General features: G+C 41.3%; 195 protein-coding genes, 8 tRNA genes, 4 pseudogenes and 1 riboswitch (2 of these 208 only partly in view). Of the genes and pseudogenes, 93 read left to right on the forward strand and 114 right to left on the reverse strand.

Annotation, left to right across the window (positions count from 1 at the left end):
• The 3 genes in view from asnC to recG are tightly spaced (at most 57 nt apart) and all read left to right on the forward strand, a layout consistent with a single transcriptional unit that may run on beyond the window.
• Window positions 1–340 carry the 3' portion of a transcriptional regulator AsnC gene (gene asnC, locus KG708_RS15345; RefSeq protein WP_213611226.1) on the forward strand. It extends 119 nt beyond the left edge of the window, so only the last 340 of its 459 coding nucleotides appear in the window; its start codon lies beyond the left edge, outside the window; it ends in the stop codon at window positions 338–340.
• Window positions 341–381: 41 nt separating this feature from the next.
• Window positions 382–1,068, forward strand: coding sequence for a tRNA (guanosine(18)-2'-O)-methyltransferase TrmH (gene trmH, locus KG708_RS15350; RefSeq protein WP_213611228.1), 687 nt, complete (start codon window positions 382–384; stop codon window positions 1,066–1,068).
• 57 nt (window positions 1,069–1,125) lie between these two features.
• Window positions 1,126–3,207, forward strand: a complete 2,082-nt coding sequence (recG, locus tag KG708_RS15355; protein ID WP_213611229.1) for an ATP-dependent DNA helicase RecG — start codon at window positions 1,126–1,128, stop codon at window positions 3,205–3,207.
• Window positions 3,208–3,326: 119 nt separating this feature from the next.
• Here recG and KG708_RS17725 read toward each other — a convergent pair whose 3' ends face one another.
• The 17 genes from KG708_RS17725 to deoC all read right to left on the reverse strand — a co-directional run bounded on the left by KG708_RS17725 (window position 3,327) and on the right by deoC (window position 22,878).
• Entirely contained in the window at window positions 3,327–3,419 is a 93-nt protein-coding gene (locus tag KG708_RS17725; protein ID WP_366513625.1) for a hypothetical protein, read from the reverse strand.
• Window positions 3,419–4,228, reverse strand: coding sequence for an IS66 family transposase (locus KG708_RS15360; protein WP_301003463.1), 810 nt, complete (start codon window positions 4,226–4,228; stop codon window positions 3,419–3,421). Before KG708_RS15360 ends, KG708_RS17725 begins: the two co-directional genes overlap by 1 nt.
• Before the next feature lie 394 nt (window positions 4,229–4,622).
• Entirely contained in the window at window positions 4,623–5,807 is a 1,185-nt protein-coding gene (tuf, locus tag KG708_RS15365; protein WP_013463851.1) for an elongation factor Tu, read from the reverse strand.
• A gap of 62 nt (window positions 5,808–5,869) precedes the next feature.
• A complete protein-coding gene (gene fusA, locus KG708_RS15370) occupies window positions 5,870–7,984 on the reverse strand; it encodes an elongation factor G (protein WP_213611230.1) in 2,115 nt (704 codons plus the stop codon).
• A gap of 27 nt (window positions 7,985–8,011) precedes the next feature.
• Window positions 8,012–8,482, reverse strand: a complete 471-nt coding sequence (gene rpsG / locus KG708_RS15375) for a 30S ribosomal protein S7 (protein ID WP_010392135.1) — start codon at window positions 8,480–8,482, stop codon at window positions 8,012–8,014.
• A 97-nt stretch (window positions 8,483–8,579) separates the two neighbouring features.
• Window positions 8,580–8,954 carry a 30S ribosomal protein S12 gene (gene rpsL, locus KG708_RS15380; RefSeq protein ID WP_002958885.1) on the reverse strand — a complete coding sequence of 125 codons (375 nt, stop codon included), beginning with the start codon at window positions 8,952–8,954 and terminating at the stop codon, window positions 8,580–8,582.
• Window positions 8,955–9,148: 194 nt separating this feature from the next.
• Window positions 9,149–13,321 (reverse strand): DNA-directed RNA polymerase subunit beta', encoded by a 4,173-nt coding sequence (gene rpoC / locus KG708_RS15385; protein WP_213611231.1) that lies wholly within the window; start codon window positions 13,319–13,321, stop codon window positions 9,149–9,151.
• A gap of 104 nt (window positions 13,322–13,425) precedes the next feature.
• Entirely contained in the window at window positions 13,426–17,451 is a 4,026-nt protein-coding gene (rpoB, locus tag KG708_RS15390; RefSeq protein WP_213611232.1) for a DNA-directed RNA polymerase subunit beta, read from the reverse strand.
• Between the two features lie 269 nt (window positions 17,452–17,720).
• Complete coding sequence (rplL, locus tag KG708_RS15395) at window positions 17,721–18,083, reverse strand: 50S ribosomal protein L7/L12 (protein WP_076922660.1); 363 nt, start codon at window positions 18,081–18,083, stop codon at window positions 17,721–17,723.
• A gap of 74 nt (window positions 18,084–18,157) precedes the next feature.
• Complete coding sequence (gene rplJ, locus KG708_RS15400; RefSeq protein ID WP_213611233.1) at window positions 18,158–18,652, reverse strand: 50S ribosomal protein L10; 495 nt, start codon at window positions 18,650–18,652, stop codon at window positions 18,158–18,160.
• 321 nt (window positions 18,653–18,973) lie between these two features.
• Window positions 18,974–19,678, reverse strand: a complete 705-nt coding sequence (gene rplA, locus KG708_RS15405; protein ID WP_213611234.1) for a 50S ribosomal protein L1 — start codon at window positions 19,676–19,678, stop codon at window positions 18,974–18,976.
• 4 nt (window positions 19,679–19,682) lie between these two features.
• Complete coding sequence (gene rplK, locus KG708_RS15410) at window positions 19,683–20,111, reverse strand: 50S ribosomal protein L11 (protein WP_008108462.1); 429 nt, start codon at window positions 20,109–20,111, stop codon at window positions 19,683–19,685.
• Between the two features lie 217 nt (window positions 20,112–20,328).
• Window positions 20,329–20,886 carry a transcription termination/antitermination protein NusG gene (gene nusG / locus KG708_RS15415; RefSeq protein ID WP_213611236.1) on the reverse strand — a complete coding sequence of 186 codons (558 nt, stop codon included), beginning with the start codon at window positions 20,884–20,886 and terminating at the stop codon, window positions 20,329–20,331.
• A 4-nt stretch (window positions 20,887–20,890) separates the two neighbouring features.
• A complete protein-coding gene (gene secE, locus KG708_RS15420) occupies window positions 20,891–21,268 on the reverse strand; it encodes a preprotein translocase subunit SecE (protein WP_213611238.1) in 378 nt (125 codons plus the stop codon).
• Window positions 21,269–21,399: 131 nt separating this feature from the next.
• Window positions 21,400–21,476: transfer RNA gene (locus KG708_RS15425), tRNA-Trp, on the reverse strand.
• A 165-nt stretch (window positions 21,477–21,641) separates the two neighbouring features.
• Window positions 21,642–22,142: a hypothetical protein gene (locus KG708_RS15430; RefSeq protein WP_213611239.1), complete on the reverse strand. Its 501-nt coding sequence runs from the start codon at window positions 22,140–22,142 to the stop codon at window positions 21,642–21,644.
• Entirely contained in the window at window positions 22,126–22,878 is a 753-nt protein-coding gene (deoC, locus tag KG708_RS15435; protein ID WP_213611242.1) for a deoxyribose-phosphate aldolase, read from the reverse strand. The genes KG708_RS15430 and deoC overlap by 17 nt, the downstream gene beginning before the upstream one ends.
• A 265-nt stretch (window positions 22,879–23,143) precedes the next feature.
• On the opposite strand from deoC, the gene cysG reads away from it, so the two are divergent.
• The 6 genes from cysG to cysQ (KG708_RS15465) are packed head-to-tail and all read left to right on the forward strand — an operon-like array spanning window position 23,144 to window position 30,098.
• Window positions 23,144–24,565, forward strand: coding sequence for a siroheme synthase CysG (gene cysG, locus KG708_RS15440; RefSeq protein ID WP_213611244.1), 1,422 nt, complete (start codon window positions 23,144–23,146; stop codon window positions 24,563–24,565).
• Window positions 24,566–24,608: 43 nt separating this feature from the next.
• A complete protein-coding gene (cysD, locus tag KG708_RS15445) occupies window positions 24,609–25,508 on the forward strand; it encodes a sulfate adenylyltransferase subunit CysD (protein WP_213611246.1) in 900 nt (299 codons plus the stop codon).
• Window positions 25,508–26,932 carry a sulfate adenylyltransferase subunit CysN gene (cysN, locus tag KG708_RS15450; protein ID WP_213611248.1) on the forward strand — a complete coding sequence of 475 codons (1,425 nt, stop codon included), beginning with the start codon at window positions 25,508–25,510 and terminating at the stop codon, window positions 26,930–26,932. Before cysD ends, cysN begins: the two co-directional genes overlap by 1 nt.
• Window positions 26,933–26,966: 34 nt before the next feature.
• Window positions 26,967–28,691, forward strand: a complete 1,725-nt coding sequence (locus KG708_RS15455; protein WP_213611250.1) for an SLC13 family permease — start codon at window positions 26,967–26,969, stop codon at window positions 28,689–28,691.
• Between the two features lie 33 nt (window positions 28,692–28,724).
• The gene (gene cysC, locus KG708_RS15460; protein ID WP_013463834.1) at window positions 28,725–29,318 is read left to right on the forward strand and encodes an adenylyl-sulfate kinase; all 594 of its coding nucleotides are present in this window, start codon (window positions 28,725–28,727) and stop codon (window positions 29,316–29,318) included.
• A 9-nt stretch (window positions 29,319–29,327) separates the two neighbouring features.
• A complete protein-coding gene (gene cysQ, locus KG708_RS15465) occupies window positions 29,328–30,098 on the forward strand; it encodes a 3'(2'),5'-bisphosphate nucleotidase CysQ (RefSeq protein WP_213611252.1) in 771 nt (256 codons plus the stop codon).
• Window positions 30,099–30,701: 603 nt separating this feature from the next.
• Here cysQ (KG708_RS15465) and KG708_RS15470 read toward each other — a convergent pair.
• Window positions 30,702–31,499, reverse strand: a complete 798-nt coding sequence (locus KG708_RS15470; RefSeq protein ID WP_213611254.1) for an alpha/beta hydrolase — start codon at window positions 31,497–31,499, stop codon at window positions 30,702–30,704.
• Window positions 31,500–31,975: 476 nt separating this feature from the next.
• Here KG708_RS15470 and KG708_RS15475 point away from each other — a divergent pair, with 476 nt between their 5' ends.
• Entirely contained in the window at window positions 31,976–33,247 is a 1,272-nt protein-coding gene (locus tag KG708_RS15475) for an aromatic amino acid transport family protein (protein WP_213611255.1), read from the forward strand.
• Window positions 33,248–33,378: 131 nt separating this feature from the next.
• A complete protein-coding gene (locus KG708_RS15480; protein WP_213611258.1) occupies window positions 33,379–34,716 on the forward strand; it encodes a M24 family metallopeptidase in 1,338 nt (445 codons plus the stop codon).
• A gap of 61 nt (window positions 34,717–34,777) precedes the next feature.
• Here the strand turns inward: KG708_RS15480 and speD are convergent, their stop codons facing one another.
• From speD to KG708_RS15520, 8 genes are all read right to left on the reverse strand, one after another.
• Window positions 34,778–35,590 (reverse strand): adenosylmethionine decarboxylase, encoded by an 813-nt coding sequence (gene speD, locus KG708_RS15485; protein WP_213611260.1) that lies wholly within the window; start codon window positions 35,588–35,590, stop codon window positions 34,778–34,780.
• Window positions 35,591–35,677: 87 nt separating this feature from the next.
• Complete coding sequence (locus tag KG708_RS15490) at window positions 35,678–36,091, reverse strand: OsmC family protein (RefSeq protein ID WP_213611262.1); 414 nt, start codon at window positions 36,089–36,091, stop codon at window positions 35,678–35,680.
• Between the two features lie 95 nt (window positions 36,092–36,186).
• Window positions 36,187–36,525, reverse strand: a complete 339-nt coding sequence (locus KG708_RS15495; protein ID WP_013463829.1) for a DUF3802 family protein — start codon at window positions 36,523–36,525, stop codon at window positions 36,187–36,189.
• A 136-nt stretch (window positions 36,526–36,661) separates the two neighbouring features.
• Complete coding sequence (gene astD / locus KG708_RS15500) at window positions 36,662–38,131, reverse strand: succinylglutamate-semialdehyde dehydrogenase (RefSeq protein WP_213611264.1); 1,470 nt, start codon at window positions 38,129–38,131, stop codon at window positions 36,662–36,664.
• A gap of 15 nt (window positions 38,132–38,146) precedes the next feature.
• Window positions 38,147–39,163, reverse strand: coding sequence for an arginine N-succinyltransferase (astA, locus tag KG708_RS15505; protein ID WP_213611266.1), 1,017 nt, complete (start codon window positions 39,161–39,163; stop codon window positions 38,147–38,149).
• An 84-nt stretch (window positions 39,164–39,247) separates the two neighbouring features.
• Entirely contained in the window at window positions 39,248–40,453 is a 1,206-nt protein-coding gene (locus KG708_RS15510; RefSeq protein WP_213611268.1) for an aspartate aminotransferase family protein, read from the reverse strand.
• Window positions 40,454–40,823: 370 nt separating this feature from the next.
• On the reverse strand, window positions 40,824–41,984 hold the full coding sequence (locus KG708_RS15515) for an HDOD domain-containing protein (protein WP_213611269.1): 1,161 nt from the start codon (window positions 41,982–41,984) through the stop codon (window positions 40,824–40,826).
• A gap of 38 nt (window positions 41,985–42,022) precedes the next feature.
• Window positions 42,023–42,604 (reverse strand): aminodeoxychorismate/anthranilate synthase component II, encoded by a 582-nt coding sequence (locus KG708_RS15520; protein ID WP_213611270.1) that lies wholly within the window; start codon window positions 42,602–42,604, stop codon window positions 42,023–42,025.
• Window positions 42,605–42,835: 231 nt separating this feature from the next.
• Here KG708_RS15520 and KG708_RS15525 point away from each other — a divergent pair, with 231 nt between their 5' ends.
• From KG708_RS15525 to glpD, 3 genes are all read left to right on the forward strand, one after another.
• On the forward strand, window positions 42,836–43,081 hold the full coding sequence (locus tag KG708_RS15525) for a YdcH family protein (protein ID WP_213611271.1): 246 nt from the start codon (window positions 42,836–42,838) through the stop codon (window positions 43,079–43,081).
• A gap of 167 nt (window positions 43,082–43,248) precedes the next feature.
• Window positions 43,249–44,754, forward strand: a complete 1,506-nt coding sequence (gene glpK, locus KG708_RS15530) for a glycerol kinase GlpK (protein ID WP_213611272.1) — start codon at window positions 43,249–43,251, stop codon at window positions 44,752–44,754.
• A gap of 5 nt (window positions 44,755–44,759) precedes the next feature.
• Window positions 44,760–46,262 carry a glycerol-3-phosphate dehydrogenase gene (glpD, locus tag KG708_RS15535; protein WP_213611273.1) on the forward strand — a complete coding sequence of 501 codons (1,503 nt, stop codon included), beginning with the start codon at window positions 44,760–44,762 and terminating at the stop codon, window positions 46,260–46,262.
• A gap of 7 nt (window positions 46,263–46,269) precedes the next feature.
• Here glpD and KG708_RS15540 read toward each other — a convergent pair whose 3' ends face one another.
• On the reverse strand, window positions 46,270–46,668 hold the full coding sequence (locus KG708_RS15540; RefSeq protein ID WP_213611280.1) for an acyl-CoA thioesterase: 399 nt from the start codon (window positions 46,666–46,668) through the stop codon (window positions 46,270–46,272).
• A 33-nt stretch (window positions 46,669–46,701) separates the two neighbouring features.
• Between KG708_RS15540 and KG708_RS15545 the strand changes: the two genes are divergently transcribed.
• On the forward strand, window positions 46,702–47,406 hold the full coding sequence (locus KG708_RS15545; protein WP_213611288.1) for a 2OG-Fe(II) oxygenase: 705 nt from the start codon (window positions 46,702–46,704) through the stop codon (window positions 47,404–47,406).
• A 150-nt stretch (window positions 47,407–47,556) separates the two neighbouring features.
• On the opposite strand, the gene KG708_RS15550 is transcribed toward KG708_RS15545, so the two are convergent.
• The 6 genes from KG708_RS15550 to KG708_RS15575 all read right to left on the reverse strand — a co-directional run bounded on the left by KG708_RS15550 (window position 47,557) and on the right by KG708_RS15575 (window position 55,989).
• Window positions 47,557–48,789 (reverse strand): cysteine desulfurase-like protein, encoded by a 1,233-nt coding sequence (locus KG708_RS15550; protein ID WP_213611290.1) that lies wholly within the window; start codon window positions 48,787–48,789, stop codon window positions 47,557–47,559.
• 10 nt (window positions 48,790–48,799) lie between these two features.
• Window positions 48,800–49,432, reverse strand: coding sequence for a 2OG-Fe dioxygenase family protein (locus tag KG708_RS15555; RefSeq protein ID WP_013463817.1), 633 nt, complete (start codon window positions 49,430–49,432; stop codon window positions 48,800–48,802).
• Between the two features lie 201 nt (window positions 49,433–49,633).
• Window positions 49,634–52,231, reverse strand: coding sequence for a bifunctional aconitate hydratase 2/2-methylisocitrate dehydratase (gene acnB / locus KG708_RS15560; protein WP_213611292.1), 2,598 nt, complete (start codon window positions 52,229–52,231; stop codon window positions 49,634–49,636).
• A 256-nt stretch (window positions 52,232–52,487) separates the two neighbouring features.
• Window positions 52,488–53,546 carry an OmpA family protein gene (locus tag KG708_RS15565; protein WP_213611294.1) on the reverse strand — a complete coding sequence of 353 codons (1,059 nt, stop codon included), beginning with the start codon at window positions 53,544–53,546 and terminating at the stop codon, window positions 52,488–52,490.
• A gap of 326 nt (window positions 53,547–53,872) precedes the next feature.
• Window positions 53,873–55,282: a protein adenylyltransferase SelO family protein gene (locus KG708_RS15570; protein ID WP_213611296.1), complete on the reverse strand. Its 1,410-nt coding sequence runs from the start codon at window positions 55,280–55,282 to the stop codon at window positions 53,873–53,875.
• Window positions 55,283–55,290: 8 nt separating this feature from the next.
• Window positions 55,291–55,989: a DNA-3-methyladenine glycosylase I gene (locus KG708_RS15575; RefSeq protein ID WP_213611298.1), complete on the reverse strand. Its 699-nt coding sequence runs from the start codon at window positions 55,987–55,989 to the stop codon at window positions 55,291–55,293.
• A 187-nt stretch (window positions 55,990–56,176) separates the two neighbouring features.
• Window positions 56,177–56,355, forward strand: a riboswitch (Lysine riboswitch).
• Between the two features lie 129 nt (window positions 56,356–56,484).
• Here KG708_RS15575 and dapA point away from each other — a divergent pair.
• The 5 genes from dapA to KG708_RS15600 all read left to right on the forward strand — a co-directional run bounded on the left by dapA (window position 56,485) and on the right by KG708_RS15600 (window position 61,672).
• Window positions 56,485–57,369, forward strand: a complete 885-nt coding sequence (gene dapA / locus KG708_RS15580; RefSeq protein WP_213611300.1) for a 4-hydroxy-tetrahydrodipicolinate synthase — start codon at window positions 56,485–56,487, stop codon at window positions 57,367–57,369.
• Between the two features lie 15 nt (window positions 57,370–57,384).
• The gene (locus tag KG708_RS15585; RefSeq protein ID WP_213611302.1) at window positions 57,385–58,125 is read left to right on the forward strand and encodes a 2,3,4,5-tetrahydropyridine-2,6-dicarboxylate N-succinyltransferase; all 741 of its coding nucleotides are present in this window, start codon (window positions 57,385–57,387) and stop codon (window positions 58,123–58,125) included.
• Window positions 58,125–59,330 (forward strand): PLP-dependent decarboxylase, encoded by a 1,206-nt coding sequence (locus KG708_RS15590; RefSeq protein ID WP_213611304.1) that lies wholly within the window; start codon window positions 58,125–58,127, stop codon window positions 59,328–59,330. The genes KG708_RS15585 and KG708_RS15590 overlap by 1 nt, the downstream gene beginning before the upstream one ends.
• Window positions 59,331–59,335: 5 nt before the next feature.
• Window positions 59,336–60,457, forward strand: a complete 1,122-nt coding sequence (locus KG708_RS15595; RefSeq protein WP_213611306.1) for a succinylglutamate desuccinylase/aspartoacylase family protein — start codon at window positions 59,336–59,338, stop codon at window positions 60,455–60,457.
• 183 nt (window positions 60,458–60,640) lie between these two features.
• Complete coding sequence (locus tag KG708_RS15600; RefSeq protein ID WP_213611308.1) at window positions 60,641–61,672, forward strand: phospholipase A; 1,032 nt, start codon at window positions 60,641–60,643, stop codon at window positions 61,670–61,672.
• A gap of 51 nt (window positions 61,673–61,723) precedes the next feature.
• On the opposite strand, the gene KG708_RS15605 is transcribed toward KG708_RS15600, so the two are convergent.
• Window positions 61,724–62,617, reverse strand: a complete 894-nt coding sequence (locus KG708_RS15605) for a bifunctional GNAT family N-acetyltransferase/hotdog fold thioesterase (RefSeq protein ID WP_213611310.1) — start codon at window positions 62,615–62,617, stop codon at window positions 61,724–61,726.
• 122 nt (window positions 62,618–62,739) lie between these two features.
• On the opposite strand from KG708_RS15605, the gene KG708_RS15610 reads away from it, so the two are divergent.
• The gene (locus KG708_RS15610) at window positions 62,740–63,486 is read left to right on the forward strand and encodes a fused MFS/spermidine synthase (protein ID WP_213611312.1); all 747 of its coding nucleotides are present in this window, start codon (window positions 62,740–62,742) and stop codon (window positions 63,484–63,486) included.
• Here KG708_RS15610 and dtd read toward each other — a convergent pair.
• Together dtd and KG708_RS15620 are read right to left on the reverse strand one after the other, a co-directional pair.
• Window positions 63,483–63,920: a D-aminoacyl-tRNA deacylase gene (gene dtd, locus KG708_RS15615; protein ID WP_033102725.1), complete on the reverse strand. Its 438-nt coding sequence runs from the start codon at window positions 63,918–63,920 to the stop codon at window positions 63,483–63,485. The genes KG708_RS15610 and dtd overlap by 4 nt on opposite strands.
• Window positions 63,921–64,802, reverse strand: a complete 882-nt coding sequence (locus KG708_RS15620; protein WP_213611314.1) for a virulence factor BrkB family protein — start codon at window positions 64,800–64,802, stop codon at window positions 63,921–63,923.
• Window positions 64,803–64,888: 86 nt separating this feature from the next.
• Here KG708_RS15620 and KG708_RS15625 point away from each other — a divergent pair, with 86 nt between their 5' ends.
• From KG708_RS15625 to KG708_RS17730, 3 genes and pseudogenes are all read left to right on the forward strand, one after another.
• On the forward strand, window positions 64,889–65,545 hold the full coding sequence (locus KG708_RS15625; protein WP_213611315.1) for a DUF2959 domain-containing protein: 657 nt from the start codon (window positions 64,889–64,891) through the stop codon (window positions 65,543–65,545).
• A 146-nt stretch (window positions 65,546–65,691) separates the two neighbouring features.
• Window positions 65,692–66,783, forward strand: a complete 1,092-nt coding sequence (locus KG708_RS15630; RefSeq protein ID WP_213611317.1) for an MBL fold metallo-hydrolase — start codon at window positions 65,692–65,694, stop codon at window positions 66,781–66,783.
• A gap of 90 nt (window positions 66,784–66,873) precedes the next feature.
• Window positions 66,874–67,041 (forward strand): annotated as a pseudogene (locus KG708_RS17730) (sugar-binding protein); the annotation flags it as partial.
• A 374-nt stretch (window positions 67,042–67,415) separates the two neighbouring features.
• On the opposite strand, the gene typA reads toward KG708_RS17730, so the two are convergent.
• Window positions 67,416–69,236 carry a translational GTPase TypA gene (gene typA / locus KG708_RS15635; protein ID WP_213611319.1) on the reverse strand — a complete coding sequence of 607 codons (1,821 nt, stop codon included), beginning with the start codon at window positions 69,234–69,236 and terminating at the stop codon, window positions 67,416–67,418.
• 508 nt (window positions 69,237–69,744) lie between these two features.
• Between typA and glnA the strand changes: the two genes are divergently transcribed.
• The 5 genes from glnA (at window position 69,745) to KG708_RS15660 (ending at window position 74,818) form a co-directional block, all read left to right on the forward strand.
• On the forward strand, window positions 69,745–71,151 hold the full coding sequence (gene glnA / locus KG708_RS15640) for a glutamate--ammonia ligase (RefSeq protein ID WP_213611322.1): 1,407 nt from the start codon (window positions 69,745–69,747) through the stop codon (window positions 71,149–71,151).
• A gap of 114 nt (window positions 71,152–71,265) precedes the next feature.
• Window positions 71,266–71,787 (forward strand): DUF4124 domain-containing protein, encoded by a 522-nt coding sequence (locus tag KG708_RS15645; RefSeq protein WP_213611324.1) that lies wholly within the window; start codon window positions 71,266–71,268, stop codon window positions 71,785–71,787.
• A 69-nt stretch (window positions 71,788–71,856) separates the two neighbouring features.
• Window positions 71,857–72,927 carry a nitrogen regulation protein NR(II) gene (glnL, locus tag KG708_RS15650; protein ID WP_213611326.1) on the forward strand — a complete coding sequence of 357 codons (1,071 nt, stop codon included), beginning with the start codon at window positions 71,857–71,859 and terminating at the stop codon, window positions 72,925–72,927.
• Between the two features lie 15 nt (window positions 72,928–72,942).
• Window positions 72,943–74,328: a nitrogen regulation protein NR(I) gene (gene ntrC, locus KG708_RS15655; RefSeq protein WP_213611328.1), complete on the forward strand. Its 1,386-nt coding sequence runs from the start codon at window positions 72,943–72,945 to the stop codon at window positions 74,326–74,328.
• Between the two features lie 31 nt (window positions 74,329–74,359).
• A complete protein-coding gene (locus KG708_RS15660) occupies window positions 74,360–74,818 on the forward strand; it encodes a cyclic nucleotide-binding domain-containing protein (RefSeq protein ID WP_213611330.1) in 459 nt (152 codons plus the stop codon).
• A gap of 67 nt (window positions 74,819–74,885) precedes the next feature.
• On the opposite strand, the gene KG708_RS15665 is transcribed toward KG708_RS15660, so the two are convergent.
• A complete protein-coding gene (locus KG708_RS15665) occupies window positions 74,886–75,161 on the reverse strand; it encodes a hypothetical protein (protein ID WP_213611332.1) in 276 nt (91 codons plus the stop codon).
• Window positions 75,162–75,405: 244 nt separating this feature from the next.
• On the opposite strand from KG708_RS15665, the gene KG708_RS15670 reads away from it, so the two are divergent.
• The 4 genes from KG708_RS15670 to KG708_RS15685 all read left to right on the forward strand — a co-directional run bounded on the left by KG708_RS15670 (window position 75,406) and on the right by KG708_RS15685 (window position 79,653).
• Entirely contained in the window at window positions 75,406–75,789 is a 384-nt protein-coding gene (locus KG708_RS15670) for an RNA-binding S4 domain-containing protein (protein ID WP_013463789.1), read from the forward strand.
• A 96-nt stretch (window positions 75,790–75,885) separates the two neighbouring features.
• Window positions 75,886–76,314: a hypothetical protein gene (locus tag KG708_RS15675; RefSeq protein WP_213611334.1), complete on the forward strand. Its 429-nt coding sequence runs from the start codon at window positions 75,886–75,888 to the stop codon at window positions 76,312–76,314.
• Window positions 76,315–76,512: 198 nt separating this feature from the next.
• Entirely contained in the window at window positions 76,513–79,257 is a 2,745-nt protein-coding gene (gene acnA / locus KG708_RS15680; RefSeq protein ID WP_213611336.1) for an aconitate hydratase AcnA, read from the forward strand.
• A 159-nt stretch (window positions 79,258–79,416) separates the two neighbouring features.
• Window positions 79,417–79,653: a hypothetical protein gene (locus KG708_RS15685; RefSeq protein WP_213611338.1), complete on the forward strand. Its 237-nt coding sequence runs from the start codon at window positions 79,417–79,419 to the stop codon at window positions 79,651–79,653.
• Window positions 79,654–79,663: 10 nt separating this feature from the next.
• Here the strand turns inward: KG708_RS15685 and KG708_RS15690 are convergent, their stop codons facing one another.
• From KG708_RS15690 to rpsJ, 15 genes are all read right to left on the reverse strand, one after another.
• Window positions 79,664–80,194, reverse strand: a complete 531-nt coding sequence (locus KG708_RS15690; RefSeq protein WP_213611340.1) for a DUF4124 domain-containing protein — start codon at window positions 80,192–80,194, stop codon at window positions 79,664–79,666.
• Between the two features lie 136 nt (window positions 80,195–80,330).
• Window positions 80,331–81,071: a phosphoadenylyl-sulfate reductase gene (locus tag KG708_RS15695; protein ID WP_013463784.1), complete on the reverse strand. Its 741-nt coding sequence runs from the start codon at window positions 81,069–81,071 to the stop codon at window positions 80,331–80,333.
• A gap of 42 nt (window positions 81,072–81,113) precedes the next feature.
• On the reverse strand, window positions 81,114–82,811 hold the full coding sequence (gene cysI, locus KG708_RS15700; protein WP_213611342.1) for an assimilatory sulfite reductase (NADPH) hemoprotein subunit: 1,698 nt from the start codon (window positions 82,809–82,811) through the stop codon (window positions 81,114–81,116).
• A 62-nt stretch (window positions 82,812–82,873) separates the two neighbouring features.
• Complete coding sequence (locus KG708_RS15705) at window positions 82,874–84,688, reverse strand: assimilatory sulfite reductase (NADPH) flavoprotein subunit (RefSeq protein ID WP_213611344.1); 1,815 nt, start codon at window positions 84,686–84,688, stop codon at window positions 82,874–82,876.
• A 597-nt stretch (window positions 84,689–85,285) separates the two neighbouring features.
• Window positions 85,286–85,543 carry a 30S ribosomal protein S17 gene (rpsQ, locus tag KG708_RS15710; protein ID WP_013463780.1) on the reverse strand — a complete coding sequence of 86 codons (258 nt, stop codon included), beginning with the start codon at window positions 85,541–85,543 and terminating at the stop codon, window positions 85,286–85,288.
• A complete protein-coding gene (gene rpmC, locus KG708_RS15715; RefSeq protein ID WP_004588692.1) occupies window positions 85,543–85,734 on the reverse strand; it encodes a 50S ribosomal protein L29 in 192 nt (63 codons plus the stop codon). Before rpmC ends, rpsQ begins: the two co-directional genes overlap by 1 nt.
• Window positions 85,734–86,147, reverse strand: coding sequence for a 50S ribosomal protein L16 (rplP, locus tag KG708_RS15720; RefSeq protein ID WP_008108352.1), 414 nt, complete (start codon window positions 86,145–86,147; stop codon window positions 85,734–85,736). The genes rpmC and rplP overlap by 1 nt, the downstream gene beginning before the upstream one ends.
• Window positions 86,148–86,159: 12 nt before the next feature.
• Window positions 86,160–86,861, reverse strand: a complete 702-nt coding sequence (gene rpsC / locus KG708_RS15725; RefSeq protein WP_213611346.1) for a 30S ribosomal protein S3 — start codon at window positions 86,859–86,861, stop codon at window positions 86,160–86,162.
• 12 nt (window positions 86,862–86,873) lie between these two features.
• Window positions 86,874–87,206 (reverse strand): 50S ribosomal protein L22, encoded by a 333-nt coding sequence (gene rplV, locus KG708_RS15730; protein ID WP_004588690.1) that lies wholly within the window; start codon window positions 87,204–87,206, stop codon window positions 86,874–86,876.
• A 13-nt stretch (window positions 87,207–87,219) separates the two neighbouring features.
• The gene (gene rpsS, locus KG708_RS15735) at window positions 87,220–87,498 is read right to left on the reverse strand and encodes a 30S ribosomal protein S19 (protein WP_004588689.1); all 279 of its coding nucleotides are present in this window, start codon (window positions 87,496–87,498) and stop codon (window positions 87,220–87,222) included.
• A 15-nt stretch (window positions 87,499–87,513) separates the two neighbouring features.
• Window positions 87,514–88,338 carry a 50S ribosomal protein L2 gene (gene rplB, locus KG708_RS15740; RefSeq protein WP_213611348.1) on the reverse strand — a complete coding sequence of 275 codons (825 nt, stop codon included), beginning with the start codon at window positions 88,336–88,338 and terminating at the stop codon, window positions 87,514–87,516.
• 17 nt (window positions 88,339–88,355) lie between these two features.
• Complete coding sequence (gene rplW / locus KG708_RS15745) at window positions 88,356–88,658, reverse strand: 50S ribosomal protein L23 (RefSeq protein WP_006791359.1); 303 nt, start codon at window positions 88,656–88,658, stop codon at window positions 88,356–88,358.
• Complete coding sequence (gene rplD / locus KG708_RS15750) at window positions 88,655–89,260, reverse strand: 50S ribosomal protein L4 (protein ID WP_008108340.1); 606 nt, start codon at window positions 89,258–89,260, stop codon at window positions 88,655–88,657. Before rplD ends, rplW begins: the two co-directional genes overlap by 4 nt.
• A gap of 17 nt (window positions 89,261–89,277) precedes the next feature.
• Window positions 89,278–89,913 (reverse strand): 50S ribosomal protein L3, encoded by a 636-nt coding sequence (gene rplC, locus KG708_RS15755; protein ID WP_089346353.1) that lies wholly within the window; start codon window positions 89,911–89,913, stop codon window positions 89,278–89,280.
• A 27-nt stretch (window positions 89,914–89,940) separates the two neighbouring features.
• Entirely contained in the window at window positions 89,941–90,252 is a 312-nt protein-coding gene (gene rpsJ, locus KG708_RS15760) for a 30S ribosomal protein S10 (RefSeq protein WP_002957900.1), read from the reverse strand.
• Window positions 90,253–90,679: 427 nt separating this feature from the next.
• Here rpsJ and plsB point away from each other — a divergent pair, with 427 nt between their 5' ends.
• Window positions 90,680–93,118, forward strand: coding sequence for a glycerol-3-phosphate 1-O-acyltransferase PlsB (gene plsB / locus KG708_RS15765; protein WP_213611350.1), 2,439 nt, complete (start codon window positions 90,680–90,682; stop codon window positions 93,116–93,118).
• A 52-nt stretch (window positions 93,119–93,170) separates the two neighbouring features.
• Here the strand turns inward: plsB and tesB are convergent, their stop codons facing one another.
• Window positions 93,171–94,028, reverse strand: a complete 858-nt coding sequence (gene tesB / locus KG708_RS15770; protein WP_213611352.1) for an acyl-CoA thioesterase II — start codon at window positions 94,026–94,028, stop codon at window positions 93,171–93,173.
• An 83-nt stretch (window positions 94,029–94,111) separates the two neighbouring features.
• On the opposite strand from tesB, the gene KG708_RS15775 reads away from it, so the two are divergent.
• Together KG708_RS15775 and KG708_RS15780 are read left to right on the forward strand one after the other, a co-directional pair.
• Window positions 94,112–94,570, forward strand: a complete 459-nt coding sequence (locus tag KG708_RS15775; protein WP_213611354.1) for an EVE domain-containing protein — start codon at window positions 94,112–94,114, stop codon at window positions 94,568–94,570.
• Between the two features lie 123 nt (window positions 94,571–94,693).
• On the forward strand, window positions 94,694–95,725 hold the full coding sequence (locus tag KG708_RS15780; protein WP_213611356.1) for a cytosolic protein: 1,032 nt from the start codon (window positions 94,694–94,696) through the stop codon (window positions 95,723–95,725).
• A gap of 23 nt (window positions 95,726–95,748) precedes the next feature.
• On the opposite strand, the gene KG708_RS15785 is transcribed toward KG708_RS15780, so the two are convergent.
• Together KG708_RS15785 and KG708_RS15790 are read right to left on the reverse strand one after the other, a co-directional pair.
• Window positions 95,749–95,940: a hypothetical protein gene (locus KG708_RS15785; protein ID WP_213611358.1), complete on the reverse strand. Its 192-nt coding sequence runs from the start codon at window positions 95,938–95,940 to the stop codon at window positions 95,749–95,751.
• Window positions 95,940–97,007, reverse strand: coding sequence for a potassium channel family protein (locus KG708_RS15790; protein WP_213611569.1), 1,068 nt, complete (start codon window positions 97,005–97,007; stop codon window positions 95,940–95,942). Before KG708_RS15790 ends, KG708_RS15785 begins: the two co-directional genes overlap by 1 nt.
• 153 nt (window positions 97,008–97,160) lie before the next feature.
• Here KG708_RS15790 and KG708_RS15795 point away from each other — a divergent pair, with 153 nt between their 5' ends.
• Entirely contained in the window at window positions 97,161–98,108 is a 948-nt protein-coding gene (locus tag KG708_RS15795; RefSeq protein WP_213611360.1) for a chemotaxis protein CheV, read from the forward strand.
• Window positions 98,109–98,279: 171 nt separating this feature from the next.
• Window positions 98,280–99,590 (forward strand): TIGR00366 family protein, encoded by a 1,311-nt coding sequence (locus KG708_RS15800; RefSeq protein ID WP_213611362.1) that lies wholly within the window; start codon window positions 98,280–98,282, stop codon window positions 99,588–99,590.
• A 39-nt stretch (window positions 99,591–99,629) separates the two neighbouring features.
• On the opposite strand, the gene KG708_RS15805 is transcribed toward KG708_RS15800, so the two are convergent.
• Complete coding sequence (locus KG708_RS15805) at window positions 99,630–100,646, reverse strand: site-2 protease family protein (protein WP_213611364.1); 1,017 nt, start codon at window positions 100,644–100,646, stop codon at window positions 99,630–99,632.
• 260 nt (window positions 100,647–100,906) lie between these two features.
• The gene (locus KG708_RS15810; RefSeq protein WP_213611366.1) at window positions 100,907–101,977 is read right to left on the reverse strand and encodes a CNNM domain-containing protein; all 1,071 of its coding nucleotides are present in this window, start codon (window positions 101,975–101,977) and stop codon (window positions 100,907–100,909) included.
• A gap of 75 nt (window positions 101,978–102,052) precedes the next feature.
• Here KG708_RS15810 and KG708_RS15815 point away from each other — a divergent pair, with 75 nt between their 5' ends.
• Both KG708_RS15815 and KG708_RS15820 read left to right on the forward strand, forming a co-directional pair.
• On the forward strand, window positions 102,053–104,545 hold the full coding sequence (locus KG708_RS15815; RefSeq protein ID WP_213611368.1) for a prolyl oligopeptidase family serine peptidase: 2,493 nt from the start codon (window positions 102,053–102,055) through the stop codon (window positions 104,543–104,545).
• Window positions 104,546–104,710: 165 nt separating this feature from the next.
• Window positions 104,711–105,415 (forward strand): response regulator transcription factor, encoded by a 705-nt coding sequence (locus KG708_RS15820; protein ID WP_213611370.1) that lies wholly within the window; start codon window positions 104,711–104,713, stop codon window positions 105,413–105,415.
• Here KG708_RS15820 and KG708_RS15825 read toward each other — a convergent pair.
• Window positions 105,412–105,762: pseudogene (locus KG708_RS15825) on the reverse strand (competence protein ComM); the annotation flags it as partial. The gene KG708_RS15820 and the pseudogene KG708_RS15825 overlap by 4 nt on opposite strands.
• A 121-nt stretch (window positions 105,763–105,883) precedes the next feature.
• Between KG708_RS15825 and KG708_RS15830 the strand changes: the two are divergent.
• The 3 genes from KG708_RS15830 (at window position 105,884) to KG708_RS15840 (ending at window position 108,941) form a co-directional block, all read left to right on the forward strand.
• Entirely contained in the window at window positions 105,884–106,108 is a 225-nt protein-coding gene (locus tag KG708_RS15830; RefSeq protein ID WP_301003465.1) for a helix-turn-helix transcriptional regulator, read from the forward strand.
• A 76-nt stretch (window positions 106,109–106,184) separates the two neighbouring features.
• Entirely contained in the window at window positions 106,185–107,876 is a 1,692-nt protein-coding gene (locus KG708_RS15835) for an N-6 DNA methylase (RefSeq protein WP_213611375.1), read from the forward strand.
• Window positions 107,877–108,941, forward strand: coding sequence for a DNA adenine methylase (locus KG708_RS15840; protein ID WP_213611377.1), 1,065 nt, complete (start codon window positions 107,877–107,879; stop codon window positions 108,939–108,941).
• Window positions 108,942–109,002: 61 nt separating this feature from the next.
• On the opposite strand, the gene KG708_RS15845 is transcribed toward KG708_RS15840, so the two are convergent.
• Window positions 109,003–110,091: an HNH endonuclease gene (locus KG708_RS15845; RefSeq protein WP_213611379.1), complete on the reverse strand. Its 1,089-nt coding sequence runs from the start codon at window positions 110,089–110,091 to the stop codon at window positions 109,003–109,005.
• Between the two features lie 446 nt (window positions 110,092–110,537).
• Here KG708_RS15845 and KG708_RS15850 point away from each other — a divergent pair.
• A pseudogene (locus KG708_RS15850) lies at window positions 110,538–110,639 on the forward strand (helix-turn-helix domain-containing protein); the annotation flags it as partial.
• Here the strand turns inward: KG708_RS15850 and KG708_RS15855 are convergent.
• The 7 genes from KG708_RS15855 to nudE all read right to left on the reverse strand — a co-directional run bounded on the left by KG708_RS15855 (window position 110,636) and on the right by nudE (window position 115,321).
• Window positions 110,636–112,147 carry a YifB family Mg chelatase-like AAA ATPase gene (locus KG708_RS15855; RefSeq protein WP_213611381.1) on the reverse strand — a complete coding sequence of 504 codons (1,512 nt, stop codon included), beginning with the start codon at window positions 112,145–112,147 and terminating at the stop codon, window positions 110,636–110,638. The pseudogene KG708_RS15850 and the gene KG708_RS15855 sit on opposite strands and share 4 nt — an antisense overlap.
• Before the next feature lie 34 nt (window positions 112,148–112,181).
• On the reverse strand, window positions 112,182–112,796 hold the full coding sequence (locus tag KG708_RS15860) for a trimeric intracellular cation channel family protein (RefSeq protein WP_213611383.1): 615 nt from the start codon (window positions 112,794–112,796) through the stop codon (window positions 112,182–112,184).
• A 302-nt stretch (window positions 112,797–113,098) separates the two neighbouring features.
• Window positions 113,099–113,175, reverse strand: a tRNA-Met gene (locus tag KG708_RS15865).
• Between the two features lie 226 nt (window positions 113,176–113,401).
• Window positions 113,402–113,478 (reverse strand) — tRNA-Met (locus KG708_RS15870).
• A 162-nt stretch (window positions 113,479–113,640) separates the two neighbouring features.
• Window positions 113,641–113,717, reverse strand: a tRNA-Met gene (locus KG708_RS15875).
• A gap of 241 nt (window positions 113,718–113,958) precedes the next feature.
• Entirely contained in the window at window positions 113,959–114,756 is a 798-nt protein-coding gene (cysQ, locus tag KG708_RS15880; RefSeq protein ID WP_213611385.1) for a 3'(2'),5'-bisphosphate nucleotidase CysQ, read from the reverse strand.
• Window positions 114,749–115,321 carry an ADP compounds hydrolase NudE gene (nudE, locus tag KG708_RS15885; protein ID WP_213611387.1) on the reverse strand — a complete coding sequence of 191 codons (573 nt, stop codon included), beginning with the start codon at window positions 115,319–115,321 and terminating at the stop codon, window positions 114,749–114,751. Before nudE ends, cysQ (KG708_RS15880) begins: the two co-directional genes overlap by 8 nt.
• Before the next feature lie 198 nt (window positions 115,322–115,519).
• Between nudE and yrfG the strand changes: the two genes are divergently transcribed.
• Window positions 115,520–116,167, forward strand: coding sequence for a GMP/IMP nucleotidase (yrfG, locus tag KG708_RS15890; protein ID WP_213611389.1), 648 nt, complete (start codon window positions 115,520–115,522; stop codon window positions 116,165–116,167).
• Window positions 116,168–116,481: 314 nt separating this feature from the next.
• On the opposite strand, the gene KG708_RS15895 is transcribed toward yrfG, so the two are convergent.
• The 3 genes from KG708_RS15895 to KG708_RS15905 form a co-directional block, all read right to left on the reverse strand.
• Window positions 116,482–117,108, reverse strand: a complete 627-nt coding sequence (locus tag KG708_RS15895) for a dUTP diphosphatase (RefSeq protein WP_213611391.1) — start codon at window positions 117,106–117,108, stop codon at window positions 116,482–116,484.
• Between the two features lie 52 nt (window positions 117,109–117,160).
• On the reverse strand, window positions 117,161–117,529 hold the full coding sequence (locus KG708_RS15900; protein WP_213611393.1) for a YacL family protein: 369 nt from the start codon (window positions 117,527–117,529) through the stop codon (window positions 117,161–117,163).
• A 111-nt stretch (window positions 117,530–117,640) separates the two neighbouring features.
• Window positions 117,641–117,865 (reverse strand): hypothetical protein, encoded by a 225-nt coding sequence (locus KG708_RS15905; RefSeq protein WP_013463755.1) that lies wholly within the window; start codon window positions 117,863–117,865, stop codon window positions 117,641–117,643.
• 315 nt (window positions 117,866–118,180) lie between these two features.
• Here KG708_RS15905 and uvrD point away from each other — a divergent pair, with 315 nt between their 5' ends.
• From uvrD to KG708_RS15920, 3 genes are read left to right on the forward strand one after another with little or no spacing between them, the layout of a single operon-like run.
• On the forward strand, window positions 118,181–120,346 hold the full coding sequence (uvrD, locus tag KG708_RS15910) for a DNA helicase II (protein ID WP_213611395.1): 2,166 nt from the start codon (window positions 118,181–118,183) through the stop codon (window positions 120,344–120,346).
• Window positions 120,324–122,414 carry a GNAT family N-acetyltransferase gene (locus KG708_RS15915; protein WP_213611396.1) on the forward strand — a complete coding sequence of 697 codons (2,091 nt, stop codon included), beginning with the start codon at window positions 120,324–120,326 and terminating at the stop codon, window positions 122,412–122,414. The genes uvrD and KG708_RS15915 overlap by 23 nt, the downstream gene beginning before the upstream one ends.
• Window positions 122,383–123,504: an ABC transporter substrate-binding protein gene (locus KG708_RS15920; RefSeq protein WP_213611397.1), complete on the forward strand. Its 1,122-nt coding sequence runs from the start codon at window positions 122,383–122,385 to the stop codon at window positions 123,502–123,504. Before KG708_RS15915 ends, KG708_RS15920 begins: the two co-directional genes overlap by 32 nt.
• 81 nt (window positions 123,505–123,585) lie before the next feature.
• Here the strand turns inward: KG708_RS15920 and KG708_RS17735 are convergent.
• Window positions 123,586–123,731 (reverse strand): annotated as a pseudogene (locus KG708_RS17735) (IS630 family transposase); the annotation flags it as partial.
• A gap of 157 nt (window positions 123,732–123,888) precedes the next feature.
• Between KG708_RS17735 and KG708_RS15925 the strand changes: the two are divergent.
• The 4 genes from KG708_RS15925 to KG708_RS15940 all read left to right on the forward strand — a co-directional run bounded on the left by KG708_RS15925 (window position 123,889) and on the right by KG708_RS15940 (window position 126,632).
• On the forward strand, window positions 123,889–124,035 hold the full coding sequence (locus tag KG708_RS15925) for a hypothetical protein (protein WP_213611398.1): 147 nt from the start codon (window positions 123,889–123,891) through the stop codon (window positions 124,033–124,035).
• 111 nt (window positions 124,036–124,146) lie between these two features.
• A complete protein-coding gene (locus KG708_RS15930; RefSeq protein WP_213611399.1) occupies window positions 124,147–125,133 on the forward strand; it encodes a hydrolase in 987 nt (328 codons plus the stop codon).
• Window positions 125,134–125,135: 2 nt separating this feature from the next.
• Window positions 125,136–125,381 (forward strand): YheU family protein, encoded by a 246-nt coding sequence (locus KG708_RS15935; protein WP_213611400.1) that lies wholly within the window; start codon window positions 125,136–125,138, stop codon window positions 125,379–125,381.
• A 60-nt stretch (window positions 125,382–125,441) separates the two neighbouring features.
• Window positions 125,442–126,632: a dipeptidase gene (locus tag KG708_RS15940; protein WP_213611404.1), complete on the forward strand. Its 1,191-nt coding sequence runs from the start codon at window positions 125,442–125,444 to the stop codon at window positions 126,630–126,632.
• A gap of 379 nt (window positions 126,633–127,011) precedes the next feature.
• Here KG708_RS15940 and tuf (KG708_RS15945) read toward each other — a convergent pair whose 3' ends face one another.
• The 8 genes from tuf (KG708_RS15945) to murB all read right to left on the reverse strand — a co-directional run bounded on the left by tuf (KG708_RS15945) (window position 127,012) and on the right by murB (window position 131,559).
• The gene (gene tuf / locus KG708_RS15945) at window positions 127,012–128,196 is read right to left on the reverse strand and encodes an elongation factor Tu (RefSeq protein ID WP_013463851.1); all 1,185 of its coding nucleotides are present in this window, start codon (window positions 128,194–128,196) and stop codon (window positions 127,012–127,014) included.
• Window positions 128,197–128,331: 135 nt separating this feature from the next.
• A tRNA-Thr gene (locus tag KG708_RS15950) sits at window positions 128,332–128,407 on the reverse strand.
• Between the two features lie 10 nt (window positions 128,408–128,417).
• Window positions 128,418–128,492: transfer RNA gene (locus KG708_RS15955), tRNA-Gly, on the reverse strand.
• 46 nt (window positions 128,493–128,538) lie between these two features.
• Window positions 128,539–128,623: transfer RNA gene (locus KG708_RS15960), tRNA-Tyr, on the reverse strand.
• Window positions 128,624–128,662: 39 nt separating this feature from the next.
• Window positions 128,663–128,738, reverse strand: a tRNA-Thr gene (locus KG708_RS15965).
• A gap of 126 nt (window positions 128,739–128,864) precedes the next feature.
• Entirely contained in the window at window positions 128,865–129,563 is a 699-nt protein-coding gene (locus tag KG708_RS15970) for a type III pantothenate kinase (RefSeq protein ID WP_213611406.1), read from the reverse strand.
• A complete protein-coding gene (birA, locus tag KG708_RS15975) occupies window positions 129,560–130,552 on the reverse strand; it encodes a bifunctional biotin--[acetyl-CoA-carboxylase] ligase/biotin operon repressor BirA (RefSeq protein ID WP_213611408.1) in 993 nt (330 codons plus the stop codon). The genes KG708_RS15970 and birA overlap by 4 nt, the downstream gene beginning before the upstream one ends.
• Window positions 130,549–131,559: a UDP-N-acetylmuramate dehydrogenase gene (murB, locus tag KG708_RS15980; protein WP_213611410.1), complete on the reverse strand. Its 1,011-nt coding sequence runs from the start codon at window positions 131,557–131,559 to the stop codon at window positions 130,549–130,551. Before murB ends, birA begins: the two co-directional genes overlap by 4 nt.
• A 142-nt stretch (window positions 131,560–131,701) precedes the next feature.
• On the opposite strand from murB, the gene KG708_RS15985 reads away from it, so the two are divergent.
• Complete coding sequence (locus tag KG708_RS15985) at window positions 131,702–133,543, forward strand: M1 family metallopeptidase (RefSeq protein ID WP_213611412.1); 1,842 nt, start codon at window positions 131,702–131,704, stop codon at window positions 133,541–133,543.
• 58 nt (window positions 133,544–133,601) lie between these two features.
• Here the strand turns inward: KG708_RS15985 and KG708_RS15990 are convergent, their stop codons facing one another.
• Window positions 133,602–134,204 carry a DUF2057 domain-containing protein gene (locus KG708_RS15990; RefSeq protein ID WP_213611414.1) on the reverse strand — a complete coding sequence of 201 codons (603 nt, stop codon included), beginning with the start codon at window positions 134,202–134,204 and terminating at the stop codon, window positions 133,602–133,604.
• Window positions 134,205–134,296: 92 nt separating this feature from the next.
• On the opposite strand from KG708_RS15990, the gene KG708_RS15995 reads away from it, so the two are divergent.
• The 3 genes from KG708_RS15995 (at window position 134,297) to KG708_RS16005 (ending at window position 137,770) form a co-directional block, all read left to right on the forward strand.
• Window positions 134,297–134,668, forward strand: coding sequence for a histidine triad nucleotide-binding protein (locus tag KG708_RS15995; protein ID WP_213611420.1), 372 nt, complete (start codon window positions 134,297–134,299; stop codon window positions 134,666–134,668).
• Window positions 134,669–134,876: 208 nt separating this feature from the next.
• Window positions 134,877–135,533: a response regulator transcription factor gene (locus tag KG708_RS16000; protein WP_008108518.1), complete on the forward strand. Its 657-nt coding sequence runs from the start codon at window positions 134,877–134,879 to the stop codon at window positions 135,531–135,533.
• 80 nt (window positions 135,534–135,613) lie between these two features.
• Complete coding sequence (locus KG708_RS16005; protein ID WP_213611422.1) at window positions 135,614–137,770, forward strand: ATP-binding protein; 2,157 nt, start codon at window positions 135,614–135,616, stop codon at window positions 137,768–137,770.
• A gap of 74 nt (window positions 137,771–137,844) precedes the next feature.
• Here KG708_RS16005 and KG708_RS16010 read toward each other — a convergent pair whose 3' ends face one another.
• The 3 genes from KG708_RS16010 to KG708_RS16020 are packed head-to-tail and all read right to left on the reverse strand — an operon-like array spanning window position 137,845 to window position 141,231.
• Window positions 137,845–139,269, reverse strand: a complete 1,425-nt coding sequence (locus KG708_RS16010; RefSeq protein ID WP_213611424.1) for a mannose-1-phosphate guanylyltransferase/mannose-6-phosphate isomerase — start codon at window positions 139,267–139,269, stop codon at window positions 137,845–137,847.
• Between the two features lie 58 nt (window positions 139,270–139,327).
• Complete coding sequence (locus KG708_RS16015) at window positions 139,328–140,101, reverse strand: amidohydrolase (RefSeq protein WP_213611426.1); 774 nt, start codon at window positions 140,099–140,101, stop codon at window positions 139,328–139,330.
• Complete coding sequence (locus KG708_RS16020) at window positions 140,089–141,231, reverse strand: methionine aminotransferase (RefSeq protein WP_213611428.1); 1,143 nt, start codon at window positions 141,229–141,231, stop codon at window positions 140,089–140,091. The genes KG708_RS16015 and KG708_RS16020 overlap by 13 nt, the downstream gene beginning before the upstream one ends.
• A 107-nt stretch (window positions 141,232–141,338) precedes the next feature.
• Here KG708_RS16020 and KG708_RS16025 point away from each other — a divergent pair, with 107 nt between their 5' ends.
• From KG708_RS16025 to KG708_RS16035, 3 genes are read left to right on the forward strand one after another with little or no spacing between them, the layout of a single operon-like run.
• Window positions 141,339–141,956, forward strand: coding sequence for a methylthioribulose 1-phosphate dehydratase (locus KG708_RS16025; protein ID WP_213611430.1), 618 nt, complete (start codon window positions 141,339–141,341; stop codon window positions 141,954–141,956).
• Window positions 141,953–142,639, forward strand: a complete 687-nt coding sequence (mtnC, locus tag KG708_RS16030) for an acireductone synthase (RefSeq protein ID WP_213611433.1) — start codon at window positions 141,953–141,955, stop codon at window positions 142,637–142,639. The genes KG708_RS16025 and mtnC overlap by 4 nt, the downstream gene beginning before the upstream one ends.
• Complete coding sequence (locus KG708_RS16035) at window positions 142,636–143,178, forward strand: acireductone dioxygenase (protein WP_213611435.1); 543 nt, start codon at window positions 142,636–142,638, stop codon at window positions 143,176–143,178. Before mtnC ends, KG708_RS16035 begins: the two co-directional genes overlap by 4 nt.
• 63 nt (window positions 143,179–143,241) lie before the next feature.
• Here the strand turns inward: KG708_RS16035 and mtnA are convergent, their stop codons facing one another.
• Complete coding sequence (mtnA, locus tag KG708_RS16040; protein WP_213611437.1) at window positions 143,242–144,267, reverse strand: S-methyl-5-thioribose-1-phosphate isomerase; 1,026 nt, start codon at window positions 144,265–144,267, stop codon at window positions 143,242–143,244.
• Between the two features lie 130 nt (window positions 144,268–144,397).
• Here mtnA and mtnK point away from each other — a divergent pair, with 130 nt between their 5' ends.
• A complete protein-coding gene (gene mtnK, locus KG708_RS16045) occupies window positions 144,398–145,615 on the forward strand; it encodes an S-methyl-5-thioribose kinase (RefSeq protein ID WP_301003474.1) in 1,218 nt (405 codons plus the stop codon).
• Window positions 145,616–145,685: 70 nt separating this feature from the next.
• Here the strand turns inward: mtnK and KG708_RS16050 are convergent, their stop codons facing one another.
• Window positions 145,686–147,167: an FMN-binding glutamate synthase family protein gene (locus KG708_RS16050; protein WP_213611441.1), complete on the reverse strand. Its 1,482-nt coding sequence runs from the start codon at window positions 147,165–147,167 to the stop codon at window positions 145,686–145,688.
• A 77-nt stretch (window positions 147,168–147,244) separates the two neighbouring features.
• The gene (locus tag KG708_RS16055; protein ID WP_213611443.1) at window positions 147,245–149,023 is read right to left on the reverse strand and encodes a DUF885 family protein; all 1,779 of its coding nucleotides are present in this window, start codon (window positions 149,021–149,023) and stop codon (window positions 147,245–147,247) included.
• A 334-nt stretch (window positions 149,024–149,357) separates the two neighbouring features.
• Here KG708_RS16055 and KG708_RS16060 point away from each other — a divergent pair, with 334 nt between their 5' ends.
• The 12 genes from KG708_RS16060 (at window position 149,358) to KG708_RS16115 (ending at window position 162,121) form a co-directional block, all read left to right on the forward strand.
• Window positions 149,358–150,317: a diguanylate cyclase gene (locus KG708_RS16060; RefSeq protein ID WP_213611445.1), complete on the forward strand. Its 960-nt coding sequence runs from the start codon at window positions 149,358–149,360 to the stop codon at window positions 150,315–150,317.
• A gap of 108 nt (window positions 150,318–150,425) precedes the next feature.
• Window positions 150,426–151,181, forward strand: coding sequence for a bifunctional demethylmenaquinone methyltransferase/2-methoxy-6-polyprenyl-1,4-benzoquinol methylase UbiE (gene ubiE, locus KG708_RS16065; RefSeq protein WP_213611447.1), 756 nt, complete (start codon window positions 150,426–150,428; stop codon window positions 151,179–151,181).
• Window positions 151,182–151,193: 12 nt separating this feature from the next.
• Window positions 151,194–151,853: an SCP2 sterol-binding domain-containing protein gene (locus tag KG708_RS16070; RefSeq protein WP_213611449.1), complete on the forward strand. Its 660-nt coding sequence runs from the start codon at window positions 151,194–151,196 to the stop codon at window positions 151,851–151,853.
• A 17-nt stretch (window positions 151,854–151,870) separates the two neighbouring features.
• On the forward strand, window positions 151,871–153,472 hold the full coding sequence (gene ubiB, locus KG708_RS16075; RefSeq protein ID WP_213611451.1) for a ubiquinone biosynthesis regulatory protein kinase UbiB: 1,602 nt from the start codon (window positions 151,871–151,873) through the stop codon (window positions 153,470–153,472).
• Between the two features lie 79 nt (window positions 153,473–153,551).
• On the forward strand, window positions 153,552–153,812 hold the full coding sequence (gene tatA, locus KG708_RS16080; RefSeq protein WP_213611453.1) for a Sec-independent protein translocase subunit TatA: 261 nt from the start codon (window positions 153,552–153,554) through the stop codon (window positions 153,810–153,812).
• Between the two features lie 5 nt (window positions 153,813–153,817).
• A complete protein-coding gene (tatB, locus tag KG708_RS16085) occupies window positions 153,818–154,150 on the forward strand; it encodes a Sec-independent protein translocase protein TatB (RefSeq protein WP_213611455.1) in 333 nt (110 codons plus the stop codon).
• Between the two features lie 48 nt (window positions 154,151–154,198).
• Window positions 154,199–154,939, forward strand: coding sequence for a twin-arginine translocase subunit TatC (tatC, locus tag KG708_RS16090; RefSeq protein WP_213611457.1), 741 nt, complete (start codon window positions 154,199–154,201; stop codon window positions 154,937–154,939).
• A 1-nt stretch (window position 154,940) separates the two neighbouring features.
• Complete coding sequence (locus KG708_RS16095) at window positions 154,941–155,426, forward strand: hypothetical protein (RefSeq protein WP_213611459.1); 486 nt, start codon at window positions 154,941–154,943, stop codon at window positions 155,424–155,426.
• Window positions 155,426–156,211, forward strand: coding sequence for a TatD family hydrolase (locus tag KG708_RS16100; RefSeq protein ID WP_213611461.1), 786 nt, complete (start codon window positions 155,426–155,428; stop codon window positions 156,209–156,211). The genes KG708_RS16095 and KG708_RS16100 overlap by 1 nt, the downstream gene beginning before the upstream one ends.
• Window positions 156,211–158,070, forward strand: coding sequence for a diguanylate cyclase (locus KG708_RS16105; RefSeq protein WP_213611463.1), 1,860 nt, complete (start codon window positions 156,211–156,213; stop codon window positions 158,068–158,070). Before KG708_RS16100 ends, KG708_RS16105 begins: the two co-directional genes overlap by 1 nt.
• A gap of 13 nt (window positions 158,071–158,083) precedes the next feature.
• On the forward strand, window positions 158,084–159,094 hold the full coding sequence (gene hemB / locus KG708_RS16110) for a porphobilinogen synthase (protein WP_213611465.1): 1,011 nt from the start codon (window positions 158,084–158,086) through the stop codon (window positions 159,092–159,094).
• A gap of 264 nt (window positions 159,095–159,358) precedes the next feature.
• Window positions 159,359–162,121 (forward strand): ExeM/NucH family extracellular endonuclease, encoded by a 2,763-nt coding sequence (locus KG708_RS16115; protein WP_213611466.1) that lies wholly within the window; start codon window positions 159,359–159,361, stop codon window positions 162,119–162,121.
• 444 nt (window positions 162,122–162,565) lie between these two features.
• Here KG708_RS16115 and KG708_RS16120 read toward each other — a convergent pair whose 3' ends face one another.
• The 9 genes from KG708_RS16120 to KG708_RS16160 form a co-directional block, all read right to left on the reverse strand.
• Window positions 162,566–162,958, reverse strand: a complete 393-nt coding sequence (locus tag KG708_RS16120; protein ID WP_213611468.1) for a transposase — start codon at window positions 162,956–162,958, stop codon at window positions 162,566–162,568.
• The gene (locus tag KG708_RS16125; protein ID WP_213611470.1) at window positions 162,936–163,160 is read right to left on the reverse strand and encodes a hypothetical protein; all 225 of its coding nucleotides are present in this window, start codon (window positions 163,158–163,160) and stop codon (window positions 162,936–162,938) included. Before KG708_RS16125 ends, KG708_RS16120 begins: the two co-directional genes overlap by 23 nt.
• A 4-nt stretch (window positions 163,161–163,164) precedes the next feature.
• Entirely contained in the window at window positions 163,165–163,533 is a 369-nt protein-coding gene (locus tag KG708_RS16130; protein WP_213611472.1) for a transposase, read from the reverse strand.
• A 740-nt stretch (window positions 163,534–164,273) separates the two neighbouring features.
• A complete protein-coding gene (gene fusA / locus KG708_RS16135) occupies window positions 164,274–166,358 on the reverse strand; it encodes an elongation factor G (protein ID WP_213611474.1) in 2,085 nt (694 codons plus the stop codon).
• Between the two features lie 256 nt (window positions 166,359–166,614).
• The gene (locus KG708_RS16140) at window positions 166,615–167,274 is read right to left on the reverse strand and encodes a CoA transferase subunit B (RefSeq protein WP_213611476.1); all 660 of its coding nucleotides are present in this window, start codon (window positions 167,272–167,274) and stop codon (window positions 166,615–166,617) included.
• Between the two features lie 10 nt (window positions 167,275–167,284).
• On the reverse strand, window positions 167,285–167,992 hold the full coding sequence (locus tag KG708_RS16145) for a CoA transferase subunit A (RefSeq protein WP_213611477.1): 708 nt from the start codon (window positions 167,990–167,992) through the stop codon (window positions 167,285–167,287).
• A gap of 10 nt (window positions 167,993–168,002) precedes the next feature.
• Window positions 168,003–168,764 carry a 3-hydroxybutyrate dehydrogenase gene (locus tag KG708_RS16150; RefSeq protein WP_213611478.1) on the reverse strand — a complete coding sequence of 254 codons (762 nt, stop codon included), beginning with the start codon at window positions 168,762–168,764 and terminating at the stop codon, window positions 168,003–168,005.
• A 4-nt stretch (window positions 168,765–168,768) separates the two neighbouring features.
• Window positions 168,769–169,950: a homoserine O-acetyltransferase gene (locus tag KG708_RS16155; protein ID WP_213611479.1), complete on the reverse strand. Its 1,182-nt coding sequence runs from the start codon at window positions 169,948–169,950 to the stop codon at window positions 168,769–168,771.
• Window positions 169,951–169,959: 9 nt separating this feature from the next.
• Window positions 169,960–171,261 (reverse strand): SLC13 family permease, encoded by a 1,302-nt coding sequence (locus KG708_RS16160; RefSeq protein ID WP_213611482.1) that lies wholly within the window; start codon window positions 171,259–171,261, stop codon window positions 169,960–169,962.
• A 258-nt stretch (window positions 171,262–171,519) separates the two neighbouring features.
• Here KG708_RS16160 and KG708_RS16165 point away from each other — a divergent pair, with 258 nt between their 5' ends.
• Both KG708_RS16165 and KG708_RS16170 read left to right on the forward strand, forming a co-directional pair.
• On the forward strand, window positions 171,520–173,808 hold the full coding sequence (locus KG708_RS16165; RefSeq protein ID WP_213611484.1) for a TonB-dependent receptor: 2,289 nt from the start codon (window positions 171,520–171,522) through the stop codon (window positions 173,806–173,808).
• Window positions 173,809–173,905: 97 nt separating this feature from the next.
• The gene (locus tag KG708_RS16170) at window positions 173,906–174,568 is read left to right on the forward strand and encodes a response regulator transcription factor (RefSeq protein WP_213611486.1); all 663 of its coding nucleotides are present in this window, start codon (window positions 173,906–173,908) and stop codon (window positions 174,566–174,568) included.
• A 15-nt stretch (window positions 174,569–174,583) separates the two neighbouring features.
• On the opposite strand, the gene KG708_RS16175 is transcribed toward KG708_RS16170, so the two are convergent.
• Window positions 174,584–178,033, reverse strand: coding sequence for a PAS domain-containing hybrid sensor histidine kinase/response regulator (locus KG708_RS16175; protein WP_213611488.1), 3,450 nt, complete (start codon window positions 178,031–178,033; stop codon window positions 174,584–174,586).
• A 424-nt stretch (window positions 178,034–178,457) separates the two neighbouring features.
• Window positions 178,458–179,402 carry a ribosome biogenesis GTPase YlqF gene (gene ylqF, locus KG708_RS16180; RefSeq protein ID WP_213611492.1) on the reverse strand — a complete coding sequence of 315 codons (945 nt, stop codon included), beginning with the start codon at window positions 179,400–179,402 and terminating at the stop codon, window positions 178,458–178,460.
• Between the two features lie 91 nt (window positions 179,403–179,493).
• Here ylqF and KG708_RS16185 point away from each other — a divergent pair, with 91 nt between their 5' ends.
• Window positions 179,494–180,030, forward strand: a complete 537-nt coding sequence (locus KG708_RS16185; protein WP_213611493.1) for a YaeQ family protein — start codon at window positions 179,494–179,496, stop codon at window positions 180,028–180,030.
• A 29-nt stretch (window positions 180,031–180,059) separates the two neighbouring features.
• On the forward strand, window positions 180,060–180,665 hold the full coding sequence (locus KG708_RS16190) for an alpha/beta hydrolase (protein ID WP_213611494.1): 606 nt from the start codon (window positions 180,060–180,062) through the stop codon (window positions 180,663–180,665).
• On the opposite strand, the gene KG708_RS16195 is transcribed toward KG708_RS16190, so the two are convergent.
• Window positions 180,662–180,871, reverse strand: coding sequence for a hypothetical protein (locus KG708_RS16195; RefSeq protein ID WP_213611496.1), 210 nt, complete (start codon window positions 180,869–180,871; stop codon window positions 180,662–180,664). The two genes, KG708_RS16190 and KG708_RS16195, sit on opposite strands and share 4 nt — an antisense overlap.
• A 403-nt stretch (window positions 180,872–181,274) precedes the next feature.
• On the opposite strand from KG708_RS16195, the gene KG708_RS16200 reads away from it, so the two are divergent.
• Entirely contained in the window at window positions 181,275–181,748 is a 474-nt protein-coding gene (locus KG708_RS16200; RefSeq protein ID WP_008112861.1) for a Dps family protein, read from the forward strand.
• A gap of 64 nt (window positions 181,749–181,812) precedes the next feature.
• Here KG708_RS16200 and KG708_RS16205 read toward each other — a convergent pair whose 3' ends face one another.
• The 3 genes from KG708_RS16205 to KG708_RS16215 form a co-directional block, all read right to left on the reverse strand.
• Window positions 181,813–183,885: a prolyl oligopeptidase family serine peptidase gene (locus KG708_RS16205; protein WP_213611497.1), complete on the reverse strand. Its 2,073-nt coding sequence runs from the start codon at window positions 183,883–183,885 to the stop codon at window positions 181,813–181,815.
• A 99-nt stretch (window positions 183,886–183,984) separates the two neighbouring features.
• The gene (locus KG708_RS16210; protein ID WP_213611498.1) at window positions 183,985–187,116 is read right to left on the reverse strand and encodes an efflux RND transporter permease subunit; all 3,132 of its coding nucleotides are present in this window, start codon (window positions 187,114–187,116) and stop codon (window positions 183,985–183,987) included.
• 13 nt (window positions 187,117–187,129) lie between these two features.
• The gene (locus KG708_RS16215; RefSeq protein WP_213611499.1) at window positions 187,130–188,308 is read right to left on the reverse strand and encodes an efflux RND transporter periplasmic adaptor subunit; all 1,179 of its coding nucleotides are present in this window, start codon (window positions 188,306–188,308) and stop codon (window positions 187,130–187,132) included.
• 289 nt (window positions 188,309–188,597) lie between these two features.
• On the opposite strand from KG708_RS16215, the gene KG708_RS16220 reads away from it, so the two are divergent.
• On the forward strand, window positions 188,598–191,105 hold the full coding sequence (locus KG708_RS16220; RefSeq protein WP_213611500.1) for a zinc-dependent metalloprotease: 2,508 nt from the start codon (window positions 188,598–188,600) through the stop codon (window positions 191,103–191,105).
• A gap of 55 nt (window positions 191,106–191,160) precedes the next feature.
• On the opposite strand, the gene KG708_RS16225 is transcribed toward KG708_RS16220, so the two are convergent.
• Together KG708_RS16225 and KG708_RS16230 are read right to left on the reverse strand one after the other, a co-directional pair.
• The gene (locus tag KG708_RS16225) at window positions 191,161–191,949 is read right to left on the reverse strand and encodes a PhzF family phenazine biosynthesis protein (RefSeq protein ID WP_213611501.1); all 789 of its coding nucleotides are present in this window, start codon (window positions 191,947–191,949) and stop codon (window positions 191,161–191,163) included.
• A 45-nt stretch (window positions 191,950–191,994) separates the two neighbouring features.
• Window positions 191,995–192,609 (reverse strand): PQ-loop domain-containing transporter, encoded by a 615-nt coding sequence (locus KG708_RS16230; protein ID WP_213611502.1) that lies wholly within the window; start codon window positions 192,607–192,609, stop codon window positions 191,995–191,997.
• 269 nt (window positions 192,610–192,878) lie between these two features.
• Here KG708_RS16230 and KG708_RS16235 point away from each other — a divergent pair, with 269 nt between their 5' ends.
• Both KG708_RS16235 and KG708_RS16240 read left to right on the forward strand, forming a co-directional pair.
• Window positions 192,879–194,012 (forward strand): PepSY-associated TM helix domain-containing protein, encoded by a 1,134-nt coding sequence (locus KG708_RS16235; protein WP_213611504.1) that lies wholly within the window; start codon window positions 192,879–192,881, stop codon window positions 194,010–194,012.
• Window positions 194,013–194,060: 48 nt separating this feature from the next.
• Window positions 194,061–195,224 carry a hypothetical protein gene (locus tag KG708_RS16240; protein WP_213611506.1) on the forward strand — a complete coding sequence of 388 codons (1,164 nt, stop codon included), beginning with the start codon at window positions 194,061–194,063 and terminating at the stop codon, window positions 195,222–195,224.
• Between the two features lie 65 nt (window positions 195,225–195,289).
• Here the strand turns inward: KG708_RS16240 and KG708_RS16245 are convergent, their stop codons facing one another.
• From KG708_RS16245 to KG708_RS16260, 4 genes are all read right to left on the reverse strand, one after another.
• Entirely contained in the window at window positions 195,290–198,106 is a 2,817-nt protein-coding gene (locus tag KG708_RS16245) for a PD40 domain-containing protein (RefSeq protein ID WP_213611508.1), read from the reverse strand.
• Window positions 198,107–198,258: 152 nt separating this feature from the next.
• Complete coding sequence (locus KG708_RS16250; protein WP_213611510.1) at window positions 198,259–199,809, reverse strand: PH domain-containing protein; 1,551 nt, start codon at window positions 199,807–199,809, stop codon at window positions 198,259–198,261.
• Window positions 199,799–200,332: a PH domain-containing protein gene (locus tag KG708_RS16255; RefSeq protein ID WP_213611512.1), complete on the reverse strand. Its 534-nt coding sequence runs from the start codon at window positions 200,330–200,332 to the stop codon at window positions 199,799–199,801. The genes KG708_RS16250 and KG708_RS16255 overlap by 11 nt, the downstream gene beginning before the upstream one ends.
• A gap of 32 nt (window positions 200,333–200,364) precedes the next feature.
• Window positions 200,365–201,219 carry a D-hexose-6-phosphate mutarotase gene (locus KG708_RS16260; RefSeq protein WP_213611514.1) on the reverse strand — a complete coding sequence of 285 codons (855 nt, stop codon included), beginning with the start codon at window positions 201,217–201,219 and terminating at the stop codon, window positions 200,365–200,367.
• Between the two features lie 471 nt (window positions 201,220–201,690).
• On the opposite strand from KG708_RS16260, the gene KG708_RS16265 reads away from it, so the two are divergent.
• The 6 genes from KG708_RS16265 (at window position 201,691) to KG708_RS16290 (ending at window position 207,456) form a co-directional block, all read left to right on the forward strand.
• Window positions 201,691–202,173: a MarR family transcriptional regulator gene (locus tag KG708_RS16265; RefSeq protein WP_213611516.1), complete on the forward strand. Its 483-nt coding sequence runs from the start codon at window positions 201,691–201,693 to the stop codon at window positions 202,171–202,173.
• Between the two features lie 26 nt (window positions 202,174–202,199).
• Entirely contained in the window at window positions 202,200–202,595 is a 396-nt protein-coding gene (locus KG708_RS16270; protein WP_213611517.1) for a DUF454 family protein, read from the forward strand.
• Between the two features lie 104 nt (window positions 202,596–202,699).
• Window positions 202,700–203,332 (forward strand): PepSY-associated TM helix domain-containing protein, encoded by a 633-nt coding sequence (locus tag KG708_RS16275; protein WP_213611519.1) that lies wholly within the window; start codon window positions 202,700–202,702, stop codon window positions 203,330–203,332.
• Window positions 203,332–203,835, forward strand: a complete 504-nt coding sequence (locus tag KG708_RS16280; RefSeq protein WP_213611521.1) for a DUF2271 domain-containing protein — start codon at window positions 203,332–203,334, stop codon at window positions 203,833–203,835. The genes KG708_RS16275 and KG708_RS16280 overlap by 1 nt, the downstream gene beginning before the upstream one ends.
• A gap of 35 nt (window positions 203,836–203,870) precedes the next feature.
• Window positions 203,871–204,716, forward strand: a complete 846-nt coding sequence (locus KG708_RS16285; protein WP_213611523.1) for a DUF4198 domain-containing protein — start codon at window positions 203,871–203,873, stop codon at window positions 204,714–204,716.
• 208 nt (window positions 204,717–204,924) lie between these two features.
• Window positions 204,925–207,456 (forward strand): TonB-dependent receptor, encoded by a 2,532-nt coding sequence (locus KG708_RS16290; RefSeq protein ID WP_213611525.1) that lies wholly within the window; start codon window positions 204,925–204,927, stop codon window positions 207,454–207,456.
• A 187-nt stretch (window positions 207,457–207,643) separates the two neighbouring features.
• Here the strand turns inward: KG708_RS16290 and KG708_RS16295 are convergent, their stop codons facing one another.
• The 6 genes from KG708_RS16295 to KG708_RS16320 form a co-directional block, all read right to left on the reverse strand.
• A complete protein-coding gene (locus KG708_RS16295; RefSeq protein ID WP_213611527.1) occupies window positions 207,644–208,753 on the reverse strand; it encodes a lipocalin-like domain-containing protein in 1,110 nt (369 codons plus the stop codon).
• A gap of 7 nt (window positions 208,754–208,760) precedes the next feature.
• Window positions 208,761–211,187, reverse strand: coding sequence for an ABC transporter permease (locus tag KG708_RS16300; RefSeq protein ID WP_213611530.1), 2,427 nt, complete (start codon window positions 211,185–211,187; stop codon window positions 208,761–208,763).
• The gene (locus KG708_RS16305; protein ID WP_213611532.1) at window positions 211,180–211,836 is read right to left on the reverse strand and encodes an ATP-binding cassette domain-containing protein; all 657 of its coding nucleotides are present in this window, start codon (window positions 211,834–211,836) and stop codon (window positions 211,180–211,182) included. The genes KG708_RS16300 and KG708_RS16305 overlap by 8 nt, the downstream gene beginning before the upstream one ends.
• A gap of 285 nt (window positions 211,837–212,121) precedes the next feature.
• A complete protein-coding gene (locus tag KG708_RS16310) occupies window positions 212,122–212,835 on the reverse strand; it encodes a hypothetical protein (RefSeq protein WP_213611534.1) in 714 nt (237 codons plus the stop codon).
• Window positions 212,836–212,947: 112 nt separating this feature from the next.
• Window positions 212,948–214,744, reverse strand: a complete 1,797-nt coding sequence (locus KG708_RS16315) for an alkaline phosphatase (protein WP_213611535.1) — start codon at window positions 214,742–214,744, stop codon at window positions 212,948–212,950.
• 11 nt (window positions 214,745–214,755) lie between these two features.
• Complete coding sequence (locus KG708_RS16320; protein ID WP_213611537.1) at window positions 214,756–216,345, reverse strand: alkaline phosphatase; 1,590 nt, start codon at window positions 216,343–216,345, stop codon at window positions 214,756–214,758.
• A 317-nt stretch (window positions 216,346–216,662) separates the two neighbouring features.
• On the opposite strand from KG708_RS16320, the gene KG708_RS16325 reads away from it, so the two are divergent.
• On the forward strand, window positions 216,663–216,908 hold the full coding sequence (locus KG708_RS16325) for a DUF3297 family protein (RefSeq protein WP_213611538.1): 246 nt from the start codon (window positions 216,663–216,665) through the stop codon (window positions 216,906–216,908).
• A 168-nt stretch (window positions 216,909–217,076) separates the two neighbouring features.
• The gene (locus tag KG708_RS16330) at window positions 217,077–217,979 is read left to right on the forward strand and encodes a homocysteine S-methyltransferase family protein (protein ID WP_213611544.1); all 903 of its coding nucleotides are present in this window, start codon (window positions 217,077–217,079) and stop codon (window positions 217,977–217,979) included.
• 90 nt (window positions 217,980–218,069) lie between these two features.
• Here the strand turns inward: KG708_RS16330 and KG708_RS16335 are convergent, their stop codons facing one another.
• Window positions 218,070–219,629, reverse strand: coding sequence for a ParB-like protein (locus tag KG708_RS16335; RefSeq protein ID WP_213611546.1), 1,560 nt, complete (start codon window positions 219,627–219,629; stop codon window positions 218,070–218,072).
• Window positions 219,630–219,973: 344 nt separating this feature from the next.
• Between KG708_RS16335 and KG708_RS16340 the strand changes: the two genes are divergently transcribed.
• The 5 genes from KG708_RS16340 to KG708_RS16360 form a co-directional block, all read left to right on the forward strand.
• Complete coding sequence (locus tag KG708_RS16340; protein ID WP_213611554.1) at window positions 219,974–222,769, forward strand: TonB-dependent receptor; 2,796 nt, start codon at window positions 219,974–219,976, stop codon at window positions 222,767–222,769.
• Between the two features lie 294 nt (window positions 222,770–223,063).
• Window positions 223,064–223,369: a hypothetical protein gene (locus KG708_RS17740; RefSeq protein ID WP_301003469.1), complete on the forward strand. Its 306-nt coding sequence runs from the start codon at window positions 223,064–223,066 to the stop codon at window positions 223,367–223,369.
• A 406-nt stretch (window positions 223,370–223,775) separates the two neighbouring features.
• Complete coding sequence (locus KG708_RS16350; protein WP_213611555.1) at window positions 223,776–226,199, forward strand: TonB-dependent receptor; 2,424 nt, start codon at window positions 223,776–223,778, stop codon at window positions 226,197–226,199.
• 26 nt (window positions 226,200–226,225) lie between these two features.
• Window positions 226,226–227,599 (forward strand): 5-methyltetrahydrofolate--homocysteine methyltransferase, encoded by a 1,374-nt coding sequence (locus KG708_RS16355; protein WP_213611557.1) that lies wholly within the window; start codon window positions 226,226–226,228, stop codon window positions 227,597–227,599.
• A 154-nt stretch (window positions 227,600–227,753) separates the two neighbouring features.
• On the forward strand, window positions 227,754–230,686 hold the 5' portion of the coding sequence (locus KG708_RS16360) for a S41 family peptidase (protein ID WP_213611559.1). It continues 289 nt past the right edge of the window; the window shows 2,933 of its 3,222 coding nt (coding positions 1–2,933); its start codon is at window positions 227,754–227,756; its stop codon lies off the right edge, out of view.

Below are 230,686 nucleotides of genomic sequence, written 5' to 3' on the forward strand. Positions count from 1 at the left end.
TGTACGAATTGAGAAAATGAAACAAGCGGGGATCATTACAGGCACTCAATTAACCATTAACACCAAACGACTTGGCTACGATGTATGTTGTTTTATTGGCATTAATTTAAACAATGCGCGGGACTACCCACAAACCCTAATTAAGCTTGAGTCATTAGAAGAAGTTGTTGAAGCCTATTACACCACCGGTAATTACAGCATTTTTATTAAAGTAATGACTCGCTCTATCGACCACTTGCAAGATGTGTTGATCAATAAAATACAAGCAATCGAAGCGATTCAGTCAACCGAAACCCTAATCTCATTACAAAACCCGATTAGCCGAACAGTGGTGCCTTAAGGTGAAAAATCTCGTATACTTTGCCGAAAAAGAGGACTCTCATGCAGCAAACTCGTTACCAAAGAATAGAAAGTGTACTTTCACGTCGTCAAACCGATCTTACCGTGTGTTTAGAAGACGTACATAAACACCATAACTTATCTGCTATTGTCAGAACGGCTGATGCCGTTGGCTGCCATCATGTGCACGCCGTCTGGCCAGAAAAGCAAAAGTGGCTAACCAATAACACCTCAGGTGGCAGTAAAAATTGGTTAAAAACACATCTTCATAGAAATATAGATGATGCCGCTGCCAGCATCCGTGCTCATAACCCTGACGTACAAATTTTAGCAACTCATTTAAGTGAAGATGCTGTCGATTTTAGAGAAATTGATTACACCAAACCTACCGCCATTATTGTCGGACAAGAAAAAACGGGGATCTCAGAAAAAGCGCTTGAATATGCAGATCAAAATATAATTATCCCCATGCAAGGCATGGTGCAATCGTTAAATGTATCTGTTGCTGCAGCATTAATCCTATTCGAAGCGCAACGCCAACGTGAGCTTGCAGGATTATATAATAGAGATATGCTAAGTGAAAAAATAAAACACCCAATGTATTTTGAAGGCTGCCACCCAATTATTGCAAGGCAGTGTAAGCAAAAGAACTTACCTTATCCCGCACTCGATGAAAACGGCAATATTATCGCCGATGAACAATTTTGGCAGGCATTAAAACATACTTGATGCATATACAGTGTACCAGTACACTTAACCCATTAAATAACAATAATTGAGCCTATTTTGTCTAAACCTAGCTTAAGCCAATACCCAATCACAGAGCTTAAAGGCGTTGGCCCTAAAATGGCAGAGCGACTTTTCAAGCTAGGTATTACCACAGTGCAAGATATGCTTTTTCATTTACCGCTAAGGTATGAAGACAGAACGCATATTTATTCTATTAGCGAGCTTACGCCCCACAGCCATGTAACGGTTCAAGCAACTATTGAAACCAGCCAAATTACCTTTGGTAAAAGGCGCATGCTGGTTTGCCAAATAAACGACGGCACAGGCCGATTAACACTGCGATTTTTTAATTTTACCGCAGCACAAAAAAACGCATTTAGCGCGGGTAAAATAATTCGCTGTTTTGGCGAAATACGTCGCGGACGTGTTGGCTTTGAAATGAGTCACCCAGAATACAGTATTAGCGACACTTTTGAACAGCAACCTACCAAGTCAACACTCACGCCAGTCTATTCAACAACCGAGGGGTTAAAACAACTTTCCATAAGGGCGCTGAGTGAACAGGCAATAGAATTACTCAAAAAGTATTCAGTAGAAGAGTTGCTCCCTCAACAATGGCAACCATCGCAACTAGCATTAAGTGATGCACTATTACTACTGCATCGCCCCCCTAATGATGTTGATATCATTGCACTTGAACAAGGGGCTCACCCAGCCCAACAACGGCTCGTTTTTGAAGAGTTGTTGGCTCAAAATCTCAGCCTATTAAAAGTAAGAGAGCAAGGACAACAAGTTAAAGCTATTGCTCTTGAGCCCACTAATCCATTAGAAGCGCAATTTCTAGCACAATTACCCTTTGCGCCAACCAATGCACAAAGCCGTGTAGTATCAGAAATTAAAACAGACATGCAACACGCCTACCCCATGATGCGACTCGTACAAGGCGATGTTGGCTCTGGTAAAACATTAGTCGCAGCCCTGAGCGCTTTAACTGCGATAGCGCAAGGCTATCAGGTCGCATTAATGGCGCCAACAGAGATATTATCAGAGCAACACGGAATCAACTTTTCCAGCTGGTTTGAAAGCCTTGGAATAACGGTTGCTTGGCTAGGCGGTAAAACAAAAGGAAAAGAGCGCATTAATACGCTTGCAATAATCGCCTCTGGTGAAGCGCAGATGATTGTGGGTACTCATGCGTTATTTCAAGATGAAGTAAAATTTAACAACCTTGTACTTATCATCATTGATGAACAACATCGTTTTGGAGTGCATCAACGTTTATCACTGCGTGAAAAAGGGCGTTTTGGTGATTGTTACCCACATCAACTAGTAATGACAGCAACACCTATACCACGTACGCTCGCGATGACTGCTTATGCAGATTTAGAAACCTCAGTGATCGACGAATTACCTCCAGGGCGAACGCCTATAACTACCGTTGCTATTCCTGATACCCGCCGAGATGACATAATTACTCGAGTGAGACTTGCCTGTAACGAACAAGGTAGACAAGTTTACTGGGTATGTACTCTGATAGACGAGTCTGAAGTATTACAATGCCAAGCAGCGCAAGACAGTGCTTTACAATTAAAAGAAGCCTTACCTGAACTTAATATTGGTTTAGTTCATGGGCGAATGAAAGCCACTGAAAAGCAAGCCATTATGAATGAGTTTAAAGCGGGAAACATTCATGTACTTGTCGCAACAACCGTGATCGAGGTCGGTGTTGATGTCCCCAATGCGAGCCTAATTATTATTGAAAATCCAGAGCGTTTGGGGTTAGCACAACTTCACCAATTACGAGGTCGTGTAGGACGTGGAGCAACCGCATCGCATTGCGTTCTTTTATATCATGCACCACTTTCTCATACTGCACAGAAGCGATTAGGAGTACTGCGCGATAGTAACGATGGCTTTGTTATAGCAGAACGTGATTTAGAGATACGCGGCCCAGGCGAAGTTCTTGGAACTAAACAAACCGGTTTAGCCGAATTCAAAATTGCTGATTTAACCCGCGATAAACAAACACTCAATCAAGTAAGACCCATCGCACAACAAATGCTTAAGCAATATCCTCAGCATATAGACCCACTTATTCACCGTTGGTTAGGTAATAGATCAAACTACGCACAAGCATAATCAATTTTTAAACTTTTGATAGCTACCTAAAACTTGATGCGTTTTACCTCGCACCTTCATGGTAGGCGTATAGATAACGATATTTAAGCTTTGCTTTGTAAACGTCTAGCTAACGACACCTAGTTTTGTTTAATGTTCCGGGATAACAGCGGCTCAAGGTTGCTTGACTGATCTGCAATATGTTGCAAGCACTTTGAAATATAGTCATGCACTACAAGGTCATTTGCCTTTGCAGTTTCAACAAGACTATAGAGTATACGCTGGCATGTGCGCCATTACTAGTATTTGAGAACAACCAGTTTTTTCGCCCTATTACGAACGGTTTTATTGCTCGCTCTGCGCGGTTGTTATCAATGCTGAGCCTACCATCCTCTAGGTAACGCCTGAATTTCTCAAACTGATTTATCGCATAGGTAATTGCTTCACCTAACGCCATTTTTGGTGGGATTTTATCTTTATGCTTGAGTAACCATTGATACAATTCATCAACGATTGGTTTGGCTTTTCTCTGCCTAATCTTGAATTTTTCATCGGCCGCTTTTCCTTTGATGGCTTGCTCAATACCGTAGAGCTTGCGAATAAGGTTTAGTGCTACATCCGCTTTAACTGTTTTTTTATTATTGCCTTTAGCCTTGATGAATTTACGGCGTATATGCGCTAGACATGCGACGAGTGTTGCTTTCGTTTGCTCGTATGCCTTGTAGCCGTCAACGTGCATGTAGCCTTCGTAACCATCAAGGAAATCAACCGCACATTGGCCTGCGCGACTGTTATGGTAATCAAACAGGACAATATTGGTGCCTTTACCTGGTTTATCATCGCCGCAACAATACAGCCACATATAGCTGGTTGCTTTATCTGCATTAATGACGTTTAACGGGGTTTCATCGCCGTGAATAACCGGTTGAGATAGCAACACGTCTTTTAAGCGTTGATACAAAGGGAACAACAGGTCTGCGCAGCGCAACATCCAGCTCGACATGGTTTGTCTGCTCAACTCAATACCAATATCGCCTAACATGGTTTCTTGGCGATAAAGTGGTAAACCAAACTGGTATATTTATACATGATTATTTGGCTCAACAAGCTGGGCGTTGCGATGCTTTTTGGAATGGCTGTTGCGGGCAAAACTCAGTAATAGTTAAATCGCTGGCTTGTTGTTCTTCAATAATACTGCGCCACTGCTCAGGCTACGTGTTTTTTTCATGACTATCTCCTCGTTAAAATTCGGAAATAGTTTAATAATTTTAATTAGTTACTGACAGATGCACTTTACTAGATGCTTACCTACAATAGTTGCTACAAAGCACCTACCCCTAAGGTAAGAGCGCCACCTTCACATGACACAAATTATAGGCATTAAAAAACCCGAGACTAAGCTCGGGTTTTTTCGTATTAATTAGCTAGGCTAATTATTACTCTACGATAGTTGCTACAACACCAGCACCTACAGTACGGCCACCTTCACGGATAGCGAAACGAAGACCTTCGTCCATCGCGATTGGCGCGATTAGCGTTACTGTCATCTTAACGTTATCACCAGGCATTACCATTTCTACGCCTTCTGGTAACTGTACGTCACCTGTTACGTCAGTTGTACGGAAGTAGAACTGTGGACGGTAACCTTTGAAGAATGGAGTATGACGACCACCTTCATCTTTCGAAAGTACGTATACTTCTGAAGTGAATGTAGTGTGTGGCTTGATTGAACCAGGCTTAGCTAGTACTTGACCACGTTCAACGTCTTCACGCTTAGTACCACGTAAAAGTGCACCAATGTTCTCACCAGCACGACCTTCGTCAAGTAGCTTACGGAACATCTCTACACCAGTACAAGTAGACTTAGTTGTCTCTTTGATACCAACGATTTCAACTTCGTCGTTCACGTTGATGATACCAGCTTCAACACGGCCAGTTACAACAGTACCACGACCTTGGATTGAGAAAACGTCTTCGATAGGCATGATGAATGGCTTATCGATGTCACGCTCTGGCTCTGGGATGTATGTATCTAGTGCTTCTGCAAGCTCTACGATTTTAGCTTCCCATTGCTCTTCGCCTTCAAGTGCTTTAAGTGCAGAACCTTGAATTAGTGGTAAGTCATCACCTGGGAAGTCGTATTCAGAAAGAAGTTCACGAACTTCCATTTCTACTAGCTCAAGTAGCTCTTCGTCATCAACCATGTCACATTTGTTCATGAACACAACGATGTAAGGAACGCCAACTTGGCGAGAAAGTAGGATGTGCTCACGCGTTTGTGGCATAGGGCCGTCAGTCGCAGCAACTACTAAGATAGCGCCGTCCATTTGAGCAGCACCAGTGATCATGTTTTTAACATAATCGGCGTGTCCAGGACAATCTACGTGTGCGTAGTGACGAGTTGGTGTATCGTACTCAACGTGTGAAGTTGAGATTGTGATACCACGCTCGCGCTCTTCTGGAGCGTTATCGATTGATGCGAAATCTTTAGCAACACCGCCGTATACTTTTGCAAGTACGTTAGTGATTGCTGCAGTTAGTGTAGTTTTACCGTGGTCAACGTGGCCGATTGTACCTACGTTTACGTGCGGTTTTACGCGTTCAAACTTTTCTTTTGCCATCTTAAAAAATTCCTAATAAAGAAATTAAAGCCTGACTCAGTATTGAGCCAGACAAGCTAAAATCATATAACAGCGCGAGCTGAAATTATTGTATCTGCAACCTGTTTTGAGGCTTCAGCGTACTTCAAAAACTCCATAGAGTATGAGGCACGGCCTTGAGTTGCAGATCGTAAAGCAGTCGCATAACCAAACATTTCAGATAATGGAACCTGCGCATTAATTTGCTTAAGGCCACCAAGTGCATCTTCCATGCCTTCGATCATGCCGCGACGACGGTTTAGGTCGCCAACTACATCACCCATGTTTGCTTCAGGAGTGAGTACCTCAACCTTCATTACTGGCTCTAAAAGTGCAGGGTTTGCATCAAGCGCACCTTGTCTCATAGCCAGTGAACCTGCTATTTTAAATGCCATTTCATTCGAATCTACATCATGGAATGAACCATCAAATAAAGTCGCTTTAACGCCAAGTAATGGGTAGCCTGCCAGAACACCTTGAGCCATTTGCTCTTGGATACCTTTGTCTACCGCAGGGATGTATTCTTTCGGTACTGAGCCGCCTACGGTTTCGTTAACGAACTCGTAAATTGGGGCTTCATCATCCGAAATATCCATCGGTTCAAGTTTAAGCCAGACGTGACCATATTGACCACGACCACCTGATTGACGTATAAACTTCCCTTCAACTTCAACAGTTGAACGAATAGCTTCTCGGTATGCAACCTGCGGCTTACCAACGTTACATTCAACACTGAATTCACGTTTCATACGGTCGACAATGATATCAAGGTGAAGCTCACCCATGCCAGAGATAATCGTCTGGCCTGACTCTTCGTCAGTTTGTACGCGGAAAGACGGGTCCTCTGCCGCTAGTTTACCTAGCGCGATACCCATTTTATCCTGGTCAGCGATTGTGCGAGGCTCAACCGCAACAGAGATAACTGGTTCAGGGAACTCCATACGCTCAAGCGTAATAATAGAATTCGGATCACACAGTGTCTCACCTGTTGTTACGTCTTTGAGACCAATAGCCGCCGCGATGTCGCCTGCGTGGACTTCTTTGATCTCTTCACGTGAGTTTGAATGCATCTGAACGATACGACCAAGACGCTCACGCTTACTTTTTACTGGGTTATATACCGCATCACCCTGTTTAACAGTACCAGAGTAAACACGGAAAAAGGTCAAGGTGCCAACAAACGGGTCTGTTGCAATCTTAAATGCAAGTGCAGCAAACGGCGCTTTATCATCAGCAGGACGCTCTTCCTCGGTACCATCTTCGAGGATACCTTGGATTTGTTTCACTTGTGTGGGTGATGGCATATATTCAACAACGCAATCAAGCACAGCTTGAACGCCTTTGTTTTTAAATGCACTACCACAGGTCATGGGAACAATTTCGTTCGCTAATGTGCGTTGACGCAAAGCATTTTTAATTTCTGCTTCGCTTAACTCTTCACCTTCTAAGTATTTATCCATTAGTTCTTCAGAGGCTTCAGCAGCGCTTTCAACTAAATGAGAGCGCCATTCTTCAGCTAAATCCTGAAGTTCTGCCGGTATTGCCTCATAAGAGAAAGTCATACCCTGGTCTTCATCATTCCAGTTAATAGCTTTCATTTTAATAAGGTCAATAACACCTTTAAAGTCGTCTTCAGCGCCAATTGGCAGCTGGACTGGAACAGGCGTTGCTCCAAGACGAGATTTCACCTGGCTTACAACCGTTAAGAAGTCAGCGCCCGTGCGATCCATTTTATTTACGAAGATCATTCTCGGAACTTCGTATTTGTTCGCTTGACGCCAAACGGTCTCAGTTTGCGGCTGTACACCCGATGAAGCACAAAGAACAACTACCGCACCATCTAGTACACGCAAAGAACGCTCTACTTCGATAGTGAAATCTACGTGTCCTGGGGTATCAATAATATTGATGCGATGGTCGTCAAATTGCGCGTCCATCCCTTTCCAGAAACACGTTGTTGCAGCAGAAGTGATTGTGATACCACGCTCTTGTTCCTGCTCCATCCAATCCATAGTTGCGGCGCCATCATGTACTTCACCGATCTTATGAGAAAGACCTGTGTAGAACAGAACACGTTCTGTTGTGGTGGTTTTGCCTGCATCTACGTGAGCACAAATACCGATATTGCGGTAACGCTCAAGTGGAGTTGTACGTGCCATAAAATCCTCTTAAAGGTTAAGGACAGATTACCAACGGTAATGAGCGAATGCTTTATTCGCTTCAGCCATACGGTGAACGTCTTCACGTTTCTTAACCGCAGTGCCTTTGTTGTCAGCAGCGTCAACGATTTCTTGAGCTAAACGTAAGCCCATAGATTTTTCGCCACGCTTACGTGCAGCGTCTACTAACCAACGCATACCTAATGCGTTGCGACGTACTGGACGTACTTCAACTGGTACTTGATAAGTTGAACCACCAACACGGCGAGATTTAACCTCTACCTGTGGACGGATGTTATCAAGTGCAGTTTCAAAAATTTCTAGGTGCGACTTGCCTGATTTCTCAGCAGCCACGTCTAGCGCACCATAAACGATTTTTTCAGCAGTAGATTTCTTGCCGTCTAACATTACGATGTTAACGAATTTAGCAAGAAGTTCCGATCCGAACTTAGGATCTGGAAGAATTTTACGTTGACCTATTACGCGTCTTCTAGGCATTTTGTATCTCCGGTTTATTCAGGTTTGTCCTTTTGGAACAATCACCCAAAACAATAATTAATAATATTTAGTGCTTGGCCTTACTAACGGAAAACAATTAGCCTTTAGGGCGTTTTGCACCGTATTTAGAACGAGCTTGACGACGGTCGCTAACGCCTGCACAGTCAAGTGCACCACGTACAGTGTGAAAACGCACACCTGGTAAATCTTTAACACGACCACCACGGATTAGGATTACACTGTGCTCTTGAAGGTTATGACCTTCACCACCGATGTATGAAGTTACTTCGAAACCGTTAGTTAAACGTACACGAGCTACTTTACGTAACGCCGAGTTTGGTTTCTTAGGTGTAGTTGTATATACGCGAGTACATACACCACGCTTTTGCGGACACGCTTTAAGCGCAGCTGAGTTACTTTTAGTAACCTTGCTACGACGTGGCTTACGCACTAGCTGGTTAATAGTTGCCATTTAAATAGCTCCTGAAATTAAAATTACTACTGAAAAAAATAAAAAATCCGCCCTTGTTTTACCAGCATGTTTTAAACGTGCAAGTAAATGGGTGGCGGAATTTTAATGAGCAAAGATTGACCTGTCAACCTAAACCGCTCACAAGGCAGTAGATAACTGCCTTGCGAAACTCTAATCCATTGATTAGATTAGGTTTATTGATTTCCAGACAAATCCGCGTTTAAAGCATCAGTTAGTGCTTGAGTTGCCTCTTCTGCACTTACCGTTTGCTCTTCAACAACGTCTTTTTGCTTACGACGAGCCATACGCTCTTGATGATACGCAAAACCGGTACCGGCTGGGATCAATCGACCCACAATTACGTTTTCTTTCAGACCGCGTAGTTCATCGCTCTTACCATTTACAGCGGCTTCTGTTAGGACACGAGTTGTCTCCTGGAACGAGGCTGCTGAGATGAAAGATTCTGTCGCTAGTGATGCTTTTGTGATACCCATTAACTGGATTTCAAACTTAGCTGGGATCTTACCTTGAGCTTCAAGGTCGCGGTTTGCGATATTAACGCGTGCCACTTCAATTTGCTCACCGGCTAAGAACTCAGTATCACCACCGTCTAGAATGATACATTTACGTAGCATTTGACGAATAATCGTTTCAATGTGCTTATCATTGATCTTAACGCCCTGCAAACGGTAAACCTCTTGCACTTCGTTAACAATGTAATTAGCAACATGAGTCACACCACGTAGGCGTAAGATGTCGTGTGGTGATTCTGGACCATCGGCGATAACTTCACCTTTAGACACTTGTTCACCTTCAAACACGTTAAGTTGACGCCACTTAGGAATCATTTCTTCGTAATGATCGCCTTCAGCTGGTGTAATAACTAAACGTTTCTTACCTTTAGTCTCTTTACCGAAGCTAATCGTACCGGTGATTTCAGCTAAGATAGCTGGATCTTTCGGCTTACGTGCTTCAAATAAGTCGGCTACGCGTGGTAGACCACCCGTGATATCACGAGTTTTCGAACCTTCTTGCGGAATACGTGCTAGTACGTCACCTGGGTTTGCAGTCGCGCCGTCTGTTACTTCAATCGTAGTGAATGAAGGAAGACGCGTTTCTTGCAAGCCACGCTCATCACTTTCAATGATAAGCTTTGGCTCTTTGGCATTCGCTTTAGCAAGATCTTTAACAACTACACGAGTTAAACCCGTTAGTTCGTCAGTCTGTGCTTCAGTGTTTGAATCATCGATATCGCTGAACGATACTTTTGATTTATGCTCAAGAACGATTGGGTGACTATGCGGGTCCCAAGTAGCAACGATGTCGTTACCTTGAACTTCTGCATTGTCTTGCACTGTTAATACCGCACCGTAAGGTACTTTATAACGCTCTTTCTCACGACCATAGCTATCAATGATAGTGATCTCGGTAGAACGAGAGGTAATAACAATCTTACCGTCTGTATTTAATACATATTTAGCGTTGTGAAGTTTTAATGTACCGTTTGTTTTAACTTGTACATTATTTTCAGCAGACGCTCTTGATGCCGCACCACCGATGTGGAAGGTACGCATCGTAAGCTGTGTACCCGGCTCACCGATTGACTGTGCTGCAATAACACCTACTGATTCACCCGCGTTGATGATATGTCCACGTGCAAGGTCACGACCATAACACTTAGCACACACACCAAAGTCGTTATCACAGGTGATAACTGAACGTACACGCACTTCATCTACTGAGTGCTCTTCTAAAAGGTCACACAGTTTTTCATCAAGCATGATGTTACGTTCAACAAGTACGGTATTAGTACCTGGAATTACCACATCTTCAGCAACAACACGACCTAGTACACGTTCGCGAAGTGCTTCTACAACGTCACCACCTTCAATTAGTGGTTTCATTGTTAAGCCATCTTCTGTGCCACAATCGTCTTCATTGATTACCAAATCTTGTGCAACGTCTACTAGACGACGCGTTAGGTAACCTGAGTTCGCTGTTTTCAGTGCTGTATCAGCAAGACCTTTACGCGCACCGTGCGTTGAGATGAAGTACTGAAGTACGTTTAGACCTTCACGGAAGTTAGCGGTGATTGGCGTCTCGATGATTGAACCATCTGGACGTGCCATTAGACCACGCATACCGGCTAGCTGACGGATCTGAGCGGCACTACCACGAGCACCTGAGTCAGCCATCATAAACACTGAGTTAAATGACGGTTGCTCTACTTCTTCACCTTTGGCATTGATAACCGTGTCTTTTGACAAGTTGGCCATCATTTCACGTGATAAGTTTTCATTTACACGTGACCAGATATCGATAACTTTGTTGTACTTTTCACCAGCCGTTACAAGACCTGATTGGAATTGTTGGTTGATTTCAGTTACTTCAGCTTCAGCTGATTCAATGATTGATGCTTTAACTGGTGGGATAACTAAGTCATCAATACCAATTGAAACACCTGACTTCATTGCATAGTGGAAACCGGTGTACATGATTTGGTCAGCAAACATAACAGTGTCTTTTAGACCAAGACGACGGTAACACTCATTAATTAAGCCAGAAATCTGCTTTTTACCTAGGGCTTGGTTGATTGACTCATACGGCATGCCTTTTGGTAAAATTAAAGACAGAATCGCACGACCAACAGTGGTATCAATTACGGTTACAGTGTCTTCAACAACACCTTCTTCGTTTTTAACTGATTGGCTAATACGTACTTTCACGATAGCGTGAAGGTCGGCATTACCACTACGGTATGCTTTTTCTGCTTCTTTAGGATCTTTAAATACGGCGCCTTCGCCTTTGGCGTTAATACGGTCACGCGTCATGTAATAAAGACCTAATACAACGTCCTGTGAAGGAACGATGATTGGCTCACCATTAGCAGGCGATAAGATGTTGTTTGTCGACATCATTAACGCACGAGCTTCAAGCTGCGCTTCAATTGTTAACGGTACGTGTACCGCCATTTGGTCACCATCGAAGTCGGCGTTGTACGCCGCACATACTAATGGATGCAAATGAATTGCTTTACCTTCGATAAGCACAGGTTCAAACGCTTGGATACCCAAACGGTGAAGTGTTGGTGCACGGTTAAGTAATACTGGATGCTCACGAATTACTTCGTCTAGCACATCCCATACTTCCGCTACTTCACGCTCAACCATCTTTTTAGCAGCTTTGATTGTCGTAGCCATGCCGCGACGCTCTAATTTGCCATAGATGAATGGTTTGAAAAGCTCTAATGCCATCTTTTTAGGAAGACCACACTGATGAAGCTTAAGTGTAGGACCAACCGTGATTACAGAACGGCCAGAGTAATCTACACGCTTACCAAGTAAGTTCTGACGGAAACGACCTTGCTTACCTTTGATCATATCAGCAAGCGATTTAAGTGGACGTTTGTTAGAACCTGTAATTGCACGACCACGACGACCGTTATCAAGTAGCGCATCAACCGCTTCTTGTAACATACGTTTTTCGTTGCGTACGATAATATCTGGTGCAGCTAAATCTAGTAGACGCTTAAGACGGTTATTACGGTTAATAACACGACGGTAAAGGTCATTTAGATCAGATGTTGCAAAGCGACCACCGTCTAGTGGTACTAATGGACGTAAGTCAGGTGGCAATACTGGAAGTACTGTCATAATCATCCACTCAGGGTTATTTCCTGATTGGTGGAACGATTCCATTAACTTAAGACGTTTAGTGATCTTTTTACGCTTAGTTTCAGAGTTAATTGTTGGTAACTCTTCACGCATTTCTGCAATTAATTGCGCAAGATCGAGTTCACGCAGTAAGTCTAATACTGCTTCAGCACCCATCTTCGCTTCAAATTCATCACCGTGCTCTTCAAGTGCATCTAGGTATTCTTCTTCACCTAATAGCTGACCACGCTCAAGCGTTGTCATACCAGGCTCAGTTACTACGAATGATTCGAAGTAAAGAACACGTTCAATATCACGAAGTGTCATATCAAGCATTAAGCCGATACGTGATGGTAATGATTTTAAAAACCATATATGCGCAACTGGACTTGCCAGTTCTATATGACCCATACGGTCACGACGCACTTTAGTGAGTGTTACTTCAACGCCACACTTTTCGCAGATCACACCACGGTGTTTAAGGCGTTTATATTTACCACATAAACACTCATAATCTTTCACTGGGCCGAAAATACGGGCACAGAATAAGCCATCGCGCTCAGGCTTGAAAGTACGGTAGTTAATAGTCTCAGGTTTCTTTACTTCACCGTATGACCATGAACGAACCATGTCTGGTGAAGCAAGACCAATGCGAATTGCATCGAATTCTTCGGTCTTATTTTGTTGCTTCAGAAACTTAAGTAAGTCTTTCACCTTAGCTCTCCTGTCGGAGTTAATCTTGAGGACGGATGTTCTCGTCCCTACATTCTATTCAGCCATAACAGATGCTGCAGCATTAACTGCAGCATCTCATTGGCTTAATTTTCTTCCAACTCGATGTTGATACCCAGTGAGCGGATTTCTTTGAGCAATACGTTGAACGATTCTGGCATACCTGGTTCCATTTTATGGTTACCATCAACGATGTTTTTATACATCTTAGTACGACCGTTCACGTCATCCGATTTCACTGTTAGCATTTCTTGTAGCGTGTAAGCAGCACCGTAAGCTTCAAGTGCCCATACTTCCATCTCACCAAAACGCTGGCCACCGAACTGTGCTTTACCACCCAGCGGCTGCTGAGTAACAAGGCTGTAAGAACCAGTAGAACGCGCGTGCATCTTATCGTCAACCAAGTGGTTAAGTTTAAGCATGTACATGTAACCTACAGTTACTTGACGTTCAAACTGATCGCCAGTACGGCCATCATAAAGTGTAACCTGACCACTTCTAGGGTAGCCGCCTAGCTCTAGCATGTCTTTGATTTCGTCTTCTTTCGCGCCATCAAATGCAGGAGTAGCAATCGGTAAACCACCTTTCAAGTTTTCAGCTAAACGACGAATCTCGTCATCAGAGAAACTAGCAATATCCACAACCTGACGAGATTCACCGATCTCGTAAGCTTGTTTGATGAATGCACGTAGCTCATGAAGCTCACGTTGCTCTTTCATCATTTCTTCTAAGCGCTCACCAATACCACGTGCAGCTAGACCCATATGTGTTTCAAGGATCTGACCGATGTTCATTCGCGATGGTACACCTAGTGGATTTAGTACGATATCAACCGTGCGACCTTTGTCATCGTATGGCATATCTTCTACTGGTACGATAGTCGAGATAACACCTTTGTTACCGTGACGACCCGCCATTTTATCACCCGGTTGGATACGACGTTTAACAGCTAGGTATACTTTAACAATCTTAAGTACGCCTGGTGCTAAGTCATCACCTTGGGTAATTTTACGACGTTTATTTTCAAACTTCTTATCGTATTCAGCTTTCAGCTCATCGTACTGTGCAGCTAGTTGCTCAAGTTCAGCTTGCTTGTCTTCTTCAGCAAGGCTTTGAGTTAGTAACTTTTCAGCATTCAGTGACGCTAAGTTGTCTTCATCGAAGCCAGCTGCCACAAGTAACTTGCGAGCACGGTCTAAAACACCGGCTTCTAGAATACGGAACTCTTCGTTGAAGTCTTTCTTCGCTTCGCGAAGCTGCATGTCTTCAACTTCTAACGCACGTTTATCTTTCTCAACACCATCACGGGTGAAAACTTGTACGTCGATTACAGTACCTGTTACAGAGTTTGGTACACGTAAAGAGCTGTCTTTAACGTCAGACGCTTTTTCACCGAAGATAGCACGTAGTAACTTTTCTTCTGGTGTTAATTGCGTTTCGCCTTTCGGAGTCACTTTACCTACTAGGATATCGCCGCCTTTAACTTCAGCACCAATATATACAACGCCTGATTCATCAAGCTTGCCTAGTGCAGACTCACCCACGTTCGGGATATCTGCTGTGATCTCTTCTGAGCCTAATTTAGTATCACGGGCGATACACTGTAGTTCTTGAATATGGATAGTCGTTAGACGATCTTCTTCAACTACGCGCTCTGATAGTAAGATTGAATCCTCGAAGTTGTAACCGTTCCATGGCATGAATGCCACGCGAAGGTTTTGACCAAGGGCTAAGTCACCTAAGTCAGTTGAAGGACCATCTGCTAACACATCGCCACGAGTAACCGGTTCACCAACCATACAAGTCGGTTTTTGGTTAATACATGTATTTTGGTTAGAACGTGTGTACTTGGTTAAGTTGTAGATATCGATGCCCGCTTCACCAGGGATGCGTTCTTCTTCATGTACATTAACAACGATGCGACTTGCGTCGGCATACATTACTTCACCACCACGTTTAGCAACAATGGTTACACCAGAGTCTTTCGCTAGTGTTAATTCAATACCTGTCCCTACTAACGGTTTATCCGCTTTCAATGTTGGTACTGCTTGACGTTGCATGTTTGAACCCATCAATGCACGGTTAGCATCATCGTGTTCTAGGAACGGGATAAGTGCAGCCGCTACAGAGATCACCTGTTGTGGTGATACATCCATATATTGTTGGTCCATGCGACCCATAAAGGTTGACTCACCTTTGTGACGACATGGAATAAGTTCATCTACAAACTCATTGGTTTCAGTTAGGTTTGAGTTTGCCTGTGCGATAACAAACTGACCTTCTTCAATGGCTGATAGGTAATCAACTTCATCAGTTACAACACCGTCTACCACTTTGCGGTAAGGTGTTTCTAAGAAACCGTAGTCATTGGTACGTGCATACGTAGACAATGAGTTAATTAGACCGATGTTTGGACCCTCAGGCGTCTCGATAGGACATACACGACCGTAGTGAGTTACGTGAACGTCACGTACTTCAAAGCCAGCGCGTTCACGCGTTAGACCGCCCGGACCTAATGCAGAAATACGACGCTTATGCGTTACTTCTGATAGCGGGTTATTTTGGTCCATAAACTGTGATAACTGAGACGAGCCGAAGAACTCTTTAACCGCTGCCGAAATAGGCTTAGCGTTAATTAGATCTTGTGGCATTACCGCATCAAGGTCACCTAAGCTTAAACGCTCACGTACAGCACGTTCAACACGTACTAAACCTACACGGAATTGGTTCTCAGCCATTTCGCCAACACTACGTATACGACGGTTGCCTAAGTGGTCTATATCATCAACATCGCCCACACCGTTACGAATAGCAATCAATACTTTCATAACCGCTACGATGTCTTCTTTGCTTAATGTGCCAGGGCCTGTGTCTGTATCATAACCAACACGGCTATTGAACTTCATACGACCTACTGTTGATAAGTCATAGCGTTCTTCTGAGAAGAATAAGTTCTCAAATAAGGCTTCAGCCGCGTCTTTCGTCGGTGGCTCGCCTGGGCGCATCATGCGATAAATTTCTACTAGGGCTTCTAAACGGTTGCTTGACGAGTCAATATTTAATGTATTTGACATGTAAGCGCCGCTGTCCACTTCATTGATATATAACGTATCAATTTTAGTGTGACCTGCTTTAACCAATTCAGCCATCATTTCAAGCGTTAGCTCGTCATTTGCATTAGCAATGATTTCACCTGTTGATTCATCAACATAGTTCTTCGCTAATACGCGGCCAATGATGTACTCATGTGGTACTTCTAATTGATTAACGCCTTTTTTCTCAATACTCTTGATGTGACGAGCCGTAACACGACGACCGCTTTCAACAAGGACTTCACCGTCTTCGCTCTTGATATCAAAAGCGGCAGTTTCACCGCGTAAACGTGAAGGCACAAGTTCCATAAGAACTTTACCGTCCGTAATTTCAAACGCAGTGGTATCGAAGAAGATATCTAGGATTTCTTCACTCGTGTACTCAAGTGCACGTAAGATAATAGACGCCGGTAATTTACGACGACGGTCAATACGTACATATAAGTTATCTTTTGCATCAAATTCGAAGTCTAACCATGAACCACGGTAAGGAATTACACGTGCGTTATAAAGCACTTTACCTGACGAGTGAGTTTTACCGCGGTCGTTATCAAAGAATACACCAGGGCTACGGTGTAGCTGAGAAACGATAACACGCTCTGTACCATTGATTACAAAAGTACCGGTATCGGTCATGAGCGGAATTTCGCCCATGTAAACTTCTTGCTCTTTAATGTCTTTAACTGTGCCTGGAGCTTCTTTGTCCATTACTACAAGACGCAGTTTCACGCGAAGTGGAGCAGAATAAGTCACACCGCGAATTTGACATTCTTTTACATCGAATACTGGCTCACCAATACGATAACTTACGTATTGAAGCTCAGAATTTCCCGAGTAGCTTTTAATTGGGAACACAGAACGGAAGGCAGCTTCCAAACCATGATCGCCATCAGCGTCCGGGACTAAGAATTTTTTAAACGATTCTAACTGCGTCGACAGTAAGAAAGGTATATCCAAAACTTGTGGACGTTTACCAAAATCCTTACGGATACGTTTCTTTTCAGAATAAGAGTAAGCCATGGGGTTCCTCAGCTTGCTGATCTTTGACCCGACCTGTTCTTGTAAGAACAGACTTAACTGGCATCTATGCCAAGATGTACAACATTTAACTGTTGTTCCGACTTAATCCCACCTCAACACTAGCAAACTATAAAGCGTTGAAATTAAAGAATAAATCAGATTTTATTTGCGCTATAAGAATAGTCGCTCTATAGCGCAAAAAGGCCGGTGATTAAATAATCACCAGCCCTTGCCTGATTTCTCAGGCAGCGAACCTAGCAAAAGCTAGATTACTTAACCTCAACTTCAGCACCAGCTTCAGTAAGTTCTTTAGCAAGAGCTTCAGCTTCTTCCTTAGAAATACCTTCTTTAACTGGAGTTGGAGCAGCTTCAACTAACGCTTTAGCTTCTTTTAAGCCAAGACCTGTTGCGCCACGTACAGCTTTGATTGCCGCAACTTTATTAGCGCCAGCGCCAGTAAGAATTACGTCAAATTCTGTTTTCTCTTCAGCAGCTTCAGCAGCAGGGCCTGCTACTACAGCAGCAGCTGCAGTTACGCCGAATTTCTCTTCCATTGCTTCAACTAGAGCAACAACGTCCATTACTGACATTTCAGCAATTGCGTCAAGGATTTGGTCTTTAGTTACAGACATTACAAATTTCCTAATAATTAACGGACTCTAAGGTCCAAATAAATTTACACCGAAAGGGGCCAAACAACTTAAAATTAAGCAGCTTGCTCTTCTTTCTGTACACGTACTGCTTCAATTGTTTTACACAATTTGCCAGCAGACGCTTCTTTCATAGCGCTCATTAAGCGTGCAACAGCTTCGTCGTATGTAGGTAGAGTTGCAAGCATAGCTGCATCTACTACATTACCTTCAAAAGCGGCCATCTTAAGTTCGAAATGCTCATTCTTTTTCGCGAAATCTGAGAAGATACGCGCAGCAGCACCTGGGTGCTCTGATGAGAAAGCGATTAAGCTTGGACCAACTAATGAGTCAGAAAGGCACTCAAACTCTGTACCTTCAAAAGCACGTTTTGCTAAAGTGTTACGGACAACTTTCATCCAAACACCATTTGCACGAGCTTCTTTACGAAGGGCAGTGATTGCACCAACTGTTACACCACGAGAATCTGCAATAACTGCAGAAAGAGCACCATTGGCTGCTTCGTTGACTTCAGCAACAATTGCTTTTTTGCCTTGAAGATTTAAAGCCATGGGTGTTACTCCTGGTTTAATGGGTTACCGTTTATCGGCTTCCCTGTTTTACTCTTCCCCACCAATAAAGATGGAGATGCTTTTTACGGCGAGAGCCAGAAGATTAGGAAAAAATCTATCTGGGGATTCACACCGTCTACGTAGGTAATATTAAGGCCGAAGCCGCCTACGGTCTTGGACGGAAGCCCAATTTATCGCGTTGCCCAACGGCGTTTCGAAATTATGGACTTCAACCCGAATTCTTTACTTTGTGATTAACTAAATTAATCAACAAAATGGCGCAAAATTATAGTACAAATTTCACGCCATGTAAACACTCAATTAAGCAACAACTGTGCTTAAAGTGCTTTGGTCAACAGAAACACCTGCGCCCATTGTTGTAGAGATAGTTACTTTCTTCAAGTAAACACCTTTAGCTTGAGAAGGTTTAGCCTTCTTAAGTGCAACAATTAGAGCTTCAAGGTTTTGTTGTAACTGCTCAGCAGTGAAATCAACCTTACCAATCGTAGTATGGATGATACCATTTTTGTCATTGCGGTAACGCACTTGACCTGCTTTCGCATTTTTAACAGCTTCTGCAACGTTAGGTGTAACAGTACCTGTTTTAGGGTTTGGCATTAGACCACGTGGGCCTAAGATTTGACCTAGTTGACCAACAACACGCATAGCGTCTGGTGATGCAACAACAACGTCAAAATTCATCTCGCCTTTTTTAACTAGCTCAGCAAGATCTTCCATGCCTACTAATTCAGCACCGGCTTCTTTTGCAGCTTCTGCATTAGCGCCTTGAGTGAATACAGCAACACGAACGTCACGACCAGTACCGTTAGGTAGTACAGTTGCACCACGAACGTTTTGATCAGATTTACGCGCATCGATACCAAGGTTAACAGCAACGTCAACACTTTCTACGAATTTAGCTGTCGCTAACTCTTTTAAAAGAGCCACTGCTTCGTTAATTTCGTAATCTTTAGTCGCTTCCACTTTTTCGCGGATAGTACGCATACGTTTAGTTAATTTAGCCATTATCTTAGTCCTCTACGTTCAAGCCCATCGCACGCGCAGAACCTGCGATAGTGCGAACCGCAGCTTCTAAATCAGAAGCTGTAAGGTCTGGTTTCTTTGTCTCAACGATTTCTTCAAGTTGAGCACGAGTTACTGTGCCTACTTTTTCAGTGTTAGGACGGCCTGAACCAGATTTGATACCTGCAGCTTTCTTAAGTAAGTAAGCAGCCGGTGGCGTTTTCATGTCGAACGTAAATGAACGGTCGCCGTAAACAGAGATCACTACAGGAACTGGAGCGCCTTTTTCGATAGACTCTGTACGTGCGTTGAACGCTTTACAGAATTCCATGATGTTTACACCGTGTTGACCTAGTGCTGGACCTACTGGTGGACTAGGGTTAGCCATACCAGCAGCAACTTGTAGCTTGATTAGAGCTTCAACTTTCTTAGCCATTATAAATACCTCATTAGGTGGGTCTTAGCCTTGTGCGCGCGAGGACGCGTACTCTAGCGGCTTCCCAGTTTAAAAATTGGTTTCTCACTTTTTAGTAAACAGATAAACAAACGTTTTCCCTGAATACAAAAAGGCCGCTGATTATAAGTTAATCAGCGGCCTTTTTCAAGCTTCATGCCAAAAATTCAGAAACTTTTAGCACAATGCTTTAAATCAATTACTTATCTTGCTCAACTTGACCAAATTCAAGTTCAACTGGCGTAGAACGACCAAAAATAAGTACCGATACTTTTACGCGGCTCTTTTCGTAGTCAACTTCTTCAACTACACCACTAAAGTCTGCAAATGGACCATCAGTAACACGAACCACTTCACCTGGTTCAAATAATGTTGCAGGTTTAGGTGCCTCTGCGTTTTCTTGTAGACGGTTAAGAATACGATCAGCTTCTTTAGTACTAATAGGTGCAGGACGGTCTGATGTACCACCAATAAAGCCCATAACACGTTCAGTGCTATTTACTAAGTGCCAGCTAGCATCGTTCATATCCATTTGTACCAGTACATACCCTGGGAAGAATTTACGCTCAGATTTACGCTTTTGACCCGCGCGCATCTCAACCACTTCTTCAGTTGGAACTAATACTTCACCAAAGCTATCTTCTAGACCTTTGATTTTAATGTGCTCAATTAATGTTTGAGCAACACGCTTCTCATAACCTGAGAAAGCTTGTACTACGTACCAACGTAGCTTCTTTTCGTTATTCTCATCCGACATGGGATCAGATCTCCAATCCAGTTAAAAAGCCTACAGCGCGGAATAAAATGCCATCTAATCCCCAAAGGATAAGTGCCATAATCACTGTTGCAACCATTACAATTAATGTCGTATGTGTTGTTTCTTGACGCGTTGGCCAAACAACTTTACGTACTTCGATACGGGCCTCTTTAGCGAAAGCAAGGAAGGTACGCCCTTTTTCTGTTATTGCAGCAAGACCTAAGCCAGCAGCAACGGCAACAACAACACCAATAGCACGTAATAACACAGACTGATCTGCGTACATATAATTACCAACTACTGCGCCTGCAAGTAGCGCAATTGCTACAAGCCACTTTACCGAGTCCATCGCACTTGATGGTGTTTCTACATTCGTGCTCATAATATTATTACCTTAACTACAGACACAACAACCCTGCACATCGACAGGGTTAATCCATTAAAATCTAAACTTAAAAACAAGCTTACTTAAACCGATTTTTAATTCTAGACTTTACTCACTTTGTAAAAAATTGGCAGGGGCGGAGAGATTCGAACTCCCAACCGTCGGTTTTGGAGACCGCTGTTCTACCAATTGGAACTACGCCCCTGCAAAGTGGATGCCTATTATACTTACGCAATTCATTAACACAAGAGTAAAGATACCCATCTGATAAAATCTTCGCGGTTAATAGGTTTACACGCCCAATAATCAGATTAATCCTGTCACTTTCATCCGTTTAGAAGCGTTTTATTAATCCACATTGCTTGCCCCCTTAATCTACTCGTAATAACTCACCGTGGTAAAAGTCACATAACAGCCAAATTTGTTCAAATTGATGGGTGCTTGGAAAACATACTTCTTTAATTGCTACTTCAAAGTCGCGCTTATGCCAAATAGTACTGGCGTTACGAATTAACAACCAGGTACGTTTTGAATAATAACGCTTCGTCGCTTTTTGTTTTAATAAGCGCCCCAACGCTGATTGCAACCTGTGCTCGCTGGGTTGCTGCGCCATGTCGGCTAAATCACGCTGCATTTGTATCGACAGCGGCCGGCCTAACACGGCCATGGCTTCGGTTTCACTGGCGTATAAATGCGCCACTTCTATATCAAGTTGCTGATTTTCTTGATAACAGCTTACATCGGGTCTGTTCGGTTCATTGTGCCAAATATGGCGCATATGAATTCCCGTTTGCTGTTCATAACATCGCAAAAACAACTTGGCCGCATCGTGCTCTAACTGTTGTTTTTCGGCATCACTGCTGCGCTTCATTCAACACCTTATAAACGTCATTTAACAGCGATGAAGCGCCAAACCTAAATGTTTCTGGTGCTAAATAATCATGCCCCATAATCTCAGTTGCTAGTTGCAAATAAGCATTTGCATCTACTGCGGTCTTGACTCCACCAGCAGCCTTAAAACCAACTCGCTTTGATGATTTTTTGATGGTTTTAAGCATTATTTCAGTTGCTTCAAGCGTGGCATTTACTGCTACTTTTCCTGTACTGGTTTTTACAAAATCAGCGCCGCCCTTTATGGCCAGTTCAGTTGCTTGGGTAATAAGTACTGGCGTTTTTAGCTCGCCAGTTTCAATAATCACTTTAAGTTTAGCATGGCTGCCACATACCTTTTTACTTTCACTCACGTATTCCAGCACGGTATCTGCTTCACCTTTTAAAAGCGCTTTATAAGGAATAACTAGGTCAATTTCATCGGCCCCCCGCTCTATGGCTATCAGGGTTTCATTGAGTACTTCATTGAGTGGCGCATCACCAGAGGGAAAGTTAGTTACGGTGGCCACCTTTACATGGCTCAATAAGCGATTAGCAAGTGCTATTTTAGCGTCATCAACAAATTCACTAAACACACAAAGCGCAGCAGGCGTGCCTAGCTTGGGGTTTATACTGTTTACTAATGCGTTAATACTGGCTTGACTATCATCAGTGTTTAAACTGGTTAAGTCCATTAAGCTAACAACGAGCGTGGCGTTTTGAGTATTGTTTGTCATTTTATGCCTATGAAATTGTGTGACCTTAAACTATATAAGCATCATAGCTTAAACTTGCTATAGCTCATAACCAAACACTATAAGCGCGTTTTTTTATACTAAACGTCACTCTACCCCTTACTAAATAAGATTTAGACCTAAAAAGCATGATTGATATAACTTTTAGGTATATAAACTAAGATTTAATTATTTTTTACTTATCAATAGCCGCTATATTCTGATTCTCAGTTAAACACGTTGTTATCTTTTTTAGAGGCGTTACCTAGTGCAGTATTTACCTATCTTTACCAAACTCGACAACAAACCCGTATTGGTGGTTGGTGGTGGAGAGGTTGCCTTGCGAAAATGCCGTGCGTTTTTAAAAGCACGTGCCGATGTAACGCTAGTTGCCCCTTGGTTTTGCGAAGAATTAAAAGAACATGCGCATAATAATGAAGTAACATTAATAGATGCCTATTTTGAAGAGTCGCATCTTGATGGCAAAATTTTGATTATTGCCGCCACCGACAACGATGAAGTAAACAACACCGTATTTGAACTCGCCAATGCGCGTAATGTGTTTGTAAATGTGGTGGATGACCAACCTAAATGCACTTTTATTTTTCCCTCTATTGTTGATCGCAATCCAATTACCATAGCCATTTCTAGTGCGGGCACCGCACCGGTATTAGCAAGGCGCTTGCGTGAGAAGCTCGAAACACTTATCCCGCAGCATATTGGCCCACTTGCCAACTTAGTCGGTGGCTTTCGTCATAAAGTAAAGCAGCGCTTTAAACACTTTGCCGATCGTCGCCAATTTTGGGAGGGCGTGTTTGATTCATCAGTGGTGAGTAAAGTCCAAACTGGAGATACCCATGGCGCTGAGCAGCAATTAGAACAAATGCTAGATGCCAAAGTAGAGCCTGAAGGTGAAGTTTATATTGTAGGTGCAGGCCCAGGCGATCCAGAGCTACTGACACTAAAAGCGCTGCAACTAATGCAACAAGCCGATGTGGTGGTATATGATTACTTGGTATCCGATGAGATCATGGAATTAGTGCGTCGTGATGCCGATTTAATCTGTGTGGGTAAGCGCTTAGGCGATCACAGCGTAGCTCAAGAAGATACAAATAAGATGTTGGTTGATTTAGCACAACAAGGTAAAAAAGTGTGCCGAATTAAAGGGGGCGACCCATTTATTTATGGCCGTGGTGGCGAAGAAGTCCAAGTACTGGCAGCCAATAACGTCAATTACCAAATAGTGCCAGGTATAACGGCAGCCGCAGGATGTAGTGCCTACGCAGGTATTCCTTTAACGCATCGCGACCATGCACAGGCTATTCAGTTTGTTACCGGACACTGTAAAAAGGAAGGCCAAGAGCTTAATTGGCAGTCGCTTGCACAAAAAAACCAAACACTGGCTATTTATATGGGGGTAATTAAATCGCCGCACATTCAAGCCGAGCTATTAAAACATGGGCGAGAAACAACAACACCAGTGGCCATAATTGAAAACGGCACACGCAAAAATCAACGTGTTGTCACAGGACAGTTAGACCAATTAGCGCAGCTCATTGAACAGCATCAAATTATTTCACCCGCTTTACTAATTATTGGTGAAGTAGCTTCGCTGCATCAAGAATTACACTGGTTTGGCGAAAAAGCACAGATCAGTAGCTTTGCTCAACCGCTGACAGACGTAGCGTAGTTTAACAGATTTTAATTTAATCATTTTAGTAGGACGACCAACAATGGCTTTAACTCACCTTCAGCAACTTGAAGCTGAAAGTATCAAAATCATGCGCGAAGTCGCCGCTGAGTTTGAGAACCCAGTTATGCTTTACTCAATCGGTAAAGACTCATCGGTACTTTTGCACTTAGCCCGTAAAGCATTTTATCCTGCAAAAATTCCGTTTCCGTTATTACACGTAGACACCAACTGGAAGTTTCGTGAAATGATTGAGTTTCGCGACCGTTTAGCCAAAGAGTATGACTTTGATTTAATCGTACACAAAAACCCTGAAGGTATCGAAATGGGGGTAGGCCCGTTTACGCATGGCTCAAGTAAACATACCGATATCATGAAAACCCAAGGACTAAAGCAAGCACTCAATAAGTACGGTTTTGATGCAGCATTTGGTGGCGCACGACGCGATGAAGAAAAATCACGGGCTAAAGAGCGCGTTTATTCATTTCGCGATAAACACCATCGCTGGGATCCTAAAAACCAACGTCCTGAGCTTTGGAACACCTATAACAGCCAAGTGAATCCAGGTGAGAGTATTCGCGTATTCCCACTTTCTAACTGGACTGAACTCGATATTTGGCAATACATTTATCAAGAAAATATCGAAATGGTGCCATTGTACCTTGCTAAAGAGCGCCCAGTAGTAGAACGGGACGGTACCTTAATCATGGTAGATGACGATCGCATGCCACTTAATGAAGGTGAAGTACCGCAAATGAAGTCGGTTCGCTTTAGAACCTTGGGCTGTTACCCACTAACCGGCGCGGTTGAATCAACGGCAAGCAGCCTAACAGAAATTATTGAAGAAATGTTGCTATCGTCGTCATCTGAACGTGAAGGTCGGGTGATTGATCATGATTCAGCAGGCTCTATGGAGAAGAAAAAACGTGAGGGATATTTCTAATGTCTAACCTAAATAACGATACATTTAACGAAGTAAAAGAAATTGGTATAGACGCTTACCTAGCACGTCAACAAGACAAAAGCTTATTACGTATGCTAACCTGTGGCAGCGTGGATGACGGTAAATCAACCTTAATTGGCCGCCTACTGCACGATAGTCACCAAATTTATGAAGATCAGCTAGCTGCACTGCATAAAGATAACGAAAAAGTAGGTAATGCCGGTGAAGAGCTTGATTTAGCATTGTTAGTTGATGGCCTACAAGCTGAACGTGAGCAAGGCATAACAATTGACGTAGCGTACCGTTATTTCTCAACCGCTAAACGTAAGTTTATTATTGCCGACACCCCTGGGCATGAGCAGTACACCCGTAACATGGTAACGGGTGCATCAACCAGTGATGTTGCCATTATTTTAGTGGATGCACGTTATGGCGTGCAGGTACAAACTAAGCGCCATAGCTTTATTTGTGACTCATTAGGCATTAAACAGTTTGTGGTTGCGGTTAACAAAATGGATATTGTTGATTTTGACGAAACCGTTTATGAAAAAATTAAAGCCGATTATTTAAAATTTGCCGAGCAACTTAACGTATCAAACATCAAGTTTGTGCCTATGTCGGCGCTTAAAGGCGATAACGTAGTAACCCGCTCTGCGCACACTCCTTATTACACCGACAAGCCATTGCTTGAGCTGTTAGAAGACTCTCCGGCAGCTGAAATCGACACTGGTTTTGAAGCGCGCCTTCCGGTGCAGTATGTAGTTCGCCCTAATTTAAACTTCCGTGGTTTTCAAGGCACGCTGACCTCAGGTAAATTACGCGTTGGCGATGAGATAAAAGTACTGCCTTCAGGTAAAACATCTAACATTAAAGAGATTGTGACTTTTGATGGCAACCTCGACACCGCCGAAGCCGGCCAAGCAATCACGGTTACTCTTAATACTGAAATAGATATTAGCCGAGGGGACGTTATTGTACCGGCAAGCTCGCAAGCGCAAGTAACCAACCAGTTACAGGCTAAAATTGTGTGGATGCACGAATCGCCATTAGTACTAGGTAAAAGCTATAACCTAAAACTAGGCAGCAAAAACACCTCGGCTATGGTCACTAAAATAGACCACACTATTGATGTAAACACCCTAGAGCATGGCAGCGCAGATTCATTACAGTTAAACGAAATTGCGATTGTGACACTGGAGCTGACCGAGACTATTTTAGCGGATCAGTACCATGATAATCACGAAACCGGTTCGTTTATTCTTATTGACCGTTTATCAAACTTAACGGTTGCAGCAGGAATGATAGAGCAAGTACTGCAAAGTGAAGAAAATGCGGGACAATTTAGCGACTTTGAAGTTGAATTTAACGCCCTCGTACGCAAGCACTTTCCACATTGGCAAGCGCTTGATATTTCAAAGCTATAACGTTTAATGAACGCCTGTTAGGAACATTTAAAGCATGGTAGAACAGCTCATTTTAACAGGCATTATGTTGCTTTTAGTCGGGTGCCTATTTGGCACCCGTATTAACCCTGCGTGGTTATTTGTCAGCGCCATAGGCACCAGCTACCTAACTGGGCTCATTGACTTAGAAAACATGCTGGTTAATTATACTAACCCATCATTAATTACCTTAGTGTTATTAATTTTAGTGTCGATAGCGATAGAAAAAACCACGCTTATTCAACGCTTAGCTAAATCGTTATCCAGTGGCAGTTTAGTTAAATCAGTGACCAAGCTTGGGCTTTCTACAGCGTTTTTGTCTTCCTTTACTAACAATACTGCGGTGGTTGCTTCTTTAATTACCGCCATAAAAGATAACCCAAACCACTCCCCTTCAAAGCTGTTGCTACCCTTGTCGTACACCGCAATTTTAGGCGGTACTATTACACTCATCGGTACCTCTACAAACTTAATCGTAAATGGCTTTGCAGTAGATGCGGGGATGGCGCCATTAGGCTTTTTTGATTTTACCTTAGTGGGTTTAGGCGCACTCAGTGTGGGCTTAATCACTATTTTAGTGATGCTAAAATGCCTGCCCGACAACGGTAAAAATAGCCAAGAGGTGGTGCCTTTTTATTTAGAAGGGAAAGTGCAAACCGGCTCTAAACTAATAAACCGCACCGTAGAAGAAAACGGTTTACGCGATTTAAAAGACTTGTTTTTGGCTGAAATTATTCGCGATGGCAATCGCATTTGCGCCGTGACCCCCCAACATATTATTCAACAAGACGACATACTGCTGTTTGTAGGCGATATAAAGTCGGTACCTTTGCTCACTCGCTTTGACGGCTTAAAAGTGGTGCATGACAAACACGAAAAAGACATAGAACACCTTGTTGAAGTTGTTGTTAGTCAGTCGTCTAAATTAATTGGTAAAACGGTAAAAGAAGCCCACTTTAGAGAGCAATTTCATGCGGCCGTTATTGCTATTCGCCGTGGTCACGACCGTTTACAAGGCGGGCTTGGGCAAGTGCGCTTACAAGCGGGTGATTCATTAATCCTCGCCCCTGGTAAAAGCTTTTATGACTTAACTAACTTAAAGCGCGAATTTGTGTATATTTCAGGGCTTGATTTACAAACCCACCTCGGTGCAAAGCAATCAAATATTGTGTTGTTAAGCTTTGCGGGTGTGCTGGGATTAAGTATTTTAGGTGCAGTACCGCTGGTTAAAGGCTTATTAGTGCTCCTTATTGGCCTGATGCTCTGTGGCACGATTAAGCTGAGCGAAATAAAACGCCGCTTTCCTATTGAGTTACTTGCCGTAGTAGGCAGTGCCATAGGTTTAGCTAAGCTGATGATAGGCACCGGCCTTGCTGGGCAAATATCAGACGCCATGTTTGTAGTGCTAGGCGACTTTGGCCCTTATGGCGCGTTTATCGCAATCTTTTTAATGACGGTGTTATTTACCGAATTGATCACTAATAACGCCGCAGCGGCACTGTCGTTTCCGGTTGCCTACTCATTGGCTATTGGCTTTAACGTAGAACCTTTACCGTTTATTATGGCGGTTGCATTTGGCGCCTCAGCCAGCTTTATTTCACCTTTTGGTTATCAAACTAACTTAATGGTTTATAGCGCGGGTAACTACCGACTAAAAGACTATGTAATGATGGGGCTACCCCTTTCTATTATTTATTCAATTACCGTACTAACTTTGATCCCGCTGGTATTTCCGTTTTAATGCCCGCGTTTATAGCATAAAGAGACACAGCAAATGGATAACAATATTGTTTGGCATAATTACGCCACCACTAAAGTACAGCGCAGCGAACAAAAAAAGCATAAGAGCGCTATTATATGGTTTACTGGTTTTTCTGGCTCAGGTAAAAGCACCGTTGCTAATGCATTAGAAGCGGCACTCAATCAGCAAGGTGCGCACACGTACCTACTTGATGGCGACAATGTACGCCATGGTTTATGTAAAGATTTGGGCTTTAGTGATGCAGACCGCGTTGAAAATATTCGCCGCGTGGGCGAAACCGCCAAGCTAATGGTTGACGCTGGTTTGTTAGTCCTTACTGCGTTTATATCTCCTTTTAAAGCTGAACGTGACATGGTTCGTGAGTTAGTTGATGAGGGTGAATTTATCGAAGTATTTATCGACACCCCGCTTGAGGTGTGCGAAAGTCGCGATCCAAAAGGCTTATATAAAAAGGCGCGCGCCGGTGAAATTAAACATTTTACTGGGATTGATTCAACTTACCAGCCGCCGGTTAATCCTGAAATAATTTTAGATACCAGTAAAAACACCCTAGACCAATCGGTAGCACAGCTGATAACGTATCTAAAACATCAGCATATACTATAGGCCCATGTAATGAACCAAACTGAACTGCTAGAAGAAACCCTTATTCTCGCCCGCAAAGCGGGAAGCGCGATTATGGGTATTTACCAAAAAGACTTTAACGTTGAGTACAAAGCCGATGAAAGCCCTGTAACCGACGCCGACTTAGCAGCTCATAAAATCATTAGTGCAGGACTAAAAGAGCTCACCCCCGATATTCCTGTATTGAGTGAAGAAAGTGCTGATATTGGTTGGGACGTACGCCAAACATGGAAAAGCTACTGGCTGGTTGACCCAATCGATGGCACCAAAGAATTTATAAAAAAGAACGGCGAGTTTACCGTTAATATTGCCTTAATCGAAAATGGCAAACCGGTTTTAGCCGTAGTTGATGCCCCTGCACTAGGTGTATCTTATTTAGCCGCCGAAGCCATTGGTGCTTTTAAAGATAAAGGCGATGAGCGCATCGAGCTTAAGGTTACCACTAAGCCTAACAAAGGCCTTATTCGTGTAGTCGGCAGCCGCTCGCACCCTTCCCCTGATTTAGCTGAATTTGTAAAACGCTTTGATGAGGTTGAAATGGTGTCAAAAGGCAGCTCACTGAAACTGTGTTTAGTCGCCGAAGGCAGCGCCGACATTTACCCGCGCTTAGGCCCAACTTGTGAATGGGACACCGGCGCAGGCCATGCGATTGCAGAAATAGCCGGTGCAAAAGTGACAAAGCTTGATGGCAGCCCACTTATTTATAACACCAAAGATGCGTATTTAAATCCGTATTTTGTGGTATCGGCTTTAGAAGAATAAAAGCTGGTTTAGCGTAGGTTGGGTTGAGTAAAACGAAACCCAACAAATATCTATGGGCTGCGGGTTGCGGGCTTAGAGTCGCGAGCAGTTCAATAACAATTTATACACCGTAGGCTGGGTAGAGCGAAGCGAAACCCAGCAAGTACCTATGGGCTGCTGGTTGCGGGCTTCGAGCTTCGAGCTTCGAGCTTCGAGCTTCGAGCTTCGAGCTTCGACAGTAGTATGAATCGGCCACAGCAAATAAGGTAAAACCAATCTCACCACAGAGCACACCGAGGCGCTTCGCGCTACACAGAGGGTTTGAGCGATTGTTTTGCGTGTTGTAGCTCGGGTTTTATCCCGTCACATTTTTCAGGCTAAAGCCAAACCGAATAGTTAACTATCAGATTAAAGATAAACTACCTTCCCTCAGTAATCCCAATTTCTGCTTTATAACAAAGTACGTATAAGTCCATTAAGCTAGGGAATCCTGGTGCATTATCTAGTTTTGAGTTTAGGGCGATAATCAAGAGAATGACCTGACCCAATTTACTAATGACTGGCTATTATAAGTTTTTCTAAGTACTTGCCATTAATTGAACGCTTTTTAAAAGCGGGTAGCCCTTAACGATTTTGTTGGGCGATAAAAGCAAGCGAGTGTTGATTGAATAAATCTGGGCGTTCTACGTTACAAACATGGCCGCAATGGTGAATGGTTTGCAGTACGCTATTTTTATGGCGCTTAACCATTTCTTTAACCGGGCCAAGGAACATATGATCTTCTTTACCCATAATGTAAAGAATGGGTATATCAATGTCTTTTTCTTTGAAATATTGCATTAAAGGATTTACGTCCATGGCTAATTTAAACCATTTTATAAACTCTTTTTGACACAAACGTTTTGCTTCGCGAACAAATAAAAGTCGAGATTCTTTATGGCGCTTTTTCGGCATCATAATAAAAGCAAATAAACGATACAGCCACATGTAAGGCAAGAAGTGTTTAAAAGTATTGCCTAAATAAACTAATATATTACTACGAGCATTAAAGCGGGTCACCGCTCCACCTAGCACCATGCTAGAAACATATTGCGGGGCAATTTCAGCAATATTGCGAATAAGAATAGTGCCCAATGAAATACCAACAAAGTGTGCGCTGGTGATATTGTTATGATCTAACACATCGATAATGTCTTTAGAGACATTATTAAATGAATAGTTATTATCGACAAAGTTTTGTAATAGCTCATTAGATTTACCGTGACCACGAAGATCAAGCAACAACACATTATATTCTTTTTTATAAGCTTTAAGCTGACGAAACCAGATTGCCGAACTCCCCCCTGCGCCATGAACAAATACTACCCATGTTTGACTGGTTTCATGCACAAAAATAGTATGGAAAAGAATGTCTTTGCTCATTGCAGTTAGCGGCCTATTTACTTCATTTGGCATATTAAATTGTAGAAAGTATAACCGAGTTTAGAAAAAATCTCTTATGAAGTTCCGATTAATGGCTTCAATATTACAGGATAAAACTCGTTTTGAGTTGTTAGTTATCAATTAACTTGGCAAGAAAGTGGCCAAGTATTTTCAATTCTCATAAATACTCTTATCAATAATTCACTGAGTTAATGTATACCAAGTACACTTTGGCTTAAAAATAACGTTTCAGATTGTATGTCTCGCCTTTACCCCAATCATGATGATTAATCACGCATTTCGCGGCATATTCCTGCACTAATTGCGCAGCTTTTAAACACTGTTTCATATTCGTGACAGTCAGTAACTAATCCGCTACAACAAATTTATATCCAAGACATAAAAACACATGAAATGTGTGGTTAAAAACTATATTCTTCGCCGCAATTATTATGATAAATAATGGATACACACACATGACAACATCTCAAGGTGCAACGCTTTCAAATGCACCAGCACAAGACGCACACACGTCTAAATCAAAATGGAACCTGCATGATACGCAGTGGACACTCAGTCTTTTTGGCACCGCAGTAGGTGCGGGTATTTTATTTTTACCGATTAACATTGGTATTGGTGGTTTTTGGCCGTTGATTATTATGGCGTGTTTAGCCTTTCCGATGACCTTTTTAGCGCACCGTGGCTTGGCGCGGTTTGTATTATCGTCGAAAAATAAAGAGGCTGATTTTACCGATGTGGTAGAAGAGCACTTTGGCGTAAACGCGGGTCGACTGATCTCTTTGTTATACTTTTTATCAATTTTTCCTATTTTGCTTATTTATGGTGTGGGTTTAACCAACACGGTAGACAGCTTTATGGTCAATCAGCTAGGGATGGAGTCGCCGTCACGCGTTGCCTTATCGGGTATCTTAGTTGCGCTGATGATTGGCTTGATGATGGGCGGTGAACGTTTAATGCTGCGCGCCTTTGCTATTTTAGTGTATCCGTTAGTGGGTATATTATTCTTTTTATCGCTGTATTTAATCCCAAGCTGGCAAATGCCGGATACAAGCTTGCCTGAGCTAGGCAGCTTTAGTAAAACACTTTGGTTATCAATTCCTATTATTGTATTTTCGTTTAGTCATGCAGCGGCTATTTCAAGCTTTGTTAATAAACAACGCAGCCACTACGGTGAACTAGCAACGTCTAAGTCAGAAGCGATTCTAAAACGTACCAGCTTATTACTGATCACCTTTGTTTTGTTATTTGTATTCTCATGTGTGCTATCACTTACCGGTGAACAAATGGCAGAAGCTAAAGCGGCAAACGTTTCTGTTTTGTCTTACTTAGCTAATATTACAGAAAACTCATTCATTGCAACGCTGGGACCTTTGGTTGCCTTTATTGCTATTATGTCGTCGTTTTTAGGTCACTTTTTAGGGGCGCGCGAAAGCTTTACTGGGTTAGTAACTAAACACTCAAGCATGAGCCCTAAAGTGGCTGACAAAGTGGGTGCGGTACTGATGTTTTTGGCTATTTGGTTCTGCGCGGTTAAAAACCCAAGCATACTAGATATGATGGACCAGTTATCGGGCCCAATCATTGCGATGATTTTATTCATTATGCCAATGATTGCGGTTTACAAAGTACCTAGCTTACAAAAATACCGTAACCGTTTAAGTACCTTATTTGTACTGGCGGTCGGTTCGTTAGCCGTGTGTGCGTTACTGTACAGCATGCTTAGCTAAGTCGTATTGAGTAAACAAGCCCAGCGTACTTTGCTGGGCTTTTTTGTGTCTGCAGTTTATCGCAAATGATTTTTTTTATCGTATTGCTTGTGAGATGTTAGCTTATATATTCGCCTAAAAATAAGCCAACTATGCAAAATAATAAATGCGTTTTTTTATTAGCCTTTATACTCATACTTCTTAGCCCTGTAATTAAAGCCGCTGAGCCTCCGACTATTTTATCAATGAAAGACAGGGCCGCGTTTATCGATAGCATTACCGAAAAACGCATCAATACGTTATTACCCGCATTAATGCAGCAACACAATATAGATATGTGGCTAATGATAAGCCGCGAATATAATGAAGATCCGATATTAAAAACCATGCTACCAGCTACATGGTTATCGGCAAGGCGCACCACTATTTTAGTGTTAGCACGCAATGCCTCAGGGGCTGTGGATGCTTTTGCTATTGCGCCTTATAAAATAGGGAATGTGTTTAAAAAGGCATGGGATAAGCAAGCCCAGCCCAATCAGTGGCTTGCTCTTAATGAGCTTATTGAGCAATACCAACCGCGAAATATTGCTCTCAATACATCTACAGACTGGGCACACGCTGATGGCTTAGTGCTGGGCGATTACACCACTTTAATGGCTAACTTTCCTGCTGCATATAAAAATAAAATAATCTCAGCCGAGCCGTTGGCTGTTGCATGGTTAGAACAGCGCATTCCAGAAGAAGTAGACATGTATAAGCATATTGTATCGATTGCTCATCATATTATTGCTGAGGGATTCTCCAGTAATACCATTACGGTTGGAGAGACAACCAGCGACGATTTAGTGTGGTGGTTTAGAGAGCGCGTGAGGGAGCTTAAACTGCAAACGTGGTTTCACCCAAGTATTGCAATACAACGCGCCGACAGTAAATCGTTCGATCACGAAGACAGTTTTACCAATGGCTATGCCGACAATGTTATTCAAGCTGGCGATTTACTGCATGTCGATTTTGGTATTACGTATTTACGCCTAAATACCGACACTCAACAACACGCGTATGTTTTAAAACCAGACGAGAAAAAAGCCCCCGATTACCTTGTTGAGGCGTTAAAAAAGGGTAATAAGCTACAAGACATTTTTACGGCTGAATTTACAGCTGGGAAAACGGGTAATCAGGTATTAAAAGCCGCCCGCGAAAAAGCCATTGCACAGGGGTTAAAGCCCACTATTTATACTCACCCGCTTGGCTATCATGGCCATGCAGCTGGCACGACATTAGGCATGTGGGATTCACAGCAAGGTGTGCCGGGTGATGGCGATTACCCACTGCATTTAAATACCGCCTATTCTATTGAGCTTAACAATGCGGTGTTTATAAAGCCGTGGAATAAAGAAATAAGAATAATGCTAGAAGAAGACGCCCTGTTTGATAAAACCGGTGTGTGGTATCTAAATGGCCGACAAACCGAGTTATTACTGGTTAAGTAGCATGAAAAACACATACAAAAATGGCGCTCAGTGAGCGCCATTTTTATTTAATGCGTTGCTATTATTCTGTATCTGGCAGATTACGACCATAGAATATTTCTTGCATTTCACGTGTTAGTTTTGAGCGAATCTCTTCTTCTTCGTCATCTGACAAATCATCAGTAGATAAACCAAATAAATACGTATTTAAGTCGGTTTCTTTTAACATCATTTTGGTATGGAACAGGTTTTCTTGATACACGTTCACGTCCATCATTTGGTACGCTTCTTTAGTATCTTCTGTCATGAAGTTTTGAATCGAGTTAATTGCATGGTCAATGTAATGTTTAACGCCGTTAATATCGCGGGTAAAGCCACGTACACGGTAGTCAATTGTAACCACATCAGACTCAAGGCTATGGATTAAGAAGTTTAACGCTTTAAGTGGCGAAATAATGCCACAGGTTGATACTTCAATATCAGCACGGAAAGTACAAATACCATCATCAGGGTGTGCTTCAGGGTACGTGTGAACACAAATGTGGCTTTTATCAAGGTGTGCAACCACTGAGTCAGGTAACGGCCCTGGTGCTTCGTCAGCATCATAATTTTGCTGCTCTTCTACCGGCTCTTCTGAAACTAAAATAGTTACACTGGCACCTTGTGGCTCATAATCTTGACGTGCAACATTTAATATATTGGCACCAATAATATCAACCACATCACCTAAAATGTCGGTTAGTCTATCTGCACTATACTGCTCATCGATATATTCTATATATTCTTTACGTTGTTGCTCTGTTTTTGCATAGCAAATATCGTAAATACTAAAGCTTAGGCTTTTAGTTAAATTATTAAAGCCATGAAGTTTAAGTTTATCGAAGGGTTTGTTCATATAAACCAACCTATAAATTAGTGAAATCTGCACCTGCAGAATGAAAAGTTCGCGGATTTTATACGAATTTTACTCACGGAAAAAGCGTTATTTTCCCTGATCTTGAACAACTTCATGGCTGTGGGTAATTTCTACTGTTTTATCAAGCATTAATGCAACTGAACAATACTTTTCTGCAGAAAGCGAAACCGCTCGCTCTAGGTGTTTTTCAGACACATTGTTACCGGTTACAACAAAGTGTAAATTAATTTTTGTGAACACGCGCGGGGCTGTTTCTGCTCGTTCAGCGGTTAACTGCACATCTACTGATGAGAACTCTTGCTTAGTTTTTTTTAAAATACTCACCACATCAACCGATGAACAACCACCGAGAGACATCAACACCATTTCCATTGGGCTAGGTGCGGCTCCGTCACTGCCCGCATCAAACACGACATTATGATTACTGTTAGAGCGACCGATGTAAGTATTACCTTCAACCCATTTTACATTTGCTTGCATTGTTTTATCTCAATAATTTATATTCATTACACGCAGACACTCGCGCGCATTTAAAATTAAATAGCGAATAAAGCGTGGTTTTAAAGGGGGAAATATTAACTAATAGCGTTATCAAATAAGTTTTTGACTAGCCCTGCAAACTCATCAATAAAAGCATGCTGTTCGACTGTGACGGTGTGAGAAGTCACACTGCTGAGTACTTCTTGTAAGTCGTAAACAATGCCATCAACTTCGCGTACAATTTGACTACGCTGCTCTGTAGATAGATCGGGGTGTTGTTGACAAATGCGTATGACATTTTCGGCAATTACATCTTCAATTAACTCAATAACCGTTGGTGCACCTGGCTTTATTTCACCTGGTTTTTCAAACAACGCTAAGTTCTGAGTTAGGTACATTATTAAGTCATCGTACCCTTGCCTGTTTAAAACCATTGTCTACTTACCTCAAAAATACTGGTTGTTTAATTTAAGCAGAAAGCACTGATAATTGCTAGCTTTGTGAGATTGCAGTACAAAAAAAGCAGCCGAAGCTGCTTTTTTAGTGATTTATTACTAGTTTAAAAATCGGTTAATCGATTTTTAAACCTGGGCTTAGTGTTGCTGGCATGGTTACTTTTTCAAGTTCCACAGACGCAACAGGGTATGCACAGTAGTCAGCGGCATAATAAGCGCTTGCTCTGTGATTACCTGAGGCACCAATACCACCAAACGGCGCTGCACTTGATGCACCGGTAATAGGGCGGTTCCAGTTAACAATACCCGCACGGATACGACGTAAGAAATGATCGTAATCAGCTTGGTTATCACTTAGTAGGCCTGCTGATAAACCAAAGCTAGTGTCGTTTGCTTTATCAATTGCTTGGTCAAAGTCATCAAAACGGAATACTTTTAAAAGCGGACCAAAGTGCTCTTCATCTGGGAAGTCATTGATGTTAGTACACTCAATAATACCCGGTGTAACAAAGCCAGTGTTTGCTGTGTGCTCAAGTTCAACTAGCACTTCGCCACCCATGGCCTTTAACTCATCTTGTGCTTTAACCATACCAGCGGCAGCGGCCGCTGAGATCATAGAGCCCATAAATGGTTGGTCAGCATCGTCGTAATTACCAACTTTGATTGCTTTAGTGGCTGTAATTAGGCGTGCTAAAATTTCATCGCCTTTAGCGCCTGTTGGTAAAAACAGTTTACGTGCACACGTACAGCGTTGGCCGCTTGAAATAAACGCAGATTGCACAATATCGTGTACTACAGCGAGAGTATCTTCTGCATCTTTAACGATTAGCGGATTATTACCACCCATTTCAAGCGCTAAAATCTTACCCGGTTGACCCGCGAACTGCTCATGTAAAATATGGCCAGTACGTGAAGACCCAGTAAAGAATAAACCATCAATGCCTTTGTGTGACGCCAATGCTTTACCTGTTTCTACTTCACCTTGTACTAGGTTAATAACCCCTGCTGGTAAACCGGCTTTTTCCCATAGTTTAAGGGTTAGCTCAGCCACCATAGGTGTAAGTTCAGACGGTTTAAATACCACGGTATTACCAGCTAAAAGTGCAGGTACAATGTGGCCATTTGGTAAGTGCCCAGGGAAGTTATAAGGACCAAATACAGCGACAACACCGTGTGGCTTATGGCGGATCATCGCACGGCCTTGCGGCATCGCGTTCTCAACGTCGCCAGTACGATCTAAAAATGCTTTTTCAGCAATGGCAATTTTGCCTACCATGGCACCCGCTTCAGTACGCGTTTCCCACAATGGTTTACCTGTTTCTTGTGCTATTGCCACAGCCAGCTCTTCACTATGCTCTTTTAACGTTGCAGCAAAGGTTTTTACAATTTCTAAGCGCTGTGCAAAGCTTTTATCAGCCCAGCTATAAAATGCTTCACGCGCAGAGGCTACTGCGCTATCTACTTGCTCAGCGCTTGCAGCTGATGCCTGCCAAATAACATCGTTATTTGCAGGGTTAACTGAGTTAAATTCGGTGCCTTGGCCTGGTGACCATTGACCATTAATAAATTGTGCAGGATGAGTCATATACTTTCTCCTAAATTAAATTGGGGTAGCAGTAACAAAATCGCCCGATTTCAAATGTAATGCATCAGCAAGTTCTTGCGTAAGCACTAGGCTGTTTGAGCGCTCGTCAAATGCCATTGGCGTTACTGTTGCTCTAAAGTCTTCAAGTTTGTCATTGGCTAGCAACACCATGGTATCGCCTGTCATTTCGCCAATTTCAACGCTAAAGTTTTGCGCATTACGAATTGTCGCAATGTTATCTACTTTTGCTTCAACCGTTGGGCCTGCATCAAAAATGTCAACGTAACCATTAAAAGTAAAACCTTCACTTTTTAATAGTTGAATTGCAGGGCGCGTATTGTCATGCACTTGACCTATTACCGCTTGCGCATCTTTACTCAATAAGTTGACATAAATTGGATATTTAGGCATAAGCTCAGCAATAAATACTTTTTGACCTATTCCCGTCAGATAATCTGCCGTTGGGAAGTCCATTGAGAAAAAGTGCTCTTCAAGCCACTGCCAAAACGGGCTACTGCCGTTTTCGTCAGATACGCCGCGCATTTCTGCAATAACGGTTTGTGCAAAGCGTTGTTGGTGCTGTTTTATAAACATAAAACGTGCTTTTGAAAGCAGCTTACCGTTACAATTTTTACGATAGCCGTCTTTTAAAAACAGTGTGCACAGCTCTGTCGCCCCAGTGTAGTCGTTACAAAGGGTGAGAATATCTACCGCTTTATATACATCTAGCGTGCGCGAAGAGTGAATCACTTTACTCAAATGATAATGATAAAATGCGTCATCTAAGCCAACTGCGGCTTCAATACCTGAAGTACCGACTACTTCACCAGTTTCAGTGTCTTCAAGTACAAACAAGTACCCTTCATCACCTGGTTGTGACGTGGTTTTTGTAAATGAGCTAACTGAATGCGCAATCTTCTTCTGTAATAACGCTTCATTATTAGGCAAAGAAGTAAAGCCATGTCCCGACTCGTCGGCGATGGTTACTAACGCTGCATAATCACTTTTTTGGATTGGGCGAAGGATCATCATGAATCCGCTTACTCCCTTATATATAACGGTAAATAGGAACTGCAGGGCAAACGTAGTTTGCCCCTAAAGAAGTTGAATTAGCAATTACGCATTTACAACGTGGGCTACTGCTTTTTCAAAGCGTGCCATACCTTCGCGAATATCGGCTTCAGGTATTACTAAAGAAGGGGTAAAGCGCACTACATCAGCACCCGCAACCAGTGACATTAAGCCATGCTCAGTACCTGCAACTAAAAACTCTTTTGCACGGCCTTTGTATTGCTCGTTTACCACAGCACCGATTAATAAGCCTTGACCACGAATTTCACTAAATACGTGGTACTTGTCGTTAATGGCATTTAACAGCTCAGTAAATAACGCCGATTTTGCTTTAACGCCCGCTAAAACTTCTGGGTTATTTACAGTATCAAATGCAGCTTCTGCAACCGCACACGCCAGTGGATTACCACCGTAAGTAGAACCATGAGTACCTACTTTGAGGTGCTGTGCAATTTCAGTGGTTGTTAGCATAGCGCCAATTGGGAAACCGCCACCGAGAGCTTTTGCTGAGGTTAAAATATCAGGCACTACGTTTAAACCTTGGTATGCGTATAGCTCACCCGTACGGCCAACACCTGATTGTACTTCATCAAAAATAAGCAATGCGCTGTGTTTAGTACATAAATCGCGAACGCCTTGTGCAAATTCGTCAGTTGGCGAAATAATACCGCCTTCACCTTGAATTGGTTCCATCATTACCGCACAGGTGTTATCGCTGATCAGTGCTTCAAATGCGGCAAGGTCATTGTAATCACAATGAACAATGTCGCCTGGCTTAGGACCAAAACCATCTGAATAGGCTGCTTGGCCGCCAACAGTAACGGTGAAGAATGTACGGCCATGGAAGCCTTTATTAAAGGCGATGATTTGCGATTTTTCTGCGCCAAATTTATCAAGCGCAAAACGACGCGCTAATTTAAGCGCCGCTTCGTTTGCTTCTGCGCCTGAGTTTGCAAAGTAAACTTTTTCAGCAAATGTCGCATCAACCATTTTTTTAGCTAAGCGAAGTGCCGGCTCATTGGTCATTACATTTGATAAATGCCAAATTTTTTCGCCTTGCTCTTTTAATGCGCCCACTAATGCAGGATGGCAATGGCCAAGACAGTTAACGGCAATACCACCAGCAAAGTCGATAAACTCTCGTCCTTGTTGATCCCATACACGAGAGCCTTCGCCTCGAACAGGAATTACGCTTGAAGGTGCGTAGTTAGGAACCATTACGTGATCAAATAATTCGCGATTGACTGTCATTTTATTTCCTCTTAATTGTGTGCATCACAAAGCAGTAGAATAGGGGTGTGATTATTGTTAATAACCAAATGTGCCGGCAAAAATTAATAGCTGTATATTTGCCTGAAACTACGTTGTGGTTCAATTTTCAGGCGCTCATTATTTCAGAAATTTAGGGGGATGTCTCTTCAAAAACTTTCATGTACCCCTTTAAAATAAAGGGCTTAAGATATTATTTCATAGATAGTGAATAACTATTTGAGAGCTAATTTTGATGTGTATTTACCTTAGTGAGCGCCTCTACAACGAAAAAAGCATGGCACTTATAAACCAACGGCACATGAATAAGTAGAATTAAAGTGAATGAATAGTCGCAAAAAAATTAACAAATTTAATCAATTTGCAGTGCTAAATTAGTAAAACTACCTGTTTTTAGGGTGTCTAACTCTTTTTTAGTGAACTGATAATAGCTAAACCAGCTTTGTAATTCATCGTCTTCAATTAGCTGGTGCTCTTTTAAATTTAAGTATTGGGAATAGCAGCGAGCTTTGCGAACAACCTCTGCTAATGGCAATAAAGTATCGCCCTTTTCAACCCCATTGACTAATTGCTGCATAGCACTGTTAAGAGGCAAATATTTAAACGCCATTGTTTCAATGACCTTAGCACTGACAACTAATGACTTTTCGCTGAGCAGTGTCGTTAGAAATAACGGATCTGGTTTTAACTCTAATAACGCGGTGTGCAGGTTTTTATCACCTTCTTCACGAACACGCAGTACTTTGCGCTGCCATACCTGGTCGAACACTTTTAAGTATAAGCGCACTAAAGCAATTTGCCCCACATTAAGTAACATACCCAATGTAAACGCATGCATTGGGTTTACCCCGTTAAGCTGCGCAAGCATTTGCGCAGCAATAGCACACGACATGGTATTGTCTTTTAACCTGCGCTTTAACAATGGAAATGGTTCCGTACTATATGGCATCCAGTGACGCACAGCAAAAGTTGGCACCACCAGCTGTAAATTATTTAAGCCTACATAACGCAATGCTAAAGCAGGTGTATCTACTTTTACTGATGTAGTTTTACTGCGCTTGTTACGATAAAAGGGCAAATTTACCAAAGTAACTAGATCGCTTGCGAGCCAACTTAAATCATTAATTAGTGGCTCTAGTCGCCCTACCGAGGCGGCACGCGTAGCCAGTATATCGAGTATGGCGCACACGTTATCCTCTATGCCAATGGTGTCTTTAATTACAGCGTCCATGTCTTCAAGACGTTTTACAATCACACTTTCAATGACAGTATGTAATTTTTTACTTGCTTGTACCTGTAACTTTTGATGTGAAGAGCTTTTTTGTTGGCGCTTTTGCTGTGCAGTCGCTTCTACTTCTAATAAAGTGCGCTTTTTTATTGGTTTGCCATCGTTAAAATCTAAGGTATGAATAAAGCCGATTTGCTGACTGGCAAAGCTATGACCCAGTAACAAGTCATGTGCTCGCTGGTTTAGCATGTTATTTATACGTTGTTGTTGCAATATATCAGTCATAAACTCTATCTAAAGGCAAAAAAGTAAATAGCTTGCAGCTAAAAACGCGTTAAAAAGTTATCAAGTAAAGCTAAGCCCTGCTCGGTCAAAATCGCTTCAGGGTGAAATTGCACACCCTCAAGTGCGAGCTCGTTATGTAATAATCCCATAATTTCATCACGCTGCCCAGCGATGCTTTGAGTCCATGCTGTTACTTCTAACTCCTTTGGCAATGAGTGTGCTTCAACAATTAAAGAATGGTAGCGGCACACCGTAAGTGGGTTAGGTAAACCTTTAAACATGCCTTGGTGCTGATGATAAATAGGCGATGTTTTTCCATGCATAACCTGTTTAGCGCGCACTACCTTACCACCTAGCACTTGAGCAATGGTTTGGTGCCCCAAACAAATACCTAATATAGGATAAATTCCTTTAAATTGCTCTACTACAGATAACGAAATCCCTGCTTGAGTAGGGTTTTTAGGCCCTGGAGAAATCACAATATGATCAGGATTTAACTGTTTGATCTCACTCAGTGTTATTTGGTCGTTACGCTTAACCAGCACCTCTTGATCTAAGCGCTGAAAATACTGTACCAAGTTATAGGTGAACGAGTCGTAGTTATCGATCATTAAAAGCATGTAATAAAGTACTCAAAGTAATTAGGGCCTGTCGCAGGCATATTCTAACTGAAGCCTTTGCAGGTGTCAGTGTTTTGCAGCCCAGCAAACATAAATAGACACACTAACAACCAACAACGGTTGATTTATTTTAGATCAGCCCAAGCTCTGTTGTATGGGGACACCCCAAGTCACTGATCATTTTTATAAAACGTGACGTGCATTATGCAACAGCCATTTAAGGAGTAACCTATGTTAGGCGAAGACCATTCATTAACTAAAGACTTTCCTGATTACACGCAAACTATTGCAACACTCAGTGCAAACGATGAAAACTTTGCAACCAAAGCAAAACAATACAATGAAATCGATAAAGAAATTCGAGTGCTTGAGCTACAAGACTCACCCATAGATGACGAAGCCATGCAGCAGTTAAAACACGACAGAATGGTATTAAAAGACTGGTTACATCAGCAATTAACAGATGCTCATGACTAATCACTATCGCTTGGCGCCTATTAAATAGTAGGCGCCAGTATTGAGTTTTCACCTCCCTCTCCTACCTTGCGCTCATCTATAATTTTAATCATTGGGGCGCAAAAGCATTGCTATTCGTTTAGCTTAAAGACAAGCTATCTTTATCTAAATTAAAAATACTATTTTTTATGTCTAAATACATACTCTCGATTGACCAAGGAACGACAAGCTCTCGGGCTATTTTATACACTAAAGATGCCGAGGTTTTTGGCACAGCTCAACAAACCTTCCCTCAGCACTTTGTGCAAAATGGCTGGGTTGAACACGACCCTGTAGATATTTGGCAAACCGTATTAACCAGTGTTAAAAACGTTTTATCGCAGCAACAAGTCACTGCCGCCGATATTATTGCTATAGGCATTGCTAACCAACGAGAAACCACCTTAGTGTGGAATAAAAAAACCGGGCAACCTATCTACAATGCAATTGTGTGGCAAGACCGACGTACCAGTGAATATTGCGATAGTTTACGTCATGCTGGGCATTCACAAATGGTGAATGATAAAACCGGTTTAGTGCTCGATCCTTACTTTTCTGCAACCAAAATTCGTTGGATTTTAGATAACGTCAAAGGCGCTAAAGAGCAAGCACACGCAGGTGAACTAGCATTTGGTACGATAGATACCTACTTGCTATGGCAACTCACTAACGGTAAAGCTCACAAAACCGATGCTACCAATGCCTCTCGCACATTACTTTTTAACATTCATCAGCAATGTTGGGATGAAGAATTACTGTGCTTATTTGATATTCCAGCGTCAATGTTACCTGAAGTAATGGACTCAGCGGCTGACTTTGGCTCAACCACAAGCGAGCTATTTGGTGGTGAAATTCCAATTTGCGGCATAGCAGGTGATCAGCAAGCCGCCTTAATTGGTCAAGCCTGTTTTGAAGAAGGCATGGCAAAAAGTACCTACGGAACAGGCTGCTTTTTAATGCTTAACACTGGTGATAAAGCACTAAAATCAAATAATCGTTTATTAACCACTCTTGCGTATCGGCTCAACGGCAAACCAACCTATGCGATTGAAGGCAGTATTTTTATGGCTGGTGCCACCATGCAGTGGATAGTAGAAGGCTTAAAGTTATTAGAAAACGCGGGAGAAAGTGAAGCCCTCGTCAAAGATGTTCCCTTGGATCATGGGGTATTCTTGGTTCCCTCGTTTACAGGCTTAGGTGCGCCCTATTGGGATGCAAATGCCCGAGGCGCAATTTTGGGCCTAACCCGAGACTCAGGCATTAGCACTATTGTTGCAGCTGCCTTACAATCAGTAGGTTATCAAACCAAAGATCTACAAAAAGCTATGGAAGGTGACGGACTCCGCCCTAGTATTCTAAGAGTTGATGGCGGCATGGCAAACAATAATTGGGCAATGGCGTTTTTAGCCAATATTTTAGGCGCAAGCGTTGAGCGCCCCACTCTAACCGAAACCACTTCGTTAGGGGTTGCTTACTTAGCCGGTTTGCAAACTGGGGTGTATGAATCAACTGCGCAGCTTGCCAGCATGTGGAAAAGCGATCGTCGCTTTGAACCAACCATGAGCAGAGAAGAGCGCAACGATTTATACGCAAAGTGGCTACATTGCATTGCACAAGTTAGACTTTCTAATAGCACTGACGGCGAGAGTGAGTAAAATCTATGAGCGCACACGACAACGAATATGACTTACTCATTATTGGCGGCGGTATTAACGGCGCTGGCATTGCTGCCGATGCCAGTGGTCGCGGTTTAAAAGTATTATTGTGTGAGCAAAACGATTTAGCCTCAGCCACTTCCTCTAATAGCAGTAAGCTTATTCATGGCGGGCTGCGCTATTTAGAGAATTATCAATTTAGATTGGTAAGAGAGGCATTACGTGAACGTGAAGTGCTATTAAAAAAAGCGCCGCATATTATGTGGCCGCTTTCTTTTAGGCTACCGCACCAAGCACACTTACGTCCTTCTTGGATGATTCGTGTGGGGTTATTTATTTACGATCACCTAGCGAAACGTGACACCTTACCCGCCTCAAAAGCGATTAAATTTGACAGCAATAGTGTACTTAACAACAGTATAACCCATGGCTTTGAATACGCTGATGGGTGGGTTGATGACGCGCGTTTAGTGATTTTAAACGCCCAAGCGGCTCATAATTTAGGCGCCACCATTGCAACACGCACCCGCTGCATTAAAGCAACGCGTAACGCAGATTATTGGGATGTGATTTTAGAGCAACAAGCCAGCAAACAGCGACTGCAAGTCAAAGCCAAAAGTGTTGTTAATGCCGCTGGCCCTTGGGTAGCCTCATTATTTGAGGATGTATTTACACCGCCCTCTCCACACACTATTCGCCTTGTGAAAGGCAGTCATATTGTAGTGCCCCGACTCCACAATGAGCCAGCTGCCTATATTTTACAAAATAAAGATAATCGCATTGTATTTGTCATTCCTTATGAGCAAGATTACTCACTGATTGGCACCACAGATGAAGAGTACACCGGCGATATTACTGATGTAAAAATTAGTGAGCAAGAAATCGAGTACCTGATCAGTATTACTAATCATTACTTTAAAAAGCCAATAAGCGAAGCGGATATTGTGCACACGTTTAGTGGCGTGCGCCCGCTGTTAGATGACAAATCAACAGATGCTCAAGCCGTCACCCGCGATTACAAGCTGATATTAAATAATGAAGCTGATTATGCTCCATTATTAAGTGTGTTTGGTGGTAAAATTACCACTTATAGAAAGCTTGCAGAAAATGCCGTCAATAAGTTAGCGCCTTTTTACCCAAAGATGAGTGGCTCGTGGACGAAAAACCCCCCTTTACCAGGCGGCGACTTTAGTAACCAAACATACCTTATCGCTCAGTTAGAAAGTAGCTACCCTTGGTTGGCAATCGACACATTAAAACGTATGGCTCGCAGCTATGGCACGCTTAGTTATCAATTACTGGGGAACAGCCAAGCAATCGGCGATTTAGGCCATCACTTTGGTCATGGTCTGTATGCGCAGGAAGTTGATTACTTAGTAAACCATGAATGGGCAAGAACCAGCGCAGATATACTTTGGCGACGAACAAAGCTTGGGCTGCGCTTTAATCAAAAACAAGTCATTGCCTTGGGGCAATATTTGACTAACCATCCTGCTTGCCACAGCTAAGCTGCGATTAACTAACTGCAACAAGGTGCTGTGTCAATGCGGCTTTTTCATCAGTCGAAAGCATTTGCTTTGTTTTGCTGGCAAAGTCATAACGGACCATTACCGTTTTACCTATAGCACAGCATTTACCTTGCTGCCATGCTTCTTGGCGGATTACAAATGAGCTATTACCAATTTGCTCTATGCTGGTATTAATTGTCACTTCGTGAGCATAAAAGAGCTCACCAACGAACGACACTTCAACTTTAGCAATAATTAACTTCCAGTTGTGTGGATTAAGATCAGGCGTAAAAAATTTAAAAATAGGTACTCGGGCGGCTTCAAACCACACAGGGAGTACGGTATTGTTGATGTGTCCGAGTGCATCCGTTTCGCTAAAACGCGGCATCACTTTTTCAGTAAACATAATAATCCAATAATAAAATTAAATAGGTAACTCATGACGGACTTTATCCGCGTATATAACAACGCACTCAGTAATGACTTTTGCGATAACTTTATCACTACCTTTTCTCAAAGCCCGCATATTAAACAAGGGATGACATCGGGCGGTGTTGATCTTAATAAAAAAGATAGCCACGACTTATACTTAAACAATCATCCTGAATACGCAGAACAATTAAAACATATTCAACAAACCACTGCACAGTATGTTTTTAACTACATTGAAGAACATATTTTTATGATGATTGGGGCATTTGGTTTAAAGGTATATCACCCAAAAACAGGACAACCGGTTGATTTGACTCACGCCAACTATGACGAGGTAGGTAAACCACAACTCCCCTTATTGGTGCAGCAAATTTTTAGACTCGGTAATATTCAAGCGCAAAAATACGAAGTAAATAAAGGCGGTTATCCGTATTGGCACAGTGAAGTGTATCCGCAGCTACAGCATAATGAAGCACTGCATCGGGTATTGTTATTTATGTTTTATTTAAATGATGTTGAAGAAGGCGGAGAAACCGAGTTTTATTATCAAAATCGTAAAATAGCCCCTAAAAAAGGCAGCATGGTAATTGCCCCAGGCTACTTTACGCATACACATAGAGGCAATAAGCCAGTATCAAACGATAAGTATATTTTAACCTCATGGGTTTTGTTTAATCGAGCAGAGCAAATTTATGGAACGCCACAAAGCTAAAGCGGTCAGCGGTCAGCGGTCAGCGGTCAGCGGTCAGCGGTCAGCGGTCAGCGGTCAAAAATTAACTAACTGCTGACTACTGTCAAGTATTTGCACTTTAATAAACAATAATTAAAGTGCAGATTTGCATTAAACTGAAAGCTGACAGCTTCAAATCAGCTCATCAAACAAATTAAAGAGCGTGTCCATCTCTTCGATGGTGTTGTAGTGCATACAACCAATGCGAACTACGCCGCCCTTATCAAGCACACCCAGTTGTTTGCATAAACCTTGGGCGTAAAAATTACCATCCCATACACATACATGTTGTTTACCCAAAAATTCAGACACTTGGCGAGGCTCTAACCCTTCAAAGGTCAGTGCGAACGTAGGGGTACGCTCACTCAAACGCTCTAAATCGTCTATACCAAACAACTTAATTTTTGGGTAGTTAACTAGACGCGTTAAAAAGTATTCACTCAATGCCATTTCATGTTGCTTTGTTTTAGCAAACGCAACATTTAGCTTTTCACGGCGTGAGTGACTGTCATCAAGTTCGCTAATAGCTGCAATGTAATCAACCGCGGCAATAAAGCCCGCAAGTGCCTCAAAACTTTGTGTACCGGTTTCCCAGCGACCTGGTGCAACATCTTTTGCAGGCTCTACCTTATAAGGAGTAAACCCCTCTAAGTGCTCAGTTTTACCATAAACTATACCTAAATGCGGGCCAAAAAACTTATACGCAGAACACGCTAAAAAGTCGCAATCTAACGCTTGTACATCAATCAGTTCATGTGGCGCATAATGCACCGCATCAACATACACCAACGCACCCACATTATGCGCAAGCTCTATAATACGTTTAATGTCGTTAATAGAGCCCGTGGTGTTTGAGGCATACGTAACGGCAACTAATTTAGTATTACTGTTTAATAGGCTTTCAAAATGCGCCATATCTAAACTGCAGTCGGCTTCATTAACCAGTGCAGTATTAACCACAGCGCCTTTATCTTCAGCGGCTTGCTGCCAAGACGATACATTTGAAAAATGATCTGCATTGGTCACTATAATTTCATCACCAGCTTGCCAATTGCGTGAAATTGCTCGGCTAAAGCTAAATGTTAGGCTGGTCATATTAGGGCCAAATACAATATTTTGTGCACTGGGCGCATTCAATAAATCAGCCGCCGCTTGACGCGCATTAGCCATCAGCTCAACCGTTTTGTCACTTGAGAAAAACGCACCGCCCAAGTTTGAATTGTAATGTCCTAAATAAGCGGTCATGGCACTCAGTACCGACTGTGGTACTTGTGAGCCACCTGGCCCATCTAAAAACACCGGTGACTTGCCATCAACAGTTTGCATTAAAGCAGGAAATTGCGCGCGCAATTGCATTAAATTCATTTTATTTCTCTTAAGCAGTTAGTACGAAGCAATCCAGGTAACCTGGTTTGTTAGCATCAATTTTGTTCATTGGCGTGGCGTTATGCCATACCTGACGGTCATTAATTAGTGCAAACATGCCGTCTTTTATTTCCATTTTAAAACACGGTTCAGCTTGTTGGTTTTCATAAACCAATAGCTCACCACCTTCTAAATTTTCGTGAGAAACACCACATACACACACATGGTCAAACCCATCTTGATGCACACCTTCAGGCGCTGCTGGTGTATCGCTATCTATAGCCAACATACGGAACTGATGGATTTCAATGTCACGTTCTGCGTCAATGCCGGTGATTGCTGCAAATTCACTAACAATGCTTTTCATACCCTCAGATTCAAGCAAGCTTTGCTCTAAGTTTTCGTAAGTACGCTCAACATTACCTTGAAAGGTATTAATTGAATCGTCTTGCACAAACGCTTTGGTCGCTTGAAGATTAAGCTCACCATTTTGTAATTTAACCACTGAATAACGGCGTTTACGAAACGCACCATCTGCATAAGGATTTGCAGGTAAGTTATCAAAAGAAGGCTTAACCAAATCAATATTGGCTTGGTTAATAAAACGAAGTTGCAGTAAATTCTGGTTGTTTAATGCGGTCATAAAATCCTGCTTATAATAATGATAATATTGCCGAGGATTTTAATGCATATAGAGAGGATTTTTTGCCTTATTAGCCATGTTAATGACGATATTTGACGAAAGTTAATACAATGATGAAAAAAATTAAGCATTATCTATCTAATATTTCATTTGAACAATAAAAAACCCGCCGAAGCGGGTTTTTTAAACACACTCTATAAATTATACAGCTTGCTGAATAATTACGTTGTCTGCCTTTTTAGTGTACTGAGGCATACGGTGGAAGTTCAAGTAACGGTAGGTATCTGCTGCTGTTGCATTAATTTTCGCTGCATATTCTTGGTACTCAGCGGGCGTTGGTAACTTACCTAAAATGGCCGCTACTGCTGCAAGCTCTGCTGATGCTAAGAATACATTTGCCCCTGTACCTAAACGGTTAGGGAAGTTACGTGTAGAAGTAGACACAACCGTTGCTTTGTCTGCAACACGTGCTTGGTTACCCATACACAGTGAACACCCTGGCGTTTCAATACGTGCACCAACACGACCAAAAATACCGTAGTAACCTTCGTCTGTAAGTTGGTCTTTATCCATCTTCGTTGGTGGAGCAACCCAAAGCTGTGTTGGGATACGCCCTTTAAAGCCATCTAGTAACTTACCCGCAGCACGGAAGTGACCGATATTAGTCATACAAGAACCGATAAATACTTCGTCGATTTTCTCCCCTGTCACATCAGAAAGTAGGCGTGCATCATCAGGATCATTTGGCGCACACAGTACTGGCTCTTTAATCTCAGCGAGGTCGATTTCAAGTACGTGTTTGTACTCTGCGTCTTTATCAGCTTCCATTAGCTCTGGGTTTGCTAACCAGTCTTGCATTGCAGTAACACGACGCTCAATCGTACGTACATCACCGTAACCTTCAGAAATCATCCACTTAAGCATAACAATGTTAGACTCAAGGTATTCGCTGATCGACTCTTTAGAAAGCTTAATAGTACAACCTGCAGCTGAACGCTCTGCTGATGCATCTGATAGCTCAAATGCTTGCTCAACCGTTAAGTGCTCAACACCTTCAATTTCTAGTATGCGTCCAGAGAATTCGTTGATTTTACCTTTCTTCTCAACCGTTAATAGGCCTTCTTTGATACCAAAATAAGGGATAGCATGTACAAGGTCACGTAAAGTGATACCCGGTTGCATTTCACCTTTAAAACGAACCAAAATTGATTCAGGCATATCTAATGGCATTACACCCGTTGCAGCTGCGAACGCTACCGCCCCCGAACCTGCTGGGAATGAAATACCTAATGGGAAACGTGTATGTGAATCACCACCTGTACCTACGGTATCTGGTAATAACATACGGTTTAACCATGAGTGAATTACACCGTCACCAGGACGAAGCGATACACCGCCACGGTTCATGATGAAATCAGGAAGCGTATGGTGCGTGTTTACGTCGATTGGTTTAGGGTAAGCGGATGTATGACAGAAAGACTGCATGGTTAAATCTGCAGAGAAACCTAAACAGGCTAAGTCTTTAAGTTCATCACGCGTCATAGGACCGGTGGTATCTTGCGAGCCAACCGTAGTCATTTTAGGTTCACAGTATTGGCCAGGGCGAATACCGGCAACGTTACATGCTTTACCAACCATTTTTTGCGCAAGCGTAAAGCCCTTGTCTGATACTTCAGTCACTGCTGGTACTTTAAATACGTCAGTTGCATCTAAACCTAATGATGTACGTGCTTTGTCTGTAAGACCACGACCAATGATCAGTGGAATACGACCACCCGCACGAACTTCATCAAGTATTACCTCTGATTTAAGTTCAAATGTAGAGATCACATCATCAGTACCATGACGTTTAACAACACCTTCATAAGGGTAGATGTCGATTTGGTCACCCATGTTGAATTCATCAACATTTAATTCGATTGGTAACGCACCCGAGTCTTCCATGGTATTGAAGAAGATAGGCGCAATCTTGTTACCTAAACATACACCACCAACGCGCTTGTTTGGTACGAATGGAATATCATCACCCATAAACCAAAGCACAGAGTTTGTTGCAGACTTACGTGAAGAGCCCGTACCAACAACGTCACCTACGTAAGCAAGTGGTAAGCCTTTTGTTTTTAACTCTTCAAGCTGAGTGATTGGGCCCACTTCACCGTCTTTGTCAGGGTTAATGCCATCACGTTCATTTTTAAGCATGGCTAATGCATGCAGTGGAATATCAGGACGTGACCATGCATCTGGTGCTGGTGATAAATCATCTGTGTTTGTCTCGCCAGTGACTTTAAATACCGTAACAGAGATTTTTTCAGCAACGGCTGGCTTATTGATAAACCATTCAGCGGCAGCCCAAGACTCTATAATTTGCTTGGCGTACGCATTACCTGCTTTTGCTTTTTCTTCTACATCGTAGAACGCATCAAACATTAATAATGTGTTCGAAAGGCCTTTTACTACAATTGGCGCTAACGCTTCGTCATCAAGTAGTTCAACCATTGGCGCAATATTGTAGCCACCGAGCATAGTACCTAGTAACTCAGCTGCTTTTTCTTTAGAAATCAACGGAGAAACAGCTTCACCTTTAGCAACAGCCGCTAAAAAGCCTGCTTTAATGTAGGCTGCATCATCAACACCTGGTGGTACGCGGTTGATCAGCAGTTCTAGGATGAACTCTTCTTCACCTGCCGGTGGCGTTTTAATTAGCTCAATAAGATCAGCCGTCTGCTGAGCATCTAATGGCGCTGGTACGATACCTAACGCGGCACGTTCTTCTACGTGTTTACGATATTCTTGTAGCACAGTATTGCCCTCTTGGTGACGTTAAAGTATTCGGTGGTGTTTACTAAGCACACTGTAACCTAATACTTATAGTATTCTAACTCTCGATTATAAAGCTTTTATGGATAGATTAAAATCCATCCAGTTAAGCAAACGAGTGATACCGATTATCACCAATATGAATAGCACATAAAGCAAAACCAATTTTCATGAATACCCATGAATTAGGCATAAAAAAACCCAGACTAAGCTGGGTTTCTACTCAATGATAAAGCTATTAACGCTGTACTTTTACACGCTCAATAGACTTTACAAGCGCTTCAACGCGGCGGTTTTCAGCATGCGCCTGAGCCGTATTCGCTTCATTTTTAAGGCGTTCTTCACCTAAACCAGCCGTTGTAATGCGATCTTCTGCAATACCATCAGCAATTAGCTTTTTCGCAACTGCATCAGCACGTTTTTTAGATAACCATTTGTTGTAAGATGCTTTACCTACAGAAGAAGTATGACCTTCAAGTAGTACTGTTGTGTCTGGATGCTCTTTTAAGAAAGAAGCAACTTGGTTGATATCATCTAGGTACTGTTTAGATACTGATGAATCGTTGTTAGGGAATGTTACTAACAAGCTTACTGTTACTTCTGTATCTTCATAAAGAGTACAACCATCGCTACCAACAGCATCTGTCATAGGTGTGTTAGCACATTTATCATTTACATCAGGGATACCGTCGTTGTCAGAATCAATAAGTGCGACTGGTTCTGGAGTAGTTTCTGGCTCTGGAGCTGGTTCAACTGCTGCTGCCGGCGCCGTGTTTTGGCCGAAGAAATAGTTAATACCTAACTTTGCACCTACATCGGTATAACCTTTATCAAGCCCTTGGTAAACACTTGTTTCCGCGTTTACAAAGAAGTTGTCGGTAACAAAGTGTCGGTAACCTACACCTGCGTTTACAAATGTATTGTCATCTACAACATCAATATCTTTTAGACCTAACAAACCGTAAAAGGGACCGCCACCAAAGTGATAAAGTGCATCAATACCATAGCGTTCACCATCAATATCGTTATTGTTATTTAATACTTTGTCGTGCGCGTCAAAACTTAGGTCTGCATATTCTAAACGCGCACTCCAGTAATCATTAAAGCGATAGCCTAACTCAGCACCCCAACCTGTCGATTCATTAACATCAAGGCCAGCTTGCTCACGCATGTTTTTCCATGAGGCATCGTAATAGTCACCAAAAGCACCGATGTAAAAACCTTCTTGCTCGGCCGCAAAAGTAGATGCGCTAGTTGCAGCTAACGCGATAGCAATTGTAAGTGATTTTAATTTCATTGTTTTCTTCCCATATTAACAACCAAAAATATAGCTAAGCATTACTAGCTCTTATAAATTACCTATATGGTAACTGAGCCTTTATTAATCAATACTTAACGTAAAATATATTTTTCAAAACCTAATATACAATCAGGCAGTTTAATTTATGTACTTTTCTTTAACAGTATAACAGTTTAAATGACAAGCGATCGCTTTAAACCCTAAACGATTACAGGTCTTTATGACTATTATGGTAACACCCGCTTACTGTTTGTTCTATAAATGAACAACAGCCAAAATAAAAATGATCTTTTTTGTTCACGGGCTCTTTTAAAAAGCAACACTTAAGTACCGCAAAATGTACGGTAATTCTTATCATCCTCAGGCGGCGCTTGAAATTCTGTAGCCTGCACATGACTTGTGTAAGGGCTTGCCATCACTTTACTAAAGCGACTGAGTAGCTCACTATCCCCATGCTTAGTGTACTGCGTAATAATATCTTCAATAATATGATTACGCGGGATAATACTCGGATTTGCCTGTCGCATCATCTGATAACTATGCTCATTGGTTCGTGTTTGCCATTGCTGCACCCAATCACTTAGTGCTGCAGGTATTTCAGTTTGCCCATTTAACGACTCAGTTAACGTATTAAAAGTATGGGTGTAATCAAGCTGGTGTTCTTTCAATAACCCTAACAGCTCGCCCACCAACTCATTATCTTTATCATGTGCGACTGTTAACCCTAACTTTTGCGCCCACATGGCGCTAAATTGTTGACTAAACTGCGTTGAAAAGCTTTCAATTAAAGGTGTCATCATTGCTACGGCCTGCTCGTCATCATTACTTATTAGAGGTATTAAACTCTCTGCTAAACGTGCGCAGTTCCAACTGGCCATATTAGGTTGATTACCAAATGCGTAGCGGCCTTGTGTATCAATTGAGCTAAATACAGTCTCAAAATTAAACTGGTTCATCATGGCACATGGGCCATAATCTATAGTTTCACCACTAACAAGGGTGTTATCTGTGTTCATAACACCATGAATAAACCCCACCCTCATCCAACTTACGACTAATGTGACCTGACTTGTGATCACTGCTGCTAAAAAATCTAAATAACGCTGAGCGCCAGTACTGTTGATCTGCGGATAATGCCTTTGAATGGCTAAGTCAGCTAAGTTTCTAAGGCTAGTAACGTCACCTTGAGTGGCTAAATATTGAAACGAGCCCACCCGTATATGACTACTTGCGAGTCGGGTTACAATAGCACCAGGTTGAGGCGGGTTACGATAGACTGTTTCGCCACTACTCACTACAGCCAAACAACGTGTTGTAGGTACACCAAGCGCATGCATAGCTTCGCTCATTACATATTCGCGAATGGCAGGCCCTAATGCACAGCGGCCATCTCCCCCGCGTGAGAACGGCGTAGCGCCAGCGCCTTTTAATTGCAGATCCCAAAGCTGGTTTTTATTATCGCTAATAGCACCGAGCAAATGTGCTCTACCATCCCCTAGTCGCGGTGAAAAGTGACCAAACTGATGACCAGAATACCCCAATGTAACCGCTGGGATGGCTTGGGATTCATTGCCACTGAATATACTTGCTCGTGAATCGACACTGACCTGAATATTAAATTGCTCAGCTAAGTGTTCATTCCACAACAATAATTGTGGTGCTGCCACCTTAGCCGGATGATCGCTAATAGCAAAGCCGTCACCAATGTCGGTATACCTTGGCACTAATTTCATAATTAATCCTATTGTTGTTGGCTTATTCCCACTCGATTGTCGCCCACACCATAAGCGACAATTAAGCTTAGCTCTTGCATGCTTAAGCCGCTTTGCTGCTGCAGTTCATTAAAGAATGCCTGCGCCGCACTTAGTGACTTTTTAGTTTGCAATCCACCATCTATAATTTTATGTGCACGCAAATAGCTTTCTACGTCTCTTGAAAGTAAAAAAGTATCTTTTCCTAAGGCGCGCAGCGCATAAGGGCCGGTATTACCACCAAGCCTTGCACCATGCTTTTTTAAATACGCCCACAAGCCAATAATATCTTCGCTTGGCCAGTTTGCAATAAACTGACTAAAGCTTCCATGCTGCTGTGCAACTTCATGGATCATATACGCATTTTCAGTAATCGTTTTCACTTTTTTATAATTGCGTACAATCCGTTCATCACTGGCTTTTTGCTCCAGCATATCCGGTGGCATCATTAATAATTTTTCAACATTAAAATCCCAAAAAACTTCCCTAAATCCTGCCCACTTATTATTGATCACCGACCAATAAAAACCACTTTGAAATACCTTGCGAGTAAACTCTTCGAGCCAATCATCATCACTTAATGTGCTAAGTTGTTTTGTTGATAAAGGTTTTGCGAGTAACAACTTAAGCATTTTTTCAGAGCCCTTTCGCTCTATTGCACGCTTATAAATATCGCTAAATTTTTCCATCTGCTTACTGCCTTACTTCTACTATGGGTCTAGTGTACGAGAAAAGCAGCCAATACGTAATAGCTGTCCTTTGGGATGAATTTATCTGCATTTAGTCACTTGACACCTAGACGGCTAAAGTGGTTTAATCGCCTGACTTACCCTATTACATTGTATTTGCTAATTGGTTTTTCAATAGCAAGTGCAAAGGGCTGGAAGAGGTGCGTTATTCAGGTAGCGTATGTTAGGAGCACAAACTCCATTGAGCATACGTGAGGGGAATTAACGCCGAGAGGTAATACTTTTTGTGAAAGATTATCTCGGGCGACTAGGTTGAATCCTAGCGACTGTCACCAATAACATATTTGGTGGAGAGCTTCTGGTCTTAGTATAATAAGGCCGTGCGTCTTGTTATTTAAGCCCATTCGCTCTTCGAATTATTCATTCGAACGATGTTAATGCGGTTCCATTCATACAATGCCTTAACTCTTCGAATAACTTATAAGTTCGTGAGAGATGAACAACAATTTTAATATAAACGACTTCCATTTATGGACTGCGCTGATCACCCCATTTGATCAAAATGGCCAAGTTGATTACGCAACATTAAATACCTTAGTGGCCGACCAAGAAGCGGCTAATAATGGCATTTTATTGCTAGGTAGCACCGGTGAAGGGTTAGCCCTTACCCTAAAAGAGCAGCAAGCCATTGTAGAGCATGTCTGCCAATTAAAACCGAGTGTCCCCCTTATGGTTGCGGTAGGCGGTAGTAACTTAAAGCAACAGCTTGAATGGGTTAATTACTGCAACCAACTGCCTATTCATAGCTTTTTACTCGGCTCGCCTTTGTATGCTAAACCCGGTGCACTGGGGCAAACTCATTGGTTTGAAAGCTTACTCGATGCAAGCTCTCATCCGTGTATGCTTTATAACGTACCTGGGCGCAGCGCGGTTAGCATTCCTATTGCTACCATTGAAAACCTCAAACACCATAAAAATTTATGGGCCCTTAAAGAAGCCAGTGGCTCGATCTCTCAATTTGAAGCCTTTCGAAAAGCAGCGCCTGATTTAGCTATTTTTAGTGGTGACGATGCACTTATGCCTTACTTTGCCCAAGCGGGTGCTAAAGGTTTAGTGTCGGTTGCAGCTAATGCTTGGCCGGTGCAAACCCATGAATTTGTAAAGCGAAGTTTAAGCGGCCAACACCCTAATCTTTTTTCGCAGTGGTCTAGCGCTATCAACAGCTTATTTTCAGTAGCAAACCCTATCCCAGTCAAAGTGTTAATGCATTTACAAGGGCGTATCAGCAATCCGCATTTACGTCCACCTTTAACGCACCTTGAGCTGACACACACAGATGACATTTCATCGGCAAACAACACCATTTTATCTTGGCATTAAATACAGGTTTTTATAATGAGCTGGTTAGAACTATTAAATAATTTAGAATCGGGCGCGGTTCGCGCAGCAACACAAGACGACAACGGCCAATGGCACGCAAATATAGAAGTAAAGCAGGGGATTTTAGAAGCCTTTAAAAACGGCCAAAACACCGAGTTTGCAGGCGGTTTTGTTGATAAACATAACTTAGCACCTCAAGAGTTTACAGCTGATGCTGGGGTTCGTATGGTACCCGGCGGCTCAAGTGTACGCCGCGGTGCGTATGTTGCCAAAGGGACTATTATCATGCCCCCTGCCTATGTGAATATTGGTGCCTATATTGACGAAGGCACTATGGTCGATAGTCATGCATTAGTTGGCTCGTGTGCACAAGTAGGTAAAAACGTACACTTAAGTGCGGCAGTACAGCTAGGGGGTGTACTTGAGCCCATTGGTGCAAGCCCTGTGGTAATAGAAGACGATGCATTCATTGGTGCAGGCTGTGTGATTGTTGAAGGCGTGGTAGTTAAAAAAGGCGCGGTACTTGCCCCAGGTGTTCGCTTATCTGCAACCATCCCTGTTTATGACTGCGTAAATGAGCGCCAGCTTGATAAAGGCGAAGCAATCCCTGAATACGCGATTGTGATCCCTGGTTCTCGTCCTGCGTCAAACGATTGGGCGCGCGAGCAAGGCTTAAGCATGTCGTGTGCGTTAATTGTTAAATACCGTGACGAGCAAAGTGATGCGTCATTATTGCTTGAAGAGGTTTTACGTTAATGACCTTTTTGAGCACGCCCGTTAAAAGCGCTATTGATAAGCTATCAACTGAGCTTGATACGCCCTTTTTTGTTTATGATCTTGATTCACTAAACACACATTTAACGCGTTTAATAGCACAAACCGAGGTAAAACTCTGGTATGCCGTTAAAGCGAACCCGTTATCTAGCGTGATCCAACGCTTAAATAACGCTGGTTTTAACTTTGATGTCGCCAGTAAAGGCGAGCTTGAGCAAGTGCTTGCGCAAGGAATTAATAGTGAGCGTGTGCTCAATACGGGGCCCGCTAAAAGCCCTAAACAAATTAAACATTTTATTAAGCGTGGTGTACGCATATTTGTGGCTGAAAGTCTCAATCAAGTTCGGTGGTTAAACGAACAAGCCAATGCCCAGCAGTGCCAATTACAGGTTTTATTACGTGTACAATTACGCTGGCCTGAAGGCGAAAAAAATCCACTTGGGGGGGATAGCCTTACTCCATTTGGCTTAGGGTGCGACGAGTGGCAGGCGCTAAATACCAGTGACTACTGTGCACTTAATTTTGACGGTCTGCATATTTTTCAGTGGGGCAACATGCTTAGCAGCGACAAACTCGCTGAGCTGTGGACACAAATGATTACGCCGTTAAGGCAACTTGCTGAGGATTTAAATATTAACCTCAAGGTGCTGGATTTAGGTGGTGGTTTAGGTATTCCCTATACGCTTGATACGCCCACTCTAAGTTGGGATGCACTCATAGAGGCGCTTGCAAAAATTAAATGCGATGCGGGGGTTACTGAACTATGGATGGAACTAGGTCGCTACGCTGTAGGCGAATGCGGCCACTATGCCACGCCGGTGATTGAACGCAAACTTAACTACGGCCAACAACAGGTGATTATGAGCGGCGGTATTAATCACTTGTTACGCCCTGCCGTTACCAGTCAAGATTTTCCTGCGCGTTTATTACGCGATTCAAACGCTGCAAACCAAGTAATGAGCCTATACGGACCATTATGTACGGCCCTTGATTGCTTAGGAGAGCACCAATTACCCAGTGACTTAAATGAGCATGATTGGCTGGTGTTTAGTCAATGCGGCGCTTATGGCTTTACTGAAAGTATGCCGTATTTTTTATGCCATGAGCTTGCTGGTGAATATGTAATAGACAATGGCGTATTACGTTGCGTGCGACAAGCACAAGATGCCAGTGACTACTTAAGGTAATTATAATGAGTATTACACCCCCTATCAGCCAAGAAAATATCGTGGTTGGCGAAGTCGCAAACGGGCTACCACTGACTATTCCTGTGTATCGTTTAAAGGGCGATGGCACGGGGCCAAGCGTGTATATACAAGCTAATATGCATGGCGCAGAGGTGCAAGGCAACGCGGTAATTTACCAACTACTTGAACAGTTAAAAACACTGAATTTAAAAGGCGATATTACCTTAGTACCTTACGCTAACCCCATTGGCTGTAACCAAAAGTCGGGGGAATTTACTCTTGGCCGATTCGATCCCATTACGGGGACTAATTGGAATCGCATGTATCACTGCAATAATCAACTTGCGACCCAGTTTGCACAGCAGTACAGCGATGCCGATGATCAGGTGCTAAAAGCAGCTTTTAAAGCCGCGTTAACTAATGACGTTGAGCAACAGCTCAATGGCCCTAATTATCGTTTAACGACGGGGAAACGGATTGCGCTAAACTTACAAAAATTGGCGCATCAAGCTGATATAGTTTTAGATTTACACACCGGCCCTATTTCTAGTCAACACTTATATTGCCCTGAGTATGCCATTGATAGCGCGCGTTACTTTAATATTCCCCATGTGCTCGTTATTCCTAATGACTTTGATGGCGCAATGGATGAGGCAAGCTTTTGTCCATGGTGGCAGCTTAGCGAGCAACTTGCTCAACAGGGGCGTGAATTTAACGTGCAAGTTGAAGCTTTTACGGTAGAACTGGGCAGCCAAGAAAAAATCGATTTAAGCGCAGCACTAGACGATGCCAATAGTATTTTAAGTTATTTAAATTATAAGCACGTATTTGTTGATGCCCCCTACAAGCCAAAAACGATGACAAGATATGGCTGCCAACTAAATGACTATATTGCTTACTATGCGCCTATGGGTGGCATGGTTGAATACCTAGCGCCTCTTGGTGGGCATATTAAAGCCGGCGAACCCATTGCAAAAATACTACGGATGGAGCGCTATTTAAGCGAGCAACCTTTACAAACGCTGAGCTTTGATCATGATGCGATTGCGATATTACATTTTGCCTCAGCCAGCGTAAACCAAGGCACCGAACTGTATAAGTTTTTTACTAACGTTTTTGAGCTTTAGCTCACCCCTTCTCATTGCGTGAGAGTAAACTGGTACAATAATGTACTAGCATTACTAGAAAAGCGGCTTTTGTCGCTTTTCTATTTAAAGTATTAAAGTTCAGGACAAATTCACCGTTTATGTGTTAAAAAGGCGTTATAATTAAAATTATTGCGAATCTCCCTCACTCACAAAGGAATTATAATGAGCTGGTGTCACTGGATATTACTTCTACCATTACTAAGCACTACCGTTGTTGCTAAAGAAACAGCTAAAAACGAGCAAAGCAATGAAGTTGAACTGGTAAAACAGTGTATATTAAATGAAGTCATCGGGGGGGATGGTGAGCAAACACTCGATCAACTTCGTCAAAAATGCTCAGCACTGGAAGAGAATAAACAACTCACTGCTATAGATAAACGTAAAGCACGTGAAAAAGTCAGTCAACAAAATCGCAATGTGATCACACCACATAAACGTAATTATATTTTACCCTTATCGTATGTTTCTAACCCGAATGCGCGCCCTTTTGACTACTTACAACCATTAACTGATCAATCAGATGGTGAGAAAATAGATAATCTCGAAGCAAAATACCAGCTCTCGATTAAGGTGCCTCTATTTGATGACTTTTCCGATAAAGATCAAGCCATCTATTTTGGCTTTACCTTGCAATCATATTGGCAAGTTTATAACAAAGATATTTCCTCTCCTTTTCGCGAAACCAACTATGAGCCTGAAATATTTTGGGTAAATTATCTTGATAAAGAGCATGTTTTGTGGGGAGATGAAATGGCTATTGCACTGGGTATTTCTCATCAATCTAATGGTCGTAGCCAGCCAAACTCACGGTCGTGGAATCGTATTTATGCCAATTTCATTTGGGAAAAGGACGGCTTTGTATTTACTTTTAAACCTTGGTACCGACTCCCAGAAGACAGAAAAAAAGACTCACTAGATGCCCGTGGTGACGATAATCCAGACATATACAAATATATGGGGTACTTTGAGTTTGGTGGCGTATATCGCTACCACGATCACGAGTTTAGTTTTATGACGCGCAATAATTTGAATTCAGATAACCGAGGTGCACTTCAGCTTGATTGGTCGTTCCCGTTATGGGGTCGGGTGCGTGGTTACGCCCAATACTTCAACGGTTACGGTGAAAGTTTAATTGATTATAACGCTGATATAGAACGTATTGGCGTGGGTATATTGTTAACTGACTTACTGTAACCACCAACACAATAAAGCCAAGCAAATGCTTGGCTTTATAAAGTATTAATACTATTTTTTAACCACAAACTGCCCTTCAAACTCAGCAACCACCTCGTCACCATCATAGATTTCCACTGGTACTAAATAACTTGCTTTACCTGTTGACGTTAACTCGGTTAATTTTCCTTTACAGCCACTTAAATCAACGCTGCCACGCGGGTCGTTATTAAGCGGTTTTAAATACTTAATATTAGCATCGGCCAACACAATATTACCTTCAAGGCCGGCTTCTTTAAGTGCTAAATACGTTGCACCCCAACCAGTGAGCGTTGCTAGACTATAAATAGAGCCGGCAAACATAGTGTTATGTAAATTTAAGTTGGCGTTTAAATCTGCTCGAGTAGTAAATTGCCAATCAGTGTAGCTTTCAACTTTAATGCCCATAGCATCGCTGATAGGGATAGATTCACGCCAGGTATTCTGTAATACTTGAGTCCAATTAGGGTGGCGAAACCAACCTGGCTCACTCGGTTTGAGCTTAACCATTTTGTAATGCTGTACATCACCATAAGCCAAATGTGCTTTTTCTTTTAATTCATAACCATGGCGCTGATAAAATTCCAGAGCACGTTCGCGAGCAAACAGCACCAACTCATCAGCATCTTGATTCCACGCTATTTTTTCGAGTTCATGTAACAAGCGGCTACCAATATGTTGATTACGGTTACCCTCTGCAACCGCCATATAGCGTACTTGAGCTTGTTGCTGATTATTAAAGTGCAAACGAGCCACACCCAATACTTCACCCGCTTTATTTTTAATGAAGCGATGTTCAGCCTCTTGCTCTAAATCGTCTTGCTCAGAGCCCCGAGGTTCGCCCCATGGGGCACGTAAAACCTGCCAGCGTAATTGGTAATAGGCTTGCCAGTCTTCACTACTTTGTGGGGTGCTCACTTGAAACATACATACTCCATAAATTAAAAATGTAAAATATTACGCTGTGCATTTTGTGAAAAACACCATACTCGATCTGGATAAAACTGCAAATAAGACTTTGGTGCTGAGAAAACAGCTGTAAAAAATTAATGACAAAAGCCGTTGCGATTTACCTCTGCTGGTTTATGCTCAATAGCATGAATAAATATATCCATTGCAGTAGTGGCCTGATCAGCCAACATTTTATTGAGCATAGTTCATCGCTAGGCCAGTTACTTTATTGGCATAATCAGCATGGTGAGCACATACAAGTAAGAGAGTATCAACAACTTCGCTGGCTACTCATAAATAACACGTTACAGTCTGTTATTTTAACAGCGCATCCACATGCATTGCTGTTTCCGCACCTTGCTTATTTAGCAACGGTTTGGCAACAGCTACCTGCACCTAAAAAAGTACTCGAACTGGGGTTAGGTGGCGGTGCCATTCGTAATTACTTATTAGCGCAGTATCCTCAAGTGCAGGTTACTTCAGTAGAGAAAAGTCCCTATATTATTAACTGTTATCAACAATTTTTTTCACCTAGTGAACAACAACAGATTCATTGCGAGGATGCGCAAACAATTTTAAAATCAGCAGAGCATATGGACTGGGTCATTTTAGATTTATTTAGTGAATTAGACGCCCCGCGATTTTTATTTGATTCATGCTTTTATCAAACAATTTATGATGCACTTGATCAACAGGGCGTCTTATTTATCAACTTTTTATCGCAGCACTCATCACAACTCACTCAGTTACAACATGTACTACTGACTGTATTTGGGAAGGCTATTAGTATTCAAAAAATTACCGGCTTTGTTAATCATATTGTGATTGTAAAAAAAGCACGTTAAGCGGTTAAATTAAAGGTAACCGGCCCATCGTTACATAAACTCACCTGCATATCGGCTGCAAATTCACCGGTCGCGACCTTAATACCGAGTAATTTAGCCTGCTCTACAAAGTAATTATATAGCGCTTGCGCTTGGTCGGGTGTAGCTGCCGATGAAAAGCTAGGCCGCATGCCTTTTTTTGTATTGGCTGCGAGCGTAAATTGCGATACGACTAACAGTTCGCCTTGTATGTCTTTAAGGCTGAGATTCATTTTATCGTTTTCGTCATTAAAAATGCGGTAATTGGTGACTTTGTGTAATAGTTTATCAGCGCTGCTTTCATCATCTTCTTTTTCCACCCCCAGCAATAATACAATGCCTTGTTTAATTTCACCGACAAGCTGTTGGTCTATCACCACGTTAGCGTGTGTTACTCGTTGAATTAATCCCTGCATTTAATCTGTATCCTCTACTTGTTGATCTTTTTTATTGTAATGCTGCATGTTAATACACACGGTGAATTCAGCGCCTAGTAGCACCACGACCCACGACAAGTAAACCCATACAAACAAAATGGGAATGGTTGCTACCGCACCATAAATCACTTCGTATGATGGAAAATGGCTAATGTACAAAGCAAAGCCTTTTTTGGTTAGCTCAAATAACATGGCAGCAAATAGCGCACCGGGAACGGCCGCCTTAAACGAAACGCGAGTATTAGGCACCAAGGTGTAAAGCATAATAAAACCGGCCATAGAGATAGCGTACGGTAGTAGCTTTAATAAGAAACCACTGAATCCTGGGATCCCTTGATCGGCAAACGATACCAACGACACAATATATGAAGTTACACCGATACTGGCGCCCAGTAATACCGGCCCTAAGCTGAGTACCATCCAATATACGGCAAACGATATCATCATCGGGCGCTTTTTCTTAACTCGCCAAATACGATTTAGCGTGGCGTCTACATTGCGGATCAATAACAAGGCAATGGCTGCTAAAAAGCCAATACCTACTGCCGTCATTTGATTCGCGTTACTGGCAAACGAGCTAATATGCTCTTTAATAACACCAGAAGAGGTGGGCACGAAATTAGTAAACAAAAAGCTCTCAATGGCTAAGCGGGTCGACTCAAACCCTGGAAAAGCAGAAAATATTGCTACACCAACCGCTATCAAAGGAACCAACGATAACAAGGTAACGTACGCTAAATACCCTGCATTAATGGTTATTTGATCGTCTACACAGCGATTGAAATATTGCATCCACCAGCCTGGTTGCAGTTTTAAAAACGCCTTAGCTTGCTGTTTATAATGGGAGAGCTTATCATTCATACAATTAACTTTGTTGGTGAGCTTTTGATTATAATAACAATCAAGGCCATAATTTACAGCATTAACACTCGTAAATAGGAATTCAGATGAAAAAACAAACATTTTTAGGGACAACCATACTTGCGTTAATGCTGATGCTCTCTGGTTGTCAGTCTGCTTATTACTCGGCAATGGAAAAAGTAGGTGTGCATAAGCGTGATATTTTGATTGACCGCGTTGAAGAAACAAAAGACTCACAGCAAGAATCTCAACAAGAATTTCAATCAGCACTGGAACGTTTAACTACACTCATTAATTTTGATGGCGGTGAGCTACAAGATGCCTACAACCAACTTAATGATGATTATGAATCAAGTTTACAAGCTGCAAATGAAGTATCAAACAATATCAATAAAGTAGAGGATGTTGCCAATGCTCTTTTTGATGAATGGCGAGATGAGCTAGAGCAATACAAAAGCACCTCATTAAAGCGTGAGAGCAATAAAAAGTTACTCTCAACTGAGCGCCAATTTAATCAGTTACTTCGCTCAATGCGCAGTGCCGAGAGTAAAATGGAGCCCGTGCTTTCATCTTTAAAAGATAACGTACTTTACTTAAAACATAACTTAAACGCACAAGCTGTAGCTGCTATAAAGGGTGAGTTTACTAACTTAAAGCGCGATATTCAGTTACTCATGAATGACATGAATAAGTCGATTGAAGACTCAAATAAATTTATTGAGCAAATGAATAATGCAGGGTGAAACTAGGTTCTAGGTTCTAGGTTCTCAAAGTGTTTAGCCCATTCATTATAATGGGCTTTTTGTTATATTTTGTTACTTTTTTAGTGTTTTTAAATCGGTTGTTTTTGGTACACTTTTATCAGGATACCATTATAAAAATAATAAAAATGAAAATACATACACTCAGTTTAATCATCACCTCCAGTTTACTTATTGCATGTAGCACTGCAAATAATGTAGAGGTTATTGCAGGCGCTGATACCGTAATTCCGCTTCATCAACAAGGTGCGCGCATTGGCCGCTACTACAACCTTTATCCAGGGAAAAAAAGCTACCCTATTAGTTGTGAAAGCGATTGCTACCCAGCTCACGCAGATCTGAATTGCAAAACTGAAGGTGAGCAATGCCAGTATCAGGGTGAGCAGCCAACCCCAAAACTAAACACCAATTACACCATACGCTGGCTTGGCCATGCAGGATTTATGATCAGCACCCCAAAGGGGCAGCAAGTAATGTTTGATCCTGTAAAAGAGCAATTCGATTCGCCAGTCGCACTTGCCTTTAAACTCGCAGGTGGTATTTATCGTAAGCCAGGAGCTTGGCCAAACAAGTACGAACTCGAAAGTATTGATGCGGTCATGTATTCTCACCTTCATTACGATCACTTTAATAAAACAGATATAGAAGAAATAGGCAGCAAACCACGCTACTTAACACCACTAGGCATGGCCGACAACTTTCCTGCAGGCGGGTTTAATATTAGTGAAATGGCGTGGTATGCAAAAACTAAAATTGATGATTTAACCATTCATGCGCTACCTGCGCACCACTTTAGTAGTCGTGTGTTAGTCCCCTTTATTTACGAAGACAACGACAAAGATTTATGGAACGGGTGGTTACTTGAGCAAAATGGCAGCACTTTATTTTTTGCAGGTGACACCGGCTATTCAAAACACTTTAGTGATATACAGCAAAAATATGGTGATATAGATATATGCCTAATACCAATTGCCTCTTATTACAGCGAAGAAAGCCCTAACTGGTACCGTTACGTACATACCACTCCAGAGGATGCCTTAACCGCAGCACAAGCGCTAAACTGTAAAATCATGATACCGTGGGGCTATGGTAACGCTAGTTGGAAAATGGGCGATCACTCAAGTCATTCAGCATTGCTGCGGTTATTGCATATGCACAATAAAATGGACTCACAAATACCGCTGTATATTTTAAATGAAGGAGAAAGTGTCTTGCTATAAAGTGGCACTTAGGTACTCATGCGCTTGCTCTTGAGCCTTGCATTTATCATCATAGTAGGAGCAATTTATTGGCACAAATAACCTACTAAAAAACAAATTAGTCGTTTTATACTCGCCTACTGCGATAACGATGTCAGCAAAGTACATAAACACTTTATGTGCTCGCACGAAGTACAGCCCGTTAACGGCAGTCGCAACCTAGACCATATTGACATCAGTGTATTTGACCTAATCACTCTGCTGCTAAAAAGTAAGTAACTTCCAATAAGGTAATTGAAAACGTAGGTTGGGTAGAGCGAAGCGAAACCCAACGAAAAAATACCCTACCAACAAACTCAACAGCTTTGCATTATCAGCTGCTTCCCCCCTCCCTCATTGACTTCTCATTCTCTTTGAGAAAAGATTTTTTAAGTGGATTATTCACAAAGAGGCTAAGAGACGCTGCGCTTTTAGAGGGAAAATATTATGTTTAATGGTTTATAAAATCTAGCGGCTTTCACCTATAACACCAAGCTACACTGCTTTGATCTGACAGCTGACGACTTAAGCTCATATTTTCATCCACAAAAAAGCCGCTGTATTTTATAATACAGCGGCTTTTTATAAGCTTTAACTTTAATAAAGTTTAAGCTTTATTTTGCAGCACGACCCGCACGCTTACGTTCACTCTCAGTTAAGTGGCGCTTACGAATACGAATGTTCTCAGGAGTAACTTCCACTAACTCATCATCAGCAATAAACTCAAGCGCTTGCTCAAGTGTATAGTTTAGTGGTGGTGTAAGTGTTTGTGCTTCATCTGTACCTGATGCACGAACGTTAGTAAGTTGCTTACCTTTAAGCGCATTAACTGTCAGGTCGTTATCACGGCTATGAATACCAATAACCATACCTTCGTAAACTTCAACACCGTGACCGATGAATAAACGGCCGCGCTCTTGTAAGTTAAATAATGCGTTAGTCAGTGCTTTACCTGTTGCGTTTGCAATCATTACGCCGTTCTTACGAACACCTAACTCGCCACCTTTGTGTGGACCGTAGTGATCGAATGAATGGTATAGTAAACCAGAACCCGAGGTTAACGTCATGAACTCAGTTTGGAAACCGATTAAGCCACGACTTGGGATCATAAAGTCCATACGCATACGGCCTTTACCATCTGGTGACATATCAGTAAGCTCACCTTTACGAAGACCAATTTGCTCCATAATAGAACCTTGGTGCTCTTCTTGACAGTCAATTGTTAGTGTTTCATACGGTTCTTCTAACACACCATCAACGGTACGTAAAATTACTTCTGGACGAGATACTGCTAACTCGTAACCTTCACGACGCATGTTTTCAATTAAGATACCTAGGTGTAATTCACCACGACCCGATACACGGAAGCTATCTGGGTTATCTGTATCTGCAACACGAAGTGCGACGTTGTGTACTAACTCTTTGTCTAAACGCTCACGGATATTACGTGATGTTACAAACTTACCTTCTTTACCACAAAACGGAGAGTTATTTACAGAGAACGTCATCGTTACTGTAGGCTCATCAACACTTAGTGGAGGTAATGCTTCAACATTATTAGGACAACAAAGTGTATCTGAAATTTTAAGTTCGCCAAGGCCAGTTACTGTTACGATATTACCTGCATAACCACGGTCAGTTTCGATACGCTCAAGACCTAAGTAGCTTTGAACTGAACCAATTTTACCGTTACGAGTCGTGCCGTCAGCACCGACAACCGTTACTTGTTGGTTAGGTGCAACAGAACCACGTTTGATACGACCAATACCAATTACACCTTTATAAGAGTTGTAATCAAGCTGTGATATCTGCATTTGGAAGTCACCTTCAGGATCTGCATCCGGTGGTGATACTTCTTCAACGATCATCTTAAACATAGGTTCCATGTTATCCGATGCTTGGTCTAGATCTAATGTAGCCCAGCCGTTGATTGCTGATGCATAGATCACTTTAAAGTCTAACTGTTCGTCAGTTGCGCCTAGGTTGTCGAATAAATCAAAGATTTGATCCATAACCCAATCAGGGCGTGCACCTGGCTTATCAATTTTATTGATAACAACGATTGGCTTTAGGCCTTGCGCGAATGCTTTTTGCGTAACGAAACGCGTTTGTGGCATTGGACCTTCTTGAGCATCAACAAGTAGTAATACTGAGTCAGCCATCGAAAGTACGCGTTCAACTTCACCACCGAAGTCGGCGTGTCCAGGAGTATCTACGATATTGATATGGTAATCATTCCAAGAAATAGCGGTGTTTTTCGCTAAAATGGTGATACCACGCTCTTTTTCAATGTCGTTTGAATCCATCACGCGCTCTTCATTACCGCCGCGTGTTTCTAATGTACCTGATTGCTCAAGTAGTTTATCAACCAGTGTTGTCTTACCGTGGTCAACGTGGGCGATAATTGCTATATTTCTTAACTTTTCGATGCTCATATATTCACTCAGAGAAATTGAATCTCATTGATCCTGCAGGGGCTATACATTCTCACCTGCGCTTTCACGAGATGTCCCAGCATAGGATTTAAAAGGGCGCATATTATCCCCTATAAATGCAATGGATGAAAGTTTATCCAAAATAAAAATTCAAACTTTCTCAATAAAATAATTAACCCATTGTTTTAAAATAATTAATTATGATAATTAATTTTTAGATATTTATATAAAAAAGTGGTTTTGGGTTAATTTAAAGCGACTTTACTGCGTATTTTGCATTTTCTTTGTACTAGTCTAAGGTGATTAATTTACAGGCAATTATTGCTTTGTAAATATTGCACCTCTTTGGAATATTTACGCACCAAAATGGTGCTTAATCCATGTGGCCTTTACTTTATTTATATATTTTTACTCAAAAAACAAATACTTGCAATAGTGGCACAAAATCAGCTTGTAGATATTCAACGTATCTAAGCAGCAATAATAAAACCCAATAGTTGGAGGACACATGTCACAATCGGTTTTAGATTTTATTAAAGAAAATGACGTTAAGTTCATTGATTTACGCTTTACTGACACAAAAGGTAAAGAGCAACATGTTTCTATTCCTCATCATCAAGTTGATGAAGACTTTTTTGAAGATGGAAAAATGTTCGACGGTTCTTCAATTGCGGGCTGGAAAGGCATCAATGAGTCAGACATGGTGTTATTACCCGATGCAGATTCAATTAAACTTGACCCTTTCACAGAAGAAACAACGCTCATCGTTCGTTGTGATGTGGTTGAGCCTTCTACATTACAAGGTTACGAACGCGACCCTCGTTCAGTGGCTAAGCGCGCTGAAGAGTACATGCGCTCTACGGGTATAGCTGACACGGTTTTATTTGGCCCAGAGCCAGAGTTTTTCGTATTTGACGATGTTAAATACAAATCTGACATGTCAGGTTCAATGTATAAAATTGATTCTAAGCAAGCAGCTTGGAACTCTGATAAAGAATATGCAGATGGTAACACAGGCCATCGCCCAGGTGTTAAAGGCGGTTATTTTCCTGTTGCACCTGTGGATGATTTTCAAGATTGGCGTTCGGCTACGTGCCTAGTTTTAGAAGAAATGGGCCAAGTTGTTGAAGCCCATCACCATGAAGTGGCAACTGCTGGTCAAAATGAAATCGCAACGCGCTTTAACACTATGGTTTTAAAAGCAGATGAAATTCAAGAAATGAAATATGTTATTCATAACATGGCTCATTTATACGGAAAAACAGCAACCTTTATGCCTAAGCCTGTTGTTGGTGATAACGGTTCTGGTATGCACTGTCACCAATCTTTAGCTAAAGACGGCGTAAACTTATTCGCAGGTGATAAATACGGCGGCCTTTCTGAAGACGCACTTTACTATATTGGCGGGATTATCAAACATGCTAAAGCGATCAACGCATTTGCTAACGCATCAACTAACTCGTACAAGCGCTTAGTACCTGGTTTTGAAGCACCGGTAATGCTTGCTTACTCTGCACGTAACCGCTCTGCGTCAATCCGTATCCCTGTGGTTCCATCTGCAAAAGGTCGTCGTATTGAAGTACGCTTCCCAGATCCAACCGCTAATCCATACCTTGCATTCTCTGCAATGCTTATGGCGGGCCTTGACGGAATTAAAAACAAAATTCACCCTGGTGATGCTATGGATAAGGATTTATACGACTTACCCGCTGAAGAAGCAGCAGAAATCCCAACAGTTGCAGCTTCATTAGGCGAAGCACTAGCTGCGCTTGACTCAGACCGTGAGTTCTTAAATCAAGGCGGTGTATTTACCAACGACCTAATCGATGCTTATATCGAACTTAAGTCTAAAGAAGTTGAAAAACTTAACATGACAACTCACCCAGTTGAGTTTGAAATGTACTATAGCTGTTAATTTATTAACCGATAAATAATGTGTGTTTTAAGCCCGCTCTGCGGGCTTTTTTTATGGTAAACTTAGCGGTTGTACACTAAAGTGAAATAAGTTTAAACAATGCAGGGTAGCAGTATGGTTAGGAAGGTTTTGTTGCTATTAATTACATTATTTTTAAGTATTAATAGTCAGGCAAGTGATAAAAAAATTTACGCATGGAAAGATAAAAATGGGGTATTGGTTTTTTCAGATACTCCTCAGCCTGGTGCTAAAGAGGTTAAACTCACGAGCCAACATCTCAGCATGCCCGCTACAAACACCGATATTCTTGATACTGCTCCTACTAAGGCACCAGTAAAGTTTAGCATTAATATTTCGTCGCCTGAACCAAACCAAACTATAAGAGAAAATACCGGCTCTGTCTACGTGTCAACCCGTATTAGCCCTCGATTTGAAGCTGGGTTTACCATTGAGTTATTTTTAAATGGCACCGCCATTGGCCCACCGAGTGATACAACTACATTTGCATTAAGAGATATAGAGCGCGGCCAACACACACTGCAAGTTAAGCTTTATAATAAACAAAATAAAATAATTGCAACCAGCGCTGAAAGTGTATTTTTTATGCACCGAAAAGGCCTTAATGTAGGTCGTTAGTTGCAATTTAGTACGTATCCTTTACTAAAACCTTGCCTACTTCCCCAGGCGCACTAAAATGGTGCAATAATGATTAATAAGACACATTTTAGCCCAGAACTACTGAGTATAATTTGGCAAAACCAAACGACCGCCCTGATGCTGCTTGATGAAAGTTTTAAGCTTATTTACGCTAACACCAGTGCCAGTGAATTACTTGGCTTAGGCGAAAAACGTTTGCTAGGGCAAGCATTCGACGATTTATTTAACTACCATTCTATCGACTTAAAACGCATTGCACAGTACTCGTTAGTAGATGGTGTAGACTGCCACCAGCATAGAGCTGACGTGGTGTTTATCGATTCTCGCCATGCAAAATTAGCGGTAAGTACTCGGCGAATAAAACATAACGACACCTATTATATTTTATTTGAATGTCGACAAACCGATGACGAAATAAAACATGACCAAGTCTCAAATCAAATGCATCAATACCAAGCTGCACGTAACTTAATTCGCGGTTTAGCTCATGAAATTAAAAACCCGCTGGGTGGAATTCGCGGGGCGGCGCAATTATTGCAGTACGAGGGTGATCAACAAGAAAGAGATCAATGTGCAGAACTGATAATTGAACAAGCCGATCGGTTGCGTGAATTAGTTGATAGACTCCTTGGGCCTAACCAACTACCGCAAAAATCGTATGGCAATATACATCAAACATTAGAGTCGGTTGTTAAACTCAGTACGTTAGATAACAACCGCGATATTCGGTTAGTTAAAGACTACGACCCGAGTATTCCTGATGTTTATATTGATCAGAGCAAAGTTCAACAAGTGGTGCTTAATATTGTGCGTAATGCGCAACAGGCATTGGTAGATGGTGGCGAAATAAAAATAAAAACACGGATTAACTACCAGCATCGTCGTCCGGGAAAAGCCCCTAAAAAGGCATTGCTTATTCAAGTAATGGATAACGGCCCAGGTATTGATGCTAATTTACGCGACACCTTATTTTACCCTATGACCACTAATAAAGAAGGTGGCTCGGGACTTGGATTATCTATAGCGCAAACCTTGATTGATCAACATGATGGCTATATCGAATGCGATAGTTGGCCAGGACATACTGAATTTAATATTTATCTGCCATTTACAGATTAATACTTTGGAGTTTGCATGAAAACAGCTTGGCTTGTAGATGATGATGCCTCAATTCGCTTTGTACTAGAAAAAGCACTGACTCGCGCAGGGTTTGAAGTAGAAAGCTTTGCAGATGCGCAAAGCGTACTTAATGCACTAAAATTTAGTCAACCCAGTGTGTTAATTTCAGATGTAAGAATGCCGGGGATGGACGGGATGGCGTTACTTGAGCTAATAGCTGAGCAAACCCCTGGCCTACCCGTTATTATTATGACTGCACACTCTGATTTAGACTCAGCGGTAAATGCTTTTCAAAAAGGCGCATTTGAGTACTTGGCCAAGCCGTTTGATTTAAATGAAGCCGTTGCGCTAGTTGAAAGCGCCTATCGTGCTAATTCGACCAAAAAAACCAAACGAAAAACCGCCCCGCCAAAAAGTGCCCATATTATTGGCGAAGCCCCTGCTATGCAGGAAGTGTTTCGTGCTATAGGTAAGCTGTCAGCATCCAGTATGAGCGTACTCATCAATGGTGAATCAGGTACCGGTAAAGAGTTGGTTGCCAGCGCCTTGCACAATCATAGCCCGCGTAAAGAAAATCAATTTATTGCTCTTAATATGGCCGCTATTCCTAAAGAGTTAGTTGAGTCTGAATTATTTGGTCACGAAAAAGGCGCTTTTACGGGGGCCGATAGCGTGCGTAAAGGGCGCTTTGAACAAGCCAATGGCGGTACCTTATTTTTGGATGAAATAGGTGATATGCCGCTTGATGTACAAACCCGCTTATTACGCGTATTAGCCGATGGCGAGTTTTACCGCGTTGGCGGCCATCAAAGTATAAAAGTGGATGTGCGCATTATTGCCGCCACTCACCAAAATTTAGAAGAGTTGGTAAAACAAGGTAAGTTTAGAGATGACTTATTTCATCGTTTAAACGTGGTTCGTTTACGCTTGCCAGCTCTTCGCGAGCGCCCCGAAGACATAGAACGCTTAGCGCTACACTTTTTACATAAAAGTGCAAAAGACCTGCAAGTAGATAGTAAAGTACTTAGCCCTAAAGCGATTAAACAACTGTGTTTATTTAATTGGCCAGGAAATGTTCGCCAGCTTGAAAATACCTGTCGATGGTTAACCGTAATGGCACCTGGGGAGCTGATTGGTGAGCAAGATTTGCCACCAGAAATTATTGATAATGCGGCCACAACTCAAGAAGGCGATTGGCTGGATTCATTTCAGCAATGGCTTAATCAAGAGTTTAAGCAAGGCAAAGAAAATATTTGGCCTGATATTCAAGCTCAATTGGAAACTCGCTTAATAAAAACAGCTCTCGCTAATTGTTCAGGTCATAAGCAAGAAGCGGCGGTAAAAATTGGTTGGGGTCGCAATACGTTGACCCGTAAATTAAAAGAGCGCAATATTAGCTGATATTTTACAAGGCTAATGCCCTAGGTTACTGATGAAGTTAATTGAAAACATCCCTTTATTTAAGCAAATGGAAATTATAAATCGTTTAGAATTCTTTAAAGAGTTCACGCTTCATGAACGACAAATTTTACTTGAGTCGTTTGGCTTACTTTATTTGATAAATAAAAATCAGTTTTTGTTTAAAGAATTTGATAACGACAAGCGACTGTTTATTGTCCTCAGTGGCTCCTTGATGGTGTTTAAGCATAATCACCTGCTAGAGCTAGGCAGCATAGAACCTGGTGAATTTATTGGTGAAGGCGCGTTTATTAATAACCGAGAGCGCAGCATTAATGCACGCGCCAAAGAAAATGCTATCGTACTGGCTATTACAGCCGATGCCCTTACCCGCCTACCTAATGTTATACGCGAAAAAATTAAAGACCGTATTATTGAAGGAATGAGCCTGCGCATAGCTAAACTTTCGGATCACATAGAAGAGCACGGTTAATTAAGTGAATAAGTATCTTACCTCATGTTGTGCTTCCCCTTAATCACAAACTTATAAATACAATTTATCACATTTGCTTATTTAACCATGCATCAACACTCTGGCGATTATAAAGTACTTCATTAAATAAACGATGTCGTTCAAATACCAGCTCGCTTTGTTTGGTTTTAAGCCCGCTGACTAACTGACTGTGGGTGTCATTAAACTTGGAGATAACTGAAAAACCACGTTCAGTGTCTTCTTGTACCTGCTGAGCCAAATGCTTTCTAACATCATCAGCAGTTAACATATCTGAATTATCTAAGCCCATTAGCTCTTTTTTCATCGCTAATCTTATGCCCATGTTTTACTCCACTGTTTATATTCAATCTCTTTTTACGACAGATATTGGCAATAAGCGCGCCAATGTTTAATTTTTTTCACGCGAAGTGTAGTCTTGAATTACTTCAGTTTTTTTAAAGACAAATGAAAGAGGTAAAAAGTTTCATAAAAAATGCACAATCATCGCATCTAACAAACGCACTTTGGTGCAAAATAACCAGCTAGCCTTTATACTACAGCTAATGCCACCTCCACAGAGAAACATGATGAACGAAGAATATATAGAAATTGAATTAGAAGAAGAGCCTATAGAGCTTTGTAAATTATTAAAAGTATTAGATCTAGTTGAAGGTGGTGGCCAAGCAAAAAATCTAATTAGCGGTGGCTATGTAGGTGTTAACCATGAAATTTGTACAATTAAACGGAAAAAATTATACAGTGGCGATGTTCTTACATTTGATGGCGAGTTATTCCAACTGACGCTAAGTGAAGATGCAACTCCTGCAGAGCGTCCTGTTATTGATGAAACAGTTACAGCAGAAAAAGCCGCGCCAGTAGCAACAACAGAGCCGGCTAAAAATAAGCGCAAACGTACTAAAAAACCTAAAGTGGATGAAAAAACGGGTCGTCGTCCTATTTCGTTTGGCTAACATTAGCTCAAGTCATATGTGTTATTAAAAGCCAGTTTGCATCACTGGCTTTTTTATTCTTTAATAGAACATCAATAATAAAAAATCGATGCTTACATGTCAGAAAACACTGCAAACCGCTGGATAAAACCCGTACTCATCACCGCCCTTTTATGGAATGTATTAGGTGTTTTTGCATTTATCATGCAGCTATTATTAACACCCGAAATGGTAAGCAAGCTCCCACAAGAACAACAGCTTGCTTATAACAGCCAACCTCTATGGGCTACTTTAGCGTTTGCTATTGCAGTATTTGGCGGCGCATTAGGATGCGTACTTTTATTATTCAAAAAGTCACTAGCCACATTAACATTAATAATCTCTTTGGCTGCGGTTTTAGCTCAGCAATACTATAATTTTATGATTATTAATAGCACCAGCTTGTTTGGCGTTAGCGCTATTTTTATGCCTATTGCAGTGACCTTAATTGCGATTACATTGGTGTATTTAAGCTTCCACTTAAAACAACAGCATTACTTTAAATAACACTTTCTTGAGTTTAGTTTTGTGGCCAATTATTACTCAGAGCATCCCTTGAATTTTAACTTTTGGCCTTCATCTCTATTTATAACAGTCAAAAAAATTACACTGCATGGTATTTTCTTATCATGGTACACAGTTTGCAAACTACTACAGAGGTCACTTTTTCAAGAATATCAATCTAATTTATTGAAGGGACAAATAATGAAAAATAGTTTCGACACCCAACAACAGCTTACTATCAATGGCGAGCAATATCATATTAACTCGCTCATGGGACTTGGTGATAAAGCCAAACGCCTGCCTTTTTCGTTAAAAATATTACTAGAAAATTTATTGCGTAATGAAGATGGTGTGAATATTAAAGAGCAAGATATTCAGGCACTACTAGATTGGGATCCAAAGGCTAAGCCTTCGGCCGAAGTAGCCTTCACCCCTGCCCGCGTAGTAATGCAAGATTTTACCGGTGTCCCTGCTATTGTTGACTTAGCCGCCATGCGTGATGCGATGGAAAAGCTTGGTGGCGATCCTGCAAAAATAAATCCGCTTTCTCCGGCTGAACTGGTGATCGATCATTCAGTACAAGTGGATGGTTACGGTAAAGATGGCTCATTCGACTTAAATTCAAAACTAGAATATGAACGTAATAAAGAGCGCTACGAGTTTTTACGATGGGGTCAAACCGCATTTGATAATTTAAAAGTGGTGCCACCAGCCACAGGTATTGTCCATCAAGTAAATTTAGAGTATTTAGCGCGCGTAGTGTTCAATGATACAAAAAACGGTAAATCGTTAGCTTATCCAGATACACTGGTTGGTACTGATTCTCACACAACCATGATCAACGGCCTAGGCGTACTCGGTTGGGGTGTAGGCGGTATTGAAGCCGAAGCCGCAATGCTTGGCCAACCTATTAGCCTACTTATTCCTCAGGTCGTTGGCGTTAAATTAAATGGCCGCTTACCTGAGGGCACTACAGCAACAGATTTAGTATTAACTGTTACTGAAATGCTACGAAATCACGGTGTGGTGGGCAAGTTTGTTGAGTTTTATGGTGACGGGCTTGCCGACTTACCACTGGCCGACAGAGCGACTATTGCCAACATGGCACCGGAATATGGCGCAACCTGTGGTATTTTCCCTATTGATGATGAAACGATTAATTACTTACGCTTAACTAATCGCGATGAAAAGCAGCTTAAACTGATTGAAGATTACGCAAAACATCAAGGTTTATGGCGTAATGATGGCGATGAAGCACATTATACCGATAAGCTAGAACTAACTTTAGATGATGTCGTACCAAGTCTTGCTGGCCCGAAACGTCCACAAGACAGAATCACACTCGATAAAGCCGGTGATGTTATTACTCAGCACTTAAAAGACTTCCAAGACGAGCGTATGGCACGTCGAGATAAAAGCGATGAAGAGCAAGCGCGTATTGAAAATGAAGGCCCTACTACCAATCCTGACGAACCCACTGATGAAGCGCAGTTTATGGGCGCAGCAAAAGTTAACTTTAATGGCCAAGAGTTTGAATTAAACGATGGCGCCTGCGTCATTGCTGCAATCACAAGCTGTACTAATACCTCTAATCCAAGCGTAATTTTAGCGGCCGGATTAGTGGCTCAAAAAGCACGTCAATTAGGTATTAATGTAAAACCTTGGGTTAAAACGTCTTTAGCACCAGGTTCACAGGTGGTTACCGATTACCTTGAAAAAGCAGGGTTAATGGATGATCTTGATGCACTTGGTTTTAACTTAGTTGGTTATGGCTGTACCACCTGTATTGGTAACTCAGGCCCATTAGCGGATGAAATTTCAGAAGCTATTCAAAAACATAAACTAATTGTAAGCTCTATTTTGTCGGGTAACCGTAACTTTGAAGGGCGTATTCACCAAGACGTTAAAATGAACTTCCTCGCGTCGCCACCGCTTGTTGTAGCTTATGCTATAGCGGGCAGAACCGATATTGATGTGTATAACGAACCACTTGCGCAAGATAAGCACGGTAACGATATTTATCTTAAAAATATTTGGCCGAGCGTTAAAGAAGTGAGTGAGCTTGTAAAAAATACGGTAACTAAAGAAATGTTCGAAAAAAGCTACGCCAATGTTTACGATGGCGACAGTCGCTGGCAAAAAATTCAAATACCTGATGGTAAGCTTTACGATTGGGATGCTGCCTCGACTTATATCAAAAAAGCGCCATTCTTTGATGGTATGAGTGTTGAACCACCGGGGATCCCAAAAATAGAAGGTGCGCGCTGTCTAGCTAAACTAGGCGATTCAGTGACTACCGATCATATTTCACCAGCAGGTGCCATAAAAGCGGAGGCACCCGCAGGACTTTACCTGCAAGAAAATGGGGTAGAAAAAGCACAGTTTAACTCTTATGGTTCTCGCCGTGGTAATCACGAAGTGATGATGCGCGGTACATTTGCTAATGTACGTCTTAAAAACTTACTCGCCCCTGGTACCGAGGGGGGGGTCACTCGCACTCAACCTGACGATAAGCTAGAGAGTATTTATGATGCGGCAATGGCATATCAAGAGAGTGGAACACCATTAGTGGTTCTAGCAGGTAAAGAATATGGTACCGGCTCCTCACGAGATTGGGCTGCAAAAGGCTCATTGCTACTCGGTATTAAAGCTGTGATAGCACAAAGCTATGAGCGTATTCACCGCTCGAACCTGATTGGTATGGGCGTATTACCTTTACAATTTAAAGAGGGTGAAAGCCATGAATCATTGGGCTTAACGGGGCAAGAACAATTTGATATTCAAGGGTTATACGACAAAACCGACGAAGTCAGTGTTATTGCCACTAACAGTGAAGGTAAACAAATTAGTTTTAGTGCCGATGTGCGTATTGATACCCCTAAAGAGTGGGATTACTACAAACATGGCGGGATTTTGCAGTTCGTATTACGCAATATGCTCGACTAACTAGCCATTAAACAATGGTAGCTTAAAAGCCCAGCTCAGCAATGAGCTGGGCTTTTTTACATTCGCTATAGAAGTAAATATTGATACACCCTTGCGCCAAATCAATGTTGCTCTATCAAGATATCATACACTAAGAAGACACGCTGCGCAGAGGTCGCCATGTCTTCAATTGTAATAATAAGACTACTTAAAACATCTATTTTGCTTGGGTTATGTCTGATTGTGACAGGCCATGTATTAATTGTATCGAGCTACTTTACCAGTCAATACGGTATTAAAGGCATTATTACTGCAGCAGCGTGCATTGCAATTGGTGTGTTTTTATCGCTGCCAACTAAAATTTATTTAACCATATTATTAATGGAAGCAGAAAAGCGCTACTTGAAATCGCAGTAACCCCCTAGGGCTAAAAGCCGCTGAAACTTTCGACTTCTTTACTGCGTTGCTCAATTCTCTTTTTGGCTTTTTCAGCATCTTCAAACAACTTATTAATTGACTCACTGTTGTATATTTCAGGCGCTCGCTGAGGAAAAGGCTTTGCCGCAGATTTAGCACTGCCACTTAATATAGCTGTATCTTCGGCTACCACAACATTAATATCTGTGGGATCAAGATGCACTTCAATACTCTTGCCATTTTTATTTGGCACATCGGAGAAATGCCACTGCCCTTGCTCATCTTGCCACTTATAAATTTTACTTTGAGAGTCAGATGCTAACGGTGACGATGTGATTTTATCTCCTACTTTTTTAAGCTCAAGTGTGAGCTGTTCGAATGTATCAGATGAAAGCGCTACCATTTTATCTTTAATAGAAGCAGATTCATTTTTAATCAACGTACCAGTAAGCCAAGGCTCACCATTTGGCTTTTTAAGATAAAACAAAGAGATAAGAGCAATGACCATTACTGATATTGCTAAGTAGGTAAAGTATTTCATAGCGTTCCTGCTGTAAATTTAATCCTTTATTATCATTAATATAATAAAAAAACAGCAGTCAGGCAATTATTTTCCACAAAATAAAAACGCAGCTTTAGCTGCGTTTTTAAATTTATAGCTTTGAATAATAAGGTAATTAAATTCCATCACCATCAATATGCAAGCCACACTCACGGTTCAGCCCAAAAAAGCGGGTTTCTTCTTCGCTCATTCCTGGCTCTAATTTACGCGTAGTGTGTACATCACCCATAGACACATAACCTTGCTCCCATAATGGGTGGTATGGCAGATCATGTTTAGTGAGGTATTGGTACACATCACGATTATTCCACTCAATAATAGGGTACACTTTTACTGTACCTCGGCTGATTTCTAAAACTTGTTTTTCAGCACGGCTCGACGATTGATCTCGGCGCAAGCCACTAAACCAGGTGCTCGCGTTAAGCTCTTTTAAAGCACGCGTCATTGGCTCTACTTTATTGAGCTGGTTGTATTGCTTAATACCTTCTTCACCAAGCTCCCATAGTTTTCCAAATTTAGCCTCTTGCCAAGCAGGGCTCAACTGCGCTTTATACACTTTTAAATTAAGTGATAAACGCTCGCTCATCTGATCGATAAACTGATAGGTTTCTGGAAATAGATAACCCGTGTCTGTTAATACAACAGGTATATCGGGGCGCTGTGATGTCATTAAATGCAACATTACCGCTGCTTGAATACCAAAACTCGATGATAAAAACGCGGTGTCAGGCAAGTGCTCTAACGCCCATGCAACGCGCTGCTCAGCACTCATGTTAGCCAGCAAACCGTTCGCATCAGCTAACATAGCCTGTTGGCTTTGCTTATCTAGCTGTAATATGTTTTTAAATTCACTCATGGTCAATTTTAAACCTCACCAGCGCGGTGCGCTGCTTTTAAATTATGCGTAAAAATCGGTAACAGATACTTTTACTTCTGCAACAATACCCTTGCGAATAACAAAATCACCAAAGCATTCGCCTTCATTGCGCTCACTAACCCATTGCCCAATCAGCTTATCAAATGCCTCTAGGTAAACTTCTTCGCCCACATTTTCAAGATAAAGCTTAGGGATACGCGTACCCTCCGTATTCCCGCCAAGGTAAACATTGTACTTACCTGGGCCTTTACCTACTAATCCAGCTTCAGCTAGCATGGCACGACCACAGCCGTTAGGGCAACCAACCACACGCATAATAATGCTGTCATTGGGTACTCCATGCTTGGCCAATAAACCTTCTATTTTTTCAATTAAACTCGGTAAGTAACGCTCGGCTTCAGCCATCGCTAAAGGACAAGTCGGCAGTGACACACACGCCATTGAGCTTTTACGTTGCTCAGTGTCTTTGTCATCAATCAAACCGTGTTCACGCGCTATTTTTTCAATGATTGCTTTTTGATCCGCAGGCACACCGGCAATAATTAAGTTTTGATTGGCGGTCATGCGAAAATCACCTTGATGAATTTCTGCAATCTTACGACACCCTGTTTTCAGTGGCTTATTGGGGTAATCTAAAATACGACCACTTTGAATAAAGAGCGTTAAGTGATGTTTACCGTCAATGCCTTCAACCCAACCAATACGATCCCCTCGATGAGTAAACTCATAAGGGCGGCTTGGTGCAAAACTCACGCCTGCACGTTTTTCAACTTCTGCTTTAAATACATCGGACCCAACACGGTCAAGTGTGTATTTAGTTTTTGCGTTCTTACGGTTAGAACGATTACCCCAATCACGTTGCACAGACACTACGTGCTCAGCAATTTTTAAGGTATCTTCAAGGGCAATAAAACCAAAATCATCGGCTTTTCGTGGATACGTTGCAGTATCACCGTGGGTCATGGCAAGGCCACCCCCTACTAGCACGTTAAAACCAACTAATTTACCGTTATCAGCAATCGCCACAAAGTTTAAGTCGTTTGCATGAACATCCACTTCATTATTTGGTGGAATTGTTACTGTGGTTTTAAACTTACGCGGTAAATAAGTTGAGCCTAAAATTGGCTCTTCTGTAGTTTCGCTTTTTTCGCCATTGAGCCAAATCTCTGCATACGCTTTGGTTTTAGGTAATAAGTGTTCAGAAATCTTTGCCGCCCACTCATACGCCTCTTGGTGTAACTCAGACTCAACAGGATTAGTGGTACAAAGTACATTACGGTTCACGTCACCGGCGGTTGCAATAGAATCAATACCCACGCTATTAAGTAATTGGTGCATACCTTTAATTTCAGGTTTTAATACACCATGAAACTGAAATGTTTGGCGCGTAGTTAAACGAATACTGCCATAGCTGGTTTTCTCCCCAGCAAACTTATCAATTGCTAACCATTGCTCGGGCTTAATAATGCCGCCAGGCATACGTGCACGCAGCATGACATTATGTAGTGGTTCTAGCTTTTGTTTAGCACGCTCGGGACGAATATCGCGGTCATCTTGCTGGTACATGCCATGAAAACGAATTAATTGGAAATTATCGGCAGTAAAACCACCGGTAATTTCATCTTTTAAATCTTGCGCTATAGTGCCGCGTAAAAAGTTACTTTCTCTTTTTAAACGTTCGTTATCAGAAAGCTTTACGGTTTTATCTTGTTCGCTCATTTTAAATCCTAAATTTGTTACAGTGACGGCTGTTAGCTTTTAATAAAATAAACAACGTGCACTTAATACACGTCTTTCTGATAGCGATTTGCGCTACGCAAATCTTTTAAGTATTGATCGGCCTCTTCATTACTTTTGCCGGTATTTTCTGTGATGATATCAATTAAGGCATTGTGTACATCTTTGGCCATGCGGTTTGCATCGCCACACACATAAAAATGAGCACCCGCTTCTAACCAGTCAAACACTTCTTTTGAGTTTTTACGTAACTTGTCTTGCACGTAAACTTTTTCTGCTTGGTCACGGCTAAACGCCACATCTACTTTACTTAACAAGCCTGATTTTAAGTAACCTTGAATTTCTACTTGGTATAAAAAGTCTTGGGTAAAGTGTGGGTTACCAAAAAACAGCCAGTTTTTACCCGTAGCCTCTCGCGCATCACGCTCTTGTAAAAAGGCACGGAACGGTGCAATACCTGTACCTGGCCCTACCATGATGATCGGTGTGTCATCATTTACTGGTAAGCGGAAGTTGTCGTTATGTTCACTAAATACTTTTACTTTACAGCCTTCTTGCGCACGGCGTGCTAAATAGCCTGAACAGCCACCTAAATGCTCTGTGCCAAACGCTTCAAACTCAACCAATGCAATAGTTAAATGCACTTCGTCCTCAACCTCGCTTTGGCTAGAAGCAATTGAATATAAACGCGCTTGCAATTTACGTAGGCAATCAACCAGTGTTTGCGCTTCTAATTTAGCTGGGTTTTGTGCAACCACATCAAAAATTTGGCGAGGCTCAATGTATTCACGCATTGCGGCTTTATCTTCCACAAGCTTAAGAAGTTCAGGCGTGCCTGTAGCCGTGGCATATTTTTCGACAAAACCAGGGTACGATTGTGTCAGCTCTAGTTTTTCAATTAAGGCATCACGCACGCTGAGTTCTTCATCACCAAGTTTAACGCGGCTATTTGGATCAATTTGTGTTTGCGTTAGTAGCTCATCTACACGGGCTTCATCATTTAAAAAGTAAATGCCTAATGAGTCACCCGGCGTATAGGTAATGTCAGAGCCTTCAAGTGAAATTTCAACATGGCGTACATCTTTGGTTGAGTCACGGCCGGTAATTTTTTGCACTAAGCTTAGCTCTGCCGCAAACGGGTTTTGCTTAGTGTATTGGCTAGCCACTGTTGTGGGTGTGCCAAATGGCATTGATACAACCTGGCCGCCTGTAGCATCCTGCTGAGCTTTTAAATCTGGTTCAAACGCATTTAACGCGCCCTCAATCCAAGTGGCGGCTTCGTCATCGTAATCAACGTCTAGGTCGGCACGTTGATAAATAACCTCTGCACCGAGTTTAGTTAAACGCTCTTCAAAGTCTTTAGCGGTTTGACAGAAAAATTCATAGCTAGAATCACCTAAACCTAATACCGCGACTTTAACGCCATCAAGCTTTGGCGCTTTTTTGGTAATTAAAAATTCGTACAGTGTTTCGGCATCTTCAGGTGGCTCACCTTCACCATAAGTTGATACAACAACGGTTAAAAACTTTTCTTTTTTCAATGCGGTTGGCTTGTAATCTGACATGCTAACCAGCTTTGTAACTAACCCACGAGATTCAGCTTGCTCTTTAAGCTTAGTCGCCACCGCTTTAGCGTTACCTGTTTGTGAACCATACAAAATAGTAAGTACTGCCGCCTCAGAGGTTGCCGGTGTACCTGCAATTGGCGCACCTAGCGCTGCTGAATTAGCATTAGCAGCCAAATAGCCGCTAACCCACGCTTGCTGAATTGGATTAAGCTCAGCCACTAAACCTTGTAGCTTTTGTACTTGCTCTTGCGAAAGCGGACTTGCAAGCGCATTGAGTTGACCTAACAACATGAATTTTTCCTCATAACCCTGAACGTTAAACACAATGCTTGTTCACATTGTTTAAAATGAGTGCCACCTCATTCAGAAGGTTCTGTTGAGGTTAATTGAGTATGCAGGATAGCCGTCTAAGCATAGATAAAAAAAGAATAGAATCTGCTTTGATATTCCATTTAGTTATTAAACTTATTAAAAACGGTTAAAGTTAGGCTAAAAGCATTTTGCTGCTTTTTCACTCAGACAACGTTTTAATTGCATGCTGCGGTAGTCGATATGTTTATAGTAATGAGTTTTTAGAGGTAATTTAAGGGCTTCGGGCTTCGGGCTTCGGGCTTCGGGCTTCGGGCTTCGGGCTTCGGGCTTCGGGCTTCGGGCTTCGGGCTTCGGGCTTCGCAGAAAAGCATATGCCTTTGCACTTGCAAAGGCTTTTCTTACGCCTATTTTATAATATTATTTTTTGCACTTAGGTTCGTAACACTCAGCTCAAGCTACGGCGCTCAAATTTACTCCGAGCGGCTGACGGCTGAAAGCTTACCGCTAAAAACTGCTCTAAACGTAAAAAGCCCCAGCTAATGCCGGGGCTTTTTATAAAACAGGCTTAATTAAAAATTAAGCTTGTTTTGGACGTTCAACAACATCTACCAAAGTCCAAGATTTGTTCTTAGAGATTGGCGCACATTCACGGATAGTAACTACGTCACCCGCTTTTGCAGTGTTATTTTCGTCATGTACGTGTAACTTAGTCGTACGTTTAATGAATTTCCCATAGATTGGGTGCTTCACGTAACGTGCGATAGCAACAGTGAAAGATTTTTCCATCTTGTCGCTGATTACACGGCCTTGAAGAGTACGAATTTTATCGCTCATTATTGACCTGCCTTCTGGTTAATAATTGTTTTTACACGCGCGATATCGCGACGTACTGTTCTTAGCGTGTGTGTCTGAGCTAACTGACCAGTGCTTGCTTGCATGCGCAGGTTAAACTGCTCACGAAGAAGACCTAGAAGTTCAGCATTTAGCTCTTCTACGCTTTTATCTTTTAGTTCGCTTGCTTTCATCACATTACCGTCCGAGTTACGAAAGTTGTTTTGAATGGCAGTTTACGAGCAGCAAGGTTAAACGCTTCACGAGCAAGCTCTTCTGAAACACCTTCCATTTCGTAAAGTACTTTACCAGGCTGAATTTCAGCAACCCAATATTCAACAGAACCTTTACCTTTACCCATACGAACTTCAAGAGGTTTTTCTGTGATCGGCTTGTCAGGGAAGACACGGATCCAGATTTTACCTTGACGTTTCACGTGACGCGTCATAGCACGACGAGCTGCTTCGATTTGACGAGCAGTCATGCGGCCACGACCAGTAGCTTTCAAACCGAAAGTACCGAAGCTTACTTTGTTACCGTTTTGCGCTAGACCACGGTTGCGGCCTTTATGCATTTTACGGAATTTTGTACGTTTTGGCTGTAACATTACTCGCTACCTCTACTTAGCACTTTTTTTGGCTTTCTTTGGTGCGCGTTTAGCTGGCTTCTCTTGCTCTTGTACTAGTGGTAAACCACCAATAACTTCGCCTTTGAAGATCCAAACTTTAACACCAATGATACCATAAGTGGTTAAGGCTTCAGAAGTTGCGTAGTCGATATCAGCACGAAGAGTATGTAGAGGTACACGACCTTCACGATACCATTCTGAACGTGCGATTTCTGCGCCGCCAAGACGACCGCTAACTTCAACTTTAATCCCTTTAGAACCGATGCGCATTGCATTTTGTACCGAACGCTTCATAGCGCGACGGAACATAACACGACGCTCTAGCTGAGAGGCAATGCCGTCTGCTACTAGTTGTGCATCTAGTTCTGGTTTACGTACTTCAGAAATATTAATCTGAGCAGGTACACCCGCGATTTTAGTTACCGCTTGACGTAATTTTTCTACGTCTTCGCCTTTTTTACCGATAACAACACCCGGACGAGCCGTGTGAATAGTTACTCGGATAGATTTTGCTGGACGCTCAATAACGATTTTAGACACAGAAGCCGCTTTCAATTCCTTAGTAAGGAATGCGCGTACTTTGTGATCGCCAAAAAGCTGTGCAGAGAAATCTTTTGAATTCGCGTACCAGGTAGAAACCCAAGGTTTAGATATACCTAGGCGAATACCAGTAGGATGAACTTTTTGTCCCATTACTTATATCTCCTAGCTATCTGAAACCACAACAGTGATGTGGCTTGTACGCTTAAGGATGCGGTCTGCGCGTCCTTTAGCACGTGGCATAATACGTTTCATTGTTGGACCATCGTCCACAAAAATCGTTGTTACACGTAGCTCATCAATGTCAGCACCTTCGTTATGCTCTGCGTTAGCAATTGCAGACTCAAGTACTTTCTTAACTAATACAGCCGCTTTCTTCGGGCTGTACGCCAGGATTTCTAGTGCGCGATCGACAGGTAACCCGCGGATCTGATCTGCAACTAGACGTGCTTTTTGCGCCGAACCAGAGGCGAATTTATGTTTAGCTAATGCTTGCATTTATCATCCCCTCTTAACGTTTCTTCGCTTTCTTATCCGCAGCATGGCCACGGTAAGTGCGAGTTGGTGCAAATTCACCTAGTTTGTGACCGATCATTTCGTCAGAAACGAAAACTGGTACATGCTGGCGACCATTATGGACAGCAATGGTCAATCCGATCATGTTAGGTATGATCATTGAACGACGGCTCCAAGTTTTAATTGGCTTCTTTTCACCGCTTTCCAAAGCTTTCTCTACCTTCTTCAGCAAGTGTAGGTCTATAAAAGGACCCTTCTTGAGAGAGCGTGGCATGGCTATTCCTCAATATTACTTAGTACGACGACGTACTATAAATTTATCCGTACGCTTGTTCTTACGCGTCTTAGCACCTTTAGTCGGCTTACCCCATGGAGACACAGGATGACGACCACCAGATGTACGACCTTCACCACCACCGTGTGGGTGATCAACCGGGTTCATGGCAACACCACGAACTGTCGGACGAATACCACGCCAGCGATTTGCACCTGCTTTACCAAGTGAACGAAGCATATGCTCAGCATTGCCTACTTCACCTAGCGTTGCACGACAATCAGCTTCAACTTTACGAACTTCGCCTGAACGAAGACGTAATGTTACATATTGACCATCACGCGCAAGGATTTGAACGTATGCACCAGCAGAACGTGCGATTTGAGCACCTTTACCTGGCTTTAATTCTACGTTGTGAACAGTCGAACCTACAGGCATATTACGCATAGGTAATGCATTACCAGGTTTGATTGGTGCATCAACACCAGACTGGATTACATCGCCAGCTTTTAAGCCTTTAGGTGCGATAATGTAACGACGCTCACCGTCTGCATATAATACAAGAGCGATGTTTGCGCTACGATTTGGATCATACTCTAAACGTTCAACAGTGGCTGGAATGCCATCTTTAGTACGTTTAAAATCGATTAAACGGTAATGCTGCTTATGACCACCACCGATATGACGAACCGTAATACGACCATTGTTATTACGACCACCTGATTTAGAGTTTTTCTCTAATAGTGGTGCGTAAGGTTTACCCTTATGTAAATCTGGGTTAACCACTTTAACTAGGTGACGACGACCCGCAGAAGTTGGCTTACACTTTTGAAGTGCCATAATTCTAACTCCCCTTATTACTCGGCGCCGCCGACAAAGTCCAGCTCGCTACCTTCTTTAAGAGTAACGTAAGCTTTCTTCCAGTCGCTACGACGACCGAAACGCATGCCAGTACGTTTTGTTTTACCCTTAACGTTAAGTGTGCGAACACCAGTTACTTCTACTTCAAAAAGCTTCTCAACTGCCGCTTTAATTTCAGCTTTAGTTGCATCATTTACTACTTTGAAAACAATTGTGTTGTTTTCTTCAGCAGCAATTGTGCTTTTTTCAGAGATGTGTGGAGCAAGGATCACTTTTAAAAGACGTTCTTCACGGATCATGCTAGCGCCTCCTCAAGTTGCTTAACAGCAGCAGCTGTAATTAGTACCTTATCGAAAGCAATTAAGCTAACAGGATCGATACCAGCTACATCACGTGTGTCAACCTTGTACAGGTTACGTGCCGATAAGAAAAGATTTTCATCTACTTCTTCAGTCACGATAAGAACATCTTTAAGCTCAAGTTCTTTAAGCTTTGCAACTAGTTCTTTAGTTTTTGGTGCTTCAAGACCAAAGCTTTCAACAACGATTAAACGCTCTTGACGAACTAATTCAGATAAGATGCTTTTGATCGCACCGCGGTACATTTTACGGTTTACTTTTTGGCTGTGGTCTTGTGGTTTAGCTGCGAAGCTAACGCCACCTGAACGCCAAATTGGGCTACGGATTGTACCAGCACGTGCACGGCCAGTACCTTTTTGAGCCCATGGTTTTTTACCACCACCGCTTACTTCAGAACGTGTCTTCTGAGCACGAGTACCTTGACGAGCACCTGCTGCGTATGCAACAACTACTTGGTGTACTAATGCTTCGTTAAACTCACGTCCAAAAGTAGCTTCAGAAACTTCAAGAGCGCCAGAAGCGTCTTTAATTGCTAATTCCATCACTAAATCTCCAGGACTTATGCTTTAACAGCTGGTTTAACGATAACGTCACCGCCGATAGCGCCAGGTACTGCACCTTTAACTAAAAGCAGGTTACGCTCAGCGTCAACGCGAACTAGTTCAAGGTTCTGAGTTGTTACTTGCTCATTACCCATTTGACCGGCCATTTTCTTACCTTTAAACACCTTACCAGGTGATTGGTTTTGACCGATTGAACCAGGAGCACGGTGAGATAGAGAGTTACCATGTGTCGCGTCTTGCATGCTGAAATTCCAGCGCTTAACACCACCTTGGAAACCTTTACCTTTAGAAGTACCGGTTACGTCAACTTTGTTGATTTCGTTGAATAATTCAACCGTAAGCTCTGCGCCTACTTCAAAATCGCCTTCACCACCATTTAGGCGGAATTCCCACAGACCGCGACCCGCTTCAACACCAGCTTTAGCGAAGTGACCCGCTGCTGCTTTGTTTACACGGCTTGCTTTTTTAGTGCCTGCGGTTACTTGAAGCGCGTTATAACCGTCTGTTGCGTCAGATTTAATCTGAGCAATGCGGTTAGGAGTCGCTTCAATAACTGTCACAGGGATAGATACACCATCTTCAGTGAAGATACGTGTCATACCCACTTTACGACCGACTAGACCTAATGCCATTTTCCTAAAACCTCTCTAATCTTCCGATTAACCCAGGCTGATTTGAACATCAACACCAGCAGCAAGGTCTAAACGCATAAGTGCGTCTACAGTCTTGTCAGTTGGTTCTACGATGTCGATCAGACGTTTATGGGTGCGGATCTCGTACTGATCACGCGCGTCTTTGTTAACGTGCGGTGATGTAAGTACAGTAAAACGTTCAAAGCGTGTAGGTAGTGGAATTGGACCACGTACTTGTGCGCCAGTGCGTTTCGCAGTTTCCACGATTTCCGCCGTTGATTGGTCAATCAAACGGTGGTCAAAAGCTTTTAGGCGAATACGAATGCGTTGATTTGACATTCTTAAACCTCAATATAAAGAGCATTTAAAGAGCATAAAAAAACGACCGAAACAATCTTAATAATTAAGATGCCGGTTGTTTGATTATATCTACGTTGAGTTCCAAATCGGAACTCCTGTTTATTAGCTTGAAATCCAAACTTAATTTATTCTTTCTTGTTCCCGAGAGAATTTTGAAAGCCTGCGTATTATAATGATGCTGGTGATAAATGCAACAACTATTTAGACATAATTGCTTTGTAATTGTCGTTTAAATAACAGTCAAATTTAACAATAGTGAACATAATGGAAGTGATGAGGTCATTATAATCTCAGCGCTTGTGGATTAATCTGCAGAGGATTTTTTGGATATTATGTTATCCTATGCGCTAATTTTGCTGTTATATACCCATATTAGCTTGGGTAACTACCCTCTTATGGTGAGTCAATGCGTATTTTAAATTATGGTTTAAATCTTATCTCTGGTGGTATCAGCCGCTTATTTGTTAAAAGCAAAGTACTGCCTGAAAAACCGTTAGAGCAATTTGAGTTAAACTCTAAAAACCCGACCTTTTATATAGTGCGTTTAAATTCTCGTTTTGATTTAGCGGCGCTCGCGCGCGTATGTAAACGCAATGGCTTGCCCGACCCAACCGAGCAACAAATACTTGGTGACGAGGCGTTAAACCGTTTTATTGGTATTAAAAACCCACCGCCGCTATTTGGCAATAAAGAAAAGCCTACCAACGCATTAGAGCAGGGTAAACACATCATTGAACACTTATTAAATAGTGGCCAAAAAAATGTGCAAGTTGTGCCTGTTACTATTTTATGGGGCAGAGCGCCAGGTAAAGAAAAGCCAGGACTAAGTACGTTACTTTCGCATTCACTTACACCTAGCTGGTTTAGAAAAATATTTGTTGTGCTTTTTTCAGGTAGAGACAACTTTATTCGTTTTAGCCAACCACTCGATTTATCACTTTTAGTAAACGAAAAAGCCGATGTAAATGAACTCCCTCATAAACTACTTCGTGTAGCGAGAGTACATTTTAAACGCCAGAAGCTAGCTGCCACAGGGCCTAAAATTCCATCTCGAGATCAATTATTTAGTTCACTACTGGCATCGCCAACAATTAAAAAAGCGATTCAAACGGAAGCGTCTGACAAAAGCATTAGCCAAGCCCAAGCGCGACAAAACGCATTAAAGCTTCTTGATGAAATTGCTGCTAATTACAGCGACGCCACGATTCGCGTTGCCGATCGCATATTAACCTGGCTTTGGAACAAGCTGTATAATGGGATTGATATAAAGTACACCGAGCAAATTCATGAACTGACTAATAAAGGTCATGAAATAATCTATATGCCGTGCCACCGTAGTCATATGGATTACTTACTACTGACCTACTCTATTTATCATCAAGGGCTTGTTCCACCGCATATTGCAGCGGGTATTAACTTAAACTTTTTCCCAGCCGGTGGCATATTCCGCCGCAGTGGTGCATTTTTTATTCGCCGCTCGTTTGCCGGTAATAAACTTTATTCAGCGGTATTTAAAGAATATTTAAGTCAGTTATTTATAAAAGGTTACTCGGTTAAGTTTTATACCGAAGGGGGGCGTAGCAGAACGGGGCGTTTATTACCTCCTAAAACCGGTATGCTCGCCATGACAATGCAAGCTATGCTACGCGGTATAGACAGACCTATCTCTATTGTGCCGGTCTATATTGGGTACGAGCACGTCATGGAAATCAATACCTATTTAAAAGAGCTGGCTGGGAACGATAAAAAAGGCGAGTCGATATTAGGTATTTTCAAAGCGATTAAAAATTTAAAAAACTATGGTCGTGGTTATTTAAACTTTGGCGACCCTATTTCTATCAATCAGTATTTAAATGATAACCAACCTGACTGGCGTGAATCAATTCATGCCACCGACGTGCAAAAGCCGCAATGGTTAGGGCCGCAGGTAGCTAACCTTGCTGATCAGGTTATGGTTAAAATAAACAACGCCGCCGCACTTAACTCAGTTAACTTACTGGCGATGATACTGCTGGTAAACGATAAGCAGGCATTAAGTAAGCCAAAATTATTGGCCCAGCTTGAGTTTTACATACGATTACAACGTGAAGCCAGTTATAGCGATAAAATAACCGCACCCGATGAAACGCCAGAGCAATTGCTTGAGCATGCCTTAAAGTTGAATAAGTTTGATGTGATCAGTGATGAGTTTGGCGAAATAATTGCGATAAGCGATAAAGAAAAAACCTTATTCAACTATTATCGTAATAACATTTTGCATATTTTTGCGGTGCCTAGTTTAGTGGCGCTGCATTTATTTAAGCAACATCAAAGCACCGTAACTCAGTGCCATCAGCTGGTGAAGTCTTTTTATCCGTTATTTGCTAAAGAGTGGTACTTGCAAGAGTTAGATGAGCGCTATGTTACTCGTATTTTAACTAACTTTAGTGATCAAGGCTTAATTGCACTTGATGGTGATAACATTAAAGTGACTCAAAATAACGATAGCTTTGCCAAACTCGAAATGCTCGGCCGAGCACTGAGCTTTACTCTGCAACGTTATGCCATTGTTATTGGCTTTATCCAAACCAGCCAAGGTATTACAAAAGCTGAACTTGAACGTGAAAGCTATGTGTTGGCACAGCGCTTGGGTACGTTGCATGGCATTAAAACACCGGAGTTTTTTGACAAAAAAGTGCTCAGTAGCTTTATTTCAAACCTACGAGAACAAAAGCTAATTAGTGAGTCAGACAATGGCTTACAAGGCAGCCCAGCGTTGTGCGAGACTTACAAACAACTACAAACGCTATTACCGGCACGTATTTGGCAGTCAATAACAGATATTGTGCACGCTCAATGCAAGTAAAATAAAGCTATACCCACTATGTTGAAGGTATTCAATATAGTGGGTATTAGGATTAGCGCTGGCGCATTACCCCTTCTTGAATAGTAGAGGCTACCAAGTTTCCTTGGCGATCAAAAAACTGCCCACGTACCAGCCCTCTTCCTGAGCTCGCGCTTGGACTATCAATAGTATATAAAATCCAATCATCCATTCTAAACGGACGATGAAACCACATAGCATGGTCAATCGTCGCCACTTGCATATTCGGCTGCATAAACGACACGCCATGTGGTTGTAATGCGGTTGGTAAAAATTCAAAGTCGGACGCATACGCCAATAAATAGTTATGAATGCGCTGATCATCTGGCATATCGCCATTGGCTTTAAACCAAATATGTTTTACTGGCTCTATGGCTTCTGGTTTAAAGGGATTATGAAAATTCACTGGGCGCATTTCTATCGGCATTTCACGAATAAATTTATTACGGATAGCTTCTGGAATATGCTGTGCATTTTCTTGATAAAACTCTAACGAAGAACGAAGTGCTTCAGGAGCTGGAACATCAGGCATGGCAGCTTGATGAGATAGCCCTTGTTCTTCACCTTGAAACGACGCCGTCATGTAAAAAATAGGTTTACCGTACTGAATCGCACTCACCCGACGCGTACTAAAGCTTTTACCATCGCGAATCGTCTCTACATCATACACAATCGGTTTTTGTGCATCTCCCGGGCGTAAAAAGTAAGAATGTAATGAGTGAACAATACGCCCTGCTGGTAATGTTTCTTTGGCTGCTGAAAGCGCTTGCCCCATAACTTGGCCGCCAAACACCGCTCTAAAACCTAAGTCTTGGCTTTGTCCTCGGTATAAACCTTGTTCAATTTCTTCAAGTGATAACAACGATAATAAATCATCTAATACTTGGCTCATTATTTCTTCCTCAATCCCCTAATTTCTAAATGATACTATACAATACTGGAAAAATACCAACACACTGAGTGAGGAAAACTAATATGGCTTTTTGGCTATTTAAAACCGAACCCGACGCCTTTTCAATTGATGACTTAAAGTATGCACCCGAACAAACCACGTTATGGGAAGGCGTGCGAAACTATCAAGCGCGTAACTTTATCCGCGATGATGTTAAACAAGGTGATTTAGTGATGATTTATCATTCTAGCTGTAAACAAGTTGGCGTTGCAGGAATAGGAGTGGTAACTAAAGCCGCTTACCCTGATCCAACGCAGTTTGATTTAAGTAGCGATTATTATGACGCTAAAGCAACCGCTGAAAACCCTCGCTGGTTTGTAGTGGAAGTAACTTATCACTGCCATTTAAACAAGATAGTGAGTCTGCAAGCAATCAAAGCAAATAGTGCTATAACTGATATTGCGCTTAAAAAAGGGGGCCGTTTATCAGTCATGCCGGTAACAAACAATGACTGGCAAGAAATTTTAAATATGGCGGAATGAGTCACCAATGTAACGCCATTTTTTCATTAAAATAGCACTCCACCAGCGCAGCATAACTTGGCACAATTTCTCTTATGTCGACTAATTTGCTATGATCTACGGCTTGTGTGTACTGGAGGAAAAATGAAATTACTGTACTGGTTAGATGAATGGTTAACTCTAAGCGATAATGAAAAACAAGTACAACTACCGACCTCTGGTGGGGATTTACTCGGTGATGTGTATGTAAAATATCACTTTGTTGATCTCTCTAAACCCTTACTTTTTACTTTTTCTCCTGCCGGCACCAATGTGCAAGAGCGTGATCTGAACGATGACTTTGCACCTTGGGGCTATCATTTAGCACAAAAGCAAAACGTTAATATTATTGCGTTTCAGCATTTAGGTAAAAGTAATTGGTTTCGTAACCGCAATTTAATCTTTTTTATTGAGCAGCTATCACCCCTACTCTCTCCTTTTAAAACCAAGTTAGGCTACGGGCTCAGTCGTGGCGGCTTTGCTGTGGGTGCATTTGCTAAATTACTCAAACTCGACAAAGTACTGCTTTTCCATCCTGTTAGCACCAAAAACAAGCTAGTCGCCCCTTGGGATGACCGCTCAAGTACCGAAATAGCCCAGCAATATGACTGGCAAGGTGACTACCATGATTTAGATTTAGGGGATGCAGAGGGCTACATTATTTACGACCCAACCAACCGCATTGACCGCCAACATGCCAAGCGATACAAACAGCTCACTCACTTACGCGTATTTGGGATGGGGCACGGCACCCATGCCACTTATTTAAATAAGTTTGGGTTTTATAAACACGTAGCGGTTGATTTTATTGCAAATCAACAAATCGACATTGCACAATTTAGGCTACAAACAAGAACACTGCGCTTAAAAGAGGATTATTATAAAAAACTTAATAAAGCCAATGCTAAGTCGCCACATCGCCAAGCGTTACTCAGTACCGCTCATGCTATTCTAATCGACGAAAAAGCAGCGCACGTAAAAGAACATCAAGCCAAAATTGACATTCAGCCTTTAATAGACGTCGCCATTAAGCATCAAGAAGAAAACCCAAACGATGCTATTAAGCTATTAGAAGTGGCTCAACAGCTAGTGCCAGACGACCCGCTCGTTGAGCATAAGCTGAGACAATTAGAATAAGTAACAAAAAAGGTACTCATTCTTTACTTTTTCTTAGCGTGCCCTTGCTTGGGCACAATTGAAAAATACAGAATCAGCGCTACCCATGAAAAGAAGATGGCACCGACTAGCCAGCCGTTTTTTTCATGGCCTTGGCTACGTTTACTGTTGAGAATTATCATAATAGGAAAAATGTAAGCACACAAAACGATAATTAAAAATACAATTTCAGTCATTAGTTTTCCAAGCTAAGCCAATCAACTTCATTACTTAATACTCGCTCTTGGGCAATATAGTGTAAAATATCACCCGCGTTTACTGCATAATCTAAAGGTGGATTTAAATCCATACTTTTGGCACTTAAATTATGAGCTACACCTAACAATATTGCATCATGATCGTACTTAAAGTGATGAAATAATTTACCAAACTCCATGGTTTTTACATTACTAGGGATTTGTAAACTAAACTGCGTATCACCATGCAAGGTTGATAATAGTTCCTCTTGTACACGACTTGAGCCTGGGTCTTGCATTGAGCGCACTAAAATCTCTGCCGATTTAGTACTGCTACACTCTACGTTGTGGCAATGCTCTAATAACATTTCCACTTTTGTTTCATCAAAAAAGTGCGCACTTATGTGGCATTCTTCTTTGACTAAACGGCTAATACGCAATGCAGTGGTAAATGTTTGGTCGTCATCTTGGCCATCAATAATCACTTTATCGGCATGGCGAATGGCAACGCGTTCTAATTCCCCCAAATCGGTGAAACTGGTTAGGCGGGCAAAATCAACATTCTCATTAGTTAAAAACGGGTGCTCCATTTGCTCGGTTACTGCCAGTAAAATTCGACGATCACTGCGCTTTGTATCAGCCAAAATATAATCAATCATTTTTTTTGTGCGAGTATTGTGCCACCCAAAAATAATAATGTGGTTATTACTGTGAGCAAAATTTTTATCACCAGTCATAGCGCGCCTAATTAAGTAAGTTACTGTTTGCCCTGTTTTACCTAACAAGACACCAAATAAAGCCAATCCAAAAGGAATTTGTATTAACGCAACAATCCAGCGACCGAAATCAGTTGTTGGACTAAAATCCCCATACCCCACCGTTGAAGTGGTTACCGTGTAATAATAAAAAAAGGTACTTGGCGGTATGAGTGCTTGCTCATTAGCAAGCAATAATAAACTCCATGTAAGTAGCATATGAAAACATGTTGCCAATACCACCGATTGCCAACTAACCTGATCTATGTGGCTACGTAATAGCACGACAAAACGCTTTAAAATATAATGCATAGTTTTTGTTAATCGATTTGATAAGTTAATACGATACTGCAAATAATAACACCTAAGCAACGTTTTACTATAATCGAAATATTCACGGTTCGTTATGAATAAAAATAAGAGTAAACTATAGTTATTAAGTCATCAGGAAAGAATGGGTCTATTATGTCAGGTGTTTTAGCGTCAGTTGATCAACGTACTCAGCTTGTAGGTGAGAATCGTTTAGAGTTGCTGCTCTTTTATTTACACAGCCGTCATTTATTTGCACTTAATGTATTTAAAATAAAAGAAGTGGTAAAACTACCCCATATAAGCAAAATACCGCATTCTCACCCTAAGGTAACCGGTGTAGTTAATATACGTGGTGAATCTATCCCAGTGATTGACCTTCGCCAAGCTATTTCTATGTCACACAAAGAATATGGCGATGATTGTAATTTAGTTATCACTGAGTATAACCGCACCACACAAGGTTTTTTAATTGGTAAAGTTGATCAAATCATGAATATGACCTGGTCTGACATTATGCCACCACCTAGCGCTGTAGGTAAAAATCATTATATTACGGCACTGACTAAAGTACAGCGTGACAACCAAGAGCAATTAGTTGAAATAATCGATGTAGAAAAAGTACTCGCGGAAATAGTTGACTACGAGGTTAATATTTCTGACGGAGTGTTGGATGAAACCATAGTAAACGAATTTGCAGGACGCAAAATATTGCACGCCGATGATTCGCCAACAGCACGTAAACAAGTTAGCGATACGTTATCGCAACTAGGCATAGAGATTGTAGCTGCCAGCAATGGCCTAGAGGCATGGCAAATGCTTAAAGGCTGGGCTGATGAAGGGCGCGATGTTGAAAAAGAATTACTAATGGTGATTACCGATGCCGAAATGCCCTCAATGGATGGCTATCGCTTAACCTATGAAATACGTAACGACAACCGTTTAAAAAACTTACATGTGGTACTTAACACCTCCCTAAGTGGCAGCTTTAACCAAGCTATGGTAGAAAAAGTAGGCTGTAATGCATTTTTATCAAAATTTCAGCCCGACTTACTCGTTCAAGAAGTACAAAATCGCTTAAAGCAAGTGCTTAGCAATCCTTAACCATAAAGCCAGTAAATACCTCTCGTAGTGAGTATTTACTGGTTATTTAAACCCTTCTCTATCAACCTCCATTAAAAAATCTACTTTGCTAGGAGTTTATTCATCGCAATATTTGCTTATCCCAACATTTCATGATTAATTAATCAGTAAATTATTACTAGGTTGTTAATTATGCTTAATAAAGTTGCCAGTCCGTTTACCAAGCTCGTCGAACGCTACTTACCTGATCCCTTTATATTTGTCATATTACTTAGCATAATTACCTTAGTCATTGCGAATTTAGCGACCCCAGCAACCACACTTGAGGTAATAACATCATGGGGAAGCGGGTTTTGGAACTTACTGAGCTTTGCCATGCAAATGCTGTTGGTATTAGTAACAGGCTACATGCTCGCCAGTACCTCTTTAATAAGTATGTTACTAACAAAATTAGCAACGCTTGCTAATACGGCCCCAAAAGCCATTATTTTAGTGACATTTATTTCGCTTTTAGCAAGCTGGCTTAATTGGGGGTTTGGCTTAGTGATTGGTGCTTTATTTGCTAAAGCCATTGCTAAGCAGACTCGAGTGGATTATCGGCTATTAGTGGCAAGTGCCTATTCAGGCTTTGTAGTATGGCATGGCGGGTTAGCAGGCTCTGTTCCTTTGACCATTGCCACCGAAGGGCATTTTTCACAGGCGACTATGGGCATTATTGGCACAGAGCAAACCTTATTCGCAGGCTTTAATATTGCGATTCTGATTGGCTTATTTATTATTATGCCGTTGGTTAACCGCTACATGCTACCGAGTGAAAAAGACAGTGTTTATATTGACCCTTCACTGCTTGAAAATACCCTACCTGATAAAGTCGCGATAACACGCCCTGCTCAACATTTAGAGCAAAACAAGCTGCTAGGTATGAGCATTGGCTTACTTGGACTTGCCTACTTAGGCTATTACTTTTTTATCGCAGGTGGCGGCTTAAACCTCAATAGCGTAATTGCCCTATTTTTGTTTATGGCAATCACCCTACATCAAACACCCCATAATGTGCTTAATAGCTTGCAACAGGCGATTCCGAGTGGCGCAGGAATTGTAATTCAGTTCCCTTTTTATGCCGGTATTATGGCGGTGATGGTCGATACAGGGTTAGCGCAACAAATATCACAGGGCTTTATTGCCATCGCTGATGCCGATAGCTTGCCATTTTACAGCTTTATTAGTGCAGGGTTAGTTAATATGTTTGTACCCTCAGGTGGCGGACAATGGGCAGTACAAGCGCCTATCGTAATACCCGCAGCACAAGAGCTTGGTGCAGATATGGCGCGGGTTGCTATGGCTGTGGCATGGGGAGATGCGTGGACTAATCTAATTCAACCCTTTTGGGCATTACCGGTATTAGCCATTGCAGGGTTAAAAGCTAAAGATATTATGGGCTTTTGCGTGGTACAACTGATTATTACTGGGGTGTTTATTTCGTTGGTATTGAGCTTTTACTAATATAATCGGGCTGTAACTTATATTACAGCCCGCATTTACTTAGCTCGATAAAATTTTCATTGGCAGACTTAATATCGCGTTTTCAGAGTCAGCAAAGTGCATCATCACTGCTACATGGCCTGCAACCACCAGCGCATACATGACCGCTGAAAAGCCTTGGCCGTATTTATCTAATGGCAATAAATGCGAATAATGACGGCCGCGCCATTCAAACACAATTTCCAGCGCCCCAACAAACAAAAAGAACACTAATAACATTAAACCAAAGGTATAACTTAGCCATAAGCCAAATAACACACCCAATAAACATACACTCAGCCCCACCCAAGAGCGCATTGAAAAGCTGATACTTTTTAAAACATGTCCGCCATCAAGCGGTAAAATAGGCAGTAAGTTAAATAAGTTAAGCAGTGCACTAAGCACCGCAACGCCTGCAAATATTTCCATTTCTGTGGCGTAATAAAGCACCACGCCTAGCACTGAGGTAAACAAACCAAAGGCAGGCCCCATTAGTGATATAACCACATCTTGCCAGCGCGTAGTTATTTTATCGTCGCTAACGGCCAAACCACCCACAAAAGGAATTAAATAAATGCCTTTGGTTTTTATCCCAAAATACTTCATAGCGCGCACATGGCCGTATTCATGTATTACCAAACAAGCAATCAGCATTAACGCAAACTCAATGGTGAATAACCAGGCATAACCGGCCACCGATGCGCTCGCTAGCGCCACTTTAACCACCTTAGCACTTTTAAATAACTTAAAGCCTAGCGCCGCGAGCCCCAAAAAGCCTTTTTTAGATTCACCTTGTGCCATTGGTGGTAAAGCTAGCTGAGTTGCAAATTGATTATTTACATACAGCGTTAAACTTTGCTGGCTTATCTCGCTGCTATCAATACCAATTAGCTGCTCATTAAGTATAAACTCAACATAGTTTTCACGTGGATTCTCAAATGCAATCGCTTGCTGATCATGAAATATTTTTATAATTTTCTGCCCAGCTACCATTAACGAAAACGGTTGCTCTGCCAAAGAAAGATCGACTTTTATCATTGTTTTATCAATTCGCTTAACTGAGTAGGCTACTTTGAGGCAAGAGAACCTTATCTAACGAATTAAATTCCCTTATAACATGATTGAAATTTTCATCTAAAACAGCTAGATATCAAAAACTTTGCCTAGCTATAGAATAATTTTATTATCATTAAAATAGGCTTCATATCTAAACAGATTAGTCTAAATAAATATTGTTAATGTCATCAGGGGCTGCTTGCCCCTTAATGGCATGTCTGCGTTTAAGTTAACTAAGAATACTAATCGGTGGAATGTTTGTCATCATCACTAACTATATGAACACTATTGGCTAAGCGCTGACGCCAACGCTGTTTTGCCACGGCGCGCATATTGGTCGATTGATCTCGCTCATCAACAATCTCTAACCCCATTAATGCTTCTATCATATCTTCAAGCGTTACAATTCCTTGTACATCTCCGTATTCATCAACAACTAAACTAATATGTGTTCGCTGTGTTAATAATGTTTGCAATAACGACGACACATTTTGCGTGCTCGATACCGTATAAATAGGCTTAACCAGCTTGCTAATTTTATAGTCAGTGCCTAGTCGGTGATACGCCAGCATAATATCGTTTTTATGTACAAAACCAATAATATCATCTGCGTCTTTATCAAAAATTAATACCCGAGAAAACGCTGATGAGCCATGTTCATTGAGATATTGATTAACAGTGAGATCTTTATGTATTTTAAAAATGACCGTACGCGGTGTCATTAAGTCGGTTAGTTTGGCGTGTCTAAAATGTAGCAAATTACGAATAATTTCTGATTCATCAGCATGAAGCGCTCCAGACTCACTACCAATGTCGGCCATTGCTTCTATTTCTTGGCGAATATAATAGGCCTCATTATGCTTTTGCCCCATCAAATTAGTTAGCTTTTGTGCGGCCCAAACAAACGGCTTAAGTACTAGTACCAAAATACGTAAACCATAAGTCACACTAGGCGTTAAAGCACGCCAATAATTAGCACCCAGCGTTTTTGGAATAATTTCAGATAACACCAGCACTAATAAAGTCATAATCGCAGATGCAATCCCCACAGCTGCATCTGAAAACACCACAGCAGCTTGCGCGCCAACGCCAGCGGCACCGGCAGTATGCGCAACGGTATTAAGCGTTAAAATGGCCGCTAATGGCTGATCAATATTACTTTTCAACTTTTCAAGTTGTTTAGCTAGCACTGGGCGCTCTTTGCGAAGTAACGCAACATAGCTGGGCGAAATGCTTAACAATACCGCTTCCATAATTGAACACAGAAACGAAATTACAATCGCAACCACCATGTAAACGATTAATAGTGTCACTTTTTTTCCTCTATATTGGATATATAACAATACATGCTATATTTGGCCAAACTCTAAATAATAATAGGCATTACAATGAATTTAAGCGCATTTTGGCATCGTTACGCAAGAAGTTTTATTTACTTGGCTACCTTATTAACATTAAGTAGTGTGAGTTTAACGACATTAGCCAAGCAACTAGATCAATCAAAAATTCAGTTTATTGGCCCACTTGCAGAAGACATGCAAGCAAAGCCATTTCAAACACCGTATGGCGACGTGGTTATCAATAATCTACTTGCACAACTTGAATCGAATAAAGAAAGCTTTGTTGTATTTGGTAAAAAACATAAGTGGCAACCACTTGATAAAGTTAACGCACTTACTTTAGGTGGCTTACAAGCACTTAAATTTAATATTGAAACTAACCGATTTACTCAAGGCTCCTTAAACATTAAAGGAATAGAGCAAGGCCAGGTTTTTATTAACGGTGAGAAACAAAGTGGTGACAAGCAACGCTATCCGCTTGCTTTAAACAACGGCTCACATACCGTTATCGTCATTGCTCAACAGGTTGCTAATTGGAATGATGTTACCTTAGAGTTTGTGCCAAAAGCAGAAACTGACGTCGTGACTCTAACGACACATAAAACCAAGCGTTTATCGGCTAAGCAATTGTTTGACGCCCCGACTATTAGCAAGTTGTCTTTGTCGCCTGATGCTAAGCATTACTTAAGTACAACAAAGCACTACAGCGATAAAACAGGCAATGACGCCATTACCACAACCGAGCTTAAAAATACGAACAACCAAACGGTATACCGATTTGAGTCAGCACAGCCTAGTCAATTTACTTGGAGCCCTGATAACCAATTTTTAGTCTATTTGCTCAACGGCGAATTAAAGCAGTTAAACCGTAAAACTTTAGCTATAAAAACCTTAGCCTCAGGCCTTGAGGGGGCAAGCAACTTTAGCTATTACAACGATAATAGTATTGTATTTAGCTGGTCTAAATCACCTGAAGAAACCAATAGCCTCACTAAACATCATAAAGGCTTGCAAGACCGTTGGTCTTACGCCCGTACGGTTAGCCAATTATATTTACTAGATACCCAAAGTGGTTTAACCAAAGCCCTAACTGAGGGCGTGTTAAGTCATCGCCTTGAAGATGTTAACAGCAACCGAGGAAAGCTATTAATGAGTCGCCCAGTAATGGCTATGCAAGCTTCAACTCACCCAGAAACAGAGTTGGTTGAACTGACGTTAAAGTCTAACAACATAAAATCATTAGGTAAGTTTAAAATCTTTAATCAAGCTAAATATGCTGCAAACAATATTTATGTTGTTGCAGGCCCTGATTTTAAAAATGGCGCAGGCAGAGTACTACCGCAAACCATGCTAGCGAATAATTATGATGGCCAATTGTATTTACTCACCGATAATGCAAAAAAAGTAACGGCATTAAGTCAGCAATTTGATCCTGCGATTGGCACATTAGAAGTGCTAAGCAATGGCGATGCGTTAATCAAAGTCACAGAAAAAGACACCCAACCACTGTATTTATATGATCTGAGTAAACAACGCTTTAAAAAGTTAGATACAGGATTTGATATTGTAGAGCAGTTTAGTTATTCAAATACGCGCAATACCCAGCTATTACTCAGTGGCACTAGTGCATCGAGCGCTCAACAACTCAAGCGCTTTGATATAAGTAAAAATAAGGTGGAGTTGATTTGGGATTCCAACCCCATTGCGTATGCCAATACGGCTATTCCTGCGCTTGAAGAATTTAACTTTACCAATAAGCGTGGCGTAGAAATATCAGGCCGTGTTTATTTACCAAATAATCTAGATAAAACGAAAAAGTACCCTGCTCTTGTCTATTATTATGGTGGCACGTCGCCTGTGACTCGAGGATTTACAGGGCGTTATCCTTTTAATTTATGGGCAGCAAATGGCTATGTGGTTTATGTTGTACAACCAACTGGTGCAACGGGCTTTGGCCAACAATTTTCAGCACAACATGTTAACGCTTGGGGTGATTATACTGCCGATGATATTATTGAAGGCACTAAGGCATTTTTAGCTAACTATGATTTTGTAGACAGTAGCAAAGTTGGCAACTTAGGCGCATCTTATGGTGGCTTTATGACTATGTTACTTGCCACTAAAACCGATATGTTCAGCGCGTCTATTGCCCATGCCGGTATTTCAAATTTAACCGCTTATTGGGGTGAAGGATGGTGGGGGTATTTATACTCAGGCGAAGCGTCTAAAAATAGTTTCCCGTGGAATAACGCTGAACTTTATAGCCAACATAGCCCAGTGTTTCATGCCGATAAAGTAACCACACCATTACTGCTTATTCATGGTGACAGCGATACTAATGTGCCAGTAGGTGAAAGCTTAACTATGTACACCGCGCTAAAACTGCTTAATAAAGATGTTGAAATGATTGAGTATAAAGGCGCTGATCATCAGATATTTGCTCGCGATAAACGTTTTAACTGGTGGAACACCATGCTGGCATACTTCGACAAAAAGCTAAAAAATGAACCGCAATGGTGGGACTCAATGTATAAAAATTAACCAGCAAAAATGCGCACTTTTTCAATTAAGCGAAAGTGCGCATTACTCAGGTAATGTTATTATACTAATTCGTAATATGATGTTACCTAAAAACAGCGTTCTCTGTATTATACAAGCAGCGAATAATGCTAATATGCAAAGCTGCAACTAAAAAAATAATAGACTATGGCAATTAATGTTTTATTGGTTGAGGATGACGAACTGCTAGTAAAGCGTATCCTAAATCATTTTATAAATACCGAGTTTTCTATTGACGTTGACCCGACGGGTGCCGATGCTTTAAGTATTGTTAAACGCCGTGTAAATCAACGCAATGCTATCTCTTTAGCAATTATTGATATTGTGCTGCCAAAGCGCGATGGTTTACAGCTTGCCAAAGAGTTAAATACCCTCACCGATATTGGTGTTATTTTATTATCGAGCCGTGATTCACAGGCTGACCGAATTACGGGCCTTGCTCAAGGTGCCGATGACTATATTTGCAAGCCCGTTGACTTGCTCGAGCTAGAGTTAAGAATGCGTGCTTTATACAAACGTGTTGCAAGCAATCATAGCGACGATGACAGTGAAGAGTTTATTGAATACGCCGATTTTAAACTCCATCCAGATAACCGCACACTCATTACAACCAGCGGGATTGAATCACGACTCACAGAAGCAGAGCACAAAGTGCTTATTTGTTTAATCAGTAATGCCGGTAAAGCTACTTCACGTGAGAAAATATCGCAAAAGATTGGCCAACCTGACAGAAGCCCAAACGACCGAACCGTGGATGTATTAATTGGGCGTTTGCGTAAAAAGCTTAACGATGAGAAAGATCAAAAACGCATCGTCACTGTTCGTGGTAAAGGCTATATGCTGTCTATTTAGTATTGGGTCAGCTGCGATAATAAACGCTCAAACGCGCGATAATTAAGCGCTTCTTTTAACTCATTTAAACTGATTTGTGGTGCTGCATTTAAATCACTAATAGTACGCGCCACTTTAATTACCCTATGATAAGAACGCGGCGATAACGAAAGCTTTTCACTGGCTCTAGCTAAAAACTGCAGCTCTGCAGGGGGCAACTCACAATGTAAGTTCATTTCTTTGTTATTGAGCCGCGCATTTACTTTACCTTGGCGCTTAAGTTGTATGGCATAAGCGGCCTCTACCCGCGCTCTTACTTCAGCGCTGGTTTCTTCTGCAGTGGTACTTTGTAGCTCCACACTGCTCAATAGGAGCTAAATTCAGTTAACACCCATTTAAATCTCTCTTCAACTACTGTAGACTATAGTCCGTAAAGTATTTATCACATATACAATAGAGTTATACTCGATGCCAACTCGGAATAACACTTTGAATTTAATTGAGGCTTTTGGTCAGGTTTTAAAACAACTTAGAAAAGAAAAAGGTTTGTCTCAGGAAAAGCTGGCTGAATTGTGTGGGCTTGATAGGACTTATGTTTCGATGTTAGAAAGAGGAAAAAGACAACCTACACTTACTACCATATTTAAAATTGGTAATGTCTTACATATAAAACCATACAAACTAGTTTTAAGAATTGAAGAAAGTATAGATTAAACTATGACTGTATTTATATACAGCTAAACTTACTTATATTAAAATAATCAGCGAATAACTTAAAAAGTAACACTCTATGAATAAGAAAAAAGTACTGGGCGCCGTGTATACACCGTCCTCATTTGCAAAATATATCGCTGATAAAACTAAGAACTATTACGAAAAAATAAATGGACCTTTCACTAAGAACACATCAGTGTTAGATCCTGCCTGCGGTGATGGTGAATTATTAAAAGAAATTTATAAAAGTACAAATGGGACTTCACAGCTCTTCGGTATAGATCTAGACGCTGAGGCGGTTAAAGCGTCAAGTTCACACTTCGGAAAAAATATTGTAAATGACAACTTCTTGGTACCGAATGGTCTTAGCTTTTTAGAAGGATGGAAAAAATTAGTATCAAACAAAAACTTTCCCAGCTCTTTTGATATTATAATCGCCAACCCTCCATGGGGAGCTTGCACTCAGTCCTATAAAGAAAAGTTGAAACTAAATCAGTTTGAACTAATGACTCGGCAGGCTGATACATCAGATCTATTCATAGAAGCGTCGTTGTCTATAGTCAAAGAAAACGGAATCATAGCATTCATCATACCAGATTCAATATTTGCCTTGGAAAGGGATAATCTCAGGAAGATGTTACTGTCAAAATGCAATATTTTGTTTTTAGGTCGGTTTGGTGAGAAATTATTCAAGGGTGTTAACAGAGCATGTGCCGTAATTATTTGTCAAAAAGCAAATCCTAACCTTAACCATGAGGTTGAATGCTTAAGGTTAGTTAAAAACTCTAGAGATAGGATTTTAAGTAATGAATCTTCATTCTCATTGGAGGAGAAGTTATCGAAATTAAACATAAAACAAAAACGATTTTTAGAAAATAATAATTATCAATTTAACCTTGAGCTAGTCCCACAACATGAGGATTTATATAAATCATTTAAAAACTTTCCAAAAAAGATAGGTGATTATTTGACCTCAACAAGAGGGGTGGAGTTGTCCAAAAAAGGAAATGTGATTAACTGTGTTAATTGCAACTATTGGCAACCTCTTGTAAGTAAAAAAGATGGATTTACTTGCAAGCATTGTGGCCATGAAAACTTAATCTCTTCTTGTGAAATTGATTGCATCATAAGTCCCACCGTTAAGGGGAAAAAAATAATCGTGGGTGAACATATAACCCGTTATTGTTGCTCTGGTCAACTATTTATAGATGATTCAAAAACTGGCATCAAATATAAAGATCCTAAAACATACCTAGAGCATAAAATCGTCGTTAGGAAAACTGGATTAGGAGTTTCAGCCACTATTGATTATTCTGAAGCTATGACAAATCAAGTAGTCTACATTTTTAAAGTCAGAGAAAAAATACAGAATTCAATTCCTATTGAGTTCCTGTTGATGATCCTTTGTTCTAGAGCTGTATTTTTCTTTATAGCGATGAGTGGAGGGGAAATTGAGTGGAAATCACATCCATACCTTACGCAATCTCAGTTACTTAATTTACCTGTCCCAAATTTGCTGGAAAAATATATTGAAAATAAAAAGTTTATCGATCCATTAGCGGTTGAATTGAAAAAATTAATCTCAAACTACAAAGAAATTCCTGTTACTTTAGACGCAAAAATTGAGCTACTAGTTTCTAAAATATACGGATTTACCAGAGCTGACTATGAAAAAAAATATGCCATGTTAAAAACGGCGGAGAATCTTAAACCAATTCAAGCCTTAAAAAGAGTTAGTATTGAACAAATTTTTAGGGGTACTGAATAAATGGGGCACAGGTATATTGGCTCAAAGTCGAAAATAATCGATATAATTACTGGCAAAATTTCAAAGCTAGTTCCAAAAAACTCAACAGTTTGTGATTTAATGACCGGTACAGGGACAGTAGCAATTGAGCTAGCTAATCAAGGCTTTAACGTTATTGCTAATGATTTAATGACTTACTCATATCATCATGCAATAACAGGTCTAAAATTTGATGCAGAGCCTACCTTTTCATTAGCAGGTACATTATTTCAAACAGAACAACTAACTGTATCTAATACGCCGTATCAAGCTGTTATTGATTATTTAAATGAATCACCTGTAGAGAAAGGATATTTTTGGAGAGAGTTTTCAGTTGAAGGTGAACCTAATCATACTGAAAAGCCTAGAAATTACTTTACACCTGAAAATGCCATGAAAATAGATGGCATTAGAAAACGAATCGAGTACCTTTTAGCGAATCACTTTATCAATAACCAAGAGTATTCACTTTTACTACATAGCTTAATAATGGCGGCCAACGATGTAGCCAATATCGCAGGAACCTATGGGCATTATATGTCCAAAACTGTAAAAAGGGCTGAAGCACCTATTACCTTGGAATGCGAAGATATAATAATAAGAAGTAACTCTAGTGCACATATAGTGAAACAAGGGTATGCAGAACAAGTATCATCGGAAATTACATGCGACCTCTGTTATATTGACCCCCCATATATGAAAAGACAATACGCTGCAAATTATCACATTTTAGAAACACTCGCTCGAGGGGATGAACCTGAAGCAATTGGCGTAAGTGGACTAAGGCCATGGAGAGATCAATATTCAAACTTTTGTACTAAAACAAAAATAAGAGATTCATTTCGAAAAATAATAGGTTCGATTAATTGTAATAAATTTTTGATCAGCTATAGCGAAGATGGGCTTCTAAGCGTTAAAGATTTTAAAGAGTTGCTAGAACCATTAGGAGAATTAACTATTGAAACTTTTGAGCATAAACGCTTTAAAAGCAATAATAGTAAACTAAATAACACTCTAGCTGAATATCTAATATTATTAAGAACTTAATAGGGATAAAGGAGTTCAGACTCAACTAAACAATATTCAATATTAGCTGAGTCTTAACATTTTAAACAAAAAACCTCGCGTGCTCAGGGTGCCACCAAATAGTATAATTCATATCATTAATACCAATATCTAAGTACCCATTTCCTTCCTCGTCTATCGAAATTTTATCTAAATTAATTTCATCAACATCTGCATAGTGCAACATTTTGTGGAGCATTGGACTTAAAACTACTAAGTTTCTAGGATTATCAGCGCCGCCTAGTCCCAAAGGAATAAGATGATGTGCTTCGGTGTAGTTGATGCCATTCTTCTTTTGAAACACAAACTGCTCTCCTGTAATTTGGCATTTATGCTCATATAGTTTTTTCAGCACATTTACTAGCTTCACGTTTCTCGCTTTTAATTTAAGTAGAACCTCTTTATCTTCTTGCTGTGTACCATCAAATGAAGTTAGATCCTCATCAAATAGTTTATCTGACTCTTGTTTGCTTAAATCTTCATCATCATGTTCAACGTTATAAGCCTCTCCATTATTGATAATAAAAGGTAATTCCATATTAGCCGCATCTAAAAACAATTCACCCTCATTAAATGACAAGAGCGCAGAACGGCCACGTTCATACTCTTGGCTCAATAAATCTCCAAACAGTTCTAAATTCTGTGAATTTGTCGGTAGGTCGGCAACACCATCATTGATAAACCAGCCTGCCCAAATATTGCCTTCATAGGTAGAGGCAAAATAAATAGTTAACCCTTTAGGACATTGACTTGAGTGAGTATTATCAACTGGTTGAGGAAACCCATGAGATGGATGCCATGAAACAACTCTATTGCTTCTACTTGAATTTAATTTTTGATTAGCAACACAAATAGTTTGCTTTCTGCGCTGATAAACTCTTAGGTTTTGTACCCCTTCAATCCCTACACTCTGAACTTTCGTATCCCAGCTAGGACCATTAGTAACAGTACCTTTTTTGACATTATTGACCTGATTGAAAAATATGCCCCAATCATCAACTGAGACCCCCTTAGTAGGAAAGTCAATATAACTCTGCCCTCCTCCTTTCTCCTCACTCCCTTTAGGCTTATACATGTTATAAAAATCAGCGTCTGTTACATGCCTAAATATAATATTCTTAATAGATTCCATTTATCCTCCTTGCTGTATTAACAATACAGTATAATGTTTATTCTTTTATCTTCAATTGGTTGTAATTCAAAAATGAAATAAATTTAACTATATAAAAACACAATATGTGGTGATAGCTGTATTTAGGAAGGAATTGTGATGAATAAACTTTATATTGCTTATTTTAGTTTAAGCACTGATAAACATGAGGTTTTGTAGTGGTCAACTAATATTAGAGTATTTGTATCTAATCTCAAATTGATTTGGTGCCAAACCAGCATTATAAAGATGTGGTCAAACGTTATTGTAATACCTGTTGATATAATTACACACGCTATATTTAGCTTTTTAAAAATTCTCATACCCAATCTTTGGCATCAATTCTATATTAAGGCTTCTAGAAACCCCCTTCATTGCAGCATTATTCCAACAGTTTTCGTGTCGACTCATATTCAGAGTTATCTTAAGTAGACGTGTTAGTGGGTCGTTTACGTAAAAAGCTTAACGATGAGAAAGATCAAAAACGCATCGTCACTGTTCGTGGTAAAGGCTATATGCTGTCTATTTAGTATTGGGTCAGCTGCGATAATAAACGCTCAAACGCGCGATAATTAAGCGCTTCTTTTAACTCATTTAAACTGATTTGTGGTGCTGCATTTAAATCACTAATAGTACGCGCCACTTTAATTACCCTATGATAAGAACGCGGCGATAACGAAAGCTTTTCACTGGCTCTAGCTAAAAACTGCAGCTCTGCAGGGGGCAACTCACAATGTAAGTTCATTTCTTTGTTATTGAGCCGCGCATTTACTTTACCTTGGCGCTTAAGTTGTATGGCATAAGCGGCCTCTACCCGCGCTCTTACTTCAGCGCTGGTTTCTTCTGCAGTGGTACTTTGTAGCTCTACGCTACTTAGCCTAGGTAGTTCAATTTGCAAATCAATCCTGTCGATGAACGGCCCCGATACACGTGACAAGTAACGCATTACTTGATCAGGTGTTGCTCGCTTATCATGGTGACAACCGGTTGGACTGGGGTTAAGTGCCGCAATAAGCTGAAACTGCGCTGGAAATTCCATTTGCCTTGCAGCACGCGAAATAGTCACGGTTCCGGTTTCCATAGGCTCACGAAGTGAGTCCAGCACTTTGCGCTCAAATTCAGGGAGTTCATCTAAAAATAACACCCCGTTGTGCGCGAGCGATATTTCGCCTGGTTTTGGGTTAGACGAGCCTCCCACTAAAGCAACAGCTGAGCACGTATGATGTGGATTTCTAAATGGTCGCTGACGCCAATTAGTTAAATCTATCGAATGCCCAATAATAGAATATAATGCGGCAGTTTCAATGGCTTCATCATCTGACATGGTTGGCATTATCGTAGACATACGCTGTGCAAGCATTGATTTACCGGTTCCTGGAGGCCCTAAAAACAATAGATTATGTCCACCTGCGGCGGCAATTTCTAATACACGTTTAGCCCCAGGTTGACCTTTAACATCACTTAAATCCATAAAAAAATCAGGTGCTTGGGTGCAATCAGGATAAGCAATATTCAGCGGTAAAGGTTGTTGATTAAGTAAATCCCCCCACACCTCTTGTATGGAACTAACCGCTTTTCGTTTTACACCACTGACAAGGCTGGCCAAACTGTCGTTTTCAAAAGGAAGAAAACAGCAACGGTTTTGCTCTTTAGCTGCGAGCACTGAAGGCAAAATAGCATTCACCGCACGTATTTCACCATTGAGTGCAAGCTCACCGTAAAACTCATATTTATGAATATCAGGGCTGACTATTTGCCCTGATGCGACCAAAATTCCGACCGCAATCGCAAGATCAAATCGCCCGCCGTCTTTTGGTAAATCGGCAGGCGCCAAATTAACAGTAATACGTTGATCGGGAAATCCAAATTGAGAGTTCTCAAGGGCACTACGGACTCTATCTTTGGCCTCTTTAACCGAAGCCTCAGGTAAACCAACAATATGAAATGCAGGTAAACCATTACCTAAGTGCACTTCAACCATAACCTCGGGAGCATTAATGCCCACTTGGGCGCGAGAATATATACGAGCTAACGACATTCCTTATCCTTGTTAACGGCTATATTAATCTAGTTTAGTCAGGATATTTAAAAACGTGCAATATAATCTTCCATCTAATAGCCGAAAAGCGCAGCAATAAGGTCATTAACATACTTAAAATCATCGCAATTTCTACCGTTAAAGACAGGTTTATACTTAACGTATAGACAATACCACCAGCAATACAGGTAATAGCATATAACTCACCTTTGAGCAGCATAGGAATATCACGAGCAAGCACATCGCGAATAAGCCCACCAAAACAAGGAGTGATCACCGCCATAATAATAACTGTCATATCGGGCATACCAGCCAATTGCGCTTTTTGTGCACCCATTACTGCAAAAAAAGCTAAACCAAACGCGTCGGCTGTTTGCAATACATAATAAGGAATCGATTTTTGCTTATTGATCAGTCGTGTTGTAACAAGCACTGCAACTAAAATAGCATAAAAGTAGCTTTGATCGTGTAACCAAAATACGGGCTGATCGAGTATTACATCGCGAACAGTCCCGCCGCCAATAGCCGTAACGGTTGCAAGAACAACTACACCAAAGCCGTCCATTTTCTTTTCATAGGCCACCAAGGTGCCTGATATAGCAAATACCGCAACGCCGATTAAATCAAACCAGTGATAAAGTTCAGTCATAATATTGATTACAAAAAAGTTTTAAATAGTTTAGTGCATAGCATACTAAATATTCACCAATAACAGCAGGTATGCCTGTTAAAAATAAAGTGAGGGAATATGAATTTTAGGCATAAAAAACACGCTTTATGCGTGTTGCTTTAATAAAACATGTTATTTCAGTGGTTGCGGGAGCCGGATTTGAACCAACGACCTTTGCTGGCTAATGAAGAGCTGAGACCGACAAGCTATCCATTTCATTGAATTTCAGGCATAAAAAAACACGCTTTAGCGTGTTGCTTTAATAAAACATGTTATTTCAGTGGTTGCGGGAGCCGGATTTGAACCGACGACCTTCGGGTTATGAGCCCGACGAGCTACCAGACTGCTCCATCCCGCGCCTGAAATTGCAGATTTATTTATAGTTGCTTACATTACAACTTAGCTTCCAATCCTCTTAAAGAAATTGGTTGCGGGAGCTGTGAAGGTGAAGAGTGAACCGACGACCTTTTAAACTACCTATGGCACCAAATTTTAATAAAAAATTGGTTGCGGGAGCTGTGAAGGTGAAGAGTGAACCGACGACCTTTTAAAACTACCTATTGCACCAAATTTTAATAAAAAATTGGTTGCGGGAGCCGGATTTGAACCGACGACCTTCGGGTTATGAGCCCGACGAGCTACCAGGCTGCTCCATCCCGCGCCTGTATATTTTAAGTCTATCGACTACTTAATTTAATCTCTTAAGTTAGAGTTTACAGTAACCTCAAACCTCTAAAGGAAATTGGTTGCGGGAGCTGTGAAGGTGAAGAGTGAACCGACGACCTTTTAAAACTACCTATGGCACCAAATTTTAATAAAAAATTGGTTGCGGGAGCCGGATTTGAACCGACGACCTTCGGGTTATGAGCCCGACGAGCTACCAGGCTGCTCCATCCCGCGCCTGTATGTTTAGAGTCTCAGAGCCGGATTTTAACCGACGATCTTCGACTTCAGGTTTAAGCAGTCTGGCGAATGATTTATCATTCTGCTTTATCCCGCGCCTGAAATTTCTTTGTAACAGCATTGTGTTATTCACAACCCTGTTCCGAAGAGAGCGCTATAATATAGGAATAAACTTATAATGCAAGGTTTTACTAATTAAAAACGTTCAAGTGAACAAAAACCCATCAAACAGCAATTGTTATAGTAAGCGTTGATGTGGGCTTATCATTTTTTGCCATTCCCAATCGGGGTGTCCCATTACAATAAAGTCAGGGTTTTCTGTGCTTTCGCGCTGATTGTACGTTAAAGGATTAAACTCAGCGTCAGTAATACAGCCCCCCGCTTCTTCAACTATTACTTGTGATGCCCCTGTGTCCCACTCACCTGTAGGGCCAATTCTTAAAAAGCAATCCGCTTTACCCTCAGCAACAATACAAGCCTTAAGTGAACACGAACCTAAAGCCACCGTTGCAAATTGCGCATTTAGATACTGACTAACTGCTTCTATTTTTTGACGGCGACTTACAGCCAAAGTTAAACTTTCGGGAGGCGCTACAAATATTTGTTTATCATGCTCGCCTTTACGCTTAAACGCCCCATTATTAGCGGTAGCAAAATAGGTCACGCCTTTTGCTGGCCAATGAATCACTCCCAATACAGGATGATTATTTTCTATCAGCGCAATATTAACGGCAAAGTCGCCGCTTTCTAATATAAATTCACCGGTGCCATCCATTGGGTCAAGCAGCCAATAGCGTTGCCAGTGCTGCCTGTCTTCCAATGCTGGAATGGGCGTTTCTTCGGACATAATAGGAATATCGGGAGCTAGCGCTTTTAAGCCAGCAACAAGTACATCGTTTGCGGCTAAATCTGCTTTAGTAACTGGCGTATTGTCTGATTTTTCTTGTTGACCAATATCATCTTTTTTATAAATAGCCATAATTGCATCACCTGCACTCTGAGCAAGTGTTATGCATGGTTCAAGTAATTTATCCATTCGTCACTCCCAAGGCTAAATACTTATCTAATAATAGCAAAGCAGCAACACTGCGCGCCTCAGTAAAGTCAGGCTGCTCTAATAGCGACTGCCACTGCGCAAGTGGCCATTTAACAAGCACTAATGGCTCAGGTTCATCACCTAATAGGGTTTCAGGATATAAATTTTTGGCAAAAAGAATATGCATAGTGGCGTTAAAATAGCTAGGTGCCATAGTGACCGTTTTAAGTGCTTCAAAGTATTGTGCACCAAAGCCAATTTCTTCTTTTAGCTCTCGGTTTGCCGCTTGCTCAGGTGTTTCACCTGGGTCAATCAATCCCTTAGGAAACCCTAACTGATAGTCATTAGTGCCTGCACAATATTCACGCACTAACAGCAATTCGTTATCAGCCGTTATAGGCACAATCATAACGGCTCCACGGCCACCACCGCGAATTCGCTCATACTGACGCTCTTCATTATTTGAAAATTTTAGTTCTAAACACTCCACAGTAAATAAGCGACTTTTAGCGACAACATTATTACTGAGAATTTGTGGTGGTGTTGGGTGCTTTTTCTGTGTCATGGGCATCAATTTGCTATCATTGCAGTTATACTAATCATATACCCAAATGAGTATAAGATGCGAGTTTCAGTTTGAATTAAAAGCAATTTAATTGAGCAAATGACTCTCGCTTATTTGTAATCTAATTAACAGTGCTTAAATGATTTAGTCTCATCGCAATTTAGTTATTTAAACAGGCAATTATCACAAGGATACATCATGCTCAACTGGTCAAAAATCGACACTGTATTACTCGATCTGGATGGTACTTTACTCGATTTGCATTACGATACCGATTTTTGGCTCAATGTTGTGCCACAACAACATGCTTTAGCTCAAAATATCAGTCTTGATGAAGCCCGCGCTGATATCTTAAATCGCTATCAGGCTGTCAGCGGCAAAATTCAGTGGTACTGCTCTGACTATTGGGAAGCACAGCTAAACTTACCTATTCTCGAACTAAAGCGCCAGTCTGCCCACTTAATCAAAATTCGTGAAGACGTTCCGCATTTTTTAACTGAACTTCGACGTGCAGGTAAAGAACTCATTTTACTGACTAATGCTCATCCTGAATGCGTCATGCTCAAATTTGAACATACCGCCATTGATAACTACTTAGACGGGGTGGTGTCAACACATGAATATGGGGTAAGTAAAGAGCAACAAAGCTTGTGGCATAAAGTGCAAGGGGACTTGGGGTTTGATAAACGCCGCACTTTATTTGTAGATGACAGTTTACCAGTATTACATGCCGCACGAGAATACGGCATTGAGCATTTACTTGCGGTTGCTAATCCGAATAGCCAGCAACCCCATAACGAAATAACCGACTACTTAAGCATAACCGATTACCGTAAGCTTATTTAGGGTCTGTTGATCTTTCAAGGTTAAATTTGCAGCAGTCTGTTTGGTATTTAGGCAAGGCAGAGCCTATGTGGTGTGGTTATTCCCCATAAATAGGCGATAACGCAGCATCAATGCCAAACAGGCGCTGCCCGAAGGGTTCTGCCTAGGAGCGATTTACTCTTTGTTGCCTACATGGATGTAGGTAAGGGGCGTGAGCAGGACGCGGAAGCTTTGCTCGGTTTTTACTTAGCCCACTAGGTTACAAACCTCGCGTCGCGATTAAACCGCCCCTAGTTTGAACAAATTGTAATCCGCAAAGGTCAACAGACCCTGGCTCATTCGCCCTGAGGGTAACGCGCTACTAAGCCTTGATATACCTGTTTTGCAAAATCTGCATGTTCAATATCAAGGCTTTTAACGACTTCTACTAAATGTTCGTTATCTTCTTGGCCATGCCACACTTTAATGTAGCTACCCTCTTTATAGCCATGATCTTGACGGAAGAAATTCAGTGTATTTTTACCCACATAGCCTCGGTATAAATCATCAATATCCATTCCGATTTGCGCCATACAACCAGCAAAAGCCGCTGCATTAAAGGTTTTATTAGCAACCGCACTGGCCGCTAATAACTCTAACGTTTGTTTAAAATCATCACCTTGCAGTGGTGCATTTAGCTCAGTTTGTAGTTGTGTCGCGATTTGCTCGTAGCTGGTTTTACCGTCAATACGTAGCGATAAACCAAAATGGAAAATATCAACTAACTCTAAAATTACTTGTTCAGTATCTGGGGTTTGTTTTTTCCACCATTTCCAACCGTAATGATCCAGCATTTCTGCACATTCAACCCAAATCGCTCTATACCACTCAAAGCCTTGACTAAACCATTGCTCATGTACTTTGGTATTCATGGCATTTTGCATTTCTAGCATAACAACTAGTTTGTTTAAATTGGCAGACATATTGATTCCACTGTTGGATTTATAGTTAGGGTAATAATACAGATAATATAACTTAACGACCAGCCGTAAACTCATGCCATGAGTTGATCAGGTCAACAAAGTCTTCAAAACCACAACCACTGCTTAAATCATTCTCTTCAAGCATGAGTTCGTCATCTTGGTAGGCTAATATATCTTCGTTATCTTGATAAAGCGCATGCGCTTCAAATAACGCTTCATCTTTAGAAAGAATGAGGTCAATTTCTTGGCCTTTAAGTGTTACCGGCTCAAAGCTTGAACTGACCGAGCTAATAAGTGCCTGCACCATCGCCACTTTATCTTTGCCTATTTCTTCATTTAACCAGCGGCCTATAATCGCGTGCTCGCTGCTAATTTTAATTCTTAACCCACTAATAGGATCGCGAATGAATTGGTATTCCATAACTTTATTCCAGTACTGCTAATGCAACAGATTATAACCTAATCAGCTATGAATAATGAAAGCCAGATACAAAAATAGCGCCATAAGGCGCTATTTAGCATCATCAATTAGCTAACCGCCTGAGCGATAGCGTGCAGCATCAATAATTGCCCATAAATGGAACACGGCACCGATTACGGCTGGCACAACTAAAAACCATAGCGCATAACCGCCAAAAACCAGAATTGCAAAAACAAGTGCCGCTAAAATACGGCCCTGCACCAACTGCCCTAAACCGGGGAAAAAAATATTACATAATGCTGCGATTACGTTACCGCCAGAACCTTGTTGAGACATACTAACCTCTGTAGTTTAATTAATTTTGTATTTGTACTTATTAGTTATACTTACACACTTTATGCCAATTTATTAAGGCTTACAAATCATACAGTTAAATTATTACGAATTTATCGCTTTAGTATTATTTGCCAAAAATAAGTCAAATTAGCAATTGTAAATAGCTATTTTAGTTACTTGCTCAGTTTATACTTTCAACTATTCAACAACTTAAATACATATTTTATAAATAGCTGTTTATAAAAACAGTATTTTATTTAGCCTAACAAAAACACCTGTTATACTGCTCTCATTATTGATTAAAAAGGCGTAACGATGGACGTTTCAGAATTACTCGATGGCTTAAATGATAAACAACGCGATGCCGTTGCAGCGCCATTACAAAACATGCTGGTATTAGCAGGAGCAGGTTCAGGTAAAACTCGAGTATTGGTCCATCGTATTGCCTGGTTAATGCAAGTAGAGCAAGCCTCTGCCTTTAGTATTTTTGCGGTAACCTTTACTAATAAAGCCGCTAAAGAAATGCGCTCACGGGTTGAAGAAACATTAAAAGCCCCTGTAGGCGGTATGTGGATTGGTACTTTCCATGGTTTATCGCACCGAATTTTGCGTGCACATCACCGTGAAGCAAACTTACCAGAAGCCTTTCAAATTTTAGACTCTGACGATCAGCTTCGTATGATCAAGCGCTTATTAAAATCGATGAATATTGATGATAAAAAATGGCCAGCAAAGCAGTTTGGCTGGTACATAAGCGCTAAAAAAGACGAAGCTCTGCGCCCTAAAGATATTCAGGCATACGATATTAACGAGCAAATGATGCTGCGCGTTTACGCCGCCTATCAAGAAGCTTGCGATAGAGCTGGCCTTGTTGATTTTGCAGAAATATTACTACGTAGCTATGAGGTTCTTAAAAATAACCCAACCTTGCTGCGTCATTACCAGCAACGCTTTGCGCACATGCTAGTAGACGAGTTTCAAGATACCAACACGATTCAGTATGCATGGTTAAAATTACTTGCGGGCGATACCAGCAGTATCATGATTGTAGGCGATGATGACCAAAGTATTTACGGTTGGCGTGGCGCTAAAATTGAAAATATCAAACGCTTTTTAACCGATTTTGACGCAGAGACGATTCGCCTTGAGCAAAACTATCGCTCGACTGCCACTATTCTTAAAGCCTCAAACGCGTTAATTCAAAATAACTCCGAGCGAATGGGTAAAAGTTTATGGACCGACGGTAACGACGGTGAACCTATTTCTATTTATGCTGCTTTTAATGAGCTAGATGAAGCACGCTTTGTGAGTAGCAAATTACGTAGCTGGCTTAATGCGGGTAACGCACTTCAAGATGCGGCTATTTTATATCGTAGTAATGCGCAATCGCGGGTACTTGAAGAAGCGATGCTACAAGAAGGACTTAAATACCGAATTTATGGCGGTATGCGATTCTTCGAACGCCAAGAAATTAAAGATGCCCTCTCATACTTACGCTTGGTAGGAAATCGTCAAGATGATGCCGCATTTGAACGTGTGATTAACACCCCCGCCCGTGGCATTGGCGATAAAACATTAAGTCACATTCGTGACTGCGCTCGTGCTGAATCTCTGCCGCTTTGGTATGCTGCTAAAGCCATTGTAGAGCAACAGCATTTATCAGGGCGAGCATCAGGGGCGGTTGCCAAGTTTGTTGAGTTAATTGAACATATTGAAGATAAAATTAGTGACTTAACGCTGCATGAGCAAGCTAAATATGCGATTCAAACCTCAGGGTTAATGGCTATGTATCAGGCTGAAAAAGGTGAAAAAGGCCGTGCTCGGGTAGAAAACTTAGAAGAATTAATTAGCGCCTGCGATCAATATGAACTCCCTGAAGAAGAAGAGTTTAGTTCACCACTACAAGGCTTTTTAGCCTACACCTCGCTTGAATCAGGTGAAGGGCAAGCCGATGAACATGAAGATGCGGTACAAATGATGACGCTTCACTCAGCTAAAGGCTTAGAGTTTCCGCTGGTATTTATGGTGGGTGTTGAAGAGGGCATGTTCCCATCTCAACAAAGCAATGAAGAAACGGGCCGCTTAGAAGAAGAACGCCGTCTTTGTTATGTAGGTATGACCCGTGCCATGGATAAGCTATATATTAGCCATGCTGAAAGCCGACGCTTATATGGCCAAGAAAAATATCACAGCCCATCACGCTTTTTACGAGAAATACCCGAAGACTGCGTAGAAGAAATTCGCATTAAAACTCAGGTTTCTCGCCCGCCAGCAGCTGGTCGATTTAGCGCATCGGTTAGCCATGCCGCCTTTGAAGAAAGCGGATTTAATTTAGGTCAACGGGTGCTACATGCAAAATTTGGCATTGGAACCGTGCTCAACTACGAAGGCAGTGGCGCACAGTCTCGTGTACAAGTTAACTTTGACGACTTAGGCAGTAAGTGGTTAGTAACAGCGTATGCAAGACTACAAGCCGTTTAACCGCGTTATAGAGCGTGTGCAGCAGCAACTAGCGAATGCTAAACATCGTCAGTTACTGTTGCTTACAGGCGATAAAAATTGGTGTTATGAGCAATGCACTCAGCTGCTTGCTCAATTACAGCAACCCTCTTTTGTTCTTTCTAAAAATACAAATTTAGTTAATGCCGATTGGCCAGAACATACCCATCAAATTTTAGGGCAAGAGTGCGCCCATGCTGTTTACGATGGCTACAGTGGATTGGTGCCAGATAAACTTGCTGCGCTCAGTGGCGTCGTGCAAGCAGGTGGATTTTTAATTATATTACTTCCAACGCTCGAATCACTTGAACATTGGTGCGATCCTGCGCTGCCATTATTTCAATCATTTGGACAAGCGCATCAATACAGCTTTTTTAATCAACGCTTAAAGCACCTACTGAGCAACGCCTCCTTATTACATTTTAATCAACAAGATGGCTGGGTTACTCTTACCGATATTGATTCATCAACAGGTACAATAGATTTCACCGAACAACAACAATGTGTTGAATTAATAATAAAAACGGCAAACGGACGCGCAAATAGACCATTATTGATTAATGCTGATCGGGGGCGGGGTAAATCAGCGGCATTAGGGATTGCCGCAAGCGAGCTCAGCGATAAAAAAATCCTCATCAGCTCTATGCAATTTCGCGCATTGCACAGCAGCTTTAAACATTTAGCAAACGCACTTAATTTAGAGTATCAAACAGGCAATAAATGCATTGCAAACATGCAATATATTGCGCCTGATCAACTACTTAACGAACAGCCCGAGTGTGACTTGCTATTAATTGATGAAGCGGCAGCAATCCCTGTTCCAATGCTCATAAAACTACTCCACCTTTATCCACGCGTGGTATTTTCAAGCACCATGGTTGGCTATGAAGGCAATGGTCGCGGCTATATTTTAAAGTTTACTCGCTACCTTAAAACGCATTTTAAAAATATGCGCAGTATGACTCTTGAGCAGCCTATTCGCTTTGCAAAACATGATCCTTTAGAGCGGCACATTTGCACGCTATTAGCCTTAGATGCAGAGCATCATAGTACCAGTTTAAATACAACTCCTATAGAGTTTAAGTACATACAAGCAACTCAACTTGCAAGCAACGAGTTACTACTTCGCCAAGTTATTGGATTACTGACATTGGCGCATTATCAAACCAGTGTAAATGACTTACGCCATTTATTAGATGCCACTGAACAACATTTATATGTTTGCCAGCAAGACGATAATATTCTTGGCGTATGTTTAGTTGCAATTGAGGGAGGGTTTAATACACCCTTGAGCGATGAAGTCATTCAAGGTAAACGCAGGCCTCAAGGTCACTTAATGGCGCAAACGTTAGCACAATTGAGTTTTAATGCTAACGTTTTAAAACAACACTGCGCCCGCGTGGTGCGTATTGCCGTTGATCCACAGCATCACAACAAAAAAATAGGCACACAGTTACTTCAATACTGTGAACAACAATTGCAAAGCGAGTGTGATTGGTTTGGAGCCAGCTTTGGCGGCAATGCGCAATTACTCAGTTTTTGGCAAAATAATGGCTTTAATTTAGTTAAACTCGGTTTTCAAAAAGATAAAGCAACGGGCGAGCATAGTGCATTAGTAGTTAAAAGCTTAAATAGCAACGATCCCCTTCTAAAACAATTAATAACCCAACTTGAGGCCGATTTCCCTTTACAACTACTTGATCATTATAGCCAGCTTGATTATCAACTAGTCGCAAAAATTGTCTCCTGCTTTAATACTCATACTTATAGCATAGCTGAACAATCAAGATTAAAATCTATGTTAGCAAGTGACTACCAGCTTTTTAATATAAAACCATTACTCTGGCGACGTTTTTGGGCATTGCCGTATAGCTTGCCAACCGATGACGATAATTTCCAATCTGTTTTTATTAGACTAGTATTACAAAATTGGACACCGAAAAATATCCAAAGTCAGTTAGGTTTGAATGGCACAAAGTCATTTAATACATTATTTAAAAAGGCTGTAAATAATTGGTATGAGCGCATTTCGCATAATAGTAAACCTTAACATTGTCCTTATAGCATTAGTGCTTGGGCAAACTTTCGTGCATGCCGAGCAAACCAACGACAAAGTAATTAAACTGGGCATGTCTACTGCACTGACTGGCCCTGCAAAAAATATTGGCCAACAGTTACATAAAGGTAGCAGCGTTTATTTTGACAAAGTTAATAACGCTGGCGGCATTAATGGCGCTAAGGTGCTACTTTTAGTTGCTGACGATCACTATGAACCAGAGCAAACCGTTCATAATACACGTGAGTTTATTTACACAAATAAAGTGGATGCCCTGTTTGGTGCCATGGGTACCCCAACCAGCCATGCAATTATACCTTTACTAGAACAATCAAAAATTCCGTTCTTAATGCCTTTTAGCGGGGCGAGCTTTCTACGTGAAAAACCGTCAGTTAAAGCATTTAACTTACGAGCAAGCTATAACGATGAAGCGCAAGAACAAATCAAATACCTCGTTGAAGAGCATAAGCATACTAAGATAGGACTGTTTATACAGGCTGACGAATTTGGTTTATATGTAGAATCAGGACTAAGAGAAGCACTCGCTAAATATAACCTTACACCTGCAATAGTTGCTCGCTACAAACGCAATAGCCATGATGTGGAGTCGGCACTTAATACCTTAAAATTAAGCGGGGTTACGGCAATCTGTTTAGTCGGCACTTATGAACCACTCTCTGAGTTTATTAATAGCGCCCAAAAGCAAGGGTTTAATCCTGAATACACTAGCGTCTCGTTTGTACCCAGCTTTGATTTATTTGATGAAGTAAACTCACCATCAAATATTATGGTAACGGAGATTGTTCCAAACCCACTAAATTGTAAAGATAATTTTTGTACTGAGTTTTTAGCCGATATGCAAGCGAGCAACATTACAAAACCGAGTCGTCTTCATTTTGAGGGTTATATTAACGCCATGGCATTTAGTAAAGCAGCGAAAAAATGCCAACTCCCCCTTCAACAATCCTGCCTGATGAATGAGCTTAATTCTTTATTAGTAACCGATACACTTATCCAAAAGTTATTCATACATACTGAAAACAACAAACGTAATGTTTATCGCTCTTACTACGTGAATAAATAATACCAATTGCATTAAATTAGTGATTTAGTAAAGCAACAAGGAAACAAGTCGATAATAAGGCGCTATAATCGCCTCTGTTTACCCTGTTACGGGGAATACTGCACCAAAAATATGAATGGCTAAAAATTGCTGTTGCTTCACAACACGTGGCCTAACGCCTTTTTAGCCCAAATTTTTGAGATGGTATTTTGTTACCTAAATCGTGCTTCATCTTTAAGCTATACATCAAGGATATACTGAGTGTGAGGGATGTTTCTTCACTAAACATGATCCAAATCAACTTCTATCACACTGCTAAACAACTTAGGAAAATAGCTTGATCTGGATCATATCAAGCACCCCCAAGCCAGCCTATGATTAATTCATAGACATCAGGAGGCAATTATGGACGTATTCTTTAGAGATTTTTTTAGTGACCCAGTACTATTCTTATCATTTGGATTTTTAGGCGTCGTTATTGGTTTATGCCTCTTCTTTGTGTATTTTTTTATGAAAAAAGTACACGATGCAGACATTAAAGAGCAGCATTAAGCACGACGCACAAAGTGCCTTATCAGTTTACTGATTAGGCGCTTTTTATTTTTAAATATAAAAAATTTGTTACACTAGCATCTCGTTTATTACATGGTGCGTAGTACAAACATGATCCCTAAGTTCAAACCCGCATGGTGGATGACCAACCGACACGTTCAAACCATAATGCCGCGTTTTTTCCGCCCATTTCATCAAACTCGCTTCGAACTTGCACAACTTGATACACCCGATGGTGACTTTATTGAGCTTGCTTGGTCACTCCCGCATAACGAAACGGCGCCGCTCGCAGTAGTACTTCATGGACTTGAAGGCAACATAAATAGTTTTTATGCCAAAGGCATGATGAAAGCATTAAAAAAGCAAGGGTTTGCAGTGGTGCTAATGCACTTTAGAAACTGCTCAACCGAAGTTAATCGCCTACCAAGAGCCTACCATAGTGGCGACACTGCCGATTTAGCTTTTTTTATAAACCATTTAAAACAACAATTTCCAAAGCGCCCAATTGTGGCTGTCGGCTTTTCATTAGGTGGTAATGTGCTGGCTAAATATTTAGGGGAAGAACACATTCACTGCCCGCTTAGTGCAGCCGCTGTGATATCTGCGCCCTATGATTTGTCATCATCTAGTGATGTTATTCGTAAAAGCTTAGGTAAAATTTATCAAAAATATTTGCTCGATCGGATGAAAAAGTCGATGCAACGTAAACTGCCACAAATTAAACAGCAAATACCGATCACCACTGATCAGTTAATGGAAATTGACGATTTATTAGAGTTCGATAACCAGCTTACAGCACCGCTACATGGCTTTGAAAATGCGCACGACTACTACGAAAAAGCCAGTGCCATGCCGTATTTAAAAGATATTGCGACACCTACACTAATTATTCATGCCAAAGACGACCCTATGCTGTCAATTAAGGCGGTACCGAGTAGTCAGGATGTAAGTGAGCATGTTACGCTGCGTATCTCAGAGAAGGGCGGCCACGTAGGTTTTATTAGCGGTAACAACCCATTTAAACCCGTGTATTGGTTAGAACAAGTGGTGCCTGATTATTTTAAGCAATGTGTATTTAATAACACCGATAAAGAGTGACTATGATTATTCCTTTTGAACAACTTGATAAAGACACACTGTACAACCTAATTGAAAGCTACGTTCTGCGCGAAGGCACTGACTATGGCGAACAAGAGTTCAGTATTGAAAGTAAAGTAGCGCAAGTAAATCAGCAATTAAAAAGCGGCGAAGCTATGGTGTTTTTCTCTGAGCTGCATGAATCGGTTACCATAATTTCTAAAAGTGAATTCAAAGCGCTGCAAAGTGAAGCGCAATTTAACGAGTAAACTTGTCAGGCACGGCGTAAAAATAGACAATGGCTTTTTTAACTTAAAGAGCCATTATAAATGATAAAACTAAGCTCAATAGTTATTGCAATGTCGATTGCATTAACAGGTGCAGTACATGCAGAAATTACCCCCTCAGATAAAGCAATTAAGCTTGCTCACGATACCATTTTAATTGATACCCACATTGATGTACCTTACCGTATTCACGCAAAATGGGCGGATGTGACTAAAGCCACGGATGGCGGCGATTTTGACTATCCTCGTGCAGTAAAAGGCGGTTTAAATGCGCCATTTATGTCGATTTATATTCCTGCCCATTTAGAATTTGAAGGTAAAGGCAAAAGCTTTCAATTAGCGAATCAACTTATTGATGGTATGGAAGCAATTGCACAACGTGCACCTGACAAGTTTGCTATTGCCAGCTCTACAAACGATATCGAAACACAATTTGAGCAAGGTAAAATGTCGATTGCTATGGGCATGGAAAACGGCTCACCCATTGAAGGCGATTTAAAAAACCTACAGCACTTTTTTGACCGTGGTGTGCGCTACATTACGCTTGCTCATTCTCAAAGCAATCATATTTCTGACTCATCATACGATGTTCGCCGTAAGTGGAAAGGCCTAAGCCCATTTGGTAAAGAGTTGGTGACTGAAATGAATAATATTGGAATGCTAATTGATGTATCGCATATTTCGGACGATGCGTTTTATCAAGTAATAGAACTATCTAACACCCCTGTGATTGCATCACATTCGTCGCTGCGTAAGTACACGCCGGGTTTTGAGCGCAATATGGATGACGATATGCTATTAGCCCTTAAAAAGAATGGCGGTGTGATTCAAATTAACTTTGGTTCAAGCTTTGTTACCGCTAAAGCAGGTACGTGGGGCAAACAGTTAAAGAGTAAAAAAGAAGCGGTAAAAAAAGAAGGCACTAAGTTAAGTAAAGATTTTGATGCGATGTATCGTGCTAAAAATCCCTACCCATTTGCAAGCTTAGAACAAGTACTTGATCATATTGATCACGTTGTGAAATTAATTGGCATCGAGCATGTCGGTATTGGCTCTGATTACGACGGCGTAGGTGACTCACTACCTATTGGCTTAAAAGATGTGTCTAGCTACCCAAACCTTGTACAAGGCTTAATGGATAGAGGCTACAGCGATAGCGATATTAAAAAGATTTTAAGCGGCAATACACTAAGAGTGTGGAAGCAAGCCGAAGCGTATGCGAAAAAGCACTAGCGTGTAAGCTGTCAGTTGTCAGTTGTCAGTTGTCAGTTGTCAGTTGTCAGTTGTCAGTTGTCAGTTGTCAAAAAGTTTAATTAATAGCACGGCTTAAAGTCGTGCTTTTTTTATGTGTTAAGTATAATTTAACACCAAGCTCTAATAGCTAAAAGCTGATAGCTGAAAACTAAACACTTTTCTTCAGGCATTAAAAAACCCGAGACTAAACTCGGGTTTTTTCGTATTAATTAGCTAGGCTAATTATTACTCTACGATAGTTGCTACAAAGCACCTACGCCTAAGGTAAGAGCGCCACCTTTACATGACATAAATCGCAGGCATTAAAAAACCCGAGACTAAGCTCGGGTTTTTTCGTATTAATTAGCTAGGCTAATTATTACTCTACGATAGTTGCTACAACACCAGCACCTACAGTACGGCCACCTTCACGGATAGCGAAACGAAGACCTTCGTCCATCGCGATTGGCGCGATTAGGGTTACTGTCATCTTAACGTTATCACCAGGCATTACCATTTCTACGCCTTCTGGTAACTGTACGTCACCTGTTACGTCAGTTGTACGGAAGTAGAACTGTGGACGGTAACCTTTGAAGAATGGAGTATGACGACCACCTTCATCTTTCGAAAGTACGTATACTTCTGAAGTGAATGTAGTGTGTGGCTTGATTGAACCAGGCTTAGCTAGTACTTGACCACGTTCAACGTCTTCACGCTTAGTACCACGTAAAAGTGCACCAATGTTCTCACCAGCACGACCTTCGTCAAGTAGCTTACGGAACATCTCTACACCAGTACAAGTAGACTTAGTTGTCTCTTTGATACCAACGATTTCAACTTCGTCGTTCACGTTGATGATACCAGCTTCAACACGGCCAGTTACAACAGTACCACGACCTTGGATTGAGAAAACGTCTTCGATAGGCATGATGAATGGCTTATCGATGTCACGCTCTGGCTCTGGGATGTATGTATCTAGTGCTTCTGCAAGCTCTACGATTTTAGCTTCCCATTGCTCTTCGCCTTCAAGTGCTTTAAGTGCAGAACCTTGAATTAGTGGTAAGTCATCACCTGGGAAGTCGTATTCAGAAAGAAGTTCACGAACTTCCATTTCTACTAGCTCAAGTAGCTCTTCATCATCAACCATGTCACATTTGTTCATGAATACAACGATGTAAGGAACGCCAACTTGGCGAGAAAGTAGGATGTGCTCACGAGTTTGTGGCATAGGACCGTCAGTCGCAGCAACTACTAAGATAGCGCCGTCCATTTGAGCAGCACCCGTGATCATGTTTTTAACATAATCGGCGTGACCAGGACAATCTACGTGTGCGTAGTGACGAGTAGGAGTATCGTACTCAACGTGTGAAGTTGAGATTGTGATACCACGCTCGCGCTCTTCTGGAGCGTTATCGATTGATGCGAAATCTTTAGCAACACCGCCGTATACTTTTGCAAGTACGTTAGTGATTGCTGCAGTTAGTGTAGTTTTACCGTGGTCAACGTGGCCGATTGTACCAACGTTTACGTGCGGTTTTACGCGTTCAAACTTTTCTTTTGCCATGACGGAACCTATCAGTTTTGTGTATCTAGATTACATATGAAAATAATCCACCATAGGTAGATTAAGTTAATTTTTTCAAATTTCAAATAGTTTTTTCTGACAGATAAAGGAAGTGTTTAAGGCGATTCGATTGACTGGTGCTGATAGGCAGATTTGAACTGCCGACCTCACCCTTACCAAGGGTGCGCTCTACCAACTGAGCTATATCAGCATCATCAAATTGGAGCGGGCAGCGGGAATCGAACCCGCATCATCAGCTTGGAAGGCTGAGGTAATAGCCATTATACGATGCCCGCTTTAAGGAACCTGTTCTTAAACTACCTCTAACCGTCTAGAATAAAGTGGTGGAGGGAGCTGGATTCGAACCAGCGAAGGCTGAGCCGTCAGATTTACAGTCTGATCCCTTTGGCCGCTCGGGAACCCCTCCACGATAATTCTTTACTAAGCACTTCCGGTAAAAGGAAAGTGGTGCCGACTAACCGAGTCGAACGGTTGACCTACTGATTACAAGTCAGTTGCTCTACCAGCTGAGCTAAGTCGGCACTGCTTTAGTACGGGGCGAGATTCTAGAGTAAGGTTTATTGGGATGCAACCAAAAAATTAAAAAAAATGTGATTTAATGCTTTAAATGCTCACTATTCGCGCAAAAAGCTGTTTTTTTGTTGTTTTTAACTCTTTTTAGCTAACTCATACCAGTAATTTAAGCCTTTCATTACTAGCATTGGGTCGAAAATACTCTGTGAAAAATGCCCTTGTAACAGCTGACCATAACCACCCGCAAAAATTAAGAGGCTATTTTTTGTATTTAAATGCAATCTTGCTTGCTCAATGGCACCCATAGTTGCCACTAAGGCTCCGTTTTTTAACCCATTAGGGGTGTTTTTTCCAAGCTCATTAGCAAATGGCGTGTTTGCATCATCAAATACCCGCTGAGTATTTTGAGTGAGTGATGAGGTCATTAAATCAAGCCCAGGTAATATCCAGCCTCCTAGATGCTGCCCATCATTATTGAGAACGTCTATGGTGGTAGCCGTGCCAGCATCAACAACAATAGCAGCCGTATTAGGGTAAAGCGTATAACCGCTAATAAGCGCCAACCATCTATCTATACCCAAATTACCTACTTGCTGATACGCGCAGCGTAACCCACTAAGCTCACTACTAACCGTAGCCTCAAAACAATCAATATTATGCGTTTTGGCTTGCGCTAATAATTGTTTAAGTAACTCGCTACGACCAACACAAGCGTAAATAACAACCGTAATTTGCTGCCATGAAATATTATTAATATCACATGGCTGTATTTGCCCGTTTTCCCACAATACGGCTTTGAGTGAGGTATTACCTACATCAATGAGTAATCTCATGCTTGCGCCTTTCTTAATGAAATCTCGCCGCCATAATAACTTTTCACTTCACCGTCTTGGCGAATACGTACACCACCGTGCGCATCTATGCCTTCACAAATGCCACACCAACTACGATGCCCGGTATTAAGCTCTACCTGCTCGCCTGCAAACGCATTTAATGCATTCCATTGTTGATACATAGTTTGTAAGCCATTCTCACGATATTGCGCTAAGCGTTGCTCTAGCCAATAAGTTAATGAAGCTACTAGTTGATTTTTATCTAGCTGCTGGGTGTGCTGACTTAAATCAGTCCATGCTTGGTCAATGTGCTGACTGGCACTTTGTGGCATATTTAAATTAATACCAATTCCTATCACCAACTGACACGGCCCTTGTGGTTGCCCGTCTAATTCAACTAATACGCCAGCGAGCTTTTGTTTGTTTATATAAATGTCGTTTGGCCATTTAAGCTCTACTTCAATATCATAAAGTGCTTTTATCGCATCATACACCGCTAAACCAACAGCAATCGATACGCCCATAGCGGCTTGTAAACCATCATCTAATCGCCAAAAATAACTGTAGTATAAGTTAGCACCAAAGGGTGATTGCCATACTCGCCCTCGACGCCCCCGCCCTGCTTGCTGCATTTCGGCAACGATTACCGTGCCCGTCTGAAGTGGTGTTTTAGCCTGAATGCGGCGCATTAGTTCGCTGTTGGTTGAATCAATAAGCGGCTGCACTTCAATATTAGCGGTATTTTGCCCTAACTCAGCATAAAGCTGTTGTATTTTTTCCTGATTAAGTAACCCTACTTGGTTATTTAAGTAATAGCCTTTACCTGTAACTTTAAATACATCTAAGCCCATAGCTTGTAGGCTTTGAATGTGTTTACTAACAGCGGCACGACTAATTCCTAATTCCTCTCCTAAAGCTTGCCCAGAGACAAAACCACCTTCATTCAGTGCATTTAAAATAGCCAGCTTGTTTCCATCAGGTGCCTTCATGCTGATTGCTCCAAAGAAATATGACATTCATTGTGTTGATTAATTAACCGCACTTCATGTTCTAAGCTTATGTTATAGCGCGCTAAAACAGTGTTTTGAATATGGGTGATCATGCTAATCAAATCATCCCCTGTACTATAACCATGGTTAACCAGTACCAGTGCTTGCTGCTGATGCACTTCAATACCGGCAATTTTATATCCCTTTAATCCCGCTTGCTCTATTAACCACCCCGCAGCGACTTTATGATGACCGGCTCCATGCGGGTAATGAGGTAACTCAGGGTACGTCGTAAGTAACTGCGCTAATTCACTATTGGTGATAATGGGGTTTTTAAAAAAGCTGCCCGCATTAGCCAGTTTATAAGGGTTTGGCAGTTTGATATTGCGTGTCTGTATCACCTGCTCACACACTTGTTGTGGCGTCGGGTTTATTAATTGCTGCAGCGGTCCATAATTGAGTACTGGTTGCCATGTTTTGGGCAACTTAAAATGCACTTGGGTGATCACCGCTTTATTCTTTAGCGCATGTTTAAATACGGATTCACGATAAGCAAAGTGGCATTGCTGATTAGTTAAGGATTTGAAGCAGTTGCTATTAATATCAAAATAGTCAACAGCTTCAATAAACTGCGCTATTTCTACACCGTAGGCACCAATATTTTGCACTGGCGCAGCTCCAACAGTACCTGGGATCAGTGCTAAATTTTCAAACCCAGCTATGCCTTGCTCAAGCAAGTATGTCACTAATTGATGCCAATTTTCACCGGCAGCCGCACTAACTAAAAAGTCATTTTCCCGTTCTGTAATATTAATTCCTTGGGTCGCCATTTTAATAACCGTGCCAGCATAATCATTTAAAAAAATGGTATTACTGCCCTCACCTAACAGACAAAAAGGCGCTTTAAAGCTCTGAGTCTGAAGCTGCGCTGAGTCGGTGATCTCAATAAAATTTTGGCATTGGGTACTTAATGCAAATGTATGAAGGGGTTGTAATGAGTGCGCCACAAGGGTCCTAAAGGTACCAGTAATTAATCGCTCTAGTTTAACTCATCGTCGCAAATTGCGCATCAGCTTGTAAAAATTGTTCAACCCACTGTGGCAATCATGTTATAAAACGGGTACTTTTTTATTTGTACTCAAGGTAATTATGAAAATCAAACCTCTTTTTTTAAGCCTCGCTATGGCCGGTATGTGCTCGCAAGCAATGGCTAGCGCTATTGATCAAAATTCCTACGCCAACCTTGATGATGTTATTACCACGCATTTAAACCTTGATTTAGACATCGACTTTGCCGACAAGCAATTAGAAGGCTTTGTTGAGCATACGCTACAATGGAAAAACGCGAAAAGTAGAAAGCTAGTACTTGATACCCGAGACTTAGATATTGATAAAGTGATGTATCAAACAGCAAATAGCCATTGGCATAAAGCCAGTTTTAATCTTGCTAGCCGCGATGATGTTAAAGGCGCAAAACTAACCATTACCTTTAAAAGCCAAGCTGAAAAAGTCCGTATTTACTACAACAGTCGCCCAGAAGCATCTGGCTTACAGTGGTTAACACCAAAGCAAACGGCAAGTAAAACGCACCCGTTTATGTATAGTCAATCGCAAGCGATTCATGCACGTAGTTGGATCCCAGTACAAGACACTCCAGCAATGCGGGTCACCTACTCGGCACGCATTCAAACTCCAAAAGATGTACGTGCAGTGATGAGCGCCGACAACAGCGATGCTCTTTTAAAAGATGGTGATTATACTTTTACTATGCCACAGGCCATTCCGCCTTACTTAATTGCCATAGGTGTCGGCAACCTTGAGTTTAAAGCTATGTCACATCAAACCGGCATCTTTGCCGAACCCAGTATTTTAGAAGCCTCGGTTGCCGAATTTAACGACACCCAATCGATGATCGACAAAGCCAACACAATGTATGGCGAATATGCATGGGGACGCTATGATTTACTTATGCTACCACCTAGTTTTCCATTTGGTGGCATGGAAAATCCGCGCCTATCATTTATTACGCCTACAGTTGTTGCAGGCGATAAAAGTCTAGTTAACCTGATTGCGCATGAGCTTGCTCACTCTTGGTCTGGCAACTTAGTAACTAACGCCACGTGGGAAGACTTATGGTTAAATGAAGGCTTTACCTCGTACGTTGAAAACCGCATTATGGAAGAAGTATTTGGTCGCGACCGCGCAGTAATGGAGCAAGCACTTGATGCTGCAAATCTTCGTGCGCAACTTAAAACCCTTGATGCACCCGACACACGTCTTAATTTAAAACTTAATGGCCGCGATCCAGATGATGCCTTTAGCTCAGTGCCTTACACAAAGGGTCAGCTATTTTTGCTCTATCTAGAAAATAAATATGGCCGTGATAAGTTTGATGACTTTGTTAAAACTTACTTTAATGAATTTGCGTTTAAATCGCTAACCACGGCGCAATTTGTTACTTACATCAAAGCTAACTTAATTGAAAAGTACCCTGGTGTAGTGAGCATAGATAAAATAAACGAGTGGGTTTTTGAGCCTGGTTTGCCAAGTGATGCACCTAATCCAACCTCTGACGCGTTCGATAAAGTAGATGCTGCAAAACAAGCATGGTTAAGTGGGGGTACAACTGCCACACAACTCCCTACTGCAAACTGGACAGTGCATGAGTGGCTATATTTTTTAAATAACCTACCACGCGATTTAAGCATTAAAAAAATGACTGAGTTAGACGGCGAGTTTAACTTAACTCAATCAACTAACGCAGAACGTGCATTTGCATGGTACATGCTAGCGGTGAGTAACGGTTACCAGCCGATTTATCCTGCGCTTGATAAACACTTATCGAGTATTGGTCGTCGTAAATTAATTGTGCCTTTGTACAAAGCACTTATTACGAATGGTAAAAAAGACTGGGCGCAAAACGTGTATCTAAAAGCACGCCCAGGCTATCATTCACTTGCGCAAGGCACCATCGACGCACTATTTGAGTAACATAATAACGTTACCAATAAACTAAAAAGGGCTAAATTGGCCCTTTTTTAATGCTTAACTATTTTGTTACTTTATCTAAAAAAGCCTGCCTTTCAGCAAGGGTTGCTTGTTGCCACCAAAAGTCGAGCATGGCTGCCGCGCTTGGCATGCCTTTTCCATTAATTGACGTAATCGGCTTAATGGGACGACTCGGTTTTTGCGGACCCGCTGGGGTTTGTGTTGTTTGCTGGTTAAACTGAGTACTTTGAAGTTGTCGCTCGGCAATAATATTTAATGGTTTAGCTAAGGTGCTGCCTTTTGCTTTTAAGCTCACTTGAGGCGCCTGCGCAAATACTTTTGCCGCCACCGCATTTTCAGCACGATTAAATACCAAGGTGTAATCTTTACCTGCTTCAATGGTTACATTCACCCAAAAAGGCGCGGATTCAATGACTTCATGATCGTCATAACCTAAATCGTATAAATCCGTGTATTTAAGTTTTAACTGATAAGTACCCGGCGCTAATTCAACATCATCAACACGGCTAAAAAACGAACTTTCAATGATTCGCTCACCCACTTGCAAAGGAACAAACTCCTCAGGAAAGTAAATATTTTCTGCCAAACTTGATGCACTCAGTAAGAGTGCCGCTACACTACCTAATAGTATTGATTTACGCATAATGACTCCTTTAGTTGATTTCAGTTTGACACTGCTAGCAAAATTTGTCATTAGTGACACATATATTAATCAAACAAATTAGAGTCATCATTATGAGCCAAGAGACTATTTTTACTAAAATTATTAATCGCGAAATTCCAGCCGACATTATTTATGAAGATGAACTCGCGCTTGCATTTAAAGATATTAATCCACAAGCACCATTTCATGCGTTGATTATTCCTAAACAAGCGATTGCCACAATTAACGACGTAACCGAAGAAAACGCACACCTTGTTGGCCACTTATATGTAGTAGCTGCTAAACTTGCCAAGCAATTTAACTTTGCAGACGACGGTTACCGAGTAGTAATGAATTGCAATGAACACGGCGGGCAAACTGTTTATCACATTCACTTACATATGTTGGCAGGTAAAGAAATGGGCTGGCCTCCTTATCAAAACACCAAAAAAGTGGCGCTATAATCACTTATTAAATCCTGTATCTTAAAAAATACATTAAAAATACGGCGTTTTTCTTATTTACCAAAAAACAATTACTTATTTGCAACATTTATGTTTAAATAATCGCAAATCGCACCTTTCCTCCAGTGAAATAATGATTCTCTAATACAAAAGGTGTGCAGGGATTGTGGTAAGATTAACTAGCCAGCTTTATAAAGAGTAAAAAAACATGAGCAGTTCAGCCTTTTTGTTGTTAGATGAAGAACCAATTAACACTATTGGTATTAACGTTTTAGAGCCATTGTTAAAAACGCAAGGCCTTGACGTAACTACGGGTACAAATATTTTAGATGTTCCGGTAGGTACTCGCTTATTGTTCATTGAAACATCAAGTAAAGACGCATGGACAAAGCTAAAAGAGCAACTCGTTAATTTACGCATCAAGTGCGATATTGTGTTGTTTAATTTAGATGAAAATCCAGAGCTTGCTAATCGTGCATTACTTAGTGGTATTCGCGGCGTATTTTACACCACCGATAATGCCGATGTACTCATGAAAGGGATTCGTTTATTACTCGAAGATCAGCTTTGGTATCGTCGTGATATTATGTGTAATGCACTTAACCGCATGCTGCAATTTAATAAAGACGCCCTGCATAAGCTAACTGATGGTGATATTGAACCAATCAAGCTCACGAAGCGTGAAAAAGCAATTATCTCGTTAATGAGTAATGGTTCTAAAAATAAAGAAATTGCTGAAGAGTTAAGTATTAGCCCGCACACGGTTAAAACTCATTTATACAGTGCATTTAGAAAAACTAAATGTCGTAACCGTATTGAATTACTTTCTTGGGCACAACAAAACATTCCCGACGAAATTCGTTAACGTTTGTTTGAATAAATACCATACAGGCACTTTAAGTGCCTGTTTTTATATCTTCTTTAAAAAACGCTGTTGGGGTCTTAATGCTCGACTCATTTACGCTTTATTTTGCCAGTATCGCTGTTATAACAGTGATGACGCTACTGAACTTTTTAACCTGGCGTACCAATAAGCATGTCCCCGGCACGTTACTTTATATTTTCTACCCAGTATTACTATTAGGCGCCATTGTTAGCTTGGTGCTAATAGACACAATACCTAATAAGATCGCCATTATTCTTGCTAATGGCATGATGTTTCTAGCCTCTATTGTGCATTGCTTATCGATTAGTCAATTTTTAAACTATCGTGGTCCTGGCTTTAAGTTAGTGTGCCTGTTTACTGTGTTTAGCGCTTTGTTAGTTATTTATTTTACTTTTATACAGCCATCAACGCGCTCTCAGATTTATATTTCTGACTTACAGCATATTGTCGAAGCTACTTTTTTACTGTTTATATTTATAAAATATGCGCGAATCCCTTACCCTAACGCCAGTATTGTTTACATTATTATTTTAACTTTGGTTGCAGCAAGTTTCATAGCCCGAAGTATATTTATGGATGGTATTGAACAAAATGATACTGTTTTAAACTTTTGTTTTAATTCACTGTTATTTTTAAACAGTGTGATTGCCCCCATGTTTTATGCCGCAGGTATGGCGCTATTATGTAATGAACGCAGAGAGTTACGCCTTAATAAATTAACTGAGAAAGCCCATAAAGATTTAGAGATTCGCGGACTGTTTTTATCCACTATTAGCCATGAAATACGCACCCCACTAAACGGCATATTAGGCAGCGCACAATTGGTATTGAATCAAACTAGCGACAGTCGTAACAAAGCCTATTGCGAAGCCATTATCAACTCAGCAGAGTCACTCAACCTACTAGTTGATAAAGTATTAGAATACGCAAGCCTAGATCAGCACGATGAAGCTTTGTACGAAGAAGACATAGAGTTTAAAACGTGGATGAAAAATTTATGTTTACTGCTGAGCCCTCTGGCAGAGCAAAAACAGCTTAAATTTGAGCTCGCCTGCAATATACCCGATAAGGCTTGTTACTACTGCGACCAACAAAAACTTAGGCAAATTATTATTAATCTTGTAGGTAATGCGATTAAATTTACCGATACCGGCACAGTAAAAGTACAAATCGATTTGATTAATGAAACCCAGCTAGATCATACCCTCAAGCTAAGTGTAATCGACTCAGGTCCTGGAATTGAAAAAGATGAAATTGATTATTTAACGCAGCCCTATATCCAAAGTAGTGCAGGTAAAGAAAAAGGCGGAACAGGCCTTGGACTTGCAATAACTAGTCGCCTACTGGACAAAATTAATAGCCAGTTAGAAATTACCAGTGAACTGGGAGTCGGTAGTGTTTTTAGCTTTAATATAACGTTAGCCATTGGTGAGCTTAGCTTAGTAGAGCAACGCCATCAAAGTAAAGACTATTTAACCGGACTTGACGTGCTGCTGGTTGAAGATTTAGACCTGAACCAAAAGATAGCCGTTGAATTTATGGCAGACGACGAGCATAAAATTAAGCTCGCTAAAGATGGAAAAAGTGCGATTGAGTTAATGAAAAAATACCACTTTGATGTGGTACTCCTTGATATGAACTTACCCGATTTAACCGGGCAACAAGTCCTAAAAACTCTCAAACGGGTGGAGCATAAAAATCAGCGAACTCCAGTATTGGCCTTTACTGCCAGCTTGAGCCCTGATGAAATAAAAGAATACTTAGCACTGGGCATTAAAGACATTGTCGGCAAGCCACTAAAACAAGAAAAGCTGCGCCAAGCACTGAGTGATTCGCAGTCAACACAAACAGCTAACATTGCCGTCGAGCTGATTGATACGTTATACGATGAAACAGCAACAGAAACCCTTACAAACTCTTTTAGTATTGATGAAGTGTCTTCTATCTATAATGAATTTATTCTTTCTGCACGTAACAAGCTAAGCCGTTGCCAAACTTTATTAGAGCAAGATTCAGATCAATGCATTAAGCTATTACATCGCCAAGCCAGCACCGCTATGCAACTTGGTTTTAATAGCTATGGACTGGCACTAAAGAGAATTGAACGACGCTTACTAGATAAAAAACCACTGAATAACGCGTTAGGTGAAGCCAGCACACTGTGGCAACACAGTTTAGAAGCATACTTAAAGTATGTGCGGCAAGGCCTGGGGTAAAAAGGTTCCGGGCTTCGAGCTACCAAGTTTTACTACAGTGAAAAATAATCTAGCCTTTTCACTATTTACTACGGTTATTTTCTGCCGTATATATCGTCAAATCGCTCTATGTCGCTTTCATCTAATATAGCGCCAGTTTGCACTTCAATGACAATAAGTGGCTCGGGCTGATTATTCGCTAAACTATGCAGTTGCGTTGCAGCAATATAACAAGATTGGTCATGGGTCAGTGTTAAGCTTTGCTGGTCAATACATATATCTGCAGTGCCTGATACTACAACCCAATGCTCAGCGCGATGCTGATGACGCTGTGTTGAAAGCCGAGCGCCACTATTTACGGTTATTTTTTTTACTTTAAAGCCCGTACTTTCTACCAGCGTGCGATAATTTCCCCAAGGACGATATACCACTTGATGGTGCGTTAGTTTATCATTTTGCGTCATTGCCAATTGCTTGAGCAGTAAAGGGAGGGCATCCAACGAATTTTGCTCAGCAATTAAAGTGGCGTCGTGGGTATGAATAACCGCTAAATCGCTTACCCCTAAGGTCGCTATTGTATGACCATGTTCGCTAATAACTAAGTTATTAAAACTGTTTTGAGTGATATGTTCTTGGTTTTGGCTATTACCTTGTGGATCTTTTTTACTCAGCGCAGCCAGTGCAGAAAAACTGCCCACATCGCTCCAGTTTAACGCCACAGGCATCACCACTACATTATTACTGCGCTCTAAAATAGCGTAGTCAATCGAGTCACTTGGGCAAGATTCAAGTGCGTGGGTATTTGCTCTTGTAAACGCTAAATCTTGTTTAAAGTCAGCGGCATTGGCAACACTTTTAGCAATTTTGGGGGCAAAGCGCTCAAGCTCCTGTAAATAAGCATGAGGCGTAAATAAAAACATGCCACTGTTCCAGCTATAACCGCCCTCAGCAATGTAGGCCGATGCCGTTGCTAAATCGGGTTTTTCTTTAAACTGGTCTACCTCAAAGCACGCAGTATCTGTGATTGCTGCGCCCTGTTTGATATAGCCATAACCGGTGTGAGGCATAGTTGGCGTAATTGAAAATGTTACTAATTTACCTTGTTCAGCCAGAGTAACCGCATCAGATAACTGGGCAGTTAAAACGCTAAAATCTTCAATATAATGATCGGCAGGCATCACCAACAAAGGGCCCGTAATATTATTTTTTAATGCATAGTGCGCGGCAAGGGCAATGGCTGGTGCGGTATTTTTGCCTTCTGGTTCAAGCACTATGGCACAAGGCTTTGCAAATGCAGCTTGCTCTGCGGCAATAAATCGATGCTGTTCATTACAGACTAAAATAGCGGGGTTAAAGCCCTCAGTTGCAACACGCACTAACGTGCTTTGCAATAACGACTGCTGGTTTTTATTATCAAGCAAAGATAAGAATTGCTTTGGCATTGCTTGGCGCGATAGCGGCCAAAGCCGCGAGCCAATGCCGCCAGCTAAAATTACCGGTGTAATAAGGGTTGTATTCATAAAGCCGCCAATAAAAATATCAGCGGCTATTTTAGCACTTTATCGGCTGGGCGCTAATTTATACCAATGTAAAAGCATCGGCATCTAAATGTGCCGGAAATTTAGCTCTAAACTCATCAAGCGGCGCTTTATTTAACGTGATTGTTAGTAGTGCTTGCTGGTCGTCATTCGCTTTAATCAATGGCTCACCTTTAAAGTCATACACTGCAGTTCCACCACTGTGAGCAATACCATTGCCATCTTCACCAACTCGGTTTACGCCAACCACGTAGCATAGGTTTTCCATGGCTCGTGCCATTAGCAAGGTATCCCACACATTACGCCTTGCCGCTGGCCAATTGGCAATATTTATCATCACATCGTAGTCATTATTATTGCGCTGAAACACCGGAAAACGTAGGTCATAGCATACTTGTGGCAATATTTTAAAACCATTGAGTTCAAACACTTCACGGGTTTGCCCGGCCACGACAAATTCACCTTCGTTACCTAAACAAAATAAGTGCCGTTTATCGTAATAACTCACATCTCCATTTGGTTGTACCCAGTAAAACCGATTCGCTTTTTTACTTCCTTGGGTTACCAATACTGAGCCTGCAAATACCGCATTATAGTGCTTCGCCTGTGCCTTGAGCCAACTCAGTACTGAGCCATTTTCAGCTTCGCCACAGTCAAGGTTAACCGCAAACCCAGTAGCAAAGGTTTCAGGAAGTACAATTAAATCAGGTTGATCAGTGATATTAACAAGCTGTTTTTCAAACATCGCTAAATTGGCTTTTTTATCGAGCCAATGCAACGAGCTTTGTAATAATGCTAAGGTTAAAGTTGACATAAAATATGTGCCGCCTCTATTAAGGTTTGATCATTTTTAGCAAAACATAGACGAATAACTTTATCATTGCTTGGTTGCTGATAAAACACACTCAGTGGAATGGCTGCAATACCTGCTTGTTCTACTAACCATTGGCAAAATTCTACGTCATTTAAATCAGAGACATCACTGTAATCAAGCAGTAAAAAGTAAGTGCCTTCACTTGGTAAAATACTAAAGCGACTATCTTTTAGCGCATTAATGAGTACATCACGCTTTTGTTGATAAAACTCACCCAGCGCATCTACATGCTCACCTTGCTGTTCTAACATATCAGCGAGTGCATGTTGCGCAGGCGTAAAGCTTGAAAAAGTCACATATTGATGAATTTTACGAAACTCGACCGCAAGTGCAGCGGGTGCGATGCAGTAACCCATTTTCCAACCCGTACTATGAAAAGTCTTGCCAAAGCTTGAGATCACAAAGCTGCGAGCCAATAATTCCTCATCTCGTAGCACACTTAAATGTGCTTGCTTATCAAAAATAATATGCTCGTATACTTCATCACTTATCAAGTATAAATCATGCTTAATTACCAAGGCTTTTAGGGCATTAATATCGTGCTGTTTTAACGTTTTACCACTTGGGTTATGTGGGGTGTTGATAATAATAGCCCGCGTTTTGCTATTAATAGCCGCAGCCACCATTTGCCAGTCAATTGCATAATTTGGAGCATGCAGAGCAATATTAACTGACTTACCACCAGCCAATTCAATCGCTGGCTGGTATGAGTCATAAGCGGGGTCAAATACAATAACTTCATCGCCTTCGCGCACTAGCGCTTGAATGGCAACAAACAGCGCCTCGGTTGCCCCAGAGGTTACCGTTACTTGCTGCACTGCATCTATTTCAACCGCATATTTTCGTTTTACTAACTGGGCAATTTGTTGCTGCAGGCGCGGTACACCAGATGAAGGTGAATACTGATTAACGCCTTCAAGCACATAATGATTAAGCTGTTTTTTAAGTAGCTCAGGCGCATCAAACTCAGGAAAACCCTGCGATAAATTAATCGCTTCGAATTGATTTGCTAAAGCAGTCATTTGACTAAAAATACTGGTGCCTAAATTTGGCAGTTTACTTTCAAACACTGGTTATCCTTAATGATGGTTTTGCGCTCAAAGCGATGCTATCATTGCTTAAAACAGAAGTATAGCCGTCTAAAACAAATAGCTTTATGCTCATTAGTGAGGAATGTATGCAAAACAATACCGCTATTTCAGAACTTATTGAAGCCGGAAAATGGGTCAGTCAAAAAGGTTGGGTCCCCGCAACAGGTGGAAACTTTTCAGCCCGAACCAGTACAGGCTTTGTAGTCACAGCCAGTGGCCACAACAAAGGCGCGTTAATGCCTGAGCATTTTCTACAATTAAATCATTTAGGTGAACGTATTGCAGGGGCAATAAAACCCTCAGCCGAAACACAACTGCATTTGAGCTTGTATCAACTTATTCCCGATGTGCAATATGTTTTACATACTCACTCGGTAGCGGCAACGGTACTTTCAAATATTATTCAACACCATCAGCTTGAACTAACCGGCTACGAGATGCAAAAAGCGCTCAGTGGTATTACATCGCACTTAGAATCACTAGTCATCCCTATTTTCGATAACGATCAAGATATAAACCGTTTAAGTCTCCTTGTAAGCGACCATCACTTACACTCACCAATTAAGCATGCCGTATTGATCAGAGGCCATGGTTTATATGCTATTGGCCGTAACATCGATGAAGTTCGTCGCCATTTAGAGGCATTAGAGTTTTTATTTAGTTGCGAGCTAGAACGCTTAAAAATAACAGGAATCGCACCATGATTAAAGCACTGCTAACCGATATTGAAGGCACTATTACGCGTATTTCGTTTGTAAAAGACGTACTCTTTCCTTATGCCGCACAACAGCTGCCTGCATTTGTACGCAGCCATACAGATAAACCTGAAGTAGCAGAACAAATTAGCGCTGTAAAAGCTGAAATTAACGAGCCTAATGCCGATATCGACACTGTTATTAGCACTTTACTTACTTGGATTGAAGAAGATAAAAAAATAACGCCGCTTAAGCAATTACAAGGTTTAATTTGGCAAACAGGCTATGAAAACGGTGATTTTACTGGCCACTTATACCCAGATGCTTATCAATTTTTACAACAGCAAAAGCAAGCGGGTCAACAGCTGTACGTTTATTCGTCGGGCTCGGTGAAAGCACAGCATTTAATTTTTCAGTATTCTGACTTTGGCGATATTCGCCCACTATTTAGTGATTACTTTGATACCAAAGTAGGCGCTAAACAAGAGCCAATCGCCTATGAAAACATAATAACGCAATTGCCTTTTAACCCAGACGAAGTATTGTTTTTAAGTGATGTAGCTGCAGAGCTTGATGCTGCAAAAACTGCTGGGCTTAAAACTTTACATTTAATTCGCGATGGGCAAGAAAGCTCATCAAAGCACAGTTACATTAACGATTTTAGCCAATTTAAAGCGGAGCATTTAGCATGAGCCAACTCACTATTTTTGCAGATTCTGACGCCAATAATGCACTGCTGACCAGTAACGATGTTCAAAATATTGCCGCTGAACTTGCTAAGGTTAATGTGCGTTTTGAGCAATGGCAGGCAAATACCGAGATCACTGAAGGCACCAGCAATGATGATATTTTAACTGCCTACAGCGGCGATATTGAACGCTTAAAACAGCAAGGCGGCTATCAAACTGTTGACGTTATATCACTGGCTAAAGGCAACCCTGATGCTGCAGAATTACGCAAAAAGTTTTTATTTGAACACACTCACAGCGAAGACGAAGTGCGCTTTTTTGTAAAAGGCCAAGGGTTATTTTGCTTACACATTGGCAGTAAAGTGTACCAAGTACTTTGCCAACAAGGCGATTTGATCTCAGTACCTGAACTGACCCCTCATTGGTTTGATATGGGTAGCGACCCAGAATTTACCGCTATTCGTCTATTTAACAATACACAAGGTTGGGTAGCACAAAGCACGGAATCACCGATTGCAGAGCAATTTCCATTATTACCGTAAGTTAATCATTCAAAACCCTGGTCCACACTAATAAACATAACGTGGACCAAACGCATCGCAAAATTACTTCAGCTTTGTGAGCACGCCATTTTCTACCTGACTCTGGTTATAAACACCGGTATCTAACACCCACCCAGTAACCAACTTTGCGGGTGTTACGTCAAATGCGGGGTTATATACATTAGCATTAGTGGGAGCCCACAATGCCTCGCCAAAACTACCACTAACACCACGCACTTCTTGTGGATTACGTTGCTCTATTTCTATATCGCTACCTTGGGCAGTATTTACATCAAGCGTAGTAACCGGTGCCACCACATAAAATGGAATATTATGATAGTGCGCAAGCACCGCTAAATTATAAGTACCGACTTTATTGGCAAAGTCGCCATTAGCAGCAATACGATCAGCCCCTACAACAATTTTATCTACCTTACCTGCAGCCATTAAACTGGCCGCCATGTTATCGCAAATTAGGGTGTAAGGTATTTGCCAACGCTCCAATTCAAATGCAGTTAAACGCCCACCTTGCAGTAAGGGGCGCGTTTCATCCACCCACACATGAACATTTCCATGGACTTGTTGTGCTTTATAAATAACACCCAATGCCGTACCCATGCCTGCAGTGGCTAAAGCGCCTGTATTACAGTGAGTTAATATATTGTCGCCACTATTTATTAGCTCGGCACCACGCGTTGCCATGCGCTCACATAGCTCAATGTCTTCAACAAATAACTGCTCAGCCGTTGCAACAATACTGGCAACATAATCAGTTTGTTTAAGCGCTTGGCGCAACGCCGCCATACAATGCATTAAGTTAACCGCTGTTGGGCGAGTGGCTTCTAGCTCATTTATGGCGGTTGCAAGCGCGTCTCTAGTCATACCTTGCTCAGCTAAATAAGCAATTAATAAACTGGCCCCTAAGCCTATAAGTGGCGCACCACGCACTTTTAAGCTGATGATCAGCTCTTTCATGGTCTCTACAGTGTGGCATTCATGCCACACTTGTTGATGAGGCAGCAAATATTGATCAAGTACGCTCAGCGTACTATTTTCATATTTTAAACTGCTTGCGATTAAATTTTGCATAAGGCTCAAAAGATTAGAAGTGCGTAGGGTTATTTTACACCACTTTGAAGAACTCTCAAGTTAGACTTATAGACATCTAAACATTTAAAGGTATAGAATGCTTAGATGCATCTTTATTGAGAATAAAACCATGACTAACTATGTTGCTTTTAATGCACAGCACGCTATTAATTACATCAATTCGTTAATTGAATCTAATCAATACGACTTTTTTAAGCCTGGGCAAACACTGACCGCTTATGAGTTTGGTGACGGTAATCTCAACTTAGTATTTAGAATTTCGGATGAGCAAAACAACAGCATTATATTAAAGCAAGCATTGCCGTATGCGCGTTGTGTAGGTGAATCGTGGCCATTAACACTTGATAGAGCACGAATAGAAGCAGAGGTTTTACTTAATCATGGGGCTATTTGTCCTGCGTATACGGTTACTGTTTTACATTATAATAAAGACTTAGCTCTGACCATTTTAGAAGATTTAGGTGATTTGCAAATTTTGCGAACAGCGCAAAACAACGCTGAACAATTTCCAAATCTTTCTCACCACGTCGCCATGTATTTAAGCCAAACGGGCTTTTATAACTCTGACTTTTATTTATTAGCGCAAGATAAAAAAGCACGTGTTAGCCAATTTACTAACCCTGAACTGTGCCAAATTACGGAAGATTTATTTTTTAGCGATCCGTACACAGAGCATGAACGCAACAACTATCCGGCACAATTACAAACTGAAGTTGAGGCTATTCGTAAAAACGCGGCGTTAAAGCTTGAAGTAGCAAAGCTAAAAGCTAACTTTTTATCAAATCCGCAAACCTTACTGCATGGCGATATGCACAGCGGAAGTATTTTTGTTAATCAAAGTATCACTAAAATGATTGACCCTGAATTTGGCTTTTTTGGCCCTATTGGCTTTGATATTGGATCTTTTCTCGGTAACTTACTACTAAATTACTGTGCTCAAAACGGTCGCATTGACGACTTTGTAGCACGGCGTAATTATCAAAGCTATTTATTAAGTACACTGGTCGAATGCTATACCACATTTGAACAACAATGGTTTGAGCTCATTAATAAGCAAACAACCGATGCGGCACTTAAAGCTTCGGGCTACGCAGAATATTTTATGAAACATGTTCTACAAGATGCTATTGGCTACTGTGGCATAGAACTAATTAGACGCACCATAGGCCTTGCTAATGTAATTGATATAGAAGGCATTACCAATGAGGCCGCACGGTTAAACGTACAAAAACAAACATTAGCACTGGGTGAGCAATTGATTTTAAATGCCCACACTTGCGATACCAAAGACGCGTTTTTCAGCTTGCTAATAAGCCATTTAAATTAGGGTCTGTTTGACCCTAAACTAAGTCTTTATTTTATTAAAAAAGGCGCTTTAAGCGCCTTTTAAGCTATATTTAATGATAGTGCTCGTACATTTTATCTAGTGGCTCAGAAAGGCCGCTTTCTTGCACTATACGCACATGTTTGCGTTTTAATTCGCGGGCACTGGTAACGCCACAAGAATGTGCAATAAGCCCCGCACCGTAATGAATGTATTTATTATAATTTGCGACCCGCTGCGCTTTATCTTCAACATTCAAGCCGCGTTGTAAACGTTCATTATGCGTAGTAATTCCTGTGGGGCAGGTATCTTTATTACATTGCATAGCCTGAATGCAGCCTAGTGCAAACATATGTCCACGTGCAGACACAACAAAATCGGCACCCAGTGCTAATGCCCACGCAACTTTTGAGGGCACAATTAATTTGCCAGAGACAATAATTTTAACTCGCTCTCTAAGGCCATGCTTTTTTAGTAACTGAATAACTAAAGGAAGACTTTCTTTTAGCGGTAACCCCACCGAATCGAGTAAAGACTGAGGTGCAGCGCCGGTACCACCATCAGCACTATCAATGGTAATGAAGTCGGGTGCAGACTCAATACCACGATGATTTATCTCGGCAAATAAACTTTCTAACCAAGCATGTTCACCAATTACCGCTTTAAAGCCTGTCGGTTTACCGGTTGTACTTCTTATAGTGGTGAGCATGTCTAAAATATCGTTTGGATTTTTTATTTCTGGGTGCCCATTTGGGCTAATTGAATCCTGCCCCTCAGGTATGCCTCTTATTTTAGCAATTTCAGCATTCACTTTTCGCCCTGGTAACATACCGCCTTTACCGGGCTTGGCACCTTGGCTCATTTTCAGCTCAAACATTTTAACTGCTGGGTGTGCTGCAACGGCTTTTAACTTTTCGGTACTTAAGTTTCCATCCTCGTCACGTACACCATATTTAGCCGTACCAATTTGAAAAACTAAATCGGCGCCGCCCTCTAAATGATAAGGACTCAGTCCACCTTCACCCGTGTTCATCCAACAACCCGCTAATTTTGCGCCTTTCGAGAGTGCACGGACTGCAGGGCTGGATAGCGCACCAAAGCTCATGCCCGATATATTAAATAACGAATTTGTGGTGTAAGGAAATTTACTATAAGGCCCAATAGTCACATTACTTGGCGCCAAGGCTTCTTCATCTAAAGTCGGAAACGCACAGTTCATAAACATTACGGTGCCTGTCGTCTCTAAGCTTTGGGTTGAACCAAAAGCGGCTGTGTGATCAATATCTTTAGCAGCCCGATATACCCAACTGCGCTCGGCACGATTAAATGGCATTTCTTCACGGTCGAGGGCAAAAAAATACTGCCGGAAAAACTCACCTTGGCGTTCAAAAAAGTAGCGAAAACGCCCAATTACTGGGTAGTTGCGCCGAATAGCATGCTTCGTTTGGGTAATATCTCGAACATAAAAAATAGCAATTAATATAACCAGCAACCCAAATACAACAATAAACAAGCTGGCAAATACATCGATACTGAACATTATAAACTGACTCATTACTTATCCTTAAATGCTAAAAAAGCGTGATGTCATTAAATAACACCGCGCTTTTATAGTTTCAAAATAATGCGCTATTAGCTATCTGTTTTTGCTAACTCTGCTTGTATATACAAACGTATTTGCTGCTCAAGTACCGACAAAGGCACTGAGCCATGACGCAATATTTGATGATGAAACTCACGAATATCAAACTGCTGACCAAGAGCCTGCTCGGCCTCTGCGCGTAAACGTTTAATTGTTAATTCACCAATTTTGTATGACAACGCTTGTGCAGGCCATGAAATATAACGATCGGTTTCTGTTTTTACATTGTGTAATGAAAGCGCCGTATTATCGGCCATAAAATTCATTGCACGCTCACGACTCCAGCCGTACATGTGCATACCCGTATCAACCACTAAACGTGCAGCACGCCACATTTCGTAGGTTAAACGACCAAAGTTGCTGTACGGGTCTTGATAAAAACCCGCTTCAACGCCTAAGTACTCTGAATACAGTCCCCAGCCCTCACCAAACGCTGATAAATACGCATCACGGCGATAGCTAGGTAAACTTTCAAGTTCTGCATTGAGTGATATTTGTAAATGATGACCCGGAACAGCTTCGTGCAAAGTTAATGCTTCTAAAGCATAGAGTGGTCGTTTATCTAAAGCGTAGGTATTCACCCAATAAAAGCCGGCTTGATCATCACGGCTCGAACCTGAATAGCGCCCAGTAGTGTACTTAGGAGCAATATTGGCAGGCACCGGCGCTACGCCATAAGGTTTGCGCGGTAAGGTATGAAATAATTTAGGCAACTGCGCATCCATTTTTTTTGCAATATACGCGGCCTCTTTTAATAATTGCTCAGGCGTTGTGGCATAAAACTGCGGATCTGTTCGTAAAAAGTGGATAAATTCTGCAAACGTGCCTTTAAAACCGACTTCTTTAATAACCGCTTCCATTTCACTGCGAATGCGCGCAACCTCCGCTAAACCCAGCTCATGTATTTCTTTTGGGGTCATTTGTGTGGTGGTGTAATATTTAGCACGATTTGCATAAAATGCTGCACCATTTGGTGTTGACGAAATACCAATATCACTGCGTGCGCCTGGAAAGTATTCGGTATTAAAAAAAGTTAAGTAATCTTTATAAGCATTAATAACTTGGCTGCTAATAATTGCTTTAGCTTGTTGTTGTAACGCTGCAAATTCACTATCACTTAAACCCGCGGTATTGTTTAAAAATGGCTTATAAAATTCAGACTCCGTGACATCATCTACAATGTAGGCAGTAATAGAATCTTGATAACCAATTAAAACCGCTTTGGGTTGAGTTAAACCAACCTCTAACCCTTTGCGCATCCAGCCTATATTTTGTTCAAAAAAACGGGGCACTTGCTGTAATCGCGCTAGGTAATTTTGATAATCTTGTGCGGTTTTATAATCAGCGCTATTAACAATAAACGATAAGCTTGAGTGAAATCCATATTCTGATGTTAAAGGCATGTAGTGCGCATTAAATACATATTCATCAACACTGTTTTGCACTTGAGCTCGAATAATACTGTAGTTAATTTGGTTTTCATCACTGAGCTTACTCACATCTATGGCATCTAAATCAGCCAATAGCTGTGTGTTTTTTTGATATTGCTGCGCTAAAAATTCAGCCGATAAGTTAGGTAATAAGTAGCCATCGACTCCTTTAGGGTTACTGTATGGGCTAGTATTTTGACGGTGCTGTACGATATTTTCAGCCGTTTGGGTAAATTGTTGATCCGCATTAATTGCGGTGAGCTGACAAGCACTTAACGAACATATTAAAGTGGCACTTAACAAAGAAAGGCGCATTTTTTTTGAAAGAAGTAAATTCATGATTATTGAACTCAGTGATGTTATGAATGTAATAAACCTACCGTAGCTCAGATAAATAGCAAATAGATATACGACCAACTGCGCAAAATATACGCCCGTGAGTCATTTTATTAACTTAAGTTAATACTTAACAATTAGAGTAATTGCTCAGAAAAGCAACGGTTGTTAGAATTATAGCGTCATTTTCGCCAACTACGACTCATTTTACTTTTAAATCACAGATATAATGATTATTGTATCTGTGCTTGGAAGCAAGTTGCCTCACCGGATGAGTTTTATAAATCAGCATTTATGCGTATTTGGTTGGTAATTGCAAATGATGTTCCATGATTCCATGGCTATAGCACAAGAAAAAATGACAAAAGTATGTATGTTTTTAGAGCATCATGTTTTACCTCCCACTCCGTTGAATTTTCAAGTCGTATATACCTACATTAGTAAAATTCATTTTGCACTAAATAATGCCATTGACGATGCCATAGACGCCCATCAAAATATTGATGAGTTATTTATTGAGCAACTTTATTTCGAGTATTTAAATCAAGGTCATAAAACCGAAGTAGCCATGATTGAGAACGTAAATGGTGTGATTAATTCATTGTCTCAAAACGCACATCTCACCGAAGAAAAGCTGAGCGATTTTGCAGACAACATCAATGTCTGTATACACTCTCTAGATGAAAATAATATCGCCAACAGCCGTATCGCCTTAGAAAGACTTAATCAGCAAGCACAATTACTGCTCACGCAACAATCACAATTTCAGCAAGCACTGAGTAAGGCAAAAAAATTACACGAAGCAACAAAAAAACAACTCAATGCTTTGCGTAAGCAACACGTTATTGACCCACAAACAGGTTTGTACAAACGCCATTATTTAACTAAGCAAACACAATTATGGTTAAAACAAGACAAGTCAATTTCAGCTATCGCTATTCAAATCGATAATTTAGAGCATTTTATTAATAATTTTGGCGATGCCATTGGCGAAGTGATTTTAAATAAAGTGGCTAAACAAGTGCAAAAATATGTTTCGCAAAGTGGCTTAGCTGGGCGCTCTGCAAAAGATCAATTCATCGTTTTACTTGCTAACATTGAGCCCGAAACCGCTAACCTTATTGCACAAAAAGTGATAAGTGGAGTTGAAAAACTACGTTTTATCAGTTCAAAAAGCGATCTAAAATTACCACCCATTTCTCTCTCACTAGGGATCACTGAGCAACAACAAGGCGACTTTAACCAACTAGTTAAAAGTGCCTCAAACGCCGCTTTTAAATCACGCACATCTCAATAACTAAGCACACTGATTAAACAATAAAATTAGCTGATAAATCATATTCAAATTGCACCTTTGGTGCACAATCAAGTACACTAGTCTTTATTACCACGATAGAGATTAATCATGAACGAGAACCCTGAAAAGACCACGCATTTTGGCTATAAAACTGTTGCCGAAACCGAAAAAGCTTCTATGGTTGCTGATGTGTTTCATTCTGTTGCGACAAAGTACGATGTTATGAATGATCTCATGTCTTTTGGTATTCATCGTTTATGGAAACGCCAAACAATTGCCAGCTCAGGCATTCGCAAAGGTCATCATGTATTAGACTTAGCCGGTGGCACAGGTGATTTAACCGCAAAGTTTAGCCAACTTGTTGGTGATACCGGTCAGGTAGTTTTAGGTGATATAAACTCATCAATGTTAAAAGTAGGCCGCGAAAAACTACATAACTTAGGCCTTGTAGGCAACATTGATTACGTACAAATGAACGCAGAAGCCTTGCCTTTCCCTGATAATAGTTTTGATTTAATTACGATTGCTTTTGGCTTACGTAATGTGACGGATCAAAACAAAGCACTGCGCTCTATGTATCGTATTTTAAAGCCTGGTGGTCGTTTGCTCATTCTTGAGTTTTCAAAACCAGAGCAAGAATTACTAAGCAAAGCGTATGACTTTTACTCATTCAATATTTTACCCACTATGGGTAAGCTGGTTGCTAACGACAGTGAGTCATACCAATACTTAGCAGAGTCAATTCGCATGCATCCAGATCAAGAAACGCTTAAAGCAATGATGAACGAGGCGGGGTTTGAACAAACCACTTATCAAAACCTTACAGGCGGCATTGTTGCACTTCACCGTGGATTTAAATACTAAGGTTAGTAATTTATGGCGCTTGAAGAAAACAATAAAGAACAATCGGCTGCAAATAGTTTTTTTATGCTACCGAGCTTTGTGCTTTCGCTTATTGAACAAGTACTAAATCAAGCGCTTAAACTCGACCCGAGCTTAGTCGATAAGCTAAAGGAGGTAGAACATCAGCGCTTATTAGTTGAAGTTAGAGATTGGCAGCAAAAAATAGCCATTACTTATGCCAATCAGCAGCTACATCTTTACACAGCAGTAGAACATGCTGACGCTGACTGTATGATCAGTGCCAATATAAACACCTTGTTAGCACTTAAAAACCCTGCCATGCTGACCCAGCTCATACGTCAAGACAAGCTTGATTTACAAGGTGATTTAAACATAGCTCAACGTTATAGTTCGGCATTTTCAAGTTTAGACATTGATTGGCCAGAGCAACTAGCAAAGTATGTTGGAGATGCGCCTGCACAACAGCTTTATTTGCACTTGCAGTCGCTTCAACAACAAAGTAAAAAAGCAAAGTCACAGCTCGATAGCACCTTGATTAGCCTGTGCCAAGATGAATTGGCAATTACCATTCATCCATTAGAGCTTGTGCAATTTAAACAACAAAATAGAGCACTAAAAAGCCAAGTTGCCGCCATTGAGCAACGCATTAACGCCCTAATTAAAGCCCTTTAACGCGCTAAGGATTTTTTGTGTCAACTGCCCGACTATATTACATAACTAAAACCCTGCTTAGCTACGGACTCGATGAGCTTATTCCAAAACACAAAGTACCTTGGTTTGCTAAACTTGCACGAGGAAGTTTGTTTTGGTTGCGCAATCAACACAAAGATAAGCCCCCAGGCTTACGTCTACGTTTAGCGCTGCAACAACTTGGCCCTGTATGGATAAAGTTTGGCCAAATGCTGTCAACTCGTCGCGACTTACTGCCCCACGACATCGCGCTAGAATTAGCCTTTTTACAAGATCAGGTGGAACCTTTTGAAGGTGAATTAGCGCAAAAAATCATCGAAAAAGCCTTAGAAATAGATAATATTAGCCAGTTATTTAGTGAGTTTTCACAAACCCCGCTGGCATCGGCCTCAATTGCGCAAGTTCACACTGCCACCCTCGTTGATGCGCAGGGCAAGTCACAAGATGTTGTTATTAAAGTTATTCGCCCTAATATTAAGCAGCAAATTAATGCCGATTTAGCGTTAATGGAAAAACTCGCTAAAATCGTTGGCAACTTAATTAACGAAGCTAAACGCTTACGCCCTGTAGAAGTGGTTAAAGAGTACAAAAAAACCTTGCTCGACGAGCTCGACTTAATGCGTGAGGGGGCTAACGGCATTCAATTAAAGCGCAACTTTGAAGGCTCAGAATCGCTTTATATCCCCACTGTATACAGCGACTATAGCCGCAATAATGTATTGGTTATGGAACGAATTTACGGTATTCCTGTTTCGGATACTGAAGCACTGATGGCGCAAAACACTAATATGAAGCTATTAGCTGAGCGCGGAGTGGAAGTATTTTTTACCCAAGTATTCCGCGATAGTTTTTTTCATGCTGACATGCATCCTGGCAATATTTTTGTATCGCGCGAAAACCCGCATAACCCTAAATATATTGGTATTGATTGCGGTATTGTTGGCACACTTAACAAAGAAGATAAACGCTATTTAGCGGAAAACTTTATTGCCTTTTTTAATCGCGACTATCGCCAAGTCGCTCAGCTGCATGTTGATTCAGGCTGGGTGCCACCCGATACCTGCATTGAAGAATTTGAATTTGCTATTCGTACCGTTTGCGAGCCCATATTTAATAAACCACTTGCTGAAATATCATTTGGTCATGTGCTCGTTAACTTGTTTAATACTGCACGTCGTTTTAACATGCAGGTTCAACCACAACTCGTATTATTACAAAAAACATTATTGTATGTTGAAGGCTTAGGCCGCCAGCTTTATCCACAACTAGATCTGTGGAAAACGGCTAAACCATTTTTAGAAGACTGGGTAAAACAACAAGTTGGCCCGATGTCAGTACTAAAGCAAATGTATGCAAACTTGCCGTTTTGGGCAGAAAAAATGCCTGAGTTACCTGATTTAATTTATCAAAATTTAAAACGTGCACCACACTCACACATTCGTCCCACAACGGTTTCACATAAGCCTTTGGTTTTAGGGCTCTTTAGTAGCGCAGCGATGATCGTCTCAGCTTTATTTTATTTACAACACAACTTAATTGCCGCAGGTGTTGTCTTAAGCTGTGCTGTTATTGGTTTTATTGCGGCTTGGCGTCGTGCATAAACTAAGTGCTATTTGTCGCTGTGGGCGTATAATCAGCATTTGATTTTAATATTTATGGCTTTAAAAGCAGGAGAAAACCATGGGGTTTGGTGGTATTAGTATTTGGCAGTTATTAATTGTACTTGCAATCATTGTACTTTTATTTGGTACAAAAAAACTACGCGGTATCGGTGGTGATTTAGGCGGCGCAGTTAAAGGCTTTAAAAAGGCGATGTCTGATGAACAAAGCGCTGAAAAACAAGCCAGCGAAAATAAAACAGAACAAATTAAAAAATCAGCAGAATCAACACCTATCGATTCAAGCACTACTGACAAAACCAAAGACAACGACAAGGTTTAACCAGCATGGGAATGTGGGAGCTTGTTGTTGTATTTATTGTTGGTTTGGTGGTACTTGGCCCAGAGCGTTTACCTGTGGCTATTAGAACTGTAAGTCGCTGGATTAAAAAAGCAAAAAACATGGCTAACTCAGTTAAGGCTGAGGTGAGTGAAGAACTTCGTGTGCATGAGCTTCACGAAAATCTCAAAAAAGCAGAGCAACAAGGCCTTAAAGATTTAAGCCCAGATCTACAAAATTCTGTTTCTGAGCTGCAACAAGCGGCACGATCAGTCACCCACAGCTATAAAAAAAACCACACATCAACAACAAATAGCCAACAAACAGATGACTCAAAGTGAACAATGCACTCGCTTTTTTCATACACTTAATACACGGTATAAAAAACAATGACTGAGGAAGTAAAATCAGGATTTGTCGCGCATTTAATTGAATTGCGCGATCGGCTAATTAAATCGTTATTAAGTATATTAGTCATTTTTATTGGCCTCGTTTACTTTGCGAACGATATTTATACATTTGTGGCTGCGCCTTTAGTCGCGCATTTACCCAGTACAGCCACTATGATTGCAACGGATGTTACCGCGCCATTTTTTGCCCCTTTCAAACTTACATTATTTGTTGCTTTATTTGCTGCGATCCCCTGGATTTTGCATCAAATTTGGGGGTTTATAGCTCCTGGTTTATATCAACATGAAAAGAAAATGCTAATGCCCATATTGGCTTCCAGCATTATCTTATTTTATAGTGGCATTGCTTTTTGTTACTTTGTAGTGCTACCTATTATTTTAGGCTTTTTTACCAGTGTAGGGCCGCAAATGATGACCCTAGCGCCCGATATAAGTAGTTATTTAGGTTTTGTACTTAAGTTGTTTTTTGCCTTTGGGATCGCATTTGAAATCCCTGTTGCAATTATGTTGCTCTGTTGGAGCGGCGCAACCACTACACAAAGTCTAAAAGAAAAGCGTCCCTATGTAGTGGTTGGCGTATTTGTAGTGGCAATGTTTTTAACGCCACCTGATGTGCTCTCACAAACCCTATTGGCACTACCTATGCTGCTTTTATTTGAGCTTGGTTTAATTTTAGCTAAATTTTATACCGCAAAACCACAACAAGAATCTGAGGAATAATATGAACAAGCATTTACTTTCTTTACTCGCTTTAGTCAGCGTACCGGTTTTAGCCGCTACTCCTATTAATGAGCAAGCTTTGCAAGCCTGTAGTTTTATTGAAAACGACTTTAAACGTTTACTATGCTACGACAATACCATTGCCGGAAAGTCATTAACACAACCTGCACAAACAAATGTAAAAGCTGAAACTCCCGCTGCAATAGCGCCTGTGGCCACTAAAGCAAAAGAGTTTGGTTTAGAGCATAAAGAAATTGCGGAAAATGGTGAAGAGTCTATTACATCAATGATTTCATCTGTTAAAAAAGCACCCTATGGCGAACTAATCATTACCTTAGAAAATAACCAGCAATGGCGCCAAATTGGCTCAGACAGCTTAAGATTAGACAAAGGCGATACCGTTATTATTAGCCGTGGTATGTTCAATTCTTTTTTACTTAAAAAAGCGGATCAAAACCGCTCAATTCGTGTAAAGCGTACTCAGTAATGCAATACACATTAATTGATGCTGGCGTAAATTTAACGAATCATCAGTTTGATGGTCAGCATCAAGAAATACTCAGCAGAGCCAATGAGGCAGGCGTAAACCGCATGCTCATTATTGGCTGTGATATAAGCTCGAGTGAAGAATCATTAACACTTGCTACAAACTACAATCAATATGCTACCGCTGGTATTCATCCTCACGACGCAAAAACAGCAACTTCTGAACTTGAGCAGCAGCTCACTCAACTGGCCCAAAATAAGCAGGTTATTGCCATTGGTGAGTGCGGGCTAGATTACAATCGCGACTTTTCTCCAAGAGATGTGCAGCGTGCTGTGTTTCGTCGTCAGCTCGCATTAGCTGAAAAACTCAACTTGCCTGTTTATTTGCATGAACGTGATGCCGGTGAGGATATGCTCACTATTTTAAAAGAGTTTTCTGTTCGCGGTGTACTGCACTGCTTTACAGGTAATGCACAAGCACTCTCAGGTTACTTAAACTTAGGACTTTATATTGGTATTACCGGCTGGGTATGTGACGAACGACGTGGTGAGGCGTTACAACAACTTATACCGAGTATTCCTGTTGAACGCTTGTTAATAGAAACCGATTCGCCCTTTTTAATTCCTCGTACTGTTAAACCAAAGCCAAAATTAAGACGAAATGAGCCAGCACTGCTACATTATGTGTGTGACACGCTTGCTCAGCTTTACGCCATTCCAGCATGTGAAGTGGCAAAACACACCAGTGAAAACTTTAATCGCCTATTTGGATTAGAGAAAAAATAATGCGCATCTTTAGCATCTTGCTGGCATTCATCATGGTGTTTTTTACATCCTGTTTCCCTGCAAGTGCAATTGATATAAATAGCGAATTTAGCTCAAAAAAAATAGAGTCGATTCATTATTCGTTTACCCCCAACTCATTAGAAGATGCGCAACAAAGCAACTTACAACAATGGCAGTCACTTAATAAAAAACCGCTTAATTTAGGTCTTGAAACTCGCCCTGTGTGGATTAAATTTAAACTCAATAACAAGCTTGAAAAGCCAATAGAGCGAATTTTGTCATTAGACAACCCCTTGCTAAACTCTATATATCTTTATCATTTTATCGGACCAGAACAATTAAAATCAGAACACATTGGCGATGCACTTCCCTTATCTTCGAGAACGATACAAAGTGAATCTTTGCTGGTTAACTTAACACTTCCTGCTAACAGTGAAACCATAGTGTATCTTAAGGTTAATAATGAGGCAGGCATTGGCCTTCGCGTACCATTAACACTGTGGCAGCAAGACTCATTATTAGCTCATAAAAGTAATGTGAATTTACTCTATGGATTACTCATTGGGTTTATTTTTTCTTTGGCAGTGAGTAGCTTGGTTTTATTCGCCTTTTCACGCAAACATTATTTTGCTTATGCGGGCGTAATTACACTAATGCTCAGTTTATTTTTAGCTTATTTAGGCGGATTTGGGTTTCGTTATACGCCCTCTAGCATAGCGGCCTTTCAACAGTTAATACTGCCTATGTTGCTGATGCTAATCACTGTATTGTTTCTTCCTTTGCAGCGGCATGTATGTAAGCCTAACACCTCTAAGTTGCTCAAAGGGCAAACCGCTATTACCCTATTGTATACAGTCATTATAGGTTTTATGTGGTTGCTTCCGACCCCAAGCATGGCTTTATTTACCATATTAACTATACCTATACTCCTTAGCTATCATGTAATTACAACACTGTTTTATCTTCGTAAACAACCAACAAGCCCAAATAAAGGCTTACTGATAGCCCTTATATTCTTTTTAGCCATTGTGATTCATTTTGCTATTGCGTTAACTGGTCTGTATACAGTGACCAGAACCAACTTAATATTAACCTTTGCAGCGTCTTTGGGTTGCTCATTTTGTTTAAGCTACACAGTAATCAAATTATTTATATTACAACGTGATGAACAAGTAACGACGCAACAAGCATTGATCGCAAAAAGTGCCGCACACGATGCGCTACTAAATGAGCGGATTGAATTACAAGAACGTATTCGCCAAGAGCTTGAAAGCCAAGTCGATGAACGCACATTTGAGTTACAAGTGACACTTAGAGAGCTTGAGGATAAAAATCGCGAGCTTGAGCAACTGAACATGGAAGATGCGCTAACGGGGGTAAAAAACAGGCGCTTCTTCGATAAAAAAATAATCATGGAGATTCGTCGTTCACGCCGCGAACAAACACCACTGAGCATTATTATGCTAGATATAGATAAATTTAAATCAATCAATGATACTTATGGCCACCTAACGGGCGATCAGGTGATTCGAGCTGTTTGCGATATTATCAAACAACAATTAAAACGTCCGCTTGATGAAATAGCACGCTATGGTGGTGAAGAGTTTGTAATCTTGCTACCTAACACTACTAATCAAGGGGCGTTAGCTATTGCCGAGCAAATACGAGAAGCAATAGAAAACAGCGCAGTTAGTGTTGCTGGTACTACGATTAAATTTACCGTTAGCGCTGGTGTATATACTCATATCGCCGACGATGTTCATAACCCGGAAACATTTACTGAATGTGCCGATAAGGCACTTTATTTAGCAAAACAACATGGCCGCAATCAAGTGGTTAATTTTCCAATCCCACAGTAGGAGCGTATAACTTATGGCCCAATCTGGACTAGACCTTTTCCCATATACTCGCATGCGTAGAATGCGCCGTAATGATTTTTCTCGCCGCCTTATGGCTGAAAACCAGCTAAGTGTTAATGATCTTATTTACCCTGTTTTTGTACTTGAAGGTAAAAACCGTCGAGAAAACATTGAATCTATGCCAGGCATTGAACGTTTATCAATTGATCTACTGCTAGAAGAAGCTAAAGAATTAGTTGATTTAGGCGTCCCTGCGCTCGCTATTTTTCCTGTTACCCCTGCAGATAAAAAGTCTCTGCTCGCTGAAGAAGCGTATAACGATGATGGCTTAGCACAACGCACTGTCCGCGCATTAAAAGAAACCTTTCCAGAGCTTGGCGTGATTACCGATGTTGCACTTGACCCATTTACTGTGCATGGTCAAGACGGCATTATTGATGATGCAGGTTATGTGATTAATGACGTCACTACAGAAATTTTAGTGAAGCAAGCGCTATCACACGCACATGCAGGTGCTGATGTTGTTGCCCCATCAGACATGATGGATGGGCGTATTGGTGCAATTCGTGAAGCCCTTGAAGCCGATGGCTTTATTCACACTCGCATTATGGCCTATTCAGCAAAGTATGCTTCAAGTTATTATGGTCCGTTCAGAGATGCCGTTGGCTCAGCAGGTAACTTAAAAGGCGCTGATAAAAAAACATACCAGATGGATCCTGCCAACTCAGATGAAGCAATTCGTGAAGTGGCACTTGATCTTCAAGAAGGCGCCGATATGGTAATGGTCAAGCCAGGAATGCCTTATTTAGATGTTGTACGCCGCGTTAAAGATGAGTTTGGTGTACCAACATTTGCTTATCAGGTAAGTGGCGAATACGCAATGCATAAAGCCGCTATTGATAACGGCTGGCTAAATGAAGAAGCAACAATTATGGAGTCTTTATTAGCATTTAAACGTGCAGGTGCAGACGGTATTTTAACTTACTTTGCAAAACAAGCTGCTCGATATTTAAGCAAAAAATAAGCGTGTATTGACATTAAAGGGCTTTATTGCCCTTTTTTATCTTTAAGAACAGCACATATTTGGCATATATGCAGCGTTACCCCTTATTTATGGATAGTAATCACACTACATAGGCCCTGCCTTACCTAAAACCAAACACACAACCGTACTTCAAGCTCAAAAAATAACAAAACTTAATATTGTTAACATTCTGTATTCTAATTGTAATGATTTTTCCTTACACTAAGCACCCCATTTGGGAAACAAAAAACACGGGAAAATAGAATGTTAAAAACAAAAATAACGCCATTGGCGCTTGTACTAGCAAGCATTAGTGCACCAGCTTACGCTGATTTGATTATTTCTGAGTATGTTGAAGGCAGCTCAAATAATAAAGCTATTGAGCTATATAATAACTCGGGGGCAGAGCTATCTCTTGATGGCTATAATATTTCCCTTTACTCCAATGGTAATGGTGATTTAACAAGTCCAAACAATACCCTTGATCTAACAGGAAGTTTAGCCGCTGATAGTACCTATGTAATTATTAACGCAGGCTCTGTCGATAAATTAAAAGAAAAAGCAGACATTGAAGCAACTGTGACTTATTTCAATGGTGATGATGCGTTGATACTTACGAAAGATGGCAAGATTGTTGACAGCTTTGGGCAATTAGGTGTTGACCCTGGAAGTGAATGGTCAGCTGGAGGGGTTAGCACTAAGGATAAAACCTTACGCCGCAAGTTAAGTATTTCTGAAGGAAGAACAGCTGCTAGGGCAGAATTTGATCCGAGTGAACAGTGGCTACAATTTGATAGAGATGATTTTTCTGGTCTAGGTTTCCATGGAGAAAGTAACCAACCTGAGCCTGAACCAACACCAGAACCAGAAACACCTCTTGAATGTGGTGCGCAAAAAACACTTATCAACGACATTCAAGGTGAGGGGAATGCCAGCCCACTTGTTAATACACAAGTAGAACTTGAGGGTATTGTTACTGCTGATTTTCAAGCCGATGATCAGCTTAAAGGTTTCTTTGTTACGTCTTTAGAAGCTGATATTGATAACAACCCACTCACTTCTGAGGGTGTGTTTGTTTACTTTAATAGTATCGATGTAAACGTGGGTGACCACGTTCGTATTAAAGGGATAGTTGAAGAGTACTTTGATGCCACACAAATTGGCAATGTAAGTCAAGTTACTGTTTGTGATACAGGCTTATCCACGACTCCAACCACTATCACTTTACCTGTTACACAAGTCAGTGATTTAGAAGCCTATGAAGGCATGCTAGTTTCGCTTGAGCAACCGCTTGTTGTTACAAATAACTATGGTCTAGGTCGCTATGGTGAGCTTGAGCTTGCTACAGAGCGCTTATATCAAGGTACACAAATAGCCTTGCCGGGTGAAGCAGCTAATGCGGTTGAATCTGAAAACGTAAAGAAAAAAATCCTATTAGACGATGGTTCAACACGTCAAAACCGCGACCCAATTGCTTACCCTGCACCAGGTTTATCAGCGGAAAACACTCTGCGTGCCGGCGATACAGTAAACACAGTGACGGGGGTATTAGGTTATAGCTTTAGCAACTACCGCATTCACCCAACTGTAACACCGCAATTTATTGCTACAAACCCACGTGAAAATGCGCCTGAGTTAGCGCCTGAAGCCGATCTGCGTATTGCCAGCTTTAACGTACTAAATTACTTTAATGGCGATGGCCAAGGCGGTGGCTTTCCAACAAGTCGCGGTGCTGATAGCGAAGCTGAACTTATTCGTCAGCAAGCAAAATTAGTCAGTGCCATTAGCGCTATACAAGCCGACGTAATTGGTTTAATGGAAATTGAAAATGATGGCTTTGGTGAGTTTAGTGCCATTGCAACTTTAGTAAATGCGTTAAATGACGCTGATACAGCCAACCAGTATGCCTATGTTGACTTTGGTGTAGATAAAGTAGGCACCGATGCTATCACTACAGCACTAATTTATCGTGCAGACAAAGTAGAGCAAGTAGGAACAGCAGCAATCACTACCGATGCACCATTTGACTACAGCAACCGTGCGCCTATTGCACAAAGCTTTAAATCGCTTTCAACTGATGAGGTATTTACTGTTGCAGTGACACACCTTAAATCTAAAGGAGGTTGCGGTAGTGCATCAGGTGGTAATGCAGATCAAAACGACGGTCAAGCATGCTGGAATGAAATACGCGTTGCGGGCGCCAATGCTTTTGCTGATTGGCTAGCGACTAAACCAACTGGTATTGATGACGAAGATATTATTCTAATTGGTGATATGAACGCTTATGCATTAGAAGATCCAATGCGCGCACTTGCCGATAAAGGCTATAAAAATGTAGTTGCTGAGCTTGATGGTGATACACTTGCTTACTCATATACCTTTGCGGGTCGCTTAGGCAGTTTAGACCATGCAGTTGCTACACCTAGCCTCCTTAACAAAGTAGTTGCTGCAACCAAGTGGAATATAAATGCTGATGAGCCAATTAGTCTTGATTACAACGTAGAGTTTAAATCAAATACGCAACAAGCAAGCTTATATTCTGCTGATGCATATCGCGCTTCAGATCATGACCCTGTGATTATTGATATTAAATCAGCTCCTGCCCCGATACCAACTCCTGATCCACAGCCTCCAGTGCTGGAGCCTGAACAATCATTTACCATTGCTGAAAATGCTAAAATTGGTACTGTCATTGGTCAGCTTAATTTTACAGACCCAGATGCTGAATACACACCGGTCGTTAAGTTTATTGTTTCAGGTCATGAGGCTGTAACAATTAATGAGCAAGGTCAGCTAATTATCGCAGCCGAGCTTGACTATAAAACAGAGCGAAAAATCACATTAATGGTACAAGCACAAGATAGTGTTGGTAACTTATCCGCAGCACAATTAGTATTTATTAATATCAGCGAAGTTCCTGAAGATAGTATTGACAGCAATGAAGACCAAGATAATTCATCAGGATCATTTGCATGGTTAAGCTTGTTGGCGCTACCATTTGTTATAAGCAGACGTCGTAAAAAGTAATTACATCCAATATATGAGGTCTGTGTAACAATCAGCAAACAGTTCTACAGTTTGGGTATGATACGCATTGAGTATAACTTTTACCATTAATGATCATACAGTCTGCTATATCAACCTGCATAACGTTTATTCAGGTTGATATTATACCAATTCGCTTAGGGTCTTATATGGACTCCCCGAAAATGTCAAAAAGAAAAAGTTAAAATAAATTTAGATGCTAGCTTATATACGGGCTCAAATTGAGGAGCTACCTCTGGCCTCTTATGTATTCGCACCTTCATGACTTTTCTGTTGAGCAGTTTATGAAACTTCAGACCCTAACAGTCTATTGAAGGTTGGTCTTACCTATTTTAAGCGCTCTTTTTTGACAAATTTTAAGCCGCAAGTAATTTCGGCTGATATTCTTTATTATGCTTTTGCATTGCAAAAGCCGTTCTTATCGTTTTATTCGCTAAAGCAATCGCTGCTACTTTTTTTCCTCGACGTTCGGTTAATGCTTTTAACCATACATCTTTTCACTGCGACTTTCTCTTTTTCTAGTTGGGAAACAACAGCTAATGCACCTTTAAACAAAGCACTTCGCAGCTTCTTATTTCCTATCACTTTAGATATCGAGCCTATTTTTTCTTTACCACCACTGCTATGTTGTACAGGTGTCAAACCAAAGCAAGCGGCGGCTTCTCGACCACTTTTGAAATGTGTCGCATCACCTAGTGCTATTTTTATCAAGACTGCACAGACTGGACCGACTCCCTCCAAGGCTTGTAAGCGATTACAGGTTTTATCTTCTTTAACTATTTCATGCAGTTGTTTTTCAATCTGCTTTTGCTTCTTCAATTGTCTCTTTAAAGCGTTGAAAAAGGAGGTCAATTGAAAAGCGAAATGAGGATGTTAAACTATTTTCTGCGTCTTCTAGTATCTCTGGTATAGCGCGAATTAATGGGGTATCACCTTGAGCTATTGGGTACCCTAACTCCAAAAGCAAACCTCTGAGTTGGTTACTTAAACTTACTTTTTGTTTGACCAATAAATCACGCATACATTCAATGCCTTGCAGGCATTGCTCCTGCACTGAAAGTAATCGGCTTTCTTTTAATATGAGGCTGGCGAGCGGTAACAGAAATAGCCAGCGCATCATTAGCATCTGTTTTTTGTCCTTGACGAAACGCTTTTACTTGTCGTGCATTAACTGCTTTTACTTGATGACCAGCTTGTTTAGCAAAGCGTGCCCAATAATGTGTTCCGCCACACGACTCCATAGCAACTAAGGATTGCTTCTCTTTAATTAATAATTCTTTAAGTTTAGCTCTTGTGATTGCTTTGTTATAAATAACGTTTCCATTTTTATCTGTTTTACAAACCTGGAATAAATTTTTTGCTAAATCAATTGCGATTACATTACAATCAAACATGTATGGGCTCCTTGGTAAAAGTTTAGTTGCTTATTACGTTACTCCTGAGGGAAGTGGGAGTCCATACATCTGTTGACCTTTGCGGATTAAAATTTGTTCAAACTAGGGGCGGTTTAATCGCCCCAAGAGGTTTGTAACCTAGTGGGCTCGATAACTGCTCCTGCGTTATTCTACTGGCTTACATCCATGTAAGAATAAGTAAAAACCGAGCAAAGCTTGTGCGTCCTGCTCACGCCCCTTACCACCATCCATGTAGGCAACAAAGAGTAAATCGCCCCTAGGTAGAACCCTTAGGGCTGCGCCTGTTTGGCATTGATGCTGCGTTATCGCCTATTTATGGGGAATAACCACACCACATAGGCTCTGCCTTGCCTAAATACCAAACAGACTGCTGCAAATTTAACCTTAAAAAGTCAACAGACCCTAATTAAATGAGCTATTTTGATGGAGGCAAGTCGTGTCGATAGCTAAGCAAAAAATTCGCTGTTTAGTTGTTCTCGGCAATTACTCCTGTTTTGCTCTGCATCCATGCAGTCATTTTTAACGCAGCGAGCGTCTGATTTGACCCACAAAATGATTAAGTATTAGTGAAGGTTGGCATAACACATAATAACGAAAAAAGGAGCAACTAACTGTTGCTCCTTTTTTATGGCCGCACGTTTTAATTTTCGAGCTTAATAACCTTCAGACAATAAAAAACCCGCAACAAGTGCGGGTTTTTTAAAGAAGAAAAGTGCTAATTACTTAGCCGCTTTTTTCTCTTTTTCTGCAGCGATTACAGTTTCAGCTACGTTAGCTGGACATGGTGCATAGTGTGAGAACTCCATAGAGAACTGACCACGACCTGATGTCATTGTACGTAGCGAACCGATGTAACCGAACATTTCTGATAACGGTACGTCTGCCTTAATACGAACGCCTGTTAAGCCCGCTTCTTGGTTGCTCAACATACCACGACGACGGTTAAGGTCACCGATTACATCACCTACGTTGTCTTCTGGCGTAAACACGTCTACTTTCATGATTGGCTCAAGAAGTTGTGCACCCGCTTTAGGGATAGACTGACGGAAAGCGCCTTTTGCAGCGATTTCGAAAGCGATTGCTGATGAATCCACCGCATGGAAACCACCGTCGAAAAGCTCAACTTCAACGTCAAGTACTGGGAAGCCAGCTAGAACACCGGTATCCATCATTGACTTAAAGCCTTTCTCAACTGCAGGCCAGAATTCTTTAGGTACGTTACCACCAACAACAGATGATGTGAACGTGAAACCAGAACCCACTTCGCCAGGCTTAATACGGTAATCGATTTTACCGAACTGACCAGAACCACCAGATTGTTTCTTGTGCGTGTAGCTATCTTCAACTTCTTTAGTGATAGTTTCACGGTAAGCAACCTGTGGTTGACCAACAATAAGGTCTACACCGTAAGTACGCTTAAGGATGTCTACTTTGATATCTAAGTGAAGCTCACCCATGCCTTTAAGGATAGTTTCACCTGAATCTTCATCTGTCTCAACTTGGAAAGATGGATCTTCTGCAACCATTTTACCAATAGCAACACCCATTTTCTCATTACCGCCTTTATCTTTAGGCTGTACAGCAATCGAGATTACTGGTGTTGGGAATACCATAGGCTCAAGTGTTACTGGGTGCTTAGGATCACAAAGAGTGTGACCAGTTTGCACGTTTTTCATACCAACGATTGCAATGATATCACCCGCTTGCGCGCTAGTTAATTCATTACGATCATCGGCTTGCATCTCAACCATACGGCCAACACGCTCAGTTTTACCTGTAAACGCGTTAAGGATAGTATCACCCTTGTTAAGCTTACCAGAGTAGATACGTACGAATGTTAATGCACCAAAACGGTCATCCATGATCTTAAATGCTAACGCTTTGAACGTCTCATCAGCAGATACGATTGCATGTTCGCCATTTTCGTTACCTTCTTCATCCATAAGAGGTTGAGGATCAACTTCTGTAGGAGCAGGTAAGTAATCGACAACAGCATCAAGGATTAATTGAACACCCTTGTTTTTGTAAGCAGAACCACAGTAAGTTGGGAAGAAAGCAAGGTCACGAGTACCTTTACGGATACAACGCTTGATATCTTCAACTGAAGGCATTTCACCTTCCATGTACGCTTCCATTAGATCGTCGTCTTGCTCAACAGCAGTTTCAACTAAGATCTCATGGTACTCATCAACTTTGTCAACCAAATCAGCTGGAACGTCAACAATTGAGTAGTTTTCAGGAAGACCACTGTCATCCCATACGTATGCTTGTTTGTTTAAAACGTCAACAACACCTACAAAGTCATCTTCAATACCAATTGGTAAAGTCATAACTAATGGTGTAGCTGCTAGTACGTTTTTCACTTGATCAACAACGCGGTAAAAATCAGCACCCATACGGTCTAATTTATTTACGAAGATAACACGTGCAACGCCTGACTCATTCGCATAGCGCCAGTTAGTTTCTGATTGTGGCTCAACACCACCAGAACCACAGAATACACCGATACCGCCATCTAATACTTTAAGTGAACGGTAAACTTCAACTGTGAAGTCAACGTGTCCAGGAGTATCGATAACGTTAAAACGGTGATCTTTCCAGAAACAGCTTACAGCCGCAGACTGGATAGTAATACCGCGCTCAGCCTCTTGGTCCATGAAGTCTGTTACTGATGTGCCGTCGTGCGTGTCACCACTTTTGTGGATTTGACCAGTAAGCTTTAGGATACGCTCAGTGGTGGTAGTTTTACCCGCATCAACGTGCGCGAAAATACCAATGTTTCTGTACTTCGATAAATCTGCCATTTAGTTTACTCTTAATAAAGTCGAAAAATTATTCGGCGGGAGTATAACATCACTTAAAGCGAACATCACCATAGAAGTCGCTTAAAATGCAGCCAATTTATAAAAAACTTGCTTTAAAGATATTTTGAGGTATGAATGAGGCCTGTTTTAAACTGCTTAAGTCTTTATAAGCCTTATTGTTAAGTATTCAAAGCGCAATCGGGTGATGGCATGAAGCAAACACAATTACTTTACTCCATGTCAGTCATTAGTGATATTACTCAAAACTCATGGTTTTAACCTCATCGCTAATAACTAAATTACCCACAGTTTTGGCTTTGATTTCATCAACACTCACCCCTGGTGCGCACTCTAACAAATGAAAAGCGCCATCTTTTATTTCTAATAGAGCCAAATCGGTGATCACTTTATTGATACAACCAACACCCGTTAACGGCAAACTACATTCAGTCAGCAGTTTTGATTCGCCATGCTTATTTGCATGGGTCATGGTACAAATAATGTTTTTTGCCCCAGCCACTAAATCCATCGCCCCGCCCATACCTTTGACCAATTTATTAGGGATCATCCAACTGGCAATGTTGCCGTTTTGGTCCACTTCAAACGCACCCAGCACAGTTAAATCAACATGCCCACCGCGGATCATGGCAAAGCTTTCTGCAGAATTAAAAATAGCGGCACCCGTAGCTGCGGTTACCGTTTCTTTCCCCGCGTTGATCATATCGGCATCTACATTTTCAGCGGTAGGATAAGGCCCCATGCCCAGTAACCCATTTTCTGATTGCAGCATTACCTCAATGCCCTTAGGCACGTAGTTAGCCACCAGCGTTGGAATACCAATCCCTAAATTAACGTAGTAGCCATCTTGTAATTCCATTGCCACGCGTTTTGCTATTTGCTCTCGTGTTAATGCCATTATGTGCTCCTTAGGACTTTGCCGCTCGAGTGGTGGTTTTTTCAATACGCTTTTCAAACTCACCTTTAATAACGCGATCGATATAAATACCTGGTGTATGAATTTGGCTTGGCTCAAGCTCTCCGGGCTCGACAATTTCTTCAACCTCTAATACGGTAATTTTACCAGCGGTGGCTGCCATAGGATTAAAGTTCATCGCTGTATGACGATAAATACAATTACCGTAGCGATCCGCTTTCCATGCTTTAACAATGGCAAAGTCACCGGAAATACTGGGCTCTAATAAATATTCGCGCCCCTTGATTGAACGGGTTTCTTTACCTTCAGCCACAGGCGTACCTACACCCGTTGCGGTATAAAATGCTGGAATTCCGGCGCCGCCTGCACGCATTTTTTCGGCTAGCGTCCCTTGTGGCGTTAGTTCAACATCTAACTCGCCACTAAGTAATTGTTGCTCGAAAAGTGCGTTTTCACCGACGTAAGAAGCGACCATTTTACTAATTTGTTTATCTTCAAGTAGTAATCCAAGCCCAAAACCATCAACACCACAATTATTAGATACTACGGTTAAATTACGTGTCCCTTGGCGTTTAATTTGTGCGATCAAACCTTCAGGAATACCACACAAACCAAAACCACCAGCAATCACGGTCATGCCATCTTCAAGCCCTGTCATAGCGTCACTGTAGCTTGTTACTACTTTATCAAAACCTGCCATTGGCTCCCCCTTATTGTGCAGTCCAACCGCCATCAATGGCGATGGCTTGAGCGGTAATGTTGCGTGCAGCATCCGCCATTAAAAAGCTCACGGTATGCAAGATTTCGTCTAAGCCGATAAATGCCTTTTTCGGCATGGGTGCCAGCATAATGGTGTCAATCACTTGCTGCTCAGAAATACCATGCTCTTTGGCTTGTGCGGCAATTTGCTGCTCCACTAATGGCGTTTTTACATATGCTGGGCACACTGTATTAATAGTGATATTGGCATCACCCGTTTCTAATGCCATGGTTTTAGCAAAGCCAATTAAGCCATGCTTCGCGGCGATATAAGCAGACTTATATTTAGAGGCCACCATGGCGTGAATAGAACCAATATTAATGATGCGGCCAAAATCTTGCTCACGCATACGTGGTAGTACCGCTTTACTCATCATTGCGGGACCTACCAACATCACTTGCTGTAAAAGCAGCCACTTATCTGCAGGAAAATCTTCTAATTTAGCTACATGTTGTATCCCTGCATTATTGATTAATACATCAACAGGTTGCGTAAAGGTGCTAAAAAAATCTTCAATCGCTTGGCTATCAGCCACATTCAATGCATAGCCCTGAGCAGTACCGCCCTGTTCAATAATTTTTTGCGCTGCTTGTTGAGCTAAGTGTTCATTAAGGTCGGTCACAATAATGCTATGCCCTGCTCGGGCTAGCTGCTCAGCAATGTATAGCCCTATACCACTAGCCGCGCCGGTGATTAATACGTTTTTACTCATACTACTACTCCTCTAAAAATTCACTGATCAGCTGCGCTTTGGGTGAGATTGAAAAAATTCCATCGAGATGCCCCCAGCCGCCTTCAATTTCAGAAAGCTGAACCTCTTTCCCCAGCGACTTCATTGACTCATATACAGTGCGCATATTTTCAGGGCGTAGCAGTAAGTCATTGGTTGCAGGCAATAACAGTGTTTTAGCGCTAATTTTTTTAAGTGCCGTATTTAAGTTGCCTTCCATACCGGCAGTAAACAGTTGTGATGCCCGTACCAAATACAATACATGATTTGCATCTTGGGTTTTTGCACGCGCCATTGCACGCTGTTCTAGTACTTGGTTTAACTTAGGCAAGGTACGAATGTCTTTTAACGCGCCTTCATCAAGTACGTTAAAGTCAGGGAAGCTAGCGTTATAAATAACTGGATGCATCGCATCTTGGGTAATATTTAGCATGGTTGCCGCTAAGCCATCTAATGGGCGCTCCTTGTCGTAGTAATTACCTTGATGCCAGTTTTTATCTAAACGAATGGGTAGTGCCCATTTTTCAAGCGCAGCGACAGTCCATGCATCCATGGTTGCTGCACCAATAACATGAATTAGGCGTTCAACCTGATCTGGATAACGCGTTGCCCACTCTAGCGCCTGAAAAGAGCCCATAGATGCGCCTATCACGGCATGTAATTTAGTAATACCTAAGCTCTCTAATAAGCGTTTTTGTACGTTAACAAAATCAGTAATAGTGACCACTGGAAAATCCAAGCCATAAGGTTTACCTGTCGCAGGGTTAATTGATGCAGGTCCGGTAGTAATTACGTGTGGGTCATGCCAATTAGCATTGACTAATGTGTCAGAGCTGATCACAAAATACTTGTTAGTATCTATGGCTTTTCCTGGGCCAATTAACGCATCCCAATACCCTGCTACGGCGTCGTCGGCTGAATATTTACCTGCTGCATGAGAGGTTCCTGAAAAATAATGAGTGATCAAGATTACATTATCTTTGGCTTCGTTAAGCTCACCATAACTTTCCCAACCAATATCAACCTGTGGCAACGTTGTGCCTGAAACCGTTGTGAAGTTTTCAGTTCTGAAATGTTGCTTTTCTACTAGTAACGGCTCTGCTTTATCAGCGCCAAACACCGTACTACTAAATAAAAACAGCAACCCTATTATTAATATTGTTTTCATTGCAATTCCTTAAAAAGTGATGAATAAGCTCAGCGCAAGAGCCACCCCAACCAATGGGATAACTACCGTCAATGCGGCTAATGGCCAATAAGCGCGTTGATGTGTTTCTTTACAAATGGCACGTATAGTTGTGACCACGTAGCCATTATGTGGCAGGCTATCTAATGCACCAGAACTAATAGCAACCACTCTGTGTAATTGCTCTGGATTAACCCCCATATCCAAATATCCTGGAGCCACAAGGGGCAGTGCAATCGCTTGCCCGCCAGATGCTGAACCCGTTAATCCGGCTATTACGCTCACTGCGACAGCAGCCCCCACCAACTCATTACCTGGCATATGAGTCATAGCATCAACAGCTGCAATAAACGCCGGTGATACTTTAGCCACTGCGCCAAACCCGACTACAGCAGCAGTGTTACCTATAGCAACTAAGGCGCCAGTGGTACCCATATTGATGGCATTTGCCATGTTATGAAAATACTTATAATTGATGACCACAATACTTAAAACACCACCAAGCAACGCCACAATTAGTGCGGTTTGCTGTAAAACATCATGCAACATAAATGATAAGATTAGCACCACCAGCAAAGGGATTACGCCGGTGATTGGATGCGGCCGCTTGCGCTCTAAAATAACCGGATCATCATCTCTAGCATCAAAACGTTCACCTTTGACAACCGCCTTTTTAATCATTTTATTCAGCCAAAAGTAGCCGACCGTCGCCATAAAAATGGCCACTACTAAGCTTACTTCCCATGCCGCATAGGGTGAGGTACCTAAATGCTTTACGGGTATCCAATTTTGAATTTCAGGCGAGCCCGCAGAGGTCATAGTAAACGTCACTGAGCCAAATGCTAATGTTGCGGGTATAAAGCGCCGCGGCAAATCGGCGTCTTTAAATAAACTGAGCGCCATCGGGTAAACCGAAAACGCCACAATGAATACGCTGACTCCGCCATAAGTCAGTACTGCACAAGCAATCACCACCGCCAGCACCGCATGCTTCATGCCTAGCTTGCCAACAATGTAACTGGCTACGCTGTCTGCTGCGCCAGTATCTTCCATAAATTTACCGAACAAAGAGCCCAGTAAAAACATAAAAAACCATGCGCTTAAGAATCCAGCAAAGCCATCCATGTACGCGTTAATAAAATTACTGTCGGCAGTCACCGGGAATATAGCCATCCCGCTTGTTAGTGCCACCAACAATGCACATATTGGCGCGGCAATAAATAAATTAACCCCGCGCAAAGTTAAAATTATTAGCAGTATTAAACCACCTAACAGCCCTATCATGCTCAGCATAGACATTCCTATAATTATTGTTATTACCCAGATGAGGTGACATCGCAGTAACTGTTGTTAGTTTTATCGCTCAACGCAAATAAAGACATAACACTAAGGTACTATACGTTATAAAACTTAAACAAACCCCATATAAATCAAGGCGTTAAATTCTTATAGCACTATGGTACTAATTCATTTTTTTAACACTATCTTCTACAGTGAATACAGGTGACATGAGCAAACAAATAATCAACTAATAACAACAGGAACACACCAATGATAAAGCTCAAACAAAATATCACACCCGTTACACTCGCTGTTTCACTCGCCTTATTAAGTGCAACAAGTGTGGCAGCTGAACAAACGCCTAAAGTAAAAAAAGCAGAGTTAGAGCGAATAGAAGTAACCGCTCGCAAAACCGTTGAAAACTTACAAGAAGTTCCGGTTGCGGTGACCTCAATTGGCGCACAGGAATTAGCAGAAAACGGCATCAGCGTGATGACCGAGGTACAGCAGTTTTCACCCAACACCACGCTACAATCAAGCCGAGGCACTAACTCAACCATCACTGCGTTTATTCGCGGTGTAGGTCAGCAAGACCCGCTCTGGGGTTATGAACCTGGCGTAGGTATTTACATTGATGATGTATATATCGCCCGCCCGCAAGGTGCCGTGCTCGACTTACTTGATGTGCAACAAATTGAAGTGTTACGTGGCCCACAAGGTACGCTATATGGCAAAAACACTATTGGTGGTGCAGTAAAGTATGTCACCAAAGAAATGAGCGGTGATGCAACGCTAAATATTCAAGGCACCGTAGGCAGCTACAGCCAAAAAGATTTAAAAGTCACTGGGCAGCTCCCGCTTATTGATGAAAAACTCTATGTTGGTTTTGGTTTTGCCACATTGAACCGTGATGGCTACGGTGAGTTTTTAACGTCAGCCCTTGATAATCAAGACCGCGAAAACTATAACAAAGATGTTACCGCAGCACGGGTTACGTTAGAGTACACCCCTACCGATGACTTATTCTTTCGTTTCACATGGGATAAAACCGATGATGACTCTAACGCGAAAGGCGGGTATCGCTTACTTCCAAGCTTATTAACGAATGCGCCTGTACCCGATAGCGTGTATGACTCTTATACTAGTTTACCTACATGGAACAAAGTAGAGCTTGAAGGTATGAGCTTAACTGCTCGCTGGGATATGAGTGAAAATACGAGTATTAAATACGTTGCAGCAACAAGAGAAAGCTATTCGCCAACTAACATCGACTTTGATAATACCTCTTTACCAATTTTTGATGTTCCAGCCATTTATGACGATGAACAAACTACCCATGAGATTCAGCTAAATCACAGTGGCGATAACTATAAAATGGTCTCAGGGCTTTATTACTATGATGGTGAATCTTGTGGTCAGTTTGAAGCTGTACTAGGCGTGCTTGGTCAAAGTTTAGGTGCTCTTGGGCTTACGCGTGAAGTAAGCGGTTGTAGCAATTCCACCAGTAGAGCGGCATACATACAAGGAAGCTACGACTTTGATGAAAAATGGTCAATGACACTTGGCGCGCGCTATACCAAAGATAGCAAAGAAGCGATTGTAAATAATGGTCTTATTTTTGACATTGTTTACCCTGAATCAGGTTGGATCCCAGGCTATGTTCGCCCAGAAGGACAACTAGTGCCTACGGTACTAGATGACAGCGAAGATTGGTCACGCTTTACGCCTCGTGCGGGTGTTGAATATCAATATAATAACGACATCATGTTTTTTGCTAGTTACTCGCAAGGGTTTAAGTCAGGTACATTTAATCCGCGCGCAACCACAGCAGAACCTGCAGCAAGGCCAGAAGTTGTTGATTCAATAGAACTAGGCATGAAAAGCGAATGGAATGATAATTTACGCGCAAACTTAACCGTATTCACACTTGATCATAAAGACCGTCAGTACATATCGGTATTACCCGGTGACAGCGCCGCCGATTTAAACCAGCGCTTAGGTAATATTGGCGAATCTAAATCTGATGGCATTGAACTAGAACTCAGTTATGTTGCAAGCGATGCGTTAACTTTTGATGCGTCAATAGGTTATATCGATAGTAGTTTTGAAAATGTGATTGATACCAACCCTGATACCGGTGAAACATTTGATAAGTCAGACCGTTTTAGCGTCTCGAATACTCCTGATCTGACCTTTAATTTAAGTGCAACGTACCGTTTATACACAGATATGGGCGACTTTGTTATGAATGGTAATTACTATCACCGTGGTGATTACGCACTGTTCGAAGAAGATAGCCTCTTAACACAAGACGCCTACGGATTATTAAACGTTGGCGTTACTTGGTATAGCGTAGATGGCCATTGGACTGCGGGTATTTATGGTAAAAACTTAACCGATGAAGAATATATGATTGGAGGTTACCAGTTTGTAGCACCCGACCCGTCAGATCCAACCGACACCAGTAAATACACGCCAGGCTTAGGTGGCGACAATACCCTGATCGGCTATTACGGTGATCCTCGCACGGTATCACTTGCTGTGGGCTATCGTTTTTAAAATTGGTATTGCTAAGGTTTGTCTGTTTATCCCCACAGACAAACCTTGTTTCACTTATCAAAATCACTTATAACTAAACACATGGAGAATATTTGGAATGTCTTTTGCTGTGAATACCATAATTGCTGACGACCACCCGTTGTTTAGAAGTGCATTACGCCAAGCCGCAGCAACCTCAGTGCCTGAAGAGCACATAAAAGAAACCAGTGATATTGATGGACTGTTTGCACTACTCAAAGCACACCCTGAAATAGAACTTATTTTTTTAGACTTAACTATTCCTGGTGCGAATGGCCTACAAGCACTCTCGCAATTACGTAATCATTATCCTGATATTTTAGTGATCATGGTTTCAGCTAACGAAACAGCAACCATAATAAAACAAGCTATGAGCTTAGGCGCCGCAGGCTATATTCCAAAATCATCATCTTTGGATGTCATAAGCAAAGCCATTAGCCATGTGCTCAACGGCGATACCTGGTTACCACCAGACATTGACTTAACCGATGTGGTTGTTAATGACGAACAGAGCAATTTTGCCCGCAACCTAGAAAAACTCACTCCACAGCAATACCGTGTACTCGCGATGATAGCCGACGGGCTTTTGAACAAACAAATTGCCTTTGAAATGTCGATTCAAGAAACCACCATAAAACAACATGTATCGGCCATTTTGCGAAAGCTTAATGTGTATAACCGTACCCAAGCAGGCATTTTGTTTAATCAGCTATCTCAAATAGGTAAAACCGAAGCTAGCTAATATGGTGTACACACTCTAAGTTAGTCGTTTTATCATCCTTTTTAATGCCGGTGCTTTAAGTGGTTTATACAATAAAGGATAACCGGCATCGAGAACGCGCTCGCGTATTTGCTCATCATGGTTTGCAGTATTAACAATGGCGGGCAACGTCATTAATCCTGCTTGTTCAATCACCTCAAGCCCCGTTACACCATCATCCAATTGATAATCAACAATAAGTAGCTGCGGTAGTGTATTTACTGCTTTGAGTTGCTCAAGTTCAATTAAGTTGGTGGCGGTGGCAATTTCACATCCCCAGTTTTCAAGCAATTGTTTCAGTGCTTCAAGTACATTACGATCGTTATCGACCAACCAAATACATAAACGTCCCAATTCAGTTTCTGGATTGGCAGGTACATGCGCCGTGGTTTGTGCTTTTAAACTAGGTTTGCATGGCATGGTTAAAGTAAATTGAGTGCCTTTATTAAGCTGAGAGCCCATTACCAAAGGAATATTTAATAAATCACAAATACGTTTGGTGATAGAAAGCCCCAATCCCAACCCCTCGGCGTTAGGTTTATCACCCAACTGCTTAAATTCTTGATAAATACTCTGCTGATCACTGGTGGCAATACCTATCCCTGTATCTTCAATCACAAACGATACATGGTGTTCATCAAGTAAGACTTTTAAGCGTACTTCACCGTGCTCTGTGTAGCGTATGGCATTACTAAGTAAGTTTCGTAGTACACGCTTAAGTAATGCTTTGTCGGTATAAATTCGCGCATCGCACGACTCCAATATAAAACCGAGGCCTTTTTCTTGGGCTAGTGCTAAATAATCATTACGCAGTGGCTCTATTAAACTACTCACATTAAATTCCGTTAACTGCACTTTAAACGAACCTGAATCGAGTTTAGTTAACTCTAAAATACTCGAAAGTAGCTCTTCTGCACTTGCTAAGGAGTTTTTAATATTCATAGCTAGATCTTTAAGCTCAGTATCTTGGGCTTTTTCGTTCATTAACGAACAAAATAAACTTGCGGCATTAAATGGCTGCAATAAATCGTGACTCGCCGCTGCAAAAAAACGTGTTTTACTTACTGTTGCCTGCTCTGCTACTTGCTTAGCTTTGGAAAGCGCTTGGTTAGCCTGTGTTAATGCCGCAGTGCGAGTAGCCACCTTCTCTTCAAGGCTTACATTTGCTTGTGTTAGCGCTTTTTGTTGTTTTACAAATTCACTTATGTCGGTGTAGGTCGTTACAAACCCACCGCCAGGTAAAGGGTTACCTTGCATTTCAAATACTCGGCCATCACTATGTGCACGTTGATATTTATACGCGCTGCCTTGTTTTAAGTAGGCTAAACGCTTATCGACTTCTGTATTAATATCCTCACCACGAAACAAGCCTCGCTCAGCATTAAAGCGAATAATATCAGCCACCGGTCGGCCAATATATAAAGCGCTACCAGGATAGTTAAACATATGTTTATAGCCTTGATTCCATGCCACCAAACGCAACTCACTATCTACTACGCTAATACCTTGTTGAATGTTTTCAATGGTAGATTGCAGTAAATCGCGATTAAATTTGAGTACTTGGCTGGCCTCATCAACAAACTCAGCAACTTGCTCTAAAGGCTGACGTTGCTCGTTTTTAGCTACATCCAAAATTAGCCGTGCTGATGCGCCACCTATAACCGCTGACATCTCTCGTTCTACAAGCAACTCAAGCTCAGCATTGGCGATACGCTTCCATTGACTTTTATCATGCGGAAAATAATGCTGCACTAAAGAGTGGCTCGCTTCTTTTTCAGCAAAACGCTGCAATAACGCGCCTAAATCTTCAAAGTTTAATGGCTGTAATGCAGTGTTTAGGCGGGAGTCATTTAACTGTGAGATAAACTTATTACTTTGCAACCGCTCAGCAAGCGTTGCTCGGCTAAAAAACGGTACTAGCAAATACACCAATGTATTAGCGCCTAATGACAATAATAGTGATTGGCTAATACTTTCTAAATTCAATGAAAATAAATTAGTGGGTGCCAACCAAGCTACTTGCCATGGCCCTTCTATTAACCAACTACTTTGACTCCCAAAACCACTGGCTAAATTAGGTAGCAGTAAAGTATAACCCCAAATTACAAAGCCACTTAAAATACCGAGCTGTGCACCACGACACGATGCGTGGCGCCACCATAAACCAATAATCATCGCAGGAGCAAATTGCGCAACTAAGGTAAACGACATAAGCCCTACGGTTGCAAGTGTGGTGGTTTCTGCAAGCACTCTATGAGTGAAATAGCTGAGTAATAAAATAAGTACAATTACAATTTTACGCGCATGCAATAAGTTGTTTTTATCCAAGCCTCGACTGCTTGACGTTAACTGAGAACGTCGCAAAATAAACTGATTAATAAAGTCGTTTGTTATCATTACCGACAACACTATTGCCGACACAATCACCATACTGGTCGCCGCTGAAAAGCCACCTAAAAAGGCAAGTAAAGTAACCACGCCATTATCTGCAGCCATTGGCAGCGCTAATACGAAGGTATCTTGACCAACGCTACTATCACTAAAATAAACAAGTCCAGCGTAAGCTATAGGTAAAATAAATAAGTTGATCAGTAATAAATACAACGGAAACAACCAGCGAGCGGTTGCCAGTTCATTATTATTATTGTTTTCAATAAAACTCATATGAAATTGGCGAGGTAAGCACAATGTAGCGAGTATTCCCAACAAGGTATGTGCAACATAGACATAAACGGGGCTTTGAGTCGCGGCAACTTGTGTTGGTATGTTTAGCGCTTGCGCCTGTTCATACAAAGCAATAGGGCTATCAAATATAGAAAAACACACATACAAGCCCACCGCAATAAAGGCAAGTAATTTAACAATTGATTCAAAGGCAATACTGGCAATTAACCCGGGGTTATGTTCACTGGGCTTGAGCCTGCGAGCGCCAAATAAAATAGCAAATAAAGCCAGTAATAACGTAATATAAAACGTACTATCTGCCCATACTTGGTTACTTTGTGTCGGAGCTCGGTCGGTGAGTAAATTAATACTTTGTGCGGTCGCACTAAGTTGTAAAGAAATATACGGTACAATTGCTATCACTGAAATAAGTGAGATAAGCCCTGATAAACTCGACGACTGCCCATAACGAGTGGCAATAAAGTCAGCCATAGAAGTAAGCTTTTGCTGTCGACAAATATGCGCAATACGACAATACAGCTGCCAGCCAAAAATAAATAATATAATAGTGCCCGCATAGGTAGGTGCCAACCACCAGCCATTACTAGCCGCTTGTGCCGTGGTGCCGTAAAAAGCCCATGAGGTACAATAAACACCCAATGACAGCCCATAGGTTAAACCTTTGAAAGGAAGCACCTTACGTCTATCCGCCCAGCCCGCAACTGCAAATAATATCCCTAGATACACCACAGCAATAAGGCTAATAAACCAAATTGAAAACATATTTTTGTTCTTGTTATTATTTTTATAATACTTAACTTAGCATAAGGGGATGTGTAGCAAAAAGCAGCCCTTACTTTAGTGCTATAAATGAACAAAAAGTTAAAATAAGAATTATTTGCATTTAGGTATTGACAGTTACTTAAATCTAATTGATAATCACTATCAACAAGACGAGACATACTTCTTGTGACGGAAAAGTTCATTTGTTTCTCGACCCTGAAACAACGTGTAGCGCACGTTAACTGCTATGGAAACCTGTTATAAACCACAACGCCCCTTGCTGTTTATGACACGTTTCCGCCCTACTCATTTACTTGCTACATTGCTCATATCGGTGACGGTAGATATGAAACTAAAAAAGCCCTTACGGGCTTTTTTTATGTCTGTAATTTAATGCGTAAGGCTTTAACCTACGCTTTAAAAATTAACGGCGGTTTTTTCGTGCTCGCGCACGGCGTTGTTTTTTCTCTTCTTCTTTGGCTTGCTTTTTAGCCTCTGCTGCCGCGCGAAGTTCAGCCACCATTATTTCTTCCTCTTCACGCATGGCAGGTGTTTCCATGGTGATGCGACCAATAATGCCATCACGTAATTCATTAATTAGAATTTCAGACATTTTATACGTATCAATTTGGTTGCCACCGCGAATGCAGCCACGCTTTTTACCCGCCATTTCAACAAACTCCCAATCGCTTTCTGGCAGCTCTTCTAATTTATAGCGCGCTTTTAATAACTCGGGGTAGGCATGCAATAAATATTCGGCGGTGTAACTAGCGACTTCTTCATATTCAAGTGCGGTATCACGTATCGCACCTGTAGCACCTAAACGGTAGCCTGAGTTTTCATTTTCAACTTTTGGCCACAACATTCCAGGCGTATCGTAAAGCATAATGCCATCATCAAGTTTAATACGCTGTTGCGCCTTAGTAACTGCAGGCTCATTCCCTGTTTTAGCCACTATACGCCCAGCAAGCACATTAATGAGCGTCGATTTACCTACGTTAGGAATACCCATGATCATGGCTTTAATTTGCTTATCGGCACCTACTTTATGCGGCACTAACTTTTTACACAGTTCATTAATTCGATGCACTTCTGCGGCTTTATCGTTACCAAATGCAATGGCTTTTACGCCATTTTCTTGCTCAAAATAGTCTTTCCACGTTTGCGTCATTTTAGGATCAGCTAAATCGGCTTTATTGAGAATTTTGATGACCGGCTTACCTTCACGTAAGGTAGCCACCATCGGGTTTTCGCTACTATAAGGAATGCGCGCATCTAGCACTTCAATGATCACATCCATTTGTGGCATTATTTCTTTAATTTCATTTCGGGCTTTATTCATGTGCCCAGGGAACCACTGGATAGCCATTTTTAACTCCTAACATATAATTTGTAGCTATTTTAACTGGCAATTCATTTAATTGCGCTATACTGGCGCAAATTTTTTCAGATTAGACACTATGGCTCTCAAATCTACCATCATGAAGGCGCAGTTATCGCTTAGCGATATGGACCGTCACGTATACCAAGATTTTAATTTAACCTTGGCACAACACCCATCAGAGACTGAGCAACGCTTGATGATCCGCTTACTAGCGTTTGCACTTAATAGCTGTGATGGATTAGAGTTTACTAAAGGTTTGTGTGCTGATGATGAGCCGGAGCTTTGGCATATTAATTACAGTGAAGAAATAGAGCTGTGGATTGAGCTGGGGTTACCAGATGAAAAGCGCCTTAAAAAAGCCTGTAATAAAGCTAAAAAAGTAATTTTATATACCTATGGCGAGAATAACCAAGCTATTTGGTGGCAAAAGCATCAGCCTAAATTATACGAGTTTAAAAACTTAAGTATTTTTAGCCTTAATTATGCGGCCACTCAGCTATTAGCTGCGTTGGTTGATCGTAATATTAAATTGGCTATTACCATTCAAGATGGTGAAGTGTGGGTTAATACCGACACCACTAACATTGAGATAAAACCTCAGCAATTAATGTAATTTAGATTCAGAATAGTAAGTAGGCGCGTATGAAAGTTAAACACGTTATTGTTTTGCATGGTTTGTATATGTCTGGCTTGGTGATGCGCCCGCTGTGTTCGCGTTTGGAAGAGTCGGGCGTTAAGGTTTTAAACCTAACCTACAATACGCGCGACCCTAATCGAGATGCTATTTTTTCGCAAATAGATGAATTTATTGGCAACGAGCCTTCTGCTTTAGTGTGTCACTCTATGGGGGGCTTAGTTGCTCGCGCCTATTTAGAGGCAAACTCAGCGCCAAGTCATCATGTTGAAAAGGTAATCACCTTAGGAACGCCACATACTGGCAGCCATATTGCTGAAAAAATGCAGCAAAAAGGGTTCGAGCTATTATTAAAAAATAGCGTTGAGTTTTTACTCTCTAAGAATGGTGATTGGCCTTTTAAAGCCAAGCTATATAGCATTGCGGGCGATCTACCGATTGGCTTAATGCCACTCATTGTAAAAGGCAGCCGCTCTGATGGCACTGTGTTATTAGATGAGACTAAGCTCAGAGGTATGGCTGAACACAAGGTGTTTCATTTAAGCCATACCAGTATGATTTACTCACGCCAGGTCGTTAACTATATTCTTGAACGCTTGAATGAGGATGTTTAGTCTTCTGCCGCGGCAGCCAATTTATAGCTAACTACAAATATAATACCGAGCACTAGGGGCATAGGCGCTGCAATATAGCCAAAAGTATCAAAGTTAGCGAAACTTGCGCCTGCCAAGTGTGCAACTAATCCAACGACAAACGCGACCAATGCAATACCAATACTAATTAGCTCTGCTTTATTTTGTTTGTTTGTTTTTGCATCCATTGTATTTCTCCTAATAATGAGACTACCTTAAGTCTTAATAAAAATTTAGCTACTTTATTAAGCGGGCCTAGGTAGATTATGCACTCACTACGAGTCTATTTTTTGACCTATATCAATAAATAAAACGGCGGCAGCCTTGAGGTTAATAAAACTTGTTTTAGATCATATTTTGCACTCACAAAATAAATAATTTCACTGCTCAAGGTAGTATTTTTATAAACACAACCCATATCTATTGAACAGCGTTAACTAACTTATTTAAAAAGTCGCAGCTACGGTGATAGCTTTTAGCTATGACACCAATATGTATAAACGATTTTATTAATACACCATCTTAGGTAATACTGATTGTATTGAACAAGGTGTAAACAAATTCATAAAACGGTTATTTAAGGAGCAATATATGTCGCAAGTAAATGCAATTGGTTTAAACAGTACAAAAAGTGAAGATATTATTAAGTCACTAAATACATTATTAAGCAGCTATCAAATTCAATACATGAATGCGCGCGGTTTTCACTGGAATATTAAAGGCCGAAACTTTTTTGAATTACATTTAAAGTTTGAAGAAATCTATAACTTACTACTATTAAAAGTAGATGAAATTGCAGAGCGTATCTTAACGCTTGATGGAGCACCACTGCATGCGTTTTCAGATTACTTAGAAGTAAGTGAAATTAAAGAAGCAAAAGGGATCAGCGATGGCGTAACCGCAGTAGAGAACTTACTTGCTGGATACAGCAGCTTAATTAAAATGCAGCGCGATATTCTTGCACAAGCCGCTGAAGCTGATGATGAAGGTACCGCGTCATTAATGAGTGACTACATTAAAGAGCAAGAAAAACTAGTGTGGATGTTAAAAGCCTACCTAGATTAAGTTATTTTAAAAAATAGAAAGCCTCAGTTATTACTGAGGCTTTTTTGTAACAATCATTTACGGGCTATGACAAAGCGATAAAAAAGGCTATTTCTAGCGCTTTTTCCTCTAAGCTCTTAAAGCGACCCGATGCCCCACCATGTCCTGCATCCATGTCGGTTTTAAACACTAAAATATTATCATCGGTTTTATATTCACGCATTTTAGCCACCCATTTCATTGGTTCCCAATACTGTACTTGTGAGTCGTGCAAACCGGTTGTCACCAGTATATTGGGGTAGTGTTGCGCACTAATATTGTCGTACGGTGAATACGCTTCAATAATGTCGTAAAAATGGGGGTCATTTGGGTTACCCCATTCATCATACTCATTGGTTGTAAGCGGAATGCTTTCATCTAACATTGTGGTGAGTACATCTAAAAATGGCACATGGCAGCCCACTCCACAGTAAAGCTCAGGCGCTTGATTTACCACAGCTCCCATTAATAACCCCCCAGCACTGCCACCAGAGGCAAACACTTTACTTTTGTTACCGTATCCTTGTTCGGTAAGTGCTTTGGTAACATCTATAAAGTCATTAAAGCTATTTTGTTTATGCTGTTTTTTACCATGTTCGTACCATGAACGCCCTAGCATTTCGCTGCCGCGCACATGTGCAATCGCATAAACAAAACCACGGTCAAGTAAACTCAGTGATGTGCTCGAAAAGCTCGGATCTATGGTGATCCCATATGCGCCATAGCCATATTGAAACAACGGATTTGAGCCATCTTTTTTAAAGCTATCTTTACGATATACCAACGACACGGGTACTTTCACCCCATCTCGAGCACTTATCATAAGTCGCTCTGACTGGTAGTCTTCTGCGTTAAAATCACCGAGTACTTTTTGTTGTTTAAGTAAGGTTTTTTTACCTGTACTCAAATCAACATTATAGAGCGAGCCTGGTGTTGTTAAGCTTGAATAGTAAATGCGTGCATGGGTTACACTTGGCTCTGGGTTCATCGCAATAGCGGCGTAGTAACAAGGATCATCAAACTCAAGGTTCATTCGCTCGCCGTTTTTGTTAACCACAATAAAGCGTGCTTGGCCTTGTTCGCGCTCGCTAAGCACTATAAAGTCGTTAAATAGTTCAACGCCTTCTAATAATACAGTTTCACGGTGAGGGGTATGTGTTTGCCACTGGTTTTTATCAGCAATGGTGTCGCTTGTTGCGGTCATTAATCTAAAGTTTTTGGCCTGCCAGTTAGTCACTATATAAAAAGTATCACCAAGCTTATCGATATCAAATTCATGCCCCTGTTCACGGGGTATCAACGCAGTAAACTCACCTTGGGGTTGATTGGCATCGAGTACCCACATGTCGTTAGTTTCTGTGCTTGCTAAATCGATAATAATTAAGCTTTCATCACGACTTTTACCTAAGCCCATAAAAAAGCTGCTGTCTTGCTCTTCGTATACTAGTACATCTTGGTGTTGTTCAGTGCCAAGCTGGTGTCTAAAAACTTGATAACCCAATAAGGTTGTTAAATCCTTTTTGACATAAAATACGGTTTTATTGTCGTTTGCCCAAACAACTTGCCCTTCGGTATTTTCAAGTACATCGCCAAGCATTTCATTATTGCTTAAATCTTTAAAGCGAACGGTGTAAATACGTCTGCCGTCGGTATCTTCAGAGTAAGCCATTAATTGCTCGTTTGGGCTCAGTGCCACTTCACCTAACTCATAAAATTCATAGTCATTAGCAAGCTCATTAACATCAAGTAGTAGCTCTTTATCAGCCATTGCCATACTGCGACTGCGATAATGACGCGCATATTCATCATCTCCGCGAACCTCTGAGTGATACCAATACTGGCCGTCTTTTACCGGTACGGTATTATCATCTTTTACAATGCGACCTTTAAGCTCCTCAAATAATGTATTTTGTAGAGGCTTAATGGCGGCTAATTGTGCATCACAATAGGCGTTTTCTTGCGCTAAATGTGCGAGTATGTCAGCATTTTTTCGCTCATCATCGCGCATCCAATAGTAGTCATCCACGCGTGTTTTTGCGTGAGTCGTCAGCGCATGAGCTTGCTTTTTAGCAATAGGGAAATTAGGTAATAAGCTTAAAGAATAATCAGATGAAGACACAAAAAAAACCGCTTAAAAAATAACAATGACGGTCAGTTTATCATGAAAATAAAAAAGCCAACCGCTAAATCGGTTGGCTTTTTAGTTTGCTATAAAATGTTAACTCACGCTCACTTTTTTACTTGCAAACGGACGCTTAAATAGCGCACCAATGTCGGTTAAAATAATATACAAACATGGCACTAAAATAAGGGTGATCAGGGTAGCAAACATCACCGCAAAACCCAGTGCTACCGCCATTGGTATTACAAATTTAGCCTGTAAACTGGTTTCAAACATAATCGGTAATACCCCAGCAAAGGTGGTAATTGAGGTAAGTAATATAGGTCTAAAACGAGCACACCCTGCTTCAATAACGGCCTCTTTAATACTGATACCTGCGCGACGCGCCTGATTAATAAAATCAGTCATGACTAATGAGTCATTAATAACCACCCCAGCGGCCGCAATTAAACCAAAGCCCGACATTAAGCTAATATCTAAACCAAACCAAAAGTGACCCCATATTGCACCCGTTAAACTAAATGGAATAACCGACATAACAATTAAAGGCTGTGAGTAACTTTTTAGCGGCACGGCCAGTAATATGTAAACTAAAATCATACCACCTGCAAAAAACAGTAATTGCTCATCGGCCTGAGCTTGCTGCTCTTCAATTGCACCGCCGAGCTCTGACTTAACACTTGGGTATTCGTCTAGCAGCTGTGGCAGTAGATTCTCTTTAACTTGCTTCACCACTTCACCTGGCTCAATAACCTCTTCATCTATGTTGCCATAAACATAAACTGTACGATAACCGCCTTCACGGCGAATGTAACTGATACCGGGGGCTTCGGTTAGCTCAACTACATCCCCTAGCAATACTTCTTTGCCTTGTGGCGTAGTAACAATTGCATGTTTGAGTGACGAAAAAGCTTCACGGGTAAGTTTAGGGTAGCGCACCATTACCCGTACTTCTTCACCGCGACGAATAACGCGTTGTGCCTCGCCACCATAAAAACTCGCCCCGACCTGATTGGCAATCGATGCCAAATCTAATCCCAAGTCAAAAGCAACAGGTTTTAAACTCATTTGCACTTCTTTACTCGCCGGGTCTATGGTCGAGCTTATATCAAATAAACCTTCTTGTTGCTGTAATAATTGAATGAAGCGGCGTCCCGCATCATTTAACGTATCAATATCTGAGCCATACAGTAGATAGCCAAATTCACCATCACCGCCGCCGCCCCCGCTGCCAACATCATCTTGAATAGTCAACGACTTAACACCCGCAATATCAGGCATGGCTTCACGCCAACGACGCGAGAGCTCAAAGGCGTTATAAGGACGTAAGTCTTCATCAACCAGCGGTGCGAGTAATTGCGCCTCAGTACGGCCTTGATTGAATACCAATACATCACGAATCATCTTTTGACCTTCCGCGCTCTCGGTTTGTTTATCGATAGCTAGTACCATAGCTTCTATTTGGCGAATTGCATTAATAGTTTGAATATCTGAAACATTGTCATTCATTTTTACATTAATTTGCGGAAAGTCATGTGGCACCTTAGGTGAGGGAATCATTCTCACTTGCTTTGATGCAATCAGCGAAAAAGTAAAAATTAATAGCGCAATAAAGCTAAATAGCACCGTCCAGCGCCACTTTATGCAATTGGTAATAAACTGTCTATACGGCCCATTTACAAAGCCAAAAAAGCGACTATTAAAGCGTGCTCTCCAACCATCAGGATTAATAGGCGAAAAATGCGTATGCGCTATATGCGCAGGAAGTATTAACTTAGATTCAATTAAGCTAAATATTAAACACAAGATAACAACGACAGATATACCATAAAAGAACGCGCTCTCAGGCCCGCTTGAAAGCGTAAACGGCGCAAATACCGCAATGGTTGTTAGTACACCAAAGGTCGCAGGAGTTGCGACTCGTTTAGCGCCATTAACCACGTTAACAACCCCGCCGCCTTTTTTCTCTATTTCGGTGTAGGCACTTTCACCTATGACTATGGCATCGTCTACCACAATCCCCAACACCATAATAAAGGCAAATAAAGACACGATATTAATAGTGACACCAAATAACGGCATCAGCATCATCGCACCCAAAAAGCACACAGGTAAACCAATCATCACCCACAGTGCAAGCTTAAAACGTAAAAATAACGAGAGCATAATGGCAACTAAAATTGCGCCTTGTAGTAAATTTGCTTTCATCATGTCTAAACGCGCATTTAGGTAGTAGGTAAAGTCCATTAACGGCTCTATTCGCACACCCATTGGCAGTTCTTTATTCTTTTGATCTATATACGCTTTCACCGAGTCGGCCACCGGGATAATATTTTGCTCTTCGGTGGCTTTTACCGACAAATAAACGGCGTTTTCGCCATTAAATTTAAAATAGCGCTCACCTTCAACAAACTGATCTTTAATAGTCGCAATGTCTTGTAGCAACACTTTGGCACCATTAGCGCCAATTTTTACCGGAATTTGCCTAAACTCTTCACCAGAATAAAACTGGTTTTCTACTCGAACCGAAATAACACCCGAGTCGGTTTTTAATTGTCCCGCAGAAAAGTTAGCAGAATAACGACGCACCGCATTTGCTACATCCGATAAGGTTAAATTATATTGGCGTAATGTATCGGGTTCTATTTCTATTGCTATTTCATCCAGTGGCACATCGTTGACCACTAACGATACATTCGATAGCTGTAGCAGTTCATCTTCAATTTTATTCGCTATTGGCTTGAGCTCGGTCAATGGCAAATCAGCCACCAGCGTCATGCCAATCACATCTTGACGGAACTCTACTTGACTTATGGTGACCGGCTCCATACCCGCAGGAAAGGTCGCAATACCATCAACACGCAGCTTTACCTTATCGAGGACGTCGGTAAGCTCTGCATCGGTATTAATTTCAAGGCTGGCAGAGCCGCCGTTACGAAATGCGCGATACACTCCTTTTTTAATTTCGGTAATGTCTTTTAATGATTCCTCAATTTTTATTAAGATGCTTTCTTCAATTTCTTGCGGTGACGCGCCAGGGTAATTAGCTGTTACAGTAATATAGTTAACCTCTATATTAGGGAACATTTGTCGCTGAATGGTAAAGTAACTTATTAGCCCCATTACAATAATAAACAACATCATTAAATTAGCAGCAACAGAGTTATTAGCAAAATAAGCAATTAACCCTTTTTGTTTAGCGGTCTTGGGCTGTTCGGTGTTATTCATAACTCAATCTACCTTAAAGTTTTTCAGTAGATGCACTTTTTGGTGCCTCTATGTCTTTAGCACCTTGAAGGCCTGCAACCTTCACTTCCATGCCCTTTTGTGGATATTCTGGCAAGGTAATAACGAGCTTATCGTCTGCTTGTAAGCCATCACTGATATAGAAATATTCGCCCTCTTCACGAATTACTTTTACTTTTCGCGGCTCTAATTGCTGCTCATCATTTACAATCCATACGGTTTGGTTATTCACAAGCTCTTGCGGTAAACGATAAATATTATTGAGCATAGTGCCCGCAAAATTCACTTGTACATAAGTGCCAAATTTAATTGCAGGCTGCTGGTTAGTAAGTCCGTAGGGATCTTCAATTCTTATCACTAAACTGCTCATACGCGTCGCGTTATCAACAATGCCTAAATCGCGGTCTACCTCGGCTTGGCGAGTAAAACCATTTAGCCCTGTTTTAATAACCGTTGCTGTTATCCCTTTTACGCGTTCAGGTAAAAATACACTGTCAAAGCCAGCAATAGGAATAATCACTTCAGCTGTTTCAATATTATTCAGTTCAGCAACCTGAGCGCCCATACTAACAAACTGGCCAACACCTACGTTGCGACTTATTACCAATGCATCGTAAGGCGCTGTTACCTCACAATTAGCTAAATCACGCTGCGCTCTTTTTAATGCTGCTTGCGCCGACTTTACCGATGCCTGCGCACTCAGCACTTGAGGTTTTCGTAAGAACAAATCAGTACGCGCTTTATTTGGAAAACGTTTTGCTTCGTCTTCTGCAACTTTTGCTTGTGCTTGTTCTTCAATTAAGAGCGCTTGAGCTCGGGCTAACTCAGCTTCGGACTGCAAAACAGCCGCCTCGTAATTATCTTTTTCAATGGTGAATAAAACCTCACCACGACCAACAACACCGCCGGCAACAAAGTTGGGGTGCCAGCTCACCACTTCACCTGAGACTTGCGCGGAGAGCTGAGTATTTTCAAGCGGCTTTACCTCACCATAACTATTAATGATGACTTGGTGATCGTTGGCGGCTGCGGCCTCAACCTGTACCGTTGGGCGAGTGTCTATCACTTCTTTTTTATCTGGCTCTGTTGCTATGGCATTTATTGCAACAAATCCCCCAACACCTAAGGCCAATGCGACGAATGGAAAAGCCCACCTAAGTACATTACTTTGCATTTACTATTACTCCAGAATTTTCTATTAGCACTATACTACCAAAGCCAAATGAAACATTAACGTGACATTTGTAAGCAACTGTTACAAACAAGTATAAAAAACATCTAATTTAGCGAAGTAACAGCCTGCCAAAAGCATCGCTAAGCCCACTATAAATGTATTGTTACAAACTTTTATCATTATAAATCATAAAGCTCATCATTTTAGGTTAGTATTTAGTTACGAGACTGCACGAAATTAAGATTATATTGCGTACAGTAAAATTATTAATAACGACAAAGACTAAGCTATGAAACTAACAACACTTACTTTGGCGCTCAGTATAGCGTTAAGCACCCACCTTGCTGCGGCATCAGACAAAGAAGAAAAAAAGCCACAAACACTCAGTGAAATGATTAAAGGCCAAACCGAGTTTTCGGGTATCTTTAATCTTTATCAAGATAAAAAAACCGGCGATCACCTAATGGTTATTAACGAGTCACAACTCGATACCCCGTTTGTTTACTTTGCACACACCATTGACGGTGTAACTGATGCGGGTCATTTTCGTGGGTCGTATCGTGAAACAAAGCTGATTGAATTTAGAAAATACTTTGATCGTATTGATATTATTAGTAAAACCCCTCGCTACTTATTTAATGAAAATAGCGCGCTAGCCAGAGCCAGCGAAGCAAACATTAGCGAAGCGGTACTTGCAAGTATAAAAATAGAAAAGCAAGAAGAAGGAAAAATAGCTTTTAATGTTAACAAGCTATTTTTAAGTGAAGCACTGCATAAAGTATCCCCTACACCTAACCCAAACGATAAAAATGCTAAAAAACGTTTTAAAGTAGGTAAGTTAGACGATAAAAAGTCACGCATTATCAAACAGCGCCCATACCCTAACAACCTAGATGTGGTTGTTGATTATGTTTTTACCAATAGCAGCCCAACCGTACGAGGTTCAAGTGCCGTAAGCGATCCACGCAGTGTGTCGGTAAAAGTACAACATTCATTTGTTGCTTTACCTGAGAACAATTATCAACCTCGCTTTGATGATGCACGCATTGGTTATTTCACCAATCAGTTTGATAAGATGACATCAACCGACTGGGCGCCATACCAAGATGTTATTAAACGTTGGGATTTACAAAAGAAAGATCCAAACGCGGCGCTTTCGGAGCCAGTAAAGCCGATTACTTGGTGGATAGAAAATACCACACCTGTTGAATGGCGAGACACTGTGCGTGATGCCGTACTAGCTTGGAATACCTCATTTGAAAAAGCAGGCTTTAAAAATGCGATAGAAGTAAAAGTACAACCTGACGATGCCGATTGGGATGCCGGTGATATTAACTACAACGTACTGCGTTGGACTTCATCACCCAAACCACCGTTTGGTGGCTACGGGCCAGCATTAGCAAACCCGTTAACGGGTGAAATTTTAGGCTCAGATATTATGCTTGAGTTTGTATTTATGAAAAACCGCTGGATATACGACACACTATATACCCAAGGCACTATGAGCCATACACAACCAACAAGCAATTCAGAACTTAATTGCTCTTTAGGTCATCAATTACAACAAAACCTAATAATGGCCAAAGGCTTAGCAAATGGCGCTGGTATTGAAGATAAAGAAATGCTACGCCAAGGCCTAACTCAACTAGTGTTACATGAAGTAGGGCATACACTAGGCTTAAACCACAATATGAAATCATCCATTTTGTGGAATGAAAAAGACGTGCACGACAAAAATAAAACACAAGGGATCGTAACAGGTTCAGTGATGGATTATGCCCCTGCTAATATTGCTCCTATTGGTATGGCTCAGGGTGATATTTTCCAAACTAAACCTGGTCCGTACGATGACTGGGCAATTGAGTTTGGTTACAGCCAAGCATTAACAGATGAAGCAGCTGAAAAAACGCGTCTCAAAAAAATACTTGCCCGCTCAAGTGAACATGCACTTGCTTTTGGTAACGATGCTGACGACATGCGAGCACCAGGGCGCCATATAGACCCTCGTGTAATGATTGGTGACTTATCGTCTAATCCCGCAGCCTATGGTGCAGATAGAATGGCACTGATCAATACGCTCTTTTCAGAGCTTAAAGACAAAGCCACAGTAAACGGTGAATCTTATCAACAGCTAGTTACTTCTGCCAACAGCCTATTTGGTCAATACCGAGCACAAGCAGGCGTGGTATCTCGTCAAATCGGTGGGGTATATGTAGAGCGTGCCGTCGTAGGCGATGAAAATGCAGCTCAGCCTTTTACACCAGTACCACTTGAGCGCCAAACCCAAGCAATGGCAATTTTAGCTGAGTATGTGTTTGCTCCCGATGTACTACAAAGCATGCAGCCATTGTATAACTTTATGCAGCAGCAGCGTCGTGGGTTTAATCATTACGGTAAAAACGAAGACCCTAAACCGCATAAAATGATTTTAGGCATGCAAAAGAGTGTACTAGCCCAACTACTACATCCTGCTGTGTTACTGCGTATTTCAGATACCGCTTTATATGGTAATCAATACAGTCTTACGCAATTTATGGAGGATTTAACTGCGAGTATTTTTGTTGATAGTAAAAATGCGAATTCAATCAGTCATAACTTACAGATTGAATACGTAAATCAGCTAATTGCGATTGCAGGCCTAGAAAAAGCAAGTAAATACGATAACTTAGCAAAAGCCGCAGCGCTTTATCAATTAACTCAAATTGCAGACAGCAGCACCCCATGGGGTGCTGATACAGCGACAAAGGCACATAAAAAGTATATCGATCGCCTAATCAATAAAGCGCTCGAAGCGTAGTTTAAGTATTAACCAAACAAGGCCACGGTTCGCGTGGCCTTTTTATTATAAGCAATTACAAATAAATAGTGCCCTGCATATAACGCACAGCATAGCCAGTCACAGTAACTGTGTGCTCAGCGACATCACAATACAGATATCCGCCACGGCTAAAAGCTTGATAAGCACTCAGCGAAGTTTTTCCTAACTCGTGTGCCCAATAAGGCGCAAGACCGGTATGAATTGAGCCGGTAACGTAATCTTCATCACCGCCATTAGCAGGCCAAAAATAACGTGAAATAAAGTCGCATTTTGCGCTTGGTGCGGTTGCCACTACATCTAGCGGGAACAATGTTTTAAGCAATACAGAGTCTGTTTTAAGGTTTAGTACATCTTGCTCATTGTTATAAATAGCAAAGTAAGCTTGGCGATTTTTAAGCACCCGGACGGGTTGTATAGACAAGCCATTGAGAAGTGCTGGCGCAATAGTATGTACCTCTTCTGGCGCTTGCTTTGGAAATGTCATGGCAAAACTGCCATCGTCACTTTTATTTACAATTAACTCGCCCACAGCGGCTGCCTGAAAACGAATCTGTGACACATTATGCTGTTCGCACAACACATATGCAGCGGCAAGTGTTGCATGCCCGCAAAAGTCAATTTCCATTAACGGTGAAAACCAACGAATAGCATAGCTACCATTAGCTTGGCGACAAGTAAACGCGGTTTCGGATACGTTGTTTTCTGCGCCAATTTTTAGCATCAGCTCATTATCAAGCCAAGTGTCTAAATCAATAACGGCCGCATAGTTGCCTTTAAACAGTTCATTAGTAAAGGCATCTATTTGATGAATTTTAAGTTGCATTTTTGCTCAATTTATCAGGTTAAGTTTTTAATAACTTGCCACACATTAAGCGACAACAGGGCGCATTTTATAATATTGAATACTACCTAGCTGTGCAGCATTGGTCAGTAAAATCATCACAAAGGTTAAAACATGCGACGTACTTGGGGTTGTCATCGCTAATTCTGCAAATAAACCACATACACCGGCTATAAACTGTAGGCTAAAATAACGTGCACTTAAATTGCTAATATCACCGCTACGTAAAGTTTTATACGTTTGTGGCATGACTCTCACAGAACTCATAACCAAACCCACAAAGGTTAACCATGTGAGTATTGTTGCAGTATCTAGCTGTGGATTGAATAATAATAAAAATGGCAATAAAGAAAACCCCAGCATAGCCACTAACTGCAGGCGCTGTGAACGTTGAGCATTATAACGTGCAAAATAATATAAAATTAAACCACTTAAACATCCCGTTACTATAAAAGGAAGTGCCATATAATAGCGCTCAAAAAATACGTTATAAATAATAAAGTAGATGCTTTGCGCAACACCAAACGTCATCATCAACAAGGATACACCCGATACACTGCGATTTTTTTTAATTTTTTTCAGTAAAGGCAAAAAACTAAAAGTAAGAATAAATACAGATAAAACAGGCAAGTAATGCGCCACAACAACCTCGTTAGTTACATAAGTGTTAATGAAAAAAACAAATAAAAACATTTTTTAAACAATTGTTTTTAAAGGTTTTATTTTAAGCGCGCATTGTAGGGTTGACTAGGTTTTATACAAGCTTTAGGCACACTTTCGTTTTTTTAAATGGCAACTTGAGTATACAAAAATCGTTGCTAAAACTTCACAGCGCACCAAACATAAATTGTAATCTAAATAACAACTGTTATCATGCGCATATAATTAAATTAATATACAAGCCTAAAAAAATGAGGAAAACACTATTTAAAGTTCATAGTTGGTTAGCATTAATAGCTATTATTCCGTTAATTGTAATCAGCATTACCGGCAGTGTTTTAGTGTTTAAAAGCGAAATAGACGGCTTACTGATGCCTGACAAACACTTTGTGGTACAGCAGCAAGCTGCTCGCTTACCTATGGACTCATTAATAGATAAAGCCGAAGCAGCCTTTCCTGAGTATGTAGTAGGAAGCTGGGAGCTTTTTAATAACACCACAGCTGATAGACTTTATTTAGTAAAACGTGGCACTGACGATTGGTATAAGTTGCATTTAAACCAATACACGGGAGAGATTTTATCAGCACCCGTAAGCACAACCCATTATTTTACCGACTGGTTTTTAGAGCTCCATTACACTTTTTTACTTAACGACTTAAAAAGCTTACCTGGGCAAACTGGCACAGTATTGGGGTTCTTTTTTGCTCTATTTTTATTAGTTTTAGGTATTACCGGCTTAATTATTTACCGCAAATTTTGGCAGCGATTATTTAGTGTACGCTGGCGTGCAACTTTACAAATAGTGCTTAGTGACATCCATAAAATGACTGGCGTGTTAGGCTCGCCTATTCTTATTATTTTAGCTGTTACAGGTGGCTATTTTAATGGCGCTGTGTGGTATCACGAAGTAATAGAACACGCAGAAGAAGAGCACCACACTATTACAAATAAATTATATAGTGACGACATCTCTTTTGAGCGCATTCTTAATGATAGCAAGCTGCAAATACCGACATTTAACACTACTTTTTTAGTTTTCCCACGAGAGCCTGATGAAAATATCACTCTCTTTGGCGAAGTAAATACCAGTAATCCACTTACCAGTGAATACGCCAATACCATAACCTACAATAAGCAAACAGGTGAACACATGGCTAATTGGGATATTCGTGAAGTCGGTGTTGGTTGGCAAGTAATAGACAGCTTTAGAAAACTACACTTTGGTTATTTTGCAGGGCTTGCCAGTAAAATACTGTGGTGTATTGTTGGCCTAAGCCCCGTATGGCTTGCAGGCACTGGATTTTATTTATGGGTTACCCGCCGCAAACGTAAAAAGCATTCACAAAAAAATCGTGTCATGCAACGTAGAAATATTAACGCTTGATAAAACACTGACTCCATTGTAGGGTTACATCAACAAAGGAGTGTATTCATGAATACTGCCAAGTTATTAACAATTGTTATTTTTTTATTTATTACGGGTTGTGCCAACACTACCCACCAGGAGGCTGAGCGCCCTCAGTTAACAAACTTAATCAATAATGAGTTATTTTCAAAGCAAACAACACCCTCCGAGGAGGCGATATTTTCTCTGCCAGAAGCTGAAAAAAAGCACTTCTTAGCTTTTTTTGTAAAACAGCAAACAAACAATATTAGAACAGATCGTATCGTATATAACTACTTAGAAAGGCACTTCTCAAATTTCACATACGATGAAGACACGCACTCAGCATCTCAAGCAGTAGCCCTTGGGCAAGGTAATTGCATTAGTCTTGCTGTTCTTACGCAAAGCTATGCACAAATACTAGGCCTTGAAACCAGCTTTCAAGAAATGACTAGTGAGCCAGTATATTCTAAAGCTGACAATATAGTCTATGTTGCAAATCATTTTAGAACGATGATTTATACTCCGAAAGACGAACTCCCTGAGAAAGATCTGAATATTATTAGTTTTTCACGCCCAGGAACATTAATAGATTACTTTCCTACTAGAGGTAGTGTGTACTCTGATAACGCTGATTATAATGATCTCCTCTCTAAGTTTTATAGTAATTTAGCTGCTGATGCGCTGGAAAATAACCAGCTTGATCTTGCATATTCACTTATTATACAAGCAAATAAATATACGCCTTATGACTCTGAGCTATTTAATATGGCTGGCGTTTTACACCGTCGAGCAGGTGACTTAAAAAGTGCACAACTTATTTATCAAACAGCTTTAGATAACAAGTTTGTTAGTATAAATTTACTCAGTAACTATCTTGTTTTAGCTAAACAACTTGGTAATACACAGCTTACTGAACAGTTAACAAGTGAACTCGCGCATGTAGAAAAGAATCCCTTTGAGCTTTTAGTTATTGCAAAGAATGACCTAGAAATAGGACAAATCAATACCGCTACAAAGCACATTGAACAAGCCATAACAAAAGCCCCCTATATTGCAGAGCTTTACTTAGAGCTAGCAAAGATAAACCATCAAAAAGGAAATACCCAGAAAACACAAGTGTTACTTGAAAAAGCAATTAAGCTTGAACGAAATAAACAAAGGCTTAACCTTTATCAAGCTAAGTTACTATCCTTAAGAGGTAATGAGTGATCTAGCTAAATAACCTGAGTTATGAGTATTACCCCTTATAATCATAACTCAGACTAAATAAACTTTTATAGTGAATAGTAAAAGCTTAACCACGCGTGCATTTCATCTTCAAAACTGTCGCCTTCAACACGCGACAGTCCTAGGTCAATATTAAGGTCGTTAACGCCCGCAGGCCCCATATCAAAGCTAAAGTTACCTTGGTACTTTAAACCATAACTTTGCGCGTATACGCGACTATCTAATTGATGTTGCTTGTAATAAAGCCATGGCATGCCTTGTGCCCAACTAATACCGCCACCATAACCTTTATAGCGTTCCGCCGTTGCACTATAAAAAGGCAGTTCAGCAGCAAAAACAAATTCACTGCTTTGTTGCTGATTAATCAAGTTTGAACTAAATCCACCTAAGGCTAAGCTATTGTCGTCTCTTTGCTTTTGTTCAAAATTAACAAAGACGGGTATATTAAACGCTTTACCCAATAGTTTTGTTTCAAGATCATAGCCTTGCCAATGGCTATTTTTATTACTTCCATCGTAAACACTGGCATAAATACGCTGCCCTATCGCAAATGCTTGGCGGTCATGTTGCCAGCTTTGAGCGATACTTAATCGCGTCCATTTTTTATGGCTGTGTGTAAAGTCTGTATAGTTATAGGCAAGCTCTGGGGTTAACTTTAATTGGCCAAATTTAAGCGGATAACTCATTGCAGCAAACCCACCACGCGCATCAATATCGGCATTTAAGCTAGACTGATATTGTTTTGAGGCATCTAAGCTATAATCAAATAACACAAACTTAAATTTTGTATTTAGCGCATTGTATTTTGCTTGTGCAAACCCTCCATGTAAGGCGTCTTCATGCAAATCAATATTATAACCCGCTTGTAAATCTAACTGCTTTAATAGGTCGCTACTTTTTATACCTACACTTAACAAACTGGTTGACGCTGAAGAATATTGAGCCCCTAGTGCAAATGTTGCTTGCTGATCAAGTATCGCGTAATCGCTTTGCTCTACTACCTCATCGGTATATATTTGCGCCGGTGGCAGGGTATGCTTATTTACCATTAACAGTGGTGCTTTACTCGTTTTGGCAAGTTCAGTCACAACTGTCTTATTTATCGCTTTTGGCAATACCTTTACATCTGGGCCCTCGGCACTAATGCTGAAGTAAAGCAATGTGCCCTCTTTTGTTTCAAGTGGGTGGGCAACCGCTTCTTGCCCATCAGTTAAGCGTGTGAGGGTGTTATTTTTTATATGGTAGTTATAAATATCAGTCTTATTATTTAAACCAGCGACAAAATAAATTGACTCCCCGTTTTGACTAAAACTCGGCTGACTTAAATACTGATACCCGTTAGGCATAGGGATTGACTGCCTAACATCACCATCTAAATCTTGTATATACAATTGCCAGTTTTCGTTTAACGACGTTGATAAATAAGCTAATGTTGTTTCATCGGGGCTAAGCACTGGGTAGTCATAAGTGGTTTTTAAACTTTTGGAGAATAATGGCGTTATACTTTGCGTATTAAGGTTAACTTTAACCAATTCAGAGTAGCCATTTCTTATTTGCTCCCCATAAAGCGTTTCACCGTCACGGGTAACACTAAAACGACGAATCCCCGCAAGTTTAGTCATTTGCTCAACGCTGCCGGTATCGGTGTTGTAGCTAAAAATGTCAGATACCTTGTTATACATGCCCGACTCTTCACTGCTATAGGCATTAAAGAAAAGCGTGTGGTTGTTTACCCACTGCGGATTGGCAATACCAGCGCGGTTTATTTGGTTTAATACTTGTTTTTGCTCGCGTTTAAACACACTAGGCGCGGTATCAGGAATATCTTCAGCGTCATCTTCAAGTAGTTGCTTTTGCGCCTTGGTAAATTGCGCTTGTGCTTTAGTGTTCTGCTCGGTGCTATAAATTATGAGCTTAGTATTACTCTTTTTATCTCGCTCAACTATCGCAATTTTGCTGCCGTCGATTGAAAGTGCAGGGTTGCTGGCATATAAATCAAGTTTAAGCCACAGCTTACTATTAAGTGGTGATTCGGTTTGCTCTTGCTGCATGGCTTTATAGGTATATTCTGCAATAAAGCGACGATACAATTTGGCAGCACTTTGCCCAAATACACCAGAAAATGCCTCGTCAAAATCTCGAGACTTAACTGCTCGCATACGAACCCATACATTATCAACTAGCTGCTCTGAGTAATTTTGCTCTAGCCAATGTAAAAAGCGGCTCCCCATTAAATACGCCATGGAGCCTGCCATAAAGCCCTCTCCACTATTTAGTTGTGCATAGGTAGGCAACGCACCTTGCTGAGCAAACTCCCTGAGTATTGACTCAGAATAGTTATCAAATAAGCGTCCACGCCCTGTCATTTTAGATTCGATTAAAGTGGCATAGCCTTCAGCAACCCAGCGCGGTGTATCACTATAGGTTAAATCGTAAAGATCCCATACCCCGCGAATCTTTTGCTGCCACTCGCTGCGGGTAGGTTGCGCTAAATGAACTAAATGAATGTATTCGTGTAGCACCAATAATTGCTGCCAGCCTGGTGAATTTGAAATTACGGTATCCGATTGCGGCGGCGTGGTAAAAAGCGCCATAACAGGGTTATTAGAGGTCGGTAAGGCAAAACCATTGGCTGCATTTAGTGGATCAAACACCACCACATCAACGATTTTATCAAGCGCACGATTTTGCTGCTCCAACACCTTAGTGCGAACTATCTCCAGCTCTAGCGCCGTCGATTTGGCAAAATCAGTATGCTCAGCACTAAAGTGCACATTAAAATGCGCAGTATGAATGGTTTGCCAATTAGCAGCAAAGCTAGGTGCAGCCAGTAACAAGGCTGATGCAATGAGTGACTTTTTCACAATAATCCTTTAGATAGCGTCTTTAATAATGCTCAGAGTATTATTAAACTAACTGATTTTATAGTAAAAAAGTGTAATAAAGCATGTGCAAATGTGTATTTACACCTACTTTATTATTTAACCTGAGCCATGGTTATTTACAACAGGGGAAGTTACATCCAACTACGGGGGTCTGACTCGGCCTGCATAAGAGTAAAATCGATTATAAAGTCAGCATCGTGCTGTTTTAAATAAGGAACAAACGCACCGCCCGCCGCAAGCTGTATATATACACTCTTTAAACCAGAACGACGCATAAAGTAAGTGCTCACCCCACGGGCGCTTTGTGCTTTATAAAGCTCAAATACCCGGTAATGCACGCCTATCATACCTTTGCGAACCACCATATAAAAACGCCCATCTTGCTGATGAAGGTAGTAGCCATAACGTATATAAGATAAAAACACTAACGTGGCTAACAGTAAAAATAACGCTAATGAAATTAATACATTAAGCTGCATAAAGTGCATTAAAAATCCTGAAGCAACACTTGGTAGCAAAGCATAAAACACCATATTTTTATATAGTAGTGCCCACTCTACCTTTTTAAATGCCAGCTTTTTACTATTAAACCACGGATATATCCACTGACATACGCCATCTACCTGTTCCTGCGTGAGCACAGGTAGCACTAAGGTTTGTTTATTCTTTTTCGCCATGCTTGCAGTACCGCCGCTGCTGGCTTGCAAACATTCAACAGTAAAGCGTTGTAACAGCCTTGCAACGAGGTTTTGCTTAATAACAATTGACTGCACTTTGTCCAAGCTCATTGATAATTGATGGCGTTCTAACAACCCTGCAATGCGCTTAAATTTTTTATTTTTAAAATAAAGCTGATAATTATAAAAGCGAATGAGCGACATAGTGACCGATAAAAACACCGCAATAAAAACTAAAGCAATGATGAGAGTAATCACCGCAAATACTGCCGCATTGGCAACCATACCTAGCTCTTGCTGATAAAAACCTTCTATTTTTGTTATAAATTGCTGCTCTAAAAAGTCGATAGCCACATTCATAAAAGGAGCGATAGCCGCAAGCGCCAAAATGGCCATGTTCGACATTAAACCAAACTTAGCTATTTCTTTATTTGGAATGAATAAACTATTTTCACTCTGCTCTTCAATGTGAGATTGCGCTGTATCAGCCACCTCAGCTGATGGTTGTTGCTGCGCTTTATAAGCAAAAACGTGTTTACGCATCTGCTGCGCATAATCTTTGGTTACCCCTGGCAATACAGCCTCTTGCGCAACGCTGCCTGCAGCATCAAAAATACAATTTACCAACCCCATGGGAGTAAAGTAAAAGGGTTCTGCTATGTTTACATTTTGCACCCGAGAAAACTTTAAAGTGAGCCGCTCTTTTTTAAACACGCCTTTATTTAATAAAATTTCATGCTCGTCAGTAATACAAAAACGAAAGCTGCGATAATACAAAAAACAATAAATAAACAGCGAAACCAAGGCAACCACAAGCGCAACTTGCCCCCAAAATAGTTTGTTTTCGACTTGAGTAACAAACACCACCAACACAGGCAATAAGTTAAATAAGCCATCTTTTATAAAGCGCACACTAAAATACATTACAAAATAAACCAGCGCCCAGGGTGATACTTTTTGCCAATTAAGTGATGGAGAAGTTATTTGCTCGGCATCAAGATTCACTCGCTAATACCTCACTGCTTGTTTCATCATGACGATAGCTTTGCACAAACTGGCGAATATTTTTGCATTTTTCGTGGGTCAGGCCACTCATCTGCAGATCGGCACTCATGCCACCCGCACTATAAAGCCTTAAGCTGGCTAGCCCCAGCTTGCGCTCTATTGGTCCTCGATGTATTTCAATATGCTGCACGCGCGCCAGCGGCAAAATAGTCACCTGCTGCCAAATAATGCCTTTTTTAAACGCGATATCGTGGGTACGCAGTGCGCTACCTTGTAATTTTATGCTGAACACGCTGTAAAGCATACAAAGTAAAATTAATAGCGGAACAGCAACCAATAAGTAACCTTGCGCCATAGCAGCAAAGTCGGGGTTAAAATAACAAACAGCGGTTAAAACTAAGCTAAAAGGAATGAAAAATAACAACCAATTTAATTGTGCATGCAATAACGCTTTATCGGCAAGCGGTTCAAACACAATACTTTTGTGTTGAGGTAGGTCGGTTATTTGTTGATTAGTAAACACACTTTACTCCATTACGCATATTTTTAGCTGGCTTAACCAAGCCACTTTATTGTTGTAACCAGCGTATGGCTTTGCTTTGGCTCAAGCGTAACCGCATCTTCAAGTACATTGGCAGCCTCTAGGCATAACATGGTTTGATAGTCATCATCGGCAAAATTTGACAGCCGTTTTGACTTTTCAATCCAAGGGTTCCATAGCACACACGAACGTGAGTTTTCTCTGCTGACGCTAATTATCCCTTGGGGTGTTTCAATGGTTTGTACCGCAGCAGCTTGGGTATAAACCATATCTGTTTCACGGGTAAACTCGACTACGCCATCTTGCTTAAAAGGCCCTTGATCAAACTCAATATATTGCGCACCTTGTAGCCCTGCCACTCGCGTATTATGTATATCTGCTATTGGCAGGTAAGTATGTAACGCCTGTGTATAGCTAAATGGCGTATTACCTAAATTACAAGTAGTTAAGCGCACCTCTAACTGCTCAGATAAAATAAATTCAACCCGTAAAGAGGATTGATATGGCCAAAAAGTAGGGTTTACTTGTCTCATTGGTAACTTAAGACTCACCGTTACATTGCTGTCGCTCTCGTTAACTTCATCTGCTTGCCATACCAGCGTGCGTGCAAAGCCATGCGCCGGAAATTCATTATTATCGTGTTGCCCAAACCACGGCCAGCAAATAGGAATCCCGCCGCGAATACTTTTTCCCTCAGTAAACGTCTCATCCCCAGATACCCACAATAATGGTAATTTATCTTTGGGTGTAAACTCAGTTATTTGTCCACCTTGTAAGAATATTTTCGCCTTACATTGGTGACTATTAATACTCATAAATTCTAAACCGCTATCTGTACGCTCAATACATACTGAGGGTGATAATTGCATTTTATTTCCTTTCACACTAAGACTAATTTTTAGTACTTAACCTAAACTCGGATTAAGATATTTACTATTGCACTATATTGATATTTATGATTTTTCTCTAACCAGATACTTTTAGCTTATGCAACGCAGTTAACGCTGATAATAACGGCTTGAAATAGATTTATTATCAATAGTTCAGGTAACTTACTATACAAACAATAAAGCATGCTTAAAACATAAGCTACATACAATAGTTATTTAGTTACTCTATTTTTTATTAACTCAAGTCAAAAACTAGGCGCTCTTTTAAGGCTGTGTATTGCGTATTGCTTTGGCACTATTCAAAGTGCGTAATCTTAGCAAATAGTATTTAAATTACCGCTAAAACCAATAACAACATGGTTAAATACTACATATAATTTGAATTCAATTTATTTGATGTGTAACATTTCATGAATACGGCAAATCATTCGCCCTCCATGAGATAATCAAATGCAAAAATATGACGAATTACTAGTTTCTTTACGTAAGGTTATCCGCGCGATTGACTTACATTCAAAGCAACTGAATAAAACAGCGGGTTTAACAGGACCACAACTGCTTATAATGCACGAAGTCTCTCAAACAGATGGCATTACCGCGAGTCGTATTGCGCAAAATGTTAACTTAAGCCCTGCCACGGTCACCAATATTCTTGACCGAATCGAAAGTAAAAACTTAGTAACACGTGTTCGTAGCCAAATGGACAAACGTCGAGTCAGCTTATACCTTACCGAGCAAGGCAAAATACTCCTTGAAAAGGCACCACAGCCACTGCAAGAACACTTTATTGAAAAGTTTTCTGCCCTTGCTGAATGGGAACAAAGTTTACTTCTTTCATCAATGCAACGTATTGCCGCAATGATGGATGCCGACAAACTAGACGCTTCCCCTCTTTTAGAAGTAGGCGCATTATTTCAAACGTCTAAAGAATAAAATATGTATCCACACGCCGATCTTTTGTGAAAATAAAAAACGCTTTTAATTATTATAAAAGTCTCTGGTTTAAGTTACTTGGACTATTGTGTGTGTTGCTAGGCATTATTGGAGTTGTGCTACCTGTTATGCCAACTACACCATTTTTAATTTTAGCATTAGCATGTTTTGCTCGCTCATCTGCTGCACTTGAATCTTGGTTATTAAACCATCCTCGTTTTGGTACAACACTACAGCACTGGCGCACCCATCAAGTAGTTCCTGTAAAGGCAAAATATGCTGCAGCTATAGGTATGCTGGTAGGGATTATTTTTTTAGTGTGTAACAGCTCCCCTGCCTGGCTTATTAGCCTAGTTGCAGTCATTGAAGTGTTTGTAATTACTTATTTAATCTCAAAACCCTCAACACCACCTAAAACCTAATATATTCAATTTAAGTTCAAAAAATGTAAAGTTGCGTAAATAAGTTTGTAATAACTAATGCAAATCATTATCATCCGTATAATTTAAATAAACCTGCATCTTTTATGTCCTTTATTAATAAACGCGCTATATACAGTATGAGCCGCGCTTTACATATTTATATCTCTACCGCTTTGTTTTTTTTGCTTATTCTATTTTGCGTAAGCGGTATCGTATTAAATCACGTTGATTGGCTAAAGAATGATAAAAGCAATGGGCAAATTAGCGTCGCAATTGCTGATGAACTGCTGGCTCAAGCAAATACACAATTAAACAATCTACCGGCTATTTACCCAGAAATAGAAACTTACTTAGCCAGCCATTATGGGCTGAGTAAAGTTAAAAGCATTGAATGGGACAAGCATGATTCATTAGTCATGCTCGATTACCCATTACCCGCAGGCTATGCCTATGCAGAATTTGATTTTATCAGTGGCGAATTATTACTAGATTATCAAACCGGTGGGATTCTAAGTGTTATTGGCGATTTACACAAAGGCCGTTACACCGGCGAAGTATGGAGCTGGGTTATTGATATATCAGCAGGGCTGATGATCCTATTTGCTCTGACCGGCATGATTATTTTATTTCAAAACAGAAAAAAACGCTTAGTAGGAATATGGCTAACTGTGCTGGGGATCGCAACACCGATAGTTATTTATTTATGCTGGGTACCGCAACTAAAAGGAGTGTCTTAATGCTAAAACCTAACATCTTCATTGCCGCTATTGTTTTATTAACAGCGACTTTGTTTCAATCTTATGGCAATGCTGCAGAGCTTGAAATAGAACTAACTCTGCCTGATTTAAACGTACAACCTTATCACCGTCCTTACGTCGCCGTTTGGCTCGAAACCCCACAACGTAAACACGTAACGACAATTGCGTTGTGGGTGGAAAAAGCAGAATGGTTTAAAGACTTACGCCAGTGGTGGCGTAAAGCTGGAAAAAGTGCCGCAAACTTTGACGGTGCAACCGGTGCAACAAAACGCCCTGGCACTTACACCATAAACTGGAATGGTGCAGATTTAGATGGCAAAACCGTCGTTGCAGGCAAATATTTACTTAACTTAGAAGTTGTCCGCGAAGAAGGTGGCCGCGATTACACCCGTGTAGAACTTGATCTGAATAAAGATGGCAAAATTACTATTGATGGCACGAATGAATTTTCACAAAGCTTTGTCACCATAAAAAGCCAGTAAATACGGCTGCTAAATAATTTAAATAAGGAAAGACTATGAAAATCAATTTACTTAAAAGCGCACTTATCGGCGCACTTACTTTTACGGCGCTTGCATCTAGTTATGCCAACGCACATGCGCGCTGGCTCGTCCCTTCACATACCTCTCTTTCAGGCGACAAAGCACATTATGTGATGATTGATGCAAGTATCTCAAACGAAATTTTTGCACCTGACAAAGCCTATCGCCCAAGCACTGAAGGCGCAGAATATGACGATAAACTCCTTATGGCACTTACCCCTGGCGGCGAGCAAGTTACCGATACTATTCGTGCCTATTACTTAAAGCGTAAAAACTCTGCTGCAGTAAAATTAGAAGATCAAGGCACCTATCATATTGCGATGACACAAAAGCCAATGTACATGACATTCTACAAAAATGCAGCCGGTGAGCGAAGCCGTGTATTTGCTAAAAAGAGCGATGCCAACTTACCTAAAGACGCCAGTGATATCACCACAATGAAAATGATTTCAACTGTCGATACTTTTGTCAGCCGCAATGGTACATCAAAGCCAGCCCTACTTGGTGTAGGCCTCGAAATTAGTGGCGATACTCATCCAAACGACTTATTTGTTGGTGAGCAAGCACGCTTTCAACTGCTTAGTGATGGAAAGCCAGTTGGCGAAGGGATTGAAATAAGTATTTTAAAAGGTGATACGCGCTATCGTAATAACCGTGGTGAAGTAAAAGTAACAACAGACAAAAATGGTTACTTTAGCACTACATGGCAACAGCCAGGTTTATACCTAATCGAAACGTCTAAAAAAGTAGAGGTAACTGAAGAAGGTGTAGATGCAGGTCGTTATGCATTATTTACCACCCTTGAAGTTGCTCCAGAGTAACTTTTAACTTGTTATAGGCCAAACGAATAGTCGTTTGGCCTATCGCCTTTTTATAACTAAAACGCTTTAGAGCCTGTTTCTATTTTAATCTGTTATTCCGATCACTTTTTTTATAATAATAGTTGAATAACATAGTCAATTTAGATCTTTGCGATGCACTAATTGCTTCTATATGATGCGCCCTTTTCAAATCTTCAAGGCACGCTTAATGACTTTTCAGCATTTATCCGCTAATAAATTAGCACTTAGCTTGGCTATCACTACAGCACTTAGCACTTCATATTCCACCGCTAATGCCGCAGAGCAAAACAATCAAGTAGAAGAAAATATCGAAGTGATCTCAGTGACAGGTACTCGCCGCAGCTTGCGCAGTATTGCGCAAAGCACTGTGCCTGTTGATATTATTAGCAACGACGATATGGCAAGCACAGGTCAACTTGAAATTAGCCAAGTGCTGGCTAACCAAGTACCGAGCTTTAACTACCCAAGCGCCACACTGTCTGACGGTACTGACCATGCTCGCCCTGCTGTATTAAGAGGCCTAGCACCCGATCACACCTTAGTGCTTATTAACGGTAAACGTCGCCACTCTGGTGCGTTATTAAACTTAGGCGGTACGGTTGGTCGTGGCTCTACCGCGGTTGATTTAAATATGATCCCCACCTCTGCAATAAAGCGTGTTGAAGTACTGCGTGATGGTGCTGCAGCACAGTATGGCTCTGACGCCATTGCGGGTGTAATCAATATAGTTTTAAAAGATGCCACCGAAGGCGGCAGTGTTAGCGTAACCTATGGACAATACGACAGCCAAATGGCCGGCGTACCACAACTAAATAGCACTTATGCTGATGAAAACGGCAACCTTGCCTTTAATTTAGGCGACGATCGTAAGGTTAACGACGGCAGTACTCGTACAATTAGCGCAAACTCAGGTTTTTCACTGGCAGACAGCGGCTTTTTAAACGTTTCAATTGAATACCGTGATAACGACTCAACTCAACGCTCTGGTTTTGATCCACGCGAACAATACAGCCGCCTAGATGATGGCAGCTTAGATCCACGCGAATTTACAATCGATCGCTATAACCATCGTTTTGGTAAAGCGCAGCTTGAAGACTACGCCTTGTTTTACAATATGGGATACGATTTAGAGAATGGCTTTAATGTTTACTCGTTTGGTAGCTACTCAGAGCGTGAGGGGAACTCGGGCGGATTTTACCGCCGCGCAAAAGACAGCCGCAATGTTCTACAGCTATACCCAAACGGCTTTTTGCCACAAATTACCACCGATGTAGAAGATTACTCTCTCGCACTTGGCCTACAAGGCGATAGTGGCGACTGGACCTGGGATATAAGTACTAATTACGGCCGTAACAACTTTGGTTTAGGTGTTGTAAATAGCCTAAATACGTCTTTAGGTATTAATAGCCAAACTGAGTTTGATAATGGCGCTATGATTTACGATCAATTTTTAGTTAATTTTGATGCCAATACCGTCATTGACTTTGGCCTACCTGATGATGTGTTTTTCACTCTTGGTGCAGAGTACCGCCATGAAAGCTATAAAATAGAGCAAGGTGAAGAAGCTTCTTATATTACTGCACTTGATAGTAATGGTAATCCAATTGCTGCCGGCGGTGCACAAGTGCTTCCTGGTTTTGGGCCGCAAAGCGCAACCAATGAAAGCCGCCATAATGTCGCTGTATTCGCTGAATTTGACACTTACTTAACTGACAAATGGAATGTAGTTTTAGCTAGTCGCTATGAAGATTACAGCGATTTTGGTAATACGTTTACTTCAAAATTAGCCACCCGTTACAGTATTAACGACCACCTCTCATTACGTGGTGCTGCAAGTACAGGGTTTCGTGCGCCGTCACTTGCACAAAGCTCTTACCGTCAAATATCGACCGTTCTTGAAAATAATCAGCCTTTTGAAATTGGTCTATTTCCAAGCTCTACACCTGCAGCCCAAGCGTTAGGTGCAAAACAACTTGATGCAGAGGACTCGGTTAACGTTACTGCCGGATTTGTCTACACCCAAGGTGGCTTTAGCTTAACGGTTGATGCCTACCGCATAGATATTGATGACCGTATTGTACTGTCTGAAAACTTAAGCGGTAACGCTGTGCAGCAAATTCTAGCTAATGCTGGCGAACTAAATACCGAAAGTGTTCGTTACTTTACCAATGCCATCAATTCGCGCACGCAAGGTGTTGATATTGTGGCAACCTACGCGCTTGATCTAAATACATTCGGTGATGTGCGCTTAAACGCGGCGGCGAATATTAACGATACCGAAATCACGCATGTTGATGCAAACCCGAGCGAGCTTAATTCTTTAGGTGATGACTACGTGGTCTTTGCGCGTCGTGAAATCGGTCGTTTTGAGCAAGGCACACCCGATAACAAGCTAAACCTATCAGCAGTTTGGTCCTTTAACCAATGGCAAACAACCTTACGTGCGACTCGCTATGGGGAAGTGGCAGATATTTCAACCATCCGCGAGGGTGATGAATATTTAGATGCTAAATGGATCACTGATTTAGAAATCGCTTATCGCCCTAACGATGCGTGGAAGTTTGCAGTAGGTGCGAATAACTTATTCGATCAGTACCCACAAGCTACAGTAGATAACATTGGCTACTCTGACTTTGGGCAAATATTTCCATACACACCTTATTCGCCATACAGTTTAGATGGGCGTTTTTTATACGGTAACATTACTTACAACTTTTAAGTAAACCATCAATTAAATAGAGTGTAATTACAAAAGGATGCCGTGTGCATCCTTTTATATATGAGAGATAAAATCCCCCTTAGGCAAAAGCTTTTAGATAGCGCATGTTTAACATTTATACCTATTCACTTAATTAAGTAAGTTACTTATTAGCATTATAAAGAACATACTCCCAGCGCCGTATACCTTAGTACCCCACCAATTCTGCATACCCTTTTCCTTTAAAACCACCTTGGGTTTTAATACGCCCCTCCCAGTAAGGGATGCTTAGTTGATTACGCGAGTCGGGATTTCGCGCTTCAATTATTATAGGTTCAAACCCCTCAATATTGAGTGTCCACTTAATTGGGTAGGTTTTACTGATCAATGCTTTTTGTTGCGTTTTAGCTTTAAGATCGTGTGTTTTTAATACCTGTATCGCCACATCGTCATTTGCAATGGCGCGTACGTGTCCATCGGGAGTAATGTGCGATGCACTGCAGTAATCATAATGTTGCTGGCTATTACGAATACAAAATGCCATTAAACCACCTAGCTCGGTCTCATCGGCTTGAATGCTAAACCAATCCCAGCCATTTTGAGTCGGATCGATTAACGCCGAAGACCACTCTCTATCAAGCCATGCACTGCCGGTTACCTTATACGTTTGCCCGGCAAAAACCACCTCACCCTGCGCCTCCAAAAACGGATAACTGTAATAATACGAGGCGTGTCCTTGGTGTGTTTTTTGGCTATATCCTTGCTCTCCATGTTTGACTAGGGGGCTATTTTTCAGCTTTAAATTTGCACTGTAATCCTTGTGCTGCGCACTTAAATTAAGCGGTAAAAATGACTCACTCTCACTCAATAATTGCCAATCATCTAAACGCGCCATAAATGGCTGAGCCGTAATAGTTACTTGGTTTTTCCGTCCGTACTTTTCAAACGCTTGGTGCAGGGTATCCGTTTGAATTGCAAAATGTGCAAAATAAAGCTGGCCGTTCCACCAAGGTGATTGTTCTGTTATCTTATTTTGCTCATCAACTGAGAGCCTAAATAGCGTCCATTGCACACCAAAGGTGTCGCCATTATCTGCTTCTAAGTTGGCAGTCACATACCACCACTCTATACCTTGTTGATGATGCGCACCGTGATCGTCAGGAAAACGCAGCCCACTTTGTTTGTTTACAGCCTTTCCAAACTGCTGCGAAAATCCATTATGTATCGGCTCATTTGTTTTTTCCTGCCCGTCAATTGGCTGACAAGCTACCAAGATGCTGAGCATAATAAAAATAATACCGCTTTTTGTTGTGTTCATATGATCCCTATAATTTGGCGACATTATCTGCCACAGCGCTTCGCGTTAGTTTTATGAGCGGCAATGCACTAACTAATAAAGCCAAAATAAACACTAGCGTGGCAAACACCCCTAACTGCAACCAATTAATACTCATGGCCATTGTCCACCCAAACGCAATCGGCATTACATACGTTAATAACACCCAGCCAAGGCAAAGCCCCAACGGTATTGCTAGTAATAAGGTGATTAAAATAACAATGGCAGCTTGTAATACTTTTGCACCCAATAATTGTCGCTGAGTAACGCCCAATGTTTGTAATACCGCCATAGGCTGTAGTTGCCCTCGCCCTAATGTTAAAAAACTGACCCACATACCAAATAAGGCAATCAGCATAATAAATAAATTAAGTGCTTGGGTAACATAAAAGGTTTTACTAAATAATTGCTTTGCAAAGCGCTTAAACGCTTGATTAGCAATAACCTGCTGACTATCCAACTGGTATTCTTTTTGAATAAACTCAGCCATAGCATCAACATCGCTCTTTGAGTTTAACCAAAGTGATAACCCATATTGAGTATAATTAAAACCACTTTGTAACAGCCCATCCGTTGTTACCACTACATTTAAACCTTGCTCACCATAATCGTAATAAGCAGCGCGCACTTGGCAAGTAAGATCATGCATATGCTGTTTGAGGTTAATGACATCACCTCGTTTTATTTGATACTGCAATAGGGCAGGTTCATTCACTAAACAGCCAATAATACCGCTTTCATTTTTTTCAAACATAGTCGATGTGAGCGCTTGATTATTTAACAAGGTGAGATGTTGATTATGCTCGGCGGTTGCACCAAACGCCATGGCATTAACCGCCACTGTGTTTCGCGCTGTGTTAAGCTCACTTTTTGCAGACCAATAAACGCCGACTTTATCAACGTCGGGGAGCGCGTTAAAAGCACGCTGTAAAGCGTCAATATTTTGCTCAGGCCTTACATATAAATCGGCGCTCAAACGCTTTTCAAGATGCGTGTCTAGGGTATCGCTAAAACTACCGACCATAATTTGCATACCAACGGCTGCTCCCATTGCCATTAAAATAGCCAATACAGCACTTAATAACGCAGGTAGCTGTACTATACTATCGGCTTTTAACCATTGAATTATTGGATTTTGTGTTGGCCATGCGGTATTAAACACAGCCCTGACAACAGGCGCGGTAATAGCAAAAAAGACCAGTAATACGCAACCACATAATAATAAAGCACTTATTTTAGTGCTCGCCGTTAATGCTAAGTAACTGGCAGTGACAATAGCTAACATCAACATAAACCATTTTGCGCGAACAAAAAAAGCATTAAATACCTGAGACTGGCTCACTAAAAATCCTAATAACACAATAATATTGAGGACAAAACCGCTCGCCACCATACTGACATTAAGATTTACGACAAAGCTTCTATCTAGCTGGTAAAGCCCTCGTAAGCTAGCCGACACATCCATAACCAACGCATTTGCCAAAACAACACCTAATAACGCCCCCAATACAGCTGCCACAAAACTAAGTAACGCCAGCTCAATAACCAGCGCCTTAATAAGTGCGGATTTTTGACAACCCAACACCCACATTTGCTGTTGTAAATGAGCGCGCGCGTTGTACGCCAGCTTAATGGCATTAAAGCTTAAAAACGCGCCAACCACATAGCCTAGCAATGCTAATGCCTGCAAATTAAAGAAAAACGCCTCAGATAGCGCATCAAACGCTTGCTGCTGAGCGCTTTCAAGTCGTGCCGTATCGCCAATAAGTGCCTTTAATTGTGTGTTTTGCTTACTTGTTAATCCACTGAGCTCTATGTAATTAATTTTTCCATTGGCGTTGAGTAGCTGATCGGCAAGACTGATATCCATTAACATATTCATACCTAAACCTTGCAAAGGGGTCACCTTTAGAGTGCGTAATCCCTCGCCAACTTTTACAGTAATACTGTTATTTAACGTTAATCGTTGGATTAACTTAGGGTCAACATAAACTGTATTCAGCAAGGTGCCTATTGACGTGTTCCCCTTGTTATTTGGCGCTGTGTTCGCCGTGTTAGGCACATTAAGCCACTGTAATAAATTAACGCCCCGCAGCGCCAACTTTTGCTTGCTCTTAGTTTCAATCACACCCTCGAGCACTGGCTGGGCTTGCGAAAATCCAGCCACTCTAAGCCTTGACCAAAGCGTATGGGGCAGCTTGTTTTCACCTAGTACAGGGCGTACAAAATGCGTTACGGGATTTGCAATTAAAGCTGTTGTTTGTTGATAGCGCTTACCGGCTTCTAGGTTTAACCCTTGAATGGCAGTAAGCAGCGCAGCGCCTAAACTAAGGCCAATAAAAAATAGTAATAACAGCCCACTACGACGGCGGTAAAACTGCCCGTACGTTATTAGAATAAGTTTAAGCTCAGCCATTAATTTGGCCATCTTTTAAAAAGAGCTGATAACCAAATTGATCAGCTAAGCGCTGGCTATGAGTGACCATAATTAAGATAATTTGCTGCTCTTGGCATAATGTTTTTAGTAGTGCAACAATATCTTGTGAACGAGCGGCATCAAGGTTTCCGGTAGGTTCATCTGCCAGCAAAAGTTTAGGTTTATTTAATAACGCCCGACCAATTCCAACCCGCTGCTGCTCACCGCCCGATAGTTGCTCAGGCATCGCCGAAAGCTTACCTTCTAAACCTAGTTTTGTAGCCATTTTTTGTATTTCATCGTCGCTAGGCGATAACCCGTTAAGCCTTGCTTGAAAACACATGTTGTCTTTTACATTTAACGGGCTGAGCAACTGATAATGCTGAAAAATAATACCTATTTTGCGTCTATATAACGCCAACTCTCTAGCATTAAAAGCACTAATTTTTTGCTCATTAACCGTAATTTCGCCAGCCTCAGGAGACAATAAACCGGCTAGTAAATTTAACAATGTCGTTTTACCCGAGCCGCTATCGCCTAATAAAGCTATTTGCTCTGCGGCCATAATATTTAACGATAAGTCATTTATGATAGTACGTTTTAAAGTGCCATCTTGGCGTGAAAAAAACACATTATTTAACGCAATCATAAAAGTAGTATTCCTGTAACAAAAAATGAGACCCATTGTTTAAACGATACCATAACAGCAAAGTGCTCACCTTTGCATTAGTTTTTAAATAGCTAAGTTATGCGTATCAATGACTTAAACTAAACGTAGGCGCATAAGGAGTTGATAAGTTATTTACAGGAAATGGCCATATAGTTATTACATGGTGGGGCTTTCGTTACCCACTATAGCGTGACAATGCATCAGCCTATGGAAGATATAAATAAAATGGCTTAACAGAGGACTCTGCTAAGCCAAAAAAGCGACCTAATGATGATGCCCACCTTGAATAGCCTCGCCTTGCTGGTTATAAAAACCGGTGGCGCCGTGCTCTATAAAACCAAGATTAATCATTTTAGCTAAAAATGGATCGCTTTCATTATCGCCAATGTCGGCATAGTCGGTGGTTTGAAAGTTATCTAGCTTTGCAAACTGCGCCGTAATAACTTGCGCGTCGCTATTCACTTTATTAAGGCTAAGCACGGTTTCTGTTTGGCCTTTTTCATTAGTTACGCGAAAGGTTTTTACTAATTTTGATTGCGGCAAAAATGTGAGCTTAAATTGAGTATCACCCTCAGTGAGTACGTAATTTTTTACTTGATCACAGCCCTCGCCTTGCGTATTTACGAGCGTCATTTTTTCAATTAAATGCGAATCCACCAGCTGATTTTTAGCGCTCCAATTTTGCACACCGCGCACTTCAGAAGGTTGATACTCAATCCCGCGCTGCTCAGCATTAAAAAAGCGAATCGGACGAAGCTGATTATTGCTCAATTGCTGCCAAAGTTCAGTGATCATTTCCCCTTGATGCGCAACCTGCTGATGATCTCGCCAAAGTGTGAGTAACTGTGTACTTTGCTGCGCTTTATGTGTATTGATAATTTTATAGTCGGCTTTTAATTGTGCAGCATTAATATCGCACTGCTGCGCAAACGTATTACTACTGACAAGTGCTGTAAGTATGAATAATGCTTTTTTCATTAGTTTATCTCTGTGGAGCGTGTTTGTTATTGCACTAACATAACGGCTAATAATGGCAATTTAATGACATAAAAAACCCGCACAAAGTACGGGTTGTTTTATAACACAAGGTTTATTGCGCTAGTTTTTCATCGGCTGCTTTTACAAAATCAGCGGCAAAGTCCATAACATGGAATAAAAAGCTTTGCTCGTTAGTACCGGTTACTAAATGTGCACCTGGGCCTATTGCATATACACCCACATCTTCACCTGCGTGAGTTTCTGATGACAGTGGCACCAGTGCCTCTTGGTGAAAACCTGGCGTGGTAGTGTCAACATTGCTTAAATCAACTCGCCCTGTAACAGGTGCAGCTAAATATGCAGCGTCAGCATTGGTTTCGTCACCTAAATCTCTAAACCCTAGGCCATTAGTATAGCCCACGGTGGTGTACGGCATATTATCAGCTGCTAAACTTGGCTCGGTTTGACCCACACCAACGACTTTACCCAATATTGGGTTACCCCGTTTAGGGTAGCCTGCAATAGTAAATACATGGCTGTGGTCGGCGGTTACCACTATGAGTGTTTCTTCTGGATTGGTATTTTCCATGGCCACTTTTACAGCTTTAGCCAATTCAATAGTATCGTTTAGTGCATTATAAGCATTACCGGCATGGTGTGCATGGTCAATACGACCCGACTCCACTGTTAAGAAAAAGCCTTTGTCGTTGTTATCGAGTATGGCAATTGCTTTTTCGGTCATTTGCGATAAAGAAGGTTCACCTGCAATATCATTGTCACGATCGGCTTCGTATTGCATGTGCGATTCATTAAATAAACCAAATACGCGCTCGGTTTTGGCAGCATCAATGGCATCAAAGCCTGCTTGGTCCATTACATATGTACCATTTGGGTATTGCGTTTTCCACTCGGCGGTTAAGTCACGATTATCAGTACGATCCCCCTCAACAGCACTCATAGCATCCGCTGAATTAAACGCCACATCTTTTGGTAAGAAGTGTCGGCGCCCGCCACCCATTACCACTTCAATCCCATCAACATCTAAGCCACTAAAACGGGCTTCTAGGTTTTTCTCGAAATTAACCAGCTGCGAGGCAATATCTTCACAATTTTCGGCCTCAGAAGCGGGCATATCTGAAATGTCTTCCCAGTTACGATCTGCCGATTTAGCATAGGTTGCTGCCGGTGTAGCATGGGTGATACGCGCAGTAGAAATAATACCCGTAGATTTACCCGCAATTTCCGCCAGCTCTAATGAGGTAACCAGTTCATGCCCTTTGCCTGACGCACAATTGCCACGCTCAACGGCTTCAGCAATACCCACTACACCTACATCGGTTTTTACCCCTGACGCCATTGCTGTCATAGTGCCCGCAGAATCAGGTGTTTGCGCATCAACGTTATAGGTTTTAACAAGACCCGAATAAGGCATAGTTTCAAAACTTAGCTGATGGTCTTCACCCATTTCACCTTGTAACTGCCCCGCTAAAATACGCGCCGCAGTTATGGTAGAAATACCCATACCATCACCTACAAACAAGATAACATTTTTAGCTTTACCGGATTCTGTTACAATTTTACTTGCCGCTTCTTGCGCGTTTGCAAGTGTTGTTTGCGCATCGCTAAACCATACATTATCACTTAGTGATGCGAGCTGCTCATTTGTTAATGATGTTGCGGGGTCATTACAGACTAAGTTAGTGTGCGTTACCTCGCCTGCATCTAATTGTCCATTTGTATTAGTATCTACACCGCTTTGCGTTTCTACACCGCCGTTAATACATTGCTCAGACCCTACCGCAATTGGGTTATCTACGGCTAAGATGTTATTGCTATTTTTATCGTCATCACTTGAGCAACCTGCTAGTGCGACCATTACTGCTAAAGAAAGTACTGTTAATTTTTTCATGTGAGCTGCCATTATTGCTGAGTTAGTTCAAGTGCTTGATTAATTAAATGAAACACTACATTTTGCTCAATAACACCTTGAGCAAGGTGAGCGCCAGGGCCGGTCGCATGTAATGAAATATCTTCACCTGCATGGGTTTCAGAGCTAAGCGGTACCGTTGTCTCTTGGTGGAATCCGGGTGTATTTGTATCAACGCCATTTAACTCAACACGCCCTGCAACTGGACCACTTGCGTAGCCTGCATCTGCGTTTGTTTCATCAACTAAGTTTCTAAAACCTAGGCCATTTGCATAACCTACCGTGGTGTATGGCATGTTATCGGCCGCTAACGTTGGTGTAGTTTGACCCACGCCAACTACTTTCCCTAAAATAGGATTACCGCGCTTAGGGTAGCCTGCAATAGTAAATACATGGCTATGATCGGCTGTAACTAAAATAAGGGTTTCTTCTGGGTTGGTATTATCTACCGCAGCTTGAACAGCCTTTGCAAACTCAATGGTGTCGTTTAGTGCGTTATAGGCATTACCGGCATGGTGCGCATGGTCAATACGACCCGACTCAACGGTTAAGAAAAAACCCTTGTCGTTTTTACCCAGTACATCAATTGCTTTTGTAGTCATATCGGTGAGTGATGGCTCGCCAGCAATATCGTTTGCACGGTCAGCTTCGTATTGCATGTGTGATTCGTTAAATAAACCAAATACTTTAGTGGCATCATCACTAATAGCGTCAAACCCAGCTTGGTCCATCACATAAGTGCCATTTGGGTAGTGTGTTTGCCATTCAGTAACAAGGTTACGTCCATCTGTACGATCCCCTTCTACTGCGCTCATTGCATCAGCTGAATTTGCCTCAGCCTCTTTAGGTAAAAAGTGACGACGACCACCGCCCATCACAAAATCAAGACCGTCAATATCGGTGCCTAAAAAACGTGCTTCTAAATTCTTTTCAAAGTTAATTAATTGCGAAGCAATGTCTTCACAGCCAGCCTCAACGGCTTCCTCTGGCATATCTGAAATATCTTCCCAATTACGGTTTGCCGATTTGGCATAGGTTGCCGCAGGTGTTGCATGAGTAATACGAGCGGTAGAAATAATACCTGTTGCTAGACCTTTAATTTCAGCAAGCTCGGTTGCTGTAAGCAATTCGTTACCTATGGCTGTAGAACATTTACCGCGTTCAACATCTTCGTTTACACCAATAACACCTACGTCGGTTTTAACACCCGAGATCATCGCTGTCATGGTGCCTGCTGAATCGGGTGTTTGTGCATCAACGTTATAAGTTTTGACTTGCGCTGAGTATGGGAACTTTTCAAAGCTTAAGTAACCCTCTTCACCCGGCTGATTGTTTCGTTGTCCTTGTAAAATACGCGCTGCCGTTAAGGTAGAAATACCCATGCCATCGCCAACAAACAAAATTACATTTTTTGCTTTATTGTTTTTAACGGCTTGTGCCTGCGCTGTTTTCGTTGTTAATTTTGCTTGCGCAGCACTGTACCAGCTGCTGTCTTTTTGGCTTGATGGCAATACATTTGCGTGACTAACGGCGCTAAATGACAACGTTAGTACAACCGCTGTCGCGACTGTTTTAATTTTCATCTGTAATTCCCATTATCTGTAGTGGTTATTTTTAAAAAAGGTAATCTTAAAAAACATCAACCGCAGCAATATAGGCAATAGATGTTACTAATAAAGGAAATTTTAATTACAAGAAAGTGACAATCATCACAAAAGAGTTTTAAATCGCCACTGTCTGTGTCGATAAATTAGAACTTATTTATCTTTGTTCGCACACTCAACGAGCATTAATCCCTTTGTACTTACAAAAACCCGCTTAGTTTATCGATCCCGTGCTTGAGCATTAGCGCGCTATTGCCTTACAATAGTGCATAATTAATTCAACGCAGATCACCACTATGACTGATACAAATAAACCAGCATTACCTAATCAACTTTCTATCAACCCACGTAACAAATTTTATGTAGAAGAAGTATTTGAGCATGAAATTGGCATTACACTTAACGGTAAAGAGCGTTTTGACGTTGAAGAATACTGCATCAGCGAAGGGTGGATTAAAATAGCGGCACCTAAAGCGCTTGATCGTCGCGGCCAGCCATTACTTATGAAAGTAAAAGGCACTGTAGAAGCGTTTTATAAGTAATAGCCTACTTATAAAAAAAACAGCGACACCTTACTGGGTAGTCGCTTTTTTTGTGTCTTTTAAAAATATGTTGAACTTTTTTCATACTCAAGCTGATGAATTTTCATTATGAATTTTCAAAAAATATGTTTGAATACACTTAACCATTTAGACGTTTAGAAGTCCATTATGAGCAATTTAACAATATTAGACGGCGGTATGGGCCGTGAACTCAAGCGTATGGGTGCGCCGTTTTCACAGCCACTTTGGAGCGCACAAGCACTTATAGAGGCACCACAATTTGTAACCCAGGCACACCAAAGTTTTATAGATGCTGGCGCTGAAATAATTACCGTTAATAGTTACGCCTGCGTACCCTTTCACTTAGGAGAGGCAGGTTTTAAAGCCCAAGGGGCTAAACTTGCAAAGCAAGCGGCAATCATAGCAAAAGAAGTTGCACAAAATGCTCAACGCAAGGTATGCGTTGCCGGCTCACTGCCGCCCGCCTTTGGATCGTATCGTCCTGATTTTTTTCAAAGTGATCGTGCATTTGCTATTTTAAATACCCTTTATGAAGCACAAAACGACGATGTAGATATTTGGATTGGTGAAACTATATCAAACATTGAAGAAGCGCGAGTTATGGCAAGCGTACTTAAAGACTCAAATAAACCATGTTATTACGCATGTACCCTAAATGATGAAGTTACCGAACAAGCAACACTGCGCTCTGGAGAATTAGTATCCGACGCTATCTTGGCTCTACTCGAATATAATATAGCGGGCATACTTTTCAACTGTTCTATTCCCGAAGTCATTGAACAAGCGCTGCGCGACACTAATCGCGTGCTAAAACAGCAAAATAAACACCTTGATTTAGGGGCATTTGCAAATGGTTTTACACCAATCGCCAGTGATTATAAGGCCAATGAAGGCTCGCAAGGTTATCGCGACTTATCACCTGCGGAATATTTAGAATTTGCTAAACAATGGCATAGCCTTGGGGCAACGATTATTGGTGGTTGCTGCGGCATTGGTCCTGAATATATTAAAGCGCTCTCGCAATGGAAAAAGAGCATTAGAATTTGTTGATTTTTCAAGGTTAACAGACCCTAATGCTTTGCAATAATGACTATTACTTTTGTTTTTATAACAAAAGCAAAAAACTGCTTAGCACAACATTTAATGCTGATTTTTTTCGCAAAACACATCACATCCAGACGATGTATTTAAACTGGCTTTTAGAATAGCCATCGCGGCTGCGGCATTATCAAAGCTTAGCACGCTGACTTGCGCCGAGCTTCCTTTATAATGCTCAAACCAAAGTTGTAAACTCACCTCTACGCTTGGAAAATTTTGTTGCAAGTCTGATAAATCGAAAATATCTGAAAAAACACCGGTTAGCGGAACAGCCAATAATTTATCATCTTGCTCACCATTATCAAGCATCTTCATAATACCAATAATTCTAGCCTTAGAAAGGGTGCCTGGCGTGAGTGCGCCACCAAGCAATAGCACATCTAATGGGTCGCCATCACCACCGTACTCTTTTGCAGAAAGTGTATTTGGTAAAATACCGTAATTTACCGGATAGGGTAAATAGTTAATTTTTCTGGCTGTCCCATTTTGCTCTTCCCACTCTAATAACAGTGGGTTAGCTTTTTGTTGCTGCCATTTGTCTATACTACCCGCCGCTATTTCAATCAGTACATTTACACTTTTATCGGCATTCAAAGGAACAGGTAATTGGCTTAAACCAGTGCTTAACAAATTGTTACTCAAATACTGCCTCGAATCGCACTGAACCGGCATCCCCCGATGCTGTAAAGCAAGACCTAGCTTACCAACACCCAAACGGGTGTGATCGCGCCGACAAAGTAATTGATCTAACTTCTCAAAATGCAGGCCCCCTTGCCAGCCCAAATCAGCGGCTTTATAGTTGTCGAATATAACACTCTGACCATTAAGGTTAGCAATGTAATGATAAATACGCTCCAACCATTGCAAATACTCTGCCGCACTATAATAACCAGGAAACTTTAGATGCGCTTGCTGTTTAAGATGTTGAGCCCAGTAAAATTCAACATAAGGAATGGCTGGTTTTGGTTTGGCCCACACGCTATCGCGCAAGAAATATAACGCCGCTCGAAAAGGATCATTTTGCAGTTGCATGCGACCCAGTTGTTTAGGTATCTGTTGAAAATGAATACGTTGACCTGCTGCATCAAACAGCCATGCATTACCATCCTGTTCGACCTGCTGCCAAAACGTATTAAGATCTTTTGTTTGATATATTTTGTCTATATACACAGGTACTTTTAAATCAGCACCACCACCTGGCATATCATAAAAAGCCGAAAATGTATGATGGCCATCTGTTAGATACAGTTGGTTATTTGGGCCAGATACCGCCGTTTTTAACGCGGATAAATTACGTTGTTTTTTATAAGCATTACTGCATTGGTAGCTCTGAGTATCGCCAGGCGTGGATTCTGCCGAAAAACGAACTGACTTACCCCAACCAGCATTACGGCAAAGATCAGAAAATAATCGCTCACGACTGTTTTGGTACTGAGCCAGCCGATAATTGATCTGCTCATAAGCAACTCCACTTTGTGTTGGCCTAAGATCTGCCAGAGCGACCCACACTACATCACCCGCTTGCCTTTGAGGCACTGCAGCTACAGTAGCAGCAGTACCGCATACGATTAAACCAAGAATAGCTTGCTTCCATCGGCGCACTATATTGCCTCCAGTAAATAAATTAACAACATACACGCGCGGCATGACAATAACATGACTTACAGCACACCATCACACAATGCTGCATTGTGCGTTGCACAGAACCTTAATCAAGGTGTTACTTTGTCACAATGCCAACCCTTGTAAAAAGTAGTAACAATGCGAGCAAACCAAAAAACAACCACAAAATTGCTTTAAATGCTAACTACGTTCATATAACAAGATAATTTAAGTTTATATCTGGACTGATCTTTTAGTCATATCTCTGTCACTGATATGTAACCGCCACGTCATTACACACTGTTAACATTCTTTCAAACCAATATAACACTCAGGAAGTCAACATGTTACCTAGCAATAAAAAACCTTTTTCTAAAAAGAATACGCGCTTAAATAGCCTCTTACTTGCATTAAGCTTACCTCTGTCAGCCTACGTCCAAGCTGCTAATGTCGCAGAAGGGCTGGTGCAAAAATTAGAAAGTGGTTCACCATTAGCTGGAGCCCTAGTAAAGGTAGCAGGTTCAGATCAGCAAGTTTATACAGATACCGCTGGGCGGTTTATATTGCGCAATTTACCAACGGGTCCAGTCACTCTAAAAGTGAGTTACATAGGTTTGCCAACTCAGACCTCACAAATCACCATATCTGAAACGAGTAATACACCTGTGATCATTCAGCTTGAGGATGTAGAGCGAATGACGATCATAGGGCAACGTCAGGCCCAAAATAAAGCACTGAATTTGTATCATGCATCCGATGCCATCACCCACTTTATTGCCTCAGATGATATGGGGCAGTTTGTTGATCAAAATGTGGCTGAATCGCTGCAGCGCCTACCAGGGACTGCTATCAGCCGCGATCAGGGCGAAGGGCGCTTTGTCAGTATTCGTGGAATTTCTGCTGGTTTGAGCTCTGTCACCGTCAATGGTATGCGCATTGGTACGCCTGAAGGCAGTTCGCGGGCTGTGCCATTAGATGTTATTCCAACGGGTTCAATTGAAGGTATTTCTGTTACTAAAGCGCCAACACCTGATATGCCAGGTGACTCTATAGGCGGTGCTGTTGATGTGCAATCAGCTTCTGCGTTCGAAAAAAAAGGGCGTCAAATCCGTTACCGAGCTGAAGCCTCATTTAATGAACTAAGCAATGAAATAAGCCCAAAGCTAAGCCTCAATGCCAGTGAGACTTTCAGTATCAATGGTGATAACAAAGATTTTGGCGTATCGGTTGGCCTAAACTATCTAGATAGAAAACTTGAATCGGATAACGTTGAAGCAGAGTATGGTAATGTCGATTATTTGGATGGTGAGGTATTTAGTTTAATAGAATTACAACAACGCAAGTATTTTGTTAACCGTGAGCGTATTGGAGCCAACCTCAACCTTGAATACCGCCCAGACAGCAGTAACACCTACTTTGCCAATACCGTATTTAGCCGCTTTAGTGATGCAGAAACTCGCCAGCGTAGTATCTTTATATTTGAAGATGGCACCTTAAACAATTTTGATGGCCAAACTGTGACAGAGATTGAGCCTGATGCATTTCGCCGCCGAATTCGTTTACGAACCAAAGAACAAGATACACTGGCCTTCAATTTAGGTGGTAACCACATAAGAGAAACCTATACCCTAGATTATTATGCAGGGGTATCTACAACTCGAGAGCGGGTGCTAGATGAAAATGAAGGTAGATTTGAATACATTGGTAATGCATTAAATGCCAGCTACGCATTTGGACAAGGCGTACCCCAATTCTCAATTTCTCAAGGAGGTGAAGCCGACACAACCCATCTCGATAATGCGTACTATGAATTAGATAGAGCCGTACTAGAGTCTAAGAAAATTGACGACGATGAGTACAATATTGGTGCCAATATTGAATTTCCCTATGCTTTTGGTAACAGCAATCTGACACTTAAATCAGGTTTTGATTTGCGCTGGAAACAAAAAGACACTGATAGCGACGAAATCGAACTCCGTCAAACCCCAGATGCCATGCTAGATCAGTTTACCATTAACACTCCTTCTTTTGGTTTAGGCAACCTTGGACAAGGTATAAGTTCTTCAAGTTATATTAACTTCTTCAAGCAAAATCGCAGCGCCTTTAACGAACGCCCAAAAGATGTAGCTGAAAATATGCAACTTTCACTGGGCGGAGACTTTGTAGCGGATGAAGATGTACAAGCAGCCTACTTAATGGCGACTTATGATGCGCAGCAGTGGCGTTTAATTGCAGGGATGCGGATTGAACGCACCGATTACTCAGCGATAGGCAACATGCTAACATTTGACCAAGAAGGCGAATTATCTGTTACCAAACGCTCTGTAAGTAATGATTACACCAACGTATTACCCGGATTGCACCTAAGTTACGATCTGGCACAAAGCTTAGTCTTACGGGCCGCCTGGACCAACACTATTGCCCGTCCAAGTTTTAAAGATATATCGCCTCGCGCAGAAATCGATTTAGAAGACAACGAAGTTAAACTGGGTAATCCAGATCTAAATCCGTATGAAGCCGTCAACTACGACTTGCTGCTTGATTGGTACTACAGTGATGGTAGCTTGTTCTCAGCCGGCGTTTTTTACAAAGACATTGACAACTTTGTCGTAGAGCTAACCAGTAATGATGTCGCTGAATTTGCAGGTTTTGATGTGGTTCGCCCTGTCAATGCGCTCAGTGCGAGTATAAAAGGTTTCGAACTCGCCTGGCAGCATAGCTTTAATCAACCATTTTTATCAGGCATGTTAATTGGTGCCAACTTAACCTTACTTGACACTGAGCTGGCCGTCACAGAACGCCCGAGCGAACAGTTTAGTTTACCAGAATCAGCAGATCAGGCCGGTAATTTCTACCTAGGCTATGAAGACAAAAAATTCAGCACCCGATTAAGCGTATCGTATCGTGATAAATTTCTGAGCGAAGTTGGCGATAACAAATTATATGACATATATGTAGCAGAGCACACACAGATAGATCTGAGCGCATCGTATAAATTTAGCAAACACGCCGAGCTCGTTGGCGAGTTAATTAATCTAACAGATGAACCGCTAGAGCTGTATCAAGGCGACCCTGCATTTACCTTGCAGTATGAAGAATACGGCATGACCTTTGCTTTGGGTCTAAAAGGGAAATTTTAAAAGCATAACAACCACTGTGTATATAGAAACCACTATACTAAATGTGGTTTCTATATACCCCTGTCCCACGACTTACACATGATAAAATGCATGCCCAAACGCTATCAGCAGCGCCCTAAACATAGCAATCAACTCAATAAGCAACACACTATAAATCTAGAGCTTTAATCTGTCATTACGCACATCAATTTAAAATAAAAAAAGATCATTAATTGAGCAGTTGTTCTAAGTTTATTAAAGATTGTAAAGGCGTATATAGGCAGTTTAAAAGCTGCCCAAGCCAGCCGTTATTTAGTGGCAAATACAGCGCTTTATGTTAAAGAAACGATTGAGAATTTAGACGCTCAATGCCAATTATTTATTACTCGAGTACCGCAAATACTCAAAGAAGCGAAGGCACTGATTAAACACGCTCCAACCTTGATGTTTACACCTATTTCCCAAGGCTATGAAGGCGTCAGTTATGACAGCAATTATGGTGGTGTCAAACAAAAATGGCTACTTATTCGCAGTGAGCAAGCTAGCAAGCGTGAGCAACAAAATTTGAACAAGCGAATGTTAAAAGCTGGCGAGCAAGCGCGAAAAACTTCAAATAGTTAGGCCAACAACGCTTTGCTTGCGCACAAGATGCCCAAACCGCCCTTATAAAATGGTAAGACAAGCAAGCTGTATGCGAGTGCCGGTCGACCTAAATTAGGTGATTTACCTACACGAATTGATTATCAAATCACGGGAAAGTTATACACATCTTTAGCCTCGCGGCAAATCGCTTTAGAACAACTTGGACTGTTTATTATTGCCACAATGATGTCTTTGAGGAACTTGATATGACAAGTTTACTTAGCAGTTACAAAGCCTACAGAATGTTGAAAAAGGCTTTCCTGTCTAAGTTAGTGCAAAAAATGTTTAAAGTTTCATTTTTTATAACATTAGCCAACATTGCTATTGATATAGTATAACGTTTCAAGCACAATTGATATAGTATAACATTCACTAAGGTAATCAAATGAAACGAAAATCTCAATTAGCTATTTTGATAGCGGCTTTATTACCCGCAAGTGTACTTGCAAAATCTATTGAAGGTGTTGTGTTAAATAAGCAAGGCAAGGCAATTTCAAACGCAACGGTAGAAATTGAAGATTCAAATATAAAAGTAACAACAGATGCAAACGGCAAGTTTGTAATAACAGATTTAAAAAGTGGCTTAAAAGAACTCCATGTTGTTGCACCAGGTTATGCGCATGTTCATCGCGATATCATGCTTAACAATGAGGGTAGTCAATCCCTTTCGTTTAATTTACAACGATCTCCTATTGAAGTGATTGATATTGAAGCAACACCTATTCATATGTCAGCAATGGAGTCTGCTGCGCCGGTCAGCGTATTATCTGGCGAAAAATTAAGACGCCAGCAAGCAGCCACTCTCGGCGATAGCCTTGAAAAGCTACCCGGTGTAAACACTAACTTTCATGCCAAAGTAGCTAGCACTCCAATTATTCGCGGTTTAAGTGGCCCACGAGTAATGATCACACAAAACGGTCTAGATGTGAGTGATGTGTCACGCGTAGGCCCCGATCATGCTGTTGCATCTGAGGCGTCGACAGCCCAGCAAATTGAAGTATTGCGTGGCCCAGCCACTCTTTTTTATGGCAGTGGGGCTATTGGTGGTGTAGTAAATATTGTCGATAATCGTGTACCTACAGATAACACAACTCGTGGTGAATGGAACCTAGAGCACAACTCAGTTGATAACCAAAAAGTAGCCTCTTTTAATGCCACCACAGGTACTGACTCATTTGCATTTTACGCCGATGCATTTTGGCGTGAGTCGGATGACTATGACATACCTGTAGCGGCTGAGCTAAAACATAATGAACATGAGCATACAACGCACAGCTCCGATTATGTTGTTGCAAATAGCAATGAAGAGTCTGACGGCTTTACCTTAGGTACTAGCTATTTATTTGATCAGGGTTTTATTGGTATAGCCGTAGAGCAATTTAATCGTCAGTACGGTATTCCGGGCCATAGCCATGGTGGTGAAGAAGCGCTCAGCGAAGAGGATGCTGTATTTGCTGATCTTGAACAAACGAAAGTGCAGTTACTCGGTGAATATAATCTCCATAGTAAATGGCTTAATAAAGTAAACCTTCGCGCGGGCTTTACTGACTACGAACATGCTGAAATTGAACATGGCGTAGTCGGCACTGTATTTGAAAACAACACCAATGAGTTACGAATCGATCTGATGCACAATCCCTTTAACGAGTGGAATGGCGGCATTAGCTTTCATTACAAACATGCAGATGTTGAAGCACAAGGTTCAGAAGCATTCACTCCTCCTTCAGTTACACAAAGTCTCGCTTTTGCACTTATGGAAGAGAAACACTTTGGTGACTTTTTGGTCCAATTAGGCGGGCGTGTTGAACGTGTAACTATTAGTGCTGATAATGTATTACTCCCTAACATTGACGCTCATTCACATGAAGCAGAAGCAGGTAGTCATGATCACAGTGAGCATGATCACGGCGATGATACTCACACGGCATACACCCGAGCGTTTGACTTAGAGCATGAATTTACCCCTGTTAGCATATCTGCGGGTGCGGTTTGGGACTTTGCCCCTAGCTATAACTTAGGCTTATCGATATCGCGCTCAGAGCGTGCACCTGCTGCCTCAGAGTTATTATCTTTCGGCCCACACATTGGTACTGGCAGCTATGAAGTGGGGGCATTATTTGATATTCATAACCACCATTTTACGCTCTCTGAGCGCGCTATTGATTTAGAAACTGCCAATAACATTGATTTGACCTTACGTAAAACCAAAGGCGATATTGGTTTTATTTTCAATGCGTTTTATAACCAAGTAGATAATTACTACTATCAAATTAATACTGGTTTATACGCAGAAAGTGGCCACGATCATGGCCACGATCACGATGATTCACATGATCATGGTCACGACCATTCATCAGAATTACCTGTTTATCTATACAAAACAGATGATGTAATTTTGCATGGCTTTGAAGCACAAATTGCCTGGCAGCTAAGCGATGAGTTTAAACTTGATCTGTTTTCTGATTACGTGCGTGCTCGCCTAGATAAAGGCGGTGATTTACCTCGCACACCTCCTCTTCGTTTCGGTACAGAGTTTAGTTATCAAACAAATAATCTCAGTGCTCACATTCATGTAACCCGCTACCAAGAACAAGATCGCACTGCAGCAACAGAAACAGCAACCGATGGCTATACCCTTGTTGATGCCAGTATCTCTTATGATTTACCTGTGCTTAACCATGATCTCTCTTTGTATCTTCGCGGAACAAACCTAACCGACACGGAAGCTCGTGTACACAGCTCATTTTTAAAAGATATAGCTCCTCGACCAGGGCGTAGTTTTGCACTCGGTATTCGCGGCTATTTCTAATAAATTATAATTAAAAGGAAACTAACATGACCAAGCTATTCAAATTAAAACTCATCGCCCTTGCAATTAGCAGCACATTAATAACCGCCTGTGGCGATGCACAAACGAATATTGTTGAGAAAGACCCTATTGAAACCCCAGATGATGGCCACGGTGACGGTCACGATCATGGGGATGAATATACTATTAATTCTTTAGGTCGCCTTGCAGTGCTTGCTGGCAACAGCAACGAAGCCAGCATTTTTGATTTAGACGATAATGTATTACTCGATTCATTTAGCTTAGTAAATAGTTCAAACACGCTATCGGCATCGCCTGATTTTCGTTATGCGGTTATTAACAGTCGAGCTCAAGATTACTTAGGCTTTATAGATGGTGGCTTGTGGCGCGAAGATCACGGCGCTCATCTACATGACTACGAACAAGCCCCTGTTTGGAGCAGCTATGAACTAACCACAGCGAGTCGGCCAACACACCTTGTGAATTATGATGGTAAGTTAGCTGTATTTTTTGATGGTGACGCACAGTCAGGCACCACTGCATCGGTTAGTGTATTAACCGATAACGATATCAGTAATGCCACACCGACATTGCCAAGCATTAGCTACAACATCAATATGCACGGTGTGGCACAGCCACGTGGCGAGCATTTACTCTCAACAATCCGTCGTGATGATGCACAAAGCTCATCAAACGCAAAAGTGCTACCAGATCAAGTAGGCGTTTATCATCTGCATGATGGGGAATACGAATTAGAGCAAACATTATCGGTGACTTGCCCAGATTTACATGGTGCTGCGCAAAATCACGACTATATTGCCTTTGGGTGTCGTGATGGCGTGTTACTTGCCCACCAACATGACAATGAGTACGACGCTGGAAAAATAATTAATATCGACGCTATTGGCGATGCACGCATTGGAACTTTGTACGGCCACGAACACAGTGACACCTTTATCGGTATCGCTTCTGGCGTTTTTGTAAGTATCAATCCAATTGACGCTGAAATGGAGGCACTAGAGTGGCAGCTTGACGAAGGAGTAAGTGCGGTTTCATATTCTTTCTCAGCAAACGGCGAGCAGTTTTTAGTGCTTGATAACTCAGGCTTTTTAAACGTACTTGAGGTACATGCACACGACGGTCATACGCATTGGGAACTAGCGGGTAAAGTTGATATTACCGCAGAAGACGTCTCAACCATGCCTGACGGTATGAAGTTCTCGATGACAGTGGCACAAAATGGTCACTTTGCTTATGTGGCCGATCCAATCGCACAGCATGTAGTAAAAGTGCATTTGGACGATCTAGAAATTGAAGGTGAACTAAAACTTACATTCCCACCAGCCGCGATCACTTGGTTAGGTATTGCACAAGAGGAAGAGCACGACCACGTACATTAATTTTACACTTTAAAAAGAGTACTCCCTTGAAGGTTGGCATTTTAATGCCAACCTTTTTTATTCACATTTTGTAACAGACCTTTTATCGTAAGTGCATCGCTATTTTTCACCTTATTGTTATGATGGGATAGCTATTAATATAGGATGTAATTCCATGAAAAAACTAACAACATTGGCTCTTGCCTTGGCTACAGCAATCGCGCCGAGTGTATCGGCCTATGAGACTAAAGACACTCGTTTACTTCGCTTTCCAGATATTCATAACCAAACCGTTACTTTTGTCTACAGTGGCGATATTTATATTGCGAATACGCAAACAGGCGAAAGCAAACGCTTAACCGACCATATTGGCTTTGAAACATTTCCTAAGTTTTCCCCTGACGGTAAGCGCATTGCATTTTCAGCCGAGTATAACGGTAGCCGACAAATTTATGTGATCAACAGTGACGGTTCAAACCTAAAGCAACTTACTTATTATAATGACGTTGGCCCAATGCCACCGCGTGGAGGTTTTGATTACCGCGTTTTAGATTGGACCGCCGATGGTAAAAATGTGGTATTTAGAGCTAACCGCACACCATGGGGAAAACGTATGGGCCGCCCTTACATGGTTCCTGCAGATGGCGGACTTGAACAGCCATTAGCGATTCCAGAAACTGGTGGCGGCATGCTATCTCCAGATGGCAGCAAATATGTTTACACGCCAATTGATCGAGAATTTCGTACGTGGAAACGTACTCGTGGTGGTCGTGCGCAAGATGTATGGATTTATGATTTAGAAAAAAATACATCAGAACAACTAACTACAAACCGTGCAACCGACCAGCAACCAACTTGGGTTGGTGACAATATTTACTTTGTGTCTGACCGTGATTACACGCTAAACCTTTACCAGTACCGCAAAGGCAGCGAACCAAAAAAACTTACCAACTATAAAAACTTTGACGTACTTTGGCCTTCAGCTGGCCCAAATGCGATTGTTTATGAAAACGGCGGTTATTTATATCGCTTTGACGCAAAAACACAAAAAAGCGCTAAGCTAAGCATTAACATTGCTGGCGTGCGCCAATACGCAATGCCGTATAGCAAAAATGTTAGCGATTTTATTGATTCTATGTCGCTCTCTCACGATGGTAAACGTGCTGTATTTACTGCCCGTGGTGAGCTGTTTAGTGTACCAATTAAACAAGGGCCTACACGCAACTTATCTTACACAGAAAAAAGCCGCGAAATAGATGCAAGCTGGTCACCAAATGGGCGCTACATAGCCTACATGAGCGATGAAAGCGGCGAGTACGAAATTTACTTAAAAGATCGCAGTAAAAATAATGCTATTAAGCAACTCACTAGCAATGGCACTATTTGGCGCTTTACGCCCATTTGGTCACCAGATAGCTCTAAATTGTTGTTTTCAGATAAAAACAACACACTTTGGTGGTTAGATGCAAAATCGGGCAAGCAACACAAAATTGATACTGGTATTTACGACGAAGACGGCATTACTCAATATACTTGGTCGCCTAACAGCCAAGACATTGTATTTGTTAAAAATAACGAAAACCGTTATGCCTCGCTATGGCACTACAACCTTAAAAAGAAAAAGGTAACGCGCTTAACAGACGAAATGAGTAATGAGCAAAACCCTACTTTTTCGCCTGATGGTCAATATCTTTACTTTAGCTCAGAGCGCGACTTTAACCTGGCATTTAGTAGCTACGAGTTTGATTACATGTTTAATCGTGCAACTCGTATTTATGCAGCTGCAGTAAACGATAGTGTTAAACCGCTTATTGCCTTACAAAGTGACGAAGCCACGATTGTCCAAGATAAAGAAGATGAAAAAGAAGACGACAAAAAAGTTAAAAATGTACTGCAAAGCAATGACTTTATGCAACGTGTTACCGCACTTAATGCCCCAGCAGGCGATTACCGTAGCTTAACCGCAGTAAAAGACGGCGTACTAACTCTTGCTAATGGCGGTTTACAGCTAATAGGCACCGATCACAACAGTGAGCTAGAAACAGTCGCCAAAGGCGTTAGTAATTACACCATTTCAAGCAATAGCGAACACCTACTTGTACATACAGATGGCGGTTACAGCTTAATTGAACCTAAGCCAAAACAAGATTTAGACGCAAATAAGCTCGATTTAAGCAAAATGACGCTTAAAATTAATCCGCAAGCAGAGTGGCAACAAATGTATGTAGAAGGTTGGCGCACACTGCGCGATTGGTTCTACGACGAAAACCACCACGGTCAAGATTGGGATGCTATTTTAGCTAAATACCAACCTATGGCTGATGCCATTAGCCATCGTAGCGACCTTGATTATGTTCTTAGCGAAATTGCCGGTGAAATTAACTCTGGCCATATTTATGTGCAGTCGGGTGATATGCCTAAAGCAGAGCGTAAAAACCATGGTTTATTAGGCGCTAAGCTTGCAAGCGACCCATCTGGTTATGTAAAAATAGAACAAATCTTTAAAGGTGAAAACTGGCATGACGATTTCCGTTCACCGCTTGGCACCACAGGTGTAAAAGCACATAACGGCGATTACATTATTGCGGTAAATGGCCGCTCAGTTAAAGACGTTGCTAACTTTTACGAACTCCTTGAAAACACCCAAGGCGAGCAAGTAGAGCTAGTGCTAAACAACAAGCCGCGTAGCAAAGGCGCATGGCAAATAACTGTAAAACCGATAGCAAGTGAGCAAGGCCTACGTTATTTAGACTGGGTTAATTCGCGTGCAGCCTACGTTGATAAGCTATCAAGTGGGCGTATTGGCTATGTGCACCTGCCAAATACAGCCTATGAGGGTAACCGCGCCATGTTTAAAAACTACATGCCGCAAACAACCAAAGACGCCATGATTATTGATGACCGTTACAATGGCGGCGGTTTTATTCCTGAGCATATGATCACCTGGCTTGCGCGTAAACCGCTTAACTATTGGAAACGCCGTGGAGTAGAACCAACTAAAACACCGCAGTTTGCACACAATGGTCCTAAAGCCATGCTAATAAATGGCTATTCAAGTTCTGGTGGTGACGCAATTCCTTACTACTTCCGCCAAGCTGGTCTAGGTAA

The sequence above is a fragment of the Pseudoalteromonas sp. genome, assembly GCF_018402495.1.
GTDB lineage: Bacteria > Pseudomonadota > Gammaproteobacteria > Enterobacterales > Alteromonadaceae > Pseudoalteromonas.

What these genes read in the sequence shown, in the direction of transcription:
- trmH (WP_213611228.1), top strand. Translation starts at nt 382, where the DNA reads ATGCAGCAAACTCGTTACCAAAGAATAGAAAGTGTACTTTCACGTCGT.
- KG708_RS15360 (WP_301003463.1), bottom strand. Translation starts at nt 4,228, where the DNA reads ATGTTAGGCGATATTGGTATTGAGTTGAGCAGACAAACCATGTCGAGC.
- tuf (WP_013463851.1), bottom strand. Translation starts at nt 5,807, where the DNA reads ATGGCAAAAGAAAAGTTTGAACGCGTAAAACCGCACGTAAACGTAGGT.
- fusA (WP_213611230.1), bottom strand. Translation starts at nt 7,984, where the DNA reads ATGGCACGTACAACTCCACTTGAGCGTTACCGCAATATCGGTATTTGT.
- rpsG (WP_010392135.1), bottom strand. Translation starts at nt 8,482, where the DNA reads ATGCCTAGAAGACGCGTAATAGGTCAACGTAAAATTCTTCCAGATCCT.
- rpsL (WP_002958885.1), bottom strand. Translation starts at nt 8,954, where the DNA reads ATGGCAACTATTAACCAGCTAGTGCGTAAGCCACGTCGTAGCAAGGTT.
- rpoB (WP_213611232.1), bottom strand. Translation starts at nt 17,451, where the DNA reads ATGGCTTACTCTTATTCTGAAAAGAAACGTATCCGTAAGGATTTTGGT.
- rplL (WP_076922660.1), bottom strand. Translation starts at nt 18,083, where the DNA reads ATGTCTGTAACTAAAGACCAAATCCTTGACGCAATTGCTGAAATGTCA.
- rplJ (WP_213611233.1), bottom strand. Translation starts at nt 18,652, where the DNA reads ATGGCTTTAAATCTTCAAGGCAAAAAAGCAATTGTTGCTGAAGTCAAC.
- rplA (WP_213611234.1), bottom strand. Translation starts at nt 19,678, where the DNA reads ATGGCTAAATTAACTAAACGTATGCGTACTATCCGCGAAAAAGTGGAA.
- rplK (WP_008108462.1), bottom strand. Translation starts at nt 20,111, where the DNA reads ATGGCTAAGAAAGTTGAAGCTCTAATCAAGCTACAAGTTGCTGCTGGT.
- nusG (WP_213611236.1), bottom strand. Translation starts at nt 20,886, where the DNA reads ATGTCGGATGAGAATAACGAAAAGAAGCTACGTTGGTACGTAGTACAA.
- secE (WP_213611238.1), bottom strand. Translation starts at nt 21,268, where the DNA reads ATGAGCACGAATGTAGAAACACCATCAAGTGCGATGGACTCGGTAAAG.
- KG708_RS15430 (WP_213611239.1), bottom strand. Translation starts at nt 22,142, where the DNA reads ATGAAGCGCAGCAGTGATGCCGAAAAACAACAGTTAGAGCACGATGCG.
- deoC (WP_213611242.1), bottom strand. Translation starts at nt 22,878, where the DNA reads ATGACAAACAATACTCAAAACGCCACGCTCGTTGTTAGCTTAATGGAC.
- cysD (WP_213611246.1), top strand. Translation starts at nt 24,609, where the DNA reads ATGGCTTTAACTCACCTTCAGCAACTTGAAGCTGAAAGTATCAAAATC.
- cysN (WP_213611248.1), top strand. Translation starts at nt 25,508, where the DNA reads ATGTCTAACCTAAATAACGATACATTTAACGAAGTAAAAGAAATTGGT.
- KG708_RS15455 (WP_213611250.1), top strand. Translation starts at nt 26,967, where the DNA reads ATGGTAGAACAGCTCATTTTAACAGGCATTATGTTGCTTTTAGTCGGG.
- cysC (WP_013463834.1), top strand. Translation starts at nt 28,725, where the DNA reads ATGGATAACAATATTGTTTGGCATAATTACGCCACCACTAAAGTACAG.
- cysQ (WP_213611252.1), top strand. Translation starts at nt 29,328, where the DNA reads ATGAACCAAACTGAACTGCTAGAAGAAACCCTTATTCTCGCCCGCAAA.
- KG708_RS15470 (WP_213611254.1), bottom strand. Translation starts at nt 31,499, where the DNA reads ATGAGCAAAGACATTCTTTTCCATACTATTTTTGTGCATGAAACCAGT.
- KG708_RS15475 (WP_213611255.1), top strand. Translation starts at nt 31,976, where the DNA reads ATGACAACATCTCAAGGTGCAACGCTTTCAAATGCACCAGCACAAGAC.
- KG708_RS15480 (WP_213611258.1), top strand. Translation starts at nt 33,379, where the DNA reads ATGCAAAATAATAAATGCGTTTTTTTATTAGCCTTTATACTCATACTT.
- speD (WP_213611260.1), bottom strand. Translation starts at nt 35,590, where the DNA reads ATGAACAAACCCTTCGATAAACTTAAACTTCATGGCTTTAATAATTTA.
- KG708_RS15490 (WP_213611262.1), bottom strand. Translation starts at nt 36,091, where the DNA reads ATGCAAGCAAATGTAAAATGGGTTGAAGGTAATACTTACATCGGTCGC.
- KG708_RS15495 (WP_013463829.1), bottom strand. Translation starts at nt 36,525, where the DNA reads ATGGTTTTAAACAGGCAAGGGTACGATGACTTAATAATGTACCTAACT.
- astD (WP_213611264.1), bottom strand. Translation starts at nt 38,131, where the DNA reads ATGACTCATCCTGCACAATTTATTAATGGTCAATGGTCACCAGGCCAA.
- astA (WP_213611266.1), bottom strand. Translation starts at nt 39,163, where the DNA reads ATGATGATCCTTCGCCCAATCCAAAAAAGTGATTATGCAGCGTTAGTA.
- KG708_RS15510 (WP_213611268.1), bottom strand. Translation starts at nt 40,453, where the DNA reads ATGACAGTCAATCGCGAATTATTTGATCACGTAATGGTTCCTAACTAC.
- KG708_RS15515 (WP_213611269.1), bottom strand. Translation starts at nt 41,984, where the DNA reads ATGACTGATATATTGCAACAACAACGTATAAATAACATGCTAAACCAG.
- KG708_RS15520 (WP_213611270.1), bottom strand. Translation starts at nt 42,604, where the DNA reads ATGCTTTTAATGATCGATAACTACGACTCGTTCACCTATAACTTGGTA.
- KG708_RS15525 (WP_213611271.1), top strand. Translation starts at nt 42,836, where the DNA reads ATGTTAGGCGAAGACCATTCATTAACTAAAGACTTTCCTGATTACACG.
- glpK (WP_213611272.1), top strand. Translation starts at nt 43,249, where the DNA reads ATGTCTAAATACATACTCTCGATTGACCAAGGAACGACAAGCTCTCGG.
- glpD (WP_213611273.1), top strand. Translation starts at nt 44,760, where the DNA reads ATGAGCGCACACGACAACGAATATGACTTACTCATTATTGGCGGCGGT.
- KG708_RS15540 (WP_213611280.1), bottom strand. Translation starts at nt 46,668, where the DNA reads ATGTTTACTGAAAAAGTGATGCCGCGTTTTAGCGAAACGGATGCACTC.
- KG708_RS15545 (WP_213611288.1), top strand. Translation starts at nt 46,702, where the DNA reads ATGACGGACTTTATCCGCGTATATAACAACGCACTCAGTAATGACTTT.
- KG708_RS15550 (WP_213611290.1), bottom strand. Translation starts at nt 48,789, where the DNA reads ATGAATTTAATGCAATTGCGCGCGCAATTTCCTGCTTTAATGCAAACT.
- KG708_RS15555 (WP_013463817.1), bottom strand. Translation starts at nt 49,432, where the DNA reads ATGACCGCATTAAACAACCAGAATTTACTGCAACTTCGTTTTATTAAC.
- KG708_RS15565 (WP_213611294.1), bottom strand. Translation starts at nt 53,546, where the DNA reads ATGAAATTAAAATCACTTACAATTGCTATCGCGTTAGCTGCAACTAGC.
- KG708_RS15570 (WP_213611296.1), bottom strand. Translation starts at nt 55,282, where the DNA reads ATGAAATTAGTGCCAAGGTATACCGACATTGGTGACGGCTTTGCTATT.
- KG708_RS15575 (WP_213611298.1), bottom strand. Translation starts at nt 55,989, where the DNA reads ATGGAAAAATTTAGCGATATTTATAAGCGTGCAATAGAGCGAAAGGGC.
- dapA (WP_213611300.1), top strand. Translation starts at nt 56,485, where the DNA reads ATGAACAACAATTTTAATATAAACGACTTCCATTTATGGACTGCGCTG.
- KG708_RS15585 (WP_213611302.1), top strand. Translation starts at nt 57,385, where the DNA reads ATGAGCTGGTTAGAACTATTAAATAATTTAGAATCGGGCGCGGTTCGC.
- KG708_RS15590 (WP_213611304.1), top strand. Translation starts at nt 58,125, where the DNA reads ATGACCTTTTTGAGCACGCCCGTTAAAAGCGCTATTGATAAGCTATCA.
- KG708_RS15595 (WP_213611306.1), top strand. Translation starts at nt 59,336, where the DNA reads ATGAGTATTACACCCCCTATCAGCCAAGAAAATATCGTGGTTGGCGAA.
- KG708_RS15600 (WP_213611308.1), top strand. Translation starts at nt 60,641, where the DNA reads ATGAGCTGGTGTCACTGGATATTACTTCTACCATTACTAAGCACTACC.
- KG708_RS15605 (WP_213611310.1), bottom strand. Translation starts at nt 62,617, where the DNA reads ATGTTTCAAGTGAGCACCCCACAAAGTAGTGAAGACTGGCAAGCCTAT.
- KG708_RS15610 (WP_213611312.1), top strand. Translation starts at nt 62,740, where the DNA reads ATGACAAAAGCCGTTGCGATTTACCTCTGCTGGTTTATGCTCAATAGC.
- dtd (WP_033102725.1), bottom strand. Translation starts at nt 63,920, where the DNA reads ATGCAGGGATTAATTCAACGAGTAACACACGCTAACGTGGTGATAGAC.
- KG708_RS15620 (WP_213611314.1), bottom strand. Translation starts at nt 64,802, where the DNA reads ATGAATGATAAGCTCTCCCATTATAAACAGCAAGCTAAGGCGTTTTTA.
- KG708_RS15625 (WP_213611315.1), top strand. Translation starts at nt 64,889, where the DNA reads ATGAAAAAACAAACATTTTTAGGGACAACCATACTTGCGTTAATGCTG.
- KG708_RS15630 (WP_213611317.1), top strand. Translation starts at nt 65,692, where the DNA reads ATGAAAATACATACACTCAGTTTAATCATCACCTCCAGTTTACTTATT.
- typA (WP_213611319.1), bottom strand. Translation starts at nt 69,236, where the DNA reads ATGAGCATCGAAAAGTTAAGAAATATAGCAATTATCGCCCACGTTGAC.
- glnA (WP_213611322.1), top strand. Translation starts at nt 69,745, where the DNA reads ATGTCACAATCGGTTTTAGATTTTATTAAAGAAAATGACGTTAAGTTC.
- KG708_RS15645 (WP_213611324.1), top strand. Translation starts at nt 71,266, where the DNA reads ATGGTTAGGAAGGTTTTGTTGCTATTAATTACATTATTTTTAAGTATT.
- glnL (WP_213611326.1), top strand. Translation starts at nt 71,857, where the DNA reads ATGATTAATAAGACACATTTTAGCCCAGAACTACTGAGTATAATTTGG.
- ntrC (WP_213611328.1), top strand. Translation starts at nt 72,943, where the DNA reads ATGAAAACAGCTTGGCTTGTAGATGATGATGCCTCAATTCGCTTTGTA.
- KG708_RS15660 (WP_213611330.1), top strand. Translation starts at nt 74,360, where the DNA reads ATGAAGTTAATTGAAAACATCCCTTTATTTAAGCAAATGGAAATTATA.
- KG708_RS15665 (WP_213611332.1), bottom strand. Translation starts at nt 75,161, where the DNA reads ATGGGCATAAGATTAGCGATGAAAAAAGAGCTAATGGGCTTAGATAAT.
- KG708_RS15670 (WP_013463789.1), top strand. Translation starts at nt 75,406, where the DNA reads ATGAACGAAGAATATATAGAAATTGAATTAGAAGAAGAGCCTATAGAG.
- KG708_RS15675 (WP_213611334.1), top strand. Translation starts at nt 75,886, where the DNA reads ATGTCAGAAAACACTGCAAACCGCTGGATAAAACCCGTACTCATCACC.
- acnA (WP_213611336.1), top strand. Translation starts at nt 76,513, where the DNA reads ATGAAAAATAGTTTCGACACCCAACAACAGCTTACTATCAATGGCGAG.
- KG708_RS15685 (WP_213611338.1), top strand. Translation starts at nt 79,417, where the DNA reads ATGTCTTCAATTGTAATAATAAGACTACTTAAAACATCTATTTTGCTT.
- KG708_RS15690 (WP_213611340.1), bottom strand. Translation starts at nt 80,194, where the DNA reads ATGAAATACTTTACCTACTTAGCAATATCAGTAATGGTCATTGCTCTT.
- KG708_RS15695 (WP_013463784.1), bottom strand. Translation starts at nt 81,071, where the DNA reads ATGAGTGAATTTAAAAACATATTACAGCTAGATAAGCAAAGCCAACAG.
- cysI (WP_213611342.1), bottom strand. Translation starts at nt 82,811, where the DNA reads ATGAGCGAACAAGATAAAACCGTAAAGCTTTCTGATAACGAACGTTTA.
- KG708_RS15705 (WP_213611344.1), bottom strand. Translation starts at nt 84,688, where the DNA reads ATGTTGTTAGGTCAACTCAATGCGCTTGCAAGTCCGCTTTCGCAAGAG.
- rpsQ (WP_013463780.1), bottom strand. Translation starts at nt 85,543, where the DNA reads ATGAGCGATAAAATTCGTACTCTTCAAGGCCGTGTAATCAGCGACAAG.
- rpmC (WP_004588692.1), bottom strand. Translation starts at nt 85,734, where the DNA reads ATGAAAGCAAGCGAACTAAAAGATAAAAGCGTAGAAGAGCTAAATGCT.
- rplP (WP_008108352.1), bottom strand. Translation starts at nt 86,147, where the DNA reads ATGTTACAGCCAAAACGTACAAAATTCCGTAAAATGCATAAAGGCCGC.
- rpsC (WP_213611346.1), bottom strand. Translation starts at nt 86,861, where the DNA reads ATGGGACAAAAAGTTCATCCTACTGGTATTCGCCTAGGTATATCTAAA.
- rplV (WP_004588690.1), bottom strand. Translation starts at nt 87,206, where the DNA reads ATGCAAGCATTAGCTAAACATAAATTCGCCTCTGGTTCGGCGCAAAAA.
- rpsS (WP_004588689.1), bottom strand. Translation starts at nt 87,498, where the DNA reads ATGCCACGCTCTCTCAAGAAGGGTCCTTTTATAGACCTACACTTGCTG.
- rplB (WP_213611348.1), bottom strand. Translation starts at nt 88,338, where the DNA reads ATGGCACTTCAAAAGTGTAAGCCAACTTCTGCGGGTCGTCGTCACCTA.
- rplW (WP_006791359.1), bottom strand. Translation starts at nt 88,658, where the DNA reads ATGATCCGTGAAGAACGTCTTTTAAAAGTGATCCTTGCTCCACACATC.
- rplD (WP_008108340.1), bottom strand. Translation starts at nt 89,260, where the DNA reads ATGGAATTAGCAATTAAAGACGCTTCTGGCGCTCTTGAAGTTTCTGAA.
- rplC (WP_089346353.1), bottom strand. Translation starts at nt 89,913, where the DNA reads ATGGCATTAGGTCTAGTCGGTCGTAAAGTGGGTATGACACGTATCTTC.
- rpsJ (WP_002957900.1), bottom strand. Translation starts at nt 90,252, where the DNA reads ATGTCAAATCAACGCATTCGTATTCGCCTAAAAGCTTTTGACCACCGT.
- plsB (WP_213611350.1), top strand. Translation starts at nt 90,680, where the DNA reads ATGCGTATTTTAAATTATGGTTTAAATCTTATCTCTGGTGGTATCAGC.
- tesB (WP_213611352.1), bottom strand. Translation starts at nt 94,028, where the DNA reads ATGAGCCAAGTATTAGATGATTTATTATCGTTGTTATCACTTGAAGAA.
- KG708_RS15775 (WP_213611354.1), top strand. Translation starts at nt 94,112, where the DNA reads ATGGCTTTTTGGCTATTTAAAACCGAACCCGACGCCTTTTCAATTGAT.
- KG708_RS15780 (WP_213611356.1), top strand. Translation starts at nt 94,694, where the DNA reads ATGAAATTACTGTACTGGTTAGATGAATGGTTAACTCTAAGCGATAAT.
- KG708_RS15785 (WP_213611358.1), bottom strand. Translation starts at nt 95,940, where the DNA reads ATGACTGAAATTGTATTTTTAATTATCGTTTTGTGTGCTTACATTTTT.
- KG708_RS15790 (WP_213611569.1), bottom strand. Translation starts at nt 97,007, where the DNA reads ATGCATTATATTTTAAAGCGTTTTGTCGTGCTATTACGTAGCCACATA.
- KG708_RS15795 (WP_213611360.1), top strand. Translation starts at nt 97,161, where the DNA reads ATGTCAGGTGTTTTAGCGTCAGTTGATCAACGTACTCAGCTTGTAGGT.
- KG708_RS15800 (WP_213611362.1), top strand. Translation starts at nt 98,280, where the DNA reads ATGCTTAATAAAGTTGCCAGTCCGTTTACCAAGCTCGTCGAACGCTAC.
- KG708_RS15805 (WP_213611364.1), bottom strand. Translation starts at nt 100,646, where the DNA reads ATGATAAAAGTCGATCTTTCTTTGGCAGAGCAACCGTTTTCGTTAATG.
- KG708_RS15815 (WP_213611368.1), top strand. Translation starts at nt 102,053, where the DNA reads ATGAATTTAAGCGCATTTTGGCATCGTTACGCAAGAAGTTTTATTTAC.
- KG708_RS15820 (WP_213611370.1), top strand. Translation starts at nt 104,711, where the DNA reads ATGGCAATTAATGTTTTATTGGTTGAGGATGACGAACTGCTAGTAAAG.
- KG708_RS15835 (WP_213611375.1), top strand. Translation starts at nt 106,185, where the DNA reads ATGAATAAGAAAAAAGTACTGGGCGCCGTGTATACACCGTCCTCATTT.
- KG708_RS15840 (WP_213611377.1), top strand. Translation starts at nt 107,877, where the DNA reads ATGGGGCACAGGTATATTGGCTCAAAGTCGAAAATAATCGATATAATT.
- KG708_RS15845 (WP_213611379.1), bottom strand. Translation starts at nt 110,091, where the DNA reads ATGGAATCTATTAAGAATATTATATTTAGGCATGTAACAGACGCTGAT.
- KG708_RS15855 (WP_213611381.1), bottom strand. Translation starts at nt 112,147, where the DNA reads ATGTCGTTAGCTCGTATATATTCTCGCGCCCAAGTGGGCATTAATGCT.
- KG708_RS15860 (WP_213611383.1), bottom strand. Translation starts at nt 112,796, where the DNA reads ATGACTGAACTTTATCACTGGTTTGATTTAATCGGCGTTGCGGTATTT.
- cysQ (WP_213611385.1), bottom strand. Translation starts at nt 114,756, where the DNA reads ATGGATAAATTACTTGAACCATGCATAACACTTGCTCAGAGTGCAGGT.
- nudE (WP_213611387.1), bottom strand. Translation starts at nt 115,321, where the DNA reads ATGACACAGAAAAAGCACCCAACACCACCACAAATTCTCAGTAATAAT.
- yrfG (WP_213611389.1), top strand. Translation starts at nt 115,520, where the DNA reads ATGCTCAACTGGTCAAAAATCGACACTGTATTACTCGATCTGGATGGT.
- KG708_RS15895 (WP_213611391.1), bottom strand. Translation starts at nt 117,108, where the DNA reads ATGTCTGCCAATTTAAACAAACTAGTTGTTATGCTAGAAATGCAAAAT.
- KG708_RS15900 (WP_213611393.1), bottom strand. Translation starts at nt 117,529, where the DNA reads ATGGAATACCAATTCATTCGCGATCCTATTAGTGGGTTAAGAATTAAA.
- KG708_RS15905 (WP_013463755.1), bottom strand. Translation starts at nt 117,865, where the DNA reads ATGTCTCAACAAGGTTCTGGCGGTAACGTAATCGCAGCATTATGTAAT.
- uvrD (WP_213611395.1), top strand. Translation starts at nt 118,181, where the DNA reads ATGGACGTTTCAGAATTACTCGATGGCTTAAATGATAAACAACGCGAT.
- KG708_RS15915 (WP_213611396.1), top strand. Translation starts at nt 120,324, where the DNA reads ATGCAAGACTACAAGCCGTTTAACCGCGTTATAGAGCGTGTGCAGCAG.
- KG708_RS15920 (WP_213611397.1), top strand. Translation starts at nt 122,383, where the DNA reads ATGAGCGCATTTCGCATAATAGTAAACCTTAACATTGTCCTTATAGCA.
- KG708_RS15925 (WP_213611398.1), top strand. Translation starts at nt 123,889, where the DNA reads ATGGACGTATTCTTTAGAGATTTTTTTAGTGACCCAGTACTATTCTTA.
- KG708_RS15930 (WP_213611399.1), top strand. Translation starts at nt 124,147, where the DNA reads ATGATCCCTAAGTTCAAACCCGCATGGTGGATGACCAACCGACACGTT.
- KG708_RS15935 (WP_213611400.1), top strand. Translation starts at nt 125,136, where the DNA reads ATGATTATTCCTTTTGAACAACTTGATAAAGACACACTGTACAACCTA.
- KG708_RS15940 (WP_213611404.1), top strand. Translation starts at nt 125,442, where the DNA reads ATGATAAAACTAAGCTCAATAGTTATTGCAATGTCGATTGCATTAACA.
- tuf (WP_013463851.1), bottom strand. Translation starts at nt 128,196, where the DNA reads ATGGCAAAAGAAAAGTTTGAACGCGTAAAACCGCACGTAAACGTTGGT.
- KG708_RS15970 (WP_213611406.1), bottom strand. Translation starts at nt 129,563, where the DNA reads ATGAGATTACTCATTGATGTAGGTAATACCTCACTCAAAGCCGTATTG.
- birA (WP_213611408.1), bottom strand. Translation starts at nt 130,552, where the DNA reads ATGAAGGCACCTGATGGAAACAAGCTGGCTATTTTAAATGCACTGAAT.
- KG708_RS15985 (WP_213611412.1), top strand. Translation starts at nt 131,702, where the DNA reads ATGAAAATCAAACCTCTTTTTTTAAGCCTCGCTATGGCCGGTATGTGC.
- KG708_RS15990 (WP_213611414.1), bottom strand. Translation starts at nt 134,204, where the DNA reads ATGCGTAAATCAATACTATTAGGTAGTGTAGCGGCACTCTTACTGAGT.
- KG708_RS15995 (WP_213611420.1), top strand. Translation starts at nt 134,297, where the DNA reads ATGAGCCAAGAGACTATTTTTACTAAAATTATTAATCGCGAAATTCCA.
- KG708_RS16000 (WP_008108518.1), top strand. Translation starts at nt 134,877, where the DNA reads ATGAGCAGTTCAGCCTTTTTGTTGTTAGATGAAGAACCAATTAACACT.
- KG708_RS16005 (WP_213611422.1), top strand. Translation starts at nt 135,614, where the DNA reads ATGCTCGACTCATTTACGCTTTATTTTGCCAGTATCGCTGTTATAACA.
- KG708_RS16010 (WP_213611424.1), bottom strand. Translation starts at nt 139,269, where the DNA reads ATGAATACAACCCTTATTACACCGGTAATTTTAGCTGGCGGCATTGGC.
- KG708_RS16015 (WP_213611426.1), bottom strand. Translation starts at nt 140,101, where the DNA reads ATGTCAACTTTAACCTTAGCATTATTACAAAGCTCGTTGCATTGGCTC.
- KG708_RS16025 (WP_213611430.1), top strand. Translation starts at nt 141,339, where the DNA reads ATGCAAAACAATACCGCTATTTCAGAACTTATTGAAGCCGGAAAATGG.
- mtnC (WP_213611433.1), top strand. Translation starts at nt 141,953, where the DNA reads ATGATTAAAGCACTGCTAACCGATATTGAAGGCACTATTACGCGTATT.
- KG708_RS16035 (WP_213611435.1), top strand. Translation starts at nt 142,636, where the DNA reads ATGAGCCAACTCACTATTTTTGCAGATTCTGACGCCAATAATGCACTG.
- mtnA (WP_213611437.1), bottom strand. Translation starts at nt 144,267, where the DNA reads ATGCAAAATTTAATCGCAAGCAGTTTAAAATATGAAAATAGTACGCTG.
- mtnK (WP_301003474.1), top strand. Translation starts at nt 144,398, where the DNA reads ATGACTAACTATGTTGCTTTTAATGCACAGCACGCTATTAATTACATC.
- KG708_RS16050 (WP_213611441.1), bottom strand. Translation starts at nt 147,167, where the DNA reads ATGAGTCAGTTTATAATGTTCAGTATCGATGTATTTGCCAGCTTGTTT.
- KG708_RS16055 (WP_213611443.1), bottom strand. Translation starts at nt 149,023, where the DNA reads ATGAATTTACTTCTTTCAAAAAAAATGCGCCTTTCTTTGTTAAGTGCC.
- KG708_RS16060 (WP_213611445.1), top strand. Translation starts at nt 149,358, where the DNA reads ATGGCTATAGCACAAGAAAAAATGACAAAAGTATGTATGTTTTTAGAG.
- ubiE (WP_213611447.1), top strand. Translation starts at nt 150,426, where the DNA reads ATGAACGAGAACCCTGAAAAGACCACGCATTTTGGCTATAAAACTGTT.
- KG708_RS16070 (WP_213611449.1), top strand. Translation starts at nt 151,194, where the DNA reads ATGGCGCTTGAAGAAAACAATAAAGAACAATCGGCTGCAAATAGTTTT.
- tatA (WP_213611453.1), top strand. Translation starts at nt 153,552, where the DNA reads ATGGGGTTTGGTGGTATTAGTATTTGGCAGTTATTAATTGTACTTGCA.
- tatB (WP_213611455.1), top strand. Translation starts at nt 153,818, where the DNA reads ATGGGAATGTGGGAGCTTGTTGTTGTATTTATTGTTGGTTTGGTGGTA.
- tatC (WP_213611457.1), top strand. Translation starts at nt 154,199, where the DNA reads ATGACTGAGGAAGTAAAATCAGGATTTGTCGCGCATTTAATTGAATTG.
- KG708_RS16095 (WP_213611459.1), top strand. Translation starts at nt 154,941, where the DNA reads ATGAACAAGCATTTACTTTCTTTACTCGCTTTAGTCAGCGTACCGGTT.
- KG708_RS16100 (WP_213611461.1), top strand. Translation starts at nt 155,426, where the DNA reads ATGCAATACACATTAATTGATGCTGGCGTAAATTTAACGAATCATCAG.
- KG708_RS16105 (WP_213611463.1), top strand. Translation starts at nt 156,211, where the DNA reads ATGCGCATCTTTAGCATCTTGCTGGCATTCATCATGGTGTTTTTTACA.
- hemB (WP_213611465.1), top strand. Translation starts at nt 158,084, where the DNA reads ATGGCCCAATCTGGACTAGACCTTTTCCCATATACTCGCATGCGTAGA.
- KG708_RS16115 (WP_213611466.1), top strand. Translation starts at nt 159,359, where the DNA reads ATGTTAAAAACAAAAATAACGCCATTGGCGCTTGTACTAGCAAGCATT.
- KG708_RS16125 (WP_213611470.1), bottom strand. Translation starts at nt 163,160, where the DNA reads ATGCGTGATTTATTGGTCAAACAAAAAGTAAGTTTAAGTAACCAACTC.
- KG708_RS16130 (WP_213611472.1), bottom strand. Translation starts at nt 163,533, where the DNA reads ATGTTTGATTGTAATGTAATCGCAATTGATTTAGCAAAAAATTTATTC.
- fusA (WP_213611474.1), bottom strand. Translation starts at nt 166,358, where the DNA reads ATGGCAGATTTATCGAAGTACAGAAACATTGGTATTTTCGCGCACGTT.
- KG708_RS16140 (WP_213611476.1), bottom strand. Translation starts at nt 167,274, where the DNA reads ATGGCATTAACACGAGAGCAAATAGCAAAACGCGTGGCAATGGAATTA.
- KG708_RS16145 (WP_213611477.1), bottom strand. Translation starts at nt 167,992, where the DNA reads ATGGCAGGTTTTGATAAAGTAGTAACAAGCTACAGTGACGCTATGACA.
- KG708_RS16150 (WP_213611478.1), bottom strand. Translation starts at nt 168,764, where the DNA reads ATGAGTAAAAACGTATTAATCACCGGCGCGGCTAGTGGTATAGGGCTA.
- KG708_RS16155 (WP_213611479.1), bottom strand. Translation starts at nt 169,950, where the DNA reads ATGAAAACAATATTAATAATAGGGTTGCTGTTTTTATTTAGTAGTACG.
- KG708_RS16160 (WP_213611482.1), bottom strand. Translation starts at nt 171,261, where the DNA reads ATGCTGAGCATGATAGGGCTGTTAGGTGGTTTAATACTGCTAATAATT.
- KG708_RS16165 (WP_213611484.1), top strand. Translation starts at nt 171,520, where the DNA reads ATGATAAAGCTCAAACAAAATATCACACCCGTTACACTCGCTGTTTCA.
- KG708_RS16170 (WP_213611486.1), top strand. Translation starts at nt 173,906, where the DNA reads ATGTCTTTTGCTGTGAATACCATAATTGCTGACGACCACCCGTTGTTT.
- KG708_RS16175 (WP_213611488.1), bottom strand. Translation starts at nt 178,033, where the DNA reads ATGTTTTCAATTTGGTTTATTAGCCTTATTGCTGTGGTGTATCTAGGG.
- ylqF (WP_213611492.1), bottom strand. Translation starts at nt 179,402, where the DNA reads ATGGCTATCCAGTGGTTCCCTGGGCACATGAATAAAGCCCGAAATGAA.
- KG708_RS16185 (WP_213611493.1), top strand. Translation starts at nt 179,494, where the DNA reads ATGGCTCTCAAATCTACCATCATGAAGGCGCAGTTATCGCTTAGCGAT.
- KG708_RS16190 (WP_213611494.1), top strand. Translation starts at nt 180,060, where the DNA reads ATGAAAGTTAAACACGTTATTGTTTTGCATGGTTTGTATATGTCTGGC.
- KG708_RS16195 (WP_213611496.1), bottom strand. Translation starts at nt 180,871, where the DNA reads ATGGATGCAAAAACAAACAAACAAAATAAAGCAGAGCTAATTAGTATT.
- KG708_RS16200 (WP_008112861.1), top strand. Translation starts at nt 181,275, where the DNA reads ATGTCGCAAGTAAATGCAATTGGTTTAAACAGTACAAAAAGTGAAGAT.
- KG708_RS16210 (WP_213611498.1), bottom strand. Translation starts at nt 187,116, where the DNA reads ATGAATAACACCGAACAGCCCAAGACCGCTAAACAAAAAGGGTTAATT.
- KG708_RS16215 (WP_213611499.1), bottom strand. Translation starts at nt 188,308, where the DNA reads ATGCAAAGTAATGTACTTAGGTGGGCTTTTCCATTCGTCGCATTGGCC.
- KG708_RS16220 (WP_213611500.1), top strand. Translation starts at nt 188,598, where the DNA reads ATGAAACTAACAACACTTACTTTGGCGCTCAGTATAGCGTTAAGCACC.
- KG708_RS16225 (WP_213611501.1), bottom strand. Translation starts at nt 191,949, where the DNA reads ATGCAACTTAAAATTCATCAAATAGATGCCTTTACTAATGAACTGTTT.
- KG708_RS16235 (WP_213611504.1), top strand. Translation starts at nt 192,879, where the DNA reads ATGAGGAAAACACTATTTAAAGTTCATAGTTGGTTAGCATTAATAGCT.
- KG708_RS16240 (WP_213611506.1), top strand. Translation starts at nt 194,061, where the DNA reads ATGAATACTGCCAAGTTATTAACAATTGTTATTTTTTTATTTATTACG.
- KG708_RS16260 (WP_213611514.1), bottom strand. Translation starts at nt 201,219, where the DNA reads ATGCAATTATCACCCTCAGTATGTATTGAGCGTACAGATAGCGGTTTA.
- KG708_RS16265 (WP_213611516.1), top strand. Translation starts at nt 201,691, where the DNA reads ATGCAAAAATATGACGAATTACTAGTTTCTTTACGTAAGGTTATCCGC.
- KG708_RS16275 (WP_213611519.1), top strand. Translation starts at nt 202,700, where the DNA reads ATGTCCTTTATTAATAAACGCGCTATATACAGTATGAGCCGCGCTTTA.
- KG708_RS16280 (WP_213611521.1), top strand. Translation starts at nt 203,332, where the DNA reads ATGCTAAAACCTAACATCTTCATTGCCGCTATTGTTTTATTAACAGCG.
- KG708_RS16285 (WP_213611523.1), top strand. Translation starts at nt 203,871, where the DNA reads ATGAAAATCAATTTACTTAAAAGCGCACTTATCGGCGCACTTACTTTT.
- KG708_RS16290 (WP_213611525.1), top strand. Translation starts at nt 204,925, where the DNA reads ATGACTTTTCAGCATTTATCCGCTAATAAATTAGCACTTAGCTTGGCT.
- KG708_RS16295 (WP_213611527.1), bottom strand. Translation starts at nt 208,753, where the DNA reads ATGAACACAACAAAAAGCGGTATTATTTTTATTATGCTCAGCATCTTG.
- KG708_RS16300 (WP_213611530.1), bottom strand. Translation starts at nt 211,187, where the DNA reads ATGGCTGAGCTTAAACTTATTCTAATAACGTACGGGCAGTTTTACCGC.
- KG708_RS16305 (WP_213611532.1), bottom strand. Translation starts at nt 211,836, where the DNA reads ATGATTGCGTTAAATAATGTGTTTTTTTCACGCCAAGATGGCACTTTA.
- KG708_RS16310 (WP_213611534.1), bottom strand. Translation starts at nt 212,835, where the DNA reads ATGAAAAAAGCATTATTCATACTTACAGCACTTGTCAGTAGTAATACG.
- KG708_RS16315 (WP_213611535.1), bottom strand. Translation starts at nt 214,744, where the DNA reads ATGAAAAAATTAACAGTACTTTCTTTAGCAGTAATGGTCGCACTAGCA.
- KG708_RS16320 (WP_213611537.1), bottom strand. Translation starts at nt 216,345, where the DNA reads ATGAAAATTAAAACAGTCGCGACAGCGGTTGTACTAACGTTGTCATTT.
- KG708_RS16325 (WP_213611538.1), top strand. Translation starts at nt 216,663, where the DNA reads ATGACTGATACAAATAAACCAGCATTACCTAATCAACTTTCTATCAAC.
- KG708_RS16330 (WP_213611544.1), top strand. Translation starts at nt 217,077, where the DNA reads ATGAGCAATTTAACAATATTAGACGGCGGTATGGGCCGTGAACTCAAG.
- KG708_RS16340 (WP_213611554.1), top strand. Translation starts at nt 219,974, where the DNA reads ATGTTACCTAGCAATAAAAAACCTTTTTCTAAAAAGAATACGCGCTTA.
- KG708_RS16350 (WP_213611555.1), top strand. Translation starts at nt 223,776, where the DNA reads ATGAAACGAAAATCTCAATTAGCTATTTTGATAGCGGCTTTATTACCC.
- KG708_RS16355 (WP_213611557.1), top strand. Translation starts at nt 226,226, where the DNA reads ATGACCAAGCTATTCAAATTAAAACTCATCGCCCTTGCAATTAGCAGC.